This window comes from Geodermatophilus sp. SYSU D00697, from assembly GCF_054050175.1.
Genome location: NZ_JBJGYV010000003.1, coordinates 56,032 through 280,767 on the forward strand (window position 1 = coordinate 56,032; position 224,736 = coordinate 280,767).

At 74.9% G+C, this 224,736-nt stretch carries 228 protein-coding genes (2 of these 228 cut by a window edge); 127 read left to right on the forward strand and 101 right to left on the reverse strand.

The window, feature by feature from the left end; all coding sequences use genetic code 11:
• The 5 genes from ACI79C_RS03895 to ACI79C_RS03915 all read right to left on the reverse strand — a co-directional run.
• A protein-coding gene (locus tag ACI79C_RS03895) for a GNAT family N-acetyltransferase (protein WP_456944303.1) crosses the window boundary here: on the reverse strand, positions 1–41 show its 5' end (the start). The gene continues 553 nt to the left of window position 1, outside the view; the window shows 41 of its 594 coding nt (coding positions 1–41); its start codon is at positions 39–41; its stop codon lies beyond the left edge, outside the window.
• Complete coding sequence (locus ACI79C_RS03900; RefSeq protein ID WP_456944304.1) at positions 31–273, reverse strand: acyl carrier protein; 243 nt, start codon at positions 271–273, stop codon at positions 31–33. Before ACI79C_RS03900 ends, ACI79C_RS03895 begins: the two co-directional genes overlap by 11 nt.
• The gene (locus ACI79C_RS03905) at positions 270–1,979 is read right to left on the reverse strand and encodes an HAD-IIIC family phosphatase (RefSeq protein ID WP_456944305.1); all 1,710 of its coding nucleotides are present in this window, start codon (positions 1,977–1,979) and stop codon (positions 270–272) included. Before ACI79C_RS03905 ends, ACI79C_RS03900 begins: the two co-directional genes overlap by 4 nt.
• Positions 1,960–2,679, reverse strand: coding sequence for a class I SAM-dependent methyltransferase (locus tag ACI79C_RS03910; protein WP_456944306.1), 720 nt, complete (start codon positions 2,677–2,679; stop codon positions 1,960–1,962). Before ACI79C_RS03910 ends, ACI79C_RS03905 begins: the two co-directional genes overlap by 20 nt.
• 144 nt (positions 2,680–2,823) lie before the next feature.
• On the reverse strand, positions 2,824–4,227 hold the full coding sequence (locus tag ACI79C_RS03915; protein ID WP_456944307.1) for a class II fumarate hydratase: 1,404 nt from the start codon (positions 4,225–4,227) through the stop codon (positions 2,824–2,826).
• 209 nt (positions 4,228–4,436) lie between these two features.
• On the opposite strand from ACI79C_RS03915, the gene ACI79C_RS03920 reads away from it, so the two are divergent.
• Positions 4,437–5,483: a hypothetical protein gene (locus tag ACI79C_RS03920; RefSeq protein ID WP_456944308.1), complete on the forward strand. Its 1,047-nt coding sequence runs from the start codon at positions 4,437–4,439 to the stop codon at positions 5,481–5,483.
• 95 nt (positions 5,484–5,578) lie between these two features.
• Positions 5,579–6,244, forward strand: coding sequence for a DUF1707 domain-containing protein (locus ACI79C_RS03925; protein WP_456944309.1), 666 nt, complete (start codon positions 5,579–5,581; stop codon positions 6,242–6,244).
• A 22-nt stretch (positions 6,245–6,266) separates the two neighbouring features.
• Here the strand turns inward: ACI79C_RS03925 and ACI79C_RS03930 are convergent, their stop codons facing one another.
• Complete coding sequence (locus tag ACI79C_RS03930) at positions 6,267–6,857, reverse strand: hypothetical protein (RefSeq protein ID WP_456944310.1); 591 nt, start codon at positions 6,855–6,857, stop codon at positions 6,267–6,269.
• 100 nt (positions 6,858–6,957) lie between these two features.
• A complete protein-coding gene (gene glpX / locus ACI79C_RS03935) occupies positions 6,958–8,016 on the reverse strand; it encodes a class II fructose-bisphosphatase (RefSeq protein ID WP_456944311.1) in 1,059 nt (352 codons plus the stop codon).
• 144 nt (positions 8,017–8,160) lie between these two features.
• Here glpX and ACI79C_RS03940 point away from each other — a divergent pair, with 144 nt between their 5' ends.
• Complete coding sequence (locus ACI79C_RS03940; protein WP_456944312.1) at positions 8,161–8,763, forward strand: DUF4245 domain-containing protein; 603 nt, start codon at positions 8,161–8,163, stop codon at positions 8,761–8,763.
• A 110-nt stretch (positions 8,764–8,873) separates the two neighbouring features.
• Here the strand turns inward: ACI79C_RS03940 and ACI79C_RS03945 are convergent, their stop codons facing one another.
• From ACI79C_RS03945 to ACI79C_RS03955, 3 genes are all read right to left on the reverse strand, one after another.
• Positions 8,874–9,125 (reverse strand): exodeoxyribonuclease VII small subunit, encoded by a 252-nt coding sequence (locus ACI79C_RS03945; protein ID WP_456944313.1) that lies wholly within the window; start codon positions 9,123–9,125, stop codon positions 8,874–8,876.
• Entirely contained in the window at positions 9,122–10,342 is a 1,221-nt protein-coding gene (xseA, locus tag ACI79C_RS03950; RefSeq protein WP_456944314.1) for an exodeoxyribonuclease VII large subunit, read from the reverse strand. The genes ACI79C_RS03945 and xseA overlap by 4 nt, the downstream gene beginning before the upstream one ends.
• A 109-nt stretch (positions 10,343–10,451) precedes the next feature.
• Positions 10,452–11,744, reverse strand: coding sequence for a hypothetical protein (locus tag ACI79C_RS03955; RefSeq protein WP_456944315.1), 1,293 nt, complete (start codon positions 11,742–11,744; stop codon positions 10,452–10,454).
• Positions 11,745–11,876: 132 nt separating this feature from the next.
• On the opposite strand from ACI79C_RS03955, the gene ACI79C_RS03960 reads away from it, so the two are divergent.
• Together ACI79C_RS03960 and ACI79C_RS03965 are read left to right on the forward strand one after the other, a co-directional pair.
• Positions 11,877–12,848 (forward strand): 4-hydroxy-3-methylbut-2-enyl diphosphate reductase, encoded by a 972-nt coding sequence (locus ACI79C_RS03960; protein ID WP_456944316.1) that lies wholly within the window; start codon positions 11,877–11,879, stop codon positions 12,846–12,848.
• Positions 12,849–12,961: 113 nt separating this feature from the next.
• Complete coding sequence (locus tag ACI79C_RS03965; RefSeq protein ID WP_456944317.1) at positions 12,962–13,429, forward strand: nuclear transport factor 2 family protein; 468 nt, start codon at positions 12,962–12,964, stop codon at positions 13,427–13,429.
• 69 nt (positions 13,430–13,498) lie between these two features.
• Here ACI79C_RS03965 and ACI79C_RS03970 read toward each other — a convergent pair whose 3' ends face one another.
• From ACI79C_RS03970 to ACI79C_RS03995, 6 genes are all read right to left on the reverse strand, one after another.
• Positions 13,499–14,248 (reverse strand): DUF6542 domain-containing protein, encoded by a 750-nt coding sequence (locus ACI79C_RS03970; RefSeq protein WP_456944318.1) that lies wholly within the window; start codon positions 14,246–14,248, stop codon positions 13,499–13,501.
• Between the two features lie 229 nt (positions 14,249–14,477).
• The gene (locus tag ACI79C_RS03975) at positions 14,478–15,572 is read right to left on the reverse strand and encodes a DNA recombination protein RmuC (RefSeq protein ID WP_456944319.1); all 1,095 of its coding nucleotides are present in this window, start codon (positions 15,570–15,572) and stop codon (positions 14,478–14,480) included.
• A 58-nt stretch (positions 15,573–15,630) separates the two neighbouring features.
• Positions 15,631–16,179: a methylated-DNA--[protein]-cysteine S-methyltransferase gene (locus ACI79C_RS03980; protein ID WP_456944320.1), complete on the reverse strand. Its 549-nt coding sequence runs from the start codon at positions 16,177–16,179 to the stop codon at positions 15,631–15,633.
• Positions 16,176–17,666 (reverse strand): AlkA N-terminal domain-containing protein, encoded by a 1,491-nt coding sequence (locus ACI79C_RS03985; protein WP_456944321.1) that lies wholly within the window; start codon positions 17,664–17,666, stop codon positions 16,176–16,178. Before ACI79C_RS03985 ends, ACI79C_RS03980 begins: the two co-directional genes overlap by 4 nt.
• A gap of 61 nt (positions 17,667–17,727) precedes the next feature.
• Positions 17,728–18,030: a hypothetical protein gene (locus tag ACI79C_RS03990; protein ID WP_456944322.1), complete on the reverse strand. Its 303-nt coding sequence runs from the start codon at positions 18,028–18,030 to the stop codon at positions 17,728–17,730.
• Positions 18,031–18,138: 108 nt separating this feature from the next.
• Positions 18,139–18,369, reverse strand: coding sequence for a hypothetical protein (locus ACI79C_RS03995; RefSeq protein WP_456944323.1), 231 nt, complete (start codon positions 18,367–18,369; stop codon positions 18,139–18,141).
• A gap of 221 nt (positions 18,370–18,590) precedes the next feature.
• On the opposite strand from ACI79C_RS03995, the gene ychF reads away from it, so the two are divergent.
• The 4 genes from ychF (at position 18,591) to ACI79C_RS04015 (ending at position 21,681) form a co-directional block, all read left to right on the forward strand.
• A complete protein-coding gene (gene ychF / locus ACI79C_RS04000) occupies positions 18,591–19,664 on the forward strand; it encodes a redox-regulated ATPase YchF (protein ID WP_456944324.1) in 1,074 nt (357 codons plus the stop codon).
• A gap of 192 nt (positions 19,665–19,856) precedes the next feature.
• Positions 19,857–20,003, forward strand: a complete 147-nt coding sequence (locus ACI79C_RS04005) for a hypothetical protein (RefSeq protein ID WP_456944325.1) — start codon at positions 19,857–19,859, stop codon at positions 20,001–20,003.
• Between the two features lie 282 nt (positions 20,004–20,285).
• On the forward strand, positions 20,286–20,588 hold the full coding sequence (locus ACI79C_RS04010; protein ID WP_456944326.1) for a hypothetical protein: 303 nt from the start codon (positions 20,286–20,288) through the stop codon (positions 20,586–20,588).
• 250 nt (positions 20,589–20,838) lie between these two features.
• Positions 20,839–21,681, forward strand: a complete 843-nt coding sequence (locus ACI79C_RS04015; RefSeq protein ID WP_456944327.1) for an alpha/beta hydrolase — start codon at positions 20,839–20,841, stop codon at positions 21,679–21,681.
• Between the two features lie 247 nt (positions 21,682–21,928).
• On the opposite strand, the gene ACI79C_RS04020 is transcribed toward ACI79C_RS04015, so the two are convergent.
• Positions 21,929–22,255: a hypothetical protein gene (locus ACI79C_RS04020; protein ID WP_456944328.1), complete on the reverse strand. Its 327-nt coding sequence runs from the start codon at positions 22,253–22,255 to the stop codon at positions 21,929–21,931.
• 282 nt (positions 22,256–22,537) lie between these two features.
• On the opposite strand from ACI79C_RS04020, the gene fxsT reads away from it, so the two are divergent.
• Positions 22,538–25,333, forward strand: coding sequence for an FxSxx-COOH system tetratricopeptide repeat protein (fxsT, locus tag ACI79C_RS04025; protein ID WP_456944329.1), 2,796 nt, complete (start codon positions 22,538–22,540; stop codon positions 25,331–25,333).
• Between the two features lie 67 nt (positions 25,334–25,400).
• On the opposite strand, the gene ACI79C_RS04030 is transcribed toward fxsT, so the two are convergent.
• Entirely contained in the window at positions 25,401–26,336 is a 936-nt protein-coding gene (locus ACI79C_RS04030; protein ID WP_456944330.1) for a patatin-like phospholipase family protein, read from the reverse strand.
• A 448-nt stretch (positions 26,337–26,784) separates the two neighbouring features.
• Between ACI79C_RS04030 and ACI79C_RS04035 the strand changes: the two genes are divergently transcribed.
• The 3 genes from ACI79C_RS04035 to ACI79C_RS04045 are packed head-to-tail and all read left to right on the forward strand — an operon-like array spanning position 26,785 to position 33,399.
• Positions 26,785–28,353, forward strand: coding sequence for a hypothetical protein (locus tag ACI79C_RS04035; RefSeq protein WP_456944331.1), 1,569 nt, complete (start codon positions 26,785–26,787; stop codon positions 28,351–28,353).
• A gap of 41 nt (positions 28,354–28,394) precedes the next feature.
• The gene (locus ACI79C_RS04040) at positions 28,395–32,444 is read left to right on the forward strand and encodes an nSTAND1 domain-containing NTPase (RefSeq protein WP_456944332.1); all 4,050 of its coding nucleotides are present in this window, start codon (positions 28,395–28,397) and stop codon (positions 32,442–32,444) included.
• Positions 32,445–32,475: 31 nt separating this feature from the next.
• Entirely contained in the window at positions 32,476–33,399 is a 924-nt protein-coding gene (locus tag ACI79C_RS04045) for a DUF4231 domain-containing protein (protein ID WP_456944333.1), read from the forward strand.
• A gap of 217 nt (positions 33,400–33,616) precedes the next feature.
• Here ACI79C_RS04045 and ACI79C_RS04050 read toward each other — a convergent pair whose 3' ends face one another.
• The gene (locus ACI79C_RS04050; protein ID WP_456944334.1) at positions 33,617–35,095 is read right to left on the reverse strand and encodes a hypothetical protein; all 1,479 of its coding nucleotides are present in this window, start codon (positions 35,093–35,095) and stop codon (positions 33,617–33,619) included.
• A gap of 257 nt (positions 35,096–35,352) precedes the next feature.
• Here ACI79C_RS04050 and ACI79C_RS04055 point away from each other — a divergent pair, with 257 nt between their 5' ends.
• Complete coding sequence (locus tag ACI79C_RS04055) at positions 35,353–35,916, forward strand: dihydrofolate reductase family protein (protein WP_456944335.1); 564 nt, start codon at positions 35,353–35,355, stop codon at positions 35,914–35,916.
• 62 nt (positions 35,917–35,978) lie between these two features.
• Here ACI79C_RS04055 and ACI79C_RS04060 read toward each other — a convergent pair whose 3' ends face one another.
• From ACI79C_RS04060 to ACI79C_RS04075, 4 genes are all read right to left on the reverse strand, one after another.
• On the reverse strand, positions 35,979–36,791 hold the full coding sequence (locus ACI79C_RS04060; RefSeq protein WP_456944336.1) for an IclR family transcriptional regulator domain-containing protein: 813 nt from the start codon (positions 36,789–36,791) through the stop codon (positions 35,979–35,981).
• 73 nt (positions 36,792–36,864) lie between these two features.
• Positions 36,865–37,857, reverse strand: a complete 993-nt coding sequence (locus ACI79C_RS04065; RefSeq protein WP_456944337.1) for an ABC transporter substrate-binding protein — start codon at positions 37,855–37,857, stop codon at positions 36,865–36,867.
• Positions 37,858–37,941: 84 nt separating this feature from the next.
• A complete protein-coding gene (locus ACI79C_RS04070; RefSeq protein WP_456944338.1) occupies positions 37,942–39,126 on the reverse strand; it encodes an FAD-dependent monooxygenase in 1,185 nt (394 codons plus the stop codon).
• Positions 39,127–39,333: 207 nt separating this feature from the next.
• A complete protein-coding gene (locus ACI79C_RS04075) occupies positions 39,334–40,164 on the reverse strand; it encodes a hypothetical protein (RefSeq protein WP_456944339.1) in 831 nt (276 codons plus the stop codon).
• Between the two features lie 144 nt (positions 40,165–40,308).
• On the opposite strand from ACI79C_RS04075, the gene ACI79C_RS04080 reads away from it, so the two are divergent.
• Positions 40,309–41,121 carry an SRPBCC family protein gene (locus tag ACI79C_RS04080; protein WP_456944340.1) on the forward strand — a complete coding sequence of 271 codons (813 nt, stop codon included), beginning with the start codon at positions 40,309–40,311 and terminating at the stop codon, positions 41,119–41,121.
• Between the two features lie 42 nt (positions 41,122–41,163).
• Here ACI79C_RS04080 and ACI79C_RS04085 read toward each other — a convergent pair whose 3' ends face one another.
• Both ACI79C_RS04085 and ACI79C_RS04090 read right to left on the reverse strand, forming a co-directional pair.
• Positions 41,164–41,673, reverse strand: a complete 510-nt coding sequence (locus tag ACI79C_RS04085) for a hypothetical protein (protein ID WP_456944341.1) — start codon at positions 41,671–41,673, stop codon at positions 41,164–41,166.
• 32 nt (positions 41,674–41,705) lie between these two features.
• Positions 41,706–42,641, reverse strand: a complete 936-nt coding sequence (locus ACI79C_RS04090; RefSeq protein ID WP_456944342.1) for an AraC family transcriptional regulator — start codon at positions 42,639–42,641, stop codon at positions 41,706–41,708.
• Between the two features lie 170 nt (positions 42,642–42,811).
• On the opposite strand from ACI79C_RS04090, the gene ACI79C_RS04095 reads away from it, so the two are divergent.
• Both ACI79C_RS04095 and ACI79C_RS04100 read left to right on the forward strand, forming a co-directional pair.
• Positions 42,812–44,056, forward strand: coding sequence for a cytochrome P450 (locus ACI79C_RS04095; protein WP_456944343.1), 1,245 nt, complete (start codon positions 42,812–42,814; stop codon positions 44,054–44,056).
• Position 44,057: 1 nt separating this feature from the next.
• Positions 44,058–45,128: a 2Fe-2S iron-sulfur cluster-binding protein gene (locus tag ACI79C_RS04100; protein ID WP_456944344.1), complete on the forward strand. Its 1,071-nt coding sequence runs from the start codon at positions 44,058–44,060 to the stop codon at positions 45,126–45,128.
• Positions 45,129–45,186: 58 nt separating this feature from the next.
• Here ACI79C_RS04100 and ACI79C_RS04105 read toward each other — a convergent pair whose 3' ends face one another.
• Complete coding sequence (locus ACI79C_RS04105; protein ID WP_456944345.1) at positions 45,187–45,408, reverse strand: hypothetical protein; 222 nt, start codon at positions 45,406–45,408, stop codon at positions 45,187–45,189.
• A gap of 181 nt (positions 45,409–45,589) precedes the next feature.
• Between ACI79C_RS04105 and ACI79C_RS04110 the strand changes: the two genes are divergently transcribed.
• The 9 genes from ACI79C_RS04110 to ACI79C_RS04150 all read left to right on the forward strand — a co-directional run bounded on the left by ACI79C_RS04110 (position 45,590) and on the right by ACI79C_RS04150 (position 51,617).
• Positions 45,590–45,979, forward strand: a complete 390-nt coding sequence (locus ACI79C_RS04110; protein WP_456944346.1) for a nuclear transport factor 2 family protein — start codon at positions 45,590–45,592, stop codon at positions 45,977–45,979.
• Between the two features lie 65 nt (positions 45,980–46,044).
• Positions 46,045–46,314 carry a hypothetical protein gene (locus tag ACI79C_RS04115; protein WP_456944347.1) on the forward strand — a complete coding sequence of 90 codons (270 nt, stop codon included), beginning with the start codon at positions 46,045–46,047 and terminating at the stop codon, positions 46,312–46,314.
• Between the two features lie 87 nt (positions 46,315–46,401).
• A complete protein-coding gene (locus tag ACI79C_RS04120) occupies positions 46,402–46,722 on the forward strand; it encodes a PspC domain-containing protein (protein WP_456944348.1) in 321 nt (106 codons plus the stop codon).
• A gap of 79 nt (positions 46,723–46,801) precedes the next feature.
• On the forward strand, positions 46,802–47,434 hold the full coding sequence (locus ACI79C_RS04125; protein WP_456944349.1) for a maleylpyruvate isomerase family mycothiol-dependent enzyme: 633 nt from the start codon (positions 46,802–46,804) through the stop codon (positions 47,432–47,434).
• Positions 47,435–47,535: 101 nt separating this feature from the next.
• Positions 47,536–47,943 (forward strand): nuclear transport factor 2 family protein, encoded by a 408-nt coding sequence (locus ACI79C_RS04130; RefSeq protein ID WP_456944350.1) that lies wholly within the window; start codon positions 47,536–47,538, stop codon positions 47,941–47,943.
• A 293-nt stretch (positions 47,944–48,236) separates the two neighbouring features.
• The gene (locus ACI79C_RS04135; protein WP_456944351.1) at positions 48,237–49,376 is read left to right on the forward strand and encodes a globin domain-containing protein; all 1,140 of its coding nucleotides are present in this window, start codon (positions 48,237–48,239) and stop codon (positions 49,374–49,376) included.
• Positions 49,373–50,140: a DivIVA domain-containing protein gene (locus tag ACI79C_RS04140; RefSeq protein WP_456944352.1), complete on the forward strand. Its 768-nt coding sequence runs from the start codon at positions 49,373–49,375 to the stop codon at positions 50,138–50,140. Before ACI79C_RS04135 ends, ACI79C_RS04140 begins: the two co-directional genes overlap by 4 nt.
• Positions 50,141–50,236: 96 nt before the next feature.
• Complete coding sequence (locus ACI79C_RS04145) at positions 50,237–51,007, forward strand: hypothetical protein (RefSeq protein WP_456944353.1); 771 nt, start codon at positions 50,237–50,239, stop codon at positions 51,005–51,007.
• Between the two features lie 148 nt (positions 51,008–51,155).
• Entirely contained in the window at positions 51,156–51,617 is a 462-nt protein-coding gene (locus ACI79C_RS04150; RefSeq protein WP_456944354.1) for a lamin tail domain-containing protein, read from the forward strand.
• A gap of 10 nt (positions 51,618–51,627) precedes the next feature.
• On the opposite strand, the gene ACI79C_RS04155 is transcribed toward ACI79C_RS04150, so the two are convergent.
• Positions 51,628–52,896 (reverse strand): multidrug effflux MFS transporter, encoded by a 1,269-nt coding sequence (locus tag ACI79C_RS04155; protein ID WP_456944355.1) that lies wholly within the window; start codon positions 52,894–52,896, stop codon positions 51,628–51,630.
• 147 nt (positions 52,897–53,043) lie between these two features.
• Between ACI79C_RS04155 and ACI79C_RS04160 the strand changes: the two genes are divergently transcribed.
• Together ACI79C_RS04160 and ACI79C_RS04165 are read left to right on the forward strand one after the other, a co-directional pair.
• Positions 53,044–53,664 (forward strand): hypothetical protein, encoded by a 621-nt coding sequence (locus ACI79C_RS04160; RefSeq protein ID WP_456944356.1) that lies wholly within the window; start codon positions 53,044–53,046, stop codon positions 53,662–53,664.
• A gap of 112 nt (positions 53,665–53,776) precedes the next feature.
• The gene (locus ACI79C_RS04165) at positions 53,777–55,270 is read left to right on the forward strand and encodes a M1 family aminopeptidase (RefSeq protein ID WP_456944357.1); all 1,494 of its coding nucleotides are present in this window, start codon (positions 53,777–53,779) and stop codon (positions 55,268–55,270) included.
• Positions 55,271–55,301: 31 nt separating this feature from the next.
• Here the strand turns inward: ACI79C_RS04165 and ACI79C_RS04170 are convergent, their stop codons facing one another.
• Positions 55,302–56,186, reverse strand: coding sequence for an acetoacetate decarboxylase family protein (locus tag ACI79C_RS04170; protein ID WP_456944358.1), 885 nt, complete (start codon positions 56,184–56,186; stop codon positions 55,302–55,304).
• A gap of 122 nt (positions 56,187–56,308) precedes the next feature.
• On the opposite strand from ACI79C_RS04170, the gene ACI79C_RS04175 reads away from it, so the two are divergent.
• A complete protein-coding gene (locus ACI79C_RS04175; RefSeq protein WP_456944359.1) occupies positions 56,309–58,642 on the forward strand; it encodes a putative bifunctional diguanylate cyclase/phosphodiesterase in 2,334 nt (777 codons plus the stop codon).
• Between the two features lie 9 nt (positions 58,643–58,651).
• On the opposite strand, the gene ACI79C_RS04180 is transcribed toward ACI79C_RS04175, so the two are convergent.
• The 4 genes from ACI79C_RS04180 to ACI79C_RS04195 all read right to left on the reverse strand — a co-directional run bounded on the left by ACI79C_RS04180 (position 58,652) and on the right by ACI79C_RS04195 (position 62,889).
• Positions 58,652–59,194, reverse strand: coding sequence for a PaaI family thioesterase (locus tag ACI79C_RS04180; protein ID WP_456944360.1), 543 nt, complete (start codon positions 59,192–59,194; stop codon positions 58,652–58,654).
• 208 nt (positions 59,195–59,402) lie between these two features.
• Positions 59,403–60,227 (reverse strand): succinate dehydrogenase/fumarate reductase iron-sulfur subunit, encoded by an 825-nt coding sequence (locus tag ACI79C_RS04185; RefSeq protein WP_456944361.1) that lies wholly within the window; start codon positions 60,225–60,227, stop codon positions 59,403–59,405.
• A complete protein-coding gene (locus ACI79C_RS04190; RefSeq protein ID WP_456944362.1) occupies positions 60,224–62,170 on the reverse strand; it encodes a fumarate reductase/succinate dehydrogenase flavoprotein subunit in 1,947 nt (648 codons plus the stop codon). The genes ACI79C_RS04185 and ACI79C_RS04190 overlap by 4 nt, the downstream gene beginning before the upstream one ends.
• A 14-nt stretch (positions 62,171–62,184) precedes the next feature.
• Positions 62,185–62,889 carry a succinate dehydrogenase cytochrome b subunit gene (locus ACI79C_RS04195; RefSeq protein WP_456944363.1) on the reverse strand — a complete coding sequence of 235 codons (705 nt, stop codon included), beginning with the start codon at positions 62,887–62,889 and terminating at the stop codon, positions 62,185–62,187.
• Positions 62,890–63,068: 179 nt separating this feature from the next.
• On the opposite strand from ACI79C_RS04195, the gene ACI79C_RS04200 reads away from it, so the two are divergent.
• Positions 63,069–63,677 (forward strand): sulfite oxidase-like oxidoreductase, encoded by a 609-nt coding sequence (locus ACI79C_RS04200; RefSeq protein WP_456944364.1) that lies wholly within the window; start codon positions 63,069–63,071, stop codon positions 63,675–63,677.
• Positions 63,670–64,386, forward strand: coding sequence for an FAD-binding oxidoreductase (locus ACI79C_RS04205; RefSeq protein WP_456944365.1), 717 nt, complete (start codon positions 63,670–63,672; stop codon positions 64,384–64,386). The genes ACI79C_RS04200 and ACI79C_RS04205 overlap by 8 nt, the downstream gene beginning before the upstream one ends.
• Here the strand turns inward: ACI79C_RS04205 and ACI79C_RS04210 are convergent.
• Positions 64,278–64,721: a hypothetical protein gene (locus tag ACI79C_RS04210; RefSeq protein WP_456944366.1), complete on the reverse strand. Its 444-nt coding sequence runs from the start codon at positions 64,719–64,721 to the stop codon at positions 64,278–64,280. The genes ACI79C_RS04205 and ACI79C_RS04210 overlap by 109 nt on opposite strands.
• Before the next feature lie 252 nt (positions 64,722–64,973).
• Here ACI79C_RS04210 and ACI79C_RS04215 point away from each other — a divergent pair, with 252 nt between their 5' ends.
• Entirely contained in the window at positions 64,974–65,489 is a 516-nt protein-coding gene (locus ACI79C_RS04215; RefSeq protein WP_456944367.1) for a GNAT family N-acetyltransferase, read from the forward strand.
• Between the two features lie 92 nt (positions 65,490–65,581).
• On the forward strand, positions 65,582–66,085 hold the full coding sequence (locus ACI79C_RS04220; protein WP_456944368.1) for a cupin domain-containing protein: 504 nt from the start codon (positions 65,582–65,584) through the stop codon (positions 66,083–66,085).
• Between the two features lie 83 nt (positions 66,086–66,168).
• On the opposite strand, the gene ACI79C_RS04225 is transcribed toward ACI79C_RS04220, so the two are convergent.
• Complete coding sequence (locus ACI79C_RS04225; RefSeq protein ID WP_456944369.1) at positions 66,169–66,867, reverse strand: monooxygenase; 699 nt, start codon at positions 66,865–66,867, stop codon at positions 66,169–66,171.
• A 141-nt stretch (positions 66,868–67,008) separates the two neighbouring features.
• Here ACI79C_RS04225 and ACI79C_RS04230 point away from each other — a divergent pair, with 141 nt between their 5' ends.
• From ACI79C_RS04230 to ACI79C_RS04240, 3 genes are read left to right on the forward strand one after another with little or no spacing between them, the layout of a single operon-like run.
• Complete coding sequence (locus ACI79C_RS04230; protein WP_456944370.1) at positions 67,009–67,818, forward strand: formate/nitrite transporter family protein; 810 nt, start codon at positions 67,009–67,011, stop codon at positions 67,816–67,818.
• Positions 67,819–67,876: 58 nt separating this feature from the next.
• Positions 67,877–68,779 (forward strand): ABC transporter ATP-binding protein, encoded by a 903-nt coding sequence (locus ACI79C_RS04235; RefSeq protein WP_456944371.1) that lies wholly within the window; start codon positions 67,877–67,879, stop codon positions 68,777–68,779.
• Positions 68,776–69,540, forward strand: a complete 765-nt coding sequence (locus tag ACI79C_RS04240; RefSeq protein ID WP_456944372.1) for an ABC transporter permease — start codon at positions 68,776–68,778, stop codon at positions 69,538–69,540. Before ACI79C_RS04235 ends, ACI79C_RS04240 begins: the two co-directional genes overlap by 4 nt.
• Here ACI79C_RS04240 and ACI79C_RS04245 read toward each other — a convergent pair.
• Positions 69,537–70,085 (reverse strand): DUF1990 family protein, encoded by a 549-nt coding sequence (locus ACI79C_RS04245; RefSeq protein ID WP_456944373.1) that lies wholly within the window; start codon positions 70,083–70,085, stop codon positions 69,537–69,539. The genes ACI79C_RS04240 and ACI79C_RS04245 overlap by 4 nt on opposite strands.
• Positions 70,086–70,183: 98 nt before the next feature.
• Here ACI79C_RS04245 and ACI79C_RS04250 point away from each other — a divergent pair, with 98 nt between their 5' ends.
• Genes ACI79C_RS04250 through ACI79C_RS04270 form a run of 5 tightly spaced genes read left to right on the forward strand, consistent with a single transcriptional unit; the run spans position 70,184 to position 74,661 of the window.
• Positions 70,184–70,855: a TetR family transcriptional regulator gene (locus ACI79C_RS04250; RefSeq protein ID WP_456944374.1), complete on the forward strand. Its 672-nt coding sequence runs from the start codon at positions 70,184–70,186 to the stop codon at positions 70,853–70,855.
• Positions 70,852–71,772: an ABC transporter ATP-binding protein gene (locus tag ACI79C_RS04255; protein WP_456944375.1), complete on the forward strand. Its 921-nt coding sequence runs from the start codon at positions 70,852–70,854 to the stop codon at positions 71,770–71,772. The genes ACI79C_RS04250 and ACI79C_RS04255 overlap by 4 nt, the downstream gene beginning before the upstream one ends.
• Complete coding sequence (locus ACI79C_RS04260) at positions 71,769–73,397, forward strand: ABC transporter permease (protein ID WP_456944376.1); 1,629 nt, start codon at positions 71,769–71,771, stop codon at positions 73,395–73,397. The genes ACI79C_RS04255 and ACI79C_RS04260 overlap by 4 nt, the downstream gene beginning before the upstream one ends.
• Before the next feature lie 20 nt (positions 73,398–73,417).
• A complete protein-coding gene (locus tag ACI79C_RS04265; protein WP_456944377.1) occupies positions 73,418–74,272 on the forward strand; it encodes a HipA family kinase in 855 nt (284 codons plus the stop codon).
• Positions 74,269–74,661 carry a DUF3037 domain-containing protein gene (locus tag ACI79C_RS04270; protein WP_456944378.1) on the forward strand — a complete coding sequence of 131 codons (393 nt, stop codon included), beginning with the start codon at positions 74,269–74,271 and terminating at the stop codon, positions 74,659–74,661. Before ACI79C_RS04265 ends, ACI79C_RS04270 begins: the two co-directional genes overlap by 4 nt.
• 11 nt (positions 74,662–74,672) lie before the next feature.
• Here ACI79C_RS04270 and ACI79C_RS04275 read toward each other — a convergent pair whose 3' ends face one another.
• Positions 74,673–75,044, reverse strand: a complete 372-nt coding sequence (locus ACI79C_RS04275) for a nuclear transport factor 2 family protein (protein ID WP_456944379.1) — start codon at positions 75,042–75,044, stop codon at positions 74,673–74,675.
• A 172-nt stretch (positions 75,045–75,216) separates the two neighbouring features.
• On the opposite strand from ACI79C_RS04275, the gene ACI79C_RS04280 reads away from it, so the two are divergent.
• A complete protein-coding gene (locus tag ACI79C_RS04280; RefSeq protein ID WP_456944380.1) occupies positions 75,217–76,872 on the forward strand; it encodes a fibronectin type III domain-containing protein in 1,656 nt (551 codons plus the stop codon).
• 22 nt (positions 76,873–76,894) lie between these two features.
• On the opposite strand, the gene ACI79C_RS04285 is transcribed toward ACI79C_RS04280, so the two are convergent.
• The 6 genes from ACI79C_RS04285 to ACI79C_RS04310 form a co-directional block, all read right to left on the reverse strand.
• A complete protein-coding gene (locus ACI79C_RS04285; RefSeq protein ID WP_456944381.1) occupies positions 76,895–77,188 on the reverse strand; it encodes a 4a-hydroxytetrahydrobiopterin dehydratase in 294 nt (97 codons plus the stop codon).
• A 79-nt stretch (positions 77,189–77,267) separates the two neighbouring features.
• Positions 77,268–77,978 carry a phosphoadenylyl-sulfate reductase gene (locus ACI79C_RS04290; protein ID WP_456944382.1) on the reverse strand — a complete coding sequence of 237 codons (711 nt, stop codon included), beginning with the start codon at positions 77,976–77,978 and terminating at the stop codon, positions 77,268–77,270.
• The gene (locus ACI79C_RS04295) at positions 77,975–78,148 is read right to left on the reverse strand and encodes a hypothetical protein (protein ID WP_456944383.1); all 174 of its coding nucleotides are present in this window, start codon (positions 78,146–78,148) and stop codon (positions 77,975–77,977) included. The genes ACI79C_RS04290 and ACI79C_RS04295 overlap by 4 nt, the downstream gene beginning before the upstream one ends.
• A gap of 10 nt (positions 78,149–78,158) precedes the next feature.
• Complete coding sequence (locus tag ACI79C_RS04300; protein ID WP_456944384.1) at positions 78,159–79,829, reverse strand: nitrite/sulfite reductase; 1,671 nt, start codon at positions 79,827–79,829, stop codon at positions 78,159–78,161.
• Positions 79,830–80,067: 238 nt separating this feature from the next.
• Positions 80,068–80,670, reverse strand: a complete 603-nt coding sequence (gene cysC, locus ACI79C_RS04305; RefSeq protein ID WP_456944385.1) for an adenylyl-sulfate kinase — start codon at positions 80,668–80,670, stop codon at positions 80,068–80,070.
• Positions 80,671–80,719: 49 nt separating this feature from the next.
• Complete coding sequence (locus tag ACI79C_RS04310) at positions 80,720–81,202, reverse strand: RrF2 family transcriptional regulator (protein ID WP_456944386.1); 483 nt, start codon at positions 81,200–81,202, stop codon at positions 80,720–80,722.
• 26 nt (positions 81,203–81,228) lie between these two features.
• On the opposite strand from ACI79C_RS04310, the gene ACI79C_RS04315 reads away from it, so the two are divergent.
• Positions 81,229–81,990, forward strand: coding sequence for a (deoxy)nucleoside triphosphate pyrophosphohydrolase (locus ACI79C_RS04315; RefSeq protein ID WP_456944387.1), 762 nt, complete (start codon positions 81,229–81,231; stop codon positions 81,988–81,990).
• Positions 81,991–82,073: 83 nt separating this feature from the next.
• Here the strand turns inward: ACI79C_RS04315 and ACI79C_RS04320 are convergent, their stop codons facing one another.
• Positions 82,074–82,244, reverse strand: coding sequence for a CsbD family protein (locus tag ACI79C_RS04320; RefSeq protein WP_456944388.1), 171 nt, complete (start codon positions 82,242–82,244; stop codon positions 82,074–82,076).
• A gap of 353 nt (positions 82,245–82,597) precedes the next feature.
• Here ACI79C_RS04320 and ACI79C_RS04325 point away from each other — a divergent pair, with 353 nt between their 5' ends.
• The 7 genes from ACI79C_RS04325 (at position 82,598) to ACI79C_RS04355 (ending at position 89,836) form a co-directional block, all read left to right on the forward strand.
• Positions 82,598–84,214 (forward strand): peptide ABC transporter substrate-binding protein, encoded by a 1,617-nt coding sequence (locus tag ACI79C_RS04325; RefSeq protein WP_456944389.1) that lies wholly within the window; start codon positions 82,598–82,600, stop codon positions 84,212–84,214.
• Between the two features lie 146 nt (positions 84,215–84,360).
• Positions 84,361–85,284 carry an ABC transporter permease gene (locus ACI79C_RS04330; RefSeq protein WP_456944390.1) on the forward strand — a complete coding sequence of 308 codons (924 nt, stop codon included), beginning with the start codon at positions 84,361–84,363 and terminating at the stop codon, positions 85,282–85,284.
• Entirely contained in the window at positions 85,277–86,248 is a 972-nt protein-coding gene (locus tag ACI79C_RS04335; protein WP_456944391.1) for an ABC transporter permease, read from the forward strand. Before ACI79C_RS04330 ends, ACI79C_RS04335 begins: the two co-directional genes overlap by 8 nt.
• The gene (locus ACI79C_RS04340; protein WP_456944392.1) at positions 86,245–87,297 is read left to right on the forward strand and encodes an ABC transporter ATP-binding protein; all 1,053 of its coding nucleotides are present in this window, start codon (positions 86,245–86,247) and stop codon (positions 87,295–87,297) included. Before ACI79C_RS04335 ends, ACI79C_RS04340 begins: the two co-directional genes overlap by 4 nt.
• A 70-nt stretch (positions 87,298–87,367) precedes the next feature.
• Positions 87,368–88,438 (forward strand): ABC transporter ATP-binding protein, encoded by a 1,071-nt coding sequence (locus ACI79C_RS04345; RefSeq protein ID WP_456944393.1) that lies wholly within the window; start codon positions 87,368–87,370, stop codon positions 88,436–88,438.
• A gap of 106 nt (positions 88,439–88,544) precedes the next feature.
• Entirely contained in the window at positions 88,545–89,435 is an 891-nt protein-coding gene (gene mshB / locus ACI79C_RS04350; RefSeq protein ID WP_456944394.1) for an N-acetyl-1-D-myo-inositol-2-amino-2-deoxy-alpha-D-glucopyranoside deacetylase, read from the forward strand.
• Complete coding sequence (locus tag ACI79C_RS04355; RefSeq protein WP_456944395.1) at positions 89,432–89,836, forward strand: hypothetical protein; 405 nt, start codon at positions 89,432–89,434, stop codon at positions 89,834–89,836. Before mshB ends, ACI79C_RS04355 begins: the two co-directional genes overlap by 4 nt.
• On the opposite strand, the gene ACI79C_RS04360 is transcribed toward ACI79C_RS04355, so the two are convergent.
• Positions 89,793–90,545 (reverse strand): GNAT family N-acetyltransferase, encoded by a 753-nt coding sequence (locus ACI79C_RS04360; protein WP_456944396.1) that lies wholly within the window; start codon positions 90,543–90,545, stop codon positions 89,793–89,795. The genes ACI79C_RS04355 and ACI79C_RS04360 overlap by 44 nt on opposite strands.
• A 161-nt stretch (positions 90,546–90,706) precedes the next feature.
• Between ACI79C_RS04360 and fdxA the strand changes: the two genes are divergently transcribed.
• The 3 genes from fdxA (at position 90,707) to ACI79C_RS04375 (ending at position 96,475) form a co-directional block, all read left to right on the forward strand.
• The gene (gene fdxA, locus ACI79C_RS04365; protein ID WP_344689634.1) at positions 90,707–91,033 is read left to right on the forward strand and encodes a ferredoxin; all 327 of its coding nucleotides are present in this window, start codon (positions 90,707–90,709) and stop codon (positions 91,031–91,033) included.
• Positions 91,034–91,065: 32 nt separating this feature from the next.
• A complete protein-coding gene (dapC, locus tag ACI79C_RS04370; protein WP_456944529.1) occupies positions 91,066–92,151 on the forward strand; it encodes a succinyldiaminopimelate transaminase in 1,086 nt (361 codons plus the stop codon).
• Between the two features lie 163 nt (positions 92,152–92,314).
• Positions 92,315–96,475: an nSTAND1 domain-containing NTPase gene (locus ACI79C_RS04375; protein ID WP_456944397.1), complete on the forward strand. Its 4,161-nt coding sequence runs from the start codon at positions 92,315–92,317 to the stop codon at positions 96,473–96,475.
• Positions 96,476–96,532: 57 nt separating this feature from the next.
• Here the strand turns inward: ACI79C_RS04375 and ACI79C_RS04380 are convergent, their stop codons facing one another.
• A complete protein-coding gene (locus ACI79C_RS04380) occupies positions 96,533–97,228 on the reverse strand; it encodes a hypothetical protein (protein WP_456944398.1) in 696 nt (231 codons plus the stop codon).
• 99 nt (positions 97,229–97,327) lie between these two features.
• On the opposite strand from ACI79C_RS04380, the gene ACI79C_RS04385 reads away from it, so the two are divergent.
• A complete protein-coding gene (locus tag ACI79C_RS04385) occupies positions 97,328–98,461 on the forward strand; it encodes an alpha/beta fold hydrolase (protein WP_456944399.1) in 1,134 nt (377 codons plus the stop codon).
• A 21-nt stretch (positions 98,462–98,482) separates the two neighbouring features.
• Here the strand turns inward: ACI79C_RS04385 and dapD are convergent, their stop codons facing one another.
• Positions 98,483–99,457, reverse strand: a complete 975-nt coding sequence (dapD, locus tag ACI79C_RS04390; RefSeq protein WP_456944400.1) for a 2,3,4,5-tetrahydropyridine-2,6-dicarboxylate N-succinyltransferase — start codon at positions 99,455–99,457, stop codon at positions 98,483–98,485.
• A gap of 138 nt (positions 99,458–99,595) precedes the next feature.
• Between dapD and dapE the strand changes: the two genes are divergently transcribed.
• The 6 genes from dapE to ACI79C_RS04420 all read left to right on the forward strand — a co-directional run bounded on the left by dapE (position 99,596) and on the right by ACI79C_RS04420 (position 103,932).
• Positions 99,596–100,696 (forward strand): succinyl-diaminopimelate desuccinylase, encoded by a 1,101-nt coding sequence (gene dapE / locus ACI79C_RS04395; RefSeq protein WP_456944401.1) that lies wholly within the window; start codon positions 99,596–99,598, stop codon positions 100,694–100,696.
• A 12-nt stretch (positions 100,697–100,708) separates the two neighbouring features.
• Positions 100,709–101,542 carry an LOG family protein gene (locus tag ACI79C_RS04400; RefSeq protein ID WP_456944402.1) on the forward strand — a complete coding sequence of 278 codons (834 nt, stop codon included), beginning with the start codon at positions 100,709–100,711 and terminating at the stop codon, positions 101,540–101,542.
• 10 nt (positions 101,543–101,552) lie between these two features.
• Complete coding sequence (locus ACI79C_RS04405; protein ID WP_456944403.1) at positions 101,553–101,918, forward strand: DivIVA domain-containing protein; 366 nt, start codon at positions 101,553–101,555, stop codon at positions 101,916–101,918.
• The gene (locus ACI79C_RS04410) at positions 101,911–102,369 is read left to right on the forward strand and encodes an SRPBCC family protein (protein WP_456944404.1); all 459 of its coding nucleotides are present in this window, start codon (positions 101,911–101,913) and stop codon (positions 102,367–102,369) included. The genes ACI79C_RS04405 and ACI79C_RS04410 overlap by 8 nt, the downstream gene beginning before the upstream one ends.
• Positions 102,366–103,061, forward strand: a complete 696-nt coding sequence (locus ACI79C_RS04415; RefSeq protein WP_456944405.1) for a DNA alkylation repair protein — start codon at positions 102,366–102,368, stop codon at positions 103,059–103,061. Before ACI79C_RS04410 ends, ACI79C_RS04415 begins: the two co-directional genes overlap by 4 nt.
• Positions 103,062–103,122: 61 nt before the next feature.
• Positions 103,123–103,932, forward strand: a complete 810-nt coding sequence (locus ACI79C_RS04420; RefSeq protein WP_456944530.1) for a MerR family transcriptional regulator — start codon at positions 103,123–103,125, stop codon at positions 103,930–103,932.
• A gap of 10 nt (positions 103,933–103,942) precedes the next feature.
• On the opposite strand, the gene ACI79C_RS04425 is transcribed toward ACI79C_RS04420, so the two are convergent.
• Genes ACI79C_RS04425 through ACI79C_RS04440 form a run of 4 tightly spaced genes read right to left on the reverse strand, consistent with a single transcriptional unit; the run spans position 103,943 to position 106,134 of the window.
• Entirely contained in the window at positions 103,943–104,278 is a 336-nt protein-coding gene (locus tag ACI79C_RS04425; protein WP_456944406.1) for a hypothetical protein, read from the reverse strand.
• Positions 104,279–104,282: 4 nt separating this feature from the next.
• A complete protein-coding gene (locus ACI79C_RS04430) occupies positions 104,283–105,023 on the reverse strand; it encodes a cytochrome c oxidase assembly protein (RefSeq protein WP_456944407.1) in 741 nt (246 codons plus the stop codon).
• A complete protein-coding gene (locus ACI79C_RS04435) occupies positions 105,020–105,475 on the reverse strand; it encodes a DUF2243 domain-containing protein (RefSeq protein ID WP_456944408.1) in 456 nt (151 codons plus the stop codon). Before ACI79C_RS04435 ends, ACI79C_RS04430 begins: the two co-directional genes overlap by 4 nt.
• Before the next feature lie 38 nt (positions 105,476–105,513).
• Complete coding sequence (locus ACI79C_RS04440; protein WP_456944409.1) at positions 105,514–106,134, reverse strand: LysE family translocator; 621 nt, start codon at positions 106,132–106,134, stop codon at positions 105,514–105,516.
• A gap of 76 nt (positions 106,135–106,210) precedes the next feature.
• Here ACI79C_RS04440 and ACI79C_RS04445 point away from each other — a divergent pair, with 76 nt between their 5' ends.
• On the forward strand, positions 106,211–107,116 hold the full coding sequence (locus ACI79C_RS04445; RefSeq protein ID WP_456944410.1) for a DMT family transporter: 906 nt from the start codon (positions 106,211–106,213) through the stop codon (positions 107,114–107,116).
• Positions 107,117–107,126: 10 nt separating this feature from the next.
• Here ACI79C_RS04445 and ACI79C_RS04450 read toward each other — a convergent pair whose 3' ends face one another.
• On the reverse strand, positions 107,127–108,632 hold the full coding sequence (locus ACI79C_RS04450; protein ID WP_456944411.1) for a glycosyltransferase family 39 protein: 1,506 nt from the start codon (positions 108,630–108,632) through the stop codon (positions 107,127–107,129).
• A gap of 47 nt (positions 108,633–108,679) precedes the next feature.
• On the opposite strand from ACI79C_RS04450, the gene ACI79C_RS04455 reads away from it, so the two are divergent.
• The 4 genes from ACI79C_RS04455 (at position 108,680) to ACI79C_RS04470 (ending at position 112,586) form a co-directional block, all read left to right on the forward strand.
• Positions 108,680–109,249: a DNA-3-methyladenine glycosylase I gene (locus ACI79C_RS04455; RefSeq protein ID WP_456944412.1), complete on the forward strand. Its 570-nt coding sequence runs from the start codon at positions 108,680–108,682 to the stop codon at positions 109,247–109,249.
• 99 nt (positions 109,250–109,348) lie between these two features.
• Complete coding sequence (locus ACI79C_RS04460) at positions 109,349–109,516, forward strand: DUF3117 domain-containing protein (protein WP_012947303.1); 168 nt, start codon at positions 109,349–109,351, stop codon at positions 109,514–109,516.
• A 122-nt stretch (positions 109,517–109,638) separates the two neighbouring features.
• A complete protein-coding gene (locus ACI79C_RS04465; RefSeq protein WP_456944413.1) occupies positions 109,639–111,117 on the forward strand; it encodes a leucyl aminopeptidase family protein in 1,479 nt (492 codons plus the stop codon).
• On the forward strand, positions 111,117–112,586 hold the full coding sequence (locus ACI79C_RS04470; RefSeq protein WP_456944414.1) for a hypothetical protein: 1,470 nt from the start codon (positions 111,117–111,119) through the stop codon (positions 112,584–112,586). Before ACI79C_RS04465 ends, ACI79C_RS04470 begins: the two co-directional genes overlap by 1 nt.
• Positions 112,587–112,877: 291 nt before the next feature.
• On the opposite strand, the gene ACI79C_RS04475 is transcribed toward ACI79C_RS04470, so the two are convergent.
• Together ACI79C_RS04475 and ACI79C_RS04480 are read right to left on the reverse strand one after the other, a co-directional pair.
• Complete coding sequence (locus tag ACI79C_RS04475; protein ID WP_456944415.1) at positions 112,878–114,101, reverse strand: acyl-CoA dehydrogenase family protein; 1,224 nt, start codon at positions 114,099–114,101, stop codon at positions 112,878–112,880.
• Entirely contained in the window at positions 114,098–115,600 is a 1,503-nt protein-coding gene (locus tag ACI79C_RS04480; protein ID WP_456944416.1) for a phytoene desaturase family protein, read from the reverse strand. The genes ACI79C_RS04475 and ACI79C_RS04480 overlap by 4 nt, the downstream gene beginning before the upstream one ends.
• 162 nt (positions 115,601–115,762) lie before the next feature.
• Here ACI79C_RS04480 and ACI79C_RS04485 point away from each other — a divergent pair, with 162 nt between their 5' ends.
• The gene (locus ACI79C_RS04485) at positions 115,763–116,164 is read left to right on the forward strand and encodes a hypothetical protein (protein ID WP_456944417.1); all 402 of its coding nucleotides are present in this window, start codon (positions 115,763–115,765) and stop codon (positions 116,162–116,164) included.
• A gap of 85 nt (positions 116,165–116,249) precedes the next feature.
• Complete coding sequence (locus ACI79C_RS04490) at positions 116,250–116,939, forward strand: DUF6766 family protein (protein ID WP_456944418.1); 690 nt, start codon at positions 116,250–116,252, stop codon at positions 116,937–116,939.
• 56 nt (positions 116,940–116,995) lie between these two features.
• On the opposite strand, the gene ACI79C_RS04495 is transcribed toward ACI79C_RS04490, so the two are convergent.
• The 4 genes from ACI79C_RS04495 to ACI79C_RS04510 all read right to left on the reverse strand — a co-directional run bounded on the left by ACI79C_RS04495 (position 116,996) and on the right by ACI79C_RS04510 (position 121,587).
• The gene (locus ACI79C_RS04495) at positions 116,996–118,660 is read right to left on the reverse strand and encodes a SpoIIE family protein phosphatase (protein WP_456944419.1); all 1,665 of its coding nucleotides are present in this window, start codon (positions 118,658–118,660) and stop codon (positions 116,996–116,998) included.
• Positions 118,661–118,759: 99 nt separating this feature from the next.
• Complete coding sequence (locus ACI79C_RS04500) at positions 118,760–119,902, reverse strand: spore photoproduct lyase family protein (RefSeq protein WP_456944420.1); 1,143 nt, start codon at positions 119,900–119,902, stop codon at positions 118,760–118,762.
• A 63-nt stretch (positions 119,903–119,965) separates the two neighbouring features.
• A complete protein-coding gene (locus ACI79C_RS04505; protein ID WP_456944421.1) occupies positions 119,966–120,997 on the reverse strand; it encodes a M23 family metallopeptidase in 1,032 nt (343 codons plus the stop codon).
• Positions 120,994–121,587: a hypothetical protein gene (locus ACI79C_RS04510; protein WP_456944422.1), complete on the reverse strand. Its 594-nt coding sequence runs from the start codon at positions 121,585–121,587 to the stop codon at positions 120,994–120,996. Before ACI79C_RS04510 ends, ACI79C_RS04505 begins: the two co-directional genes overlap by 4 nt.
• A gap of 196 nt (positions 121,588–121,783) precedes the next feature.
• On the opposite strand from ACI79C_RS04510, the gene ACI79C_RS04515 reads away from it, so the two are divergent.
• From ACI79C_RS04515 to ACI79C_RS04530, 4 genes are all read left to right on the forward strand, one after another.
• The gene (locus tag ACI79C_RS04515) at positions 121,784–122,056 is read left to right on the forward strand and encodes a hypothetical protein (protein WP_456944423.1); all 273 of its coding nucleotides are present in this window, start codon (positions 121,784–121,786) and stop codon (positions 122,054–122,056) included.
• Positions 122,057–122,701: 645 nt separating this feature from the next.
• On the forward strand, positions 122,702–124,189 hold the full coding sequence (locus ACI79C_RS04520) for a hypothetical protein (protein ID WP_456944424.1): 1,488 nt from the start codon (positions 122,702–122,704) through the stop codon (positions 124,187–124,189).
• Positions 124,186–125,718: an SCO6880 family protein gene (locus ACI79C_RS04525; RefSeq protein ID WP_456944425.1), complete on the forward strand. Its 1,533-nt coding sequence runs from the start codon at positions 124,186–124,188 to the stop codon at positions 125,716–125,718. The genes ACI79C_RS04520 and ACI79C_RS04525 overlap by 4 nt, the downstream gene beginning before the upstream one ends.
• Entirely contained in the window at positions 125,715–127,247 is a 1,533-nt protein-coding gene (locus ACI79C_RS04530) for a hypothetical protein (RefSeq protein ID WP_456944426.1), read from the forward strand. The genes ACI79C_RS04525 and ACI79C_RS04530 overlap by 4 nt, the downstream gene beginning before the upstream one ends.
• A 130-nt stretch (positions 127,248–127,377) precedes the next feature.
• Here the strand turns inward: ACI79C_RS04530 and lepB are convergent, their stop codons facing one another.
• The 10 genes from lepB to glgA form a co-directional block, all read right to left on the reverse strand.
• A complete protein-coding gene (gene lepB / locus ACI79C_RS04535; protein ID WP_456944427.1) occupies positions 127,378–127,968 on the reverse strand; it encodes a signal peptidase I in 591 nt (196 codons plus the stop codon).
• Positions 127,965–128,621 carry a hypothetical protein gene (locus ACI79C_RS04540; protein WP_456944428.1) on the reverse strand — a complete coding sequence of 219 codons (657 nt, stop codon included), beginning with the start codon at positions 128,619–128,621 and terminating at the stop codon, positions 127,965–127,967. The genes lepB and ACI79C_RS04540 overlap by 4 nt, the downstream gene beginning before the upstream one ends.
• A gap of 218 nt (positions 128,622–128,839) precedes the next feature.
• Positions 128,840–130,201, reverse strand: a complete 1,362-nt coding sequence (locus tag ACI79C_RS04545; protein ID WP_456944429.1) for a sensor histidine kinase — start codon at positions 130,199–130,201, stop codon at positions 128,840–128,842.
• The gene (locus tag ACI79C_RS04550) at positions 130,191–130,877 is read right to left on the reverse strand and encodes a response regulator transcription factor (RefSeq protein ID WP_456944430.1); all 687 of its coding nucleotides are present in this window, start codon (positions 130,875–130,877) and stop codon (positions 130,191–130,193) included. The genes ACI79C_RS04545 and ACI79C_RS04550 overlap by 11 nt, the downstream gene beginning before the upstream one ends.
• 200 nt (positions 130,878–131,077) lie before the next feature.
• The gene (locus ACI79C_RS04555) at positions 131,078–131,491 is read right to left on the reverse strand and encodes a response regulator (protein ID WP_456944431.1); all 414 of its coding nucleotides are present in this window, start codon (positions 131,489–131,491) and stop codon (positions 131,078–131,080) included.
• A 205-nt stretch (positions 131,492–131,696) separates the two neighbouring features.
• On the reverse strand, positions 131,697–132,440 hold the full coding sequence (locus tag ACI79C_RS04560) for a GAF domain-containing protein (protein ID WP_456944432.1): 744 nt from the start codon (positions 132,438–132,440) through the stop codon (positions 131,697–131,699).
• A gap of 85 nt (positions 132,441–132,525) precedes the next feature.
• Entirely contained in the window at positions 132,526–133,323 is a 798-nt protein-coding gene (locus ACI79C_RS04565) for an ABC transporter ATP-binding protein (protein WP_456944433.1), read from the reverse strand.
• Positions 133,320–134,402 carry a FecCD family ABC transporter permease gene (locus ACI79C_RS04570; protein WP_456944434.1) on the reverse strand — a complete coding sequence of 361 codons (1,083 nt, stop codon included), beginning with the start codon at positions 134,400–134,402 and terminating at the stop codon, positions 133,320–133,322. Before ACI79C_RS04570 ends, ACI79C_RS04565 begins: the two co-directional genes overlap by 4 nt.
• An 11-nt stretch (positions 134,403–134,413) precedes the next feature.
• Positions 134,414–135,352 carry an ABC transporter substrate-binding protein gene (locus tag ACI79C_RS04575; RefSeq protein ID WP_456944435.1) on the reverse strand — a complete coding sequence of 313 codons (939 nt, stop codon included), beginning with the start codon at positions 135,350–135,352 and terminating at the stop codon, positions 134,414–134,416.
• Between the two features lie 216 nt (positions 135,353–135,568).
• Positions 135,569–136,741 carry a glycogen synthase gene (gene glgA / locus ACI79C_RS04580; RefSeq protein WP_456944436.1) on the reverse strand — a complete coding sequence of 391 codons (1,173 nt, stop codon included), beginning with the start codon at positions 136,739–136,741 and terminating at the stop codon, positions 135,569–135,571.
• Positions 136,742–136,815: 74 nt separating this feature from the next.
• Here glgA and glgC point away from each other — a divergent pair, with 74 nt between their 5' ends.
• Both glgC and ACI79C_RS04590 read left to right on the forward strand, forming a co-directional pair.
• On the forward strand, positions 136,816–138,036 hold the full coding sequence (gene glgC / locus ACI79C_RS04585; protein WP_456944437.1) for a glucose-1-phosphate adenylyltransferase: 1,221 nt from the start codon (positions 136,816–136,818) through the stop codon (positions 138,034–138,036).
• A 68-nt stretch (positions 138,037–138,104) separates the two neighbouring features.
• Positions 138,105–138,611: a 2'-5' RNA ligase family protein gene (locus ACI79C_RS04590; protein WP_456944438.1), complete on the forward strand. Its 507-nt coding sequence runs from the start codon at positions 138,105–138,107 to the stop codon at positions 138,609–138,611.
• Between the two features lie 12 nt (positions 138,612–138,623).
• Here the strand turns inward: ACI79C_RS04590 and ACI79C_RS04595 are convergent, their stop codons facing one another.
• On the reverse strand, positions 138,624–139,274 hold the full coding sequence (locus ACI79C_RS04595) for an O-methyltransferase (protein WP_456944439.1): 651 nt from the start codon (positions 139,272–139,274) through the stop codon (positions 138,624–138,626).
• Between the two features lie 335 nt (positions 139,275–139,609).
• Between ACI79C_RS04595 and sigE the strand changes: the two genes are divergently transcribed.
• From sigE to ACI79C_RS04615, 4 genes are all read left to right on the forward strand, one after another.
• A complete protein-coding gene (gene sigE / locus ACI79C_RS04600) occupies positions 139,610–140,227 on the forward strand; it encodes an RNA polymerase sigma factor SigE (protein WP_456944440.1) in 618 nt (205 codons plus the stop codon).
• Positions 140,224–140,802, forward strand: coding sequence for an anti-sigma factor family protein (locus ACI79C_RS04605; RefSeq protein ID WP_456944441.1), 579 nt, complete (start codon positions 140,224–140,226; stop codon positions 140,800–140,802). The genes sigE and ACI79C_RS04605 overlap by 4 nt, the downstream gene beginning before the upstream one ends.
• 107 nt (positions 140,803–140,909) lie before the next feature.
• A complete protein-coding gene (locus ACI79C_RS04610; protein WP_456944442.1) occupies positions 140,910–142,427 on the forward strand; it encodes a S1C family serine protease in 1,518 nt (505 codons plus the stop codon).
• A gap of 96 nt (positions 142,428–142,523) precedes the next feature.
• Positions 142,524–142,913: a twin-arginine translocase TatA/TatE family subunit gene (locus tag ACI79C_RS04615; protein ID WP_456944443.1), complete on the forward strand. Its 390-nt coding sequence runs from the start codon at positions 142,524–142,526 to the stop codon at positions 142,911–142,913.
• 283 nt (positions 142,914–143,196) lie between these two features.
• On the opposite strand, the gene ACI79C_RS04620 is transcribed toward ACI79C_RS04615, so the two are convergent.
• Positions 143,197–144,348 carry an Mrp/NBP35 family ATP-binding protein gene (locus ACI79C_RS04620; RefSeq protein ID WP_456944444.1) on the reverse strand — a complete coding sequence of 384 codons (1,152 nt, stop codon included), beginning with the start codon at positions 144,346–144,348 and terminating at the stop codon, positions 143,197–143,199.
• Positions 144,349–144,524: 176 nt separating this feature from the next.
• On the opposite strand from ACI79C_RS04620, the gene ACI79C_RS04625 reads away from it, so the two are divergent.
• The gene (locus tag ACI79C_RS04625) at positions 144,525–145,226 is read left to right on the forward strand and encodes an AzlC family ABC transporter permease (protein WP_456944445.1); all 702 of its coding nucleotides are present in this window, start codon (positions 144,525–144,527) and stop codon (positions 145,224–145,226) included.
• Between the two features lie 73 nt (positions 145,227–145,299).
• Positions 145,300–145,617, forward strand: a complete 318-nt coding sequence (locus tag ACI79C_RS04630) for an AzlD domain-containing protein (protein WP_456944446.1) — start codon at positions 145,300–145,302, stop codon at positions 145,615–145,617.
• 7 nt (positions 145,618–145,624) lie between these two features.
• Here ACI79C_RS04630 and ACI79C_RS04635 read toward each other — a convergent pair whose 3' ends face one another.
• From ACI79C_RS04635 to ACI79C_RS04645, 3 genes are all read right to left on the reverse strand, one after another.
• Positions 145,625–146,113 (reverse strand): methylated-DNA--[protein]-cysteine S-methyltransferase, encoded by a 489-nt coding sequence (locus ACI79C_RS04635; RefSeq protein ID WP_456944447.1) that lies wholly within the window; start codon positions 146,111–146,113, stop codon positions 145,625–145,627.
• 185 nt (positions 146,114–146,298) lie between these two features.
• A complete protein-coding gene (locus tag ACI79C_RS04640) occupies positions 146,299–146,844 on the reverse strand; it encodes a DUF1003 domain-containing protein (protein WP_456944448.1) in 546 nt (181 codons plus the stop codon).
• A complete protein-coding gene (locus ACI79C_RS04645) occupies positions 146,822–148,060 on the reverse strand; it encodes a magnesium transporter MgtE N-terminal domain-containing protein (RefSeq protein ID WP_456944449.1) in 1,239 nt (412 codons plus the stop codon). Before ACI79C_RS04645 ends, ACI79C_RS04640 begins: the two co-directional genes overlap by 23 nt.
• A gap of 100 nt (positions 148,061–148,160) precedes the next feature.
• On the opposite strand from ACI79C_RS04645, the gene ACI79C_RS04650 reads away from it, so the two are divergent.
• The 3 genes from ACI79C_RS04650 (at position 148,161) to ACI79C_RS04660 (ending at position 151,041) form a co-directional block, all read left to right on the forward strand.
• Positions 148,161–149,036, forward strand: a complete 876-nt coding sequence (locus tag ACI79C_RS04650; RefSeq protein WP_456944450.1) for a PhzF family phenazine biosynthesis protein — start codon at positions 148,161–148,163, stop codon at positions 149,034–149,036.
• A gap of 107 nt (positions 149,037–149,143) precedes the next feature.
• On the forward strand, positions 149,144–150,004 hold the full coding sequence (locus tag ACI79C_RS04655; protein ID WP_456944451.1) for a DMT family transporter: 861 nt from the start codon (positions 149,144–149,146) through the stop codon (positions 150,002–150,004).
• Positions 150,005–150,087: 83 nt separating this feature from the next.
• Entirely contained in the window at positions 150,088–151,041 is a 954-nt protein-coding gene (locus ACI79C_RS04660; protein ID WP_456944452.1) for an HpcH/HpaI aldolase/citrate lyase family protein, read from the forward strand.
• Positions 151,042–151,088: 47 nt separating this feature from the next.
• Here the strand turns inward: ACI79C_RS04660 and ACI79C_RS04665 are convergent, their stop codons facing one another.
• Both ACI79C_RS04665 and ACI79C_RS04670 read right to left on the reverse strand, forming a co-directional pair.
• Positions 151,089–151,493 carry a DUF4190 domain-containing protein gene (locus ACI79C_RS04665; RefSeq protein ID WP_456944453.1) on the reverse strand — a complete coding sequence of 135 codons (405 nt, stop codon included), beginning with the start codon at positions 151,491–151,493 and terminating at the stop codon, positions 151,089–151,091.
• A gap of 22 nt (positions 151,494–151,515) precedes the next feature.
• Positions 151,516–152,175, reverse strand: coding sequence for a hypothetical protein (locus ACI79C_RS04670; protein ID WP_456944454.1), 660 nt, complete (start codon positions 152,173–152,175; stop codon positions 151,516–151,518).
• 169 nt (positions 152,176–152,344) lie between these two features.
• On the opposite strand from ACI79C_RS04670, the gene ACI79C_RS04675 reads away from it, so the two are divergent.
• Positions 152,345–153,541: an acyl-CoA dehydrogenase family protein gene (locus ACI79C_RS04675; protein WP_456944455.1), complete on the forward strand. Its 1,197-nt coding sequence runs from the start codon at positions 152,345–152,347 to the stop codon at positions 153,539–153,541.
• A 162-nt stretch (positions 153,542–153,703) separates the two neighbouring features.
• Here the strand turns inward: ACI79C_RS04675 and ACI79C_RS04680 are convergent, their stop codons facing one another.
• A complete protein-coding gene (locus ACI79C_RS04680) occupies positions 153,704–154,414 on the reverse strand; it encodes a DUF4230 domain-containing protein (protein ID WP_456944456.1) in 711 nt (236 codons plus the stop codon).
• A gap of 260 nt (positions 154,415–154,674) precedes the next feature.
• Here ACI79C_RS04680 and ACI79C_RS04685 point away from each other — a divergent pair, with 260 nt between their 5' ends.
• From ACI79C_RS04685 to ACI79C_RS04700, 4 genes are all read left to right on the forward strand, one after another.
• Complete coding sequence (locus ACI79C_RS04685) at positions 154,675–155,598, forward strand: quinone oxidoreductase family protein (RefSeq protein WP_456944457.1); 924 nt, start codon at positions 154,675–154,677, stop codon at positions 155,596–155,598.
• An 80-nt stretch (positions 155,599–155,678) separates the two neighbouring features.
• The gene (locus tag ACI79C_RS04690) at positions 155,679–156,011 is read left to right on the forward strand and encodes an EthD family reductase (RefSeq protein ID WP_456944458.1); all 333 of its coding nucleotides are present in this window, start codon (positions 155,679–155,681) and stop codon (positions 156,009–156,011) included.
• A 34-nt stretch (positions 156,012–156,045) separates the two neighbouring features.
• Positions 156,046–157,596, forward strand: coding sequence for an acetolactate synthase large subunit (locus tag ACI79C_RS04695; protein ID WP_456944459.1), 1,551 nt, complete (start codon positions 156,046–156,048; stop codon positions 157,594–157,596).
• A gap of 1 nt (position 157,597) precedes the next feature.
• Positions 157,598–158,425: an alpha/beta hydrolase gene (locus ACI79C_RS04700; protein WP_456944460.1), complete on the forward strand. Its 828-nt coding sequence runs from the start codon at positions 157,598–157,600 to the stop codon at positions 158,423–158,425.
• Between the two features lie 13 nt (positions 158,426–158,438).
• Here ACI79C_RS04700 and ACI79C_RS04705 read toward each other — a convergent pair whose 3' ends face one another.
• Positions 158,439–159,119, reverse strand: a complete 681-nt coding sequence (locus ACI79C_RS04705; RefSeq protein WP_456944461.1) for a class I SAM-dependent methyltransferase — start codon at positions 159,117–159,119, stop codon at positions 158,439–158,441.
• A gap of 111 nt (positions 159,120–159,230) precedes the next feature.
• Between ACI79C_RS04705 and ACI79C_RS04710 the strand changes: the two genes are divergently transcribed.
• From ACI79C_RS04710 to ACI79C_RS04750, 9 genes are all read left to right on the forward strand, one after another.
• Positions 159,231–160,181 carry a helix-turn-helix domain-containing protein gene (locus ACI79C_RS04710; protein WP_456944462.1) on the forward strand — a complete coding sequence of 317 codons (951 nt, stop codon included), beginning with the start codon at positions 159,231–159,233 and terminating at the stop codon, positions 160,179–160,181.
• Positions 160,182–160,355: 174 nt separating this feature from the next.
• Positions 160,356–161,018: a DUF4142 domain-containing protein gene (locus tag ACI79C_RS04715; protein ID WP_456944463.1), complete on the forward strand. Its 663-nt coding sequence runs from the start codon at positions 160,356–160,358 to the stop codon at positions 161,016–161,018.
• Positions 161,015–161,671: a class F sortase gene (locus ACI79C_RS04720; RefSeq protein WP_456944464.1), complete on the forward strand. Its 657-nt coding sequence runs from the start codon at positions 161,015–161,017 to the stop codon at positions 161,669–161,671. The genes ACI79C_RS04715 and ACI79C_RS04720 overlap by 4 nt, the downstream gene beginning before the upstream one ends.
• A 446-nt stretch (positions 161,672–162,117) precedes the next feature.
• The gene (locus ACI79C_RS04725) at positions 162,118–163,365 is read left to right on the forward strand and encodes a CpaF family protein (protein ID WP_456944465.1); all 1,248 of its coding nucleotides are present in this window, start codon (positions 162,118–162,120) and stop codon (positions 163,363–163,365) included.
• Entirely contained in the window at positions 163,353–164,225 is an 873-nt protein-coding gene (locus ACI79C_RS04730) for a type II secretion system F family protein (protein ID WP_456944466.1), read from the forward strand. Before ACI79C_RS04725 ends, ACI79C_RS04730 begins: the two co-directional genes overlap by 13 nt.
• On the forward strand, positions 164,222–165,163 hold the full coding sequence (locus ACI79C_RS04735; RefSeq protein WP_456944467.1) for a type II secretion system F family protein: 942 nt from the start codon (positions 164,222–164,224) through the stop codon (positions 165,161–165,163). The genes ACI79C_RS04730 and ACI79C_RS04735 overlap by 4 nt, the downstream gene beginning before the upstream one ends.
• Before the next feature lie 29 nt (positions 165,164–165,192).
• Positions 165,193–165,399, forward strand: coding sequence for a hypothetical protein (locus ACI79C_RS04740; RefSeq protein WP_456944468.1), 207 nt, complete (start codon positions 165,193–165,195; stop codon positions 165,397–165,399).
• Positions 165,392–165,865, forward strand: a complete 474-nt coding sequence (locus tag ACI79C_RS04745) for a TadE/TadG family type IV pilus assembly protein (protein ID WP_456944469.1) — start codon at positions 165,392–165,394, stop codon at positions 165,863–165,865. Before ACI79C_RS04740 ends, ACI79C_RS04745 begins: the two co-directional genes overlap by 8 nt.
• On the forward strand, positions 165,862–166,329 hold the full coding sequence (locus tag ACI79C_RS04750; protein WP_456944470.1) for a hypothetical protein: 468 nt from the start codon (positions 165,862–165,864) through the stop codon (positions 166,327–166,329). Before ACI79C_RS04745 ends, ACI79C_RS04750 begins: the two co-directional genes overlap by 4 nt.
• A gap of 26 nt (positions 166,330–166,355) precedes the next feature.
• Here the strand turns inward: ACI79C_RS04750 and ACI79C_RS04755 are convergent, their stop codons facing one another.
• The 7 genes from ACI79C_RS04755 to ACI79C_RS04785 form a co-directional block, all read right to left on the reverse strand.
• The gene (locus tag ACI79C_RS04755; protein WP_456944471.1) at positions 166,356–166,529 is read right to left on the reverse strand and encodes a hypothetical protein; all 174 of its coding nucleotides are present in this window, start codon (positions 166,527–166,529) and stop codon (positions 166,356–166,358) included.
• Positions 166,526–166,666: a hypothetical protein gene (locus ACI79C_RS04760; RefSeq protein ID WP_456944472.1), complete on the reverse strand. Its 141-nt coding sequence runs from the start codon at positions 166,664–166,666 to the stop codon at positions 166,526–166,528. The genes ACI79C_RS04755 and ACI79C_RS04760 overlap by 4 nt, the downstream gene beginning before the upstream one ends.
• A gap of 1,159 nt (positions 166,667–167,825) precedes the next feature.
• On the reverse strand, positions 167,826–169,745 hold the full coding sequence (locus ACI79C_RS04765; RefSeq protein WP_456944473.1) for a hypothetical protein: 1,920 nt from the start codon (positions 169,743–169,745) through the stop codon (positions 167,826–167,828).
• Between the two features lie 2,155 nt (positions 169,746–171,900).
• A complete protein-coding gene (locus ACI79C_RS04770) occupies positions 171,901–172,314 on the reverse strand; it encodes a type II toxin-antitoxin system VapC family toxin (protein WP_456944474.1) in 414 nt (137 codons plus the stop codon).
• Positions 172,311–172,553 carry a FitA-like ribbon-helix-helix domain-containing protein gene (locus tag ACI79C_RS04775; protein ID WP_456944475.1) on the reverse strand — a complete coding sequence of 81 codons (243 nt, stop codon included), beginning with the start codon at positions 172,551–172,553 and terminating at the stop codon, positions 172,311–172,313. Before ACI79C_RS04775 ends, ACI79C_RS04770 begins: the two co-directional genes overlap by 4 nt.
• Before the next feature lie 107 nt (positions 172,554–172,660).
• Positions 172,661–172,942: a hypothetical protein gene (locus ACI79C_RS04780; RefSeq protein ID WP_456944476.1), complete on the reverse strand. Its 282-nt coding sequence runs from the start codon at positions 172,940–172,942 to the stop codon at positions 172,661–172,663.
• 68 nt (positions 172,943–173,010) lie between these two features.
• Positions 173,011–174,153 (reverse strand): M14 family metallopeptidase, encoded by a 1,143-nt coding sequence (locus ACI79C_RS04785; protein ID WP_456944477.1) that lies wholly within the window; start codon positions 174,151–174,153, stop codon positions 173,011–173,013.
• Positions 174,154–174,402: 249 nt separating this feature from the next.
• Between ACI79C_RS04785 and ACI79C_RS04790 the strand changes: the two genes are divergently transcribed.
• A complete protein-coding gene (locus ACI79C_RS04790) occupies positions 174,403–175,098 on the forward strand; it encodes a peptidoglycan-binding domain-containing protein (protein ID WP_456944478.1) in 696 nt (231 codons plus the stop codon).
• Positions 175,099–175,160: 62 nt separating this feature from the next.
• Positions 175,161–175,436 (forward strand): hypothetical protein, encoded by a 276-nt coding sequence (locus ACI79C_RS04795; RefSeq protein ID WP_456944479.1) that lies wholly within the window; start codon positions 175,161–175,163, stop codon positions 175,434–175,436.
• A 16-nt stretch (positions 175,437–175,452) separates the two neighbouring features.
• On the opposite strand, the gene ACI79C_RS04800 is transcribed toward ACI79C_RS04795, so the two are convergent.
• Positions 175,453–176,130, reverse strand: a complete 678-nt coding sequence (locus ACI79C_RS04800; RefSeq protein ID WP_456944480.1) for a hypothetical protein — start codon at positions 176,128–176,130, stop codon at positions 175,453–175,455.
• A 388-nt stretch (positions 176,131–176,518) separates the two neighbouring features.
• On the opposite strand from ACI79C_RS04800, the gene ACI79C_RS04805 reads away from it, so the two are divergent.
• On the forward strand, positions 176,519–177,541 hold the full coding sequence (locus ACI79C_RS04805; RefSeq protein ID WP_456944531.1) for a methyltransferase domain-containing protein: 1,023 nt from the start codon (positions 176,519–176,521) through the stop codon (positions 177,539–177,541).
• A gap of 78 nt (positions 177,542–177,619) precedes the next feature.
• On the forward strand, positions 177,620–180,292 hold the full coding sequence (locus ACI79C_RS04810; RefSeq protein ID WP_456944481.1) for a putative bifunctional diguanylate cyclase/phosphodiesterase: 2,673 nt from the start codon (positions 177,620–177,622) through the stop codon (positions 180,290–180,292).
• A 7-nt stretch (positions 180,293–180,299) separates the two neighbouring features.
• Here ACI79C_RS04810 and ACI79C_RS04815 read toward each other — a convergent pair whose 3' ends face one another.
• Positions 180,300–181,250 (reverse strand): AraC-like ligand-binding domain-containing protein, encoded by a 951-nt coding sequence (locus ACI79C_RS04815; protein WP_456944482.1) that lies wholly within the window; start codon positions 181,248–181,250, stop codon positions 180,300–180,302.
• A 235-nt stretch (positions 181,251–181,485) separates the two neighbouring features.
• On the opposite strand from ACI79C_RS04815, the gene ACI79C_RS04820 reads away from it, so the two are divergent.
• The 6 genes from ACI79C_RS04820 to ACI79C_RS04845 all read left to right on the forward strand — a co-directional run bounded on the left by ACI79C_RS04820 (position 181,486) and on the right by ACI79C_RS04845 (position 189,613).
• Entirely contained in the window at positions 181,486–182,307 is an 822-nt protein-coding gene (locus ACI79C_RS04820) for an alpha/beta fold hydrolase (protein WP_456944483.1), read from the forward strand.
• A gap of 13 nt (positions 182,308–182,320) precedes the next feature.
• Complete coding sequence (locus ACI79C_RS04825; protein WP_456944484.1) at positions 182,321–183,196, forward strand: alpha/beta hydrolase; 876 nt, start codon at positions 182,321–182,323, stop codon at positions 183,194–183,196.
• Positions 183,193–183,999, forward strand: coding sequence for an MBL fold metallo-hydrolase (locus ACI79C_RS04830; RefSeq protein WP_456944485.1), 807 nt, complete (start codon positions 183,193–183,195; stop codon positions 183,997–183,999). Before ACI79C_RS04825 ends, ACI79C_RS04830 begins: the two co-directional genes overlap by 4 nt.
• 756 nt (positions 184,000–184,755) lie before the next feature.
• Positions 184,756–186,552 carry a glycosyltransferase family 2 protein gene (locus tag ACI79C_RS04835; protein ID WP_456944486.1) on the forward strand — a complete coding sequence of 599 codons (1,797 nt, stop codon included), beginning with the start codon at positions 184,756–184,758 and terminating at the stop codon, positions 186,550–186,552.
• A complete protein-coding gene (locus ACI79C_RS04840; RefSeq protein ID WP_456944487.1) occupies positions 186,549–188,558 on the forward strand; it encodes a galactose oxidase-like domain-containing protein in 2,010 nt (669 codons plus the stop codon). Before ACI79C_RS04835 ends, ACI79C_RS04840 begins: the two co-directional genes overlap by 4 nt.
• Complete coding sequence (locus ACI79C_RS04845) at positions 188,555–189,613, forward strand: glycoside hydrolase family 6 protein (protein WP_456944488.1); 1,059 nt, start codon at positions 188,555–188,557, stop codon at positions 189,611–189,613. Before ACI79C_RS04840 ends, ACI79C_RS04845 begins: the two co-directional genes overlap by 4 nt.
• Positions 189,614–189,628: 15 nt before the next feature.
• On the opposite strand, the gene ACI79C_RS04850 is transcribed toward ACI79C_RS04845, so the two are convergent.
• Positions 189,629–189,865 carry a hypothetical protein gene (locus ACI79C_RS04850; protein ID WP_456944489.1) on the reverse strand — a complete coding sequence of 79 codons (237 nt, stop codon included), beginning with the start codon at positions 189,863–189,865 and terminating at the stop codon, positions 189,629–189,631.
• A 61-nt stretch (positions 189,866–189,926) separates the two neighbouring features.
• Between ACI79C_RS04850 and cutA the strand changes: the two genes are divergently transcribed.
• Positions 189,927–190,256 (forward strand): divalent-cation tolerance protein CutA, encoded by a 330-nt coding sequence (cutA, locus tag ACI79C_RS04855; RefSeq protein ID WP_456944490.1) that lies wholly within the window; start codon positions 189,927–189,929, stop codon positions 190,254–190,256.
• A 121-nt stretch (positions 190,257–190,377) separates the two neighbouring features.
• Positions 190,378–192,159: a putative bifunctional diguanylate cyclase/phosphodiesterase gene (locus ACI79C_RS04860; protein WP_456944491.1), complete on the forward strand. Its 1,782-nt coding sequence runs from the start codon at positions 190,378–190,380 to the stop codon at positions 192,157–192,159.
• Positions 192,160–192,172: 13 nt separating this feature from the next.
• Here the strand turns inward: ACI79C_RS04860 and ACI79C_RS04865 are convergent, their stop codons facing one another.
• Positions 192,173–192,460, reverse strand: coding sequence for a DUF6343 family protein (locus ACI79C_RS04865; RefSeq protein WP_456944492.1), 288 nt, complete (start codon positions 192,458–192,460; stop codon positions 192,173–192,175).
• Positions 192,461–192,506: 46 nt separating this feature from the next.
• Here ACI79C_RS04865 and prfB point away from each other — a divergent pair, with 46 nt between their 5' ends.
• From prfB to ftsX, 3 genes are all read left to right on the forward strand, one after another.
• Positions 192,507–193,619 carry a peptide chain release factor 2 gene (prfB, locus tag ACI79C_RS04870; protein ID WP_456944493.1) on the forward strand — a complete coding sequence of 371 codons (1,113 nt, stop codon included), beginning with the start codon at positions 192,507–192,509 and terminating at the stop codon, positions 193,617–193,619.
• Positions 193,620–194,134: 515 nt separating this feature from the next.
• A complete protein-coding gene (gene ftsE, locus ACI79C_RS04875) occupies positions 194,135–194,824 on the forward strand; it encodes a cell division ATP-binding protein FtsE (RefSeq protein WP_456944494.1) in 690 nt (229 codons plus the stop codon).
• Between the two features lie 59 nt (positions 194,825–194,883).
• Entirely contained in the window at positions 194,884–195,768 is an 885-nt protein-coding gene (gene ftsX, locus ACI79C_RS04880; protein WP_456944495.1) for a permease-like cell division protein FtsX, read from the forward strand.
• Between the two features lie 93 nt (positions 195,769–195,861).
• Here the strand turns inward: ftsX and ACI79C_RS04885 are convergent, their stop codons facing one another.
• Entirely contained in the window at positions 195,862–197,325 is a 1,464-nt protein-coding gene (locus tag ACI79C_RS04885) for an Nramp family divalent metal transporter (RefSeq protein WP_456944496.1), read from the reverse strand.
• A gap of 285 nt (positions 197,326–197,610) precedes the next feature.
• Between ACI79C_RS04885 and smpB the strand changes: the two genes are divergently transcribed.
• The 7 genes from smpB (at position 197,611) to ACI79C_RS04920 (ending at position 203,382) form a co-directional block, all read left to right on the forward strand.
• Positions 197,611–198,087 (forward strand): SsrA-binding protein SmpB, encoded by a 477-nt coding sequence (smpB, locus tag ACI79C_RS04890; protein WP_456905912.1) that lies wholly within the window; start codon positions 197,611–197,613, stop codon positions 198,085–198,087.
• Positions 198,084–199,007: an NADP-dependent oxidoreductase gene (locus ACI79C_RS04895; protein WP_456944497.1), complete on the forward strand. Its 924-nt coding sequence runs from the start codon at positions 198,084–198,086 to the stop codon at positions 199,005–199,007. The genes smpB and ACI79C_RS04895 overlap by 4 nt, the downstream gene beginning before the upstream one ends.
• A gap of 245 nt (positions 199,008–199,252) precedes the next feature.
• Positions 199,253–200,152: an amidohydrolase family protein gene (locus ACI79C_RS04900; protein ID WP_456944498.1), complete on the forward strand. Its 900-nt coding sequence runs from the start codon at positions 199,253–199,255 to the stop codon at positions 200,150–200,152.
• Positions 200,149–200,562 carry a VOC family protein gene (locus ACI79C_RS04905; RefSeq protein ID WP_456944499.1) on the forward strand — a complete coding sequence of 138 codons (414 nt, stop codon included), beginning with the start codon at positions 200,149–200,151 and terminating at the stop codon, positions 200,560–200,562. Before ACI79C_RS04900 ends, ACI79C_RS04905 begins: the two co-directional genes overlap by 4 nt.
• The gene (locus ACI79C_RS04910) at positions 200,562–200,936 is read left to right on the forward strand and encodes a VOC family protein (RefSeq protein ID WP_456944500.1); all 375 of its coding nucleotides are present in this window, start codon (positions 200,562–200,564) and stop codon (positions 200,934–200,936) included. Before ACI79C_RS04905 ends, ACI79C_RS04910 begins: the two co-directional genes overlap by 1 nt.
• A gap of 95 nt (positions 200,937–201,031) precedes the next feature.
• Positions 201,032–202,492, forward strand: a complete 1,461-nt coding sequence (locus ACI79C_RS04915; protein ID WP_456944501.1) for an FAD-dependent oxidoreductase — start codon at positions 201,032–201,034, stop codon at positions 202,490–202,492.
• A complete protein-coding gene (locus tag ACI79C_RS04920; protein WP_456944502.1) occupies positions 202,489–203,382 on the forward strand; it encodes an alpha/beta fold hydrolase in 894 nt (297 codons plus the stop codon). Before ACI79C_RS04915 ends, ACI79C_RS04920 begins: the two co-directional genes overlap by 4 nt.
• On the opposite strand, the gene ACI79C_RS04925 is transcribed toward ACI79C_RS04920, so the two are convergent.
• Positions 203,361–203,681 (reverse strand): GYD domain-containing protein, encoded by a 321-nt coding sequence (locus tag ACI79C_RS04925; protein ID WP_456944503.1) that lies wholly within the window; start codon positions 203,679–203,681, stop codon positions 203,361–203,363. The two genes, ACI79C_RS04920 and ACI79C_RS04925, sit on opposite strands and share 22 nt — an antisense overlap.
• A 113-nt stretch (positions 203,682–203,794) precedes the next feature.
• Here ACI79C_RS04925 and ACI79C_RS04930 point away from each other — a divergent pair, with 113 nt between their 5' ends.
• The 4 genes from ACI79C_RS04930 (at position 203,795) to ACI79C_RS04945 (ending at position 207,989) form a co-directional block, all read left to right on the forward strand.
• Positions 203,795–204,778: a GNAT family N-acetyltransferase gene (locus ACI79C_RS04930; RefSeq protein WP_456944504.1), complete on the forward strand. Its 984-nt coding sequence runs from the start codon at positions 203,795–203,797 to the stop codon at positions 204,776–204,778.
• Positions 204,779–204,784: 6 nt separating this feature from the next.
• Positions 204,785–205,219, forward strand: a complete 435-nt coding sequence (locus tag ACI79C_RS04935) for a protein-tyrosine phosphatase family protein (protein ID WP_456944505.1) — start codon at positions 204,785–204,787, stop codon at positions 205,217–205,219.
• 191 nt (positions 205,220–205,410) lie between these two features.
• Positions 205,411–206,274: an SCO6745 family protein gene (locus ACI79C_RS04940; protein ID WP_456944506.1), complete on the forward strand. Its 864-nt coding sequence runs from the start codon at positions 205,411–205,413 to the stop codon at positions 206,272–206,274.
• A 98-nt stretch (positions 206,275–206,372) separates the two neighbouring features.
• Positions 206,373–207,989: an SLC13 family permease gene (locus tag ACI79C_RS04945; protein WP_456944507.1), complete on the forward strand. Its 1,617-nt coding sequence runs from the start codon at positions 206,373–206,375 to the stop codon at positions 207,987–207,989.
• 209 nt (positions 207,990–208,198) lie between these two features.
• On the opposite strand, the gene ACI79C_RS04950 is transcribed toward ACI79C_RS04945, so the two are convergent.
• Positions 208,199–208,837 carry an ATP-dependent Clp protease proteolytic subunit gene (locus ACI79C_RS04950; RefSeq protein ID WP_456944508.1) on the reverse strand — a complete coding sequence of 213 codons (639 nt, stop codon included), beginning with the start codon at positions 208,835–208,837 and terminating at the stop codon, positions 208,199–208,201.
• 437 nt (positions 208,838–209,274) lie between these two features.
• On the opposite strand from ACI79C_RS04950, the gene ACI79C_RS04955 reads away from it, so the two are divergent.
• Positions 209,275–210,414: a magnesium and cobalt transport protein CorA gene (locus ACI79C_RS04955; protein ID WP_456944509.1), complete on the forward strand. Its 1,140-nt coding sequence runs from the start codon at positions 209,275–209,277 to the stop codon at positions 210,412–210,414.
• Between the two features lie 9 nt (positions 210,415–210,423).
• Here ACI79C_RS04955 and ACI79C_RS04960 read toward each other — a convergent pair whose 3' ends face one another.
• From ACI79C_RS04960 to ACI79C_RS04990, 7 genes are all read right to left on the reverse strand, one after another.
• Positions 210,424–210,921 carry a (2Fe-2S)-binding protein gene (locus ACI79C_RS04960; protein ID WP_456944510.1) on the reverse strand — a complete coding sequence of 166 codons (498 nt, stop codon included), beginning with the start codon at positions 210,919–210,921 and terminating at the stop codon, positions 210,424–210,426.
• Positions 210,918–211,862, reverse strand: a complete 945-nt coding sequence (locus ACI79C_RS04965; protein WP_456944511.1) for an FAD binding domain-containing protein — start codon at positions 211,860–211,862, stop codon at positions 210,918–210,920. The genes ACI79C_RS04960 and ACI79C_RS04965 overlap by 4 nt, the downstream gene beginning before the upstream one ends.
• Complete coding sequence (locus tag ACI79C_RS04970) at positions 211,859–214,234, reverse strand: xanthine dehydrogenase family protein molybdopterin-binding subunit (RefSeq protein ID WP_456944512.1); 2,376 nt, start codon at positions 214,232–214,234, stop codon at positions 211,859–211,861. Before ACI79C_RS04970 ends, ACI79C_RS04965 begins: the two co-directional genes overlap by 4 nt.
• Positions 214,231–215,151: a dioxygenase family protein gene (locus ACI79C_RS04975; RefSeq protein WP_456944513.1), complete on the reverse strand. Its 921-nt coding sequence runs from the start codon at positions 215,149–215,151 to the stop codon at positions 214,231–214,233. Before ACI79C_RS04975 ends, ACI79C_RS04970 begins: the two co-directional genes overlap by 4 nt.
• Positions 215,148–216,962 (reverse strand): CocE/NonD family hydrolase, encoded by a 1,815-nt coding sequence (locus ACI79C_RS04980; RefSeq protein WP_456944514.1) that lies wholly within the window; start codon positions 216,960–216,962, stop codon positions 215,148–215,150. Before ACI79C_RS04980 ends, ACI79C_RS04975 begins: the two co-directional genes overlap by 4 nt.
• A gap of 121 nt (positions 216,963–217,083) precedes the next feature.
• Positions 217,084–217,248, reverse strand: coding sequence for a hypothetical protein (locus tag ACI79C_RS04985; RefSeq protein WP_456944532.1), 165 nt, complete (start codon positions 217,246–217,248; stop codon positions 217,084–217,086).
• Positions 217,249–217,322: 74 nt separating this feature from the next.
• On the reverse strand, positions 217,323–217,901 hold the full coding sequence (locus tag ACI79C_RS04990) for a GNAT family N-acetyltransferase (RefSeq protein ID WP_456944515.1): 579 nt from the start codon (positions 217,899–217,901) through the stop codon (positions 217,323–217,325).
• 63 nt (positions 217,902–217,964) lie between these two features.
• Between ACI79C_RS04990 and ACI79C_RS04995 the strand changes: the two genes are divergently transcribed.
• The 3 genes from ACI79C_RS04995 (at position 217,965) to ACI79C_RS05005 (ending at position 221,157) form a co-directional block, all read left to right on the forward strand.
• Positions 217,965–218,942 carry an ornithine cyclodeaminase family protein gene (locus ACI79C_RS04995; RefSeq protein ID WP_456944516.1) on the forward strand — a complete coding sequence of 326 codons (978 nt, stop codon included), beginning with the start codon at positions 217,965–217,967 and terminating at the stop codon, positions 218,940–218,942.
• A gap of 186 nt (positions 218,943–219,128) precedes the next feature.
• Positions 219,129–220,583, forward strand: coding sequence for an FAD-binding oxidoreductase (locus ACI79C_RS05000; protein WP_456944517.1), 1,455 nt, complete (start codon positions 219,129–219,131; stop codon positions 220,581–220,583).
• 61 nt (positions 220,584–220,644) lie between these two features.
• Positions 220,645–221,157: a DinB family protein gene (locus ACI79C_RS05005; RefSeq protein WP_456944518.1), complete on the forward strand. Its 513-nt coding sequence runs from the start codon at positions 220,645–220,647 to the stop codon at positions 221,155–221,157.
• Positions 221,158–221,209: 52 nt separating this feature from the next.
• On the opposite strand, the gene ACI79C_RS05010 is transcribed toward ACI79C_RS05005, so the two are convergent.
• Genes ACI79C_RS05010 through ACI79C_RS05025 form a run of 4 tightly spaced genes read right to left on the reverse strand, consistent with a single transcriptional unit; the run spans position 221,210 to position 224,117 of the window.
• Positions 221,210–221,680: a hypothetical protein gene (locus tag ACI79C_RS05010; protein ID WP_456944519.1), complete on the reverse strand. Its 471-nt coding sequence runs from the start codon at positions 221,678–221,680 to the stop codon at positions 221,210–221,212.
• 56 nt (positions 221,681–221,736) lie between these two features.
• A complete protein-coding gene (locus ACI79C_RS05015; protein ID WP_456944520.1) occupies positions 221,737–222,939 on the reverse strand; it encodes an MFS transporter in 1,203 nt (400 codons plus the stop codon).
• 21 nt (positions 222,940–222,960) lie between these two features.
• On the reverse strand, positions 222,961–223,524 hold the full coding sequence (locus tag ACI79C_RS05020; protein ID WP_456944521.1) for a TetR/AcrR family transcriptional regulator: 564 nt from the start codon (positions 223,522–223,524) through the stop codon (positions 222,961–222,963).
• A complete protein-coding gene (locus tag ACI79C_RS05025) occupies positions 223,521–224,117 on the reverse strand; it encodes a sugar O-acetyltransferase (protein ID WP_456944522.1) in 597 nt (198 codons plus the stop codon). Before ACI79C_RS05025 ends, ACI79C_RS05020 begins: the two co-directional genes overlap by 4 nt.
• 182 nt (positions 224,118–224,299) lie before the next feature.
• Here ACI79C_RS05025 and ACI79C_RS05030 point away from each other — a divergent pair, with 182 nt between their 5' ends.
• Positions 224,300–224,736, forward strand: partial view of a DeoR/GlpR family DNA-binding transcription regulator gene (locus ACI79C_RS05030; RefSeq protein ID WP_456944523.1) — the 5' portion only. It continues 394 nt past the right edge of the window; 437 of the gene's 831 nt are visible here — the first part of the coding sequence; its start codon is at positions 224,300–224,302; its stop codon lies beyond the right edge, outside the window.

Sequence of the window (224,736 nt, forward strand, 5' to 3'; positions counted from 1 at the left end):
AGGCGGAACGCTGGCCCGTCGAGGTGGACGTCATGCCGCAAGGTGTCGCTCCGCGGCCGCCACGATCGCGGCCGACCCGTCGAGCGCGCCCATCTCCTCCTCCGAGAAGGTGACGCCGAGGTCCTCCTCGACCGCGTAGATGATCTCGATGTGGCTCAGCGAGTCCCACTCCGGGACCTGCGCCCGCTCCAGCGGCGCGTCCGGGGGGCTCGGCAGCTTGAGGACCAGCGTGAGCACGTGGTTCACGCGCGCCTCGACGTCGTCGCGGGTCATTCCTGTCCTTCCCAGGTCACAGCGACGGGGGAGCCGCTGACGAGAGCGCGGCACGCGGCGGGGTCCCACGTCAGGGGCACCTCGCCGGGCGTGTCCACGGGTGTGCTGCTGTGGGCCGCGAGCCAGGCGCGCGCCGGCTCGTTGCGCGGGCCCGGGGTGTAGACGACGGCCGCGGAGCCGGCGCCGGTCTCCTCCATCAGGCGGCCTACGGCGGCGGCCAGCAGGACGTCCTCGACGCTCCGGCCCAGCGCGCGGCAGCTGACGCACAGCTCCTCGACCACGAGGCGGTCGTCCGCGCCGCGCCGCCCGGCCACCAGGGCGACGACCCCGCTGTCGGAGAGCCGGTCGCGCAGCGCCGCGGTGACGACGTGGACGTCGCCGTCGGCCAGCCAGCGGCCGAGCTCGGCCGGGCCGGTCCGGCGCAGCGCGGTGTTGAACTGGTTGGTCTTGGCCGCGAGCGCGGCCATCCGGGCGAGCTGGCCGGGGTCGTCCAGGGTGAGGCGCAAGCCCACCCCCAGCGACCGCAGGTAGGCGTCCGGGTCGCTGGCGGCCGACCGCGCGCGCTCGGTGGCGGCGGCAAGGTCGGCGGCCCGCAGCGCGTCCTCGCCGGTCCGGGCGTGGCCGTGCAGGCCGGGGAAGAGGGCGAGCGCGGTGGCGGTCGCCGCGGCGTCGGCGGCGTGCAGCAGCCCGCCGATGCGCACCCCGGCGGCCACCTCGGCCAGCTCGCCGGCGTTGTCGTCGACGAAGACCACCGCCTCCGGCGAGATCCGCAGGGCGGCCGCGGCCGCGGCCACCCCCGCGCTCTTGGCGCCCCAGCCGACCGCCCGGGCGGAGAAGTCCGCCAGCCGGAGCGGGAAGTCGGTGCGCGTGGCGAACAGGGCCTCGACGTCGGCGGGCTCGTTGCGGGAGACCAGCGCGAGCAGGACGCCGTCCCGGCCGAGGTCGCGCAGGCGCTCCTGCAGCGCCCGGTGCTGCGGGGTGAGGACCACCCCGGCCGGCCCGTCCTCGCCCAGCACCCCCTGGTAGAGGGTCATGTCCAGGTCCACGGCGAGGGCCTTGACCCGCGGCGCGACGAGCGCGGGCAGCCAGCGCAGACCCATCCGCTGGGCCGTCAGCACGGCGGCACCCGCGCTCATCCGGGTGCCCGCGACGTCCCGGGCCCGGGGGTCGACGAACCCCGGGCCGACCCGTGCCGCGATCGCGGACAGGTCGGCGACGGCCACGCCGGGCACCTCCCGGCAGCACCGCGCCAGCTCCCGGTTGACCGCCGCGGCGGCGGGATCGGACCCGGGCCGGTCGGCGACCAGGACCGGGGCCAGCGTCCGCGCCCGCAGGGTGGCCAGCCGCTCGCGCAGCCAGTCGCCCAGCGCGACCGGGTCGGTACCCCCGTACCGCTCGAAGTCCAGCCAGACCACCTCGACGTCCGCGGTCGCGTCCCCCTGTCCGACCGTGCTCAGCGAGTCGTCGTAGTCGCCGTGCTCCACGGTGGCCGACAGGCCCGCGTAGGCCAGGAACGGGGGGAGGAGCGAGGCCACGTACTCGAAGGCCGTGTTCCGGTGCACCCGGATGCGCAGCTCCCGCGTCGGCCAGGACGCCGACAACGGCAGCAGCTCCAGCCGCCGGGGGCTCTCCCCGAGGACGACGGGCTGCCACTCGACACGGCGGAGGGAGTCCTCCAGGACGGCCTCAGGGCTCGGCGACGACATAGATCTCCGCGGCCGAGTCGGGGTAGCGCTCGCCGAGCTGCATGTAGGCGTCGAGCACCTCCTGCGTCCACTGCTCGGCCGTCTGAGCGTTCGACAGCGGCTTGAGCCAGTAGCCGCCGGTCGTCGTGACCGTCCAGCCGGCGGCCGCGAAGTCGGCCTGCAGGCCCGGCAGGTCGTACACCCGGCGGTGCCCGTGGTGCAGGTCTGTCTCGTTGAGGGCGTCCTCCGTGGGCAGCAGGCCCATGAGGACGGCGGCCTGGCGGTGCAGGCTGTGGGAGTTCGGCACCGCGGCCAGGGCCACGCCCCCGGGGGCGATCCACTGCCGCACCCGCTCGAGCAGCCCGACCGGGTCGACGACGTGCTCGAGCACGTGGCCCAGGACGACGGTGTCGAACTGCTCCTCGGGGACGTACTCCTCGAACAGCGCGTGGACGACGGTGGCCGCGGGGAACCGACCCGACAGGTCCCGGCAGAAGGCGCTCGACCCGTCGACCAGCGTCAGCGCGGGGAAGGCCTCGGCGAGCCGCTCGGTCATCAGACCCTCGGCCGGGCCGAGCTCCAGGCACCGCTCCCCGCGCCAGTGCCGGCCGAAGACGCCCGCGAGGTACCGCAGGCTGGTCGGCATCGGTCCGGCGGCGTACCAGCTGTCCTCGGCGATGGACTCGAGCCGCTCCAGCTCACTCTGGTGCGTGACTGTCACGTCACAGAGTGTGCCGTCGGGGGTCGTCGGGGCGCGGGGGCTGGCGCCCGACGCGCGGGGAGCGCGCCACACCAGCCACGCGCGTCCCGGTGTCGTGCCGGCCGGTGGGACGGGACCGTCCGGTCCCGCCCCACCGGCCCCAGCTCACGGGTGGGTCATCGAGAGCACGTCGAGGGCCTCGTCGAGCTGGGCCTCGGTGAGCTTGCCCTGCTCCACGTAGCCGCGCTCGACGACCACCTGGCGGATCGTCTTCTGCTCGGCCAGTGACTGCTTGGCGACCTTCGCCGCCTCCTCGTAGCCGATGTACTTGTTCAGCGGCGTGACGATCGACGGGGAGGACTCGGCGTAGGTCCGGCACTGCTCGACGTTGGCGACGATCCCGTCCACGCAGCGGTCGGCCAGCAGCCGGCTGGCGTTGGCCAGCAGCCGGATCGACTCCAGCACGTTGCGGGCCATGAGCGGCAGCGTCACGTTGAGCTCGAAGACGCCCGTGGTGCCGGCGAAGGTCACCGCGGCGTCGTTCCCGATCACCTGGGCGCCGACCTGGATGACCGCCTCGGGGATGACCGGGTTCACCTTGCCCGGCATGATCGAGCTGCCCGGCTGCAGGTCGGGGAGCTGGATCTCGCCCAGCCCGGTGCGCGGGCCCGAGCCCATCCAGCGCAGGTCGTTGGCGATCTTCACCAGGCCGACCGCGATGGTCTTGAACTGGCCCGACGCCTCCACCAGGGCGTCGCGCGAGCTCTGCGCCTCGAAGTGGTTGCGCGCCTCGCTCAGCGGCAGGTCCAGCTCGGCGGCGAGCCGGTCGATGATGGCGGCGGCGAAGCCGGGCGGGGTGTTGATCCCGGTGCCGACGGCGGTGCCGCCCAGGGGCAGCTCGCCGATCCGCGGCAGGGAGGCCTCGAGCCGCTCGACGCCGTAGCGGACCGCCGCGGCGTAGCCGCCGAACTCCTGGCCGAGGGTGACCGGGGTGGCGTCCATGAGGTGGGTGCGGCCGCTCTTCACGACCTCGGCGAACTCCGCCTCCTTGCGGGAGAGGGACGCCTCGAGGTGGCGCAGCGCCGGGACGAGGTCGCGGACGATTGCCTTCGTCGCGGCGACGTGGATCGCCGAGGGGAAGACGTCGTTGGACGACTGCGAGGCGTTGACGTGGTCGTTGGGGTGCACGGCCGAGCCGAGCGCCTCGGTGGCCAGCGTCGCGATGACCTCGTTGGTGTTCATGTTGCTCGACGTCCCGGAGCCGGTCTGGAAGACGTCGATGGGGAAGTGGTCGTCCCACTCGCCGCGGGCCACGGCGGCCGCGGCGGTGCCGATCGCCTCGGCGGCCTCCTGCGGCAGGACGCCCAGCGAGGCGTTGACCGCGGCGGCCGCACCCTTGATCGCCGCCAGGGCCCCGATGAGCTCACGCTCGATCGGCGTGCCCGAGATGGGGAAGTTCTCGACGGCGCGCTGCGTCTGCGCCCGCCACTTCGCCCACGCGGGGACCCGTACCTCGCCCATCGAGTCGTGCTCGACGCGGTAGTCCGTGCCGTCCTGCTGTGCGACCACGCTGCGCTCCCGGTGTGGTGTGTGGTGACCGTGCTCCGCCGACCCTAGAAGGACCCCCTCCTCCCCACCGCTGGCAGGCCCGCCGCGCGCCTCGGAGGGAGCCGCGACGAGCCTCCGGACGGGGCCGCGGCGGGGCGACGGTCCTGGCCGCGGCAGGACGTGGCCCCTACCATGCCGAGGCCGGTCACCCGCACCCGAGGAGCCCGAGCATGTCGCAGCCGCCGTACCCGCCGCGCGGCGGGAAGGGCCCCTCGGGCGAGCCGTCCGGCGGCCCGGACCGGGACGCCACAGGGCCTCCCCAGCAGCCCGGCGCCGGCGGGCCGGACGACACGACCCAGCGCCTGGGGTCCTCCGGCGGGACGCAGGAGATCCGGCCAGGGGAGGCGCTCCCTCCGCCGCCGCACGCTCCCGCCGAGCGGCAGGAGACCCGCGAATTCGACCAGCCGGCGTTCGGCCAGCCGCCGGGGTACGGCCAGCCGCCGCCCTCCGGCCAGCAGTCCGGCTGGGGGCAGCCGCCGCCTTCCGGCCAGCAGTCCGGCTGGGGGCAGCCGCCGCCTTCCGGCCAGCAGTCCGGCTGGGGTCCGCCCGGCTACGGCCAACCGCCCTACGGCCAGCAGACCTACGGCCCGCCCGGCTACGGCCAACCGCCGCCGTACGGCCAACCGCCGTACGGGCAGCCGCCCTACGGCCCGCCTCCCTACGGGCAGCCCGGCTACGGCCCGCCGGGCTCCGGCGGCCCGGGCGGGCCCGGTGCCGGCGCTCCCAGGGGACCCGGCCGCGGCCGCAGACGCAGCACGGTGATCGTCCTCGTGGTGGCGGCGGTCGCCGTCCTCGCCGCCGTCGGGGTGGGGCTGTTCCTCCTGCTCGCCGGCCGCGACCGGGCCCCGGCGCCGGACGTCACGGAACCCCCGGCGTCGCAGACCTCGACGTCCCCTCCGGAGCCCTCCGAGGAGACGTCGCCGGCCCCGGAGCAGCCGTCCACCTCTCCGCCGTCCCCCTCGCCGACGTCTCCCACGGGTGGGCCGGGCACCGGTGGGGTGCCGGCCGACCTGCCTCCGGGCCGACCGGCTCCAACCGGCGGGGACCCGGGCGTCCAGTCGGCCGCGGACGCGTGCGCAGAGGGCCTCATGGCCCTCTGCGACGTCCTCCGGTTCTTCGACGGCGACCCGGACCTCCAGCAGTACGCCGACTACGGCGCGACCTGCGGCGGCCGCAACGAGGCGAGCGGGACCCTGTGCACCGACCGGTACCGCTGACCCCCGGTGCGACCGGCCCCGCCTCCTCCGGGACCCACGGGAAGGCGAGGCCGTCGTCGTCCGGGACCGTCACCTGCTCGGCTACGGTCGGCGCCGTGACCTCGGAAGCCGCTCCCGACCCCGACCGGCCGCCGGTCGTCCGCGTCTCGGACGCCGACCGCGAGGCGACCGTCACCCGGCTGCAGAAGGCCCTCGCCGAGGGCCGGATCGACCTGCACGAGTTCGGTGACCGCGTCGAGGCGGTCTACGCCTCCGTCACCACGGCCGACCTCGACCGGCTCGTGGCCGACCTGCCCGTCGACGCCCCGCCGCCGGTCGAGATCGTCGGCACCCGGGTGCCGGAGACGATGACGTCGGTCTTCGGCGACATCAAGGTCGAGGGGACCGCCGACGTCCCGCGGGACGTGTCGACGGTGTTCGGCGACATCCGGCTGGACCTGCGCAACCTGCGCACCGACGCCGAGCGGATCGACCTGGTGCTCGGCACCGTCTTCGGCGACGTCGACGTGATCGTCGCCGAGGGCGTGGACGCCGAGATCTCCGGGTGGACGGTGTTCGGCGACCGGAAGACCCAGCTGGCGCCGGTGCCGCGGGTGGCCGGGACGCCGCGGGTCGTCGTCCGCGCCCGGACGGTGTTCGGCGACCTCACCTTGCGCAGCCTGGCGCCGGGGGAGTCGCCGAGCCGGTGGCGGGCGGTCATGGACCGGCTCGCGCAGCGGCACCTGCCGCCACCCCCGCCGCTGTCCCGCCCGGGCGCCTGACCCGGGCGGGAGCGGACGGGGGTCAGTCGTCGTCGTGGCGCCACCAGCCGCCGGACCAGGAGTCCCTGGCGACGGCGTCGGCGATCCGGTCGGGCAGGTCCGCGAGGATCTGGTCGGCCTTCTCCCGGGACAGCCGGCCCTCGGCCACGGCCTGGTCGATCCGCTCGCGGGCCGCGGTGGTGAGCGCGTCGACGAGGTCCTGCGTGGCCACGCCCTGCTGGGCGGCGACGTCGGCGAGGCTCGTCCCCTCCTGGGAGAGCGCGTCCCGGAGCTCGTCGGTGGTCATGCCGAGCGCCTCGGCGGCGGTCTGCAGCCCGGCCCGCCAGGCTCCGCCCCACCCGTGGTGGCCGCCGTGCCACCAGCCGGGACCGACGTCGGCGTCCTCCAGGGTCGCGGCGACCGCGTCGGCCTGCTCCTGGGTGATCGTCCCGTCCTCCACCAGGCCACCGAGCGCGTTCGCGATCGCCTCGCGCCGGCTGCTGCCCTCGTCGGCGTCCGCCGTGGACGGCGCGGGCGTCGGTGCCGGCGAGGGGTCCGCGACCGCCACGCCGATACCGGTCAGCGCCAGCGCACCCGCTGCCCCCAGGGTCGCGACCAGCGTCCTCTTGCGCATGGCATCCCCTTCCTGTGCCGGCGCTCGGGCCGGCCGCCCGGCGTCCGGCCCCAGGGTGGCCCGGGGACCTGTGACGGACCTGTGAGTCCGGAGGGCCGACTCAGTCCTCCTGGTGGCCGCGGTCGAAGGGCACCGCGGAGTAGGCGCGCAGCTTCTGCAGGGAGTGCAGGCTCTCGATGGAGCGGATCGTGCCCGACCGCGAGCGCATGACCAGCGACTGCGTGGTGCAGCCCCCGGCCCGGTACTGCACGCCGCGGAGCAGCTCACCGTCGGTGATGCCGGTGGCGACGAAGAAGACGTCGCCGCGCACGAGGTCGTCGATGTGCAGCACCCGGTCGAGGTCGTGCCCGGCGTCGACCGCCTTCTGCCGCTCGTCGTCGTCCTTGGGCCACAGCCGGCCCTGCAGCGCACCGCCCATGCACTTGAGCGCGCAGGCGGCGATGATCCCCTCCGGGGTGCCGCCGATGCCGAGCAGCAGGTCCACGCCGGTGCCCTCGCGCGCCGCGGCGATGGCGCCGGCGACGTCGCCGTCGGTGATGAACTTGATGCGGGCGCCGGCCTGGCGGACCTCGTGCACCAGCTGCTCGTGCCGCGGGCGGTCGAGGATGCACACGGTGACGTCCTCGACCGTGCAGTGCTTGGCCCGCGCCACGCGGCGGATGTTCTCCGCGACCGGGACGGTGATGTCGACGACGTCGGCCGCCGCGGGACCGGTGGCCAGCTTCTCCATGTAGAAGACCGCCGACGGGTCGTACATCGCGCCGCGGTCGGCGACCGCCATGACCGCGATCGCGTTGGGCATGCCCTTCGCCATGAGGGTGGTGCCGTCGATCGGGTCGACCGCGACGTCGCACTCCGGGCCGTTGCCGTCGCCGACCTGCTCGCCGTTGTAGAGCATCGGCGCCTCGTCCTTCTCGCCCTCGCCGATGACGACGACGCCGTTCATGCTCACCGTGCCGATGAGCGCGCGCATCGCGTCCACCGCGGCGCCGTCCCCGCCGTTCTTGTCCCCACGACCGACCCAGCGGCCCGCGGCCATCGCCGCCGCCTCGGTGACCCGGACGAGCTCCAGGGCCAGGTTGCGGTCGGGTGCGGGCCGGTCGGCGAGGAACGTGCTGCCGCTGGAGGTGGTGGGGCCGTCGGGCAGGGGCAGGGACACGCAGACCTCCTGGTGGAAGGACCCCGTCCCGCCCACCCCTCTCGAGCTCGGGGCGGTGCCCTGGACGGGGCCAGGTGCGGGGACGGCGGGGCCGCACGGACGCTGGGCGGCGGAGTCGGGGAGCAGTCCTGACATCCTAGGGGGATGACCGGACCCGGCCCGACGAGCGAGCGCCCCACGGAGACCCCCGCCCCGTCCCCCGCGATCGAGCGGGCCAACCGGCTGAGTGCGGCCAACATGGTCCGGTCGCTGGCGCCGCTGGTCCTCATCTGCCTGCTCATCGTGGGGTGGGTGGCCTTCCGGCAGTCCGGGGAGGAGCGGGTGCTCCAGGTCGACCCGAGCACGACCGTGCAGCTGGCCGCCGAGCGCGCCGCCTACCCCCTGGTCGCGCCCACGGACCTCCCCGACGGCTACCGGCCCACCAGTGCGCGCACCGACGCCGGTCAGGCCGACGAGGGCGACCCGGTCACCGTCGAGATCGGCTACCTGACCCCGGCGGAGGAGTACGCCGGCTTCGTCGTCAGCGACGACGCCCGGGCCGAGCCGGTCACCCGCGTCCTCGACGGCGCCGAGGAGCAGGGGACCGTCGACGTGGCCGGCCGGTCCTGGACCCGGTCCACCACCGAACGCGGGGAGACCGCGCTGTGGCGGGAGGACGCCGGGGTGACCGTGCTGGTCACCGGCTCCGCCGACGACGCCGAGCTGGAGGAGGTCGCCGCCGCCGTGCAGCCGGTCGCGGTCGGCTGAACCGCAGAGCGGGTGACCTGCTGCTGGCGCCGCACCCGCCGGTGGCGAAGCGGATGGTCGCTGGCGAGCTGTCGTCCCCCGTGGCCGGCGCCCCGGTCCCGGCCGGGAGGTCAGCCCTTGTCGGCGCCCTCGGCCGGGGTCGCGGCCGACAGCCGCTCCCGGGCCCGGTCGAGCCAGTGCTGGCACAGCTCGGCGAGCTGCTCGCCGCGCTCCCACAGGGACAGCGACTCCTCCAGCGTGAGGCCCCCGGCCTCCAGCCGGCGCACCACGTCGGCGAGCTCCTCCCGGGCCTGCTCGTAGGTCGTCGTCGGCTCGGCCGGCGCCTCGCTCACCCTGCCCTCGGCACGCTCCTGGTCGCTCACGGCTGCCCATCCTCCCTGTCGACCCGGACCGGCAGCCGGCCACCCGCCACCCGCACCGACAGCCGCTCGGCGTCGGCCACCTCGGCCGGGTCGCGCACCAGCGAGCCGTCGGCCCGCTGGACGACGGCGTAGCCCCGCTCCAGGGTCGCGGCCGGGGACAGCGCCGCCACGCGGGCGCGGGCGTGCTCCAGGTCACGCTCGGCGCCCTCCAGCCGGTGGGTGAGGGTGCGCCGCGCCCGGCTGCGCAGCTGCGCGACGTCCTCCTCGCGGCCGTGTAGTAGCCGGTCGGGGGAGGCCAGGACCGGGCGGCTGCGCACGCTCTCCAGCCACCGCTCCTGCTGCTCGAGCCGGGTGGCCAGCAGGTGCCGGGCCCGGGCGCGCAGCCCGTCGACCAGCCGCCGCTGCTCGCCGATCTCGGGGACCACCCGGTGCGCGGCGTCGGTGGGGGTCGCGGCCCGGACGTCGGCGGCGTGGTCGACCAGCGTCGTGTCGGTCTCGTGCCCCACGGCGGTCACCACCGGCGTGCGGCAGGCCGCGATCGCCCGCACCAGGCCCTCGTCGGAGAACGGCAGCAGGTCCTCCACCGAGCCGCCACCACGGGCGACGACGATGACCTCGACCGCCGGGTCGGCGTCCAGCCGGCGCAGCCCGTCGATGACCGAGGCGGCCGCGCTGGGCCCCTGCACCAGGCTGTGGTGGACGGCGAAGCGGACGGCCGGCCACCGGCGCCGGGCGGTGACCAGCACGTCCCGCTCGGCGGCGCTGTCCCGGCCGGTGACCACCCCGACCACGGTGGGGGCGAAGGGCAGCGGCTTCTTGCGGGCGGTGTCGAACAGCCCCTCGGCGGCGAGCAGTCGGCGGATGCGCTCGATGCGGGCCAGCAGCTCGCCGAGGCCGACGGCGCGGATCTCGGTGGCGCGCAGGGAGAACGAGCCGCGGGCGATGTAGTAGTCGGGCCGGGCGCGCACGATCACCCGGGCACCCTCGGTCAGCTCCAGGCCGGGGCGGTCGGCGACGTCCCGCGCGCAGGTGACCGGCACCGACAGGTCGGCGGCGGGGTCGCGCAGGGTGAGGAAGACCGTCGCCGCCCCGCGCCGGGACAGCTGCGCGATCTGTCCCTCGACCCACACCTCCCCGAGCCGGCCGATCCACTCGGCGACCTTGCGGGCCACCGTGCGGACCGGCCAGGGGGCTTCCGGGGACGACGGCGCGGTCATGCCCCCGAGCGTGCCAGGCAGGGACGACGTCCCCGGGAGGGTGTCCCGGGCCCCGGCCCCCTGCAGGGTCCCGCCGCGAGCTGGTGGGCCGCGCGGACGGGCGCCTGCGTCACATGCCGCGGGGCGCCAGGGGGCTGGCCTCCACCGCCTGCCGCTCGAGCTTCTCCAGGCGGTTGCGCAGCATCCGCAGGTAGGGCTCGCGGCTCCGGGTCGCCTCCTCGTAGGCCACCAGGTCCTGCACGGTGGCCAGCTGGTAGCCGCGGAGCCGGCCGCGCAGCTGGGCGATCGTGAAGTTGTCGTACCCCTCGACCGGTGCGGCGCCCGCCGCCGCGGCCCCGGCGGTGTCCGCAGCCTCGTCCGCCTCCGCGGGCGTGGTCTCCTCCACGTCGGTGCGGTGCCCGGTGGCCGCGGCGACCGTGGTGCCGCCCTCGTCGGTCGCCAGCACCTCCTCGGCGGCGTCGGCCGGCGCCGCGGGCTCCTCGGCGGTCTCGGGCGCGGCGACGCCCTCGTCGGTGACGGTCCCCTCGACGGTGGCCACCTCGCCGTCGGGGCTGACCACGTCGACGTCGGCCGCGGTGTCGGCCGGCGGCGCGGGCTCCTCGGCGGTCTCGGGCGCGGCGACACCCTCGTCGGTGACGGTCCCCTCGACGGTGGCCACCTCGCCGTCCGGGGTGATCACGTCGACGTCGGTCGCGACGTCGGCGGTCTCCACCGCGGGAGCGCCGTCCAGCTCCCCGACCGGCGAGCCGCCCGGGTCGCTGGGCGCGGTGGTCGGGGCCTCGTCGGGGATCGCCTCCGGCAGGTCGGTCGGGCTCTCCGCGATGAGGTCGGTGTCGACCGACCCCTCCGTCGTGCCGCCGTCGACCAGCGCGCTGTCGGGGGCGCCGTCCGCCTCGAGCAGGGCGGTCTCCAGCGCGTCCTCGGTCGTCAGCCCGGGCTGGGCCAGGTCGAGGTGCGCGGCCTGCACCTCGTCGGTGATGTCCTGCAGCGCCTCGACCACCTCCTCGGGCGCCGGCTCGGGAGGCAGGCCGGAGACCTCGTCGTCGATGAGGTGGGCGACCTCCTCGGCGAGCTCCTCGTCGCCCACGGTGTCGGCGGCGGTGTCGGCCGCGCGGTCGAAGGCCGAGGTGTGCACCCCGTTGCCGGACGGGGCGGCGGGGCGGTCCTCGTCGAAGGTGGCCAGGCCCGGCTCGTCCTCCCCACGGATCCCCGTGAAGACCTCGTCGCCGCGTGCCACCAGGCCGGCGTAGGACTGCTGCAGCTTCATCGTGGCCTGCATGGCCAGGCCGATCACCCGGACCGGCAGGGCCGGCAGCGTCTGCGGCAGCCGGCGGGCCTCGTCGAGGACGGTGGCGGCCAGGCCGGCGACGGCTCGGATGGCCTGGGGGATCTCACGCGACATGCCCCCAGCCTGCCCCAGGCTCGCGAGGATGGCAGCCTCACCTCGGCCGACGCCACCCGGACGGGCGCAGGAGGTGGCGGGTGTCTCCTCGCGCGGCCCGGCCGGCGCCGGCTCCCCACCTACCATGGGGGCATGGCTGATCAGCGCGGACGCGTCCTGCTCGCCGATCCCCGGGGCTACTGCGCCGGCGTGGACCGGGCGGTGGTCGCGGTCGAGCGGGCCCTAGAGATCCACGGGGCGCCGGTCTACGTCCGCAAGCAGATCGTCCACAACAAGCACGTGGTGGCCACCCTGGAGCGCCGGGGGGCGGTGTTCGTCGACGAGACCGACGAGGTGCCCGAGGGTGCCGTCGTCGTCTTCAGCGCCCACGGCGTCTCCCCGGCGGTGCACGCCGAGGCCGCGGCGCGGCAGCTGAGGACCATCGACGCCACCTGCCCGCTGGTCAGCAAGGTCCACTCCGAGGCCAAGCGGTTCGCCAAGGAGGACTACGACATCCTGCTGATCGGCCACCGCGGTCACGAGGAGGTCGAGGGCACCTCCGGCGAGGCGCCGGAGCACATCCAGCTCGTCGACGGCGTCGAGGACGTCGAGCGCGTGCAGGTCCGCGACCCCGAGAAGGTCGTGTGGCTGTCGCAGACCACGCTGTCGGTCGACGAGACGCTGGCGACCGTGGACCGGCTGACCGCCCGGTTCCCCGGGCTGCAGTCCCCGCCCAGCGACGACATCTGCTACGCCACCCAGAACCGCCAGCAGGCGGTCAAGCAGATGGCTCCCTCGTGTGACCTGGTCATCGTCGTGGGGTCGACGAACTCCTCGAACTCGGTGCGCCTGGTGGAGGTGGCGCTGGAGTCCGGCGCCCGGGCGTCGCACCTGGTCGACTTCGCCTCCGAGATCGACCCCGGCTGGCTGGAGGGCGTGACCACCGTCGGCGTCACCAGCGGCGCGTCGGTGCCCGAGGTCCTGGTCAGCGAGGTGCTCGACTGGCTGGCCGAGCGGGGCTACCCGGACGTCGAGACGGTGAAGGCCGCCGAGGAGCGCCTGGTGTTCGCGCTGCCGCACGAGCTGCGCCCCCGCCGCCGGGAGCCCGCCGCCGACGAGGCCTGAGCGGGGGACCCTGCCGGGCCGGGGGCGCGCCTGGCGAGGGCCTGAGGTCCCTGGCCGCTGGGACGACCCGACGCCAGGCTCGGCGTGGGTCGGCACGTCCGGAGGTGCGCGTCATGAGCAGCCCCACCGTCCGGTCCACCGAGACGACCGGACCCGGCAACGCCGCCACGGTCGCCGGCATCTACGCCGCCTTCGGGCGGGGTGACGTCCCCGCGGTCCTGCCGCGCTCGCCGACGACGTCCGTTGGGGAGGAGCGGGCCGACAACACCGCCCAGCGGGCCGGGGTCGAGCACCTGACGCCGCGGCGGGGGCCGGCGGAGGCGGCGGGCTTCTTCGAGCTGGTCGGCCGGTGGACGCTGCGGCGCTTCGAGGTGCTCGACGTCATCGGCGACGGCCGCCAGGTCGTCGCTGAGATCAGGGGTCGTTCGATCCACCGAACGGAGCGCGCCTCGACGACGAGAGCTGCACCTGTGGACCTCCGACGACACCGGCCGGGTGACCCGCTTCCGACACTACGCCGACACGGCCGAGCACATCGCCGTCAGTCGCGGCGAGGCGCCGGGGGAGTGACGGCCCCCTGAAGGGCCCGCCGTGGCCCGTCCCGAGGCTCGCCCCGAGCCTGCGAGGGGTGGGGAGGACGGGGTCCTCCTTCAGCGGCGGGCGGCCCAGCGGATGAGGGCGACCACCAGGCCGGCACCGGTCCCGACGGCCATCGCCGGGAAGCCGCGGATGAACATCGTGGCCACGCCGGCGAGGCTGAAGGCCCCGAACAGCGCGGTGGCGATCGCCGCGGCGGCGACGTAGACCAGCGGCGGGGCCACCACCACCGAGAGCAGGTCGCGGCGGCGCACCAGGACAGTGGCGACCGCGGTGGTGGCGGCCAGGGCCACGAGGGTGATCAGGCCCAGGCCGGAGCCGAGCAGGGCCTCGAGCGAGGCGGCCATCAGGGTCACCAGGAAGACGGCCGACACGGCCACGGCGCCGCGCAGGCGACCGTGCTCGGGCGCGGCGGCCTCCCGGCTCGCCGCGCGGGCCTCGGCCGGGCGGGACGTGCGGCGCCGCGCGTCGAGGTCCTCGCGCTCGGCGGGACGACGGGTGCGCTCGGCCGGCCGACGTTCGGAGCGGCCGGGCTCGGACGGGCGGACGGTGGCGCTCCGGGCCATCGGGCGCTCCTCGTCGGACTGGCCGCGGCCGATCCGGGCGAGGTGCTCGGGCAGCGGCGGGATGTCGGTGGAGCGCATCGGTCGGGCGGCACCGGCCCGCGGGGGCAGCGGCGGGACCGGCGGCCGGGGGACGCGGGCCACGTGCTCGTCGGCCGCGGGCCGGGTGGCCCGGGCAGGGGCGCGCCGCTCAGCGCGGACCCCGGACTCCCGCCAGGTGCCGGCCGTGCTCGCCGCCATGGCGCACCTCCCGTCCCTCGTCGATGGCCTCCGTCGCGGGGGCCGCTGTCTCGGGCAACGGTAACGACGGCGGAGGGCCGGACCGGGGAGGACGCCACGACAGGGCGCTGTGCAGAAGTGCCAATGTCGACCACCGTCTGTGAGGACACCCCGTTGCTCAGGCGACCCCTGTGACGAAACGGTACTGCGGCGACGGCTGGTGCGCTCCGAGTTGCGAGATGCTCGCCGGTCAGCCTGTGGTGCCGTCGCGGTCGCGCTCGACGTCGGCCGCGCACTCGCCGGGCAGCGGCAGCGGGACCTCGGCCGGCCGCAGCGTCCGGACCGTCGCCTCCAGCGGCGGGGGGCTGGGCACCGGCGTCTCGGCCACGCCGAGGTCGTCGAACCGGCGGGCGGCCACGAGGACCGAGCTCTCGTAGGAGCCGACGGTCTCGTTGAAGCGGGTCACCGTGGAGCTCAGCGCCGAGCCCAGCCGGGTGAGGTGGCCCGACAGCGTGCCGAGCCGGGCGTGCAGGCGGCGACCGACCTCGAGCACCTGGTCGGCGTCCCGGGCCAGCCGCTCCTGCCGCCAGGAGTAGGCCACCGTGCGCAGCAGCGCCAGCAGCGTGCTGGGGGTGGCCAGGACGACGTCCCGGGCGAACCCGTACTCCAGCAGCCCCGGCTCGGCCTCCAGTGCGGTGGTGAGGAACCCGTCGGAGGGCACGAACAGCACGGTGAACGGTGCGGCCGGGCGGAAGGCGGTCGGGTACCGGCGGGCGGAGAGCGCGTCGACGTGGGCGCGCAGCTGGCGGGCGTGCGCGGCGATCCGCTCGGCGCGCACGGCGACGTCCTCGGCCTGGACGGCCTCGATGTAGCCGGTGAACGGCACCTTGGCGTCGACGACCACCTGCCGGCCGTCGGCGAGGGTCACCACCAGGTCGGGGCGCACCCCCGCGCCGGCGTCGTTGGTGGCGCTGGGCTGCTCGACGAAGTCGCAGTGCTCGAGCAGCCCGGCCACCTCCACGACCCGGCGCAGCTGCACCTCGCCCCAGCGGCCGCGCACGTGCGGGGTGCGCAGGGCGGTCACCAGGGCTGCGGTCTCCTGGCGCAGCAGCGTCGAGACCTGCCCGACGGTGCCCATCTGCTCGCGCAGCTCCCCGTGCGCCGTGGCCCTCGCCCGCTCCATGCCGGCCAGCAGCCGGTGCAGGTGGTCCAGCGACTCGTGCACCGGGTCCAGCCCGTCGTCGGCCGGCCGCCGCCGCGACACGAGCGCCACGACACCGAGCGCGACCGCGGCCCCGAGCAGCGCGCCGACGAGGAGTCCGGTGAGCAGGGAGGCGGCGTCCACGGGGAACGAGGGTGCCGGACGGGTCCGACAGTTCCGGGGAGGCCGGGCTGACCGCGGGTCAGACCACCAGGGTCAGGTCGGGCCGGGCGACCGAGGCCGCCTCGTGGTCGAGCAGCCAGCGCTTCACCGGCGTCCCCCAGCGGAAGCCGCCCAGCCCGCCGTCGGACCCGAGGACCCGGTGGCAGGGCACGAACAGCGCGGCCGCGTTGCGCGCGCAGGCGTTGGCCGCGGCACGGACCGCCGAGGGGCGCCCGCACCGCGCGGCGAACGCGGCGTAGGTGTCCGGCTCGCCCGCGGGCACGGTGCGCAGCACCTCCCACGCGTCCTCCAGGAACGGGCCGGACCGCTGCCGGACCGGCACGTCGTCGATCGCGCGCACGTCGCCGGCGACGAACGCGTCCACGGCGTCCAGGACGGGCAGCCGGTCGGCCCGCTCGACCCAGGTCGGGCGCAGCGAGCGGTGCACCAGCGGCAGCAGGTCGGCGACGTCGTCGGTCCAGCCGGCGGCGAGGACGACGTCGGGGCCGTGGGCGTCGGAGGTCACGACCACGGTGAACGGCCCGGTCGGGGTGTCGACCGCGGCGAACCGGGCGGGAGGGGGAGTCATGAGGCGCTCCGATCAGGGAGGGACGGCGGGCGGCGGAACAGGTCGGGGACGGCCAGTGCCCACAGGTGCATGACCGCGTACGAACGCCAGGGACGCCAGCGGGTGGCGGCGTCGGAGTCGGAGCTGCCCAGCTCCACCAGCGAGCGCCGCAACGCGAGGTCACCGGGCAACCACACGTCGGGGTCGGCGAGGCCGCGCAGCGCCACGAGGGCGGCGGTCCACGGGCCGATCCCCGGGACGGCGCGCAGCGCGGCGACGGCCTCGTCGCGGTCGGCTCCCGCGTCGAGGGCCACGGCTCCGCGGTCGAGGGTGTCGGCCAGCGCGCCGACCGTGCGCCGCCGTGCCCCGGTCAGCCCGACCGCGGTGAGGTCGGCCCCGGCGAGCGCGGCCGGCCGGGGGAAGGTGTGGGTCAGGGTGCCGACCGGCTCGGGCAGCGGCGTGCCCGCCGCGGTCAGCAGCCGGGCGGTGAGGGTGCGCGCACCGGCCACCGAGACCTGCTGTCCCAGGACGGCGCGGACGGCCAGCTCGGCGGCGTCGGGGGAGGCGGGCACCCGGCGGCCGGGCGCGCCCGCCACGAGCCCGGCCAGGGCGGGGTCGGCGGAGAGCGCCTCGTCGACCGCGGCGGGGTCGGCGTCCAGGTCGAGCATCCGGCGGCAGCGGGCGACGGCGACCCCGAGGTCGCGCAGCGCGGTCAGCCGCAGCCGGGCGGTGACCGCCGGGCTTCCGTCGGCCGCGGGGGTGAGCCGGACGACGGCCGGGCCGTGCGGGAGGTCGAGCACCCGGGCGAACGTCGTGCCGTCCCACTCCTCGAGGCCGGGCACGGCGTGCGCGCCGAGGAAGAGCAGGACCTCCGCGGCGTCGTACGGGGCGCGGGCGGCCAGCCGGAGGGTGAGCTCGCCGGGCGTCGCGCCGTTCCGGCCCGGTGCGCCGCGGCGCAGCTCGGTGGGGGTGACGGCGAAGACCTCGCGGACGGTGTCGTTGAACTGCCGGATGCTGGCGAAGCCCGCGGCGAACGCGACGTCGGCCATCGGCAGGTCGGTGGTCTCGATGAGCAGCCGCGCGGTCTGGGCGCGCTGGGCGCGGGCGAGGGCCAGCGGTCCGACGCCGAGCTCGCCGACCAGCAGCCGGTGCAGCTGGCGCTCGGAGTACCCGAGCCGGGCGGCCAGCCCCGGGACGCCGGAGCGCTCCACCTCGCCGTCCGCGATGAGCCGCATGGCGCGGGCGACGACGTCGGCGCGGACGTCCCACTCCGGGGAACCGGGGACCGCGTCCGGGCGGCAGCGGCGGCAGGCGCGGTAGCCCGCACCCTGGGCGGCGGCGGCGGTGGAGAAGAAGGTGACGTTGCGGGCCAGCGGCGTGCGGGCCGGGCACGAGGGCCGGCAGTAGATGCCGGTGGTCGCGACGGCGGTGAAGAACCAGCCGTCGAAGCGGGCGTCCCGGCTGGCGACCGCGCGGTAGCAGCGCTCGGGGTCCAGCGGCGGTGTCATGCAGCGAGCATGGCACCGCGGTGCGTCGAGGACTGGCGGTTTTCGGACGCCGCCGTGACGGCTACCGGAGCCGGCCGTCGTCCCGTACGACGCGCAGGTGCGGGCCGGTGCGGACGTCGGCGCGCGGGTCCTCGACCAGCGGGAGACCGGCCGCCCGGCGGACCCGGTTCTCCGGGACGTCGATCGCGCGGGCCAGCGCCGCCGCGAGCCGCTCGCTGACCATCCCTGAGTGCCGGCCGTGGGCGATGCGGGCGATGGTCTGCGGCGCGATCGCCCAGTCAGCGCGCCGGGAGGCCTCCTCCGCGGTCCCGCCCAGCTCCAGCAGGCGCCGCTGGACCAGCTGCTGGAGCGCGTTGTCGACCACCCGCGCAGGCTAGGACGGCGACGCGCCGCCCGACAGCCGACGGCCGCGGGGCGACGCAGATCCGGGACCCGCGAGCCGTGGCGGGCCGGAGGACGCACCCGTGCCGGGTCAGGGGAGCGCGGCGTCCCGGCCCTCGGGGACCCGGAAGGGGCCGCCCTCGGCCCGGCGGCGCCGGATGCGAGCGACCCCGTCGAGGAGCAGGGCGGTCAGCAGCAGTCCGAGCCCACCGACGAGGGTGGCCGGTCGCGTCTCGGGCAGGAACGCGGCGAAGAACACCGCGGTCACCCCGCCGACCGCGAGCACCGCCGCCACCGGACCGACCCACGTGCCTGTCTCCACGGCGTCCTCCTGCCAGCGTCCGCCCGTCCCCCGACCGGCGACGCAGCGGACGGTACTTGTGCACGCCGACGAGCAGAAGTGGTTGCGCCGTCAACAGACACGCAGGGGGGAGAATCGTTCGCCCGCGTCGCTCCGAGTCCACCGGGTCGGCGCACCCGGTGGCAGGCGTCGAGGTGAACGGCGCCGGGGCTGGGCGGGCACCCCACGTACGCTGGACCCCCGTGAGTCTCACCATCGGCATCGTCGGGCTGCCCAACGTCGGCAAGTCGACGCTGTTCAACGCCTTGACCAAGAACGACGTCCTGGCCGCGAACTACCCGTTCGCCACCATCGAACCCAACGTCGGTGTGGTCGGCGTGCCGGACCCCCGCCTGGGGAAGCTGGCGGAGGTCTTCTCCTCGCAGAAGGTCGTCCCGGCGACGGTCTCCTTCGTGGACATCGCCGGCATCGTCCGCGGCGCGAGCGAGGGGCAGGGGCTGGGCAACAAGTTCCTGGCCAACATCCGCGAGAGCGACGCGATCTGCCAGGTGATCCGGGTGTTCTCCGACCCGGACGTCGTCCACGTCGAGGGCAAGGTCTCACCCGCCGACGACATCGAGACGATCAACACCGAGCTCGTCCTCGCCGACATGCAGACGCTGGAGAAGGCGATCCCGCGGCTGGAGAAGGAGGCGAAGAAGGACAAGGAGCGCGCCGCGCTGCTGACCGCCGCCCTCGCCGCGCAGGAGGTGTTGAACGAGGGCAGGACCCTGTTCGCCGCCGGCGTGGACCCCGAGCCGCTGCGCGAGCTGACGCTGCTGACCACCAAGCCGTTCCTCTACGTGTTCAACGTGGACGAGGAGGAGCTGGCCAACGAAGCGCTGGTGGCGGAGCTCCGGGCCCTGGTCGCGCCGGCCGAGGCGATCCTCATGGACGCCAAGATCGAGGCCGAGCTCGCCGAGCTGCCCGAGGAGGAGGCCGCGGAGCTGCTCGCCGGGATCGGCCAGGACGAGCCCGGCCTGCACCAGCTCGCCCGCGTCGGCTTCGCCACCCTCGGCCTGCAGACCTACCTCACCGCCGGCCCCAAGGAGGCCCGCGCCTGGACCATCCCCGTCGGCGCGACCGCACCCCAGGCCGCCGGCGTCATCCACACCGACTTCCAGCGCGGCTTCATCAAGGCCGAGATCGTGTCCTACGACCAGCTCATCGAGGCCGGCTCCATGCAGGAGGCCCGGGCCCGCGGCTGGGTGCGCATGGAGGGCAAGGACTACGTCATGCAGGACGGCGACGTCGTGGAGTTCCGCTTCAACGTCTGATCCCCTTGCGGGCTGAGTCGCGGACGAGCAACTCGTGTCGGCACTGACCTGCGCCGACTCTCCCCGTCGTCGACATGCGGTGTTCCGGGCTGTCCCTCCGGATGCACGTCGCACGGGTCCTCGTGGCCTCTGTGGGGCATCCGAGGGTGGCTGCGAGCCTGCGGGAGCGCGGGGGGAGCGAGCACACCCCGCGTGGCCATCTGCTCTGGACGGGCACGCAACGCCTTCTTCGCTGGCTCCGCGATCGTCACCGACGCGCTGTGGGTCGGGCTGCTGGTCGTCGATGTCATCGTTCGTAGGCGGCGGGACGACGAAGAGGACTCTCAGCCCGAGCCGTGACCATCGGCATGCCCTGCAGCTCCTCGCGGCCATGCTGGCCGGCTGTCCCACAGAGGCCCATGGAGGGACAGGTCGGGGTGCTTGCGTGTGCAGGCACACCGCTCCTCGAGTCGCTCGTGGCCGAACCGTGGGATGGGGATGGCCGTTGGGTAGTCGCCACGCGCGCACGTCGTCCCGGGACGCAGAGGTTCCCGTCCGCTCAGCCGATCGGCCGTACCGTCGCGCTCGTCCGAGGTCCGGGCGGGTTGGCCTGGGCGCGAGTGCGTCACCGGGGAGGTCCGCGTGAGCATCGTCGTGCGTTTTCCGGTAGTCGGCTTGACGCGTCAGCAGTACGACGAGGTGAGCCTCCGCTTGGAGAAGGCCGGAATGTGGCCTCCGGCCGGCATGCAGCTGCACGTGCTGTTCGGAACCGACGGGGACCTGAAGGTGAGCGAGATCTGGGACTCCCCGGAGCAGCTCACGGCATTCGGCGAGGTGCTCCTACCGGTGCTCAACGAGGTCGGAGTCCGAGCCGCCGGCGAACCGGAGGTCTTCGAGGTCCACAACCTGGAGCAGCCGCGGACGACGGCTCAGTGGTCAGGGTGACGGGCCGGATGTCACGCCCTGCACGGCCTTGCGGCGCCGACGGCATTCGAAGCCTGCGGAGGACCTCGGCCTGACACGTCCGGCCCGACGGTGTCTCACAGGTCGCCCCCCAGGGCGAGCCGGGTGGCGGTGTCCTCGAGCGGCCCACTCGGGGCGGGTGCACGACCGGCGCTGATCTGAGTTGCCGAGTGGCACGCTGATGCCATGGCCGAGGAGTGATGAGGTCACCCCGACCGGAGGGGAATTCGTCATGGCGTCGATCTCCGAGCGGGAGGAGCACGAGATCGAGGCGGCCAACGCCTCGGGCAACACCCCGGTGGTCCTCATCCATGGCCTCTGGCTGCTGCCGAGCAGCTGGGCCAACTGGGCGGACTTCTTCGAGCAGGCCGGTCACGCGTCGCTGACGCCGGACTGGCCAGACGATCCCGAAACGGTTGAACAGGCCCGCGCGAACCCGGACGTGTTCGCCAGGAAGACCCTGAAGCAGATCGCCGATCACACCGCCGAGGTCATCGATGCCCTGGACGAGAAGCCAGCGGTCATGGGGCACTCGACCGGAGGCTTGCTGGCGCAGATGATCGCGGGCCAAGGCCTCTCGGCTGCCACGGTGGCGATCGACCCCGGGGTCTTCCGCGGGGTTCTGCCTCTGCCGGTCCCCACGCTGAGGGTGGCGGGCCCGTTCCTGGTCAACCCGCTCACGCGCGGTCGCGCGATCACGCTCACGTTCGACCAGTTCGAGTACGGCTGGGCGAACGCGTTGGACGAGGAGGAGGCGCGGGACCTCTACGAGACGTACCACGTCGCAGGGTCTGGGATTGCTCTCCTGCAGATGGGCAACGCGAATCTGAACCCGCGGACCGAGGCGAAGGTCGACACGAAGAACCCCGACCGCGGTCCCCTCCTGATCATCGAGGGCGAGAGGGACCACACGGTGGCGCCCGCGATCGCGAAGGCCGCCTACAAGCGGCAGAGGCGCAACCCCGCCGTGACAGAGTTCGTGACGATCCCGGATCGGGGCCACGCTCTCACGATCGACCACGGCTGGCGTGAGGTCGCCCAGACGGCGCTCGACTTCATCAAGCGGTTCGCCTGAACGGTCACTGCGCGGCGACGACGCGGGCGCGCCGGTGTCCCTTGAGCCGCCTTCAGGGCGACGGCGCACCGGTCCACCCCAGGGGATCTCAGCCAGGTTCCGTCTCATCTGCCGCGTCATCCGAGGCTGTCGCGGGGACCTGGCGCAGGTCAGCGCCGGTCAACGTGGTGACATCGCCGTGCGCGCGGCATCCCGCTCACCGTGTGGACAAGGACGCCTCGCTGGAGGACGTTGCGTTGCGGTGGCGCTAGTCGCCGGGCGCCCGGTGGCCCCAGATCCAGACGTCGATGGTGCTCGGGCCGGACTGGACGGGCGATGCCCTGATGCCGAGGCCGGTACCGGGGACGTCGTAGGTGCGCTGGACCGACTCGCCGGGGTCGAGGAGGAACCGGTCCAGGTCGCCCGGGGCGCCGCCGCCCTCGTGCAGGACGAGCCGGATCTCCACGGTCGCGTCGGAGTCGAAGCGGCAGTCCGCCAGGACGCGGATGCGCGCGTAGCGGTCGGTCGCCACGGCCCCGAGGTCGGTCGGCGCCGTGACCGTCTGGATGCTGGAGAAGGCGACCTCGGTGGGCATCGGTACCTCCGTCGCGCCCGGTCGGTACGGCCGTCGGGCAGGTGCTCGACGAGGCTCCACCCGGGACGTCCACGTCACAAGGGGCAGGTGCTCCGGAGCCGCCGGGAGTCCCGGGTCGGCTCGGACGACGGCCGGCCGGGGGGTGCGGGATGGGCGTCGACGAGCTGTCGGTGACCGTCTCGAGTGCCCGCTCGCCTGACGGTGCAGCCCCGACGAGGCCGCGCCGTGTCCCGAGGCGTGAAGGTGTCCCCATACGGCGGGTGATGGGTGTAGCACTGTTGCGTGAGCGGTCGGAGGACTGACTTCTTCGTCAGTCATGCCGGTCGGGACACCGCGTGGGCGGAGTGGCTGGCCTGGCAGCTCCAGCAGGCGGGCTACACCGTCGAGCTCGACGTCTGGGACTGGGCGCCGGGTGAGGACTTCGTGGCGCGCATGGAGGCGGCGCTGGAGCGGGCGGACCGGCTGCTGGCGGTGTGCACTGATGCCTACTTCGCCTCCGCGTTCGGCGGTGCGGAGCTGCGGGCGGCGTTCGCCGGGTCCGCGGTGGCCGAGGGGCGGATCGTGCCGGTCCTCATCGAGCCGGTGCGCCTCCCCGCGCTGTACGCGTCGCTGGTCCACCTGGACCTCGTCGGCCTGGACGAGGCTGCCGCCGCGGCCCGGCTGCGGGCCCGGCTGACCGGTGGCCGGCCGACGGATGCGCCGCCGTTCCCGCGGGCGGGCCCCGCGCCGGCCGGCAGGCCGGGGTTCGCCGGCCGCCTGCCGGCGGTGTGGAAGGTGCCGCCGCGGAACCCGCGGTTCTCCGGCCGGGACGGTCTGCTGGCCGAGGTGCGGCGGCGGCTGCGCGCGGGTGAGGGCACGCTGGTGGTGGAAGCGCTCTACGGGCTGGGCGGGGTGGGCAAGACCCAGTTGGCGATCGAGTACGCGCACCGGTTCGCCTCCGACTACGACCTGATGTGGTGGATCGACGCAGAGCAGCCGGTCCTCATCCCCGACCAGCTGTCCGGGCTGGCCGCCCGGCTCGCCCTGCCGGCCGGGGGCACGGTCGCCGAGACGGTGGAGCGGCTGCTGGCCGAGCTGCGGGGCCGGGACCGCTGGCTCCTGGTCTTCGACAACGCCGAGCGGCCGGGCGACATCGCCGACTACCGGCCCGGCGGGGGCGGGCACCTGCTGATCACCTCACGGTCCCCCGGCTGGGGAGCGCTGGGCGGACGGCTGGAGGTGGACGTGCTGGCGCGGCCGGAGACCGTCGCGTTGCTGCGCGCCCGCATCCCCGCCTTGAGCGAGGAGCTGGCCAACGCCCTCGCCACCGAACTCGGCGACCTGCCCCTGGCCGCGGCGCAGGCCGCCGGCTATCTCGAGCAGACCGAGCTGCCCCCCGCCGACTACCTGCGGCGCTTCCGCACCCGCCGCGCGAGCCTCCTCGCCCGCGGCGAGGTGGTCGGGTACTCCGGTCGGATCGACACCACCTGGGCGCTGTCCCTGGAACGGCTCAGTGGCGAGGACCCGGCCGCGGTGCAGCTGCTGCGCCTGGCCGCCTTCCTCGCGCCCGAACCGATCCCGTTGTGCCTCTTCGCCGAGCACGCCGACCTCCTCGACGAGCCGCTGCGCAGCACCGCCGCCAACGCCGACGACCTGGCCGACACCGTCGGCGCGCTGGTCGGCTACTCCCTGGCCCGCCGCCATCCCGATGGCTTCCAGGTGCACCGGCTGGTGCAGGCGGTGATCCGCCACCAGATGGCACCCGACCAGCAGCAGGCCACCGCCGAGCGGGTGGTGGCGCTGCTGGCCGCCGCAGCCCCCGACGACCCGGAGGACCCGGTCAACTGGGCCTTCTACGCCCAGCGCGCCCCGCACGTGCTCAGCACCGCCTCGATGGGCGACCACTCCGCAGTGACCCGCCGACTCACCCTGGACACCGCCCGCTATCTGCAGGCCAGAGGGGACAGCCACGGCAGTCGGGCCGTCTGCGAACCGCTGCTCGACCGCTGGCGGGCGAGCCTGGGTCCCGACCATCCCGACACCCTCACCGCCGGCGGCCGCCTCACCATCTCGCTGGTGTCCGTCGGCGAGGAGGAGCTCGCCAGCGCGCTGGGCCAGGACACCCTGCAGCGCTGCCGCCGGGTGCTCGGCCCGGACCACCCCACCACCCTGGCGACGGCCGGCGCCCTGGTGCACGCCCTGAGCCAGGCCGGCGAGGACGAGCCGGCCCGCATCCTGGGCGAGGACACCCTGCCACGCTGCCGCCGCGTGCTCGGCCCGGACCACGCCAGGACCCTGTCGGCGGCGGCCGCCCTGATGTTCATCCTGATCCAGCTCGACGAGGCCGATCGAGCCCGCGCGCTGGGCGAGGACACCCTGCCGCGCTGCCGCCGAGCCCTCGGCCCCGACCACGTCGTCACCCTCGACACGGCATGCGCCCTGACCCATGCCCTGACCCAGCTCGGCGAGGCGGAGCCGGCCCGCGTCCTGGGCGAGGACACCCTGCAGGGCTGTCGCCGGGCGCTCGGCCCCGACCACCTCGTCACCCAGTTGGCGGCCACCGCCCTGACCGGCGCCCTGGTCCAGCTGGGTGAGGCCGAACGAGCCCGCACCCTGGGCCAGGACACCCTGCAGCGCTGCCGCCGGGTGCTGGGCCCGGACCACCTCATCACCCAGTTGGCGGCCACCGCCCTGACCCTGGCCCTGGTCATGCTGGGCGAGAGAGACGCGGCCCGGGTCCTGGGTGAGGACACCGTGCAGCGCTGCCGCCGGGTGCTGGGCCCGGACCACCTCGTGACCCTGTGGGCCGCCGGTGCCCTGACCGGTGCCCTGGTCCAGTCCGGCGAGGCCGAGCGGGCCCGCGTCCTGGGCGAGGACACGGTGGCGCGCTGCCGCCGGGCGCTGGGTCCCGATCACCTCGTCACCCTGTGGGCGGCCAGTACCCTGACCGGCGCGTTGGTCCAGCTCGGTGAGGCCGAACAGGCCCGCGCCCTGGGCGAGGAGACTCTGGCGCGCTGCCGTCGGGTCCTCGTTCCCGACCACCCGATCACCCACCACCTGACCCACTCCGCCGGGATCGGCCGCCCCCCTGCGGAGTGACGGCGTTCCACCGGCCCTCGGGTCACCGCACCGGACGCGGACCCGTCCGACCGGGCTCGGGAGCCGCTCAGCCGGGCAGGGTGTCGAGGAACCGCGTCGCCTCCCGTCGTCCCTCGTCGAGCAGGCGGTCGATGAGGGCGGGGCTCCGGTCGACCTTGCTCGCCACGTCGAGGTCGAGGCCCAGGCCGATCTCGCGGACCTCGATGCGCCGGAACGGGTCGCCGAGGCGCTCCGCCCACGCGTTGACCTTCCGGATGACGTGCAGCTCCTGCTGGAGGGAGAGGTTCCCCGCCAGTTCGTTGCGCCGGTCGGCGATGTCGGCGATGGTCTTCGGTTCCTGCACGCGGACGAGTGGGTTGATCCGGATCACCCAGATCTCGTCCGGGCCGGCGTGGGGCAGCTGGTGCACCGGCGGGTTCTGTGCGAACAGGCCGTCCCAGTAGTAGCTGTCTCCCACGTGCACGGCCCGGTACAGCGGAGGCACGGCGGCCGAGGCCAGGACCGCCTCAAGGCTGATCTCCCGGCACCGGCTCGAGAACGCCCGGTGCTCCCCGGTGGCGACGTCGACGGCTCCCACCAGGAGCAGCGGCTGGTCCTCGTCGGGTGCTGCCTGCAGGCCGGCGACGCGGTCGAAGTCGACGTGTCGGGTCAGCAGGTCGGTCAGGGCAGCCCGCGCGACCTCTGGGTACACGTAGGGACTGACCACCGGCAGTGCCACCCGGCCCTCCAGCCGGGTCAGCCCGACCAGCCACGCGTTCGCGACCCGGTCCCTCAGCGTCGTCGCCGAGTTGGCCTGCCAGAAGCGCTGCAACAAGCGCCCCGCCTCGGCCGCACCGCCGGTCAGCAGGCCGTACCAGGCCAGCAGGGCGCAGAGGGCTCCACCGGAGGTGCCGGACAGGGCCACGACCGTCTGCGTTCCGGCGCCCAGCAGACGCTCCAGCACACCCGCGGTGAACGCCGTGTGGCTGCCGCCGCCCTGGCACGCGATCGCGACCTTCGCCACCGCTGACGCCTCCCGTCCATCCCGGGCCGCCGTGCGATCGAGGACGCCGGGTCTCGTCCCGACGTCGGCCTGCTCCCGCTCCTGTCCGATCCGGTCGCGGGAGGACAGCAGGCAACCGGTGGAGCACGGAGTCTGGCCGGTTCGCGTCACCGTCGCGTCACGGGAACGTCATCGCAGCAGCGCTCCTGCCGCGCTCTGCAGCAGCGATCTGCAGCGCCTCCGTGCACCGGCGTGTCGCGAGGAGTCGGTCCGTAGACGTATCACCGGCGACGGAGAACCCTCCTCTCCCTGAGGCACTGACTCAGTACCTGGGGGAACAGCGATGCTGAGGTCTGAGCGAGGCAGTTCCGTGTGCGCCCTGATGGGGATCTCGCTGGTGGTGGCGGGGTGCGGGTCCGGTCCCGACCCCGGCGCAGCAGACCGGGAGGCCGGGCGGCCGCAGGCAGACGTGGGATCGCCGCCGGGTGCGGGCGGGGTCCCCCTGGACGACGGCTTCTTCGAGGGGGTCGCCGGTGCGCAGACCGTGGAGGCCGCCGTCACCGTCCTCTACGAGCAGTGCGAGAGCGACCTCTCGATCACCGACGTGGAGGGGTGCCGGGCGACCGTCCTGGAGTCGGTGCGGTCGGCACCGATCCGGCTGGTCGACCACGAGGCCGACGGGTGCCGGGCCCGATGGGAGGCCGGGCACCTCGTCCTCGCCGGCGAGGACTGTGTCGGCAACTTCCAGCTGGTCGACGCGGGCGGCGAGCCCATCGACCCCGCCGTCCTGCCGCCCGACGGACGACTGCCCGAGGGCGCCGGGATGCCTCCGGAGGCGGTGCAGTCACCCCCGGGGTCGGGCGGTGGCAGCACCGACGAGGAGAGGCCGGGACAGCCGGGTCGACCGGGCGGGGGCACGACGGACGAGGAACGACCGACGAAGCAGTTCCCTCCGGCGGACTCGGTCAACAACCCGGACTTCAACAAGTTCGAGGGCACGGGGAACCTGGAGGTGGCTCTCCGCGGGCTGTACATGGACTGTGATGACCCGAACCGCCCCGATCCTGGTGATCCGGAGAAGGTCAGGCCGGTAGAGGACCCCGAAGAGTGCAAGAGGATCGCCCGCGAGTTCCTCGCGGCCGGGTTGCAGAGGGCCGTCTACAGCACCGGAGCGCCCACGGGCGAGGGGGGCTGTGAGGCCGACTGGGACGACGCGACCGTCCCACCGCGAGTCGTGCTCAGAGGGAGCGGGTGCGGGAGTGCCTTCCTCCTGACGAACGCGAACGGTCACCTGCTCACCGATGAGGAGCTCCGGCGAGGGACCGGGAGCGGGGGTCCCGAGGAGACGGTGGTGCCCTTGCCCCGGGGCACCGGAGTGGTGCGGGACGGGTTCGAAGCCGTCGCGGAGTGTGCGGGGAAGCAGGAGGACTCCGAGGACGTCGCCGCGTGTCGGGAGGAACTCGACCAGAAGCTCCCGCCGAGGACGGAGAACCAACCTCCGCCGTACACGGCCCCCCAGTCGGCGTCCGGGGACGAGCAGCGGTCGGCGGACCAGCAGCAGTCCGCGAACCAGCAGGAGTCGGGCCAGCAGCAGGAGTCCGGCGAGCGGCAACAGGATTCGGGCCAGCAGCAGGAGCAGTCCGGGAACCAGCAGCAGCAGTCCGGCGAGCAGCGGCAGTCCGGCGAGCAGCAGTCCGGCCAGCAGCAGGAGTCCGGCCAGCAGCAGGAGCAGTCCGGGAACCAGCAGCAGGAGTCCGGCCAGCAGCAGGAGCAGTCCGGGAACCAGCAGCAGGAGTCCGGCCAGCAGCAGGAGCAGTCCGGGAACCAGCAGCAGTCCGGGAACCAGGAGCAGGAGTCGGGCGAGCAACAGTCCGGCGAGCAGCAGCAGGAGTCCGACCAGCAGCAGGGATCCGGCGAGCAGCAGCAGGGGTCGGGGACCCAGCAGCAGGAGTCCGGTGAGCAGGAGACCGAGGAGCAGGAGACCGACGAGGAGCAGACCGACGAGGAGCAGACCGACGAGGAGCAGGTCAGTCCGTAGGCCGGCCGTTGTGACGACCCTGATCGTGTGAGGGGGAAGCGGTGGGCAGGGTCTTCCTCAGCCACGCCAGCGAGGACGCCGAGCTGGCCGGCACCGTGCACGGGTGGCTGTGCGCCGACGGGCACGACGTCTTCCTCGACCAGGACCTGCGGGACGGCATCGTCGCCGGAGACGAGTGGGAGCAGCGGCTGCTCGAGCGCCTCCGCTGGGCCGACGCGGTCGTCTGCGTCGTCACGTCGGCCTACACCCGGTCGGTGTGGTGCACGGCGGAGGTGACCTTCGCCCGGTCACGAGGCAGCCGCCTGGTGCCGGTCCGCGCGGAGGCCGGCGCCCGGCACCCCCTGCTGACCGCCGTCCAGCACGTCGACGTCACGAAGGGCGAGGAACGGGCACGGGCCGGTCTGGCCGAGGCACTGGTACGGATCGACTCCGCCGGTGGTCGCGGCTGGCCGGACGACCGCTCGCCCTTCCCGGGCCTGCGCCCCTTCGACGTCGACCAGCACCGGGTGTTCTTCGGCCGCGAGCACGACGTCGACCAGCTGGCCGCACTGCTCAGGTCACCGGCCGAGCGCGCCGACGGGACCGCCCTGCTGGTGGTGGGGCCCTCGGGGTGCGGCAAGTCCTCGCTGGTCCGGGCCGGCCTGCTGCCGGTGGTGGCGGAGGAGCCCGAGTGGTGGACCCTGTCGCCGTTCCTCCCGGGCACCGACCCGGTCGGCGCCCTGACGCGGGAGCTCGCGGCCGCGGCCCGGCTCCTCGGCCGGGACTGGTCGCTGGCCGACGTCCGTTGCCGGCTCGAGCACGGGTGGCTGACCGAGCTGGCCGACGAGCTGCTCCTCGCCGTCCCCGGGCACCGCCGACGTCGGCTGCTGGTCGTGGCCGACCAGTTCGAGGAGGTGCTGACCCAGGCGGCGCCGAACGACCGGGCCCGCTTCGCCGCCCTCCTGCGGCCGGCGTTGACCGGGCCGGTGCAGCTGGTCGCCACCCTGCGGCCGGAGTTCCTCGAGCCACTGCTCACCGACCCCGACCTCAACGCGCTGCCCAAGCGGATCCACCCGGTGCAGCCCCTGCGCCGGGAGTCGTTGCGAGCGGTCGTCGAGGAGCCCGCGCGGCTGGCCGGCATCGAGGTGGACGAGGACCTCGTCACCCGGCTGGTGGCCGACACCGACAGCGGTGAGGCACTGCCGCTGCTGGCGTACACCCTGGCCCAGCTGGCCGAGGGGATCGGCCGGGGTGGCCGCCTGCTCACCAGCCGCTACGAGCAGCTCGGCGGGGTCCAAGGAGCCCTCACCCGCCAGGCCGAGTACGCCCTCGCCGACGCGATCGCCGGCACCGGCCGCAGCCCCGACCAGGTGGTCAAGGAGCTGCTCCGGCTGGTCACCGTTGACGAGCAGGGCCGCCCCACCCGGTGGCGCGTGTCCCGCGACGAGCTGCCCGAGCAGGTGGCCACCGAGCTGGACGCGTTCGTCGCCCGCCGGCTGCTGACCACCGACCGCGAGGACGACCGCGTGGTCGTCGGGGTCGCCCACGAGGCCTTCCTCACCGCCTGGCGGCCGCTGCGGGAGGCCATCGAGGCCGCGTCCACCGCCCTGCGGGCCCGTCGCGCCGTCGAGCAGGCCGCCGCCGAGTGGGCGGCTGCCGACGAGCCGCCGTCCCGGCTGTGGGAACGCGGTCAGCTGGCCGCCGCGCTGGCCGACACCGGGGCGCGCCTGCAGCGAGGGCGTGCGCAGGGGACGCTGGTCGCCGACCGGGTCGAGCTCAGCGCGCGGGCCCGCGAGTTCCTCCGGTCCAGCATCCGGCGTGACCGGCGACGGCGGCGCCGCAGCACGGTCGTCCTCTCGGTGCTGCTTGTCCTCGCGCTCGCCGGGGCGGGCCTGGCGACGCTCGCGCAGAACGCAGCGCAGCGGAGCGAGCAGGCGGCGGTGGCCCGCCAGCTCGTCGCCCAGGCGGACGAGGCGCGGGCGACCGACCCGCGCACGGCTCTGCTGCTCGGCATCGCGGCGCAGGACATCAGTCCCGACGCCGAGACCCGGGCCAGCCTGGTCGAGACCCTCACGCACACCCGGTACGCCCGCACCCTGCCCCACGACGACGACGTGGTGGACCTGGCGCTCACCGAGGACGCTGCCACCCTCGCCACGGCCGGCATGGACGGCCGCGTCGTGCTGTGGGACGTCGCCGACCCGGCGCGCCCGAGCCGGATCGGCCCGCCCCTGACCGGCCACCAGGAGTTCGTCTACTCGGTCGAGTTCTCCCCGGACGGGCGCACCCTGGCCTCGGCCAGCGGGGACGGGACGGTGGTCCTGTGGGACGTCAGCGACCCGGCCGGACCCGAGGCGATCGGCGACCCGCTGATCGGCCACACCGACCAGGTGCACGCGGCGGTGTTCACCCCGGACGGGCGCACCCTGGCCACCGCGAGCGCCGACGGCACGATCCTGCTGTGGGACGTCGCCGACCCCGCCCGGCCCCGTCGGCTCGGGCCACCGGTGCCCGCCGGTGGCGACCGCGTGACCACGGTGGCCTTCTCCCCGGACGGGCGCGTGCTGGCCTCCGCCGGGTTCGACCACGTCGTCCGGCTGTGGAACGTCGCCGACCCGGCCGCTCCACGGCAGATCGGCGAGCCGCTGGCCGGTCACCGGAACGCGGTGTGGGCGGTGGCGTTCGCCCCGGAGAGCCCGGTCCTCGCCACCGCGAGCGCCGACGGCACCGCCCAGCTGTGGGACGTCGCCAACCCCCAACGGCCCCGCCGGCTGGGACAGCCCCTGGCCGGCCACGTCAGCCAGGTGTTCTCGGTGGCGTTCGCCCCCGACGGCCGCACCCTGGCCACCGCGAGTGCCGACCGGACCGTCCGCCTCTGGGACCTCGCCGACCCGGCCGACCCGCGGCCGCTCGGCGATCCCCTCACCGGGCACACCGACCGCGCGAACGCGGTGGCCTTCGCTCCGGACGGGCGGACGCTGGTCAGCGGGAGCACCGACCGGACGGTGGTGCTGTGGGACCTGGCCGGCCCCGTCCGGCCACGGCCGCTCGGCGAGCCACTGACCGGGCACCCCGACGGCGTGTACTCGGTGTCCTCCGCCCGGGACGGGCAGGTGCTGGCCAGCGGCGGAGCCGAGGGAGCGGTCCTGCTGTGGGCCACCGGGGACGGCGCCCGGCGGGAGGTCGGCCGGGTCCCCGCCGACCCGGGCGGTGGGGTGCGCCCGGTCGCACTCACCCCGGACGGACGCGTGCTGGCCACGGCCGGCTCGGACGGGGCGGTGTCGCTGTGGGACCTCACCGACCCGTCCCGGCCGACCCCGTCCGCCGAGCCCCTGGCCGGCCACGAGGGACAGGTGTACGCGCTGGCGTTCAGCTCCGACGGGCAGGTCCTCGCCAGTGCGGGTGCCGACGGGTCGGTCCGCCTGTGGGACGTCGCCGACCCCGCCCGTCCGCGAGCGCTCGGCGAGCCCCTCAGCGACCACACCGGGCAGGTGCTCTCGGTGGCGTTCGCGCCGGACGGACGCCTGCTGGCCAGCGGCGGCGCGGACAACGCGGTCGTCCTCTGGGACCTCGCGGACCCGACCCAGCCGCGCCGACACGGCCCCGCGCTGGAGGACCACACCAGCCCCGTCACGTCCCTGGCCTTCGCCCCGGACGGGCGCACCCTCGCCGCGGGCGCTGCCGACCACACGGTCCTGCTGTGGGACGTCGCCGACCCCGACGACCCCAGCCGGTGGTGGCCGGTGCTGACGGGGCACACCGGCCCGGTGTCCTCGGTGGCGTTCGGCCAGGACGGGCGGACCCTGGTGAGTGGAGGGGCGGACGGCGCGGTCGCCCTGTGGGACCTCACCGACCGGGACCGGCCCCGCCTGCTCGGCCGCCCGCTGGACGAGCAGGGCGGGTCGGTGAACTCCGTCGCGTTCGTCGGTGAGCTGACACTGGTCAGCGGCGGCGGGGACCGGACGGTCCGGCTGTGGGACCTCGGCCCGCTCCGTCAGGTCCGGGAGCAGCCCACCGGGCGGGCCTGCGCCATCACCGGTCGCGGACTCGACCGCGCGGAGTGGGACCGCTACGTCGCAGGACTGGCGTACCGCGACACGTGTGCAGCCTGATCATCACGCCCCTCGTCGCGGGAGGTTCGCAGTGACGACCCGGACACCGACCGACGCCCTCGTCGACGCCTGGCGCGAACAGCGGCGCTGGTCCTCCACCGCCGGCCGGCTCAAGAAGCGGCTCGCCCGGTGGCGCACCGCGGCTCTCGCGCTGGCCATCGCCGGGGCCGTGCTGGCCACGCTCGCCACCCAGGTCGGGCTCGGCAGCGGCGTCGGCCGGGGACTCAGCGTCGCCGCCGCCGTGGTGCTCGCCGTGGTGCCGGTCATCCGCACCGCACAGCTGGGGCGCGACCGGGTCGAGGCCTGGACCCGGGCCCGGTCGGTCGCGGAGGGGCTCAAGGAGGAGGTCTACCTCTACCTCACCGGGACACCGCCGTACGACGGCGCCGGCCGGGATGCCGAGCTCGCGAGGCGGACCTTCGACATCACCGACGACGCCGAGGACCTCGCCGGCCACACCCTCGGCCGGCCGAGCGACGACGAGCCGCTGCCGCCCGTCGAGGACGTGCACTCCTATCTCAGCGTCCGCGTGCAACCGCAGATCGACCGGTACTACACGCCCGGTGCGGCCCGGCAGCAGCGGCGGCTGGCGACGTTCCGCGCGATCGAGTTCGGACTGGCGCTGCTGGGCGCGTTGCTCGGGGCCGTCGCCGCCGCCACGCGGCTCGACGCCGTCGGTGCCTGGGTCGCGGTGGTCACGACGGTGGGGGCGGCGATCACCGCGCACGTCGCCGCGGCCCGCTACGAGCACCTGGTCATCACCTACCTGTCCACCGCCCGGCAACTGAGAGCCCGGGTGGCGCAGTGGCGCGAGGGCACGGACCACGGCCCCGCAGCGGCTGCCCGGTTGGTGCGCGACTGCGAGGACGTCATCTCGCGCGAGAACGAGAGCTGGATGGCCGCGTGGAGCCGCGACGACGGCGGGAGGGCCCAGACCGCACCGGCCGGGCGCTGACCGGCCGCGGCCGCGACACACCTGCGGCAGCGGGTGGGCCGCGGGCCGCGTGCCTGCGGCGAAGTGCGCTTCGGGCGCAGGCGACCGGTCAGACGACGCCGGAAGCGCACATCACCGGCGCCCGCCCCGGGAGGCGCCGCCGTCCTCGAGGGTGTGCCCGTCCCACGCTGGGCGTCGGCGGGCACACCCTCGATCGCAGCGGCCGGCTACGGCCCGGTCAGGGCGCGGTGGGTCCGTCGTTCGACTTGGCCGGTGGGATCAGCGGGTCCGGCACGGGAGCGTCCGTACCGCGGGGGCCGGCCGTGCCCGTCGCCGGCGCGGGGGGCGGCACGACGACGTCGACCCCCTCGACGGTGACCCCCTCGGCGTCGGCCGTGTCGGTGCCGGCCGTGTCGGTGCCGGCGTAGTGGCGGCCGGACGCCCGACCGGTCAGCTTGTCGATGCTGCCCTGCAGCGGGGCCGGGGCGGCGGTCCTGGCCTTGTCGAGGGCCTGCTGGACCTCGGGTCGTTCCACCACTCCGGCCGCGGCCTGCTTGATCTGCTCGTACCGGTCCTGTCCGGCGCGTGCGCCGAGCACGTACCCGACACCGAAGCCGAGTGCCAACGACAACCTGCCCATGCCTCTTCTCCACCCCTTCTCGAGTCGTTCCCCTGTCTCGGCGAGCACCTTCGGCGCCGCCTCGGCTGCCGCGCCCACCGTGAGCAGCGCGTGCAGACCCGTCCGTCCGGCGTGACCGGCACCTGCGGCCACCCGCGGGAGGGCGGCCACGACCGCCCCGGTGGCCGCACCGGTGGCCTGCAGAGCCGAGTCCGTCCCGGCGCGGGCGGCACGCCAGGCCGCCTCCCCGGTCGTGGCCAGCCACGGTGCGAGTCGCGCGGTGGCCTCGTCGGTGTACGTCCGGGCCGCCGTCGAGGCCTCGCGCCCCCACCGGGCGGCGTCGACGGCCGCACCGCCGACCGACCGGGCACCTGCCGACGCGCCCTCCCGCGCCAGGCGGCCCGAGGCCGCCAGCACCGGTCCGGCCGCCGCGGCCAGCGCAGCGGCTCGAGCGCGGGCGGCGGCGCCCGCGGCGGCTGTGCCGACGGCGGCGCGGCGCGGAGCCGGCCTGCGCCGGGCGGGTGCGCGTCGCCAGAGGGCCGCCGACCCGAGAACCGGTCGGCCGCGCCGGCGCACCGCCGCGACGACGGCTGCGGCCAGGCCCACGAGCACGAGCACGGCGGCCGCCACCGAGCGACCGCGTCCCGCGGAGTCGCTCCCGGCGAGCCGGTCGTCGTCCGCGTCCGGTGCGGCCCCGGCCGTCGCGCCCTGCGTCGGCCCGGTCTGCACGGACTCGGCCCCGGCGGGCTCCGCCTCGGTCGGCAGGACGCTCTCCGAGCCGGCCCGGGAGTACTCGATCCCGTAGTGCCGGTAGAGCTCCGCCTCCTGCTCCTGGGACAGCTCCCGCGAGGGACCGAACCGTGGCGCGGCGTCGACGTCGGCCCGGGGGACCGAGACCTGCACCCGGTCCCCGCTCCCGGTGGCGTCGAGGAGCGGGACCACCACGGTGACCTCGTCGCGCTCGGCGTACAGCCACTCCGGCAGCCCGGTCGCCTCGTCGGCCAACAGGGCGGCGCACACGCCGATCTCCTCGCCGTCCCGGTCGACCACCGTCGCGCCGACCCAGTCCCTCGCTGCGTCCCGATCCGGCAGTGTCATGGCTTCTTCCCTGTCGTGAGCGGCGGGCGACGGAGCCGCCGTGCGGGCGGCCGTCGCCCCGAGCTACCCACCAGGTGACGCGTCAACCCGGCGTCGTCGGCCCGGGCGTGCCGCGGGGGACCCGTCGGCGCCGCGCGCTCAGCAGCGAGATCGCCGTCCTCCCACCGATGAGAACCGGCGTCGGCCATCGTCTCTCCCACGACACCGCACATCCCGGCGCCGACACCGCAGCCGGGCGATCAGTTGAGGAGCACGCCTTGGGCGCGATCAAGGTCCACGAGTTCACCACCGTCGACGGGGTGGTCGACGTCCCCATGTGGACGGTCGACTACGGCTTCCCCGAGGACCTCGCCGCCTCGATCGGTGCCCTCACGGCCTCGTCGTCGGGCATCCTGCTGGGCCGCACGACCTTCGAGATGTTCGCGCCGGCCTGGTCGACCCGGACCGTGGAGGAGGACGAGGGTGCCCCGTTCTTCAACGACACCCGCAAGTACGTGGTCTCCTCCACGCTCACCGACGCCGAGTCGGTGTGGCAGAACTCGAGCGTGGTCGGGGGGTACGACGCCGACCGCCTGCGCGCGCTCAAGACCGAGGTGGACGGCGACATCTACGTGAGCGGCAGCGCCACCCTGGTCCGCGCCCTGCTGGCCGACGGCCTGGTCGACGAACTGCACCTGTACGTCTACCCCGTGGCCCTCGGGGAGGGCATCCGGCTCTTCCCGGACGGCGCCCCGCGGACGCCGCTGTCCCTGCTCGGTGCCGAGGGCCTCAGCAACGGGGTGGCGCACCTGACCTACGGCCCGGCGCCCGCCGCCGGCTGAGCACGAGCGAGGGCCGGGCTCCCGTCGACCGGAGCCCCGCCCTCCCGGCCGTGCCGGGAGCGCTACAGCATCCTGCCCAGCCGGTCGGCGTGCCGGCGCAGGACCGGGAGGAAGGTCGCCTGCATGTCCTCCAGCGTGACCCGGGAGGCGAAGGCGGCGGCGCTCATCGCCGCCACGACCCGACCGGAGCTGTCCCTCACCGGCACGGCCATGGTCCGGATGCCGAGCTCGAGCTCCTCGTCGGTGTAGGCCACGCCCTCCTCCCGCGCACGCTGCACCCGGGCCCGGATCGCGTCGGTGGACGTGAGGGTGTTCGGGGTGGTGCTGCGCAGGGCGGCCCGGGCCAGCAGGGCGTCGACCTCGTCGTCGGGCAGGCCGGCGAGCAGGACCCGCCCGGTGGCGGAGGCGTGGGCCGGCAGGCGCGCCCCCAGCCGCACCCCGGCGGACACGACGCGCTCGGCGTCGGCGCGGGCGACGAAGACCGACTCGTCGGACTCCAGGACGGCGAGGGACACCGACTCGCCCAGCTCCTCCCGGGCCGCGATGACGTGGGGGCGGGCGAGCAGCGGCAGGGGCGCGGTCTCCAGGTAGGCGGCGCCGAGCCGGACCATCCGCGGGGTGGGCCGGAAGAACTTGCCGTCGAAGCTGAGGTAGCCCAGCTGCTCCAGGGTGAGCAGGCACCGCCGGGCCGACGCGGGGGTCGTGCCCGTCACCTGGGCGGCCTCGCTGATCGACAGCTGCGTGCGGGACGCCCCGAACGCCTCGATGATGGCCAGCCCCTTGGCCAGCCCGCCCATGCCCTCGGCCGCGCGGGGCCGGTCCCGGCGCCCGGCGGGGGTCCCCCCATCCGGAGCGGTCGGCACCGGTCGGTTCATCGCGATCGTCCCCCTGCGCTGCCGTCGACGGGCCCGGAGGGTCTCACGCGCGCTCCCCGGGCCCGCCCGTGGCCTACTCCTGCGGCAGCTCCTCGGCCTCCACGACCACCTCGTCCAGGTCGAGCCCCTCCTCCATGAGGCCGTGCTCGACCATGAGGTCGGCGAGCGTGCCGAAGTCGCTCAGGTCGCTGGTCTGGCTCAACCCGGGCTGCGAGAGCTGCGCGGCCACGTCCGGCGAGATGTTCGTGTAGGTCGGGATGATCTCGGTGACCGTCTCGGGCTGCTCGACGGCCAGGGACATCGCCTGGTCCATGGCCCGGACGAACGCCGCGACGGTGTTCGGGTTCTCCTGGACGAACTGCGCCGTCGCCGTCCAGCCCGCGACCGGCAGGTTCTCGGTCGGCCCCTCGAACGCGCTCACCACGCGCGTGGCGACGCCGCTCTGCTCGGCCTGCGTCAGGAACGGCTCGACCAGCCAGGCCGCGTCCACGTTGCCCTCCGCGAGCGCGGCCGGCATGTCCGCCGGGGGCAGCTCCACGAAGGTGAGGCTGTCGAGGTCCACGCCGTGCGACTCGAGCACCGCCCGCGCGGTCAGCTCCTGGATGTTGCCGAGGCTGTTGATGGCGATCCGGGCACCGGCGAGGTCCGCGGGGTCGGTGACCTCGCTCCCGGCCGCGACGTAGATGCCCTGGGGCCCCGACCGGTTGTTCTCCCGGATGATCCGCAGCGGGAGTCCCTCGCTGGCGGCCTGCAGGATCGAGACGTAGTTGCTGAAGACCACGTCGATGTCCCCGGCGACCGCACCGGCGATCTGGGCGGCCCCGCCGGAGGCCACGTCGGCCTCGACGGTGAGCCCCTCGTCCTCGAAGAAGCCCTCCTGGATGGCCAGGTAGAAGGGCGCCAGGTCGGCGAGGGGGAGGACGCCGACGGTCAGCTCGGTCTGCTCCGGCGCCCCCGCCTGCGCCGGGGCGGCTCCCTCCGACGAGGGCTCGCCGCCGCCGCAGGCGGTCAGTGCCGTGGCCAGTGCCACGCCCAGCGCGAGCGCGCGGGTGGTCCGGTGCCTCATGTCGTCTCCTGGTCCGTCGGTGGGGGCAACGCAGCCGGCCGTGCCGGGCCGCACCCCGGAGGTGGCCGGGGTGCGGGGGAGTGATCAGGTCAGGGAGTCCGCCGCGGCCTCGGCCTCGGGGAGCACGTCGTGGTCGTAGAGCCACTTGCGGTAGGTCACGTGGGCGGCCATCTCGGCGTCGCGCACGCCCAGGTCGGAGTACGCCGAGTCGTAGCGGAGGCCGTTCTCCCGGGCTCCGCGCTGGACGAGCGCCACGCGCTCCCGGCGGAGGCGCTCGTAGGCCAGCAGGGCCGCCGGGGCGCCCGCCCGGTCGGTGCGCGAGAGGATCGTCGCCAGCGCCATCCCGTCCTCGATGGCCTGGTTCGCGCCCTGCCCGAGGTGGGGGAGCATCGGGTGTGCGGCATCGCCCAGCAGGCTCAGCCGCCGGTCGGTCCACGTCGAGAGCGGCTCCCGGTCGTAGAGCCCCCAGCGCAGCGTCGAGCCCACGTGCTGCAGCAGCGCCTCGATGCGCGGGTCCCAGCCGGCGAACTCCCGCCGGAGCTGGTCGGGGTCGCCGGGCGCCGACCACGACTCCCGCATCTGCTCGTCGGCGGGCACGAAACCGACGTAGTTGACCAGCTTGCCCGCGCGCAGCGGGAACACCAGGAAGTGCCGGCCGGGGCCCAGCCACATCTGCCAGGCGTCGGTCGGCCAGTCGGGCACCAGCTCGTGGGGCACCAGGCCGCGGTAGGCGACCGACCCGGAGAAGACGGGCCGGGACGGCGGGACGACGTGGTGCCGCAGCTCGGAGTGGATGCCGTCCGCGGCGATGACGACGTCGGCCTCGACGACGGCGCCGTTGTCGAAGGACAGCCGCGCGCCGTCGGCGTCCTGCTCGAAGCCGGTGCACCGGTGGCCGGTGTGCACGACGCCGTCCGGGAGCCGGTCTGCCAGCATGGCGACCAGGTCGGCGCGGTGCATGCCGAAGACGGCGCTCCAGCCGGCCGAGTCGGTGACCTGGACGCCGGCGATCTCGGTGCCGTCGTGGCGGCGGTAGCGGGAGCCGGGGCCGATCCGCGCGCCCCACTGCTCGACCGCCGGCCCGAGCCCCACTCGTTGCAGCTGCCGGACGCTGTTCGGCGTGAGCATCACCCCGGCGCCGATCTCACCGAGGGCGGGAGCCTGTTCGTAGACGGCGACGGGGATGCCGGCCGCCGCGAGGGCGTTGGCGGCGAACAGGCCGCCGATGCCGCCGCCGACGACGGCCACGGAGGGTCGGGACTCGACCATGAGCGCGCTCCCTGGGCTGGTCCGTCATCCGGCCTGACCCCTCAGGTTTCGGATAACGAAAACTTTGCGTGTGCCGCACAGCACAGTAGGAGATCGGCCGGGCCGCCGTCAAAGGCCGGCTCCCTGGTGGGCCTGGCTCCGCCGCCACGGCAGCGGTGCCGGGACGGCGTGACGGGGGCGAGGCCGGTCGGTGGAACCCGCCCGGCGCTACCCGGGGAAGGGGAGCGGCGAGGCCCCGGGCGGATCCGCGACCGCCCGTGCGCGCGGCCGCCCGCGGAGCCCCCGCTGCGCGGTCGACGCCCGCCGCGCCGCCTGCCGGGCCACCCGACGGGCCGTCTCGTGGCGTTCGGCGGTGCGCTGGGCGTGCAGGGCCCGGGCCTCGGCCGTGCCCGGCGCGCAGAAGCCCTCCACGGTGAGCCGGCAGACGGCCAGCCGGACCCACCGCGTCCGGTCGTCGACGTCCCGGACGCCGACGACCAGCCCCACCCCCTGGCGCCGCAGCGCGAACGACACCCCGCGGACAGCGGCCTCCGCCGCGCCGGCCGCCTCGGCGGCGGGGCCGTGGAGCCACGTGACGTGCCCGACCTCGGCGCGGACGCGGTCGTCGCGCTGGCGCCAGGCGATGTCGGACAGCGGGGAGAGCGCGACCTCGAGCGCGTGGCCGAGGTCGTCGACGACGACGTGCAGGTCGGTGCCGCCGTCGGCGCCCGGCACCCGCTCCACCCGGGGCCGGTGGCCCTGCCCGGTGAGCCACCCCGTCAGGCCGTGCTGGTACCGCAGGTGCTCGTACGCGCGACCGGCCGCGGCCCCTCGGCGGAGGAGGCCGCACGGTGCCTCGGCGGGATGACGGAAGGCGGGCCGGCCCCCGGCGATCGAGACCCCGAGCCGCGACCCGCAGCCGCCGGCCTCGCGGGAACACCAGAACCCGCCGCCGTAGTGCCGCTCCAGGCGCCGGGCCTCGACGGGGCTCTCCGGCAACGCGACCGCGTGCGTGCCCGCGGCCCCGTCGGTCACCGCCCACACCAGTTCGCTCGACACCCGGCCCTCCTCCACCCCGGGACGGACGGTAGGGCGGGGGTACGACAGGACGGCGGTGCCCGGCTGCGGGCTTCGTTCGCACGGAGCGGGGGTACCGCGGCACCACGTTGTCCGGCGGGTTCCTGCGACGAGGGAGGACCAGCGATGAGCACCCGGGTGGAGAAGTCGATCCAGGTGGACGTGCCGGTGCGCACGGCCTACGACCAGTGGACGCAGTTCGAGGACTTCCCGCACTTCATGGGCGGGGTGCGCGAGGTGCGCCAGCTCGACGACGAGCGGCTGCACTGGGTCGCCGAGATCGCGGGTGTCCGGCGCGAGTGGGAGGCCAGGATCCTGGAGCAGGTGCCCGACCAGAAGGTCGCCTGGGCCGCGACGGAGGGCGCGACCAACGCCGGAGCGGTCCGGTTCCAGCCCGCCGGGGCCGGTTCGACCATCGTGTACCTGTCCCTGGACTACGAGCCCGAGGGGCTCGTGGAGCAGGTCGGCGACAAGCTCGGCATCGTGGAGCGACAGGTCCGCAGTGACCTCGAGCGCTTCAAGGCCCTGGTCGAGAACGAGGGCTACGCCAGCGGCGGGTGGCGCGGCTCGGTCAACGAGCACCTCGACGTCGGCACCCCGGATGCGGGTGCCGCCTTCGCCACCCGCGGGGACAGCGGCAAGGCCGGGGTCTCGGCGACGACCGTCGTGGCCGGTGTCGCCGCGGTGGCCGGTGCCGCGGCCGCGGGCGTCGCCGCCGCCAAGTCCTCGGGAGGCAGGGAGGCCGAGGAGAGCGAGGGGACGGTCCCGCCGCAGGAGGTCACCGTCGTCGCGCAGCCACCCGCCGACGCGGTGCGCGACGACGTCCTGATCGAGGAGTCGGACCCGGAGGGGTACACCACCTCGCCGTCCACGGAGGGCGTCGAGAAGGGCGTCCGCGACACCGGTGACGACCCCATGATCGGCGGCGGCAGCCGCTGACCCCGCGGCCGTCCTGCCGGACGCCCGGCGGGACGGCCGCGTTCAGCGCGAGCGGGCCCGGCGACCGGCCGGCCGCGCCGGGGACCAGTCGAGCACCCAGCTCTGCCCCGGCGCGAGGCCGGCCCACCGGCCGGACGCGTCCCGCACCGACGCAGCGGCGGCCTCCAGCCGTTCCCGCGGGAACCCGGCGGCGGCGACCTCGGAGGGGAGGACCTGCGCTCCCCGCGCGAGGCGGCCGACGAGGTCGGCCAGCCCCTCCGCGCGCTGGATCCGCGCGGCGCGCTCGCGCTTGAGCCGCTCCGACCGCTCGGCGGCGTGCGGGGGCTGGCGGCCCGAGAGGTGCCGCATGCTCCGCCACACCACGCCGTCGGCCACGCACCCCCAGATCCCGTCGGGCACCTCGAGCCCGGCCTCGACCACCGCGTGCACGAGGTCGTGCGGGAGGTCGGCACCCCCGCCGGCGCCGCGCATGGCGAACACCACGCCGTCGTCCCGCTCGACCAGCGTCTCCACCGGACGGCGGTCGGCCATCCGCTGGAAGGTCATCCGCACAGCCGCAGTGTCGGCCGCGGGTCAACGGGGTTTCAGCGCCGCGCCTCGGAGGGGGAGCGGCCGTACCGCCGTCGGTAGGCGGCGGCGAAGCGGCTCGCGCTGGAGAAGCCCCACGCCGCGGCGACGTCGCTGACCGTGAGGGCCGGCCGGGCCAGGAGGTCCGCGTGCGCCCGCTGGAGCCGGACCCCGGTCAGGTACTCGGTCGGCGTGCAGCCGAGCCACTCGCGGAAGCCCTCCTGCAGTCGCCGGACGCTGGTGCCGGCCAGCGCGGCCATCTCCCCGGCGGTCCAGGGCCGGGCCGGGTCGCCGTGCAGGTGGTCCACCACCCGCTTGACCGTCCGGGGCTGGGCCACCACCGCCCGGGCGCCGTCCGGGCAGCTGCTGAGCAGGAACCCGGCGGCGATCGCCCCTGCGAGCTGGTCGCGCACCACGCCGGTGTCGAACAGGTCGGGTGCGCGCAGGTGCGCGGAGAGGCCGGCGACCAGCTGGCGCCACGCCAGCCCCTGCCCCGAGTCGAGGTCCACCTGGTCGGGCAGCGAGCACCGGGTGCCCGCGCGGTCGCTCCCGAGGACCCGCTCGGCCTCGCGCTCGAGCCACGCGCTGTCGAACTTGACCCCGAGGACGGTGCAGGTCGCGTCCCAGTGGCTGATCAGGGACGGGGTGTCGGCCCGGAACACCGTCCCCTGCCCGGGCAGCGAGGTGACCCGGCCGTGGCGCCCCCTGCTCTCCAGGTGCCCGGTCAGCGGCATGTTGACCTCGTAGGCGCCGGGGTAGTCGCACTCGATCGCCACGTCGGCCCCCCAGCCCACGTGCCCCACCAGGACGTGGCCGAGGTCCAGCGTGCGCAGCGTCAGCCGCGGCTCGGAGGCACCGCCCAGCTGGCGCAGCTCGTGGGGGAAGTACGCCTCGGCGACGACGCGGGATGCCTGCCCCCAGTCGGAGGGTCCGCCGCGCCGCCGTCCGGACACGCGTTCGAGGTTACCCGAGCCGCCGGCCCCGCCTGAGACGGCGATCACAACACCGCCGCGCGATGGGTGCCGGCGTCGCGTGATGTGTGTCGTGGGCCACCCGTCGTCGACCTAGCTTTCCCGACCAACCACGGCCCGCCCGTGGAGCCGACCGAGTCCGGAGGGGACCGATGACGATCACCCAGCAGCCCGCCGTCGCCACGGAGCAGCGCGACCTGTCCTGGCTCGACGACGTCACGATGACCGAGCTCGAGTGCAACCCCTACCCGACCTACGAGCGGCTCCGCCGCGAGGCGCCGCTGGCGTTCGTGCCGGTGCTCGGCTCGTACGTCGCCTCGACCGCCGAGGTGTGCCGGGAGATCGCCACCAGCCCCGACTTCGAGGCCGTCATCACCCCCGCCGGCGGCCGGACGTTCGGCCACCCGGCGATCATCGGGGTGAACGGCGACGTCCACGCCGACCTGCGCTCCATGGTGGAGCCGGCGCTGCAGCCGGTCGAGGTCGACCGGTGGATCGACGACCTCGTGCGGCCGATCGCCCGCGGTTTCCTGGAGCAGTTCGAGGACGACGGGCACGCCGAGCTGGTCGGCCAGTACTGCGAGCCGGTCAGCGTGCGCGCCCTCGGCGACCTGCTCGGCCTCAAGGACGTGTCCTCCGACCAGCTCCGCGACTGGTTCCACAAGCTGAACCGGTCGTTCACCAACGCCGCGATGGACGAGAACGGCGAGTTCGCCAACCCGGAGGGCTTCGCCGAGGGCGACGCAGCCAAGGCGGAGATCCGCTCGATCGTCGACCCGCTCATCGACCGCTGGACCACCGAGCCGGACGACAGCGCGATCTCCCACTGGCTGCACGACGGCATGCCGCCCGGCCAGACCCGCGACCGCGAGTACATCTACCCGACGATCTACGTCTACCTGCTCGGCGCGATGCAGGAGCCGGGCCACGGCATGGCCTCCACGCTGGTCGGGCTGTTCAGCCGGCCCGAGCAGATGGAGGAGGTCGTCGACGACCCGACCCTGATCCCGCGGGCCATCTCCGAGGGCATGCGCTGGACCTCGCCGATCTGGTCGGCCACCGCCCGCATCTCCACGAAGCCGGTCACCGTCGCCGGCGTCGAGCTCCCGGCCGGGACCCCGGTGATCCTGTCCTACGGCTCGGCCAACCACGACACGGACCGGTACGAGGCGCCGACCGTCTACGACCTGCACCGCCCGCCGCTGCCGCACCTGGCCTTCGGCGCCGGCAACCACGCCTGCGCCGGCATCTACTTCGCCAACCACGTCATGCGGATCGGCCTGGAGGAGCTCTTCGAGTCCATCCCGGTCATGGAACGCGACACCCGGGAGGGCGTCGAGTTCTGGGGCTGGGGCTTCCGCGGCCCGACGAGCCTGCACGTCACCTGGGAGGTCTGAGATGACCTGCGCCCCCGAGGAGACCGCCGCCGAGGAGAGCTGGGCCGTCACCGTCGGCGGCCGGCGCGTCGAGTGCGGTCCCGACCAGTCACTGCTCGACGCGTTCCTCCGCGCGGGCGTGTGGATGCCGAACTCGTGCAACCAGGGCACGTGCGGCACGTGCAAGCTGCGCGTCCTCGACGGCGAGGTCGACCACCGTGCCTCGCCGGCGGAGACCCTGACCGACGAGGAGCGGCGAGCCGGCATGGCGCTGGCCTGCCAGGCCACCCCGCGGAGCGACACCGTCGTCAGCCCACCGGCCGCATCCGGTCCCGTCCGCGGCACCCACGCGCTGCGCGACCTGGTGGCCACCGTCCTCGACGTGGAGGACGTCGCCCGCGACACCCGGCGGCTGCTGCTCGGCCTCGACGAGCCGCTGGCGTTCGCCGCCGGGCAGTACGTGGAGCTGGTCGTCCCGGGCAGCGGCGTGCGCCGCCAGTACTCGCTGGCCAACACCCCCGAGGAGGACAAGGTCCTCGAGCTGCACGTCCGGCGGGTCCCGGGTGGCCTCGCCAGCGACGCGTGGCTGTTCGGGTCCGTGGCCGTGGGGGACCGGGTCGAGCTCACCGGCCCGCTGGGGAGCTTCTGCCTCCCGGCACAGGCCGAGGACGAGGGCGAGCCCATGGCCTGCATCGCCGGCGGGACCGGGTTGGCCCCGTTCGTGGGCATCGTGCGGACGGCGCTGCGGCGGCGACCCGACCGCGAGATCGTGCTGTACCACGGCGTCCGCGGGGCCGAGGACCTCTACGACGTCGACCGGCTGACCGAGCTCGCGGCCACCCACCCGGGCTTCCGGTTCGTGCCGGTCCTGTCCGAGGAACCCGATCCCGCCTGCCGGGCCGGCTTCCCGACCGACGCGTTCCTCGAGGACGTCGCCAGTGCGCGTGGCTGGTCGGGGTGGCTGTGCGGCCCGCCGCCGATGGTCGAGGCCGGGGTCAAGGCGTTCAAGCGCCGCCGCATGGCGCCTCGCCAGATCCAGCGGGAGAAGTTCACCCCCGCCGACGCCCTCGGCGCGGAGGCCGCCGGGGGGTGAGCGCAGCGGAGAGCCGGCGCCCGGTCGGACCGGGCGCCGGCTCCCCGCTGGTCGGAGGTCAGGCCCGGGGCAGCCCCACGAGGACGCCGTCGGTGTCCCGCATCTCGTCCAGCGGATCGGTGTCCACGTGCCGCGCCGTCCGCCACTCGCCCGGGGCCCAGGCCCGCACCAGCAGGCCGTCCTCGGCCAGGGCGACCAGTGCGCCGCCCTCCGTGGCCAGCATCTCGGCCTCCACCCGCTCCTCGTCGCCGACCGCGATCCGCACCGTCCACACCGGCATGCCGCGTTCCCCCTCGCCTCGGAGGTGCTCCTTGCAGGCACCCGCTCTGCGAGAACCCAACCCGTCCTGAGGGACGAGCGTCAACACCGCGTGGGCGCGTCGTGGTCCCCCGGGCGCGTCGTGGCCGTGCGTCCGCCCGCGAGCAGGCTCCGCGGGCCGTCCCCGGTGGCACAGTTCTCGCATGGACGAAGCGGGCGCCCGGGCGATGCTGCAGCACTACTTCGACCGCACCGCGGCCGGGGATGACGAGGTCGCACACCAGATCTACGCCGAGGACGCCGTCCTGGAGTTCCCGCAGTCGGGTGAACGCTTCGAGGGCGTCGCGAACCTCCTGGGCTGGCGGGTGGCCTACCCGGCGCGGGTCGACTTCGAGATCCAGCGCGTGCGGGGCCAGGGCGACGTGTGGGTCGTCGAGCTCCGTCTCCGCTACGACGGCGGGCCGTGGAAGAACGGCGTCGACATCCTGGAGTTCCGTGGCGACCTGGTGGTCCGCGAGACGGCGTACTCCATGGACCCCTGGGAAGCGCCGCAATGGCGGGCCCGCTGGCGGGCGGCACCCCCGGTCGGCTGACCCGCCGGGCCGGCCCGCCGTGCGTGCGTCCCCGGGACGGTCCGGGATCGGGCACGCTTCGGCGCATGAGCGACACCGCGCAGGTCGCGCTGACGGTCGTCTGCTACGCCGTGGCGGCCCTGGCCCAGTTGACCGCCCTCGTGCTCCTCGCGCGGGAGGCCCGGCGCAGCAGCAGCGTCCTCCGTCGGTGGCACGAGGCCGACCCGCGGCAGCGCGCGGAGCTCCCCGGCCTGGTCGGCGACCTGCTCGGCAACTCCTTCGACCGCGGCGCCGCCGTCGTCCTGCTGGTCGTGGGCGTCGTGACCGGCGCGCTGGGCCACTTCCTCAGCCTCTGACGCAGGGTCGTCCCCGAACGCAGAACCGGGGTCGGATCCGGGCGTTCCCCGATGGTCCGTGGCACCCGGCGCCGACAGGCTCGTGGCATGACATCGACACCGGTCCCCGACGCCGCCCCCCTCCGCCCCGCCCGCCCCCAGCTGCGCCGCAGCAGCACCGACCGGATGGCCGGCGGTGTCTGCGGCGGCCTCGCCGACTACTCCGGCGTCGACGCGGTCCTGTGGCGGGTCGGCTTCGTCGGCCTCACCCTCGCCGGTGGCACCGGCGTCGTCCTCTACCTGCTGCTGTGGGTCCTCGTCCCCGCCGGGCCTGCGCACCCGGGGGAGGCGCTCAGCCCGCTCGAGCAGCTGGTCCGCCGGCTGCACGACGCGGTCACGGGCGCCCGAGCGCGGACGCCGCAGGGCTGAGGCGCCGCCGCCGATGAGTCCGCGGTGGCGACCCGGTCCTCCCTCCGAGGCCGCCGAGGGGCGCCCGAGGAGGGACGAGATGACCGACGACGAGATCAGGGCGGCCGTCGCCGCCGAGCGCCGCGAGCAGGTCGCCCTGTACTCCTCGCTGTCCCCGCAGCAGTGGGACGCCCCGAGCCTCTGTGCGGGCTGGCGGGTGCGGGAGGTGCTGGCCCACACCACGATGCCCTTCCGCTACTCGCTGCCCCGGGTGGTGCTGGAGCTGCTGAAGGCGCGGGGGAGCTTCGACCGGATGGCCGACCGGCGGGCGCACCGCGACGCCGAGGCGCTCGGCCCGGCCCAGCTCCTGGCGTCCCTCCGGGACAACGTCGACCACCCCTGGTCGCCCCCCGGCGGCGGGCCGGTCGGGGCCCTGTCGCACGACGTCATCCACGGCCTGGACGTCTCCGTGGCCCTGGGGCTGGACGACGAGCACGCCTCGACCGAGCGGGTCGCCACGGTGCTGGCCGGGATGCGGCCCAGGAACGTCGCCTACTTCGGCGTGGACCTCGACGGGGTCCGGCTGCAGGCGACCGACACCCCCTGGACCCACGGCGCCGGCCAGCCGGTCCGCGGCCGCGCCCGGGACCTGCTGTTGCTGGTCTGCGGTCGGCGGCTGCCCGCCGGCCGCCTGGAGGGGCCGGCCGCCGCGCGCTTCGCGACCGCCGGCTGACGGCCCGGGCGCAGCACACGACGATCGGCCCTGCCGCTGCCCGGACGACGGTGGCACCGTCGCAGCACGCGGGTGCGGGACGGCAGCGAGGAGCGGCGGGTATGGACGAGGCCACCGTTCGGGCAGCGCTGCTGCACCACCTCGACGCCAGTGCTGCCGGGGACGAGGACACCGCCTCGGAGATCTACGCCGAGGACGCCGTCCTGGAGTTCCCGCAGTCGGGGGAGCGGTTCGAGGGCGTCGCGAACTTCCGGGAGTGGCGGCGCCAGTACCCCGCGACCCGCATCGACTACGCGCTCGACCGCGTGCGGGGCGGCGGCGACGTGTGGGTCGCGGAGCTGCGGGTCAGCTACGACGGCGGCCCGGAGCTCCGCGGCGTCGACGTCCTCGAGTTCGACGGCGACCGGGTGACCCGCGAGACCATCTACGTGGCCGACCCCTGGGAGCCACCGGCCTGGCGTGCCCGGTGGCGGGCCGCGCCACCCCGCGCGGCGGATCCCACCGGCTGAGGGACCCGCGAATCGCGAACCCGCAGGCGGGTCGCTACGGTTGCCAACAGCCACAGTCCGGTGACCGCTCGTAGAGCAGCGAGGGCGAACCGGACTGCGCGCCGGGGGAGGGCCGCCGTTGGCGCGTGGCGGAGGGGCAGCCGCGGCGTCCTCCCGCGGGACCGGGACAGGCACGGGGGGATCGGAGGTGCTGATGTCCATCCACGAACGCGGCCAGGCACGCCCTGCAGGGGCCCCGACCCGCCGGGCCCGCTGAGGCCCCCGCGGCCGGGCACCGGCACGAGGACACGCGCATGGACATCCCCGCGATGCGGGCCTGCTTCGCCAAGGCCGCCGCGGCCGGCGACGAGGCCCCCCTGTACTTCTACTCCCACCTGTTCCTGAGCCACCCCGAGACGCGGAAGCTGTTCCCCGTCTCGATGGCCCACCAGCGCGACCGGCTGTTCTCCGCGCTGGGGGACGTCGTCGCCTACGTCGACGACCTCGACCGGCTGGTCCCGATCCTCCAGGCGCTGGGCCGCGACCACCGCAAGTTCGGCACGGTCGCCGAGCACTACCCGGCCGTGGGCGCCAGCCTGCTGGCGACGCTGAGGCACTTCGACCCCGAGTGGGATGCGGCCCTCGAGCAGGACTGGACGGCGGCCTACCAGCTCGTCGCCACGGTGATGATCGAGGCCGCCGACGAGGCTGCGGACTCCCCGCCCTGGTGGGACGCCGAGGTCGTGGCCCACGAGCGCCGCACCGTCGACACCGCGGTGATGTGGCTGCGCCCCGAGCCGGAGTTCCCCTTCGAGGCGGGGCAGTCCATCTCCCTGGAGAGCGACGTGCGCCCCAAGCTGTGGCGCTACTACTCGCCGGCCAACGCCCCGCGCCCCGACGGGCTGCTGGAGATCCACGTCCGCGCCTACGACGGCGGGCCGGTGAGCACCGCCCTCGTGCGCCGCGTCGGACAGGGCGACGTGCTGCACCTGGGACCCCCGCTCGGGCACATCCACTACGACGCGGAGTCCGACCGGGACCTGCTGCTCGTCGCCGGCGGCACCGGGTTGGCGCCGCTCAAGGCGGTGGTCGACCACGTGGCCCGCTACGGGCCGCCGCGGCGGGTCGACCTGTTCGTCGGCTCCCGCACCGAGGAGCGCATCTACGACCGGGCCGACCTCGAGCGCATGGCCGCGGGACACCCCTGGCTGACCGTGACCTTCGCCGTCTCCGGGGACGACCTGTCCCCGCTGGAGCAGGGGGACGTCGGCGAGGTCGTCGCGCGGCACGGCCCCTGGACCAGCCGTGACGTCTACGTCGCCGGGCCCGCGGCGATGGTCGAGGACACGACGACGAGGCTGGTCAAGGACGGCGTCCGCCCCGAGCGCATCCGCAGTGAGGTGTTCGCCCCGAGCCGGCTGGGACCCAGCCTTGACGGAGAGGTGACCGAATGACGATCGAGCAGGCCGGGCAGGGGCGTCGCGAGCGCCGGCTGAGCCCCGGGGACGTCCGCAGCGTCCAGTTCGACCGGGGCACCATGCTGCGCCCCGGCTACAGCGACGTGGAGGTCGACCGCTTCCTCGACCGGGTGGCCGAGGAACTGGCCTCCCTGCACGCGGAGAAGGCCGAGCTGCGCGACCAGGTCAACGCCCTCCGGGAGCAGGTCGCCGGCGCGACGGCCGTGGAGGCGCCCAGCGAGCAGGCCGTGCGGATCCTCGCCACCGCCCAGCAGACCGCGGACAGCTACGTCGCCGAGGCGGAGGACTTCAGCCGGCAGATGACCGCCGACGCCCGTGCCCAGTACGAGGAGCAGGTGCGGCGGGCCCGTGAGAACGCCGGCGCGATCATCCAGGCCGCGCAGGAGGCCGCGGCGAGGATGGCCGGCGGTGGCGCGCAGCCGACCCCGGCCCAGAGCGGCGAGCGGACGACCAGCCAGGACCTCGAGGACCAGGTGGCCTACCTCAAGGCCTTCGCCCAGGCCTGCCGGGTCCAGCTCCGGGCCTACCTGGAGGCCCTGCTCGCCGACGTGGAGAACGAGTGGGGCCGGGCCGACCCGGCCTCGCTCCAGCAACTGCCGCCGCGCGCACCGGCGGGGCGGACCGAGACGCCGGCGCTCCCGCGCAACGTCGCCCGCGAGGTGCCGCTCGACGACCGCACCAGCGAGGGCCCGAAGGTCAGCGGTACCGAGGGGGGCGGGGTGGTCAGCCGGCGCAGCTGAGCGGCCCGGACGGGCCGGCCGGCGCACCGTCACCCGATCGGGCGAAGGCCCCGGTCACGGAGGGCGACGCCTCGGCGCGGCCCATAGCGTCCGATCATGATCGCCTCGACGCGCCACCGCCGCCGCAGCCTGCCGATCCTCCTCGCCGGCGTGGGACTGCTGACCGCCACCTCCGCCTGCGCCGACCGCGGTTCGGGCGAGGCCGCGGCCCCGTCGTCCGGCGCGAGCTCCGCTGCCAGCCCGGCCGCCCCCAGCCCGGCCGCCGAGGAGGCGGAGCTCAGCACCGAGGACGAGCTGGCCGCCGGCCTGCTGCCCCCCGAGGCGTTCGGCCCGGACGCCCAGGTCGTGACCGTCGACGTCCGCCAGCTGTCGACCTCCGGCTCGGGCGGGCTGCCGCCGGGCGGGACGGTCACCCCGCCGGAGTGCGGGCAGAGCGTCGGGTCGACCCAGCTGACCCCCGAGGACTTCGGCGTCGTCGTCGCGCAGACGGCGACCACCGGCACCGGCGTGACCGCCCAGGTGCTGGCCGAGAGCGAGCAGGTGGACGGCGAGGAGCCGCAGTTCGACGAGGTGGTCGCCCGGTGCCCGGAGGTCACGGTGGAACTGCCCGACGGCTCCCGGGCCACGATCACGTTCACCGACTTCGAGGTCCCCGACGTGGGCGACACCAGCGACGGCGTCGCCTTCACCACCGCCGTGCAGGGCGCGGACGGGACCAGCGTGACCGTCCCGACGCTGATCGCCGTGGCCGCCGAGGGGCAGCGGCTGCTCTTCCTGCAGCAGACCGGCGCGAGCTCGGCGCCGCTGGACGAGGCGGCCTTCACGGCGCTGTTCGAGGACGCCTTCGAGGCCCAGCAGCAGGCCTGACACCCGATCGGGCGACAGGAGGGCCGGAGACGTCCTCCGGCCCTCCTCGTCCCGGTACAGATCGACCCCGACCGCGCCGATGGAGTGCGGCAGGGACGCACGGGACCGCCGCCCACCCGGGCCGCGTCGTGCGCGGGGAGGAGCGGACGTGGCGGCAGTGCGCAAGCGGATCGGCGCGATCGTTCTCGCGCTGGTCATCGCGGTGGCGGGAGGCGTCCTGGCGGCGGCGCCCGCGCAGGCGGCGCCGGCGGTGCGGATCGAGAAGATCTACTACAACAGCCCGGGCACCGACACCCGCTCGGCGGCCAGCCTGAACGCCGAGTACGTCCTCCTCCGCAACACCACGACGCGGACGCAGACGATCACCGGCTGGACCGTCCGGGACGCCGCCGGGTGGGTCTACGCGTTCCCGGTCACCACCATCGCGGCCGGCAAGAGCGTCGTGCTCCGCACGGGCAAGGGGACCAACGCGGGCGCCACCCGCTACTGGCAGCGCACCAACTACGTGTGGAACAACGACAAGGACACCGCCCAGCTGCGCACCCGGGCCGGTGCGCTGGTGCACTCCTGCAGCTACAACGCGCCCACGGCGGTCTCCCGGACCTGCTGACCTGGCGGCCTCAGCCGACGGGGACGTCCTCGGGCTCGGTGAGCCGCCACGGCCGGACGACGGTGACCAGCACGGCGATCGCCACGAGCAGGGCACCGACCACGACGATGCCCATCGCCGCGGCGTCGTTGCCCAGCACGCCGACCAGAGGGGCCACCGCGGCGCCGACGCCGAACTGGACGGCGCCCAGCAGCGCCGCGGCTGCACCCGCCGCCTCCCCGTGCCGCGAGAGCGCCAGGGCCGGCGCGTTCGGCAGCGCGAGGCCGCCGCAGAACAGCACCGCCCACAGCGGCACCACGACGCCGGCCAGCCCGCCGGTGCCCGTGAGCGCGAGCACGAGCAGCACCGCGCCGGCGACCGTCCCGGTGACGATGCCGGCGACCAGCACCTGGGCGGAGGTCCACCGGCGCAGCACGACGGGGTTGAGCTGGGTGGCGGCGATCAGCCAGAACGCGCCGGCCCCGAACAGCAGCCCGAACTGCTGCTCGTCGAGCCCGAACTGGCGCTGGAAGACGAACGAGGAGCCGGAGACGTAGCTGAACAGGCCGGCCATCGTCAGGCCCGCCACGACCACCAGGCCGACGTAGGTCCGGTCCCTCAGCAGCCCGCGGTAGGTCCGCAGCGTCCCGGCCAGGCCGCTGCTGCGGCGGCGCTCCGGGGGCAGGGTCTCCCGCAGCCCCAGCGCCCCGACGGCGAGCAGCAGCAGGCCGTAGACCGCCAGCAGCGCGAAGATGCCCCGCCACGAGGTGAACCGCAGGACCTCCCCGCCGATCGTCGGGGCGAGCACCGGCGCGGCGCCGAGGACGAGGAACAGGCGGGACAGCATCGTCGCGGCGGCCCGCCCGGTGTACAGGTCGCGGACGACGGCCAGCGCGATCACCGCGCCGGACGCGGTGCCCACACCCTGCAGCACGCGCAGCACCCCGAGGACGGCGACGTTCGGCGCGACGAGGACCAGCAGCGAGGCCACCACGTACAGCGCCGTCCCGGCGAGCAGCGGCCGCGTGCGTCCCAGGGCGTCCGACAGCGGGCCGAGCACCAGTTGTCCGAGGGCGAGGCCGACCAGCGTGCCGGTGAGCGTCAGCTGGATCATCGCCGACGTCGTCCCCAGGTCCGCGGTGATCGTGGGCAGGGCCGGCAGGTACATGTCGATGGTCAGGGGACCCACCGCGACGAAGGCCCCCAGGACCAGTGCGAGCAGGGGCCGGCTCATCGGCGGTGCCGCGGGGGAGGCGGCGGCGGGGGTGTCCCGGGTGGCGGGGTCCTGCGTGGTGGTCACGGGGGTCCTTCGGCTCGGACGGCGTCGACACGGCCCTCGTCGGCCACGTACGAGGAGGACAAGTGCCACCAGCGCCGACGCATTCCACCAGCTCCGCGCGTCGGCCAGGATGGGCGTCCGTCCCTCGACCAGCCCAGGAGTGCCCCCGTGACCGCTGTCCCTGGTTCCCCGCCGCCGGCCCCCCACGTGGTGCCGGCGTTCTTCGTCACGCAGCGGGTCACCCTGATGGTGAACCGCTACGAGGTCGTCGCCGCCAACCCCGACGGCAGCGAGGCGTACACGCTCGCCTTCGCCGAGCAGAAGCGGATGAAGCTCAAGGAGGAGGTGGTCTTCTACAGCGACGCGAGCAAGAGCCGCCGGCTGTTCTCCTTCAAGGCCCGCCAGCGGCTCGACGTCCACGCCGAGCACGACGTCCTCGACGAGCACGGCGCCGTCCTCGGCTCGTTCGGCAAGCGCTTCGGGGCCAGCCTCCTGCGCTCCACCTGGGAGCTGTCGGCGCCGGGGATCACGGCCGTCGGCCGGGAACGCCGCCCGGTCATCGCGATCCTGCGCCGGATCTGGGAGCTCGTCCCGTACCTCGGTGACGTCTGGATCCCCTTCGTCTTCCACTTCGACTTCGTCGACACCACGACCGGGGCCACGGTCCTGGTGAGTGAGCGGCAGAAGAGCATCCGGGACCGTTACACGGTGACCGTGCCCGACCCGCGGCTGGACTTCCGCGTCGCCGCGGCCATGGCCGTGGCGCTCGACGCCCTGCAGAGCCGCTGAGGGCACCGGGGGCCGGCACCTGACGACTGCTCGACCGCGGCGACTCCCCCCGCCGAAAGGGGGTGCCGGGCGGCCGTCCCGTTCCCTAGATTCACCGTCAGCGGGGGTGGTCGTGAGCAGACCCGTCGAGCGCGGGCCCGGCTGCACCTGCGGGTGGGCAGAGACCATGCTCGACGGGACCGACCGCAGGTCGTCCGGACGTCGGTGGGCCGTGGGCTGCGGCGCACTCCTCCTCCTCGCCGCGTGCACGTCGTCCCCCGCGGAGCGGGCGGAGGAGGCGGGCCCGGCGTCCGACTGCGGCACGGCGGAACGGGCCGCGCCCGACCCCGACCGGCCCGTCGTCACGCTGGACTTCCGGCTCGAGGACGACCGCCGCACGGTGACCGGGACGGAGACGGTGGCCTTCACCCCGGACCTGCCCGTCCAGGAGCTGTGGTTCCGGCTGATCCCCAACGCCCCCCAGTCGGCCGGCCACGAGCTGCGGGTCGACGCCGTCCGGGGGGACGACGTGACCGGCGGCCGGCACGTCGCCGCCGAGGCCGCGCCCGGGACCCCCGGCGGCCTCTACCGGGTCGACCTGCGGGCGCCGGTCCCGGCCGGGCAGACGGTGTCCGTGGAGCTGGACTTCACCCTGCGGCTGGCCTCCGGCCGGACACCGGCCGGCTTCGACCGGCTCGGCGCCCGGGAGGACGTCACCTGGTGGGCCAGCGGCTTCCCGCTGCTGACGTGGGAACCCGGGCACGGCTGGGCGCGGGACCCGTTCAGCGAGATCAGCGGCGAGACGACCGCCGCCACGGTGGCCGACACGACCATCCGCGTGTCGGCGCCCGAGGAGCTCACCGTCGTCATGACCGGCGACCAGGAGCAACCCCAGGCGGCGGCCGGAGGCCGGCGGCTGTGGGAGTCGCACGAACCGGTCTCCCGGGACGTGAGCGTGGCGGCGGGGGAGTTCGACAGCGCGCAGGTGCAGGCGGGCGACACCGCGGTGACCGCCGCCGTGCTGCCGGGGGCGGACACCTCCGCCGAGGAGCTGGCCGAGGACACCGCCGCGGCGATCACCCTGCTGGAGGCCCGGTTCGGACCGTTCCCGTACCCGACCCTCACCGTTCCGCTGGTGGACGACGACGGCGGCGGCGAGGAGTACTCCTCGTCGATCCTGCTGGGTGACGAGGACTTCGGCCTGGTGGTCCACGAGGTCGCGCACATGTGGTTCTACGGGATGGTCGGCAACTCCCAGTTCCGCGACCCCTGGCTGGACGAGTCCTTCGCCACCTACGCCGAGACGGTCGTCGAGGACTGGGGGTACGACGAGGACGACCTGGACCGGGGCGGGCCCGTCGCCGGCACGATGGCCCAGTTCGCCGACCAGGACGACTACGAGCGCCGGGCCTACTCGAAGGGCGCCGCCGCCCTCCTGGCGGCGCGTGAGGCGGCCGGGGCGGCGGCCTTCGACGAGGCGGTCCGCTGCTACGTCGACACGCAGGCGTGGACGATCGCCCGGCCCGAGGACCTCGCCCGTGCCCTCGACGGGCTCCCGGACGCCGTCGACGTCCTGGTCGACGCCGGTGCGCTCGACCGGCAGGACGTGGAGGCCGCGGGGAACTGACCGGTCGCCCGCCTCGTCGGGCGGCGGTCCCTCAGGCGGGCACCGGCGGCGCATACAGGTCCAGCGCGGCGGTACCCGGGTACCGGACGGTGAACCGGCCGCGCGCCCGCTCCGCACCGCGGTGACCGTGGTGGGCCGGCGCCGGCCCGACGGCCCGGCCGGCGGGCAGCAGGCTGCGGTGCTCCAGGTAGTCGAACACCGCCAGCGGGGACGGCGCGACGCCGAGCCGGCGCAGGTGCTCGGCCACCGGGTGGTCCCCGAGCTCCAGCTGCCCGGAGCCCGCCCCCACGCCGAGGCGCAGCCGCCCGGCCATGGGCACCACCGTCTCCACCAGTTGCCCGTCCCGCTCGCTGTACATGACCGCGGGCCGGCGGTCGGGGAACACCGGTCCGGCGGCCCGGACGGTCAGCGACAGCACCGGCGTCGCGCCCTCGGACAGGGTCACCCGCCGCGCCGGCCGCTCCTCGGCGAAGTCCATGTCAGCGACGAACTTCGGGAACCCCCACAGCGCGACTCCGGCGTCCCGGGCCTCGGCCGTGGTCACCGGCAGGTGCAGCACGAACAGCGGCAGCCGGCGGCGCAGCAGCGGCAGCACGCGCGGCGCCGGGCCGCGGGTCACAACGGCCGCGACCGAGAGCTCCCCGTAGGGAGCCAGGAGCCCGGGCGGGTCGTCGGCGGTGGTCACGGCGCGGTAGCGGAAGGCGGCCACCGACAGGAGGGCCCGCCCGTCGGCCCACCGGACCGGCCGCAGCGGGCCGGCGGGGAGGGCCGCGGCGACCGCGGCGGAGTCTGCGGCGTGCACCGAGGCGAAGCACGAGCTGTCGGAGTAGCGCAGCGGCAGCCGGAACGAGCGGTCGCCGACCCGGACCTCCGGGGTCGGCCCCGCCCAGTCGTCGGGATCGTCCCGGTGGGTCACGGCAGCTCCCCTCGACGGCTGCCCCCAGCCTGCACGGCGCCGTCGCGGTGTCCAGGGGCGCCCGGCCCGGGGGAGGGACCTCCCCCTCCCGAGGGAACCGGAGGATCCGGCACCGGGCTGGGGTGGAGAGCGACGGGGACGCCGCCGATGCCTTGACCGTGGTGGAGCACAACCCCGGCGCGCAGCGAGGCGCGCGGACCCGCCAGCGCACCGACCGGTCGCTGCGGGTGGTGCGCGCGGCCGCCGCCGTGCTCGGGGCGACCTACGTGGCGTCGCTGGTCGCCTCGGGCCTGGGTGCCACCGGCCGGCTCGCCGTCCTGGCCGGCGGGGGGAAGCTGATGTTCCTCGCCGGGCTGGCCGCGCTGCTCGCCGCGCGGGCGGCCGTCGCGACCCGGGACCGGGGCGCCTGGCTGTGCTTCGCCGCCGCGGTGGCCTCCTACCTGGCCGGTGCGCTCGCCCAGCAGCTCCACTACTCCTCCCTGCCGGTGGTGCCGCGCCCCTCGTGGGCCGACGTCGGCTGGATGGGCCTGTACCCGTGCGCCTACGTCGGCCTGTTCCTCCTGCTGCGGGCGCGCGTGCGCCGGCTGACGTCGAGCATGTGGCTCGACGGCGTGGTCAGCGGGCTGACCGCCGCGGCGCTGGGCTCGGCGTTCGCGCTGGGCGCCCTCCTGCGGACGGCGGAGGGGCCGCCCGGCGCCGTCGTCACCGCCGCCGCCTACCCCATCGCCGACCTGCTGCTGCTCGTGCTCATCGCCGGCGCGCTGGCCGTCGTGGGCCGCGGCGCCGGGGGTGTGTGGTGGTGGCTGACCGGCGGCATGGCGCTGTTCGGTGTCACCGACACCGTGTACGCCTACCAGGTCGTCCACGACTCGTTCGTCCCCGGCTCGGCCCTGGACCTCGGCTGGGGGCTGGCGTTCGGCTGCTTCGGCCTGGCCGCCTGCTCCGCGCCGCGGTCCGGGGGCACCACGCGGCTGGAGGGGCTGGGTGCGCTCGCCGTCCCCGGGGTGTGCGCCGTCGCCGCGCTGACCCTGCTGTTCTCCGGCTACCTGGAGGGCGGCGACCCGCTGGCCGGCGTGCTCGCCCTGTGCGCCGTCCTGGCCGCCCTGGCCCGCACCGCCCTCACCTTCCGCGACGTGCGCGCGCTGGCCGACAGCCGCCGCCAGGCGCGGACCGACGACCTCACCGGCCTGCCCAACCGCCGGCAGGTGTTCGAGGCGCTGGCCGGCGTCGACGCGCACCTGCGCGCCGGCGGCAGCGTCGCGGTGCTCGTGGTCGACCTGGACCGGTTCAAGGAGATCAACGACTCGCTGGGCCACGCCGTCGGGGACGCGCTGCTGCGCCAGCTCGGCCCGCGTCTGCTCGCGCAGCTGCGTGGCGGGGACCTGCTCGCCCGGCTCGGCGGCGACGAGTTCGTCGTCGTGGCGTCCGACCTGGACGACACCGGCGCCCTCACCCTCGCCCAGCGGCTGTGCGCCACCCTGGAGGAGCCGTTCCGGCTCGGTGGCATGGCGCAGCGCGTCGACGCCAGCGTGGGCATCGCCGTCGGCCCGCAGCACTCCCGGTCGGCCGAGGAGCTGCTGCAGATGGCCGACCTGGCCATGTACTGCGCCAAGGCCACCCGCTCCGGGGCCGCCGTCTACGACGAGGAGCGGCACGGCTCCGGGCGGCACCGGTTGGAGGCGGTCGAGCAGCTGCGCGCGGCCATCGCCGGCGGCGAGCTGGTCCTGCACCACCAGCCCAAGCTGACCCTGGCCACCGGCGCGGTCGAGGGCGTGGAGTGCCTGGTGCGCTGGCAGCACCCCACCCGCGGGCTGCTGTACCCCGACGCGTTCATCGAGCTCTCCGAGTCCGCGGGGCTCATGTCGTCCCTGACGTCGGCGGTGGTCGACCTCGCCCTCGCCCAGCGCCGCGCGTGGGCCGACGACGGCCGCGAGCTCACCGTCGCGGTCAACGTCAGCCCCTCGGACCTGGTCGACGAGCGCTTCCCCGACGAGGTCGCCGCGCTGCTGCACCGCCACGGCGTCCCCGCGTGCGCGCTGGTCCTCGAGGTCACCGAGAGCCTGCTCATGGCCGACCGGGAGCGCGCCGCCCGCGTCCTCGCCCGGCTGCGCGAGGCCGGCGTCGGCGTCTCCATCGACGACTACGGCACCGGGTACTCAAGCCTGGCCTACCTGGCCGCACTCCCGGTGACCGAGCTGAAGCTGGACCGCGCCTTCGTCGCCGCGCTGACCGACAGTCCCCGGTCGGCGGCGATCGTCACCTCGACCCTGCAGCTGGCGCACGCGCTCGGTCTGACGCTGGTGGCGGAGGGGGCCGAGGACCAGGCGACCGTCGACGCCCTGGCCGTCCTCGGCTGCGACGTCGTCCAGGGGTACCACCTCAGCCGACCGCTGACCGCCGGGCAGCTGGCCGACTGGCTGGACTCCTGGTCGGCCCGCCGCGACCTCGTCGGCTGAGCGCGGACCTCAGCGGGGGAGGGGGAAGACCAGCAGCGAGCTGGACGCGGTCGCCACGGCCTGCCCGGCGGCGTCGCGGACCTCGCCCTCGGCGAAGGCGACACGCCGGCCGGGCTTGACCACCGTGCCGACGGCGGTGAGCGGCCCGCTGCCGGCGTGCACCGACCGCAGGTAGTTGACCTTGATCTCGATCGAGGTGTACCCCGTGCCCCGTGGCAGCGTGGAGTGGACCGCGCACCCCGCGACGGTGTCGAGCAGGGTGCACACGAGGCCGCCGTGCACGACGCCGATCGGGTTGTAGGCCGACTCGTCGACCGCGCAGCGGAACTCCACCCGCCCCTCGGTGACCGAGACGACGTCCATGGGGAACAACCGGGCGATCGGGGGCGGGGGGAGGAGCCCGTCGCGGATGGCCTCCAGCGCCTCCAGCCCGCTGCGCTCCAGCGCCCCGGCCGCCACCACCATGGGGTCGTGCCAGGTCACCGTGCGCGAGCGCGGCTCGCCCCAGGCGGCGGGGGAGGTGGTCGGGTCGGTGATCGGCTCGGTCGTCACCCAGCTAGGTTCGCACACCGAACTCAGCGGGTCGCACCCGGCCGGCCGACTGCCGGCCAGGGCGCCTCGACGACGACAGCGGGCGGGGACCGCGGAGGGTCCCCGCCCGCTGTGGTGCCCCGGTCAGGCCGGGGTCCCGCCTCGGCTCCTGGCCCCGTCCCGGGTCCCGCCCTGAGCCTGCGAAGGGTGGGGAGGACGGGGTCCTCTCTCAGCTCTTCGGCCGGGCGCCGGCGCGCAGGGCGCCGAGCAGGTCGTGGTTGAGCCGGGAGATGGTCTCCATCGAGATGCCCTTGGGGCAGGAGGCCGAGCACTCCCCGATGTTGGTGCAGCCGCCGAAGCCCTCACGGTCCTGCTGGGCGACCATGTTGACCACGCGGTCGTTGCGCTCGGGCTGTCCCTGCGGGAGCAGCCCGAGGTGGGTGACCTTGGCGGCGGTGAACAGCATCGACGACGCGTTGGGGCAGGCCGCCACGCAGGCGCCGCAGCCGATGCAGGTGGCGGCGTCGAACGCGGCGTCGGCGTCCTTCTTCGGCACCGGGACGGAGTGGGCCTCCGGGGCGGTGCCGGTCGGGACGCTGATGTAGCCGCCGGCCTGGATGATCCGGTCGAACGCCCGCCGGTCGACGGCGAGGTCCTTGATCACCGGGAACGGCGTCGCGCGCCACGGCTCGACGTCGATCGTGTCGCCGTCCTTGAACGACCGCATGTGCAGCTGGCACGTGGTGGTCTGCTGCGGCCCGTGCGCCATGCCGTTGATCATGACGCCGCACATGCCGCAGATGCCCTCGCGGCAGTCGTGGTCGAACGACACCGGGTCGTCGCCGGCCTGGATCAGCTGCTCGTTGAGCACGTCGAGCATCTCGAGGAAGGACATGTCCGGCGAGATGTCGGCGACCTTGTAGGTGACCATGCGGCCCTTGTCGCGCGGGCCGTTCTGCCGCCAGATGCGCAGGTTGAGGGTCATGCCGCGCTTCTCGGCCCGCGCGTCCTGCGCGCCGACCGTCGAGTGGGCGCCCTCGTGGGTGACTGTCACTTGTAGCTCCGCTGGGCGAGGTGGACGTACTCGTACTCGAGGGCTTCGCGGTGCAGGACGGGCGGAGCGCCTTCCGGCGTCCACTCCCACGCGGCGACGTAGGCGAAGTTCTCGTCGTCGCGCAGCGCCTCACCGTCGGGCGTCTGGCTCTCGGCCCGGAAGTGCCCACCGCAGCTCTCGTTGCGGTGCAGGGCGTCGACGCACATCAGCTCGGCGAGCTCGATGAAGTCGGCGACCCGGCCGGCGTGCTCCAGGGTCTGGTTGAAGCCGCCCTCGGTCCCGGTCACCCGCAGGTTGGTCCAGAACTCCTGGCGGATCTCGGGGATCCGGTCCAGGGCCTTGCGCAGGCTCTCCTCGGAGCGCTCCATGCCGCAGAGGTCCCACATCAGCCGGCCCAGCTCCCGGTGGAACGAGGCGGGGCTGCGGGTGCCGTTGATGGAGAGCAGCTTCTGCACCTGCGCCTGGACCCCCTGCAGCGCCTCGACCACGGCGGGGTGGCTGTCGTCGATCTTGGCGAACGGGGCGTCGGCCAGGTACTCGGTGATCGTCGACGGCAGCACGAAGTAGCCGTCGGCCAGGCCCTGCATCAGGGCGCTGGCGCCGAGCCGGTTGGCGCCGTGGTCGGAGAAGTTGGCCTCACCGATCACGAACATGCCCGGGATCGTCGACTGCAGGTCGTAGTCGACCCACAGGCCGCCCATCGTGTAGTGGACCGCCGGATAGATGCGCATCGGGGTCTCGTACGGGTTCTCGCCCGTGATCTGGGCGTACATGTCGAACAGGTTCCCGTACTTGGCCTCGACCGCCGGCCGGCCCATCCGCCCGATGGCGTCGGCGAAGTCGAGGTAGACGCCCAGCCCGCCGGGGCCGACGCCGCGGCCCTCGTCGCACACGTTCTTGGCCTGCCGCGAGGCGATGTCGCGGGGCACCAGGTTGCCGAAGGAGGGGTAGATGCGCTCCAGGTAGTAGTCGCGCTCGTCCTCGGGGATGTCCCGCGGGTCGCGGGTGTCGCCGCGCTCCTTGGGCACCCACACGCGGCCGTCGTTGCGCAGCGACTCGCTCATCAGCGTGAGCTTGGACTGGTAGTCGCCCTTGACGGGGATGCAGGTCGGGTGGATCTGCGTGTAGCAGGGGTTGGCGAAGTACGCGCCCCGTTTGTGCGCCCGCCAGATCCCCGTGGCGTTTGAGCCCTTGGCGTTGGTCGACAGGTAGAACACGTTGCCGTACCCGCCGGTCGCCAGGACGACGGCGTCGCCGAAGTGCGTGCTGATCTCACCGGAGACCAGGTCGCGGGCCACGATGCCGCGGGCCCGGCCGTCGACGACGATCAGGTCGAGCATCTCGGTGCGCGCGTGCTGCTCGACGCTGCCGACCGCGATCTGCCGCTCCAGGGCCTGGTAGGCGCCGTAGAGCAGCTGCTGGCCCGTCTGGCCACGGGCGTAGAACGTCCGCGACACCTGGGTGCCACCGAAGGAGCGGTTGTCGAGCAGGCCGCCGTACTCGCGGGCGAAGGGCACGCCCTGGGCCACCGCCTGGTCGATGATGTTGACGCTGACCTCGGCGAGGCGGTGCACGTTGTTCTCGCGGGCGCGGAAGTCGCCACCCTTGACCGTGTCGTAGAACAGCCGGTGCACCGAGTCGCCGTCGTTGCGGTAGTTCTTGGCGGCGTTGATGCCGCCCTGCGCGGCGACGCTGTGCGCGCGGCGCGGGCTGTCCTGGTACCAGAAGGACTTGACCTTGTAGCCGGCCTCGCCCAGCGTCGCGGCGGCCGAGCCGCCGGCCAGGCCGGTGCCGACGACGATGATCGTCATCTTGCGGCGGTTGGCGGGGTTGACCAGCCGGCCGCGGAAGCGGCGGGTGCTCCAGCGCTCGCCGATCGGCACGTCCATGGGTGCCTTGGTGTCGGCGATCGGGTCACCGACGGTGAAGAGGTCGAGAGGCATCGCGGTGGAGCTCCTTAGTCGATGAGCCCGAAGAGGACGGAGAACGGCACGAGCAGGAAGCCGCCGATGAGGACGACGGAGAACGCGAGCGCGAAGAGGTTCACCGTCTTCTCGCGGCGCCGGTTGCTCTGGCCGAGGGTCTGCGTGGCGCTCCAGATGCCGTGCCGCAGGTGCATGCCCAGCAGGATCAGGGCGATGGCGTAGAAGATGACCACGATCGGGTTGGAGAAGCCCGCGACCAGGCGGTCGTAGGGGGTGGTGCCCGGTCCCTCGGGGTTCGCGACGCCGAGCGTCAGGTCGAGGATGTGGTAGATGATGAACGCCAGGACGATCACGCCGCCCCACCGCATGGTGCGCGAGGCGTAGCTCTGGGCCACCGCCTTCTTGGTGACGTACCCGTTCGGCCGGGCGCGCTTGGCCTGGCGCCACAGCGAGACCGCCGCCCAGATGTGCGCCCCGACCGCGACCAGGAGGACGACGCGGATGATCCACAGCGTCGTCTGCGCCGGGACCGCCGGCTCACCGATCGTGCGGATCCACTCCGAGTAGTGGTTGAACGACTCGCGGCCGGTGAAGGCCTTGAGGTTCCCGATCATGTGCGCGATCAGGTAGAGCACCAAGATGATGCCGCTGACCGCCATCACGATCTTCTTGAAGACCGAACTGGTCTTCGCTGCCTTCGGGGTCCTGCGCTGACCCGCTTGCGTCACCGTCACCACGGCTGTCAACGCTAGGTCGTCGCCGTGCCGTCGGCCACGTCAACGCGAGGTGACACAGCTCTCGTAAGGGTGCCCTAACCGCGCCGACCCGCTAAGGTGCGCTCGGCCGCCGTTCAGGTGCGTTCCGCGGCGAGCCCGACCGGGGCCGCCGGTGCACCCCGGAGGGGGAGGAGCACGGCATGGCCGGACCCACTCGAGGCTTCCTGGGCCGCCGACAGAACCGGGATCCCCGGCTCCCGCCCGGGCAGTACGACGCCGGCCGGGACTGGCCGGTGCTCACCGCGGAGCCGACGCCCCGGATCAGCCCCGAGACATGGAGCATCACCGTCGACGGGCGGGTCGAGAACCCGACGACCTGGACCTGGGACGAGGCCCACCGGCTGCCCCGCTCGGAGTACCGCGGGGCCATCCACTGCGTGACCACCTGGTCGAAGTTCGACACCTGGTTCGCCGGGGTCAGCGTCGACACCCTGCTCGAGGCGGCCGGGCCGACCGCCGACGCGCACTTCGTCATCGCGACGTCCAAGACCGGGTACACCACGAACCTGCCGCTGGAGGACGTCACCGGCGGCAAGGCGTGGGTCGTGTGGGAGTACGACGGCGGCCCGCTGCCGATCGAGCACGGCGGACCGGTGCGGTTGCTCGTGCCGCACCTGTACTTCTGGAAGAGTGCGAAGTGGGTCACCCGGCTGACCCTGCTGCAGCGCGACCAGCCCGGCTTCTGGGAGCAGAACGGCTACCACGACCGGGGTGACCCCTGGCGCGAGCAGCGCTACCAGGGTGACTGAGCTCCCGCACCGTCCGCAGGCGCCCAGCGGCGGCTGGCGGACGGCGACCGTGACCGACGTCCGGCACCCCCTCGAGGACGCCGTCCTGCTGCGGCTCGACGTCGCCGACCGCGTCGAGCACATGGCCGGCCAGCACTACGTCGTCCGCCTGACCGCGCCGGACGGCTACCGCGCCCAGCGGTCCTACTCGATCGCCTCGGCGCCCGGCGACCCGCAGGTCGAGCTGTTCGTCGAGCGCCTGTTCGAGGGGGAGGTCTCCACCTACCTCGCCGACGTGGTGCAGCCCGGGGACGAGCTCGAGGTGCGCGGCCCGATCGGTGGCTGGTTCGTGTGGGACGGCGAGATGCCGGCGCTGCTGATCGGCGGGGGCACCGGCGTCGTCCCGTTCGTGGCGATGCTGCGCACCGCGCGCGCCCTCGGCCGCACCGACCTCCTGCGCACCGCCGTCTCCACCCGGACGCTGGCCGAGCTGCCCTACGCCGACGAGCTGGTGGCGGCCGGCGCGCTCGTGGTGACCACGCGGGAGGCGCACGGCATCCGGCCGGCCGGACGGCTCACCCCGGCCGACCTGGTGCCGCTGTGGGAGCCGGGCCAGACGGCCTACGTGTGCGGGTCCCCGGCCTTCGCGGAGGCGGCCAGCCAGCTGCTGGTCGGGATGGGCGTGCCGGCCGCCGACATCCGGGTCGAGCGGTTCGGGCCCAGCGGCTGAGGGAGGGCCAGCACGACGGGGCGCGGGTGGACGCGCGGCACGATCGTCATCGTGGGCAGCGCGCCGGCGTAGGAGAACGAGAAGTACATGGAGCCGATGCCGCCGGCGCGGCCGGCGACCACCGGCTCGTCGAGCGCGCGGCCGCCGGTGTCGGCGACGGGGCCGGAGGCGGCCAGCACGCGGGTGAGCAGCGCGCTGTCGTGGAGCCGGCCGCCGCCCACGGCGGGGGTCGGGTGCGCGGCGCCGGTGAGGTGGCGGTGGGCGGTGGTGTAGCGCTCGCCGGTCCGGGCCATGCGGGCAGGGACGGCGGCCTTCAGGTGCTTCTGGCGGGTCATCGGGAGCTCCTCGGCGCGGCGTGGGTCCGACCGACCCCACGCGTCGCCGGACCCGGCCGCAGCGAAGGTGCGCGTCTGCCGCAGGTCCCGCTCCCCGAGGACCTGATCCCCTCTGCCCTCGCACGGCCGGAGGCGTGGGCAACCGGTCAGCGGGTCGGGCGTGGGGTACGCCGCGGGGTCACGCTACCGGAGCCCGCGGCCTGCGGGGCTCCCCGTGTCGGGGCGTCGCGGGCCGCCGGGAGAATGGGTGACATGCGCAGCGAGGTCTCCCCGGTCGAGCACGTCGACGAGGCGCTGCGCGGGGAGCTGCTGCGGTGCTGGACCGAGGTGTCCGACGCCGGCGGGGCGGTCGGGTTCGTCCCCCCGGTGACGCAGGAGGACGTCGCGCCCTTCCTCGACGCCCTCGTCGCCCGCGTCAACGAGGGGCGGGAGGTCGTCGCCCTGCTCCGGGTGGACGGCGAGGTCGCGGGGTTCGCCGTGCTGTCGCTGTCGGTCAGCCCGCTGCGGCAGCACTGGGCCACCGTGCTGCGCGTGCAGGTGCACCCCAGCCGGCAGGGGCGGGGCCTGGGGCGGGCGCTGATGGCCGGCGTTCACGACATCGCGCGGCGGCGCGGCCTGGAGTTCCTCCACCTGACCGCTCGTGGCGGCACCGGCCTCGAGCGGTTCTACGAGGGGCTCGGGTACACCGAGTTCGGCCGGATGCCCGGCGCGATCCGGGTCGCCCCCGGCGACGACCGCGAGGAGATCCACCTGACCTGCCGGCTGTAGCCGCGGTCCCGGGGGTTGAGGGCAGGTCGCCCGTCCGGGACCCTGGTCGACAGCTCGCCCAGCGTGCGGCGGACGACCGGGGAGGCGCCGGTATGAGCTTCGACGAGCGCGGCTACGCCCTGGGTGCGGAGGAGGGCACCGGGGTCTGGTTCCTCGACACCCGGATGACGGTCAAGGCGGGCCGCGCCCAGACCGGCGGCTCCTTCACCCTCATCGAGTGGTCCGCGCCGGTGGGTTTCGGCCCGCCCCGCCACCTGCACCACGTGGAGGACGAGGGCTTCTACGTCCTCGACGGCGAGCTCGTGGTCGAGTGCGGTGATCGGCGGTGGACCGCCGGCCCCGGCACCTTCGTCTTCCTCCCACACGGCATCCCGCACGTGTTCGTCGTGACCCGAGGGCCGGTGCGCGGGCTGCAGATCACCTCACCGGCCGGCTTCGAGGACTTCATCGGGGAGCTCGGCCGCCCGCCGACGGGCCCGGGCCTGCCCGAGCCGAGCGAGCCCGACGTGCCCCGCCTCGTCGAGGCCGCTGCTCGCTACCGCGGCGAGATCCTCGGCCCGCCGCTCGCGCTGGCCGACGTCGCGCCCCCCGCCTGACCGTCCCGGCCGCTCCGGCTCAGGCCCGCCGCTCGCGCTGGCCGACGTCGCGCCCCCCGCCTGACCGTCCCGGCCGCTCCGGCTCAGGCCAGCGGGTCGCGCCCGCCCAGCGTCCCCTCGGCGGAGACCAGGCCGAGGCGGGCGAAGAGCTCCTCGGCGTACCAGCCCTCCTGCGCGGTCCGCCGGACGACGGCCGCGTGCGGTGCCCGGCCGTAGGCGAAGGCGTTCAGCGCGGCCGAGGAGTCCCAGACGCTGAAGGTGCCCTGCAGGCCGATCGGGGCCTCGCCGATGCCCAGGGCCAGGCGCAAGCCGGGGCTCTCGTGCAGGTCCGCGGAGACCGGCGGGACGGCGCGCCAGAACACGAGCGCCTTGCGCGGGGTGAGCCGGGCGCGGGTGACCGCCGCGACCGGGCCGTCCCAGCGCTGCGGCCAGGGCCGGCCGAAGGGCTCCTCCCGTGACCACCGGCCGCGGGCGGCCAGCGGCCGCAGCCGGGCGGTCCACTGCTCGTCGGCGATCCGCTGCCAGCGGCCGACGACGGGGCCGGCCGCGAAGGCGTCGGCCGCCCGGGCGTCGTCCCACACCGCGAGGAGCGCCCAGCGGCGCGGGTCGGCGTCCCGGACGGTGAAGGTGCGCCCCGTGCCGGTGCCCAGCAGCTTGGCGAAGCGCAGGCCGGGCGTGCGGCGCAGCGCCCGGCGGTCGGCGGCCATCCGCACCAGGGCCTGCGGGACCGCCCGGCCCGGCACGCCCCACACGTGCAGGGTGGCCAGCCGTCGCGAGGTCATGTCCACCGATCCTCCCCGCCCCGCCGTCCCCGCGCCTCCTCCGGACGTGTGCCCTCGCCGGTGTGCGGGGTAGAGCACGCCCGGCCATGCCGGCACTCGAGCAGCGGGGCGGGCGGCGGGCCGCCGGAGAGGGAGGCCGCCGTGGCGCAGTCCGTTCGTGAGCAGTTGGGGGAGACCGACGCCCCCGCGGAGGACCAGGTCGCCCAGGCGTTCGACCGGATCGTCGACGAGGGAGCCCAGCGGTTGCACCGCTCGTGGCGGGAGGTGCTGACGACCGGTCTGGCCGGTGGCCTGGAGGTGGCCACGGGCGTGGTGGCGCTGCTGGCCGTCTACGCCGAGACCGGCAGCCACCTGCTGGCCGGCGTCGCGTTCTCCATCGGGTTCGTCGCGCTGATGCTGGCCAAGAGCGAGCTGTTCACCGAGGGCTTCCTGGTCCCGGTGACCGCGGTGGTCGCGGGCCGGGCCAGCGCGGCGCAGCTGGGCAAGCTGTGGGCGGGCACCCTCGTGGCCAACCTGGTCGGCGGCTGGCTGGTCATGTGGCTGGTCGTGCACGCACTGCCTGAGCTGGGGACCACGGCGATCGAGTCGGGGCGCACCTTCGTGGAGGCGCCGCTGGACCTGCGCGCGGTCTGCCTGGCGCTGCTGGCCGGCGCCTTCATCACGCTGATGACCCGGATGCAGCACGGCGCCGGCTCCGAGGCCGGCAAGCTCGCCGCGTCGGTCGCCGGGGCCTTCCTCCTCGCCGGCCTGGTGCTGTTCCACTCGATCCTGGACTCGCTGATCCTCTTCGGCGCGCTGCACGCCGGCGCCCCGTACGGCTACGGGGACTGGCTGGCCTGGTTCTGGTACACCACGCTGCTCAACGTCGCCGGCGGGCTGGTCGTGGTCACCTTCCTGCGGTTGGTGCGCAGCAAGGAGCTCATCGAGCGGGAGCGGGCCGCCGCGTCCTGAGGGCGCCGTCCGCCGAGCCTCCCGCGCGGCCAGCCCGCGGCTGGCCATGCTGTCGCACGTGATCGAGCTCGACGGCCTCACCAAGCACTACCGGGACCGCGTCGCCGTCGACGACCTCACCGTCCGCATCGAGCCCGGTCGCGTGACCGGCTTCCTCGGCCCCAACGGCTCGGGCAAGACGACGACGATGCGCTGCGTGCTGGGCCTGACCCGCCCCACCGCCGGGACGGCGACCGTGCTCGGTGTGCCCTACCGGAATCTGGACCGGCCGATGCGGCGGGTCGGCGCGCTGGTCGACCCGCGGGCCCGCCATCCCGGGCGGACGGCGTACCAGCACCTCGTCGTGCTCGCGCAGAGCAACGCCCTGCCGATGCGCCGGGTCGACGAGGTCGTCGAGCTGGTCGGGCTGGGCAGCGTGGCCCACGAGCGGGTGCGGGGCTTCTCCCTCGGCATGGGCCAGCGGCTGGGCATCGCCGCCGCGCTGCTGGGGGACCCGGAGGTGCTGCTGCTCGACGAGCCGGTCAACGGGTTGGACCCGGAGGGCATCCGCTGGGTGCGCGAGCTGCTCCGTGACCTGGCCGCGGAGGGCCGCACCGTCCTGGTCTCCAGCCACCTCATGAGCGAGATGGAGGACACCGCCGACCACCTGGTCGTGCTCGGCCGCGGCCGGCTGCTGGCCGACGTGTCGATCGCCGACCTGCTCGGCGCGCACGCCGCCGTCCGGGTGCGCAGCCCGGAGGCGCCGCTGCTAGGGGTGGCGCTGCGCCGGGCCGGCGCGCACGTGTCGCTCGAGGTCGACGGCGCACTGCGGGTCGAGGGCCTGGACGTGACCGAGGTCGGGGACGTGGCCTTCGACGCCCGGGCGCGGGTGCACGAGCTCACCCGCGTGATGGTCTCGCTGGAGGCGGCCTACCTGGCGCTCACCGGTGAGGACGTCGAGTACCGGGCGGGTGCGGCATGAGCCTCTCCCGGACGGATGGCGGGGTGCCGGTGCGGGCGGTGCTGCGCAGCGAGTGGACCAAGCTGCGGTCGGTCCGGTCCACCTGGTGGTGCACGGTCATCTACCTCGCCGTGGTCGCGGCCTTCGGCTGGCTGGCGGCGGCGAGCACGCAGTCCGCGGTGCGGGCCGACCTGGCCGCGGGCGTGGCGCTCACCGGCTTCGGCTTCGGCCAGCTGGTGCTCGTCGTCCTCGGGGTGCTCGCGGTGACCGCCGAGTTCGCCACCGGGTCGGCGCTGGTCTCGCTCACCGTGGTGCCGCGGCGGACCCGCCTGCTGGTGGCCAAGACCGTCGTCGTCACGACGTGGGCGGTGCTGCTCACCGCACTGCTCGCGCTCACCTGCTGGCTGGCCGCGCGGACGCTCACCGCCGTCCCCGGTGGGGTGCCGCTGGGCGACCCGGCGGTGCTGCGCGCGCTGGGGCTGCAGGTCGCCTCCGCGGCGCTGGTGACGGTGCTCGCGGTCGGGTTGGGCGCGGTGCTGCGCTCGACCGCCGGCGGGGTGGGGCTCGGCGTGGCGCTGGTGTTCATGCTGCCGCCGCTGCTCGCCCTGTCCGGGGGCGTGGTGGCCTCCCGGGCCTCCCAGGCGCTGCCGGCGCTGAGGGTCGGCGAGGACCCGTTCCTCGCCGTCCCGACCAGCTGGCCGATGGGGCTGGTCGTCTGCGGCGCGTGGGCGCTGGGTGCCTGGGCGATCGGCGCGGTGCTGCTCGAGCGGCGCGACGTCTAACCCCGCGCGGCGGCCCGCCGGATCGCCGTCAGGTACCGGGCGGTGGCCAGGCGCTGCACGGCGGTGCTGACCGGTCCGCCCAGGCGCGCGAGCGGAGAGGCCAGCCGGGCGAACACCCGCAGGCTGAACACGACCTCGCCGTCGGCCGTCCGCCGCACGAGGAACGCCTCCTCGCCGCTCTCCGGGTGGCCGGGCAGCGTGCCGTAGGCGAAGCCGTGCTCGTCGCCGGTGGTCTGCGCCCAGACGACCCGGCACGGGATGTCGTAGCCCAGCCGCGGCAGGCCGGCGGTCAGGACGACGACGGTGCCGGGCTCGGACGCCGGGCCGGTGGCCCGCACCCGCAACCCGACGCTGCGCTGGGCCCGCCAGTCGAACACCGCGGCGACCGCGCGCGCGAAGACCTCGGGCCCCGTCCCGACGACGACCGAGCGCTCCGCGGTGTCGTAGCCGACCGGCAGCGCGGCCGCCCGTGTCGCACCGACCTCGGGATAGGTGAGCGGTGTCGTGGCGTACGCGGCCGGGTCCGCGGCGCGGAACAGGCCCATCAGCGCCGGCGCCCGTGGATACGCCCGGAGGTCATGGCCCCAGTCTGCCGTGCCCCGACCCGTTGACTCGGGCTGAACAGGTGTTCAGCATGTTGTACGTGCGTTCAGTCGGACGGGACACCGACCTGACCGCCCGCGCCCGGATCCGGGACACCGCGGTGCGGCTGTTCGGGCGGGAGGGCTTCGGTGTCCCGGTGCGCGCGGTGGCGGCCGAGGCGGGGGTCAGCCCGGGCCTGGTCATCCACCACTTCGGCTCGAAGGACGCACTGCGGACGGCCTGCGACGAGCACGTCCTGGCCGAGATCCGGCGGGCCAAGACCGAAGCGGTCGTCCACCCGCAGCCGGGGGAGTTCCTCGCCCAGCTCGCCGCCATCGAGGAGTACGCGCCGGTCGCCGGCTACCTGGTGCACGCCCTGCACTCGGGCGGCGACCTGGCCGCGGCGTTCCTGGCCGCCCTCGTCCGCGACGCGGAGGCGTTCCTGGCGGAGGGGGTGGCGGCCGGCACCGTCCGGCCGAGCCGGGACCCGGCGGCCCGGGCCCGCTTCCTGGTCCACGTCGGCCTCGGCGCGCTGCTGGTCCACCTGCGCTCCCGGCCGGCGGGGGAGGACCTCGGGGCGTCCCTGCGGTCCTACGCCGAGCAGTTCACCCTGCCGGCGCTGGAGCTCTACACCGAGGGGCTGCTCGCCGGCCGCGGGCTCCTCGACGACTACCTGGCCGACCGTGCGCAGCGGCCGGCACACACCCCCGGATCCCCCGAGGAGGGGCCATGACCGGCAGTGTCGCCGTGGAGGTCCGCGGCCTCACCAAGTCCTTCGGCGCCGTCCGCGCGCTCGACGGCCTGGACCTCACCGTCCCCGCCGGCGCGGTCGTGGGCTTCCTCGGCCCGAACGGCGCCGGGAAGTCCACGACCATCCGGGTGCTGCTGGGCCTGCTGCGCGCCGACGGCGGCAGCGTCCGGCTGCTCGGCGGCGACCCGTGGGCCGACGCGGTCGCCCTGCACCGCCGGCTGGCCCACGTCCCCGGGGACGTCGCCCTGTGGCCCACCCTCACCGGCGGCGAGGTCATCGACCTCCTCGGCCGGCTGCGCGGCGGGCTGGACCCTCGCCGCCGCGCCGCCCTGCTGGAGCGCTTCGAGCTGGACCCCACCCGCCGGGTCCGCACCTACTCCAAGGGCAACCGGCAGAAGGTCGCGTTGGTCGCCGCCCTGGCCGCGGACGTCGAGCTGCTGGTCCTCGACGAGCCGACGTCGGGGCTGGACCCGCTCATGGAGGCGGTCTTCACCGAGTGCGTCGCCGAGGTGCGGGCGGCGGGCCGCTCGGTCCTGCTCTCCAGCCACGTCCTCGCCGAGGTGGAGAAGCTGTGCGACTCCGTCACGATCATCCGCGCGGGGCGCACCGTCGAGTCCGGCACGCTGGCCGAGCTGCGGCACCTCACGCGCAGCACGGTGACCGCGGTGACCACGGCCGACCCCGCCCCGCTCGCCGCGCTCCCCGGCGTGCACGACCTCACCGTCGACGGTGACCGGGTCACCTTCGGCGTCGACGACGCGCAGCTGGACGGCGTGGTCCGCGCGCTGGCCTCCCTCGGCGTGCGCAGCCTGGTCGCGGCTCCGCCGTCACTGGAGGAGCTGTTCCTCCGCCACTACGGCGACGAGCTCGCCGCCGTGGGCGCCGGGGACATCCGGTGACCGCGGCGACCGCGGCCCGCGCGACGCAGCCGTGGGCCGGCACCGGCGCGCTGCTGCGCGCCGGGCTGCGCCGCGACCGCCGCCGGCTGGCCGTCTGGGTGCTCGCCGCCGGGCTGGTCACCGTGTACGCCGCGGTCGCGCTCGGCACCGTCTACCCGACGGCCGCCGACCGGCTGGCGCGGGCCGCGGTCATCGACACCCCGGCCGGGGTGGTGCTCAGCGGGCCCGGCTACGGCGTCGAGGAGGGCTATCCGCTCGGGGCGATGATCGCCAACGAGCTCACGCTGTCGGTGGTCGTCGCGGTCGCGATCATGTCGATCCAGGCGGTCGTCCGGCACACCCGCGCCCAGGAGGAGGACGGCGCCGCCGAGCTCGTCCTCGCCGGGGCCGTCGGGCGGCGGGCGCCGCTCACCGCGGCGCTGCTGCTCGCCGGCCTGGCCGACGCGGCGGTCGCCCTCGTCGTCGCCGCCGGGCTCGTCGGGTCGGGGCTGGCCGTCCGCGACTCGCTGGCCCTGGGCGTCGCGATCGGGCTGACCGGGCTGGTGTTCGGGAGCGTCGCCGCGGTCAGCGCGCAGCTGACCGCGCACGCCCGCGCCGCCACCGGCCTCGCGCTGGCCGTGCTGGCGGGAGCGGCCGTCGTCCGCGGCGTGGGTGACCTGCTGCGGACCGGTGGCAGCGCGCTGTCCTGGTCCTCGCCGATCGCCTGGGCCCAGCAGACCCGCGCCTTCGTCGACCTGCGGTGGACCCCGCTGCTGCTGTCGGTCGCCCTGCTGGCGGCGCTCACGGCGCTGGCCGCCCGGCTCGCCGCCGGCCGCGACCTGGGCGCCGGCCTGGTGCCGCCGCAGCCCGGGCCGGCCACCGCGTCGGGCCTGCTGTCCGGTGCGGCGGGACTGGCGGTCCGCCTGCAGCGGGCGACGGTCACCGCGTGGGCCGTGGCGCTGCTGCTGCTCGGGGTGGTCTTCGGGTCCCTCGCCGACGCCGTCGCCGGGATGGTGGAGGAGAACGAGCAGCTGGCCGCCGTCCTCGGTCCGCGCGGCGGGGCGTCGCTGACCGACTCATTCCTGGCGGCCACCGCGCTGTACCTCGCGCTGTGCGCAGCCGGGTTCGCGGTCGCCTCCGTGCTGCGGCTGCGAGCCGAGGAGTCGGCCGGGCGGGCAGAACTGCTGCTGTCGACCGGGGTGAGCCGGGGCCGCTGGCTGGGTGGTGGGCTGCTGGTGACGGCGGCCGCCTCGGCGCTGCTGCTGACCGCCGCGGGGCTCGGCACCGGCGCCGCCGCGGCCGCCGTCCGCGGGGACGCCGGGCTGCTGCTGCCGCAGGTCGGAGCGCAGCTGGCCCACCTGCCGGCCGTGCTGGTGGTGGCGGCGCTGGCGGCCGCCCTCGTGGGCCTGGTGCCGCGGCTGGCCGCGCTCGCCTGGGCCGTGGTCGTCTGGGTCGTGGTGGCCGGGTTCTTCGGGGAGCTGCTGGGCTTCCCCGGCTGGCTGCGGCGCCTCTCGCCGTTCGACTGGGTCCCGGGGCTGCCCGCCGAGACCCTGACCGTGGCCGCGCCCGCCGGCCTCGTCCTGCTCGTCACCGCCCTCGTGCTCGTGGCGCTGGCCGGCGTCCGGCGCCGCGACGTCCCGGCGTGATCCCGTAGGTTGGGCGCACTGTGCTGCCCGCCGTCACCGCCACCCGCTACGTCGTCCCGCTGCGCGAGGGTGGCTCCCTGCCCGGTCTCATGGAGGCCGACGACCTCGGCACCTACGTGGTCAAGTGGCGGGCCGCCGGGCAGGGCGTGAAGGTCCTGGTCGCCGAGGTGGTCTGCGCCGAGCTGGCCCGCGCGCTGTCGCTGCCGGTGCCTGCGCTGGTGACCGTGGACGTGGCGCCCGAGCTGGCCGTGGGGGAGCCCGACCCCGAGGTGCAGGAGCTGCTGCAGCGCTCGGCGGGGGTGAACCTCGGCCTGGACTACCTGCCCGGGGCGCTGGACTTCGAGGCCGGCGTCGCCTCGGTGGCGCCGGAGCTGGCCGGCCGGGTGCTGTGGTTCGACGCGCTCATCGGCAACGTCGACCGCTCCTGGCGCAACCCGAACATGCTGTTCTGGCACGGCCGCCTGCAGCTGATCGACCACGGCGCGGCGCTCACCTTCCACCACAACTGGCCCGGCGCCGCCGCCGCGGTGGCCCGGCCCTACGACGCGGGCCAGCACGCGCTGGTCGAGTGCGAGCCGCGGGTGGCCGACGCCGACGCCGCCCTCGCGCCGCGGGTCACCCGGCCGGTGCTCGAGGCGGTGCTGCGGCAGGTGCCCGACGGGTGGCTGGAGGGCCCCACCCCGGAGGAGGGCCCGGACGCCGTACGCACCCGCTACGTCGACCAGCTGCTGGCCCGGCTGGCCGCCCGGGACGCGTGGCTGCCGCCGCTGGTGGCCACCGCCGCCGCGGGCGGGACGCGCCGCACGGCCCGCCGTGGCGAGAACAGGCCGTCGTGGCTGGGCCCCCCGCCGCCGGAGGGGGTCACCCAGCGATGAGCCGGGACACCTTCGAGTACGCGGTGCTACGGGTGGTGCCGCGCGTCGAGCGGGGGGAGGCGCTCAACGCCGGGGTGCTCGTCTACTGCCGGCAGCGCGACTACCTGGGGTCCCGCGTGCACCTCGACGTGGCGCGGCTGCGGGCGCTGGACCCCACCGCCGACGCCGGCGCGATCCGCCAGGCGCTGCAGGCGGCCGCCGACGTCTGCGTGGCCGACCCCGCATCCGGCGCGGCCGGCCGCGAGGCGCTGGGCTCCCGGTTCCGCTGGCTGACCGCTCCGCGCAGCACCGTCGTCCAGCCCGGCCCGGTGCACACCGGCCTCACCGAGGACCCGGACGCCGAGGCCGACCGGCTGCTCCGGCTGCTGGTGCTGCCCGTCGAGGCCTGAGACCGCCCGGCTCAGGCCGGGGGGAGCGGGCCGAAGAAGCCGACGATCCGGCGCAGCGCCCCCTCGTCGTCCAGCTCGCCGAAGTCGGTCCCCTCGAGCGCGACCGAGCCGTCGGGTGCCACCATCCGCCAGGCGAACCGCACGTAGCCGTCGTGCTCGTCGACGCCGCTGACGACGTCGATGTGGGCGCCGGGGTTCCCCTCCTGGAAGGACCCGATCAGCGCCGCGAGCCCGTCGCGGCCCTCGACGCGGGACAGCGGGTCGCAGTAGACGCCGTCCTCGGCCCAGCACGTCGCCAGCAGGGTCCGGCGCGCGGCCGCGTCGGGCTCACGCCACGCTGCGGCGTACCTCTCGACGGCTGCGCTCCCCAGGGTCAGCGTCACGCCCGGCACGCTAGGGGGACCGGAGGCGCCGTCGGCAGGGGCCAACGACCCGCACTCGACCGCTCCACCCGCCGCGGACCCGTTCGGGTGAGAGTCCCCCCGGTGCCCTCCGGTTCCCGGCGCGCAGCGCCGAGACAGAACCGGACACGACCGCTCCGGCCACAGGTGGGACATGACGCACGGGCCCAGACGCACCTCCCGGTTGCTCCTCGGCGCGCTGGTCGGCCTGACCGCCGTGCTGGGGGTCTCCGACCTGGTCGCGGCGCCGCCGGCGTCGGCGGCGACCCTGACCGCACCCTCGGCCGTCATCGCCTTCGGTGACCGGTCGCTCACCCTGGCCTGGCAGCCGGTGCCCGGCGCGACCCGGTACCGGGTGCAGTACAGCACCAGCTCGACGTTCCAGGCGCCGGTCACGAAGGACGCGGGGACCAGGACGTCGCTGATGGTCACCGGGCTGCAGAACGACCGGCGCTACCACGCGCGGGTCGTCGCGGTCGCCGGACCGGTCAGCAAGGCCGGGCGGTCGCTGTCGGCGACCCCGGACAGCGGCTACCCCCGCGAGCTGCGGGTCACCGCCGTCCCGGCGGGCACGGACAGGATCCGGGTGAGCTGGACCGGACAGGGCAGGGCGACGAAGGTCGGCGTCCGGGCGGGCTCGAACTCGCTGCTCACCCGCGAGGTCTTCACCACGGCCTGGTACCCGGCCACGACCACGTCGGTGGTCCTCACCGTGCCGCCGTCCCTCCGGGCCCAGCTGGGCACCGGCTCGGGCAACCCCATCTACGTCAAGGTGGCGACGTACAACTCGCCGGCAGCCGGCCAGGCCATGCCCGACCGGAGCAACAGCGCGGCCTCCTACCGGCTCTCCGCTCCGGGGACGCGGGTCCAGGCCTCGCCCGTCGCGCCGGCGGGCAGCCGGCTGCGGGTGGCCACCTACAACGTCAAGACCGTGACCTCGAGTGCGGCCCTCCCGGGTCGCACCTGGCGGGACCGACGGCTCGCCGTGGCAGCCGGGATCGCCCGCTCGGGCGCGGCCGTCGTGGCCGTGCAGGAGCTCACCGGGGCCGATGCCGGCCTCGGGAACGGCACCAAGCAGTGGGAGGACCTGCGCGACCTGCTCGCCCGACCCGGGTACGGCGGCTACGCCCTCGCGACGACGGGCATGCCGCCGGCCCGCGTGGGGGTGCCGCGGACGACGGTGGGTGACCACCTCTTCTACCGCCCCGATCTGGTGACGCGTGAGGCGGCCGGCCTGGTGTCACCCCGTCACGACCTGCGCGTGGCCTGGACGTCGTCCGCACTGGACCACTTCTCGGCGTGGGGCAGGTTCCGGGTCCGGACGAGCGGCCGGCCGTTCTACGCGGTGTCCGTGCACCTGCCCGTGGACGTCGCGACTCCCGACGACCAGCGCGCGCTGCGGGTGCGGATCGTCTCGGCTATCGAGGGCTTCGTGGCGGCGAAGGCCGGCCGGCTGCCGATCGTGCTGGCCGGTGACCTCAACTCGCACGTCGCGAAGACGCCGAACGGGCCGGAGACCTGGCTGCGGACCAGGGGCTACTACGACGCGGCGGCCAGCCTCAGCCGGGCCAACGACCGCGTCCACACCGCCAACAGCCCCGGACAGGTCGACAACCTCGCCACACCGGGCTTCCCGTCCCGGCCGCACCTGGCGAAGTACACCGCGCAGCGCATCGACTACATCATGGTCAAGAACTCACCCGGCTCCTGGCGCTACGTCAACCAGTTGGTGCTGGTCGAGGGGCTCTTCGACCGCCGGTACCAGGGGTCGGACCACAACCTGCAGTGGGCCGAGGTCGGCATCCGCTGACCCCCGGCTGCGCGGCGGGCGCTCAGCCGGGGAGGAGCACGTCGATCCGGCGGGCGAGCTCCAGGTCGAGCTCGGTCACCCCGCCGGCGGAGTGGGTGGCCAGCGTCAGGTGCAGGGTGCGCCAGCGCAGGTCGACGTCCGGGTGGTGGTCCATCTGCTCGGCGACGAAGCCGATGCGCACGATCGCGGCGACGGCGTCCGGGAACCCGGGCAGCTCGACGCTGCGCCGGATCCCCGCGCCGTCCCCGCTCCACAGCGGCAGCCCGGCGAGGGCGGCGGCCAGCTCGTCGGGGGAGAGCAGCGGCGGTCGGGGCACGGCGGTCAGTGTGCCGCGCCCGACGGCCTCGCCGCAGGGCCCGCGGCGCGCGGAGGGTGGGGTGGGACGAGGCCGTCCGTCAGAGGTGCAGACCGCACTCGGTCTTGGTGCGCCCCGCCCAGCGGCCGGCGCGCGGGTCCTCGCCCGGGGCCACCGGACGGGTGCAGGGCGTGCAACCGATGGAGGCGTAGCCGATCTCCTGCAGCGGGTTGACCGGCACCCGGTGCTCGGCGATGTAGGCGTCGACGTCGTCCTGGGTCCAGGCCGCCAGCGGGTTGACCTTCACCATGCCGCGCTTGGCGTCCCAGTCCACGAGCCGGGTGCCCGCGCGGGTCGCCGCCTCGTCCCGCCGCACCCCCGAGCCCCACGCCACGTAGCCGGCCAGCGCCTCGGCCAGCGGCCGGACCTTGCGCAGCGAGCAGCACAGGTCGGGGTCGCGCTCGTGCAGCCGCGCGCCGTGCTCCGCGTCCTGCTCGGCGACGGTCCGCGGCGGGGTGACGTTGACCAGCGTGATCGGCAGGACGCCGCTGATCCAGTCCCGCGTGCCGATGGTCTCGGCGAAGTGGTAGCCGGTGTCGAGGAAGACCACGTGCACGCCGGGGACCGCCCGCGAGGCCAGGTGCGCCAGCAGCCCGTCGGCCATGGACGACGTGATCGCGAAGCCGTCCCCGAAGGTCTCCCCGGCCCACCGCAGCACGGCGAGGGCCTGCTCCACCGGGTCGGTGATGCCCTCGAAGCGGGCGTCGGCCTCTCGGGCGAGCTCGGGGCTCGGCGCGATCGCGGTCGTCATGGGTGCTGGACTCCTGTCCCGGTCAGCCGGACGGTGAAGGTCCGCAGGCAGGCGGCACAGTGCCAGTCGCCCCCGTCCCCGTGCGGGGTGAGCTCCTCGTCCCCGCAGTACGGGCAGAAGAACACCGGCAGGTGCCGGCGGCTTCCGCCGCCCGCCTCCTCCTCGGTCACAGCAGCCCCGTCACAGCAGCCACGACTCCTCGGCCCGCGCGACGTAGGCGGCGAAGCCCTCGCCGTCCTCCCGCCGCTGGAGGTACCCGCGCAGCACGCGCTCGCAGTAGTCGGCGGTCTCGGCCTTGGTGACCTTGTGCCCGCGGAACTTGCGGCCGAAGGAGGCCTCGGTGCCGAGGTGGCCGCCCAGGTGCACCTGGAAGCCCTCGACCATCTCGCCGGAGTCGTCGCGCACCATCGAGCCCTTGAACCCGATGTCGGCGGTCTGGAACCGGGCGCAGCTGTTGGGGCAGCCGTTGACGTTGATGCCGATCGGCACGTCGAAGTCAGGCAGCCGCTTCTCGAGCTCGGCGTAGAGGTCCTGGGCGTGCTGCTTGGTCTCGACGATCGCGAGCTTGCAGTACTCCAGGCCGGTGCAGGCCATCGTGCCGCGGCGGAAGGCGCTCGGCCGGACCAGCAGGTCGTGCTCGGCCAGCGCGGCGACCAGGTCCTCGACCCGCTCGTCGGGCACGTCGAGGATGACCATCTTCTGCTGGGTCGTCGTCCGGGTCCGCCCCTGCCCGTACTCGTCGGCGAGGTCGGCGATCCGGGTCAGCACGGTGCCGCTGATCCGGCCGGTGCGCAGGGCGAAACCGACGGCGTTGCGGCCGTCCTTCTGCCGGGCGACGCCGACGTGGTCGCGCGTGCCGTGCTTCGGGGGCGCGGCCGCCGGGCCGTCGGGGAGGGGCTGGTGGAGGTACTCCTCCTCCAGCACCTGGCGGAACTTCTCCGGGCCCCAGTCGGCCATGAGGAACTTGATGCGGGCGCGGTTGCGCTGCCGGCGGTAGCCGTAGTCGCGGAAGATCGAGGTGCACGCCGCCCACACGTCGGTGACCTGGTCGGGCCGGACGAAGACGCCGACCCGCTGGGCGAACATCGGGTTGGTCGACAGGCCGCCGCCGACCCACAGGTCGTAGCCGGCCTCGCCGGCCTCGTTGCGGACGCCGACGAAGGAGACGTCGTCGATCTCCGGCTCGGTGCAGTGGTCGACGCAGCCGGACATCGACGTCTTCCACTTGCGCGGGAGGTTGCTGAACTCGGGGCTGCCGACGTACTTCGCGACCGTCTGCGCCATGACCTCGCTGGCGTCGAGGACCTCGTCCTCCAGGACGCCGGCCAGGGGGCAGTTGAGCATCCCGCGCGGGGTGTCGCCGCAGGCCTCGGTCGTGGTGAGCCCGACCGCCTCGAGCCGCCGCCAGATCTCCGGGACGTCCTCGATGCGGATCCAGTGGTACTGGATGTTCTGCCGGTCGGTGACGTCGGCGACGTCGCGGCCGAACTCGGTGCTGATGCCGCCGATGGTGCGCAGCTGGGCGCTGGTCAGCGACCCGCCGTCGGTCCGCACCCGCATCATGAAGTACGAGTCCTCGAGCTCCTCGGGCTCGAGCACGGCGGTCTTGCCGCCGGGGATGCCCTGCGCCCGCTGGGTGTAGAGGCCCATCCAGCGCATGCGCCCGCGCAGGTCGCTCGGGTCGATGCCGCCGAAGCCGGTGTGCGCGTAGATGTCGAGGATCCGCTGACGGACCTCGAGCCCGTCGGAGTCCTTCTTCATCCGCTCGTTCGGGTTGAGCGGCTCCCGGTAGCCCAGCGCCCACTGGCCCTGGCCTCGCTGCGGGCGGTTGCTGGTGCGGGGGGTGGTCACGAGGGCACTTCCTTCTGCGCCGTCCGTCCGGGCGCGGCACCGGGACGGGGAGGGGCGCTGCCAGATCGGGAGGTCGCAACCAGGGGCTGCGAGGGGACCGGGGTGTCAGCGCGCGGCGCGACAGATTGCGCTGCTCACCAGCGCGAGGTCGACGTGACGGCGCGCGACGAGGAACAGTCCGCGATCGGTCACGCGCTCCATGGTCCCACACGCGGGCGCACCCGCGGCGGGCTGTGACTCAGGAGACAGGGGCGGCGGCCCCCTCCCGGGGCCCGCCCTGAGCGTGCGAAGGGTGGGGAGGAGGGGGTCCGTCCACCATGGCGTCGCGGATGCGGGCGACGGACTCCGCCAGCGGCGTGACGGAGGTGTCGATGACCAGCTCGGCGCGCGCCGGCGGCTCGTACGGGTCGTCGATCCCGGTGAAGCCGGGGATCTCTCCTGCCCGGGCGCGGGCGTACAGCCCCTTGACGTCGCGGTCCTCGCACACCTCCAGGGGGGTGGACAGGTGGACCAGCACGAACCGACCGTGCTGCTCGACGAGTGCCCGGGCCTCCTCGCGGGCCGCCTCGTAGGGAGCGATGGCCGCGACGACGACCGTCCCGCCGTGCTTGACGACCTCGCCGGCCACGAAGCCGATCCGCCGGATGTTGAGGTCGCGGTGCGCGCGGGAGAAGTCGAGCTCGCTGGACAGGTGGGTGCGCACGACGTCGCCGTCGAGGACGGTGACCGGTCGTCCCTCGGCCTCGAGGTCGGCGACGAGGGCGTCGGCGATCGTGGACTTCCCCGCGCCGGACAGCCCCGTGAGGAACACGGTGACGCCGCGCTGCTGCGTGCCTGCCATGCCGCCAGTCTCGCCCAGGGGTCGGCGACGTCGCGGACCCGGGCGGGGATCAGTCGGGGCGGTCCTCGGCGAAGGACCGCCACGCCTCCTCGAGCGCGGCCAGCTCGGCCACCGGCCCCGGCAGCTTGCCGGCGACCACGTCGGCGAGGGTGACCTCCTCCAGCACCCGCCGGTAGGCCTCCCGGGCCGCGACCCACACCGACGCCAGCGGGGCGGCCGTCCCCGGGTACTCGACGTCCTCGGGCCGCTGGCCGTGCACCTCGGCGAGGAAGCCCTGCTCGACGCGCATGACGCGCGCGATGGAGACCTCCTCCGGCGGCAGCGCGAGCCGGTAGCCGCCCTCCCGGCCGCGCTGACTGGTCACCAGCCGGGCGTGCTGCAGGTCGCCGAGGATGGACTGCAGGAACCGGCCGGGGATGTTCTGCGCGGTGGCGATGCGGTCGCAGGTGAGGGCGCCGGGCGCCGCGGCGGCCAGCTCGACGGCGGCACGGACGGCGTAGTCGACCCGGGCGGTGATGCGCACGACCGCCATCCTGCCCTGTCTGGGAGGGTGTGCCGGTGTCCCAGCTGCGATTCACCACCCTGGTGGATGCGCCGCTGACCGTGTCGTTCGACGTCGCCCGCTCCCTGGGCCGCCCGTGGCCGGTGCCGCTGGAGGAGGTCGTCTCGCTCCGGCCGGTGCGTGACGTGTACGCCGGAGCCCCCGGTCGCGGGTGGCGGTGGCTCACCCACTCCCGGCGGTTCACCGCGACCGCCGCCGGCACGCTCGTCGAGGAGCAGGTGGACTGGGCGACCGCCCTGCCGCGGCCGGTGGGCCGGGTGCTCGACCGGGTGCTGCGCCGACGGGTGCTGCGGTCGATGCGGGCCCACCTCGACGCCTACGCCGCGGCCGCGGCCCGGCGCGCGCTCGACGTCGTCCAGGTGGTGGGGGCCGCGCTCGTCGAGGGCGACCGGGTGCTCGTGGCGCAGCGCTCGGGCGGTCCCTACGACGGGTTCTGGGAGTTCCCCGGCGGCAAGGTCGAGCCCGGCGAGGACGACCTCGCCGCGCTGGTGCGCGAGATCGGCGAGGAGCTCGGGGTCGTCGTCGTGCCGCAGGCCTTCGTGGGCGAGGTGGTCCTGGACGGCGTCGTCGCCGGAGGGCTGCCGGGCGCGTCGACGCTGAGGGTGTGGTGGGCGCGGATCGCCGCGGGGGAGGAGCTCACCGCGCACGAGCACGCCGAGCTGCGCTGGCTCACCGCCGACGAGCTCGAGGGGCTGGACTGGATCCCGGCCGACCGTCCGCTGCTCCCGGCCGTGCGGGCCCTCCTCGCCCGCCTCTGACACGCCGCGGACGCCGCCCCGGGGAGTCCGGGACGGCGTCCGTGGTGACGTGCTGGAACGGCCCCGCTGCAGGGCCGGCTCCCTTACTTGAAGACGTCCTTGACCTTCTCGCCGGCCTGCTTGAGGTTGCCCGACGCCTGGTCGGCCTTGCCCTCGGCCTTCAGGTCGCGGTCGCCGGTGGCGTCGCCCGCGGCCTCCTTGCCCTTGCCGGACAGCTCCTCGGCCTTGTTCTTCATCTTGTCCATGCCGCTCATGCCGGACTCCTCTCGTCGGTCGGGTGGTGTGCTACCCCGACCGGGCGATCCCGACACCCCGGCTCGCAACTCGGCGTAAGTATTCCGGCCGGAGGTGACCACAGCCGCAACTCCTGCGGTGGACGGAGGGGGTGGGCCGCGCAAGCGAGATTCCACCCTGTGAGATCCTGAGCCGAGGTCACAAGTCGGTGACGGTCGTGGACGCTCTTCGCGGGCCCCGCCTAACGTCGCCCGACGTACCGGCCAGACTCGGTACCTGTCCGCACGACCACCGGCTGTCCGGCCGCAGGCGCTGGATGCTGGAGAACCAGTCCGTTCCCCCCGCGCCACGCGGGACGAGGGAGGCATTGCACGTGAAGTTGAGCAAGCGCTCTGCTGCGCTCATCGCGACCGGGTTGTCCGGCGCGATGCTGCTGTCCGCCTGTGGCGGCGACGACGAGGGCGGCGGCTCCGGGGCCAGCGCCGACGGCGGCACCTTCAGCATGTACATCGGCGAGCCGGAGAACCCCCTCGTCCCCGGCAACACCACCGAGAGCGAGGGCGACCAGGTCGTCAACTCGCTGTGGACGGGTCTGGTCAAGTACTCGCCCGAGGGCGAGGTCGAGTTCACCGGTGTCGCGGAGTCGATCGAGTCCCAGGACAACCAGAACTGGACGATCACGCTGAAGGACGGCTGGACCTTCCACGACGGGACGCCGGTAGACGCGCAGTCCTTCGTCGACGCGTGGAACTACACCGCCAACCCCGCGAACGCCCAGGACGGCGGCTCGTACCTGTCCCGCATCGCCGGGTTCCAGGAGCTGCAGGACGGCGCCGCGCAAGAGCTCTCCGGCCTGGCCGTCGTCGACGACCGGACCTTCACCGTGCAGCTGAGCCAGCCCTTCTCGCAGTGGCCGGCGGTCGTGGGCTACAACCCCTTCTACCCGCTGCCGGACTCCTTCTTCGAGGACCCGGAGGCCTTCGGCACCCGGCCGATCGGCAACGGCCCGTTCCAGGCCGAGGAGGACTTCGTCCCCGGTGAGGGCGTCACCCTGACCCGGTACGACGACTACGCCGGCGACGACAAGGCGCAGGCCGCGTCGGTCCAGTACATCGTCTACGCCGAGGTGGGCACCGCCTACACCGACGTCCAGGACGGCAACCTCGACATCGTCGACGTCATCCCGCCCGACGTGATCGACTCGGCGCGCGACGAGTTCGGTGACCGGTTCATCGAGACCGAGTCCTCGCAGATCACCTACCTCGGCATGCCGACCTACGACCCGCGCTTCGCCGACAAGCGGGTCCGCCAGGCCATCTCCATGGCCGTGGACCGGCAGGCGATCAGCGACGCGATCTTCAGCGGCACCCGCGCCCCGGCGGACTCCTTCATCCCGCCGGTCCTCGACGGCTACCGCGAGGGTTCGTGCACCTACTGCACCCTCGACGTCGACCGGGCCAACCAGCTCCTCGACGAGGTGGGCTTCGACCGCAGCCAGCCGGTCGAGCTGTGGTTCAACTCCGGCGCCGGCCACGACGCCTGGATGGAGGCCGTCGGCAACCAGCTCCGGCAGAACCTGGGCGTGGAGTTCGTGCTCCAGGGCAACCTGGACTTCGCCGAGTACCTGCCGCTGGGTGAGGAGAAGGGCTACACCGGCCCGTTCCGGTACGGCTGGAGCTTCGACTACCCGAGCGCGGACAGCTACCTGACCCCGCTGTTCAAGCCCGAGTCGTTCCCGCCGCTGGGCTCGAACTACTCCTTCTACGACAACCCGCAGTTCAACGAGCTGGTGCTCCGTGGTGACCAGGCGTCGACGACCGAGGAGGCCATCGCCGACTGGCAGGCCGCCGAGGACCTCCTCGCCGAGGACATGCCGTTCGTCCCGATGTTCTTCACCGAGATCCAGTCGGTCACCTCGGAGAACGTCGACAACGTGCGGCTCGACCTGTTCCAGCGGGTCGTCGTCTCCGAGGTCACCGTCACCAGCTGACCTCACCCGCAGGACCCGCACCACCCGCCGGGGGCGCCCGTTCTGACCAGGACGGTCGCCCCCGGCGGCGCGCGTGCCCCGTACCGGGCACGATGGAACCCGTGTCACCGGAGGACCTGCGGTGACACGACGACCCGAGGGGGAACATGGGCCGCTACGTCGCGCGCCGCCTTCTGCTCACCATCCCGGTACTGCTCGGGGCATCGTTCCTGATCTTCACGATGGTGTACGCGCTGCCCGGCGACCCGATCCGCGCCCTGGGCGGTGACCGGCCGCTCTCGCCGGCCGTCGTCGCCGAGCTCCGTGAGCGGTTCCACCTCGACGAGCCGCTGTGGGCGCAGTACTGGGAGTACCTGAAGAACCTGTTCCAGGGTGACCTGGGCACCGACTTCCGCGGCCGGCCCGTGCTCGACACCATCGAGCGGACGCTGCCGGTCACGATCAAACTCACCATCGTCGCCATCGTCTTCGAGGCGGTCATCGGCCTCATCGCCGGCGTGCTGGCGGGCATCCGCCGCAACAGCTTCTTCGACAACCTGGTGCTGGTCTCGACGACGCTGATCGTCTCGATCCCGATCCTGGTGCTGGCCTTCGTCGCCCAGCTGCTGTTCGGCCTCGAGCTCGGCTGGTTCCCGATCGCCGGCACCCGCGAGGGCCTCTACAGCTACATCCTCCCCGGCCTGGTGCTGGCCTCCGGCTCGCTGGCCTACGTCGCCCGGCTCACCCGCACCAGCGTCGCGGAGAACCTGCGCGCCGACTACGTCCGGACGGCGAGGGCCAAGGGCCTGCCCAACCGGACGGTCATCGTGCGGCACACCCTCCGCAACAGCCTGATCCCGGTGGTCACCTTCATCGGCGCGGACATCGGCACCCTGCTGGGCGGCGCGATCGTCACCGAGTCGGTGTTCAACCTGCCCGGCATCGGCCGGGAGGTCTTCGACTCGGTCCGTTCCCAGGAGGGCGCGGTCGTCGTCGGCATCGTGACCCTGATGGTCTTCTTCTTCATCTTCTTCAACCTGGTGGTCGACGTGCTCTACGCCGTCCTCGACCCGAGGATCCGCTATGACTGATCAGCAGCAGATGGACCTGCGGCACGACGAGGTCGAGGCCGGCACCACCACCGGGCTGGCCAGTCCGTCGGTCGACGTCACCGAGGCCCGGCAGAACAGCCTGTGGAGCGACGCCTGGGGCGAGCTGCGGCGCAACCCGCTGTTCTGGATCGGCGCCCTGCTCGGCCTGCTCTTCCTGCTCATGGCGATCGTCCCGCAGCTGTTCGCCCGCGGTGCCGACCCGCGGGCCTGCGACCTGGCCAACTCCAAGGCGCTGCCCTCGGCCGACCACTGGTTCGGCTTCGACACGCAGGGCTGCGACTACCTCGCCAACGTCGTCTACGGCGCCCGCAACTCGCTGATCATCGGTGTCTTCGCGGTCCTCGTCGTCCTCGTGCTCGGCGTGATCGTGGGCGCGATCGCCGGCTACTTCGGCGGCGCCACCGACGGCGTGCTGTCCCGGATCGCCGACATCTTCTACGCCCTGCCGCTCATCCTCGGCGCCCTGGTGCTGCTGCGCGTCGGCCCCTCGACGGACCTGCCGATCATCAGCGACCGGGGGCCCGGGGCGGTCGCGCTCGCGCTGGCGCTGTTCGGCTGGATGACGGCGATGCGGTTGGTCCGCTCGCAGGTCATCGCGGTCAAGAGCTCGGACTACGTGGCCGCGGCCCGGGCCATGGGCGCGTCGAACAGCCGGATCCTGGTGCGGCACATCCTGCCCAATGCCGTCGCGCCGGTGCTGGTCTACACGACCATCACCATCGGCGTGCTCATCGCCGCGGAGGCCACGCTGACCTACCTCGGGGTGGGGCTGCAGCGGCCGGCGATCTCCTGGGGGCTGCAGATCGAGGCCGGGCAGGAGTCGATCCGGAGCGCCCCGCACCTGGTGCTGTTCCCCAGCATCGTCCTGACCCTGACCGTGATGGCCTTCATCATGATGGGCGACGCGCTGCGCGACGCCCTGGACCCGAGGCAGCGCGCATGACCCGACCCGACCTGTCCTCCAGCACCGCCGCGGCGCCCGCAGTGGGCTCCCCGGTGCTCGAGGTCGACGACCTCCACGTCGAGTTCCGCACCCGCTCCGGTGTGGTCAACGCCGTCAACGGCGTGAGCTACAGCCTGGCGGCGGGGGAGACCCTCGCCATCCTCGGCGAGTCCGGCTCCGGCAAGTCGGTCTCCGCGCAGGCGATCATGGGCATCCTCGACAGCCCGCCCGCGGTCATCACCGGCGGCGGGATCTGGTTCGACGGCAAGGACCTGCTCGAGCAGTCGCCCGAGGAGCAGCGGAAGGTGCGCGGTCCGGGGATCTCGATGATCTTCCAGGACGCGCTGTCGTCGCTGAACCCCGTGTACAGCGTCGGCTACCAGATCGGCGAGATGTTCCGCGCCCACCGCGGGATGTCGAAGAAGGACGCCAAGAAGCACGCGGTCGAGCTGATGGACCGCGTGCGCATCCCGGCGGCCGCCTCGCGGGTGGACGACTACCCGCACCAGTTCTCCGGCGGCATGCGCCAGCGCGTCATGATCGCCATGGCGATCGCCCTGGACCCCCGCGTGCTCATCGCCGACGAGCCGACCACCGCCCTCGACGTCACGGTGCAGGCGCAGGTCATGGACCTGCTCAAGGACCTGCAGCGGGAGACCGGGATGGGGCTCATCCTCATCACCCACGACCTGGGCGTGGTCAACGAGGTCGCCGACAACGTGGCGGTCATGTACGCCGGCCGGATCGTCGAGCGGGGCACCGTGGACGACGTCTTCTCCAACCCGGCACACCCCTACACCGACGGGCTGATGAGCTCGGTGCCGCAGGTGGAGGCCAAGGGTGGCCGGCTGCGGCCGATCGCCGGCCAGCCGCCGAACCTGGCCGCCATCCCCGGCGGCTGCCCCTTCCACCCGCGGTGCTCGCGCCGCCGGCTGGGTGCCGCCGCGGCTCCCGGCCGGGAGTGCGCCACCGACGTGCCGCCGCTGCGCCTGGTCGTCCCGGGCCGCGAGGCGGCCTGCCACTACAGCGAGGAGGTCCTCGGTGTCTGACGACAGCTCCGGGAGCATCGCAGCGCGGAACGAGCGAGGAGCGGACCGGGGCGCGGAGTCGGACCGGGGGGTGGTGTCTGACGACCTGCCCACCGGCGCCACCGCGGCGACCGCGGCCCGGCACGGCGCCACCGGCGAGACGCTGCTGGAGATCCGCGACCTGAAGAAGCACTTCCCGCTCACCCAGGGGGTCGTCTTCAAGCGGACCATCGGCCACGTCCGGGCCGTGGACGGCGTCAACCTGACCATGCGCCGGGGTGAGACCGTCGGTCTGGTCGGCGAGTCCGGCTGCGGCAAGTCGACGGTGTCCAAACTGCTCGTCGCGCTGGAGAAGCCGACGGCCGGGTCGATCGTCTACAAGGGCCGCGACGTGGCCAAGCTGGGCGGCCGGGCGCTCAAGGACTACCGCCGCGAGGTCCAGATCATCTTCCAGGACCCGTACGCGTCGCTGAACCCCCGGATGACCGTGGGCGACATCGTCGCCGAGGGCTGGTCGGTGCACGCCGACGTCGCCCCGAAGAAGGGCCGGCTGCAGCGGACCCAGGAACTGCTCGACCGGGTCGGCCTCAACCCCGACTACGTCAACCGCTACCCGCACCAGTTCTCCGGCGGTCAGCGGCAGCGCATCGGCATCGCGCGGGCGCTGGCGCTGCGGCCGGAGATCATCGTCTGCGACGAGCCGGTGTCGGCCCTCGACGTCTCGGTGCAGGCCCAGGTGGTCAACCTGCTCGAGGACCTGCAGGACGAGTTCGGCCTGTCCTACCTGTTCATCGCCCACGACCTGTCGGTGGTGCGGCACATCTCCGACCGGGTCGCGGTGATGTACCTCGGCAGCATCGTGGAGGAGGGCACCGACGAGCAGGTCTACACCTCGCCGTCGCACCCCTACACGCAGGCGCTGCTGTCGTCGGTGCCGCTGCACGAGCCGGCGCTGCGCGGGCAGAAGGACCGGATCCTGCTCCAGGGCGACGTCCCCAGCCCGGCCGACCCGCCCTCGGGCTGCCGGTTCCGCACCCGCTGCTGGAAGGCCCAGGACATCTGCGCGGAGGAGGCCCCGGCGCTCGTCGACCGCGGCCAGGGACACCCGTCGGCGTGCCACTTCGCCGAGGCCCGCATGGTCGTGCCTGTCGACGCCGAGTGAGCGGCCCCCTCGCGATCATGGAGTCCGGGAGTGGACGCGCCGTCGGCCGGCGGGGTGTCGCATCCGGGACTTCATGATCGCGGAGGCTCAGGGAGAATGCCTCGCCGTGACCGCTGACCGCCGCCTGCTGCTCGTGCACGCCCACCCCGACGACGAGACGATCAACAACGGGGCCACGATGGCACGTTACGTCGCCGAGGGGGCGGCGGTCACGCTGCTCACCTGCACACTGGGTGAGGAGGGCGAGGTCCTCGTCCCGGAGCTGGAACTGCTGGCCGCCGACCACGCCGACCAGCTCGGCGGCTACCGGATCAGCGAGCTGCGGGCCGCCATGGAGGCCCTCGGGGTCACCGACTGGCGCTTCCTCGGCGGCCCCGGCCGCTACCGGGACTCCGGGATGATGGGGACCCCGGCCAACGACAAGCCGCGCGCGTTCTGGCGGGCCGACCTCGACGAGGCGGTCGCGCACGCGGTGGCCGTCGTCCGCGAGGTGCGGCCGCAGGTCGTCGTGACCTACGACGAGAACGGCGGCTACGGCCACCCCGACCACATCCAGGCCCACCGCGTGGCCATGGGCGCGGTGGACGCCGCCGCCGACGCCGGGTACCGCCCCGACCTCGGCGAGCCGTGGGAAGTCGCCAAGGTCTACTGGTGCTGCATGCCGCGGTCGGTCCTGCGCGAGGGGATCGAGGCGATGCGTGCGCTGGGGGAGGCCTCGCCCTTCGACGACCTCGGCGACGTGGAGGAGGTGCCGTTCGCCGTCCCCGACGAGCAGGTCGCCGCCGCCGTCGACGGACGGGCGTACGCCGCGCAGAAGGACGCCGCCATGCGCGCCCACCCCACCCAGATCACCGTCGACGGCCCGTTCTTCGCACTGTCGAACAACCTCGGCCAGGAGGTCCTGGGCACCGAGTACTACCGGCTGGTCCGCGGTGAGCGCGGCCCGGTCGGGCCCGACGGCAGGGAGGACGACCTGTTCGCCGGCCTCTCCGGATGATCCGGCGCACCGGGGCCGCGCTGCTGGTCGCCGCGGTGGCCGGGTGGCTGGCGCTGGTGGAGGTGTTCTGGCTGCCGCTGCGGGTGGCCGGCGTGCCGGTGCCCGTGTCGGTCGTGGCGGCCGTCGCCGGCAACCTGCTCCTCGTGCCGCTGGCCGCCCGGCTGACCGGCTCCCGGATGGCGGCGGCCCTGCCGGCGCTGGTCTGGCTCGCCGTCGCCGTCGCGGGCAGCATCCGCCGCCCCGAGGGGGACCTGCTGATCACCGGTGGCGGGTTCGCCGGCGTCGTCAACCTCGCCTTCCTGCTGCTGGGCGTGGTCGCCGCCGCCTTCGCCGTGGGGCGGGTGCTCGCCGCGCCGGTCAGCCGGCCGCGTACCGGTAGTGGTAGCGGTGGTGCTCGATGAACCCGGCCTTCCGGTAGAGCGCCCGGGCGGGCGCGTTGTCCGACGCGACCTGCAGGTACACCCACTGCGCCCCGCGCTGCGCGCCCCAGCGCTGCAGGGCGGCCATGACGGCGGTGGCCAGGCCGCGGCGCCGGTGCTCCTCCTCGACGGTGACCGCGGCGACCCCCAGCCACCCGTCGGTGAGCACGCCGCGCGCGACGGCGGCCAGCGGCGCCGGCGACGGGTCCAGGCGCACCGAGGCGAAGACGACGTCCTCGGCGTTGGTGAGCACCGCGCGGGCCGACGGCGGCAGCGGCCGGCCGCGGTGGCGGTAGCCGGCCAGCCAGGCGTCGTCAGGCGCGGGGGAGAGGTCGACGGGGACGCCGTCCGCCGGCGGGACGGACAGCGGCGCGGTGAGCACGAGCACGTCCTCGTCCCGCTCCCACCCAGCGGCGGCGAACGCGGTGTCGGCGGTCCGGGACTGGCGGCCGGGCAGCATGGCGCACGGGCGCAGGCCGCGCTCGGCGTACCAGGCCGCGACGGCCGCCACCGCGTCCGGCAGGGCCCTGCCGGGGTCGCCCACGACCAGGGCCGAGTTGGCCCGCCCGGTGAACCCGCCGCCCGCCCGCAGCAGCCACTCGCCCAGGGGCGCCTCCTCCGACCCGCGCCAGCCGCGGGCGGCGAGGCGCTCGAGGCCGGCGACGTCGAGGGGCGAGCGGCTCTGTCCCATGGCCCGATCCTGCGTCCCGCGCTGCAGGCTCCCTCCGCGGGGGTGCCCGGCGGGCCACCCGTCGCGCTCGGTGCCCGGGGGACGGGCCATACTGATCGCGCGAACGACGACCCCGGCGTGCCCGGCGGTCACTGCCTGCGCGTCCCCGGGAGGGAACCTCCGTGACCTACGTCATCACCCAGCCCTGCGTCGACGTCCTCGACAAGGCGTGCATCGACGAGTGCCCGGTGGACTGCATCTACGAGGGCGACCGGATGCTCTACATCCACCCCGACGAGTGCGTCGACTGCGGTGCCTGCGAGCCGGTCTGCCCGGTGGAGGCCATCTACTACGAGGACGACGTCCCGGACAAGTGGAAGGACTTCTACAACGCCAACGTGGAGTTCTTCTCCGACCTGGGCAGCCCCGGCGGCGCCGCGAAGACCGGCAAGATCGCCAAGGACCACCCGCTCGTGGCCGCGCTGCCGCCCCAGGCGGAAGGGCACTGACGACCACCGTCGAGGGGACGGCGGCCGGCCGGCTGCCGGACTTCCCCTGGGACTCACTGGCCGGTGCGCGGGCCAAGGCGGCCCGGCACCCCGGCGGCGTCGTGGACCTCTCCATCGGGACGCCCGTCGACGACACCCCTGAGGTGCTCGCGGCGGCGCTGGCCGGTGCCGGCAACGCCCCGGGCTACCCGACCGCGCTGGGCACCGCCGACCTGCGCACGGCCGCGGCGGAGTGGCTGCGGCGCCGGCTGGGCGTCCATCTGGCCGACCCCCTGGGCGCCGACCCGTCGGTCATCCCGACCATCGGCTCCAAGGAGCTGGTCGCGCTGCTGCCCACGATGCTGGGCCTGCGCGGCGGTGGGACCGTCGTCGTCCCCGAGGTCGCCTACCCCACCTACGAGGTGGGCGCGGTGCTGGCCGGCCTGGCCGTGCGGCGCACCGACACGCCGCCGGACGACGCGACCGGCATCGTGCTCGCCTGGCTGAACTCGCCGGGCAACCCGCACGGGCGGGTGCTCCCCGACGAGCAGCTGCGCGCCTGGGTGGAGTGGGGCCGGGCGCACGGCATCCCGGTGGTCGCCGACGAGTGCTACGTCACGCTGGGCTGGGACGTCACGCCGCGGTCGATCCTGCACCCCGAGGTCGCCGGGCCCGACCACACCGGCCTGCTGGCCGTGCACTCGCTGTCCAAGCAGTCCACCGCGGCGGGGTACCGGGCCGGGCTCCTGTCAGGCGACCCGGCGCTGGTGCGCACGGTGTGGGAGGTCCGCCGCCACCTCGGGCTGCTGGTGCCCACCCCCGTCCAGGTCGCCATGACCGCCGGGCTGGCCGACGACGCGCACGTCGACGAGCAGCGGGAGCGCTACCGCGCTCGCCGCGAGCAGCTGGCCGCCGCCGTCCGCCGGGCCGGTGCCCGCATCGACCACTCCGAGGCCGGGCTCTACCTCTGGGTCAGCCGGGACGAGGACTGCTGGACGACGATCGACTGGCTGGCCGGGCTGGGGATCGTCGCCGCCCCGGGCGTCTTCTACGGCCCCGCGGGGGCGCGGCACGTGCGGATGGCGCTGACCGCCGCCGACGACCGGATCGCCGCTGCCGTGGAGCGCCTGGCGGGCTGAGCGCCGGGGGCGCCCGAGGGCGTCGGACACGGCGCGGGGCCCGTCCACGAGTGGCCGACCCGGCTGACGGACCCGAGACCGATGGTGGTCGGTGCGTGACGCACGTCCGGCCCGCGGCGCAGCGCAGAGAGCATTGACCCCGTGGCCCCGTGCCGACACGCTGATGATCTCGGCGGCTCGGGGAGGCGCTGTGGCGAGGGTGTTCATCAGCCACGCGACCGAGGACACCACGCTGGCCGGAGACGTGCAGCGGTGGCTGACTGCCGACGGCCACGAGACCTTCCTCGACCGGGACGCCCGAGACGGTGTCCGCCTCGGGGATGAGTGGGAGCAGCGGCTCTACGAACGGCTCCGCTGGGCCGACGCGATGGTCTGTGTGATGACACCCGCCTACGTGGCGTCGACCTGGTGCACCGCAGAGGTGGGGATCGCGCGGTCCCAGGGGGTCCGGTTGCTCCCCGTGCGCACGGATCCGCGCATCTCCCACCCGCTGCTCCACTCGGTGCAGCAGGTGGATCTCACAGCAGGCGCGGCCGGCGCCCGCGCCGCACTCGCCGCGGCGCTGCAGTTGGTGGACGTGGTCGGGGGGCTCGGCTGGTCGGACGACCGGGAGCCCTACCCCGGACTCAGACCGTTCTCCAGCGACCTGCGCCGCGTCTTCTTCGGCCGGGGAGCCGAGATCGAACAGCTCGCCTCGCTCCTGCGCTCGCCGGCGCACCATGCCGAGACAGCGGTCCTGCTCGTCGTCGGGCCGTCAGGGTGCGGGAAGTCGTCGCTGGTCCGAGCCGGCCTGCTCCCGGTCATGGGGGAGGAACCGGACTGGTGGACCGTGCCGCCGATGCTGCCCGGGACGGACCCGGTCGGCGCACTGGCGAGGGAGCTGGCCGGCGCGGCACGGGAGCTCGGCCTCGGTTGGTCCGTGGCGGACGTGCGAGACCGACTGGACGAGCGAGGACTGCGAGAACTCGTCGACGAGGTGCTCCTGGCGGTGCCGGGCCCGCGGCGACGGCACGTGCTGCTGGTCGTGGACCAGTTCGAGGAGCTGCTCACCCAGGCCACCGCCGCGCAGCGCGCCCACTTCGCCGGTGTCCTGGAACCGGCTCTGGCGGGGTCGGTGACCGTGGTGGCCACGCTGCGACCGGAGTTCCTCGATCGGCTCCTCGTCGACCCGGGTCTGGCGACACTGCCCACCCATCCGTACACGCTGCGCCCGTTGCGGGCCGAGGCGTTGCGTGACGTCGTCGGAGGTCCCGCCCGGGTGGCCGGCATCGGGATCGACGACGGCCTCGTGAGCCGGGTGGTGGCTGACACGGACGGCGGCGAGGCCCTGCCGCTGCTCGCCTACACCCTCGCGGAGCTCGCGCACGGTGTCCGGCGCGGTGGGCGGCTCCTCATGAGCCGGTACGAGCAGCTCGGCGGGGTCCAGGGCGCGATCAGCCGGCAAGCCGACGCGGCTCTCGGCGAGGCGCAGGAGACCGGCCGTCGGGACGGCCACCAGGTGATCAAGGAGCTGCTCCGGCTGGTCACCGTGGACGAGCAGGGGCGGCCCACCCGGTGGCGTGTCAGCAGGGCCGACCTCCCGGCGACCGTCGTGGACGAACTCGAGCCGTTCGTCGCACGGCGGCTGCTCACCACCGACCGCCACGACGGGGACACGGTGCTGGGGGTCGCCCACGAGGCATTCCTCTCCGCCTGGCCACCGCTGGCCGCCGCGATCGAGGGCGCGGCGGCGGCGTTGCGGGCGCGGCGGCAGATCGAACAGGCAGCGGCCGTGTGGGCCGGCGGTGGGCGGGATCCGGTGCGGCTGTGGGAGCGCGGTCAACTGGCGTCGGCTCTCTCGGACACGGGAGCGCACATGCGGGGGAGCGGCCGGCTCGCGCAGAGGAGTGCGCAGACCCCGGGCGGGGTCGCGCGTCACCGCCCCCACTGGCCGATGGGTCGTCGGGTGCTGGTCACGGACCGGGTCGACCTCAGCCCGACGGCGCGGGAGTTCCTCACGGCCAGCACCCGACGGGACCGGTTCCGCCGCCGCCGTGCGACCACGGTCCTGTCCCTCCTCCTCGGGATCGCCGTGTTCGCGGCGGGGGTCGCGTACGTGCAACAGCGCACCGCCACTCACCAGCAGACGGTCGCCACCGCCCGCCAGCTCGCGGCCACCGCCGTCTCGATCGAGGACACCCACCTCGATCTGGCTCAGCTCCTGGCTGTCGAGGGATACCGGCGGAACCCGGACACGCAGACGCGGGCGGCACTCTTCTCGGCCACCACGGCAAGCCCCCGGCTGGTCCGGTACCTGCACGCGGACGCGGAGGTCTCGGTCGTCGCTGCGTCCCGCGACGGTGCGGTCCTCGTTGCGGGGACGGAATCAGGGCGGTTGCACCGATGGACCCTGGGTGATCCAGGACGGGCGCAGGAGGTGGCCCGTCTCAGCGGGGAGGTGACCTCGGTCGGGGTCAGCGCCGACGGCACCGTGGTCGCGGCCACTGACGGCTCGCAGGTGGCGATCTGGGACGCGCAGGGCGGAGGCGCCTCGTCGTGGGTCCCGTCGGAACCAGGCATGAGCCCTGTGGCCGTCGGCATCTCCCCGGCAGGCAGATGGCTGGCTGTTGCCGGGCGTCACGCGTCGGACCAGTTCGGGTCACCCCCGACACTGACGGTCGAGGATCTGCTGACCCACCAGAGCACGGTGACGGTCCTGGCCACGGGGGCCACTGATCTGGTGTTCCCCGACGAGAGCCAACTCGTCGCGGTGGACATGGCTCATGGCACATGGCAACGACTCGGTCTGTCACCGCTGACCACGGTCACCACCTCCGGCCAGAGCCTGACGGGTGCGCACGAGTACGCAGCGGCCATCTCCTCCGACGGTGGGTACTTCACCTGGACGAACGCGAGCCGGGAGATCCCGGTCTGGACGACCGCGACGGCTGCCGACTCGGACCGGCCCGATCTCGTCGCGGTCGCGCCGGGCCGATCGCCCGAGGCTCTCGCCGTGTCGCCGGGGGGCGGGATGATCGCCGTCGCGGACGCAGGTGCGGTCTACCTGTCCCGGACGGGGGCGTCCTCCGCTGCCTCGGTGGCGCTGGACGTCCTCACCGGGAACTCCTCCGTGAACCCGGACGGCCTCGTGTTCGTCGGTGACCACGGCGAGGCCCTGGCATCGGCCAGCGGGAACTCGCTCGCGCTCTGGGATCTCGACCAGCTCGGTCGGATCGGCAAGGCGCTGCCTGTGCCGGTGCCCGCGGCCTGTAACGCCTGTCCCGGCCCCGAGGTCCTCGTCAGCCCCGACGGTCGGGGGGCCGCCGTGATCGACGGTTCCGACGCCACCCTCGCAGTCGCGGCCGGTCCGTTGAGGGCGGATCCGTCGTCACGGTCCCTGCGCTTCCTGTGGCTGTCGGGCGTTCCGAAACCGTTCGGCGCGGTCCACTGGTCCGAGGACTCGGCGAAGCTGCTGGTGCAGGTCCCGGACGACGCCACGGTCCGGGTGACGGTCGAAGCGCCGGACGGGCAGGTCGTCCAGACCGTCCCCGCCCCCTCCGGTGACGACCCCGTCTCCCTCCCTCTGCTCCGCCCCGGCGATCCCGAGATCGTGCTGGTCCCCCCGGACGGGCGGTCGGCCGATGGCGTCACCTCGGCGATGACCCGGGCGAGGGACCTGCTGGACGAGGCGCTCCAGGCGTACCCGGACGAGCGTGCGCAGGCGGCACGGATGGTCTTCGACGCCTCCGTCTCTCGGGCGGCGTCGGTGGTCACCTCCTGGACCGCGGAAGGGGATCTCAACTCGGACGTCTGGCTCGTCGACGTGGGACGAGGGGCCGTTGACGTCGTCCCCGTCGGAGACGCTGTCGGCGTGGCGTTCACCCGGGATCGGCTGCTCGTCTCGCGAGGGGACGGGCCGCTCGAGATCCGTGACACGTCGGGCCGCCGGGTCCTGGCGACGGCACCCGGTGGCGGTGCGGACACGCAGGCGCTCGCCGGGGCGGTCGGTTCGAACCTGGCGGCCCGCCTCCGGCAGGACGGCACCATCGTGCTGCTCGATGCGAGCCGAGGAGCGGTTCTGGGCTCGCTCGGAGAGCCGTCACCCGTTCACTACGGTCTGGCTCCCGGCTTGGCCTTCACGCCGGATGGGCGCTACCTCCTCGTCGCACTGCCGTACGAGGCCAGCGTCGCCGGGACAGGCGAACTGCGTCAGTACGTGACCGCATCCGATGCCTGGGTCCGCATCGCGTGCGAGACCGCGGGCCGTGTCATGACACCGACCGAGTGGCGGCAGTTCGTCGACATGGCCGTACCGACAGACCTCGGCTGCGGAGAGCCGAGCTGATCTGTCGGGTCCACGCACACCGTGCGTCGTCGTCGCAGTCGACCCCCGAGGGGAGGGTCACTCGCAGGAGAAGGCGGAGCCGTCCTGCGCCGCGAGGGCCTGCGCGAGTTCCACGGCCATCTCCTGCCACTGCTGGTACGCCTCGGGGAACCCGCTCAACTGGACGGCCTGGGCGGAGTCGGTCAGTCGGCGGGCCTCCCACCCGGGCACCTGCACCAGGCCGTCGTAGAACTTGCCGGCCGCGTAGACCGGGTCCTGCACCTGCGCCGGGGTGCCCCAGCCCTGCGACGGGCGCTGCTGGAACAGCCCGAGGGAGTCCCGGTCACCGTAGTCGAGGTTGCGCAGCCGTGACTCCTGCATGGCCGTCGCCAGGGCGATGACGACGGCGCGCTCGGGGAGGCCACGGTCGTACCCGACCTGCGCGATCGTCCGGGCGTGGGCGATCTGCTCGCCGGTGAGCCGGACGCCGGTTGCGGGCAGCGTGCACTCCGCGGTCGCCATGGGGGTGTCCTCGTCGCCGGCGGTCGCCGACAGGGCGACGAGCACGATCACGGTGAGCAGCGCCGCGAGCCAGGCCCAGGAGGCCGCCGTCCGGCCGCGTCCGCCGCGGGCCAGGGCGCGCCGCGCCGACGCCGGACGCCGTCCCGGGGAGGGCCGTCGTCCCGACGAGGGACGCCGGGTCGGCCGTCGGGCCGCGGCCGGGCGGCGGGCAGCCGGCGACCGCTGCACCGTCCCGCTCCGCCCGCTGGTCATCTGGTCGACTGTAGGTGCCGGACCTGGACGCGCGGTGGTGTCGCGACGAGGTGTCGGTCGTTAGCGTGTCGGCGCGCCGACGCCCCGTGAGGAGACCCGATGAGCGACGTCCTGCTGCCCGGCACCACCGCCACGCGCGTGCCGACCGGGCGGCTGACCCAGAACGTGCTGCACCCCGCCGGCGTGGACCCGGCCGGTCCGGGCGAGACGGTGCTGTTCGTGCACGGCAACGTGAGCTCGTCGCTGTTCTGGCAGCAGCCGCTGCTCGCGCTGGCCGAGACGGGCCGGGTCACACCGATGGCGGTCGACCTGCGGGGTTACGGCGACACCGACCCACTCCCGATCGACGCCCGCCGCGGGGTGCGCGACTGGGCCGACGACCTCGCCGCGCTGGTGGAGACGCTGGGGCTCGACCGCGTGCACCTGGTCGGCTGGAGCATGGGGGCCGGCGTCGTCCTGCAGTACCTGCTGGACGCACCCGAACGGGTCGCCTCGGTGGCGCTGGTCGCGCCGATCTCGCCGTACGGGTTCGGCGGCACGGCCGGCCCGGAGGGGCGGCGGCTGTCCGAGGACGGGGCGGGCGCCGGCGCCGGGGCGGCCAACCCCGCGTTCGTCGCCGCCCTCGCCGCCGGGGACACCACGGCCGACGAGCCCACCAGCCCGCGGTCGATCCTGCGCGGGTTCTACGTCGCACCGGGGTCCCTGCCGCTGGACCCGCAGCTCGAGGACGCCTTCGTCACGGCCATGAACAGCACCCGCACCGGCGAGGACCACTACCCGGGGGACGCCGCGACCAGCCCGACCTGGCCCGGGGTGGCGCCGGGCTCGCGCGGCGTGCTGAACACGATGGCGCCCACGGTGTTCGACCTCTCGGGGATCGTGGACCTCGCCGACAAGCCCCCGGTGCTGTGGATCCGCGGGGACGCCGACGCGATCGTCTCCGATGCCTCGCTGTTCGACCTGGCACAGCTCGGCGCCCTAGGCGCGGTGCCGGGCTGGCCGGGTGAGGAGGTCTGCCCGCCGCAGCCGATGGTCACCCAGACCCGCGCCGTGCTCGACCGCTACGCGGCCGACGGCGGCGCCTACCGCGAGGTGGTGTTCCCCGGCGTGGGCCACTCGCCGCACGTCGAGCGCCCGCAGGAGTTCGTCGTGGCGCTGCTGGAGCACCTGAGCTCCCCGGCGGCCGCGCCGTCCAACACGCCGGAGACCCCCGGCCCCGGTGACATCGGGTGAGGACCCCGTCGGGGGCCGACCTCAGTTCTCGTGCAGCTCGGCGTTGAGCGCGCCCCAGTCGCCGTCCCGGGGGAGCGCCTCGAGGGCGCCGGAGACCGAGTTGCGGCGGAACAGCAACCCGTCGCGCCCCGAGAGCTCCGCGGCCTTCACCACGGAACCGTCGGGCAGGGTCACCCGCGAGCCGGCGGTCACGTAGCAGCCGGCCTCGACGACGCACCTGTCGCCGAGGGAGATCCCGATGCCGGCGTTGGCGCCGAGCAGGCACCCCGACCCGATCGAGATGACCTGCTTCCCGCCGCCGGAGAGGGTGCCCATGATCGAGGCGCCCCCGCCGATGTCACTGTCGGCCCCGACGACGACGCCGGCGCTGATCCGGCCCTCCACCATCGACGGGCCCAGCGTCCCGGCGTTGAAGTTGACGAAGCCCTCGTGCATGACCGTCGTCCCCTCGGCGAGGTGGGCGCCCAGCCGCACCCGGTCGCCGTCGGCGACCCGCACGCCGGAGGGGATGACGTAGTCGACCATCCGCGGGAACTTGTCGACGCCGTACACGGTCACCTGGCCGTGGGCCGCGCGCAGCCGGTGCGCGTTGAACGACGCGGCCTCGACCGGGCCGGCGCTGGTCCAGGCGACGTTGGTGAGCAGCCCGAAGACCCCGGTCATGTCGGCGCCGTGCGGGCGGATCAGCCGGTGCGAGAGCAGGTGCAGGCGCAGCCAGACGTCGTGGGTGTCGACCGGCGGCGCGGACAGGTCGGGGATCACGGTGCGGACGGCGATCACCTCGACCCCGCGGGCCTCGTCGCGGCGCACCAGGCCGCCGTAGTCGGGGCCCAGCTCGCCGGAGAGCTCCAGCGCGCCCAGGCGGGTGGTCCCGGCGACCGACCCCTCGGGGGCGCCCAGGCGCGGCTCGGGGTACCAGGTGTCGAGCACCGTGCCGGAGGGGGTCACGGTGGCCAGGCCGGCGGCGACGGCGGAGAGCGGGGCGGCGTTCGTCACGGGGACGACGCTACCCAGCACGCAGCCGCACCCGGTCGGCGGCGGGGGACGCACTCGGAGGTGAACGGTGCGCAACCATCCGGCTACGTGGCGCGCTGCGGCGGCCCGCCCACCACGCCGCCCGTAGGCTCGGTGGCCGTGAGTGACCTGCCCGCGCTCGACCTGTCCGCCGACGTCCTCTCCCTGACCCGCGCCCTCGTGGACACGCCGTCGGTGTCGGGGGACGAGGCGGCGCTGGCCGACGCGGTGGAGGCGGCGCTGCGCGGGCTCGGCGGCCTGGAGGTCGAGCGGGTCGGGGACGCCGTCCTGGCCCGCACCACCCTGGACCGGAACAGCCGGGTGGTGCTCGCCGGCCACCTGGACACCGTGCCGATCGCCGACAACCTCCCCAGCCGGGTCGAGGACGGGCGGCTCTACGGCTGCGGCACGAGCGACATGAAGGCCGGCGACGCGGTCATGCTGCGGCTGGCGGGCCGGTTCGGCGTCCCCGGAGCCGAGCCGGCGCACGACCTGACCTTCGTCTTCTACGACAACGAGGAGGTCGAGGCGGTCAAGAACGGCCTCGGCCGGGTCGCCCGGGAGCGCCGCGGCTGGCTCTACGGCGACCTCGCGATCCTCCTCGAGCCCACCGACGGCGAGATCGAGGCCGGCTGCCAGGGCACGCTGCGGGCGGTGCTCGAGGTGCCGGGCCGGCGGGCGCACAGCGCGCGCAGCTGGCTGGGCGTCAACGCGATCCACGGGGCGGCCGGCATCCTCGCCACCCTGGCCGGCTACCGGGCCCGCGAGGTCGAGATCGACGGCTGCACCTACCGCGAGGGGCTCAACGCCGTCCGGGTCGAGGGCGGCGTCGCGGGCAACGTCATCCCCGACGCCTGCGCGGTGACGGTGAACTTCCGCTACGCCCCCGACCGCGACGAGGACGCCGCCGAGGCGCACGTCCGCGACGTCTTCGCCGACGCGGTCGCCGCCGGGGCCACCCTCACCGTCGTCGACAACGCCGGCGGTGCGCCGCCGGGCCTGTCCGAGCCCGCCGCGGCCGCCTTCGTCGCGGCCGTCGGCCGGCCGGCGCGGGCCAAGCTCGGCTGGACCGACGTCGCCCGGTTCGCCGCCTTCGGCATCCCCGCCGTCAACTACGGCCCGGGGGACCCGCAGCTGGCCCACACCCGCGAGGAACACGTCGTCGTCGACCGCCTGCAGCCGGCCGAGGACGCGCTGGTCGCCTACCTCTCGACTCCCTGAGGAGCTCCCACCATGACCGTCGAGTCCAACGGGGGACGCCGTCCCCGCCCGACCCGCCACCGCGGGCCGATCATGCTGCGGGGCGGGGAGCCCGACCCGCGGACCCAGGGGACGACGACCGACCAGCGGCTGCTGGACCGGCGGGGCCCGACCGACTGGGTGCACACCGACCCGTGGCGGGTGCTGCGGATCCAGAGCGAGTTCGTGGAGGGCTTCGGCCTGCTGTCGGAGCTGCCGCGCGCGGTGAGCGTCTTCGGCAGCGCCCGCACGCCGCGCGACTCGCCGCACTACGCCGCCGGGATCGAGATCGGGGCGGCGCTGGCCCGGGCCGGCTACGCGGTGATCACCGGCGGCGGCCCCGGCGCGATGGAGGCGGCCAACCGGGGGGCGTCGGAGTCCGGCGGGCTGTCGGTGGGGCTGGGCATCGAGCTGCCGTTCGAGCAGGAGCTCAACGAGTGGGTCGACGTCGGCATCGCGTTCCGCTACTTCTTCGTCCGCAAGACGATGTTCGTGAAGTACGCGCAGGCCTTCGTCATCCTGCCCGGCGGGTTCGGCACCCTCGACGAGCTGTTCGAGGCGCTCACCCTGGTCCAGACGCGCAAGGTGACCCGCTTCCCCGTGGTCCTCTACGGCAGCGAGTACTGGTCGGGCCTGGTCGGCTGGATCCGGGACACGATGGTCCCGGCGGCGACCATCAAGGGGACCGACCTGGACCTGTTCACCGTCACCGACGACGTCGACGAGGTCGTGCGGGTCGTCCAGGAGGCCGAGGCGGCCCGACAGGCCGGCGAGGAGCTCGGCGGCATGCGCGCCGCGCCGGTCGACAACGCACCCAGCGACGCCTGAGGGCACCACCGTGGTCTCCGTCGCCGTCTTCGTCCTCACCGTCCTGGTGGTCGGTGCGCTGGTGTTCCTCGCCGGCGCGCTGCTGCTCGGCCGGGGGGAGACGCAGCCGCCCGCGGACCTCGACCGGTCACCGGTCGAGCTGCCCGACGACCGGCCGGTCACCGGGGAGGACGTGCGGGGACTGCGGATCTCGGTGACCGCCCGCGGCTACCGGATGACCGAGGTGGACTGGCTGCTGGAGCAGCTCGCGCAGGCCCTCGAGGAGCGCGACGCGGAGCTGGCCGAGCTCCGGTCCCGGCTGGAGTCGGCCACCTCGCAGGGGGACGACGCGCCACCGCCCTCCACCGCAGCGAACGGAGCGCACGCCGATGCCTGAGCTGACCGAGACCGTCGACGTCGACGCACCGCCCGAGCGGGTGTGGGCCGCGCTCACCGACTGGACCCGCCAGGGCGAGTGGATGCTGCTCACCGACGTCGCCACCGTGGACGGCGAGGCCACCGGGGTCGGCGGCCGGCTCGTGGCCCGGACCGGCATCCCCTGGCGGCGCGGCCGGCACCTCGGTGTCGTGGACACCATGGTGATCACCGAGTGGGACCCGCCCCGGCGCGCCGTCGTCCAGCACACCGGGCGCATCGTCCGCGGGCCGGGCATCTTCGAGGTGACCCCGCGCGGGGAGCACGCCACCCTCACCTGGACCGAGCGGCTGTGGCTCCCGTTCGGCCTGCTGGGGCGGCTCGGCTGGCCGCTGGTCCGGCCGTTCGCGGTCGTGGGCGTGCGCCGGTCGCTGCGCCGGTTCGCCGCCTTCGCCGCCCGCCACCCGGGATGACCGGGGCGGCGATCCGCAGCGAGCTCGCCGCGGCGGCCGACCCGGGACGCGCCGAGGGGATGGCCCGCTACTTCCAGGCGCGGCCGGGCGGGTACGGCGAGGGGGACCGCTTCCTCGGCATCGCCGTCCCGGTGCAGCGGCGGGTCGCCCGCCGGCACGCGGCGACGACGTCCCCGGCCGAGGTCGAGGCCCTGCTGCGCAGCCCGCTGCACGAGGAGCGGCTGACCGCGCTGTTCGTGATGGTCGAGCGGTTCGGCGGGGCCGACGCCGCCGGGCGCCGGGACGTCGTCGACCTCTACCTGCGGTGCCGGGCGCACGTGGACAACTGGGACCTGGTCGACGCCTCGGCGCCGTACCTGCTGGGCGAGGTCGAGCCCGCCGTGCTGGACGAGCTGGCGGCGTCGGCGTCGGTGTGGGACCGCCGGATCGCGGTCATGGCCACGTTCGCCGCCGTCCGTGCCGGGCGGTTCGGGCCGACGCTGCACCTGGCCGACCGGCTGTTGGACGACCCGCACGACCTGGTGCACAAGGCCGTCGGGTGGATGCTGCGCGAGGTCGGCAACCGCGACCGGGCGGTGGCCGAGCAGTTCCTGGCACCGCGGTACCGCCGCATGCCGCGCACGATGCTGCGCTACGCGGTCGAGCGGTACCCGCCCGACCGGCGCCGCGCCTACCTCGCCGGAGACGTCTGAACGCCCGGCTCGATCCCGCCCCAGGGGCCGGCCGCAGGCTGCCGGTGCGGACGAGCACCTGCTGCGGGCCGGGGAGTTCCTCTCCCGCACCTGCCTGTCGCCCAAGGCCCTGCGGTTGTACGGCGCGCAGGGCCTGCTCGCGCCCGACCGGACCGACGCCCGGACCGGCTACCGCTGGTACGCCCCGGCACAGGTGGAACGGGCCCGGCTGATCGGGCTGCTGCGGCAGGCCGGCATGCCGCTGGCGCACGTGCGGGCGGTGCTGGACCTGCCCCCGGCCGACCGGCTCGCCGCGGTCGACCGCTGGTGGGACGGCGTCGAGGCCGACCTCGCCCGGCGGCGGGAGCTCGTGACCCATCTGCACCGCCGGCTGGCCGGCGGGCCCGACACCCCGGAGTACACCGTGCACGACGTCGCGCTGCGCACCACCGACGAGCTCACCCTGCTGAGCACCCGGCGGACCACGACCGTCGACGGGCTCGACGCCGTCATCACCTCCGCCCGGGAGGCGATCGAGGCGCACCTCGACGCCTCGGGAGCCGCCCGTGCCGGCGCGTTGCGGGTCGTCTACCACGGCATGGTCACCGAGGACAGCGACGGCCCGGTCGAGGTCGCCGTCCCGTTCACCGGCGCGGTCGAGCCGGTGGCCGACCTGCGCGTGCGCCGGCAGCCCGCCGACCGGGAGGCGGTCACCGTGCTCGCGCGCGGCGAGGCGGAGTTCCCGCGCCTCCTCGACGCCTACGACGCCGTGGCGCGCTGGTGTGACGCCGCCGGCCTGCGCCGGGCGGGCAGCCCCGCCGAGGTCCACCTGACCGGCCGGGACGTCGACCCGGGGGAGCCGCACCTCGAGGTGGCCTGGCCGGTCGCCTGACCCCGCGTGGTCATCCCCGCTGCGAGCGGGCGAACTCCAGGGCCTCCCGTGCCAGCGGCAGGTCGGTGGCCGGCTCGCCGTCGGGGAGGGCGACCCACTCGCGGTAGGGCCGGCCGCGGCCGGTGCCGAACGGGCCGCCCCGGCCGTCGGCCAGCAGCCCGGCCACCCGCGCCTCCGGCAGCTTGAGCACCACCGCCTCCCGGACGACCATCGCGAACGCCGCGCCGTCGACCTTCAGCGCCCGGGAGCCGAACCGGCGCGGGCCGGCGGTGTCGGGCGGGGTCACGTCGGGCTCGCCGGACAGGGCGTCGACGAGGGCGGCGAAGCGGTCAGCGGCGGTCTGCACGCCCTCATGCTGGCGCGGGAGCGGCTCCCGCAGGGCGCCCGGTCGCGCGGACGGCGGCACGGCTGACGTACCAGCGCCGCCACAGCACCGCGGCGACGGCGAGGGTCACGACCGCGCCGCCGTCGTTCATGAGCTGCGCACCCTCCGCGCCGTGCAGCACCCCGGCCGGCGGGTGCGCGTAGAGCCACCTCGCCAGGACGTCGTGGGCGGCGGTGCCGGCCGCCAGCGCGCCCGCGCGGACCCCGACCCCCCGCGGGTGCGGCGCGGGGTCGACCGCGAGCACGGACGCGGTCGCCAGGTAGCCGCTGACCAGCAGGTGCAGGGACACCACCGCCGCCAACCCGGGCCGGTGGGAGGCGGCGGTGTGCAGGCCGGTGCCGTACAGCGCCCACAGCCCCGCGGCGTGCAGGGGGACGGCGACCAGCGGGTCGGTGCCCCAGCGCGGCACCGGCGTGCGCAGCACCCGCGTCAGCCGCCGGGCCGCGGTCACCGGCAGCGCCCGCAGGGCCAGGGTGACCGGCGCGGACAGCACCAGGAGCAGCGGGGCGAGCATCCCGAGCAGCAGGTGCCCGGCCATGTGGGTGTGCAGGTCGCCGTGGGCACCGGCCAGTGCCGCGCCGACAACGGCCGCGGCCCCGCCGAGCAGCCAGGACGCCGTCCGGGCCAGCGGCCACGGCGACCGGCACCGCCATCCGGCCGCCACGTACAGCGCGCCGGCGGCCAGCGCGACGGCGAGCGCGGTCACCGGGCCGGCCGGCGACGGGCACGCAGCAGCAGGACCGCTCCGGCGAGCAGCAGGAGCACCGCGCCGGCGTTCCACGCGAGGTCGTAGCCGGTGAGGTCCACCCCGTAGCGGACCTGGTGCAGGCGCAGCAGCTTGTGGTCGACCACGCCGTCCCACAGCTGGAAGCCACCGGCGCCGAGCAGGACCAGCGCCCACCAGCACCCCTTGTCGAAGGCGCCGCGGCGGCGCAGGTCGGCGGTCAGCGCGAGCCCCGCGACCACCGCCGAGAGGGTCAGCGCGTGCAGGACCCCGTCGGAGACCAGCCCGACCGCGCCGCCGGCCCGGTCGTAGAGGTGGTGCCAGTGCAGCAGCTGGTGGAAGACGATCTCGTCGACCGCACCCATCAGGCCGGCGCCGACCAGCAGTCCCGAGGCCGTGAGACGCTGGCCGGGCACGGGCGGTGCACCGGTCACCGCCGATCCGTGCCCGCTCGCCTGATGCGGAAACCCGCTCAGGCGCGCTCGGTGGCCAGCCGGGCGCCGAAGCCCATCAGGGCGACGCCGGTCAGCGCGTCCAGCCCGCGGCGGACCGGCCGGCGGGCGAGCAGCGCCCGGGCACGGTCCAGCCCCGCCACGAGCAGCAGCAGCCAGGCCAGCCCCAGGACGGCGTGGGTGAGCGCGTAGGCCGCGAGCACCGGCACCGGGGTGCCCGGGCCGAGGAACTGCGGCAGCACCGCGAGGTAGAAGGCGAGCACCTTCGGGTTGGTGATGTTGGAGAGGAAGCCCTGCCGCCAGCCGGCCAGCGCCTGACCGGGGAGCCGCTCGCCGACGGGCAGCGCCGGGTAGCGGCCGCGGACGGCGGAGCGCAGCGCCTGCACGCCGAGCCAGGTGAGGTAGGCGATGCCGATCCAGCGGATGGTCTGGAACAGCGGTTCGACCCGCACGACCAACGCGCCCAGACCGGTCGCGGCGGCGGCGCCCTGCACGACGTTGGACGCGGTCACGCCGCCGGCCGCCCACGCGCCGCGCCGCCGTCCACCCGCGAGGGTGTTCTTGACGACCACGGCGAAGTCCGCGCCCGGCACGAGGACGAGCACGGTCGCGAACACGACGAACGTCCCGTACTGCGACACGCACCCACCGTAGGACGTCAGGGGGGTCGGGCAGGATGTCCGCCGTGAGGTCGTGCAGCGTGGCACGCGGGCAGCGATGAGCCGACGGGGCTGGGCGCTGTTCCTCGCCATGTCGGTCATCTGGGGCATCCCGTACCTGCTCATCAAGGTGGCGGTCGAGGAGGTGTCGCCGGTCGTCGTCGTCGCCGTCCGCTGCGTCCTCGGCGCCGCCCTGCTGCTGCCGTGGACGGTCGCCCGGGGTCAGCTGCGCCCCGCGCTGCGGCACTGGAAGGCGCTGCTGCTGTTCACGGTCCTGGAGATGACCGGGCCCTGGTTGCTCCTGTCCTACGCCGAGCAGACGCTGTCCAGCTCGCTCACCGGGCTGCTGGTGGCCGGTGTGCCGTTCGTCGCGGCGTTGGCCGGGCGGCTGTCGGGGGAGGAGGAGCGGCTCGGCCGGGTGCGCCTGGCCGGCATGGGGCTGGGCGTCGTGGGCATCGCCGTCCTGCTGGGGCTCGACGTCGAGGGGGTCGCCCTGCTGCCGGTGCTGGCGGTGGCCCTGGTCGTCGTCGGCTACGCCACCGCGCCCCTGGTCGTGAGCCGGGCGCTGCCCGACGTCCCCGGTGTCGCGGCGAGCGCGATCGCGCTGACCGTGACCGCGGTCGTCTACCTGCCCTTCGCCGTTCCGCAGCTGGACGAGGTGGCGCAGGCGCCGGGGCGGGCGCTGGGGGCCCTGGTCACCCTCGGCGTGCTGTGCACCGCCGTCGCGCTGGCGCTGTTCTTCGCGCTGATCCGGGAGGTCGGTCCGCAGCGGGCGCTGGTCATCACCTTCCTGAACCCGGCGGTGGCGGTGCTGCTCGGCGTCCTGCTGCTCGACGAGCCGTTCACCCTCGGCCTGGCCGCCGGCCTGCCGCTGGTGGTCGCCGGCTGCGTGCTGGCCACCCGGCGCTCCCCGGTGCGCCGGCAGCGATCCGAGCTCCCCGACGTCGACGCCGCCGTCCCCTGACCTCCGCGGGTCAGCCGAGCCGGCGCAGCTGCGGCCAGATCTGCGACCAGGACACCCGTCGGTCGGTGGCCAGCCGGATGGGCACGCCCTGCTCGTCGTTGTCCAGCCCGACGCCGTTGTCGACCCGCCCGGCCGGTTCCACCCGGGCGAACCAGCGCGCGAGCTCGTCCTCCGGGAACCCGACGGCGACCACCGAGGTCACCGTCTCCGGCGGCGGCCCCCAGTCCCAGTAGGCGTTGTGTCCGCTGTGGGCGGGGCCGAGCCGCGGCGCGTAGCGGTCCACCGCACCGGCCTCGCCGTAGTTGCGGGTGAGGACGGCCACCGGCTCGCCGGCCGGGAGCCGGTCGCGGGCCCGCTGCACCGCCGCGGCGAACGCCGGCCAGCCGACGGTCTCCCCGGCGTCGTAGTTGACGTCGACCACGGGGGTGGCGGCGAGCCGGTCGACCGGGACCACCGGCAACATCAGCACGCCGTCGACGAGCAGGCTCAGCGCGAGCGCGGCGGCCACGGCGGCGGCGCGCGGCCGGCCGGTGCCGGCGCGCACCCACGCCACCACCGGGCCCGCGCCGGCGGCCAGCAGCAGCGGGTAGAGCCCGGCCAGGTAGTAGGGCTTGCCGCCGGTCGCCAGGAACACCGCCGCGAGGAGGACGTAGGCGACGGCGAAGGCCCGCCACGGCCGCAGCGCCGGGTCCCGGACCAGCCGCACCCAGCCGGCGACCCACACCGGCACGAGCAGCGGGCTGACCAGGACCAGCTGGAAGGGCAGGAACAGGTACCAGGGCTCGCTGGTCCCCGAGCTGCCGGCGGCGATCGCCTCGGCCAGCTCCAGCTGGGGCCACCCGTTGGCCGCCTGCCAGAACAGGTTCGGCGACCAGACGGCCAGCGCCAGCGCGCCGCCCAGCCAGGGCCAGGGGGACCGCAGGGCCGACCGCGGCCCCACCGCCAGCACGCCGACCAGCACCGCGGCCAGCAGGAACGCCGGCTGGACCTTGTTGAGCAACGCCAGGCCGGCGACCGCCCCGGTGACCACCCAGACCCGCCCGCCGTCGCGCAGCGCCCGCACCAGCAGCCAGGACAGCGCGGTCCAGGCCAGCAGGTCCAGCGTCGAGGTGGACAGCATGTGACCGACGACCAGGAGGAAGGCCGACACCGCCATCGCCGCCGCGGCGAGCAGCTGCGCCGCGCGCCCGCCGCCGAACTCCCGGGCGAGCAGGCCGGTGAGGACGACGACACCCCCGGCCGCCAGCGCCGCCGGCACCCGGAGGGCGACCAGCGACCCGGGTGCGAGCGCGTCCACCGCCGCGGCCAGCAGCGGGGTCAGCGGCGGCTGGTCGACGTACCCGAACGCCGCCTCCCGGCCGGCCCGCAGGAAGTACAGCTCGTCGCGGTGGGGGCCGTACCGGCCGGCGAGGGCCACGAGGAGCAGCACCACGGCGCCGGCCAGCCCGGCGAGGGGACGCAGGGCCGGGCGGGGGCGCGCCGCCACCGGGGCGGGGGAGGTCGCGGTCGCCGTCACGCCGACGACCGTAGGGCTGTCGGTGCGCCGGGCTAGCGTTCCGCGCCGTGGACCGGATCCGTTGCGCGTGGGCCGACAGCACCCCCGAGTACGTCACCTACCACGACGAGGAGTGGGGCACCCCGCTGCACGGGGACGACCCGCTGTTCGAGCGGCTCTGCCTCGAGGCGTTCCAGTCCGGCCTGTCCTGGATCACCATCCTGCGCAAGCGCCCGGCGTTCCGGGCGGCCTTCGCCGGGTTCGCCATCGACGCGGTGGCCGAGTTCACCGACGAGGACGAGGCGCGGCTGATGGCCGACGCGGGCATCGTGCGCAACCGGGCCAAGGTCCGGGCGGCGATCGCCAACGCGCGGGCCGCGCAGCGGGTGCCGGAGGGCCTGTCGGACCTGCTCTGGTCCTTCGCGCCCACCGGACCCCGGCCCCGGCCGGCCACGCTCGCCGACGTGCCGGCCACGAGCCCGGAGTCGGCCGCGATGGCCAAGGAGCTCAAGCGCCGCGGCTTCGTCTTCGTGGGTCCGACGACGGCCTACGCCCTCATGCAGGCCACCGGGATGGTCGACGACCACGTCGCCGACTGCTTCCGGGCGACCCCCGAAAGGGGCTCGTGTTGGACGTGAGCGCCGGATACGGGATCATGGGGAGCAGAGCTCACGGCATCGACGAGACGCCACACCGCAGCTAGCCGAGGTTGCGGGTGGCCGATGAAGGAGGCACGCATGGCGGCCATGAAGCCGCGCACGGGTGAAGGTCCCCTGGAGGTCACCAAGGAGGGGCGCGGCCTGGTCATGCGCGTACCGCTCGAAGGCGGCGGCCGCCTGGTCGTCGAGCTGTCGCCCGACGAGGCCGCGGCTCTCTCCGAGGCACTGAAGGGCGCGACCAGCTGAACACCGCAGCGCAGCTGCCCCCGGGCAGCCCCGCGCAGGGCGACGCGGCCCCGGTCGCCGGCAGCACGCCGGCGGCCGGGGCCGCGCCGTTGCCGCGGGTCGAGGTCCTGGCATCCCTCCCCGTGCTGGGGGAGGACGACGTCCTGGCCGTGCCGGTCGGGACCGGCGGCGCGCTGCCCGGCTGGCTCTCCGGGCCCGGCGCGCCGGTCGACGCCGAGCTGCTCGCCGGCGCACTCCGCGACACCGGCACCACCGGCCGGCCGGGGACGCACACCGTCCTGCCGGTGCCCGGCCGTCGTCCGCGCAGCGTGGTCGCGGTCGGGGTCGGGGACGCGACGCTGCCCGACCTCCGCAGCTACGTGGGGGCCGCCGTCCGCCGGGCGCAGGCCCTCGCCGAGCACGGCGCCACCCGCCTGGTGCTGCCCGTCGACGACGCCGCCGCGCCCGCCGGCGCGGAGGAGGTGCGCGCCGCCGTCGAGGCCGCGCTGCTGGCCGGCTACCGGTTCCGCGAGACCTCCACACCGCACCCGCCGCGGCTGGCGACGCTCACCGTCGTGGCCGCCGACGCGGGGGACCCCGCCGTGGCCACGGCCGCCCGTGCGGGCGAGGTCGGCGGCCGGGCGGTCGCCTGGGCTCGGGACCTGATCAACACGCCGAGCAACACCAAGAACCCCGCCTGGCTGGCCGAGCAGGCGCTCACCCGGCTGGCCGGGCTGCGGCACGTCACCGTCACCGTGCTCGGCCCCGAGGAGCTCCGCGCCGGCGGTTTCGGCGGCGTCCTCGCCGTCGGCGGCGGCTCGGCGACCCCGCCGCGACTGGTCGTGGCGAGCTACCGTCCGCCGGCCGCGGGGTCCGCCCACCCGGTCCTGGTCGGCAAGGGCATCACCTTCGACACCGGCGGCCTGTCGATCAAGCCCAACGCGGGCATGCGCGAGATGAAGACCGACATGGCCGGCGGCGCCGCCGTGCTGGCCGTGCTCGACGCCGCCGCGCGGCTGGAGCTGCCGATCGCCGTGACCGCCGTCGTCCCGGCCGCGGAGAACGCCGTGTCGGGGTCCGCCTACCGGCCGGCCGACGTCGTCCGGCACGTCGGGGGGCGGACGACGGAGGTGCACAACACCGACGCCGAGGGCCGCATGGTGCTCGCCGACGGGCTGGCCCACGCCCGGCTGCACCTGGGCGCGACCGTGCTGGTCGACGTCGCCACGCTGACCGGGGCGATGAAGGTCGCGCTGGGCACCCGCACCGCGGGCCTCTACGCCACGACCGACGGGCTGGCCGACGCGCTGCGCACCGCCGCGGGCCACGCCGGTGAGCCGGTGTGGCGGATGCCCCTGGCCGAGGAGTACGCCGACCTGCTGGAGAGCACCGTCGCCGACGCCAACAACGCGCCGGGCAACCCGGGCGGCACCACCGCGGCGCTGTTCCTGCGGCCGTTCGCCGGCGACCTGCCCTGGGCCCACCTCGACGTCGCCGGCCCCGCGCGCGCCGGCTCGGACGACGCCGAGATCGTCAAGGGCGGCACCGGCTTCGGTGCCCGCACGCTGCTGCGCTGGCTGGAGGCGGGCGCGCCGGTCGACGCCCCGGTGACCGCCGACTGATGACGGCCGGCGAGCAGAGCGGCGTCGTCTTCCCGCCCGGGCCGGACGGACGGCGCAGCACCGCGGCCCTGGGGCGGGCCGTCGTCGCCGACGCGCTGCGCCCGGTCGACCCGACCGGCGCGGCGGCGGCCGAGCGGGAGACCAACTGGCGGGCCGGGTACCTGACCCACTTCCGCCGGCTGGTCGAGGCGGGGCTGGCCTCGCGCGAGGCCGCGCTGGCCATCGCCGACGGCGGCCTCATCTCGCTGCACGCCCGCATGCGGGTGGCCGGGCCCGGTGGCGCCGAGACGGGCCTGGACACGCTCGCCACCGCGCCGGCCGGACGCGCCCTGGCCACGGCCGAGGTACGCGGCACCGCGGAGCCGGAAGGGGAGCTGTCCCTGCCCTTCCACGGCCGGCGGCTGCGCGGCGACGCCCTGCTGCGGCAGCTGGACACCTGGGTCGCGGCCGGCGTGGTCGAGCCCTCGTGTGCCGAGGCGGTGCGCACGGTGGTGGCCAACCCCGGGTGGCTGTCGCTGCCGGACACCACCGTCGTCGTGCTCGGTGCCGGCGCCGAGATGGGGCCGCTGACCGCGTTGCTGCGCTGGGGCGCGCGCGTGGCCGGCGTCGACCTGCCGCGCGCGCCGCTGTGGGAACGGGTGCTCGACACCGCCCGGCGCGGTGCGGGCACCCTGCTGCTCCCCGCTGCCGCGGAGGGCGCGCCGGTCGCCGCCGGGGCCGGCGCGGACCTCATCACGGAGGTGCCGGCCGTCGCCGAGTGGGTCGCCGGGCTGCCCGGCCGGCCGGTGCTGGGCAACTACGTCTACGCCGACGGCGCCACCAACGTGCGGGTCTCGGTCGCGGTCGACGCGCTCACCGCTCGGCTGGCGGCGGCCCGCCCCGACCTGGCGCTGGCCTTCCTGGCGACGCCGACCGACGTGTTCGCCGTCCCCGCGGAGGCGGTCGAGCAGTCGGTGCGCGCCTACGCCGGCCGGTCGCGCACGGCGAAGCTGCTGGGCCGCCCGCTGCGCACCCTCTCGGCCGGCCGGCTGCTGCAGCGGGCCTACGTGCCGGGCACCGCGCCCGGGATCGCCGACAGCCTCGTCGCCCAGCAGGGCCCCAACTACGCGCTGGCCAAGCGGCTGCAGCGGTGGCGGGCGACGGTCGCGCGCGCCGCGGGGACGACGGTGTCGATGAACGTGGCCCCGCCGACGCGCACCCGATCGGTGGTCAAGAACCGGGCGCTGGCGGCGGCTTACGCCGGGGCGCACCGGTTCGGCGTCGAGGTGTTCGAGCCCGCCACGTCCAACGTGCTGATGGCCGCGCTGCTCGTGCACGACCTGCACACCGGGGGCGGCCCGGCGCGGGAGCACCCGTGGCAGGACGAGGCCGCGGCCGCCGCCCACGGTGGCCTGTGGCGCACCGCCTACTCGCCGCGCAGCGCCCTCGGCCTGGCCGCGCTGCTCGGCTACGGCGCCGCCCGCAGCTGAGCCGGCGGCGGACGTTCGGTGCCTCGATGGCCCGCTGAGAACTGTCCTACCCCGAACGTGGGTTCGACCCGTGACAGCGACGGCTCTGCGGCAGTCTCCCCTGGAGGAGCTGGTGGTCGCCTGGTTCGGCGACCAGCCCCTCCTGGGTCAGCGCCTGCCCGTGTCGACGCTGACGAGGTCGCAGGAGGCCGCCGAACTGCAGCGGGTGCAGCGCGCCGAGGCGATGTGCGCCGCGTACGAGGCCGAGCTGGTCATGGGGCTGGCCGACGACACTCCCGACACCCTGGACCCTCACCCGGACGACGCGACCACCGGGAATGCGAGAGCCGGCGCCCGGACCACCGGCAGCGGACGAGTCACCGACCCAGCTGCCACCGCAGAACGTCGATCCGCCACCGTTCTGACCCGAGCCCGGGGATCCGCCGGAACGTCCGCACGTTCGACGTGTCGCGCACCGGGGGCGGGAGCTCTCAGGAGGCCGACCCCGTGGCTCCGAGTCGGGCGAGCAGTTCCTCCTTGATCGCCGGGCGCGACCCGAAGACGAGCAGGAACACCGCCCTCCCGCGCCGTGCGCTCGGCGGTGCTGCCCTGGACGACGGTGCGGCTGCCCGTGGCCACCGCGAGCACGCCGGCCGCACGGTGGGCGAGCGCGGCTGCGGCGGCTCGCGCACCGGGGAGGTGCTCGGGGCCGGCCGCGTCGAGGCGCGCTCGGGTCGCGGCCAGCTCGTCGTCCAGTGGGGAGGGCCCGACCAGGCGCGCGCAGCGGAGGGTCAGCCCGAGTGCCAGCGAGCCGTTCAGTCGCAGCCCCGCTGCGTCCCGGGCGAGCAGGACCGCGAATGGGGCCGTGTCCACCGTGCGGTGGGCCGGCACCCGGTGCCCGGTCAGCGCCACCTGCACGGTGCAGCTCGCCTGCACCGCCGCCATGCGGTACGGCGTCGTCGCCAGGGTCGCGCTGGGGCGGGCGTCGACCAGGACGAACACCACGTCCTCGCCGTCCCGCGCGGCCACGAGGAGCAGGTCCACCAGGCCCCAGCCGCTCACCCACGGCACGGCACCGTCCAGCACCAGGTCGCCGCGGTCCCTCCGCAGTGTGACCGCGGGCGGTCCCGGCCGCAGGGCCGCCTGCAGCGCGATCCCGGCCCGACGCCGCCCGGTGCACAGGTCGGGGAGGAACTCCTCCCGCAACGGCGGCGCCCCCACCGCCGCGAGGCGACCGACCACCCCCAGGTGCTGCAGCCACACGAAGGTGGTGGCCAGGTCGCCGGCCGCGAGCTCCTCGACGACGGCGGCGACGGTGGCGACGTCGGCGGCCAGACCGCCAGTCTCCGCGGGGCCGGTCAGCCCGTACAGCCCCGCGTCGGCCAGCGCGTCGAGGTGGGCGCGGGGAACGGCCTCGGCGGCCTCGACCGCGGCGGCGGCCGGTGCGAGCAGGTCAGCTGCCAGGTCTCGGGCACGGGAGACGACGTCGGCCGTCTCGCCGTCCTGCGGTGGAGGGGCCTCACCCGGCGTACTCACGCCGGACCGACCAGGCCCGCCACGATCTCGGCCGACAGCGCCACCAGCGGCAGGCCGCCGCCCGGGTGCGAGGACCCCCCGACGAGGAACAGCCCGGGCACCGGCGCGGCGTTGCCGGGGCGCAGGAACGCCGCGCGCGCTCCGTTGCTCGACGTCCCGTAGATCGACCCGCCGACGCTGCGGGTGTCGCGCTCGAGGTCGGCCGGCGTCCGGACGACGCACCAGCGGACCCGGTCGCGGACGTCCAGCCCGCGGCGGGCCAGCACCTCCAGCACGTGGGCGGCGTAGCGGTCGGCGAGGCCGGGAGCGTCCCAGTCGACGCCGGCGGCGGGGTCGTGACGCGGTGCGTTGACCAGGACGAACCACGACTCGCTGTCGTCGTCCGGGCGGGTGGCGGGGTCGTCGGGCGCGCTGACGTAGACGGTCGGGTCGGCCACCGGCCGCGGCGTCCCGCGGCACGAGCCGACGCCGAAGACCGCGTCGAACTCGGCGTCGTAGTCCTCGGGGAACAGGACGGTGTGGTGGGCCAGCCCGGGCGTGCGCCCGCGCAGCGCCAGCAGCAGCACGAAGCCCGACAGCGAGGGGGTGCCGCGGGCGAGGCCGCGGCGCACCCGGCGGGTCGCGGGGGACGGCGGCAGGAGGCCGCCGTAGAGCCCCGCGGCGTCGGCGCCGGAGACGACGACGTCGGCCGGCACCACCTCCCCGCCGGCCAGGCGCACCCCGGCCGCGCGGCCACCCTCCACGAGCACCCGCTCGACCGCGCACCCCGTGCGGACGACGGCCCCCCGCTCGGCCGCCCGCGCCGCGACCGCCTCGGCCAGCCGGCGCAGTCCGCCCCGCACGTACCAGGACCCGAACGCCTGCTCCACGTACGGGACGGTGGCCAGCACCGCGGGCGCCCGCCGTGGGTCGGAGCCGGAGTAGGTGGCGTACCGGTCGAGCAGCGTGCGCAGCCGCGGGTCGCGCAGGTACCTCGCCCCCAGGCCGCGCAGCGTCCGCCACGGCGCCACCGTGCCCACGTCGGAGGTGCTGCGGGCCAGTCGCGCGAGGGTGGCCGCGCCGGCCAGCGGCGAGCGCAGGAACGGCTGCTCGGTGACCCGCCACATCGCCGCCGCCCGTGCCAGCAGGGCGGACCACTGGGCGCCGGCGTCCGGGCCGAGCGCGGCGTCGAGGGCGTCCGGCACGTCGTCGAGCCGGCCGGGCACGGGCAGCGCCGTCCCGTCGGCGAAGCGGTAGGCGACGGCGGGGTCGAGGCGCACCAGGTCGACGGCGTCCTCCAGCGGCCCGCCGGTGGCGGCGAACAGGTCGCGGTAGACCGAGGGGAGCGTCACCAGGCTCGGGCCGGTGTCGAAGCCGTGCCCGTCGCGGGCGTACCAGCCGAGCTTGCCGCCGACCTCCGGCGCCTGCTCGAGCACGGTCACCGCGTGGCCGAGGGCACCGAGCCGCGCCGCAGCGGCCAGCGACCCCAGGCCGGCGCCGACCACCACCACCCGCGCCACGCCGCCACGGTAGCCCGCCCGCGCAGCGGCGCCGTCCGGTTCCGGGCACCCCCCCCCGTCACCCCGGACGGGTGGTGGTCGTTTGGCATGGCCGCGGGCGGGGGTAGGCGCTCGTCCGGTCAGTGACCGCCGGACACGGATGGGGGCGGACAGGAGGCGCCGGTGCCGACCTCGCCGACGAGGGGGCTGGTGGTCGCCGCAGGGCTCGCGGCCGCCACGCTGCTGAGCGGCTGCGCGAGCCTGGAGACCGACGACGTGAGCACGGTGGCCCGGGCGTTCGAGGACGCCTCCGGGGACCCGGAGCAGCGGTGCGAGCTGCTGGCGCCCGCGACCAGAGCCGCGCTGGAGTCCGACGAGTCCGCGCCCTGCGCGGACGCACTCGACCAGATCCCGCTGCAGGGCGGCACCCTGGAGGCGGTCGAGGTCTGGAGTGGGAACGCGCAGGTCCGGCTCAGCGGCGACACCGTGTTCCTCACCGAGACCGACGCCGGGTGGCGGGTGACCGCCGCGGCCTGCCGGCCCCGGGGCGAGGCCCCCTACGACTGTGAGGTGGAGGGGCCGTGAACGGCGTCCGAGGGGTCTTTGTCGGCTTCCTGGTCGTGATCGCGCTCGGGATCGTGTACGTGACCGCGCTGGGGCTGCTGGGTCGATGAGCGCGCCCGACCGCTACGGGTTCCTCCGAGCCAACGCGCTGAGCCTGGCCTTCGGCGCTCTGTTCCTGGTCACCCTCGCCGGCCAGGCGGTGGCCGGCACGGCCGACGTCAACGCCCAGCAGGTCACCAACGGGCTGCCGACCGTCTCGTTCCTCGACTACGTCACCTCGTCGTCCTTCGGCGTGGACGTCATGGAGAACTGGCAGTCGGAGTACCTGCAGTTCTTCCTCTACGTCTTCGCGACCGTCTGGCTGGTCCAGCGGGGGTCGTCGGAGTCGAAGGAGCCCGGCCAGGAGGGCGTCGAGTCCGACCGGGAGCAGATGGTGGGCGAGCACGCCGGTACGGACTCCCCGGTGTGGGCACGGGTCGGCGGCTGGCGGACGACGCTGTTCTCCCGCTCCCTGGGCGTCCTGATGGGCGTGCTCTTCCTGCTCACCTGGGCCGCCTCGTCGGTCGCCGGGTGGGCGGCCTTCAACTCCGAGCAGCTCGCCGAGAAGCAGGACCCGGTCAGCTGGGTCGGCTACCTCGGCGAGGCCGACTTCTGGAACCGGTCGTTCCAGAACTGGCAGTCGGAGATGCTCGCGGTCGGCTCCATGGCGATCTTCGCCGTCTACCTCCGCCAGCGGGGGTCACCGGAGTCCAAGCCGGTGGGCGCCGCACACGCCGACACCGGGCAGACCGGCTGAACCGGCCCCTGCAGGGACCCGCCGCGGGCGTGCGAGTGGCGGGGGCAGGGGGTCCTTCACCAGGCGGGGACGGCGAGGGCCAGGACGGCGAGGTCGTCGGCCTCGTACCGGGAGTCGCGCAGCTGCTCCTCGACCGCCCGCGCGATGGCCGCGACGGTGGCCTCGGCGTCCCGCGGGCCGGTGGTCAGCACTCGCGCCAGCCCCTCCTCACCGAACTGCGCGCCGGTGTCGTCACGCGCCTCGGTCACCCCGTCGGTGTAGAGCACCAGCGTCGAGCCCGCGGGCAGGGCCACGTCGACCACGGGCAGGTCCAGCTCGGCCACCACGCCCAGCGGGCGCCCGCCGACGCCGACCTCCCGCGTGCCGGCGGCGGTGGCCAGCTGCGGCAGCGGGTGGCCGGCCACGGCCACGGCGGCCCGGACGCCGTCGGCGGCGGGGGAGAGGACCAGGCAGCAGGCGGTGACGAACCGCAGCGGGCCGTCGGCCTGCTCGTGCAGGAGTGCGGCGTTCACCGCGCGGAGCACCTCCGCGGGGTCCCCGGAGTCACCGGCGGCCCGCGCGGTGTGCCGGGTCAGGGCGGTGAGGGCGGCGGCCTCCGCCCCGGTGCCGCACACGTCGGCGATGAGCACCATCCAGCGGCGGTCGGGCAGCGGCATGACGTCGTAGGTGTCCCCGCCGACCAGGGCGCAGTCGCTGCCAGGGCGGTAGCGGGCGGCCAGCTCCACCCCCGGGATGGCCGGCAGGTGCGAGGGCAGCAGGCTGCGCTGCAGCGTGTCGGCCAGCTCCCGGACCTCGGACTCCGCCCGCAGCCGGCCCAGGAACTGCCCGATCTGGCGGCCGGCGTGCGCGAGCACCTCCAGCAGCTCGACCGGCACCGGGCGCTGCTCGCGGGAGAACAGCTCGCAGACGGCGAGCACGTCGTTCCCGCGCAGGACGGGGAAGGCGACCCCGGTCCGCAGCCCGTCGGCGCGCGCGGCCGAGAGACGGGTGAGGCGCGGCTCGGCCCAGAGGTCCTCGATGACGACCGGGGCCCGGCGGGACCAGGCCAGCCCGGGCAGCGGCTCACCGCGGCCGATCCGGTGGGCGTGGGAGGCCTCGTGCAGGGCCGGCGCCTCCGACCCCGGCGTGTTCCAGGTGCCGACGTGGTGCAGCCGGCGGCTGGCGGTGTCGGGCTCCCAGAGCGTCGCGGTGTCCCAGTCCAGCTCCGCGCACAGGGTCGGCAGCAGGTCGCGGAAGGCCACGTCGGCGTCGGGCGCCTCGGTGAGAGCGGCAGTGACCCGCAGGGTCGCGGCGAGGTAGCGGCTGACCAGCAGCTGGCGTTCGAGCAGGATCGTGGTGCTGGCGTCGCGCAGCACGGCGACCACGCCCGCCTCCTCCGGCCCGGCGCCCGGTGGCGGGGGCAGCATCGCCAGGGTCACGTCGATCGCGACCTCGTGGCCGCCGGCGTGCAGCGCCGGCAGCTGGGTGGTGCGCCCGGCCAGCTCGCCCTCCCCGGTGGCGAGGAACCGGGCGAAGTCGGTGCCGTGTCCGCCGCGGAAGCGCTCGGGCATGAGCACCTCCAGCGGCTGCCCCAGGACCGCGTCGGGCTCGTGGCCCAGGAGCACGGTGACGGCCGGGTTCACGTAGGAGATCCGCCCCGACGCGTCGGCGACGACGACCGTGTCGGGCAGCGCGGCGAGCAGGGACGGCGCAGCGACGGCGGAGTCCAGCTGGAGCGCCATGCTCTTCTCTCTCCGGGAGTAGCGGTCACCCCAGGGTCCCACACGTCGTGTCAGTGACTCGCCACTGAGCGTCGACATGTGGTCATGTCGACACCGCGCTCAGAACGCGTACCGGATGCGCAGCCACGGCGCGTGCGCCGCGACCAGCTCCTGCAGCCGGGTCACCCCCGCCCGCTTGACGTCGTTGCGGTAGCGCACGTTCCACTGCCCGTTCTGGCTGCGCTTGGGCTGCTGCAGGTCCGGCCGCCAGAGCAGGTCCTCGGCCTTCGGGTGCCAGCCGAGGTTGACCTCGTGCAGGTCGCGGTTGTGGGTCAGCATGATCACCTCGGCCGCGGCCTGGGCCTTGGCGGCGGGTGAGAGCTCGTCGTCCAGCCGGGCCAGCAGCTGCGCCCAGTCGGCCTCCCAGCCCTCGCGCAGCACGACCGGCGAGAGGTTGAGGTGCACCTCGTACCCGGCCTCCACGAAGTCGTCGACCGCGGCGACCCGCTCGGCGATGCGGCTGGTCCGCACGTCGAGCACCCGGGCGTCGGCGTCGGGCATCAGCGAGAAGCGGACGCGGGTGCGGCCCTGCGGGTCGAGCTCGAGCAGCTGCCGGTTGACGTACTTGGTGGCGAACGAGGCCTTGGCCGTCGGGAGCCCACGGAAGGTGGCGACCAGGTCGGCGACGTTGTCGCTGACCAGTGCGTCCACCGAGCAGTCGCTGTTCTCGCCGATGTCGTAGACCCAGCTGTCCGGGTCGCACTGGTCGGGCTCGGTCTTGGGGCCCTGCCGGGCGACGTGCCGACGCAGGTAGCCGGTGATCTGCTCGGTGTTGGTGAAGACGGTGATCGGGTTGGCGTAGCCCTTCTGCCGCGGCACGTAGCAGTAGGCGCAGGCCATCGCGCAGCCGTTGGCCGTCGACGGGGCGATCCAGTTCGCCGAGCGGCCGTTGGGGCGGGCGGTGAGCGACTTCTTGACGCCGAGCACCAGCGTCTCGGTCTTCACCCGGACCCAGCGGTCGACGTTGCCCTCGTTGCCGTGCAGCTCGGGGATCTTCCAGTGCGAGGGGACCTCCACCACCTCGGCGCCGGGGAAGCGGGCCAGCACCTGCTGACCCCGCGGTGAGGCGAGCGCGGCGGGCTCGGCGTACACCTCGCGGACCGACAGCAGCCGGCCGAGGTCGTCGCCCGCGCACCGTACGGCGGGGGAGGAGGCGGTGGAGGGGGTCGGCTGGACGGGGGACGGCGAGGCGGCGGCTCCCACACCGGGTACAGCGGACCGCCCGGGACCCCTGTTCCGCTGCCCGGTGCGCGACGCGCCACACCGTCAGCGCAGGTCGAGCCCCCGGGCGGTGAGGAAGGGCAGCGGGTCGGTCGGGACGCCGTCGAGCAGCACCTCGAAGTGCAGGTGGCACCCGGTCGAGTCGCCCTTCGTGCCGACGCGGGCCACCTGCTGGCCGGCCACCACCGGCTGGCCGACGACGACGAGCAGGTCGTCGTCCTCCATGTGGGCGTACCGGGTGACCACGCCGTCGCCGTGGTCGACGACGACGAGGTTGCCGTAGCCCGACGACGGCCCGGCACGGACGACGACCCCGGCGGACACCGCGACGATCGGGGCGTCGCACCCCGGCGCGAGGTCCAGCCCGGCGTGCAGCCGGACGCCGCCACCGGTCGGGTTGTCCCGCTGGCCGAAGCCGCTGGTGAGCGGGCCGTCCGACGGCGTCGTCCAGTCCCCGGTCACGGTGCGCAGCAGCGGGCTGGCACCGGTGCAGGACACCGATCCGGTCCCCGGCGCCAGGCCGGTGACGGTGGCGCCGGAGAGGGCGGCGGTGACCTCGAGGGCGTCGTCCCACCAGCGGGCGTAGTGGTAGGGGTCGGCGTTGCGCTGCGTGCGGTGCGCGGCGATGGTCGGCGGCAGCGTCTGCCAGCCCTCGACCTGCAGCAGGGCCTCGAAGAAGTTGGTGGCCGACGTGGTCGGGTCCATCCGGTCCTCGTAGCTGCCCCACGCCCCGTTGGCCCGCTGCTGGAACAACCCGCGGCTGTCCGGTCCCACGGCGTCCCCGTGGTCGACGACGGTCAGCGAGGACTCGCCCATCGCGGTCATCACCCCGATGACCTGGCCGCGGGCGTCGACCCCGAGCGCCTCGCCGGCCTCCATGACCAGCGCCGCGTTCACCAGTTGCTCGCCGGACCAGCCGGCGACCGGCCCGTCGGGCACCCCCGCGACGCTCACCGCGGCGCCGGCGGGGGAGCACGCGCCGGCCTGCGGGTCCTCCTCCGTGACCAGGGCCGCGGTCACCAGGCCCCCCGCGACGAGCACCGGCGCGAGCGCGGCGACGACGGCGACCCGCCTCACGCGGTCGGCTCCGGCAGCGTCCCCGGCTCGTCCTGCGGCAGCGGGATGGGGGTGTCCGCGGGCGGGGTCAGGGCCCCGGACGGGTCGATGGGGTCGACCGGCGTGATCCGCTCCACCAGCCACGGGCTGTCGCCGCCCTCGCGCGCGAGGAGGACGGCGTACTCACCGGCATCGGTCGGGAACAGCACGGTGGCGAGGTAGGCGCTGACCGAAGGCGTGGGACGGGCGGGTCCGGTGACGGCGGACGCGGGGACCGCCTGCGGGTCGGTGCCCTCGTACGCCGCCGCGGCCGTGGGACTCAGCAGGGGCGCGAGCTCGGCCCACCACTGCGCGGGGTCCAGCGCGGGCCGCGCGAAGGCGGTGAGCGCGGCGGTGGCGGCCTCGAGAGCGGCACGCTGTGAGGCGTCGTCCTCGGTGGGTGGGGGCGGCGGGGCGGGCAGGGCCGCGTGCGCGTCGCCGGGGTCGGGGGACGGCGCGGCCGAGGAGGTGGCCGCCGGCTGCACCGGGTCGGCCGCCGCGGCGCACCCGCCGAGCACGAGCGAGGCAACCAGGGCGGCCGCAGCCGCGAGGCGCCGTCCCGAGCCGGACATGCCGTGGCCTCCCGTCCGCGCCGGCGGGACCCCCGCCACGCCGGTGCTGCCGTCGAGTACAACGCGGCCGCCTCGGGGCGCGGCACCCCCAATCTCGGGCATTGCCGCACCTCGGGGACGGGACCGACCGTGGACGTCGACACGGAGGCGGGGTGGCAGCGCCCTGCCGCGGACCGAGGACGCGAGGACGGAACCGATGGGTGCGCACACCTCCCCGCTGGCCCTGGCCGTGGTCGACCCCGGTCAGGGGGTGGCCCCGCCGGGTGCGGAGGGGATCGTCACGATCGTCCAGTGGGTGGCGTGGACGGTGCTCGCCGTCTGCGTCCTCGGGGTGCTGCTCGTCGGTGCCCGCATGGCGCTGGCACACCGCCGGGGTGAGGGCGCGGAGCACGCGGTGAGCCTGGCCTACGTCCTGGGTGGTGCGGTCCTGGTGGGGTCGGCCTCCGGGCTGATCGCGGCCCTGGTCTGAGCGGCCGGCGCGGCGGGGATCGGACGTGGACGTCGAGGAGCGGGGTGGGGCGCGGTGACGACCCCGACGCCCACGCCGACGCCCCCGGCCGTTCCCACCACGCCCGCCCCGGCGCTGACCGACCCCGCTCCGCCGCCGCCTCCGCCGCCCCCACCGGTCGTGCCGGAGACGGCTGCCCCACCGGCGCCCCCGTCCACTCCCGACCCAGGCCCTCCACCGCCTGCGGACCCCGGGCCGGGCACCGGGACGCCGGCGCCGGGGACCGGGACGCCCGCACCGGGCAGCGAGTCCCCCGCACCCGGGACGGGCACGCCCGCACCGGGCAGCGAGACCCCCGCCCCGGGGACCGGGACCCCGGCACCCGGGACGGGCACGCCTGCACCGGGCAGCGAGACGCCGGCCCCGGGGACCGGCACACCCGCACCGGGCACGGGGACCCCCGCACCGGGCAGCGAGACCCCCGCCCCGGGGACGGGGACGCCCGCGCCGGGCAGCGAGACCCCGGCACCGGGGACGCCCGCCCCGGGGACCGGGACCCCCGCGCCGGGCAGCGAGACGCCCGCACCGGGGACGCCCGCGCCCGGCGGCGAGACGCCGGCACCGGGTGGGGAGGCCCCCGCGCCGGGTGGAGAGGACCCCCCGCCGGTGGAGCAGCCCCCCGCGCCGCCGGCCGAGCCGCCGCAGGAGCAGGTCGCCGTCGAGGACGACCGGATCCCGGCCGCCTTCGTGGACGACTCCGTCGTCCCGGTGCTGTCCGGAGCCGAGCAGCAGGCGGTGGAGGTCGACCGGATCCCGCTCGACCTGGTCTCCGACGGCCGGGACCTCGGCGGGCTGAGCAGCTTCGGGCCGGGCGACTCGATCAGCGGTACTGCGGACGTCAGCGGCGTCGACCCGACCGCCGGGGACCTGGGCGAGGCGTTCCTCGACCCGGCCATCCCTGCCGCGGGGATCGGCGTGCTGGACGAGAGTGGAGGAGGAGACGTCTTGGGTGACCTGGCGCGGGAGATCGTCGAGGCGGCCGGCGACGCGCTGGCCGCCGTGGCGCGACTGTGGGCCGACCCGCCGTCCCCCGGCATCGGGTCGATCGGCCCCGGCGGCGCGGCGACGCCGTCCGAGGCGGCCTCGCTGCTGGCCGGCTCGCTGGCCTGGTACTCGGCCGCGGTCGCGGTCGTGGCCGTGCTCATCGCGGCGGTGCGCATGGTGTGGCAGCGGCGCAGCCAGCCGGTCGCCGACCTGCTGCGGGGGCTGCTGACCCTCGTCCTCGTCGGTGGGGCGAGCCTCACGGGGGTCACGCTGCTGGTCACGGCGGCGGACGCCTTCTCCGTCTGGGTGCTGCAACGCGCGACCGGGGACGTCGAGGGCGGGCTGACCGAGCTGCTGGCGCTCCAGCAGACCGACGGCATGAACGACGTCCTTGTCATCCTGCTGGGCACCGCGGCGCTGCTCGGCGCCCTCGTCCAGATCGTGCTGCTGGTGGCCCGCGGGGTCGTCCTGGTCGTCCTCGCCGGCGTGCTGCCGCTGTCGGCGTCGGCGACGAACACCGACACCGGCCGGGCGGTCTTCGTCCGCACCCTGACCTGGACGGTCGCCTTCGTCCTGTACCAGCCGGCCGCCGCCCTGGTCTACGCGGCCGGCCTGACGCTGGCGCCCACCCCCGACGACGCCCCGCTGGTCGCCGCCCTGACGGGCACGACCTTCCTCGCCCTCGCGATCGCCGCCCTGCCGGCCCTGCTGCGGGTGCTGCGGCCGGTGGTGCGGACGGCGACCGACGGCGGCAACCGGGTGCGGGCGGCCGCCACCGCGGGGCTGCCCTCCGGCGCCCGCGCGGTCGTGCCGGTGACGGTCTCCCCGGCAGGGGGAGCCGGCGCCGGCTCGGTGCGGGTTCCCTCGTCGCGCGGCGGCGGACCCCGGGCCGGGGCCGCTCCGCTGGAGCGCGGCCGGCACTCCGCCGCCCGGCTGGGCCGGGTGACCGCCGGTGTCGACCGCGCGCCGGGCGCCGAGCCGGTCCCGGTGGCCGGCCCCGCGACCGGGCCGTTCCGCGCCACCGGCACCGCCGCCGAGACCCGCACCGCCGCCGTCGAGGCCCGCACCGTCCCCACGCCCCGACCCGACGCGGAGGACCCGCTCCCGTGACCCTCGCACCCCCCTCCACCGCCGCGCCCCGCACGTACGGCAACTGGCGCCGTCCGGCCAGCCCCGGGCTGGGCAGCCTCGGCGTCCTCGGCACCGGGCTGCTGCTGGCCGGGCTGCTCGGGGTGATCGCCACCCTGGTCCTCGCCGGCCCGGTGGCGGCGCTGGTCGCCGGCGCCGCCCTCGGCCTGCTGATGGCGCTCCTCGTGGTCCGCGACCGGCACCACCGGTCGGGGGTCCAGCGACTGGCCGGCCGCGTCGGCTGGGCGCGGGCGCGGCGCGGCGGGGCGCACCTGTACCGCTCCGGGCCGCTGGGCCGGACGCCGGAGGGCAGCTTCGCGCTCCCCGGGCTGGCCGCGGCCTCCCGGCTCTCGGAGTGGGAGGACTCCTACGGCCGTCCCTTCGCGCTGGTCACCGTCCCGGCCACGCGGCACGCCACCGTCGTCCTGGTCACCGAGCCCGACGGTGCCTCGCTGGTCGACGAGGAGCAGGTGGACACCTGGGTCGCCCACTGGGGCGCCTGGCTGAGCGCGCTGGGCAACGAGCCCGGCCTGGTCGCGGCATCGGTGACGATCGAGACCGCGCCGGACTCCGGCACCCGGCTGCGGCACGAGGTCGGCACCCACCTCGACCCGCGGGCGCCCGAGGTGGCGCTGGCGATGCTGCGCGAGGTCGTCGACACCTACCCCGCCGGGTCCGCCACGGTCACCGCGTACGTCTCGCTGACCTTCACCACGGCCGGCCGGACCGGGGGACGGCGCAAGGGTGACGAGGACGTCGCCCGGGACATCGGCACCCGACTGCCGGGCCTGACCACCGGGCTGAACGCCACCGGCGCCGGCGCGGTGCGCCCGGCCACCGCCCAGGAGCTGTGCGAGGCGATCCGGGTGGCCTACGACCCGTCGGTGGCGACCGCGCTCGACGAGGCCCGCGCCACCGGCGGCACCCCCGAGCTGCGCTGGTCCGACGTCGGCCCGGCCGCCGCGCAGGCCGGCTGGGGCTGGTACCGCCACGACGGGGCGCTGTCGGTGACCTGGTCGATGACCGAGGCGCCGCGCGGCGAGGTCTTCTCCTCGGTGCTCGCCGACCTGGTGGCGCCGCACCCCGACGTCGACCGCAAGCGGGTCACCCTCCTCTACCGCCCGTTGGACGCCGGCCGCGCCGCCCGCATCGTCGAGCAGGACCGGCGCACCGCCGACTTCCGGGCCTCGTCGTCGGCCCGGCCCACCGCGCGGGTGCTCCTCGAGCAGCGGGCCGCGGCACTCACCGCCGAGGAGGAGGCCCGCGGCGCCGGCCTGGTCGACTTCGCGATGCTCGTGACCGCAACCGTCGCCGACGCCGACCTGGCCGACGACCCGCGGGCGGCGCTCGACGTCGCCCGGGCCGCGATCGACAACCTGTCGGCGACCGCCCGCACCCGGCTGCGCCCGGTCTACGGCTCGCAGGACTCCGCGTTCGCCGCCGCCCTGCCACTGGGCATCGTCCCCTCGGCGCACCTCACCGTGCCGCGCGAGTTCCGGGAGGCGCTGTGAAGCACCGTCCGCCCTCCCGGCCGGCGCCGGCACCGGCCGCCGCACCCCGCGGCTGGCCCGGGCGCGGGCGGGGCGCCTCGCCCTACGTGCAGGCCCCCGACGAGTGGCGGGCGACCACGGTCCAGGCCTGCGGGCTGTGGCCGTTCGCCGCCGGCGCCGGGACGCCGATGACCGGGGTGCCGCTGGGTCGCAACCTGCTCTCCGGCGCGACCCTGTGCTGCGACCCGATCAGCTGGTTCCAGCGGGCCAACCTGATCAGCAACCCGTCGGCCTTCGTGCTGGGCAAGCCGGGCCTGGGCAAGTCCACCGTGGTGCGCCGGATGGCCCTGGGCCTGGCCGGCTACGGCGTCCTGCCGATGGTCCTGGGCGACCTCAAGCCCGACTACGTCGACCTGGTGGAGGCCATCGGCGGCCAGGTGATCCGGCTGGGCCGAGGCCGCGGGCACCTCAACGTCCTCGACCCAGGTGAGGCGGTGGCGGCCGCGGCGCGGCTGACCGGCGACGCCCGGGAGCAGGTCCTGGCCGACGCGCACGGACGCCGGCACGCGATCGTCTCGGCACTGATCACGGTCATGCGGGGCGCGCCGCCCAGTGACCGCGAGGAGACCGTCCTCGACCGGGCGCTGCGCGTCCTCGACGACACCCACGACACCGCCCGGCTGGGCGCCCCGACGCTGCACCACCTGCTCGAGGTGCTCCGGGCCGCGCCCGACGACGTCCGCGCCGCCGCCCTCGACCGCGGCGACCGCAGCCGCTACGACGACGTCACCGAGGACCTCGAGGCCACCCTCGTCGGGCTGACCGGCGGCGGGCGGCTGGGCCGCATCTTCGCCGAGCCGACCACGACGCCGATGCGCCGTGACCGCCCCGTCGTGTTCGACGTGTCGAGCATCGACGACGCCCAGACCGACCTGCAGGCGGCCGTCCTGCTCGCCTGCTGGTCGGCCGGTTTCGGGGCGATCAGCGTGGCACACGCGCTGGCCGACGCCGGGCTCGAGCCGCGGCGGCACCACTTCGTCGTCCTGGACGAGCTGTGGCGGGCGCTGCGGGCCGGCCGCGGCATGGTCGACCGGGTCGACGCCCTCACCCGCCTCAACCGCCAGCGCGGCGTCGGCATGGCGATGGTCAGCCACACCATGAGCGACCTGCTGGCCCTCCCGAGCGAGGAGGACCGGATGAAGGCCCGCGGCTTCGTGGAGCGGTCGGGCATGGTCATCTGCGGCGGCCTGCCCTCGGCGGAGATGCCGATGCTCACCTCCGCCGTCCCGCTCACCCGGGCCGAGCAGGAGCTGCTCGTCGGCTGGCAGGACCCGCCGGCCTGGAACCCGGGCACGGGTGCCGAGGCCGAGCCGCCCGGCCGCGGCCGCTTCCTGGTCAAGGTGGGCGGCCGGCCGGGCATCCCGGTGCACGTGACGCTCACCGGCGTGGAGCGGCAGCTCAACGACACCAACAAGCTGTGGCACGAGCTGTCCCGCTCCGCCGACGACCTGGCGTCGCCCTCGGCGGCCGAAGGCCCGGTCCGGGGCTGACAGGGTCCGCCCGTCCACCGAGTCCTGCGAACTCGTGGCGATCGACCGCTGATCGCCACGAGTTCGCAGGACTCGGCGCGTGCGGGGCCGGGAACCCGCGCGACCCGCGCCGCGGTGTCGAGGGGACGGCTCAGCAGCCCTCGGACGGCGAGGGGAGCCCGCCCGGCGAGGGCCACAGCCGGGCCGGCACCGACCCGACGAGTGAGGAGGTGGGCACCGGCCCGAAGGCGCGGGAGTCGATCGCGCCGTCCCGGTTGTCGCTGAGCAGGAACAGCGTGTCCGGGGGCACGGTGACCGGCCCGAACCACACGCCGTCGAGCAGCGCGGGGTCGATCGCGGGCTCGCAGACCGGAGCGCCGTCGACCACCAGGACGCCGTCCTCGATGGCGACCTCGTCCCCGCCCACACCGGCGACCCGCTTCACCAGCAACCCCTCCTGCAGGGGGTGCTCCACGGCCACGACGTCCCCGCGGTGGGCCGGGCCGTCGCCGTGCCGCACGACCAGCAGGTCGCCGGGGTCGATCGTCGGCTGCATGCTGTCGGAGTCGACCCGCATCACCTGGAGCGGGAGCAGGCCGGCCAGGCTCGCCACGAGCAGCAGCGCGAGGCCCCAGGCTCCCCAGACCGCGGCGCTGCGCAGCCGGGCCCACACCCCACCGCCGTGGTCACCGGTGCGGGGGTCACCGGTGACCGCGGCGGCTGATCGGGGGGTGTCGCTCACCCGAGGACGCCGGTGAACCAGAGCACCCACGCCAGCGCGCCGAGGGCCAGCAGGGCGTTGGTCGCGCGGCCCCGCCAGGAGGTCGGCAGGAGTGCGGCCAGCGCCGTCATGGCCAGCAACTCGACCGCGACCGTCGCCGTCCCGAGCCCCTCGGGCCCGTGCCCGGCCGCCGCCACGGGGGCGCCGGCCATCGCGACCGGCCCCTCCCAGGCGACCGGCATGCCGTCGGCGAACCGCACCCCGGTGATCGGGTCGACCGCGACGGTCTCCCGGCCGGGGACGTCGTGCTCGTGGGCCCCGGCCGCGGCGTCGTGCACCGCGAAGGCGTCGAGCAGGTTCGTCGTGTGCGCGACCAGGTACAGGCCCAGCAGGCCGACGGTGCCGAGCAGCCCGAAGGCCACCAGCTCCCGCCGGGGGCGGTTCCCGGCCCAGGCGGTGAGCAGCAGCCAGGCACCCAGCCCGACCTGGGCGAGCGCGGTGAGCAGGAAGAACCCGACGGCGAGGTCCCCGGACTCCAGGTGGTCCACCGCGGCGGCCACGTGCAGGACGCCGGCGGCTCCCATTGCTGCCGCGGCGACCAGCTGCCACCGGGAGACCCGCCGCCGCGCGGGAGCGGGAGGGAGAGGAACCGGAGCGGTCTCGGTGGTGGTCATCGCGCCCGCCTCCGAGGAGGGGTGGGCGTGCGGGTGGGCGGCGTCCCGAGGAGCAGCACGGTGCGGCGGTAGGGGCTGGGCGTGTCCATCGAGCAGGCTCCTCGCTACCGGGATCGGTGAGAGGAGCCTCTCGTCTCGGCGGTCGTCGGCACAGCCGCCTCCAGGGGATGCGGAGCTCCCGCATTTGGGGGGTCGGCCCGGTCAGGCGCGGGACTGCGTCACTCGGGGTGGGTCAGCGGGACCACCGCGGTCAGCAGGGCACCCCCACCCTGCCGTTCCTCGAGGGTGACCGTGCCGCCCAGGTCGACCACGCGGTCGCGCAGCAGGGCCAGGCCCAGGTGCCCCTCCTCGCGACGGTCGGTGCCCTCCGCCGGGAAGCCCACGCCGTCGTCGGCGATCTCCAGCCGGACCGCCTGTGCGCCCCGCAGCTCGGTCTCCTCGAGGGTGATCCAGGCGTGCCGGGCCTGGGCGTGCTTGGCGACGTTGGCCAGCGCCTCCTTGGCCGTGCGGTAGAGCACGGCCGCGGCGTCCGGGGTCATCTCCGGCAGGGGAGCGGCGTCCATGAGGACGTCGACCCCCTCGGCGCGCAGCGGCTCGGCGACGTCGGAGATCGCGGCGCCGAGCCCCGGTCCGCTGAGGTCGGGCGGGTAGATGTCGACCATCAGCCGGCGCAGCGACTGGACGGCGTGGCGGATGGCGCCGACCAGCCGGTCCACCGTCGGCTGCCGCTCCTCGGGCAGACTGCCGCGCAGCGCCGAGAGGGCGTAGCTGACGCCCGCGAGGTCCTGCACCGGCCCGTCGTGGACGTCGGCGGCGATCGCCCGGCGCTCCCGCTCGGAGGCCTCCACGTTGCGCTGCATGAGCGCGGCGCGCTCGGCCTCCTGGCGGCGCACCCGCCGGGCCAGGGACGTGGCGATGGGGATCTGCACCACCTGCAGCAGGACCAGGGCCCCGATGGCCATGGGGATGATCTCCCCGCGCAGGAGCGCGGCCTGCCGGTCGATGCCCTCGTAGGCGAAGTAGGCCTCGAACGCCAGCTGCTGACCCGGGATGTCGAGGGGCGCGTACACCTCGAGCATGGCGGCCTGGTCGTCCGGGGCCGTCTCGGGGGCCTCGTCGACGTTGGACACCGTGTCCCCGCCGATCGCGGCGAGCAGCTCGTCGGAGGGCTCGACGACCCGGCCCTGCAGGCCCGGCTCGCTGGCGTAGAGGATCTCCCCGGTCGCCCGCCACACGATCACGCGCGTGACGGAGCCGTCGCTCATCCGGTTCTTCACGTCCCGGTCGAGCTCGTCCCACCGGCCGTCCACCCCGGCCAGGGCGTCGGTCAGCACCGGCGCCACGAGGAACTGGCCGATCCGCTCGGCGGCGCGTTCGGCCTCGGCCAGCGCGTTGGTGCGCGCGATCCGCTCGCTGAGCCAGATGGTGCCCGCGGACACCGCGAGCAGGACCAGCAACGCGGTCGCGCAGAAGGCAGCCAGCTCCCGTCGCGGACCCGCGCCGCGCGCCGGCGTGCGGCGGCGCGAGCTCGGACGGGTGGTGGCGCTGCCGGTGGAGGAGGGTGGCGCCTCAGCGGTCATTCAGGGAGCCGAGCAGACCCAGCTGCTGCGCCTTCACGACCGCCTCCAGCTGGGAGCGGACGCCGAGCTTGGCGTGCAGCGACTTCACGTAGCCGCGACAGGTCTCGAGGGTGATGCCCAGCACCCGGGCGATCGCCTTGACCTGCATCCCGCGGCCCAGGCAGTCGAGCACCTCCTGCTCGCGTCGGGTCAGCTGCGGCGGGGCGGTGCGGTCCGGGGAGGCCGGCGGCGCGCACGTGGCGCCCCCGGAGAAGGTGGAGGGGGCGACCAGCATCTGGCCGGCCTGCACCCGGGAGAGGACGTCGATCATCTCGGTGAGCGAGCCGTCCTTGGGGATGAACGCCGACGCGCCGGCCTGCGCGGCCCGGACGACCCAGTCGGGGTCCCGGTGGGCGGTCACCACGGCCACGACGGCCTGCGGCGCGACCTCGCGGATGCGACGGGTGGCTGCCAGCCCGTCCTGGCGTGGCATCTCGATGTCCATCACCACGATGTCGGGCTGCAGGTCCTGCGCCATGGCGACGGCCTGGGCGGCCGAGTTCGCCGTCCCGATCGCGTCCATGCCCGCGGCGGCCAGCGCCCCGGACAACAGTTCGGCGAAGGTCCGGTGGTCGTCGACGACCAGGACCCGGGTCTGGTCGAGCCGTGTCTGCCGGTCCAGCTGGGCGAGCGCCATGGAAACCCCCGTGAGTGGTGAGCGCCCCCACCACCACGCGTGGGGGAGCGCCGTCATGGGACCTGAGTCGTATGCCGTTTGGCCAGGGTCCAGGTCCCCACTGAGGACTTAGGTCCCGGCTGTCGTCCGGGGACGACGAGCGAGTCGGTACACAGTGTGACCGAGACGACACCGTTTCGTCCGGGGTGTCACCAGCGGGTTCACCCGTTCGAGGCACTCGCCGACGCCGCGGCGTCGCTCCAGGCGGTGCCCCCGGCGGCGACCGCGCGCACGTGACCCGGGAGCGCGCCGGGGTCGTCGTCCTTCAGCAGGTACCCCACGACCCCGATCTGCTGGGCCTCCTTGACCAGGGCCGGGGTGATCGACCCGGTGAGGACGACGACCCGTGCCTCGGGGTGCACCGCGAGCAGTTCCCGGGCCGCCTGGAGCCCGGTCACCCGTGGCATCGCCAGGTCGAGGAGGACGACGTCGGGCTGGGTGCGCCGGGCGGCGTCGAGCACCTGCTCACCGTCCTCGCACTGCGCGACCACGGTGACGTCACCGGTGGCGGAGAGCAGGTCGGTGAGGGAGTCGCGGACGAACGCGTGGTCGTCGGCGAGCAGGACCTTGATCACGAGCCACCTCCTCCTGGTCGCCGGGTGCCGGGCGCTGGGCACCGTACCCAGCAGCGGTGCCGGGATGCGACGGGGCTGCCGTGCCGGTGCCGATCCAGTCTCGCAACCGGCGGGAGCACCGGCGACATCCGAATGACGGGGATGCCCGACCCCCAATCGCGGGGGCATGCGAAACCGGGCGGTGACGCAGTGTGAGGAGAGGGGTTCACCCCACCGGCGCCTCCCCACCGGGCTCGAGGTCGGCGGGCTGGAGCCGGCCGGCGACGAGGTCGGCTGCCAGCTCGTCCACCGGCCGGCCGGCCGAGAAGGCCGCCGCCCGCAACAGGTCCAGCGCCGCGGGGGTGTCGGTTTCCAGCGACATGCTCAGCCGGCCGATGGCCTCCCACACCGTCGCCCGGCTCCGCGCAGCCGGCCCGTGCAGCCAGGCCGGCCCGCCCCGCGGTGACCACGACGACCACACGGCGGCCTCTCCGAGGGCGGAGGTCACCAGGTCGCCGACCGCCATGGCCTCGAAGACGTCGAGGTCGGGGACGGATGCCTCGTCGGTGAAGAACAGGTCGAGGGCCCCCTTGCCGGCCAGGGTCTCCCCGAGCGGGAGGGCCACGACCGCGCGGTAGGGCGTCTGCTCGACCAGCAGGCCGGCGAAGGTCGGCCACCGGCGGTGCAGGTCGAAGGAGGCCGCGAAGACCGGTTCGCGATGGAACTGGGCGGTCTCGCACGGTCCGCTGCCGGCGGTGAACTGCAACCGCTCGGCGAGGGCCGCCTCCTCCGAGCTGGCGCCCAGCGGGATCCGCCGTCCGGCCCCGTCGAGGACACTCAGGCCCGCACCGTCGACACCCAGGATCCGGGCCGAGGCCCGGGACAGCCGCACGGGGAGCAGCTCCGGGACGGCGAGCACGCCGTCGGAGACGTCGTCCACCGCGGCGTGGAAGCGCTCGGCGATCGACACGGGCCGATGATGCGCCATCCCCGGCCCGCGCACCCCTGGAAGCGGATCGGTTCGATCCGATTTCCTCCGGCCGCGTGACCGGCGGTCACCCGCGGTCGCGGTCGGCGGCGCGCAGCGGCAGGACGGCGGGGCCGTGCGGACCGGCCACCACCTGTGCGCGGGCCCCGTAGTGGCTGGCCAGCGCCTCGGCGGTGAGGACCGCGGCGGGCGGGCCCTCGGCCACCACCCGGCCGCGGGAGAGCAGGGCCAGCCGGTCGGCGTACTGCCCGGCGAGGCTGAGGTCGTGCAGGGTGCTGAGCACGGTCAGGCCGTCCTGGCGGCGGAGCCGGTCGACCAGGTCGAGGACCTGCTGGGCGTGGCCGAGGTCCAGCGCCGCGGTCGGCTCGTCGAGCAGCAGCACGCGCGGCTGCTGGGCGAGGGCCCGGGCCAGCACCGCGCGCTGCTGCTCCCCGCCGGAGAGCGTGGACAGCGGGCGGCCGGCCAGGTCGGTCAGCTCCAGCCGCGCCATCACGTCGGTCACCACCCGGCGGTCGCCGGCCCGGGGCGCGGCCAGCAGAGACCGGTGCGGGGTGCGCCCGAGGGTCACGTAGTCGGCGGTGGTCACGCCCTCCGGGACCACGGGGCGCTGCGGCGCGTAGGCGAGGTGGCGGGCGCGTTCCCGGCGGGGCATCCCGGTGGTCGCGACGCCGTCGACCCGGACCTGCCCCTCGTGCGGGTGGGCGCCCAGGACCGAGCGCAGCAGCGTGGACTTGCCTGCGCCGTTGGGACCGATGACCGCCGTCCAGCCGCCGGGCTCGACGTCGAGCCGCACGTCGTCGAGGACCCGCGTGCGGCCGAAGGCGGCCGACAGCCCCACCACCTCCACCCGGGCACCGCCGGTCACCGTCGCCGCGCCCCTGCCCACAGCAGGCCGGCGAAGAACGGGGCGCCGACGAACGCGGTCACCACCCCGATCGGCAGCTCGGCCGGGGCGAGGACGACCCGCGCCACCAGGTCGGCCAGCACGAGGAACGCGCCGCCGACGAGCAGGGCGGCCGGCAGGACGCGGGCGTTGGACCCGCCCACCAGCCGCCGCGCGATGTGCGGGACGACCAGCCCCACGAAGCCGATGAGCCCGCTGACGGCCACGGCGGAGGCGGTGGCCAGCGACGCGGCGAGGACGACCAGCAGCCGCATCCGTCCGGGGTGGACGCCGAGGGAGCGGGCCTCGTCGTCCCCGACCGCGAGCACGTCGAGCGCGCGCCCGCACAGCAGCAGGACCCCGCACGCGAGGCCGAGGTAGGGCAGTACGAGCACGACGTCGGACCACTGCGCGCGGCCGAGCTGGCCCAGCAGCCAGCCGTACACCTCGCGGAGGTCGTCGGTGTTCTGCTGCTGGACCAGCGTCTGCGCGGCGGCCAGGAAGGAGGCGACGGCGACCCCGGCCAGCAGCAGGCTCGGGCTGTGCGACCCGCCGGCGGCGGCGCCGAGGAGCAGCGCCGTACCCACGCCGGCCAGGGCCCCGACGAAGGCGGCCAGCGGGACGACGCCCACCGGCCCGAGCGACGTCCCCGGCGCGTAGGCGATGACCAGCGTGGCCCCCAGCCCCGCGCCGGCGGCCGCGCCCAGCAGGTAGGGGTCGGCCAGCGGGTTGCGGAACACCGCCTGGTAGGCGGCGCCGGAGACGGCCAGCCCGGAGCCGACCAGGGCGGCGAGCACGACCCGGGGCAGCCGCAGCTGCAGCAGCACCGCGGCTCCGGTCCCGTCGAGCCCGCCCGGGACGTCGACGCCCAGGGGTGCGAGCGCGCGGTCGGCCAGGGTCGCGACGACCGCACCGGGGGGCAGGGGGAGCGCGCCCACCCACACCCCGGCCAGCAGGGCCAGCACGAGCGCGGCCGCCGACGCCGACAGCACCCCCGCCGTCCGGCGTCGGGGCCGGACGGCGGGCGCTGCGGGAGCGCCGGTGTCCGCCGGAGCCGTCATCGCCCGCCCGCTCAGCCCCGCAGGACGGCGGCGACGGACTCGGCGAAGTCGGCCACGCGCGGCCCCCAGCGGGAGGCCACGGAGTCGTCGGCCGCCAGGACCCGGCCCTCGCGGACGGCGGGCACCGTGTCGAACGCCGGCCGCCCGGCCAGCGTCGCGGCGGTCTGCGCGCAGCAGACCGTGTCGGCGAGGACGACGAGGTCCGGCGCCTGGCCGACGACGTACTCGGCGGACAGTTGCGGGTAGCCGCCGGAGGTGTCGGCCGCGCCGTCGGCGATGTTCTCCAGGCCGAACAGGGTGTAGACGCTGCCGATGAAGGTCTCGCTGGTCGCGGAGTACCCGCTGGGGTCCAGCTCGTGGTAGACGCGCAGGCCCGCCGTCCCGGCCGGGACGGAGTCGACGGCGGTCGCGATCCGGTCCTGCACGTCGGCGACCACGTCGGCGGCCTCGTCGGCGTGGCCGGTCGCCGCGCCCAGCGTCTCCACCTGCGCGTAGCTCTCCTCGAGCGTGTCGACCGCGCCCAGCAGCAGGGTCGGCACCTGCAGCGCGTCGAGCGCGTCGACGATGCCGTTCATGTCGTCGCTGAGGACGACGAGGTCCGGCGCGTACGCGGCGATCGCCTCGGCGTTCGGGGTGAACGCCGACAGGTCGGTGACGGGTGCCCCGGCCGGGAAGTCCGACGTGCTGTCGACGGCCTCCACCTGCTCGCCGGCGCCGATGGCGAACAACATCTCGGTGGCCGAGGCCGACAGCGAGACGATGGCCTGAGGCCGCTCCTCGAGGGTGAGCTCGCCGTCGTCGCCGGGAACGGTGACCGGGAACGCCCCACCGGAGGCCGAGGACGAGGCGGAGGTCCCCGCGGACGAGTCGTCGCCGGCGCAGGCGGGGAGGGTCAGGAGGAGCGGGAGGAGCAGCGCGGCGGGGGAGCGCCGCAGGGCGGTGCGGGACAACAGAGGCCTCTCGTCAGCGGCAGGCACCGCCCACGGGCACCCGACGCCCGGTGCGCGACCCCTGCCGCGAGGGTCGGTACACGACGCGGGGCAGGCGATCTGGCTCAGGCCGGGGAGACCATCACAGTTGCGGGACAGCGCCGGGTTCCCACCGGACTTCGCTGCGCGGGCGCCGCCGGCGAGCCGCCGGCGGGGGAACGGTACCAGCGCCGGCGGTCAGCCCCGGTCGCCGAGGACGGCGGAGTAGACCCCGACGGTCTGCTGCGCGATGGCCGGCCAGCCGAACTCGGCCAGCACCCGCTCGCGGCCGGCGGCGCCCAGGCGGGCGGCGCGGTCGGGGTCGGCCAGCAGCTCGGCGATGCGCATGGCCAGGCCGGCCTCGAAGGACGCCGGGTCGTCGGGGTCGTAGGGCACCAGCAGGCCGGTGCGGCCGTCGTCGACCACCTCGGGGATGCCGCCCACCGCGCTGGCGACGACGGCGGTGCCGCAGGCGGCCGCCTCGAGGTTCACGATGCCGAGCGGCTCGTACACCGACGGGACGACGAACACCGTCGCGCCGGTGATCAGCGGCACCAGCTGCTCGCGGGGGAGCATCGCCTCGATCCAGACGACGCCGCCGCGCCGGCCCTGCAGCTCGGCCACCGCGTCGGCCACCTGCTGGCGCTCGGCCGGGGTGTCGGCGGCCCCCGCGCACAGCACCAGGCCCGCCTCGGCGGGCAGCTGCTCGGCCGCCCGCAGCAGGTGCATGACGCCCTTCTGGCGGGTGATCCGGCCGACGAAGAGGGCGTAGGGCCGGTCCGGGTCCACGCCCAGCGAGCGGACGACGTCGGGGTCGTGCACCGGCCGGTAGGCCTCGGCGTCCACCCCGTTGCCGACGACGTGCACGCGGGCCGGGTCCAGCTCGGGGTAGACGGCGAGGATGTCGGCCTTCATGCCGCCGCTGACGGCGATCACCCCGTCGGCGGCGAGGTAGGCGGTGCGCTCCACCCAGGAGGAGAGCCGGTAGCCGCCGCCGAGCTGGTCGGCCTTCCACGGCCGGCGCGGCTCGAGGGAGTGGGCGGTCACCACGTGCGGCGTGCCGTGCACCAGGCCGGCGAAGAGCCCCGCGGCGTTGGCGTACCAGGTGTGGCTGTGCACCAGGTCGGCGTCGGCCAGGGCCCCGGCGACCTCGACGTCGACGCCGAGGGCCTGCAGCGCCCCGTTCGCCGACCGCAACCCCTCCGGGACCGGGTGGCCGGTCGCGTCCGGCCGCGGGCCGCCGAAGCAGTGGACGTCGATGTGCGGGCCGGCCGGCAGCGAGCGGAGCGCCGCGGCGAGGTGCTCGACGTGCACCCCCGCACCCCCGTACACGTCCGGCGGCCACTCCCTCGTCACCATGCCGATGCGCACGCGCCTCACCCTAGGGGGCGGAGCCGTGCGACGCGGTGCGGCGAACACCCCGCTCAACGGCTACGTTGCGTCACATGCGCGGCGGTCCTCGGGTTCTCGGCATCGTCCTGGCGGGCGGTGAGGGCAAGCGGCTTGCGCCTCTGACACAGGACAGGGCCAAGCCGGCGGTGCCCTTCGGCGGCAACTACCGGCTCATCGACTTCGTGCTCTCCAACCTGGTGAACGCCGAGATCCGGCAGATCGCCGTCCTCACGCAGTACAAGAGCCACAGCCTCGACCGGCACATCACCACCACGTGGCGGCTGTCGCAGATGCTGGGGAACTACATCACCCCCGTGCCGGCGCAGCAGCGGCTCGGCCCGCGCTGGTACACCGGCAGCGCCGACGCGATCTTCCAGAGCCTCAACCTCATCTACGACGCCCGGCCCGACATCGTCGTCGTCTTCGGCGCCGACCACGTCTACCGCATGGACCCCGCGCAGATGATCGACCAGCACGTGCAGACCGGGGCCGGTGTCACCATCGCCGGGTTGCGGGTGCCACGCACCGAGGCGACCGGCTTCGGCGTCATCGATGCGGACGCCGACGGCAAGGTCCGCGGCTTCCTGGAGAAGCCGGCCGACCCGCCCGGCCTGCCGGACTCGCCGGACGAGAGCTTCGCGTCGATGGGGAACTACGTGTTCACCACCGACGCGCTGCTGGAGGCGCTGCGGGCCGACGCCGAGGACGAGAACTCCGCGCACGACATGGGCGGCTCGATCATGCCGATGCTCGCCGAGGCCGGGGACGCGTGGGTCTACGACTTCTCGACCAACATCGTCCCCGGTGCGACCGAGCGCGACCACGGCTACTGGCGGGACGTCGGGACGATCGACTCCTACTTCGACGCCCACATGGACCTCGTCTCGGTCACCCCGATCTTCAACCTCTACAACGACCGCTGGCCGATCCTGACCCTGCCTCCACAGCAGCCCCCGGCGAAGTTCGTGCTCGGCGGGCGCGCGGAGGAGTCGATGGTGAGCGCCGGCGCGATCATCGGCGGCGGCTCGGTGCACAGCTCGGTGGTCTCCCCGGGGGTGCGCGTGGAGCGCGGTGCGCGGGTGGAGGACAGCGTGCTCATGGACGGCGTCCACATCGGCGAGGGCGCCTACGTCCGTCGGGCGATCCTCGACAAGAACGTCGTCATCCCGGACTGGGCGCGGATCGGCGTCGACCTGGCGTCCGACCGCGAGCGCTACCACGTCAGCGCCGGCGGGGTGACGGTCCTGGGCAAGGGAGCCCGGGCCCACGTCTGAAGAGGGACCCTCGTGCCCCCCCCGGCCCTCGCTCCGCTCGGGGCGGGCCCCGGGGCGGGGCCGGTCCGGTGACGTCCTCCGAGCCACTGGTCGTCACGCTGCTGCTGGAGGCGGAGGCACAGGAGCGGTTCGACCGGCTGCGGGCGGCGCACTTCCCGGCCGAGCGCAACCACCTGGCCGCGCACGTCACGCTGTTCCACGCGCTCCCCGGCGAGCGGGTCGACGCCGTCGCCGCCGACCTGGCCGCCGCGGCCGCCCGACCCCCGTTCGAGGTCGCGGTCACCGGCCTGCGGCTGCTGGGCCGCGGTGTGGCCTACACCCTGGAGTCGGCGGAGCTGGCCGAGCTGCGTGGCCGCCTCGCCGCGGCGTGGGAGCCGTGGCTGACCCCGCAGGACCGCCAGCGGCACGCACCCCACGTCACCGTGCAGAACAAGGTGGAGCCGGCGGTCGCCCGGGCACTGCGGGACCGGCTGGCCGCGCAGTTCACCCCCGGGCAGGTGCCCGCCCGGGGCCTGGGCCTGTGGCGCTACCTGGGCGGGCCGTGGGAACCGGTGGCGGAGTTCCCCTTCGGTTGACCGCGCTCCCGGTCAGCGACGCCGGGTGGCCACGAGCAGTCCCGCCCCGATGGGGAGGACGGCGGAGGTGAGGTCGTCGTGCTCGCGGATGGCCCGGGCCAGCTCGCGCCAGGTGACCGTCTGCTCGTCGCGCGCGGTGCGGTCGGCGATGCGGTCCCCCGCGAGCAGCCCGTGGCAGGCGACCGTGCCGCCGACCCGCACCAGGTCCAGCACGGCGGCCAGGTGGGGGGCGTACTCGGTCGGCGCCCCCGCGCAGACCACCATGTCGTAGGCGCCCGGGGAGAGCCGGGGGAGCACCTCGGCCGGCGTGCCGAAGATCATCCGGGTGCGGCCGGGCGGGTGGCCGGCCTCGGTGAACGCCCGGCGCGCGGAACGCAGCTGCTCGGGCTCGCCGTCCAGGGCGGTGAGCAGGCCGTCGGGGCGCATGCCCTCGAGCAGCCACAACCCGACGACGCCGCCGCCGCTGCCGATGTTGACCACCGCGCGGGCTCCGCCGCTCGCGGCCAGGACGGCCAGCGTGGCGCCGACGGCCGGCTCCACCGGCGGCAGGCCGCCGAGCCGGACCGCCCGGGACCGGGCCGCCGCCAGCGCGGAGGTCTCGGTCGCGAAGCGGTCGGCGTACGCGGCGCCGTCCCTCCCCGGCCTCGGTCCCTCGGTGCTCACTGCTCGACTCCGGACTCGTTCCGCTGCTCGGGTCGGTGCCGCGCCGGCTGCCGGCTCCGCACGCCGGCGCCCGCTGCGCTGCCCGCTCCCCGCCGCCGGCCGCCGGGCTGTGGTGCTCGCCGGCCCGCCGTCCCCGCGACGCTCATCACCGGGCGAGGGTAGTGGCCGGTGCCCCCGCGGCCGCCCGCGACCGGCGAGCTGTGAGCTCCCTGTGAACGGGAACACCACCCGACCGCCGGCCCGTTGGACCGGTCGTGCCTCCCAAGCGAGCCGGAACCGATCGACCCACCGACGTCGGGGGGTCGGGATCGGCGTCGGTCTGCGATCCTGGGACCGTGAGCGACGCCGTCCCCGCCGCGCCGGCACCGGGCCCGGACGCGCCCGCCGCCGGTGGCGAGGCCTGGGTGGCGCCGACGTGGGAGCAGGTCGTCCGTGACCACTCCGCCCGGGTCTACCGGCTGGCCTACCGGCTGTCGGGCAACCCGCAGGACGCCGAGGACCTCACCCAGGAGACGTTCGTGCGGGTGTTCCGCTCGCTGGCGGACTTCTCACCGGGCACCTTCGAGGGCTGGCTGCACCGGATCACCACCAACCTGTTCCTGGACATGGTGCGGCGCCGGCAGCGGATCCGGTTCGACGCGCTGCCGGAGGACACCGAGCGGCTGCCCGGCACCGCGCCCAGCCCCGAGCAGGTCTACGCCGACACCCACCTGGACCCGCAGGTGCAGGCGGCGCTGGACGCGCTGTCGCCGGAGTTCCGGGTGGCCGTCGTCCTGTGCGACATCGAGGGGCTGACGTACGAGGAGATCGCGGCGACCCTGGGCATCAAGCTGGGCACCGTGCGCAGCCGCATCCACCGCGGCCGCGTCCAGCTGCGCGAGGCCCTCGCCCACCTGGCTCCGCGCCGGCCGGGGGTCCCCGCCAGCGGTGTCATCGAGGGGAGCGCGGGGTGAACATCCCGGAGAGCCACCTGGCCCAGGAGGCCATCACCGCCCTGGTGGACGGCGAGCTCGGGGGCGGCCCGGCCGCCCGCGCGGCCCGCCACCTGGCCGGCTGCGCGCAGTGCCGGATGGCGGTCCAGGCCCAGCGGGAGGCCAAGGACGCGCTGCACGAGTCCTCCGACGTCGCCGTCCCCGGTGACCTGCTCTCCCGCCTGCGGGCGATCCCCTTCACGGCCGACGTCCCGGGCGGGGGCATGGGCGCGCTCAGCGCCGGCCCGGACCAGCTGACGATCCGCGGCACCACCGGGTCCTGGGCCGTGCCGCTGGACCCGCCACCGGCCCGCTCCGAGCGTCCCGGCCAGGCGCGCTGGTTGCGGCGGGGCGTCGCCGGGGCCCTGGCCGGTCTCGGTCTCGGGGTGACCGCGCTCGCGTTCAACCTGCCCACCGGCGGCGCCGCCGGGGACGCCCCGCCGCCGGCGTCGGTGGCCGGTCCCTCGCCGGAGGAGCGCACCGAGATCGTGCCGCCGGTGGTCCGGGCCATCACCGTCGGCCGGCCGTCCGCCGGCACCCCGGGCGGAACGCCCTGAACAGCCGCACCGAACCACCCTCCGGGGAGGACCCGCTGCCCGAGAACCCGCAGACCCCGGACGAGTCGCGGCCCCCGGCCGGCGCCTCCGTGGAGGAGGGCGCCCCGGTGCCCGACGAGGCCTTCGCGCGGCCACGGGAGGGCGTCGGTCCCTTCGACCCCCCGCCGGCCCGCACCGCCCCTGCCGTCGTCCCGACCCCGGCACCCCACCCCGCGCAGCAGGCCGCCTTCGGCCGCCCGGCCGCGGTCTCCGGGAGCTTCGCCGGCGACCGGCCCACCCCGCCACCGCCCCCGGTGCTGCCGCCGCCGCCCGAGGCGGTGCTGCGCGCCTTCGCCCCGCCCGGCCCCGGCCGGCGGGGGCTGGAGGAGCCGCCCGGCGGCCGCCCCGGTCGCCGGCGCACGTCCCCGGGCCCGTGGTGGAAGGCCGATGCCCGCGCCGACCCCTGGCGGGACCCCCACGCCCCGGCCGGTCTGACCGGGCCGGCGGTCTTCGAGGAGGAGGCCGAGCAGGCGGGCCCGCTCGTCGTCGACCCCCGCGGCCGCCGGAAGCTGCGGTTGCGGGACCTCTCCGTCCGGCTCTCGGTGCTCGTGGTGCTCGCCGTGCTGCTGGTGGGTGCCGTCGGCGGCGCCGCCGGCTACCTGCTGACCCGCACCGCCGACGAGACGCCGCTGCTGGCGCCGGGCACCCAGCTCAACGAGACCGACGAGGGCATCGCCCGCGAGCCGGGCTCGGTCTCCGACATCGCCGAGCGGGTGACCCCCACGGTCGTGTCGGTCGAGGTGCGCCTCGGGGAGGCCGGCGCCACCGGCTCGGGCGTGGTCATCGACGGCGAGAACGGCTACATCGTCACCAACAACCACGTCATCTCCGGCGCCGACGGCGTCGAGGGCGCCGAGATCCGCGCGGTGTTCTCCGACGGCAGCGGCTCCGCGGCCCGCATCGTCGGCCGCGACCCGGCCAGCGACATCGCCGTCCTCAAGGTCGAGAAGCCCGGGCTGGTCACCGCCGCGCTGGGCAGCTCGGACTCCGTGGTGGTCGGGGACCCGGTGGTGGCGATCGGGTCGCCGCTGGGCCTGGCCAGCACGGTGACCAGCGGGATCGTCAGCGCTCTGGACCGCCCGGTCCGGCTGTCGGGGGAGGGCAGTGACACCAACGCGGTGATCAGCGCCGTCCAGACCGACGCGCCGATCAACCCGGGCAACTCCGGCGGCGCGCTGGTCAACGGTGCCGGTGAGGTGATCGGGATCAACACCGCCATCGCCTCGCTCGGCGGCGGCAGCGTCGGGTTGGGGTTCGCCATCCCGATCGACACCGCCCGTGACATCGCCGAGCAGCTCATCGGCACGGGGGAGGCGGTGCACGCCTCGCTCGGCGTGAACGCCCGCTCGGTCACCGACGGCACCCGCGACGGCGCCCTCGTCGTCAACGTCGAACCGGGCAGCGGCGCGGCGAACGCCGGCATCCGCGAGCAGGACGTCATCATCGCCGTCGAGGACCGGCCGGTCGGCAGCTCCGAGGAGCTGGTCGTCGCCATCGACGCCCACGAGCCGGGGGAGACCGTCACCGTCGAGCTGGTCCGGGGCGGCTCGTCGACGACGGTCGAGGCGACCCTCGACACCGCCTGAGGGGGATCCCCCGGATCGGGGCGCTGACCCGGGGGGCGCTGCCGCCTACGCTGGGAGGCCGCGGCGGTCCGGGTCCGCTGGGAAGGGGAGCAGCGCGTGTTCGACTCGATCGGCTGGGGCGAGATCGTCGTCCTCGCGCTGGCCGCGCTGTTCATCTTCGGGCCGGAGCGGCTGCCGCACCTGGCCAAGGACGCCGCCAGCGGGCTGAAGAAGGTCCGCGAGGCGATCACCGGCGTCCGCGCCCAGGTCGACGAGTCGCTGGGCGACGACCTCGCGAAGTTCCGTGACCTCGACCTGCGCCAGTACCACCCCAAGACCTTCATCCGGAACCAGCTGCTCGCCGACGACGACGGGCCCACCACCCGCCGGGGCAGCGCCACCGGTTCGGCCGGGCTGGCCGCGACCGGGGGAGCGGTGACCGCCCGCAACGCCGTCCGCACCCGGGACGCGGCGACCCCGCCACCGTTCGACCCCGACGCGACGTGATCTGTCGTCGCGGCCGGGCCGCCGTCCCCTGACGGGATCGCCGGCGTTCCTCGCGCACTGCGGGTGCTGCAGGACCGGCACAGGGCGAGGAACGCCCGCACTGCCGCCGGGAGCGGACCGTTGCCGACCGCGCGGCCGGCACGTGGCTGCGTGGACCGGGCTCTGGCGGGCTCCTCGTCGCTGCCGCGGCTGTTGCACCACCGCAGGAGCACGCGGAACACCGCAGGAGACGCGACAGAGGCCGGTCTCCCGGGTTGGGGGGACCGGCCTCTGTCGGGTCAGGTCAGCGGCGGACCGGGGTGAGACCGAGCGACATGCCCGACAGTCCGCGCTGGCGGGTGGCCAGCCCGTCGGCGATGGCGGTCAGCGCCCGTGCCGCAGTGGACTCCGGGTCGGCGAGCACGACCGGGGCACCGGCGTCGCCGGCCTCGCGGACCCGGGTGTCGAGCGGGATCTGGCCGAGGAGCGGGACGCGGGCACCCAGCGTGCGGGTCAGCGCGTCGGACACCGTCTCCCCGCCGCCGGAGCCGAAGACCTCCATGCGGGAGCCGTCGGGCAGGTCCAGCCAGGACATGTTCTCGATGACGCCGACCACCTGCTGGTGGGTCTGGGTCGCGATCGCGCCGGCCCGCTCGGCCACCTCGGCGGCGGCCAGCTGGGGGGTCGTCACGACGAGGATCTCGGCGTTGGGCAGCAGCTGGGCGATGGAGATGGCGACGTCACCGGTGCCGGGCGGCAGGTCCAGCAGCAGGACGTCGAGGTCGCCCCACCACACGTCGGCGAGGAACTGCTGCAGCGCGCGGTGCAGCATCGGCCCGCGCCACACCACGGGGGTGTTGCCCGGGGTGAACATGCCGATCGAGATGACCTTCACGCCGTAGGCCTGCGGCGGCATGATCATGTTGTCGACCTGGGTCGGCTTGTCGTCGACCCCGAGCATCCGCGGCACCGAGTGGCCGTAGATGTCGGCGTCCACGACGCCCACCGACAGCCCGCGCTGGGCCAGGGCCGCGGCCAGGTTCACCGTGACGCTGGACTTGCCGACGCCGCCCTTGCCCGAGGCGACGGCGTAGACGCGGGTCAGCGAGCCGGGCTGGGCGAACGGGATGACCGGGTCGGCGGCGTCGGTGCCGCGGACGGTGCGGCGCAGCTCGGCGCGCTGCTCGTCGCTCATCACGTCCAGGCCGACCCGCACCGAGGTCACGCCGGGGACGGCGGAGACCGCCTGGGTCACCCGGTTGGTGATGGTCTCGCGCATCGGGCAGCCGGAGACGGTCAGGTAGACCTCGACGTGGACGGTGCCGTCGGCGTCGATCCGCACGTCCTTGACCATGCCCAGGTCGGTCAGCGGGCGGTTGATCTCCGGGTCCTGGACGGTGGCCAGAGCGGCGTTGACGGCGTCGAGGGCCGGCGCGCCGGTCAGCTGGTCGGACATGGTGTTCGTCTGTCTCCTTCGACGGGGGACCCGGGCCGGACCGCCGAGGGCGGCGGCGACCTGCGCACACGGGTCTCCTGCCACTGTACGGCTGTCGCAGCGGCCGACCGGCGGTCGCCGGGGTGATCCGGTACGCACCCCCGGAGGTCGTCGGACCCGGTGGTTAGCCTCCGTCCGTGCCCGCCGACCGCTCCGCCACCCTGCGCGACGCGGTCGGGCTGGGGTTGGCGGTCGGGCTGTACGGGGTGGCCTTCGGCGCCGCTGCCGACGCCGCGGGGCTGAACCTCTGGCAGGCGATGACCATGTCCCTGGTGATGTTCACCGGTGCCTCGCAGTTCGCGCTGGTCGGCGTCCTGGGGGCCGGTGGCGGCGCGGCCGCGGCCGTCGGCAGCGCGCTGCTGCTGGGCACCCGCAACACCGTCTACGGCGTCCGGCTGGTGCCGCTGCTGCGCCCGCGCGGGGTCGTCGGGCGGGCCTCCGCGGCGCACTGGGTCATCGACGAGACGACGGCGCTGGCGATCGCCGCGCCGGACCGGGGGCTGGCCCGGCTGGCCTTCCTCGCCGGTGGCGCGACGATCTTCGTGGTCTGGAACCTCACGACTGTGGTGGGCTCCCTCGGCGCGGCCGCGCTCAGTGGTCCGGCGCTGGCCGCCCTCGACGCCGTCGTCCCCGCGGCGTTCCTGGCGCTGCTCTGGCCGCGGCTGCAGCGCACCTCCCCCGAGGCGAGGGTGCAGCGCCGGGTGGCCGTCGGGGGGGCGGTGGTGGCGCTGGCCCTCACCCCGTTCGTCCCGGCGGGGGTGCAGGTGATCGCCGCGGTGGTGGCCGTCGCCCTGGCCGGCCGGCCGCGCCCGACGGTGGCCGCGGAGGAGGGCACGTGACCGAGCGTGTGAGCTCACGCATGAGCACGGCACCCACGGGCACGGGGTGGACGAGCGCCGGCGAGGAGAGCCCGTGACCGGCACCGCGCTGTGGGTGACCGTCCTGGCCGGCTCGCTGGGGTGCTACCTGCTCAAGCTGGCCGGGCTGTCGGTGCCCGCGGCCTGGGTGGAGCAGCCCTGGGTGGCGCGGGTCGTCGACTTCGTCCCCGCGGCACTGCTGGCCGCGCTGGTCGCCGTCCAGGCGCTCACCAGCGACGGTCGGATCGTGGTCGACGGGCGGCTGGCCGGGCTCGCGGTCGCCGCACTGGCGCTGGCCCTGCGCGCGCCGTTCATCGTCGTCCTCGTGCTCGCCGGGGCCGCCGGGGCGCTGGTCCACGTCCTCACCGGCTGACGCGGGCTCAGAACAGCCGCTGGCCGCGCTGCTCGAGGTCGAGCAGCAGCCGCTTGCGGTGCAGTCCGCCGCCGAAGCCGACCAGGCTGCCGTCGGCGCCCACCACCCGGTGGCACGGGACGACCACCGGCAGCGGGTTGCGCCCGCAGGCCGCGCCCACCGCCTGCGCGAGCGTCCGGTCGCCGAGCCGCGTGGCGAGGGAGCCGTAGCTGCGGGTCTCGCCGTAGGGGATCTCCGTCATCAGCCGCCAGACAGCCAGCTGGAGGTCGTTGCCGGACGGCCGCAGGGCGAGGTCGAACGCGGTGCGGTCGCCGGAGAAGTACTCCTCGAGTTGCCGGACGACGTCGGTGAGCCCGGTGTCGTCCCGCTCCCCGAGCACGGCCGGGTCGGGAGGCCGGCCGGGCAGGTCCATGAACAGCGCCACCAGTGCGCCGTCCTCGGCCACGGGCGTCAGCGGGCCGATCGGCGACCCGGTGACGGTGTGCGTGCGCGTCACGGCGTCATCGTGCCGCGGGGGGACGACAGGACCGGCGGGTCGCCGGTACCGGCCGCCGCTCCTCGCCGATCATGCGGCGGTGACCGCCACCCGCACCCGGCTGTGGGCCGTGGTCCTGCTCGCCCCGGCGACCTGGCCGGCCGGGGCCTGGACGTCCTGGGACAGCTGCTGGGCCGAGGCGGGCCTCAGCCGGTCGCCTCGCGGGCCGCGGCCTCGCGCTTCTTCCGGGCCTTGCGCTCGCGCCGCTCGGCGTCCTCGGCGTTCTCCTCGGTCAGCCGGCTGAGCTCGCCGCGGATGAAGTCCCGGGTCGCGAGCTCACCGATGGCGACCCGCAGCGCGGCCAGCTCGCGGGCCAGGTACTCGGTGTCCGCGCGGGTGGTCGCCGCCCGCGCGCGGTCCTCCTCGGCCTGCACGCGGTCGCGGTCGGCCTGCCGGTTCTGGGCCAGCAGGATCAGCGGCGCGGCGTAGGCGGCCTGGGTGGAGAAGGCCAGGTTCAGCAGGATGAACGGGTAGGGGTCCCACTGCAGCCGGACGGCGAAGACGTTGAGCGCGATCCAGACGGCCACGACCACCGTCTGGACGGCGAGGAAGCGGCCGGTGCCCAGGAAGCGGGCGATGGCCTCGGCGAACCGGCCGACCGCGTCGGGGTCCAGCCGCAGGAAGCTGCCGAAGCCGCGCGCGCCCCGCGGGACGTCGAGCCGCCGTCCCTCAGCCACGGCGGGCCCGCTCACGCCAGTCGTCGGGCAGCAGGTGGTCGAGGACGTCGTCCACGCTGACCGCGCCCACCAGCCGGCCCTGCGGGTCGACGACCGGCGCCGCGACCAGGTTGTAGGTCGCGAAGTAGCGGGTCACCTCACCCAGCGGCGCCTCCGGCCGGAGCGGCTCCATGTCGTCGAGGACCCCGCTGACCAGGGTGGACGGCGGCTCGCGCAGCAGCCGCTGGATGTGTGCCAGGCCCAGGTACCGGCCGGTCGGGGTGGCCGACGGCGGACGGCAGACGTAGACCTGGCTGGCCAGCGCCGGGGAGAGCTCGGGCTCCCGGACCCGGGCCAGCGCCTCGGCGATCGTGGCGTCGGGGGTCAGGATCACCGGCTCGCTGGTCATGATCCCGCCGGCGGTGTCCTCGGAGTACTGCAGCAGCTGGCGCACCGGCTCGGCCTCGTCGGGCTCCATCAGCTCCAGCAGCCGGTTGCGGTCGACGTTGGACAGCTCGGCCAGCAGGTCGGCGGCGTCGTCGGGGTCCATCACCTCGAGCACGTCGGCCGCCCGGCTCTCCTCGAGCGTGCCCAGGATGGTGATCTGGTCGGCCTCGGGCAGCTCCCCCAGCACGTCGGCCAGCCGCTCGTCGTCCAGCGCCTCGGCGACCTCGTGCCGCCGCTTGATCGGCAGGTCCTGCAGCGCGTGGGCGAGGTCGGCGGCGTTGAGCTCGCGGTAGGTGGCGATGAGCGTCTCGGCGCCCTGCCCGGTCTCGGGGAGGGCCAGCCCGATGACCTCGTCCCAGTTGAGCTGGTGCAGCTGCCCCCGGCGGCCGAGCCGGCCCGGCTCCTGGACGGCGAGCTTGGAGAGCACCCAGTCACCGGTGCGGGTCTGCTCCATGCCGGCGTCGACGACGTGGGCTGGCCGGCCGGACTCGGCGATCTGCACCCGCCGGTCGAGCAGCTCGCCGAGGACGAGGGTCTCCCCGCGGCGCTGCTCGAAGCGCTTGAGGTTCAGCGTCCCCGACCCGAGCACCACCGAGCCCGGGTCCAGGGCGGTCACCCGGCCCATCGGCACGAAGATCCGGCGGCGGGCCACGACCTCGACCACCAGGCCGAGGACGCGCGGCGGTGCGGTGCCGACGCGCAGCGCCACGACGACGTCCCGGACCTTGCCGACGCGGTCACCGTTGGGGTCGAAGACGGGCATCCCCGCGAGCCGGGACACGTAGGCCCTGGTCACCGTGGTCATGGCACCTCCTCGCCGGCGCTCGTCCGCCCCGAGCGGGCATGCTGGATCGGCCGGTGACCTCGCGGCTCGGTCACCGACCGCTGAGGCTACCGTCGGGGACGTGTCGTCCCCCGGAGCCGAGCTCGAGTACGAGGTCGTCGACGTCTTCGCCCCCCGCGCCTTCGCCGGCAACCCGCTGGCCGTGGTGTTCGACGCGGACGGGCTGAGCACCGAGCAGTGCCAGGCGCTGGCCAACGAGTTCCACCTCTCGGAGACCTCGTTCCTGTGCGCGCCCAGCGAGGGCTCCGGAGCCGACTACCGGGTGCGGATCTTCACCCCGTACGCCGAGCTGCCCTTCGCCGGCCACCCGAGCGTCGGCGCGGCGCACACGCTGGTGCGCGCCGGGCGGCTGGCCGAGGGCACGCTGCGCCAGGAGTGCGGCGCCGGGGTCCTGGACGTGGTGGTCGAGGCGGACGGCGCGACGCTCTCCGGCGGCCGGCCCACGCTGGAGGACGGCCCGGGACCGGGGACCCTCGCCGAGGCGGTGGGCCTGTCGGCCGCCGACGCGGTGGGGGTGCCCGCGCACGTCGCCGGGTGCGGCCTGCCGTTCACCTACCTCGCGGTGCGCCGCGAGGTCGTCGACGACGCCGCGCCCGTCCCCGCGCTGCTCGGCGAGCTCGGGGTGGGGGAGGGGGTCTCGGTGCTGTCGTGGGACGCCGCCACCTCCACCGCGTACGCGCGGGTGTTCGCGGGCGACCTGGCGTGGGGGGAGGACCCGGCGACCGGCTCGGCGGCCCTGGGCGCCGGGGTCTGGCTGGTCGCGACGGGGCTGCTGGCCCCCGAGGGGACGTCGTCCTACGTCGTCCGGCAGGGCGAGGCGATGGGCCGGCCGTCGGTGCTCGCCTGCACCGTCACCGCCTCGGGCGGCCGCGCGGTGGGGGCGACCGTCCAGGGCGCGGTGGTGCCGGTCGCGCGCGGCCGGATCCGGGTGCCTTGAGGGAGGACCCCCTCCCCTCTGCCTCCCAGCAGGAGGGCCGGGCGGCGCCGGGCGGGGCCTCCGGCGCCTGGGCGGTCCACCGCCCCGGTGGGCGTGACGTCGGGATCATGGCCGTCGCGGTCGTCGGCATCTCCCTCTCCGCGCCGCTGACCACGCTGATGGCCGCGCCGATGCTCGCGCTGGCGTTCTGGCGCAACGTGGGCGGCGCCGCGGCGCTGTTCCCGGTGCTGCTCCTGCGCGAGCGCGCGCAGCTCTCCGGGCTGCGGCCGCGCGACCTCGGCAGCTCCGTCGTCGCCGGGTTGTTCCTCGCCGCGCACTTCGCCGCCTGGCTGCCGAGCCTGTCCATGACGACCGTGGCCGCCTCCACGGCGCTGGTCACCACCACCCCCATCTGGACGGCGCTGGCCGCCCGCCTCAGCGGGGTGCGGCTGTCCGCGGCGATCTGGTGGGGCCTGGTGCTCGCCGTGCTCGGCGTCGCGCTCATCGCGGGGGTGGACGTCACCGTCAGCCTGCGGGCGCTGGCCGGCGACGGGCTGGCCCTGCTGGGGGCGATCTGCGCCGGCGGGTACGTGCTGGCCGGGGCGCGGGCGCGGCAGCGGCTGTCCACGTCGGCCTACGCGGTCGTCTGCTACTCCGTGTGCGCGGCGACGGTCGCCGTCGCGGCCGTCGTCACCGGGGTGCCGCTCGGGGGCTTCGCCGCGCGGGACTGGCTGCTGATCGCCGCGATCACGTTCTGCGCCCAGCTGCTCGGGCACACGCTGCTCAACCTGGTGCTCTCCTCGGTCGGCCCGACGATGGTCAGCCTGGTGGTGCTCCTCGAGGTGCCGGGCGCGCTGCTGTTCGCCCTGGTGCTGCTCGGCCAGGTCCCGCCGCTGCTGGCGCTGCCCGGGGTGCTGCTCGTCGTCCTCGGGGTGGCTCTGGTCGTGCGGGCCAGCCGGCCGGAGACCCTGGTCGAGCCCGCGACCTGAGCCACCTGCAGTCTGGCTACCCTCCGGGGACGAACCGACCCCAGCTGTGTTGTCCGCCCGCCCACCACCCCGACGGAGGCACCGTGGCCGAGCTCCGATCCCGCCGTTCCAACCTGGCCGTCCCGGGCAGCAACCCCCGGTTCCTGGAGAAGGCGAAGGGCCTGGGGGCCGACCAGGTGTTCCTCGACCTGGAGGACGCCTGCGCTCCGCTGGCCAAGCCGGGGGCCCGGAAGAACATCGTCGCGGCGCTCAACGAGGGCGGCTGGGGCGAGAAGATCCGCACCGTCCGGGTCAACGACTGGACGACGGAGTGGACCTACCGCGACGTGGTCGAGGTCGTGGAGGGCGCCGGCGCGAACCTCGACTGCGTCATGCTGCCCAAGGTGGTCGACGCCGCGCAGGTGCAGGCGCTGGACCTGCTGCTCACCCAGGTCGAGAAGGCCACCGGCCTCGAGGTCGGCCGGATCGGCATCGAGGCGCAGATCGAGAACGCGCAGGGCCTGATCAACGTCAACGCGATCGCGTTCGCCAGCCCGCGGATCGAGACGATCATCTTCGGCCCGGCCGACTTCATGGCCAGCATCAACATGAAGTCGCTGGTGGTGGGCGCCCTGCACCCGGACTACGCCGGCGACCCGTTCCACTACATCCTGATGCAGATCCTCATGGCCGCCCGTGCCCGCGGCGTGCAGGCCATCGACGGCCCGTTCCTGCAGATCCGCGACGTCGACGCGTTCCGCGAGGTCGCCAAGCGCTCGGCGGTGCTCGGCTTCGACGGCAAGTGGGTGCTGCACCCGGGCCAGATCGACGCGGCCAACGAGATCTACGCGCCGTCCCAGGAGGACTACGACCACGCCGAGCTCATCCTCGACGCCTACGAGTGGCACACCTCCGAGGCCGGTGGCGCCAAGGGGTCGGCCATGCTCGGCGACGAGATGATCGACGAGGCCAGCCGAAAGATGGCGCTGGTCATCGCGGGCAAGGGGCGGGCCGCCGGCATGCAGCGGACGTCCTCGTTCACCCCGCCCGAGGGCTGAGCGCCAGCGAGCGGTGGCCCGCCCGGTTCTCCCGGGCGGGCCGCTCCTCAGGGGCCGAATGAGGCGCTCGACAGCGACGCGAGCGCGACGAACCACAGCACGATGCCGAGCACGACCAACGCACAGGCGATCGCCCCGACGATGATGCCGGCGAGGGCCAGGCCGTCGCCCTCCTCGCCGGTCTCCCGGATCTGCCGGCGCGCCACGATGCCGAGGACCAGCCCGGCCGGGGCGAAGACGAAGGCCATGACCAGCGCCAGGATGGCCAGGGTGTTGGTGGGGCGCCGGTAGGAGCCGGGGGGAGGGCCGTAGCCGTAGCCCGGCGGCGGCCCGTAGCCGGCGCCGTACCCCGGAGGGGGGCCGTACCCCGGAGGTGGGCCGTACCCCGGCGGGGGCGGTGGAGGCGCCGGCGGGGGGTCGCCCCGGTACAGCCCGTCGTCAGTGGTGCTCATCGTGTCCTCTCGTCGCTGCCGGTCAGCGGTCGACCGCTGCGCCGGGCAGGGCGGCCATCCGGGCGGCGACGGCCCGTGCCGCCGTCGCGCCGGCCGCAGGATCCTCCGCGATGAGCACCGACACCACCGCGCCACGCCCTTGGGCCAGGACGTCCTGCGTCGTGCCGTCCTCCAGCCGGTAGCGCGCGACCACCACGGTCCCCGCCAGGCCGTCGACGACCGGGGGCTCCACCAGGACCCGGTCGCCGGCCGGGCAGGACTCGAAGGCGTCGCGCAGCTCGGTCAGCGCCAGCTCGCCGGACGCGGCTGAGTCGTAGGCGATGGCCTCCGACACGACCGTCGCGGCGCCCCGGGGGTCGATCCCGACGATCGGGTGCTTGGTCGTCCGGTGCTCCTCGGAGGCGAAGGCGACACCGCAGATGCCCGACAGGCTCGGGTCGTCGGACAGGTCGCCGTCGGCGACGGGGTTGGCCTGCACCGACCAGCCCGCCGGCAGGTCGGCCGCCCGCAGCGCGACCGCCAGGGCCGCCTCGTCGGGGGTGGTGGCGGCCGCCGGGTCGGCCGACGCGGCGGCGGACTGCTCGGCCTCGGCCGGGGCGGGCTCCTCCGGCGGGGCGTCGTCGGTGCTGCCGCAACCGGAGAGCAGCAGGAGGGCGGCGAGCGCGGCGGCCAGGGACCTCACCCCCGCGACGCTAACCCCGGGGACGCCGACCCCGGCGGCGCCCACCCCGTCGGCGCAGGCCCGCGCCGACGGCATTCGCCCGAGGTGACCGGGACCACACCGGGCCGTCGGCGACGGTGGCCCATACTCGCCGGTAACCACGGACACCGGAGTCCCGGAGGAGCGAGCGATGACCCGCCTGGCCCAGACCGCCGACCTGACCGACATCCAGCAGGAGATCCTGGCGACGGTCAGGCAGTTCGTGGACAAGGAGATCATCCCGAACGCGCAGGAGCTCGAGCACGGCGACGTCTACCCGCAGGAGATCGTCGACGGGCTCCGGGAGCTGGGGGTCTTCGGGCTGACCATCCCCGAGGAGTACGGCGGCCTCGGTGAGTCGCTGCTGACCTACGCGCTGGCGGTCGAGGAGATCGCCCGCGGCTGGATGAGCGTCTCCGGTGTCATCAACACCCACTTCATCGTGGCGTACATGGTCATGCAGCACGGGACGCCGGAGCAGAAGCAGAGCCTGCTGCCGCGCATGGCCGCCGGCGAGGTGCGCGGGGCGTTCTCCATGTCCGAGCCGGGGCTGGGGTCCGACGTCGCCGGCATCCGCACCCGGGCGGTGCGCGACGGCGACGGGTACGTGGTCGACGGCCAGAAGATGTGGCTGACCAACGGCGCCAGCTCGACGCTGGTCGCCGCGCTCGTGCGCACCGACGAGGGCGCCGAGAAGCCGCACCAGAACCTCACGACCCTCCTCGTGGAGAAGCCCGCGGGCTTCGGCGAGGTACTCCCCGGGCTCACCGTCCCCGGCAAGATCGACAAGATGGGCTACAAGGGCGTGGACACCACCGAGCTGGTGTTCGACGGCTTCCGCATCGGGGCCGAGCACGTCCTCGGCGGGACGCCGGGCCGCGGCTTCGCCCAGATGATGGACGGCGTCGAGGTGGGCCGGGTCAACGTCGCCGCCCGCGGCTGCGGCATCGCCCTGCGGGCCTTCGAGCTGGCCATCGAGTACGCCCAGCAGCGGGAGACGTTCGGCAAGCCGATCGCCCAGCACCAGGCGATCGCGTTCAAGCTCGCCGAGATGGCCACCAAGGTCGAGGCCGCCCACGCGATGATGGTGCGGGCCGCGCGGCTCAAGGACGCCGGCTCCCGCAACGACGTCGAGGCCGGCATGGCCAAACTGCTGGCCAGCGAGTTCGCCGCCGAGGTGACCCAGGAGTCCTTCCGCATCCACGGCGGGTACGGCTACTCCAAGGAGTACGAGATCGAGCGGCTGATGCGCGAGGCGCCGTTCCTGCTCATCGGCGAGGGGACCAGCGAGATCCAGAAGACGATCATCAGCCGCGGCCTGCTCAAGGAGTACGCGATCGACCGCTGACGACACGACCGCGGCCCCGGCCCTCCGCGAGGGGGCCGGGGGCCGTGAGGTGTCCGGGGCCGCGAGGTGTCCGGCGCGTGCTCGTGCTCTGCGTACCCGGCGCACGCAGAGCACGAGCACCCGCAGGGGGACCACGTCGGCCGGCGGCGCCGGGGGCCGCTCTCAGCCGGCAGCGCCGGGGGCCTCCGCGAAGCGGACCTCGACCTGCTCGACCCCCAGCGACTGCGCCAGTGTGGTCAGCATGCTCCGGGTGTTGTCCTCCGCGCGGGCCACGAGGTCGCTGGCGGCCGCCGCCCCGGCGAGCTTCTCCTCGGCCAGGGCGTACAGCTCCGTGTCGTCCACCGGGTCGTCACCGATCGCGTCCCCGACCCGGTCCAGCAGCCCGCGGTCACGGTCGAGCACCCGGCTCTGCGTCGGGTCGACCCGCACCTCCGCCAGGCGCGGGGCCGGCAGGTCGATGGTGGCCGACGTGCCGTCGGCGGAGAGCTCCACGCGGCCGGCGTCCAGGCCCTCGAAGTCGACGTAGGCGTCGGCGGTGCCCGTGGCGAGGAAGCTGACCCGCTCGCCGCTGATCACCGACGGCAGGTACCGGGTGTCCACCTCGCGGTCGACGACGACCTGGAAGGTGCCGGTGGCGGCGTGGTACTCGTGCAGGTCGTCGAGCGCCAGCAGCAGCGGCGTCGTGCTGCGGTCGACGACCTGCTGCTCGAGCGGGGCGCCCGGCAGCCAGTCACGCACCTGGGCGGCGACCGGGACCAGCACCGCGACGCCGATGCCCGCGGCGACCAGCCGGCGCGGGAACGGCCGGCGGGAGCGGGGAGTCCCCTCGGTCGCGGGAGCGGGCGTGGGACGGTGCTGCAGCAGTGCGGGCATGCGCGACCTCTCACGATCGGGGGGAGTGCCCCGTTCAGCGACGGCCGCGCGCGACCCATTCCCGACACGCCGGACGGCGTGCGGTCAGCGGGCCGGCCGACGCTCGTAGTCCCGCGCGCCCACAGGTGGCCGACCAGCGCGATGGCGGCGCACCAGCCGACCGACACCGGTGCACTCGACCCCAGCGGGTTCTGCCGGGCGGAAGGCGGGGGACCCGCGTCGTCCGACGGGTACCGGCTGAGGCCATGAGAGCTGTCGGAGTGACCGAGTACGGAGGCCCGGAGGCCCTGCGCGTCGTCGACGTCCCGGCGGAGCCGCTGGGGGCGGGGCAGGTCCGGCTGCGGGTGACCGCCGCGACGGTCAACCCCACCGACACCTACGTCCGCAACGGCGTCTACGCCGAGCGCGACCCGGTGGAGGAGATGCCGAAGGTGCCGGGGATGGACGCCGCCGGCGCGCTCGCCGAGATCGGCCCGGGGGTGGACACCGACCTGCGGGTCGGCGACCGGGTGATGGCGATCGTCCTGCCCTCGGGCGCGCACGGCGGCTACCGCGAGGACCTCGTCGTCCCGGTCGGGTCGGTCGCCCGCTCGCCGGAGGACAGCACCGACGCCGAGGCCGCGACGCTGCCGATGAACGGGCTCACCGCGCGGCTGGCCCTCGACCGCATGGCGCTGCAGCCCGGTCAGGTGCTCGCCGTCACGGGCGCGGCCGGTGCGTTCGGCGGCTACGTCGTCCAGCTGGCCAGGCAGGAGGGGCTGACCGTCGTCGCCGACGCCTCCGAGGCCGACGAGCAGCTCGTCCGCGACCTCGGCGCCGACGTCGTCGTCCGGCGCGGGGACGACGTCGCCGAACGGATCCGCGAGCGGTACCCCGACGGGGTCGACGGCCTGGCCGACGGGGCGGTGCAGGACGAGCGGGTGCTGTCCGCGGTGCGGGACGGCGGCACGGTCGCCACGGTCCGCGGCTACCGGGGGGACGGGCAGCGGGGGCTGCGGGTGCACCCGGTCCTGGTCCGGACCTACGCCGAGGAGCAGGCGCGCCTCGACGGGCTGCGCGAGCTGGCCGAGCAGGGGGTCGTGTCGCTGCGGGTGGCGCGCACGTTCCCCGCGGAGCAGGGCGCCGAGGCCCACCGGCTGCTCGAGGGCGGCGGCATCCGCGGGCGGCTGGTCATCACGTTCTAGAGGTCGCGGGAGTGGCCCCGCTCCTGCCAGGGTGGGGCCACTCCCGGGCAGCGGGGCCCGGGCCGGATGGAGGTGCCCACATGGTGCACAGGCTCGTGGTCAGCTACGGACAGCCCGAGGACCCGGGGTCGTTCGACGAGTACTACCGCGACACCCACGTCCCCCTGGCGATGGAGATGCCCGGGGTGCTGCGGTTCAGCGTCGGCCACGCCAAGGCGATCGACCCCTCGCAGCAGGTGCCGTACCTCGTCGCCGAGCTGGACTTCGAGTCCGAGGAGGCGATGGGCAAGGCGTTCGCCTCGCCCGAGGGGCAGTCCGCTGCGGCCGACGTCGCCAACTTCGCCACCGGGGGCGCGACGATGGCGCACTTCGAGGTGCGCGAGATCCAGGCCGGCATGCCGAACCTGCCGTGACGGCACCGCAGCAGGGTCGAGGGGGACGCGCCCGGTGAACGGCGCCCAGGCGCTCATCCGCACGCTCGTCGGGGCCGGGGTCGACGTCTGCTTCGCCAACCCCGGCACCTCCGAGATGCACTTCGTCGCAGCCCTGGACGACGTGCCGGAGATGCGCGGCGTGCTGACCCTCTTCGAGGGCGTGGCCACCGGCGCGGCCGACGGCTACGCCCGGATGGCCGGCCGCCCCGCGGCGACCCTGCTGCACCTCGGGCCGGGCCTGGGCAACGGCCTGGCCAACCTGCACAACGCGCGGCGCGGGGGTGCGCCGGTGGTGAACGTCGTCGGCGACCACGCCCGCTCGCACAAGCGGCTGGACGCGCCGCTGGAGTCCGACGTCGACGCGCTGGCCGGGGCGGTGTCGGGGTGGGTGCGCCGTTCGCTGTCCCCGGCCGACGTCGCCGCCGACGCGGCCGAGGCGGTCGCCGCGGCCGCCCGCGGGGCGGTCGCCACGCTGGTCCTGCCCGCCGACGTCTCCTGGGAGGAGGGCGCGACGCCGGCCGACCCGGTGCGGGTGCGGCCGGCGCCGCAGGTGCCCGCCGCCGTGGTGTCCGACGTGGCCGCCGCGCTCACCACCGGGGAACCCACGGTCCTCCTGCTCGGCGGCGACGTCGTGGCGAGCGAGGAGGGGCTGCTGGCCGCGGGCCAGGTCGCCGCCGGCACCGGCGCGCGGCTGCTGGCCGAGACGTTCCCCACCCGGATGGTCCGCGGGGCAGGCCTGCCCGACGTCGGCCGGCTGCCCTACCCGCCGGAGATGGCGATGGCCGCGCTGGCCGGGACGGCACACCTCGTGCTCGCCGGCGCGACCGCCCCGGTGCACTTCTTCGGCTACCCCGGGGTCCCGGGGACACCGGTGCCGGAGGACTGCACGGTGCACGTGCTCTCCGCGCGCGGTGAGGACGGCGTGGCCGCGCTGCAGGCCCTGGCCGACCTCGCCGCGCCGGACGCCAAGCCGGACCTGCTGGAGGCCTCCCGCCCCGAGGTCCCGTCGGGCGAGCTGACCCCGCGGTCGATGGCCGCGGTGGTCGGGGCGCTGCTGCCGGACGGGGCGGTCGTGGTCGACGAGGCGCTGACCTCGGGCGTGGGCCTGGCCGAGCTCACCTCCGGGGCGCCGCGGCACGACTGGCTCTCGCTCACCGGCGGCGCCATCGGCGACGGGCTGCCCATGGCGGTCGGCGCGGCGGTGGCCAGCCCGGACCGGCCGGTGCTCGCCCTGCAGGCCGACGGCAGCGCTATGTACACCATCCAGGCGCTGTGGACGATGGCCCGCGAGCGGCTCGACGTCACGGTCGTCGTCTGCGACAACGGCTCCTACGCGATCCTCGAGCACGAGCTGTCCCGCGTGGGTGCGCGGGGCGACGGCGAGCGCGCCGGGCAGCTGCTGCACCTGGGCGGCCCGGGCCTGGACTTCGTCGCGCTGGCCACCGGCATGGGGGTGCCGGCCACCCGGGCGACGACGGCGGAGGAGCTGGCCGACCGGCTGCGCGCGGCGCTGGCCGAGCCCGGCCCCCACCTGGTCGACGCCGTCCTTCCCGGTCGGAGGTGAGGTGGCCGCGCCGGGCCGCGCCCGGCGTGCGCTGCGGGCCGGGGTCGTCGTCCTCGCGGTGCTGGCCGTGCTGACCGGTCTGCTGTGGGGGCTGCAGCGCCGGCTGGTCTACCTCCCCGACGACGGCCCGCTGCCGGCCGCCGCCGCGGTCCTGCCCGGCGCGCGGGACGTCGTCCTGACCACCGCCGACGGGCTGGCGCTGGGCGCCTGGTTCGTGCCCGGCCCTGACCCGGCCGCGCCCGCGGTGCTGGTCGCCAACGGCAACGGCGGGCACCGCGGGCTGCGCGTTCCCCTGGCCCTGGCGCTGCGCGACCGCGGGCTGGCCGTGCTGCTGTTCGACTACCGCGGCTATGGCGGGAACCCGGGCAGCCCCAGCGAGGAGGGCCTGGCATCCGACGTCCGCGCCGCCCGCGCGTACCTGGTCGAGGAGGCCGCGGTGCCGCCGGAGCGGCTGCTGTACCTGGGGGAGAGCCTCGGTGCCGCGGTGGTCACCGAGCTGGCGACCGAGCACCCGCCGGCGGGCCTGGTGCTGCGCTCCCCGTTCGTGGACCTCGCTGCCGTGGGCAGCGTGCACTACCCCTTCCTGCCGGTGCGGGCCCTGCTGCGGGACCGCTATCCGGTGGCCGAGCAGATCGCCGGGGTGCGGGTGCCGACGACGGTCGTGCTCGGGGACGCCGACTCCATCGTGCCGCCGCAGCAGAGCCGCGCCGTCGCCGCGGCCGCGGCCGAGCTGCACCGGCTGGTGGAGGTGCCCGGGGCCGACCACAACGACCGGGTGCTGCTGGACGGCGACGCGCTGGTCGACGCGGTCGCCGAGCTGGCCCGCTGACCGGCGCCCGGGCTCAGGCGGTCGCGCGGTAGGTGGCGAACCGGCCGATCCGGCGGTGCTCGCCCGAGCCGGTCTCGGCGACGTCGGCGAAGCCGGCGCGCCGGAGCAGGTCCGGGATGCCGTCGACCGCGTGCGGCCCGGTGTGCTCGTGCCGGTGCCCGCGGTTGCCCCGGTGCGCGCGCCGGCCCTCGGCGGGTGTGACCCCACCGGCGACGTCGAGCAGGTGCAGGGCGCCGCCGGGCCGCAGCACCCGGAGCACCTCGCGCATCGCCGGCTCCCGCTGGTCGTCGGGCAGGTGGTGGAGCATGAACGACGAGAGGACGGCGTCCACGCTGTCGGCGCCGTAGGGCAGCTCGTCGGCGTAACCGCGGTCGAGCTGGACGGCCAGCCCCCGGCGGCGGGCCTTGCGGCGGGCCCGGGCCAGCGAGCCCAGGTCCGGGTCGAGCCCGACGAGGACGGCGGCGGGCTCGGCCCGCTTCGCCGCCATCAGCAGGTTGCCGGTGCCGCAGCCGATCTCGAGCACCCGCTGCCCGGGGCGCAGGCCGGCCTGGTCGACCAGCCGCCGGTGCAGCCGGTCGACGCCCAACAGCCGGGTCATCGGGTCGTAGAGGGGGAGCAGCCACTCCCGGGCCATCCCGGGGAGGAAGGCGCGCTCCTCGCCGGTCACCGCGGTCCGGGTGCTGACCTCGCTCATGGGTGCCTCCTCGGCGGTCGGCCCGCCACCGCGGACGGGACCATCTTCGGGATCCTCTCCGCTACCCTCGGCCGCTCGGGACGTGCGGACAAGGGCGGGACCTCGGGCGGTATGGGACGTTCTTCCGACGATCCGGCGCCGGTCGGCCGGGTGCTGCAGGGCCGGCAGGTCGACGGCGCACCGGTCTACGGCTACGCGCGCGAGGCGGGCGCTCCACCGGTGACCGTCTCCCGGTTCGAGGGCGCCCACGCGCCCGAGGGCGCCCCGCCCTCCCATCCGCACGCGCACGACTTCCTCGTCCTCAGCTACGTCGAGCGGGGCGCCGGCCGGCTGCGCGTCGACGCCCGGACGTGGGAGGTCGCGGCCGGCGACCTGTTCGTGGTCGCCCCCGGGGAGGTGGTCGCCCCGGAGCTCTCGGTCCACCAAACCGACGCCGTGGTGTGGTCGGTCTACTTCCCCCCGGACGCCGTCGAGCGGCGCAGTCCCGGCAGCTTCGGGTCCTGGCGGGCGCACCCGCTGCTGTTCCCCTTCGTCGGCGGGCGGGCCGGCGGCGTGCAACGGCTGGGCGTCCCGGAGCCGGAGCGGACGGCGTGGTCCCGTCGGATGGCCGACCTCGCGCGCGAGGTCCGGGAGCGGCGGGAGGGGTACGCGGAGGCGGCGCTGGCCATCCTGACGCTGCTGTTGGTCGACCTGGCCCGGCTGGCCGCCGACGTCCCCGGGCACCTGCGGCTGCGCGACGAGCCGCTGCTGGCCGCGGTCTTCGACGTCGTCGAGCGGCGCTTCGCCGAGCCGATCTCGCTGCGCGAGGTGGCCGAGGCCGTCGGGCTCTCACCGGGTCACCTGACCACGGTGGTCGGTCGGCGCACAGGGCGGACCGTGCAGCAGTGGATCACCGAGCGACGGCTCGCCGAGGCCCGGCGACTGCTCGCGGAGACCGACCTGACCGTGTCGGCGGTGGCCGGCCGGGTCGGGTACGCCGACGCCGGCTACCTGATCCGGCGGTTCCGCGCCGCGCACGGCGTCCCGCCGCAGGAGTGGCGCCGGGCCAGCCGGGCGCGCTGACCGGCGGCTCCGCGGCTCCGCGGCTCGCCGGCGGTCCGGTGGGTCTCGGGACGATCGGACCCAATCTGGTTGCGTGAGACACATCGGGCCGGGGTAGGGCGGCGGGGTCTCTCAGCGGTGCTGGGCAGGAGGCGCCCCGGCCGTGACCCGTTCGACTCATCGGAGCTCACCCGTGTGCGCAGACTGTCCCGTCTCGTCCTCCTCCCGGTGGCGGTGCTCGGCACCCTCGTCGTGACCTCCACCCCCGCCCTGGCCGCACCGTCGGACCAGGACGTCACCTGGATGCAGGCCGCCCACCAGAGCAACCTCGCCGAGATCGCCGCCGGCAACGCCGCGCAGCAGTCGGCGACCACCCCCGAGGTGCGGGACCTCGGGGCGATGTTCGTGCAGATGCACACCCAGCTCGACCAGCAGCTCACCCAGGCCGCGCAGCAGTTCGGCGTCGAGCTGCCCGGCGAGCCGCCCGCCGAGCAACAGCAGCAGCTGGCCGCGGTGCAGCAGAACTCCGGGCAGGCGTTCGACACCGCCTGGATCGCCCAGCAGATCGGCTCGCACTCGACCACGCTGGCCGCCACGCAGCGCGAGCTGCAGAACGGCTCCGACCAGACGGTGCTCCAGCTGGCGAACGCGGCCACCCCGGTCGTCGAGCAGCACCTGACCGAGCTGCGCGCCGCGGCGCAGCAGTACGGCGTCCCGACGTCGGTGCCCGGTGGCACCGGCGGCCAGGCGGCCGACGACGGTCTTGGCACCACCGGCTGGGCGCTGACCGGCGTGGGTGCGCTGGCGCTCGTGGCGGGCGCCCTGGGGCTGGCCCGCCGCCGGGCGACAGCCGCGTGAGAGGCCCGCGGCTCCGGCACCTGGTGCTGGTCGTCGCGGGCGTGGTGCTCGTCGGCTCGGGGCTCGCGCTCACCCGCGTGCAGCCCCGGGCCGACGCGGCCGACATCGGAACACCGGTGGCGGCCGTGGCCCCGGCGCCGGGAACGTCGCCGTCGGCCGCCCCGTCCCCGCCGCCGGCCACGCCCACCGTGCCGCCGGCCTCCCCGGCGCCGGTGGCGCTCTCCCTGCCGCCGGCCACGACCCCGGACCCGGTGCCGCTGGTATCGGTCGGGGTGCTGGCCTCCGGTGCGCTGCAGCTGCCGGAGCGGCCGACGGTCCTCGGCTGGTACGCCGGGGGAGCGGTGCCGGGAGACGCGACCGGGACGGCGGTCGTCGCCGGGCACGTCGACTCGGCCCACTACGGCGCCGGCCCGATGGAGGGGCTGCTGTCCCTGCGCGAGGGGGACGTCGTCGAGGTGACCGACGCGGCCGGCGGCACGCACCGGTACGCGGTGGCCTCGCGGACGTCGATCCCGAAGTCGGCGCTGCCGCCGGAGCTGTTCCGCACCGACGGGCCGCCCCAACTGGCGCTGGTCACCTGCGGCGGCGCCTTCGACGAGCGCACCGGCAACTACACGGACAACGTGGTGGTGGTCGCCGTCCCCGTCCCCTGACCCGGGGTCTCGTCTCCTGAGCCGGGGGCCGCCCCGTGACCCCGGGCGCCGTCCCCGGACCCGGGCGCCGTCCCCGGACCCGGGCGCCGTGGGTCCCTCCGCGGGTGCTCGTGCTCTGCGTACCGCGGGGATGCAGAGCACGAGCACCCGCAGACACACCCTCTCGGCCCGGTCGCTGAGGGCGTGACCGTCCTCGGCGGTGGGTGACACCGGGTGCTCGTGCTCTGCGTGCCGCGGGGATGCAGAGCACGAGCACCCGTCGGCACACCCTCGCGGCCCGGTCGCTCCACGGCGTGACCGTCCTCGGCAGTGGGTGACACCCGACCGGGTGCCGTTCCCGCGACGTCGTCCACAGACCGTCGCTCCCGCGCCCCGCGGACGGTTGCGTTCTCCTACAGTCCGTCGTCCTGAGATCCGGAACCGGACACAGGCCGACGGGGGTGGGCGTGCCGACTGCGACCAGTGCGCTGGAGGTCGTCGACGGCGAGGTGCGCGAGCTGATCCGCCGTCGCGGGCTGGACCCGTTCGTCGACCCGGCGCCGGTGAGGGTGCTGGTGCGCGAGGTCGTCGCCGACTACTCCGAGCGCTCGCTGACCTCGGCGCTGCCACCGATCGTCGACCCGGAGTCGGTGGTCCGGGACGTGCTGGATCGCGTGGCCGGCTTCGGCCCGCTGCAGCGCCACCTCGACGACCCGGAGGTCGAGGAGATCTGGGTCAACGAGCCCGGGCGGGTGTTCGTCGCCCGGCGCGGCCGGTCCGAGCTGACCACGACGATCCTGGGCGCGGGCGAGCTGGCCGACCTGGTGGAGCGGATGCTGCGCACCTCGGGACGGCGGATCGACATGTCGACCCCGTTCGTGGACGCGACGATGCCCGACGGGTCACGGCTGCACGTGGTCATCCCGGACATCACCCGCCGGCACATGGCGGTCAACATCCGCAAGTTCGTGCTGCAGGCGCACTCGCTCGACGAGCTGGTCGGGCTGGGCACCCTGACCGGACAGGCAGCGCGGTTCCTGGAGGCCGCGGTCGCTGCCGGGCTCAACATCCTCGTCGCCGGGGGCACGCAGGCGGGGAAGACGACGCTGCTGAACTGCCTGTGCGCGGCGATCCCCGCCCGGGAGCGGGTGATCACCTGCGAGGAGGTCTTCGAGCTCCGCCTGCCGCTGCCCGACGTCGTGGCGATGCAGACCCGCCAGCCGAACCTGGAGGGAGCGGGGGAGATCCCGCTGCGCCGGCTGGTGAAGGAGGCGCTGCGGATGCGGCCCTCCCGGATCGTCGTCGGCGAGGTGCGCCAGGAGGAGTGCCTGGACCTGCTGATCGCGCTCAACTCCGGTCTGCCCGGCATGTGCACGCTCCACGCCAACAGCGCCCGTGAGGCCGTGGTGAAGATGTGCACCCTGCCGCTGCTGGCCGGCGAGAACATCGGGCACGCCTTCGTCGTCCCGACCGTGGCGGCCAGCGTCGACCTGGTGGTCCACGTGGGTACCGACCCGGACGGCCGCCGGCGGGTGCGCGAGATCGTGGCCGTCCCCGGTCGCGCCGAGGACGGCGTCATCGAGCTGGCCGACGTCTTCACCACGCGGGAGGGCCGGCTGGTGCGGGCCGACGGCTACCCGCCGCACGCCGAGCGCTTCGCCGCCCGCGGCCTCGACCTCGCGGCGCTGCTGGACGACGTCCGGTGGGCCTCGTGACCCTGACCGGCGCGCTGCTGGGCCTGCTGCTCGGGGTCGGGCTGCTGCTCGTGTGGCACAGCGGCCCGCGCGCGCCCCGGCGGACGGTCCGGCCCCGCGGGGCATCTCGCCTCCAGCAGCGGCTGGCCGCGGCCGGCCTGACCGGCATCAACGCCGCCCAGCTGGTCGCCCTCCAGGTCGGGCTCGGCCTGCTGGCGTTCGTCGTGGTCCTGCTGACCACCGCCACGGTCACGGTGAGCCTGGTCTTCGGTGCGTTCGGGTTCGCCCTGCCCGCCGTCCAGGTACGGCGGCTGGCGGTCAAGCGCCGCGCGGACCTGCGGGAGGTCTGGCCCGAGGTCGTGGACAACCTCTCCTCCGCCGTGCGCGCGGGCCTGTCCCTGCCGGAGGCGCTGGCCGCCCTGGCCACCCGCGGCCCGGAGGTGCTCCGCCCGCCCTTCGCCCGCTTCGCCACCGAGTACCGCTCGACCGGCCGCTTCGGCGTCTGCCTGGACCGGCTCAAGGACGACCTCGCCGACCCGGTCGGCGACCGGATCGTCGAGACGCTGCGCGTGGCGCGCGAGGTCGGGGGCAGCGACCTCGGCCGGGTGCTGCGGACCCTGGCCACCTTCCTCCGCGAGGACGCCCGTGCCCGCGCGGAGCTGGAGACCCGGCAGGGCTGGGTGGTGCAGGCGGCGCGCCTGGCGGTCGCCGCGCCCTGGGTCGTGCTGCTGCTCCTCGCCACCCAGTCCACGACGCTGGACGCCTACGACTCCCCGGTCGGCACGGCGCTGCTGCTCGGCGGCGCCGCGGTCTGCCTGGCCGCGTACCGGCTGATGCTGCGGATCGGCCGGCTGCCGCAGGACCTGCGGGTCCTGCAGTGACCACGTCGCTGGCCGGGATGCTGCTCGGGCTGGCCGCGGCGGCCGGTCTGCTGCTGGTGGTCGGTTTCGCGCCACCGTTCCGGTCGGTCCGGCTGGTCGACCGGCTGGCGCCGTACGTGCACGACACCCCGCCCCCGTCCCGGCTGCTGGGGACGGCGACAGAGGCCGGCCTGCTCACCGCGGCGCGGCGGGTCTTCGGGCCGGTGGTCGCCGACGGCGCCCGGCTGGTGGACCGGGTGGTCGGCGGCCGGACGGCGGTGCGCCGGCGCCTGGACGCCCTCGGCGGGGACACGACGGTCGAGGACTTCCGCGTCGAGCAGGTCGTCTGGGGCGGCTTGGGGCTGCTCGGGACCGCGCTGCTCGCGGCGGTCGGCTCGCTGCTGGCCGGGAGCGTCAACGTGCTGTCGGTCGCGCTGCTGTGCCTGGCCGGGCTGGTCGGTGGGGTGCTGGGCCGGGACTGGTGGCTCACCCAGCAGGTGCGCCGTCGCGAGGAGCTGCTGCTGGCCGAGTTCCCGGTCGTCGCCGAACTCCTGGCGCTGGCCGTGACGGCGGGGGAGAGCCCGACGGCGGCGATCGCCCGCGTCACCCGGCTCTCCGGTGGTGAGCTGGCTCGCGAACTGGGGTCCGCCCTCGGCTGCGCCCGCGCCGGGGTGCCACTGGTCGACGCCCTCCAGCAGGTGGCCGACCGCACCTCGCTCGACGCCCTGGCGCGGTTCATCGACGGCCTGCTGGTCGCGATCGAGCGCGGCACACCTCTCGCCGAGGTGCTGCGCGCGCAGGCGGCCGACGTGCGCGAGGCCGGCAAGCGCCGGCTGCTGGAGGCCGGCGGCCGGAAGGAGATCGCGATGATGGTCCCGGTCGTCTTCCTGGTGCTGCCGGTGACCGTTCTCTTCGCCCTGTTCCCGGGGCTGATCAGCATCGTCTCGCTGGCGCGATGAGCCGGCGGACACGACAGGAAGGACGACGGATGCCGGGCTTCACGGGGGTCCTCGCGGCGCTGGCCGCACTGGCCGAGCGGGTGCGGGGGGAGGATCCCGAGCGGGGCGACGTCCCGGGCTGGGTGATGATCACGGTGATGACGGCGGCCCTGGTGCTGGCCATCCTCATCCCGTTCCGCGAGGCGATCGTCTCGGCAGTGACCAACGCGCTGGACTCCGTCACGAGCGGTGGCTGAGGGAGGACCCCGTCCTCCCCACCCCTCGCTGCGCTCGGGGCGGGCCCCGGGACGGAGCCGTTCCATCACCTCACCGGACGACGGGGAGCGCGGCGCCGCGGTCGTCGAGTTCGTCTTCGTCTCGGTGCTGGTCGTGGTGTTGCTGCTGGCGGTGCTGCAGGTGGCGGTCTACGTGCACACCCGCAACGTGGTGACCGCCAGCGCCCAGGACGGCGCCCGGTTCGCGGCCAACGCCGATGTGCCGTCGTCCTCGGGTGCCGACCGCACGGTGGCGATCGTGGCGCGGGCGACGTCGGTGCAGACGGCCGAGGGGCTGGCGTGCACCGCGGGCGAGGAGGCCGATGTCAGTGGTCTGACGCTGGTCGTCGTCCGCTGCTCGGGGACGGTGCCCACGCTGCTGGCGGGGCTGGGCAACCTGCTGCCGCTGGAGGTCACCGGCCGGGCGGTCAAGGAGACCGCGGCATGAGGTGGCTGCGGGCGCGGCTGGGCCGGCTCGATGGGGAGCGCGGCTCGGCGCTGGTGGAGTTCGTGTTCATCGCGATCGTGGTGTTCGTGCCGCTGGTCTACATCGTGGCGGGGTTCTCGGCGGTGCAGCGCGGGGTGTTCGCCTCGACGGCGGCGGCGCGGGAGGCCGGACGGGCGATCGGCACCGCGCCGGACCCGGTCAGCGGTGCCGCCCGGGCCGAGGCGGCGGCGCGACTGGCGGTGGCCGACCAGTCCATCGACGCCACCGACGTCCGAGTGGCCTACGCGCCGGCCGGTGCCGGGTGTGACGCGGCCGGGGGTTACGCGCCGACGCTGACGCCGGGGGAGGAGTTCGCCGTCTGTGTGACGGTGACCGTGCGGATCCCTCTGCTGCCGGAGTTCATCGACGCCAACACCGCGACGGGGGAGTTCCTCGTCGAGCGCGACCGCTACATCGATGGCTGACGCCCCATGGGCTGCCTTGACCAGGGTCACTTCCCGGGTGGCGGGACGGGTTCCTCGACGCGGTCCCAGCTGTGGTGGCTGAAGACGACTTTGTGCGCGCCGTCGTAGATCACGAGGTGGCCGGTGGCGGTGAAGCTGAAGCGGGCGTCGTCTCCGTAGCGCATGACCTCGCCGTCGGCTCGGTGGAGATCGAAGCTCATCTCGAGGTCCTCTCGTCGGCGGCGGCAAGCAGGTGTTCCCGGAGGCGGAGGGCCCATCGACGGTGATGGGCCGCCCGCCATTGCAGCATGGCGACTTCGCGGCGCGGCTCGTCCTGCAACGACTCGAGATCGAGCATGGCCGCTGTCTCCTCGTGGAGGAGCATCTGGCGGTATTCCTCCGCGACCGCGGCGGAGTCGATGGCCCCTCGGGCAGAGGCGTGCGTTGATGGGCCGGGTTCTGACCGCATAGACGAAAGAGTGAGGTCAGGTGGAGTCGTCCGCCATGCGAGGCGGGCCCTGACCGTCCGGTACAGCAACCACCCATGCCCGAGTGAGCCAGACCTCCGCGGGACTTCGCCGCTGAGCAAGGCCGCGCAGCTGTGCGGCGGTCAGCTGGCACCTTGCGGTGCAGTCGAACTCAACCGGTTGGTCATCGATCCAACCCACTGCCGCGGTCCGTCCGCAGCTCGGGCAGATCTCCCAGGTGACCCGATCGCTCATGGATTCCCCCACCCACACGACCAATCGGTCGCGGGTTCGGCGCAGAGCCCCGGCCGCGCTGTTGGAGCCGAGGGCCCTGCAATCCGGGGTTACCCCTCACGTCAGCGCACGAACACCGAGGGCACGGCTGTCGACACCCGCAGAGGTCAGGCCGACAGTCGCCCGCTCGCGCAGCGCGCAGATCGGACCACCGCGGCAGTGTCGGAGGCCGCCACGTCGCCCGCTCGAGGATCTCCTCCCAGGGGCTCGGCGAGGTGCTCCCAGGCATGCGGCGTGCTCGCGGCCGTCGAGCAGCGTCACCCACAGGAGCCCCTGGTGCATGTCCTCGCCTGGCCCGTGCCTTGCGTTGCCACTGCAGCAGCGCACCTGACGGTCCGGGCTGACGGTCACGTAGGCGGGGCAGCGCTCGGCGCTCATGGGGCGGCAGCGCGTTGGCTCGCTTCCACGGTGGCGGTCCACTCGAAACAGACGCGTCCACGCTGGTCCGGGGCCTCGGCTCGGGCCGTGTCACGCTCCTGGATCGCCTGGGTATTCGCTCGAGGAGCCGTTCCACCTCATCGTCCAGGTCGTCGATCTTCTCCCGGCGGTCCGCGGACTGCGCCTGGGCGGTGTCCGCGCGAACTCCCGTTGAGGTAGAGCGAGGTCAGCCCTCGGATGGAGTCAGCGAGCGGTGGCGCCCCTGCTTGAGTAGGTCGCTGCCTCAGCGCCCCACGGATGGCCGGCCCAGGGTCGAGCCCCACAGTGGGCTCTGTCTCCGGATGTCCTTGACCCGTGTCTCGAGGACCCCGATGTCGGTCATCTCGTCGGCACCGGCCCGGAGCAGAGTGGGCACCCCTGGTGCGGCGGCGATGTCGCCTGGTGGCCGGATGTCGATGGAGCCCGGTCGGGAACGGGCTCGCCCGTCTCTGACGTCAGCGGGGCTGACCGGCGCGACGTGTACACCAGGTACATCGCCAGGCGCTGGTCCATCGCGGTCTGGGCGCCGGCGAAGAACCGAGAGCCCTGGGCATGGTCCCGGTGCACCTCGACGGCCACGTACAGCAGAGCGAAGACCGCCAGGATCACAGCGACGCGCAGCCACGGTTGAGGGAGAAGCGCTCCCTTCCAGATGTCCCCTCGTCTCTCCTGGCCGTCGCCGAAGATCCATCCCGCAGCGACCCGGGGCTTGACCGTGAGCTTGCAGATGAGGAAGAGAAGCGCCGCCGAGAGAAGGGTGAGGGGGGCGAGGACGAGCCCCTCGTACATGGCGAGCACCGCGATGGCGTTCAAGCGCGACCTACCCCGCAACGGCACGACGTGCTCGTCGCGTCGAGGGGCGATCCCCTTCCACTCGTCCACGAGCGACGACAGTGCTGCGTTGCCGGTGGCGGCTGATGCAGCAAGCTCTTCGAGCCTCGCGCGCTCGAAGGACACCTGCGCCCCCACGCGTGTCGCCGCGGTCCACAGGACGACCACCAGCACGGTGGCGAGCAGGAGGGCCAACAGGGCGGTCAACGCCGCTGGTGAGGCGAGGTGGGCGACCTGCCAGGTCTCCTGACTGAACGTGAAGAACGTGATGAAGACGACCAGCAGCGGCAGCCCTTCAGTCACCCCGCTGCCGATGTTGCGCAGGTTGTGGCGGGCTTCTCGTGCCGCCCAGATGGCCAGGCGGTCCAGGCCGAAACTCACGACGAAGACCGTGAGGGCCAGATACCCCAGGTGAACGAGGCTGGCGACCAGTAACGCGTCCAACCCCGTGACATAGGTCTCAAGGGGGTTGATGTAGATGTGGCCGTAGAACATGACGAGGAGGGGGTACGACGCCAGGGAGACCACCAGCAGCAGCGTGACGACGACTGCACTGCCGAGTCGCCACCCTCGAGCTCTCGACTCCTCGCCATCCGCCGATCGGCTACGCGCCATGCCCAGAACGGCCGCGCAGCACACGGCGGTCATCGCACCCGCTCCCACCACCATGGGATCGACGAACGTGTGCGGGAAGATCGCTGTCTCAGCGGCCAGGACGACGAGCAGGAGTGGTACGGCGGGAACGACCATCAGTGCTCCGGCCGACGGCGCTCCCTGGAATCCACCCGGGCTCTTGGAGGCGTGCAAGCAGGTGATGCCGATGAGGATGGCCGTCAGGAGCGCCGGCGTGGCCTGCGGGATGGCCTCAGGCCCGACGGGCGCGAACCGCGACCACAGTTCGGCGAAGGACGGGAAGATCGCTCCTTCCGCTGCGAACAGGATGACAGTCGCGATCGTGGTCCGTAGCAGGATCCGAGCCCGGCGCCCGGGAATGGCGCACACCCCCGGGCGCAGCAGTACCACTGACGCTCCCAGGAGCAGCAGGATCGTCAGGCCGTCGACCGACTCGTTGTTCAGACCGAGCGTCAGCCCGACGTGGTTCAGGTACAGCCCCACGACCAGACCCGAGCCCAACATCAGACACAGGTAGACCATCACCCAGACGAGAGCCCGGGCATGGGCCCAGCGTCTCGGCGTCTCGTGCGATCGACCGCCTTGCCAACGCAGCATCGCCACATAGGCGAGGACGAGCGGCGGTGCGGTGAGCAGGTGGAAGAGGGTCGGCGGGCTCCAGGGAGCCATGCCGAGCTCGAAGGCCACGAGGACCAGCAGCGGCGTGATCAGTGATCGCCACCGCTCTGCCGCGCTGTAGCGCTCAAGGAAGTGCGGCACGCCGTTGTCGATGAACCAGTCCTCTGCGGCTCTCATCGAGGCGTTCCCATGAGGCGTCCGCGAGGTGCGCATGGCCACCTCCGAGGGAGGTCAGCGGACCGGGAGGCAGGGAGCAGCGGCCGGTGAAGGGACGATGCCGTTCCGTTGCGCGAGTGTGCCGCTCGGGCCGGGAGGCGACAAGCCTTCCGGCCACCGCCGTCGACTCACTGCTGCGCCGCCTGCGGCGGCTCGCGCAGCCCGACGAGCTGGAGCGGAAAGCGCGTGACCGGGGCGTGGGCCGGTCATCACGATGCCGGGGTGGACCAGCCGTGGCCAGCGCGATCGCGCACCGCTGCAGCCCGTCGCCGCCCCCCTTCCCAACGAGAGCGTCCGCCAGCTGCTGGAGCGGCTCGGCGGCGCGGCATGCCCAGGTCGAGGCGGGCAACGCCTGGCCCGGTGGCGAGGTGGCCTTTGGATCAGGAGCACCTGGCCAAGGCAATTCGGTTACCGGATCAGCCGCGGTCTTCTCCGGGCGGCCACTACGCAGGCGGCATCCGTCGGAGCCTCGCCGGGGATCGGGGCCTGTGAGGCGCCGGTTCCGGGACGGGAGGTGCCCGCGTACCTGACGAATCTCACTGCCGGGGACTGGCCGGCCAGACGGTGCGGGATCGTTTGGCGCTGTGGACGTCGGCACGGCGCGTGTGGCATGAGCAGCACGGCAGGCCCGGTGGCCCGCTCGCTTCCCTGCGCCGTGAGTCCGTGGGTCCTGCAACCCCGAAGAGTTCGTCGCTCCAGTACGCAATGCGAGTCAACGGCGGTCCGCAGACAGTCCGCAGGGTGTCCGTATCCGGCCATCAACGGCCAACAAGTGTCCTTGCAGGCCAGATGGCCGGTCGAGTGCCTTCGAGCAGGTCAGCTACCCCCGCGTATGTCATGTCCGGGATGACGACGTGCATGCGATGACAAGGACACCCCGTCTCCTTTGCGGTCCCGGTCGTCTTTCCGGTGCGACCCGTCTGAACCAGGCACGTTTTGCCCACCCTCGACTCAGACCGCGCCGTCGTGGTTGAAGCAACGGCCAGGCTTAGCCAGGCTGTTCACAAGGCGGTCTGTGGCACTGCGGTGACGCCTCCGTGACGGCGGCGAACTACCTTCCACAGATACGTGGCGCGCAAGGGGCGGCACTACTGCCCTCCTAGCGCATACAGAAAGGAGGGAGCGCGTCACGGCCCCTCTGTCTACTTGCCGTGCAGGTCCTTCCTACTGATAGCGGTATGTTGCGGCCCTCCGCAATATCCCGAAGGAGGTTGCAAAATGGCCCGCCCTCAACCACACCCGCACCTCAAATTCTTGGTCGAGCGCTTCGAAGGAACGCCGTTCGTCAGGTTGAGCGGCTTCGTGGCCCCCTCTCCGGAGGGTGTTGTGCGGATTTCGCCAAGTCCGAGCGAGTTTGGCAGTTATATCGACGTGCCCGAAACCGCAGTCTTGCACTACGAGCAGTCGAGCGAGACAGACCCCGTAGTCATATTTCTGCATCCAGATGCGGGGATTCGCGTCGTGCAGGTGCGTACGGGTGGCCTAACTAAGGCTCTCGAGCGGGCTGCCAGTCGTGAGAAGATCGGGAGCCTCGCGAATGGAGGGGCCGCAGGAGGAGTCGCTGGGAAGTGTATCGATGAATACATTAGGGCATGCAAGGCCGATCCGATGGTGCCAGACCACTCGTGGTGCGACAGCAAGGATGCGCGGCTGGTCTATGGGTTACTGTGTGATATCGGAATAGAGCCGCTGCCCGAGGGCAATCAAGGGTAACTGTCAGGCTTGCGGATCGCTCAAGGCATGCAGGCCTGCTTCCGCGCCATTCGCTTCCGACGTCTGTGCGGTGCATGCATGTCCACCGGCGACGGTGTTTTTCTCATTGTTGGGCCTGTACGTCGACAGCGGTGGCGGTCGTCTTCCTGGTGCTGCCGGTCACCGTTCCCTTCGCCCTGTTCCCGGGGCTGATCAGCATCGTCCCGCTGGCGCGATGAGCCCGCGGACACGACAGGAAGGACGACGGATGCCGGGCTTCACGGAGGTCCTCGCGGCGCTGGCCGCACTGGCCGAGCGGGTGCGGGGGAAGGATCCCGAGCGGGCGAGGTCCCGGGCTGGGTGATGGTCACGGTGATGACGGCGGCCCTGGTGCTGGCCATCCTCAACCGTCGCCGCACCACGGTCATCCCCGTGCGATGGCCTCCTCGGGACTGAGCACGGGACAGCGGGGACCGTCGGCACGGCGCAGCCGGTCGTCCGCCGTGACCAGGGTCGCGTCGAGAGCCTCGGCCAGCGCGACGTACCAGGCGTCGTACACGGTCACGTTCTCCCGCAGGGCCCACACCCGCTCGAGGAACGGCTCGAACGGGTAGTGCCGCGAGCGCAGCCGTGAGGCGCGGACCGCAGCCGCACGGGCGTCGCCGGCGCTGAGCAGGCCCCGGAACGCCATGTTCCGCAGCGCGGAGGTGATCTCCGCACCGGCCACTGCCGGCAGGTGCAGCCAGGACTCCTCGGCGACGAGGGAACGGGCGCGATCACCGGCGACCCCGCGGACGGCCATCGCGTCGGTCACGACCGAAGCATCGAGCACCCTCACCGGCTCTCGCGTTCGGCCCGGACGAACTCGGCCGAGGAGGTGCCACTGAAGCCCTGACCAGAGCTGCGCTCGAGTTGCTGTCGCACCTCGGCGACCACCTCGGCCGGCGTCTGTGCGCGGGCGCCCTCGACGAGCTCTGCCAGGAGGAACTCCTGCAGGCTCATGCCGGCGTCCGCGGCCCGACGCCGATACGTCCGGTGGACGTCCTCGGGGACGTCTCGGATCTGGATCGTGGGCATGCATGCAGATTAGCGCTGGGTGCGCCACTGTGCCTGCCGCCCGTCCGCGCAGGACAGGGGACGCCAGTGCGCAGGGAGGACCGGCCGGGGGACGGCGAGGTGGCGGGTCACCCGCCGCCCCCCGGGGGCTCCGGTTCCTCGTCCTCGGTCGGTGGCCGGGCCTGCATCCGGGCCACGTACTGCGCTGCGGTGGCCCAGCGGTCGACCCGGGCCAACCGCCGCCGCTCCAGCTCGCGGAGCCGGCTCTCCGGCGCGGCGACGACGAGGTGGTCGGCGGAACGCTCCCAGACGTCGAGTCCCAGGGGCATGCCGAGCAGTTCCGCGACGCTGGTGCCGGTCTCCGGCGTCACGCGGGCGACCACCGGCTCGTCGCCCTCGCCCGTGTTCACCGGCTTGCAGCGCCGGGGGCCCGCCTCGCCGCGAGGCTGCACGTGGGCTCTGGCCGCTTCATGACAGGTCAGTGCTCCGGTCGCTCGAGCGTGTGCCGGATGAACTCCAACGCCGCGGGGCGGTTCTCCTCCCAGCAGGGCTGGATCTGGCTGGCCGGCAGGATGAACCCGCCCTCCGCCGCGGAGGCCGGGCGCAGTTCGACGGTGACGGACACGGCGTCGTACTCGCCGTAGGTCCAGTCAGTGGTGTCACCCGCCGTCGGGTACAGCTCCGAGGACTGCTGCGCGGTGTAGGTCCTCCCGTGCACCTTCCGGATGAGCTGCTCCATGTCCTGGGCGAGGTCGCGGTGCTCACCCAGGTCGGCCTCGTCCTCGATCGGCTCGGACGTGTAGCCCCACGGGTACAGGATCAGCTGCGAGTAGCTGTGGTAGGTGAGGACGCCGCTGAAGAGCTGCCGGGCGACGAGGTCCCGCACCGCGCGCACCTCGGGCTCCGAGAAGGCCCGGGGGCCGACGTACGTCTCGTCCGAGGGGACGTGACTGGAGGTGCTGATGTCGAGCGTGCCCCACATGTAGCCGTAGTTGCGGTTCGGGTCGACGCCCACGCTGCCGTCCCGGTTCCGTCGCCGGTTCTTGCGCCACAGGCGGAAGTCGGTGCGGGAGAACTCGTGGCCGTCCGGGTTGACCATCGGCGCCACCCACACCTCGCCCCGCTGCAGCCAGTCCCGCACCGGGTCCGACGACGAGTTCTCCAGCAGGTGCTCGGCCAGCCGGTAGGGGACCTCGACGGAGATCCACTCCCGCGCGTGGTGACAGCCGAGGAAGGCGACCTTGCGGGTGCTGCCCCGGCGCTCGCCGATGCGCAGAGCCCACAGCGGCCGCCCCTCGACGCTGCGGCCGATCTCGTGCAACTCGGCGATCTCCGGGTGCTCCTCGGCCAGGCGCCGCATGTCCTGCTCCAGGCTCGCCGCCGTGTGGTAGCCGGTCGCCGCGGCGTCGGTCGCGAAGGTCGACAGGTAGGGCTCGAGCATCTGCACCTGCTCCACGCCGTACCCCATGGCCTCCAGCCGGGCGGCCTGGGCCTCGTCGGCCTGCAGCACCAGGTGGTCGGACCTGACCTCCCACACGTCCAGGCCGAGGGGTGCGGTGAGGAGCCGAGCCAGCGGGGCTCGCGCGCTGGTGGACGTGACTCTCGCGATCAGGCGCGCCATCGGTCTCTCCTGCTCTGCGGAGGGTGCACCGGCGCAATGCGCGTCTCCTCAGCCTGACAGCAAGAGCTCGTTCCCGGGAGCCCCACCGGACGAGGAGCCGCAGCGCCGTGCGCGAGCACGAAGCAGAGGCCGACGACGTCGCGCGAGATACACCCACGACTGCACCCGGCGCGGTCGGGCGGGTCGCGACCAGAGCTGCGGGAGGTGCACGTAATGGCCCCGTGACGGCGCGAGAGTTCGGTGGTGTGCATGACCGAACTCTTGGGACAGGCGATCTCGGGCACCCTGACGACGGGCCCGATCGAGGAGGCAGGGACGCACCACGTCGGCCGGACCTTCCTCGTGGGTGTCCGCGCCGGCCGGAACAAGGACTTCGACCGGCTCGTCTTCGACTTCGAGGGTCCGGCGCCCGGGTTCCGCGTTCGGTACGTGGACCAGCTGATCGAGGACGGTTCCGGCCGGCCCATCCCCCTCCGCGGTCGGGCCGTCGTCGAAGTCACCTTGCAGCCTGCGGCCGCGCACCGGGACGACGGCACCCCGACGCGGACCGGCCCGCTACCCGACGTGACGGGGTTCGCGGCGTTCCGTCAGATCGCCGACGCGGGTGACTTCGAGGGCGTCCTCACCTGGGGGATCGGAGTGGCCGCCGAGACCGGGCTCCGAGCCACCACGCTCAGCGGCCCGACCCGCGTCGCCGTCGACGTCGTCCACGCGCAGCCCGGGACCGGGGACCAGCTGCTCCGCCGCGGTGACCGCGGAGCTGCGGTGGCGACCTGGCAGTGGCGTCTCGTCCAGGCCCTCGACCGGCGTCTCGACGTCGACGAGGTCTTCGGGTCGATGACGGAGCAGGCGACGCGCGACTTCCAGAGCGCTCAGGGGCTCGCCACCGACGGTGTGGTCGGGCCGCGCACCCGTGCCGCGATGGTGCGCGCCCTGGGTCTATGACGCGCGCGGGGATGGCCCGCCGACAGCGAGGGGTGTCCCCCTCAGCGGCGGCGCGGGTGGCGGTGGCTGACCAGTCGACCGACGCCGCCGACGTCCGGGTGGCCTACGCGCCGGCCGGTGCCGGGCGCGACGCGGCCGGCGAGTACGCGCCGACGCTGAGCCCGGGGGAGGAGTTCGCCGTCTGCGTCACCGTGACCGTGCGGATCCCGCTGCTGCCGGAGTTCATCGACGCCAACACCGCGACAGGGGAGTTCCTCGTCGAGCGCGACCGCTACGTCGACGGCCGAGAGCACACGACGGCCGCCCGTTCGGAGGAGCGGGCGGCCATCGCGTGGTGACCGGGAGATGCCAGTACTACCGGACCTGGACGGAGTCGCCGACCGGGACCGAACCGGCAGCCACCGAATTGCCGCCGTAGTGCAGCCGCCAGATCCCGGTGGCGCTGGCCGTCGCGGTGGTGTTGACCCAGCCGTTGCGGTCTGTCTTCACGGTCTTGACGGTCCGGTACGTGCCGTTGAGGGTCCGGTACTGGACCTGGATGGTGCGTCCGGCGTAGCCCACGTAGGCCATGCGGTCCCAGTCCGCGACGAGCAGGCGACCCTTGACGGTGATCTGGCTGCCCTTCCTCGCCGGCTCCGGGCTCGCGTTGAAGGTGCCGCTCTGCCATGTCGTGCGGCGTAGCAAGGAGAAGCCGTCGACGAAGGTCCGTTCGGTGGTGACCCAGTCGCCGTTCTCCGCCTCGACGATCACGTCCTTGGGTCCTGCGTTGCTGTTCCAGTAGAGGTTCGGGTTGAACGTCTCCTGGGGGTAGTAAGTAGACGCATAGAACTCGGAGCCGGCGTGATCGACGTTCCAGTAGTCCACAGACCAGCAACCCGACGTCGAGACACCGAAGGTCCGCGTGACGGGGGAGAGGCCCACGACCACGGACCGGGGGCTGAAGTTGGTGATCGTGCAGCGGACGTCGGCCTGGGCCGGCGCTGCCACTGCGACGCCTCCTACCGTGAGCCCAAGAGTGGCCAGCACTGCCACCAGGCGCTTCCTCATGTCTGCCGTTCCTGTCCGATGTCAGGCGATCACTCGCTGTACAAGTCGGACCGGAAGCTAGGACGCTGCCGGGCGGGTGGAGCCGTGACACACCCGGCAGCGCCGACACCGTTACCGGAACAGACGGGTCCGGTAACGCCTGCAACTCCCGTCGCTGCGGTGACAGGCGCACAGGCGGCCCAGTTGCGGTCCCGCGCAAGCAGCTGGAGGGGTCGGCTCATCTGATGTGTGGACGAGCGCCCCTCGTCCAGGTCGGCGGCAGGAACGCTCCGTCGCGGTCCCGCCCGGCCGCCGGAGCACAGGTGCTGGCGGAACCGGCCGAGCGGCGGCCACAGTGGCGCGGACTCCGAGGGAGGAGGCCACCGTGCCGAGGATGCTCAGCGCGCGGGCGACGGTGCAACTGCTGCGCGCCGGTGACCTGCGGGCCCGGCTGCGGGCGACGCGCGAGGGGCTGGCCGCCGTCCGCCTCTCCCTGGTCGCCGCCGCGCTGGAGACCGGCGTCCTCGACGCGCTCGCCGACCGGCCCGGCTCCACCGACGACCTCGTCCGCCGCACCGGCGCTGGCGACCCGGAGCTGTGCGCGGCGTTCCTGCGCGTCGTCGCCGCAGCCGGCCTGGTGCGGGGGGACGACGCCGCCTGGGAGCTGACCCGGCAGGGCCGCGCCGTCGTCCGCGACGACCTGGCGCGCGCCACGTACGAGGCCTTCGCCGGGTTCCACACCGGTGTCTACCGGGAGCTGCGGACCCAGCTGGCCGGCGGCCCACCGCGCCGCGACGTCGCCGAGCGCGGCGCCCTCATCGCCCGCGTCTCCGCCGCCTTCGAGCCGTTCGTCCACGACCTGCTGACCCGCACCGTCGCCGAGCGGCGGCCGCGGCGGGTCCTCGACGTCGGGTGCGGCACCGGGCTGGAGCTCGCCGCGATGCTGGCCGCGGCGCCGGAGGCAGTGGGGGTCGGGGTGGACGTCGACGCCGACGCCGTCCCCCTCGCCGAGCGCACCCTCGCCCGGCGCGGGCTCGACGAGCGGGCACAGGTCCTGCGGGCCGACGTCCGCGAGCTGGCCGGACGGGTCGACCCGGTCGACCTGGCCCTGCTGGCCAACGTCGTCTACTACGTGGCCGCCGACGAGCGGGTCGCGCTGCTGCGCGCGGTCGCCGACCTGCTCGTCCCCGGCGGGGTCCTCGTGGTGATCACCACCGTCGCGACGCCGCACCTGTTCAGCCGGCACTTCGACCTGCTGCTGCGCGCGCAGGAGGGCGCCATGGAGCTGCCCGACACCGGCGCGCTGCTCGCCCAGCTGACCGCGGCCGGTCTCCGCCCGGGGCCCCCGCTGCGGATCGCCCCCGGCACTCCGCTGGTCGCCGTCGTCGCGACGGCACCGGGTCACCCGCGGGGGTGAGGTCCCGCCTCCGCCGGTACAGCCGCCCGGCCGCCGCGTCGATGCCACCGCCGACGGACGAGGAAGAGGCGGTGGCGCGTGAGCGCAGGAGTGCTCCAGCACGGGAGCCGGCGGAGGCCGGCGTCGCGGGTCTGCCTGGCGCTGGTCGCGGTCGCCCTGGCCGCCCACGCCGCCTCCTACGGGACGGGGACGGCCGACGGCATCTACCTGGCCGTGATGACCGCGGCCTCACTGCTGGCCTGGCGGGGCGCGCTGCGGCAGGGCCGGCGCTCTGCCGCCGTGCTCGTGGCCCTCGGCGTCACCCTCACCACCCTCGGCGACGTGGTGTGGTTCCTCTACAGCTGGGCGGGGCAGATCCAGGACGTCTCCGTCGCCGACGTCGCCTACCTCGGCGGCTACCTCGCCCTGGCCCTCGGCCTGGTGCGGATGGCCAACAGCGGTGGCCGCTCGCGGGGGCAGCAGTTCGACGGCTGGCTCGACGGGGCCGGCGTCTTCGTCGCGATGCTCATGCTCGTCTGGCAGCTGTCGGTCGCCGGCACGATCACCGACAACACCCTCCCCGTGCTCACCCGCATCGTCTGGGCGTTCTACCCGGCGCTGGACGCCGCGTTCATCGGCCTGGTCTTCCGCCTGGTCGCCACCCGGACCCGCGGGGAGCGCGCACCGCTCGCCGTCGCCGCCGGCGCCGCCTGCTGGCTCGTCTCCGACCTGGGCTTCCTGCTCATGGCCGACCCCGAGATCGCCAGCGTCTGGTTCGACACCGGCTGGCTGCTCGGGGCGCTGCTGCTCGCGGTCGCGGCCGGCTCCCCTCCCCGTCCGGAGCACGGCGCGACCGAGCCGGCCGACGCCGTCCCGTCGCTGGCCCGCCTCGCGGTCAGCCTCGGCGCGCTGCTCGTGCCCGCCGGCCTGGAGGTGCTCCGCGGGATCACCGGGGCCAAGGGGGCACCGGTCACCGTCTTCGGCGGCACCCTCGTCCTCGCCCTGCTGGTCTTCGTCCGGGTCAGCCGCGTGCTGCGGGCCGAGGCGGCCACCCGGGCGCTGGTCCACTCGCAGCAGCGGTACAGCGCCGCCCTCGCGCGGCACTCCTCGGACGCCGTCGCCGTCCTCACCGCGGACGGCCGGCTGCTCAGCGACCCCGCCACCCTGCGCAGCGTCCTCGGCGCAGGGGCCCCGGCCGAGCTGACTGCCGGAGACCTCGTGCGGCTGTCCGGGGTCGACCGCGACGAGGCCCGCCGGGTGTTCGCGCAGGCGCTGGCCGCCGGCGGGGCCGTCGTCGATGCCGAGCTGACCTGCCGCCGCGACGGCGAACAGCGCTGGCTCGGAGTCCGGCTGGCCGATCTGAGCACCGACCCTGACGTGGGCGGCGTCGTCGTGCACCTGACCGACATCACCGCCCGCAAGCGCGCCGAGGAGGCGCTGACCCACCAGGCCTTCCACGACACCCTCACCAGCCTGGCCAACCGCGCGCTGTTCGCCGACCGGGTCGGCCAGGCGCTGCGCCGCCGCGCCCGGGGCGACGTCTCCGCGGCGGTCGTCTTCATCGACCTCGACGGCTTCAAGGCGGTCAACGACACCCTCGGCCACCAGGCCGGCGACGAGCTGCTGCGGGAGGTCGCCGCCCGGCTGCGGTCGGCCGTGCGCGCCGGGGACACCGTCGCCCGGCTGGGCGGCGACGAGTTCGCCGTCCTCGTCGAGGGCACCGGCGACGGCGGGAGCGAGGCCGGTGTCACGGCCGACCGCGTGCTCGCCGTCCTGGCCGAGCCGATGCTGCTGGCCGGCCAGCAGGTCAGGATCAGCGGCAGCGTGGGCATCGCGGTGGCCGCCGAGGACGCCACGGGCGAGTCGCTGGTCCGGGACGCCGACATCGCCATGTACGCGGCGAAGGTCTCCGGTCGCGGGCGCTCCGTCGTCTTCGACCCCGACATGCGGGCGGCCGCCGTCGAGCGGCGCCACCTGGAGCAGGAGCTGACCGGCGCGCTCGCCGCCGAGCAGTTCCGGCTGGTCTACCAGCCCGTCGTCGACCTGGCCGACCAGCGGGTGCGCGGGTTCGAGGCGTTGCTGCGCTGGCAGTCGCCCACCCTCGGCGCCGTGCCGCCGATGCGGTTCGTCCCCGTCGCCGAGGACCTCGGCCTCATCGGGGACATCGGCGGCTGGGTGCTGCGCGAGGCGTGCCGGACCGCCGCCGCCTGGCGCCGCGAGCACCCCGCCGCCGCGGACACCACCATGTCGGTCAACGTCTCGGCCGTGCAGCTGGCCTCGCCGGACCTGCTCGACCAGGTGCGCGACGCGCTGTCGGCCAGCGGCCTGCCGGCGTCGGCCCTGGTCCTGGAGGTCACCGAGACCGCGCTCGTGGGCAACCCGGAGCGCGCCGCGGAGTCCCTCTCCGCGCTGCGGGCGCTGGGCGTGCGGGTCGCGCTCGACGACTTCGGCACGGGCTACTCGTCGCTGGGCTACCTGCAGCAGTTCACCGTCGACGTCCTCAAGATCGACCGGTCCTTCGTCGCCACGATCACCGGCGAGGAGGAGATGCCGCCGATCGTCCGCGGCCTGGTCGACCTCGGCCGCGCCCTGGACCTCGAGGTCGTCGCCGAGGGCGTGGAGTCGGAGGCCCAGCGCGCCCGGCTGCTCGACGGCCGCTGCGCGGTCGGCCAGGGCTACCTGTTCGCCCGGCCGCTGGAGGCCACGGACGCCGAGCTGCTGCTGCTCGGCCAGCGCCCGCAGACCCCGGCCGCGGAGCTGCCCCGCACCTGACCCGGCGTCAGCCGGCCGCGGTGCGCTGCCACTCCCGCGGGGTCGTCCCGAACGCCGCACGGAACCGCCGGGTGAAGTGGCTCGGGTCGGCGAACCCGCAGGCGCGGGCGGTCGCCGCGATGGACCGCCGTCTCCCGGACGGCGACACCAGCCGCGCCCGCGCCAGCTCCAGCCGCTCCCGGATCACGGTCTGCTCCAGGCTCACCCCGGCGTCGGCGCAGGCCTTGTACAGCTGGCGCACCGACACGTTGTGCGCCGCGGCGATCCGCTCCGGCGTGAGCTCCGGATCGGTCAGGTGCCGGTGGACGTGGGCCAGCACCCGGGTCACCAGCGTCTCGGCGCGCACCGCCGCGGCCAGCCGGTCGGGTGCGGCGGCCGACACCAGCAGCGCCCGCACCAGCTCGGTCGTCGCCGTCCCCACCGCCGCCGCACCGGGGTCCCCGGCGATGCGGTCGGCGTCCCGGGCCAGCCGGACGAGGTGGTCGCGCACCAGGTCGTGCAGCGGGCTGGCGCGCAACCGCGGCGCCGCCGCCCGGACGACGGCGGCCGGCACCCCGAGCCGCTCGGCGGGCACCTGGAAGGCCCGCGAGCCGCCCGCGCCCGACCAGGAGAACGCGTAGGGCTCGGCGAGGTCGTTCACCATCAGTTCCCCGGCGCCCACCAGGCGGTCGGTGCCGAACTGGCTGAACTCGCCCACCCCGCGCAACTGCACGGCGAGGGCCACGACCGGGGTGCTCTCCATCCGGACGTGCCGGTCGTCGCGCACGAGCCGGAAGCCCGAGGAGTCGGTGGTGAACAGGTTCGCCTCGCCGTAGTGCCACAGGTGCATGCGCGTGCGCAGCTCCCGCGTCGGGCCCAGGTGCTCGATCCGGCAGGGCACCGACGCCTGGCCGAACGCGGCGCGGAAGGCGTCGGCCCGCTCCTCGGGTGGCAGCGCGGCGGTGTCGAGCAGGAGCATCGGGACCCCCTCGGGGACGCACGAGGACGGGAGCCGACGGACCTCGTCGTGCGCCGGACCTGGGAAGCGCGCGCGACGAGTCTGGCAGCGCGGACCGCCGGGGAGAAGGGCCGTCCGGCCGGACCCGGCGTGCAGGCAGGGGCCAGAGGTGTGCAGCGAGGGTCCAGCAGCGCCGACGGCGTCCTGCCAGGCTGCGCCGCGGGAGGCAGCCGAGACCACCGACGGGAGCTGCGAGATGACCGCGTTCACGACCTCCGACGGCACGGACATCTTCTTCAAGGACTGGGGCTCGGGGCAGCCGGTCGTGTTCAGCCACGGCTGGCCGCTGTGCGCCGACGCCTGGGACCGGCAGATGTTCGCCATGGCCTCGAACGGCTTCCGCGCCGTCGCCCACGACCGCCGCGGACACGGCCGGTCGAGCCAGCCGTGGGACGGCAACGACATGGACACCTACGCCGACGACCTGGCCGCGCTCATCGAGTGGCTGGACCTGCGCGACGTGATCCTGGTCGGGCACTCCACCGGCGGCGGCGAGGTCACCCGCTACATGGGCCGCCACGGCACCGGCCGGGTCGCCAAGGCCGTGCTGCTCGGTGCCATCCCGCCCACCATGCTCCGGACCGACGCCAACCCCGAGGGCCTGCCCATCGAGGTCTTCGACGAGATCCGGGCCGGCGTCCTGGGCGGGCGCTCGGAGTACTACCGCCAGCTGGCGATCCCGTTCTACGGGCCCAACCGGCCCGGCAGCGAGGTCCCCCAGGGCCAGCTCGACGACTTCTGGCGGATGAGCATGATGGCCGGCCTCAAGGGCGCCCACGACTGCATCCGCCAGTTCAGCGAGAGCGACTTCACCGCGGACCTCGCGCGCATCGACGTCCCGGTGCTCGTCGCGCACGGCGACGACGACCAGATCGTGCCGTTCGCCGACTCCGCGCCGAAGACGGCGGAGCTGCTCAAGAACGCCGAGCTCAGGGTGTACCCGGGCCAGCCGCACGGCCTCACCGGGGCGCACGAGCAGGAGTTCACCGCCGACCTGCTCGCCTTCGCGCGCGCCTGACCGAGGAGCCGACATGACCGACGCCGTCCCCACCCCGCGCCCGGCCGAGGGCCCGCCTCCCGGCACCCCCGACACGATCGTGCTCGTCCACGGCTTCTGGGTGACCCCGCGCAGCTGGGAGAACTGGAAGGCGCGCTACGAGCGCCGCGGCTACCGGGTGCTCACCCCGGCCTACCCCGGCTTCGAGGTCGAGGTGGAGGCGCTCAACGCCGACCCCACGCCGATCGCCGAGGTGACTCTGCCGCAGATCGTCGCGCACCTGGAGTCGGTGCTCGGGGAGCTGGACCGCCCGCCGATCCTGATCGGCCACTCCGCCGGGGGCACGCTCGTGCAACTCCTGCTGGACCGGGGCCACGGCGCGGTGGGCGTCACCCTGAACTCCGCGCCGACCGAGGGGGTGCGGGTGCTGCCGCTCTCGCAGCTGCGGTCGGTGTTCACGGCCTTCAAGAACCCGGCCAACCGGCACCGCGCGGTGCCCCTGACCCTCGAGCAGTGGCACTACGCGTTCACCAACACCTTCAGCGAGGAGGAGTCGCGCCGGCTGTACGAGCGCTACGCGATCCCCGCGCCCGGGCGGATCCTGTGGAGCACGGTGCTGGCGAACTTCATGCCCGGCCCGCAGGACGCCGCGGTCGACTACGCCAACGACGCCCGGCCGCCGCTGCTGTTCGTCTCCGGCGGCGAGGACCACATCATGCCGCCGAGCGTGCAGCGGTCGAACGCCAAGCACTACCGGTCGCCGCGGACGGTCACCGAACTCCGGGAGTACGCCGGCTACGCACACCTGCTGCCCGCCCAGGAGGGCTGGGAGGAGATCGCCGACACCGTGCTCGAGTGGGCGGTCACGCACGCCCGGGGGAGCCGGCCCGAGGTCGCCGGCGCCCAGTGACCGCCGGGCCGGGGGACACCGTCCGGCTCACCCACGTCGGCGGGCCGACCGTGCTGATCGAGGTCGGTGGCTGGCGTCTGCTCACCGACCCGACGCTGGATCCACCCGGCCGGCGGTACGCCTTCGGCTGGGGGAGCTCCTCGCGGAAGGTGCACGGGCCGGCGGTCGGCGTCGACGACCTGGTGCCGGTGGACGCCGTCCTGCTCAGCCACGACACCCACGGCGACAACCTCGACGACGCCGGCCGGGCGCTCCTGCCCTCGGCCGGCGTCGTCGTGACCACCCCCTCCGGCGCGCGACGGCTGGGCGGCACCGCGCGCGGGCTGCCGCCCTGGGCCACCACGACGCTCACCGCGCCCGGCCGCCCGGCCATCGAGGTCACCGCGACCCCCGCCCGGCACGGCCCGCCGCTGAGCCGACCGATCAGCGGCGAGGTGACCGGCTTCGCGCTCCGCTGGGAGGGGCAGGCCGACGGCGTGCTCTGGATCTCGGGGGACACCGTCCTGTTCGACGGCGTCCGCCGGGTGGCCGAGCGCCTGCGGGTCGGCACCGCGCTGCTGCACCTGGGCGGGGTGCGCTTCCCGGTGACCGGGCCGGTCCGCTGGTCGATGACCGGCCGCGACGCGGTGGAGCTGTGCCGGCTGCTGCGCCCCCGCACCGCCGTCCCGGTGCACTACGAGGGCTGGACGCACTTCCGGCAGGGGCGCTCGGCGGCCGAGCGGCAGCTCGCCGCGGGGCCGGCCGAGGTGCGCGAGCGGTTCCGCTGGCTGCCCGCGGGGCTCCCCGTGGAGCTGCCGGCCTGAGCCCCCCGCCGGGTGCCGGCGACGTGCAGCCACCCGCCGGATGTGACTGTGCGTGATTCTCGGAGCTCGGACGCCCGTCACTGAACGTGATCGGCGCGCCGGGAGTGGAGTGACGGGGCGCGACCCGCTCGTTCAGGTGGATGCGCTGCTCAACCAACAGTCGTGGGCTGGTTGACCGGTGACCGGTGACACACGGTTCTGGGCTCGGTGCTCCACGAGGTCACTCGTCCGGGTGAACCACCCCGACGAGGTAGCTCTGTGTGATGAGGTCTGGCTAACGTCGGTCACGGCACGTGAACTCGTGCCAGGACGACGTGGAGATCCGGGTGGTCCCACCGACGCCGCATCGGTGCACGGGGGAGAAGACGGTCGCCAGACCATCCGGGGAACGAGTGGCGAGACCGCCGTCCTGTCAGGTCCGACCCGCCTGAGCAGGAGAACCATGACCCGCGCCGCGCGCCCCCGCCCGCCCACGCGAGTGGCCGCCGCGGGCTAGCCGCCCGCTCTGCGCGCACCCCTCCTCACCGGCGCCTCGTCGGTCCCGATCGACGGACCGCGCGGCTCCCGGTCCCGGCCCTCCCTCCGTGCCGGCTGCTCCCGCTCCGGAGCGCGCCGGCCGGCGGCCGCCTGCCCGGCGCGCCGTCCCGGAGGTGCCCTTCGCCCTCGTCCGCCCTCGAACCCCGCACCGCGGGGTCCCCGGCTGCCCTCGGCTGACCGGTTCCCGGGAAGGAGGCAGCCCCGTGGTCACGTCCCGACGTGGCTGAGCTCGCCGCCCAGCCGACCTACCCCTACGACGACTTCAGCGAGCTCGCCGGTCCGCTGGAGGCACCGCCGGCGGACTCGCGGGTCCGGTTCCGGCCGGTGACCCGCGGCCGGGCGCGCGCCCGGGCCTGGCTGCTCGTCAGCACGGCGCTGCTCTTCGAGCTGGCGTTCCTCGCCTTCCTGGTGCGGCCGGCGCACCACCCCGAGCTCGCCGCCGACTGGCAGTCGGTCCTGGCCGTGGCGCTGATCGTCAGCGTCGCCGTCATCGAGCTGCTGCGGCTGGTCAACGTGTTCACCCTCGCGGTGGCCACCCTCAACGCCCGCGACCCGATCCCCGTGGCACCCCTGACCCGGCAGCGCATCGCCTTCGTGACCACGATCGTGCCGAGCAAGGAACCGCTCGAGATGGTGCGCCGGACGCTGGAGGCCGCGGTCGCGGTCCGGTATGAGGGCGCGCTGGACGTCTGGCTGCTCGACGAGGGCGACGACCCGGACGTGCGCGCAATGTGCGCCCAGCTCGGCGTCCGGCACTTCACCCGCCACGGCGTCCCGGACTGGAACCAGGACACCGGGCGCCACAAGGCGCGGACCAAGCACGGCAACTACAACGCCTGGCTCGACGCCCACGGCGACGACTACGACTTCTGGGTCTCGGTCGACTCCGACCACGTGCCGCTGCCGAACTTCGTGGAGCGGCTCATGGGCTACTTCCACGACCCGGACGTCGCCTTCGTGGTCGGCCCGCAGGTGTACGGCAACTACGACAACTTCATCACCCGCGCAGCCGAGTCCCAGCAGTACCTCTTCCACAGCGTCCTGCAGCGGGCCGCGAACCGCTTCACCACCGCGATGTTCGTCGGCACCAACAACGCCGTCCGCCTGTCCGCGCTGCGGGCGATCGGTGGGCTGCAGGACTCCATCACCGAGGACGCCGCGACCAGCGTCGTGTGGCACGCGAGCGTCAACCCGGAGACCGGCGCGGCGTGGAAGTCGGTGTACACCCCGGACGTCCTGGCCGTCGGGGAGGGCCCGTCCACCTGGCGGGACTACTTCACCCAGCAGGGCCGCTGGGCCCGGGGCACCGACGAGGTCGTCCTCCGCCGGTTCCGCACGGCGGCCCGCGGGATGTCGGCGTGGCGGCGGGCGCACTACCGGCTGCTCATGGCCTTCTACCCCGCGACGGCACTGAGCTGGGTCCTCGGCGTGACCAACCTGGTGGCCTACCTGCTCACCGGCGTGGCCGGGCTCCTGGTCTCCGCGCAGCTGTGGGTGATGCTCTACGCCAACGCCGCGGTGCTGCAGGTCGGCGTCTACTTCTGGAACCGCCGGCACAACGTCAGCCCGCACGAGGAGGAGGGCTCCTCGGGCATCAGCGGGATGCTCGTGTCGGTCCTGTCGACGCCGGTGTACGTCAGCGCGCTGTGGGCGGCGATCCGCAACCGCGACATCAGCTTCGCCGTCACCCGCAAGGGCGCGGTCAGCGGCGACCGGCCGGGTTCCTTCGCCAAGCACCTGCGGTGGGCCGGGCTGCTGGTCGTGGCCCTCGTGATGTCGGAACTGTGGGGGCACACCCACCCGGAGATCCGCGTCTGGGCGGTCCTCAGCCTGGTCGCCTGCCTGCTGCCGGTCGCGATCTGGGTCGCCGGCCTGGTGCGCGCGCGCCTCCGCAGGCCCGGCCGGACGACGGCCGCCCCGGTCCTCGCCCCCACCACCGGTCCCTGCGCACCCGCCGTCACCTTCGTCGGCAACCACGCCGCCGCCGTCCCCCTGGCCCAGGAGAGCTCCCGATGACCCGCCGCAAGCCCCGGCCGCTGCGCCGGCTGCGCAACGCCGCCCTGGTCCTGGCCGCGGTGGCCGGACTCGTCGCCGCCAACGGCCCGGTCGTGACCGCGGTCGCGCAGGACGCCTACACCGAGTTCCAGCGCAGCCGCCCGGACTACAAGGCCCAGTTCGGCTCGTGGGAGACCATCGAGCTCCCCGAGGAGTACCGCGTCCAGGCCGTCCACGCCGCGCTGCTGTACACCGGCAAGGTGCTGCTGATCGCCGGGTCGGGGAACGACGCCCGGGACTTCGAGGCCGGCACCTTCCGGACCGTCGTGTGGGACCCGGTCACCGGGGAGTCGAAAGAGGTCCCGACCCCGGAGGACCTCTTCTGCTCCGGGCACGCCTACCTGCCCAACGGCAACCTGCTCATCGCCGGCGGCACCCGCGAGTACGAGGTCCTGGCCGCGGACGTCGACCGGGCCGCCGGCGTCCTCACCGTGAAGAACGAGCGGGACGGCGCCGCGGTGACCCTGCCCGCCGGCACCCGGTTCACCGCCGAGGGCCGCACCTACCTGTCGACCGAGGACGTCACGGTGCCGCCCGCGCACGCCATGCCCGACGGCACCTGGATGGCCGGCGCGCAGGCCGTGTGGATCGAGGCCGAGGAGGAGGGCGACGGGTACGTCGTCACCGGCAGCCGGCAGTTCCAGGTCGAGGACGTCGCGCCCGACCGGCGCAGGGACCTCTACGGCCAGGCCGACAGCGTCACCCTGGACAAGCAGAACTACCGGGGCCTGGACGCCTCCTACGAGTTCGACGTCGCCTCCGAGACCTACGTGCGGACCGGCCGGCTCACCGAGTCCCGCTGGTACCCGACGCTGGTCGGCCTGGAGGGTGGCGAGGTGCTCGCCGTCTCCGGACTCGACGAGCACGGCCTGGTCATCGACGGGGCCAACGAGGTCTACGACCCCGACACCCGCACCTGGGAGGAGCGGCCCGAGCTGGAGCGCTACTTCCCGACCTATCCCGGCCTGTTCCGGCTGGCGGACGGCCACCGGCTGTTCTACAGCGGCTCCAACACCGGCTACGGCTCGCACCTGGAGGGGCGTCAGCCCGGGATCTGGGACCTGCGGGACAACTCCTGGACCGACGTCGAGGGCCTCGAGGACCCGCAGTACAACGAGACCAGCACGTCGTTCCTGCTCGCGCCGGCGCAGGACCAGCGGGTCGCCATCGTCGGAGGGGGCGGTGTGGGCGACAGCGAGGAGTCGACGGCCCGGTTCAACGTCGTCGACCTCACCGACGCCGAACCCCGGTACGTGCCACTGGCCGACCACCCGAGCCCGGCCCGCTACGTCAACGCCGTCACGCTGCCCGACGACCGCACGCTGCTGACCGGCGGTTCGGTGGGGTACCGGGGCAACTCGCACAGCGACCTGCACCTGACGACCCTGTTCGACCCGGAGACCGGGGAGGCGGACGAGGCGGCGCCGAACGAGGTGGGCCGCAACTACCACGCCACCGCGCTGCTGCTGCCCGACGGCCGGGTCATGACGATGGGCTCGGACCCGCTGTTCTCCGACGAGGAGAACACCATCCCCGGGCGGTTCGACACGCGGATCGAGATCTACTCCCCGCCCTACCTCTTCGCCGGGGACCGGCCGGACCTCACCTCCGCGCCCACCGAGGTCACCCGGGGGAGCACCTTCCGGGTGACCGTCGACGGCGCGGAGGTGGCCGGGGCCCGGCTGCTGCGGCCCAGCGCGGTGACCCACCAGACCGATCCCGAGCAGCGCTCGATCGCCCTGGACGTCGCGCCGGCCGGGGCGACGTCCTGCCCGCCGGGTGACCCCGCGGCACACCCGTCCCGGGCGCAGGGGCAGGAGCACTGCCCGGAGGGCTGCTGCGGCCCGGGCACCTACGACCTGGGGGTGCCGGTCGAGGAGGGCCTCACGCCCTCGGGCTGGTACATGCTCGTCGTCCTCGACGCGGAGGGCGTCCCCTCCCCGGCGCGGTGGGTGCACGTCGCATGAGCCGGTCCACCTCCCGGCGGCGGCCGGTCCGGGCGGCGGTCCTGGCCGTCGCGGCGAGCACGGTCGTCGCCTGCAGCAGCGCCGCGGCGCCCGAGGCCGACCGACCCCCGGCCGGCGCGCCGTCGCCCGCCGCTCCCGCCGAGCCCGGCCGGCTGGCGGGCGACCTGTGGGTCAACCCCGAGGGGCACGGTCCCCTCGCCGTCGAGCAGGCGCGGGCCGAGGGCCGGGACGCCGAGGCCGAGGCGCTCGCCCCGCTGGCCGAGCAGCCGACCGCCACCTGGATCGCCGCACCGGGCAACCCCTACGAGGCGGTGCTGGAGGTCTCCGAGGGCGCGGCCGCCGCCGGGCAGCTGCCGGTCCTGGTGGCCTACAACGTCCCAGGCAGGGACTGCGGCTCCTACTCGGCGGGAGGAGCGGCCGACGTCGACGCCTACCTGAGCTGGATCGGCAGCTTCGCCGCGGCCCTCGGCGACCGGCCCGCCGTCGTCGTCCTGGAGCCGGACGCCGTCGCGCACGCCGTCGCCGGCTGCGCCGGCGTCGACCCCGCGGCGCGCTTCGACCTCCTCGGGCAGGCCGTGGCGATCCTCGACCGGCAGCCGCAGGCCCGCGTGTACCTCGACGCCGGCAACGCCAGCTGGATCCAGGACCTGCCGGTGCTCGCCGACGCCCTGCGGCGCAGCAACATCGGGCAGGCCGACGGGTTCGCCCTGAACGTCGCCAACTTCGAGACGACGGGTGCGAGTGCCGACTACGGGCTGGCCCTGTCCCGGGAACTCGAGCGGGGAGCGGCGCCAGGGACACCCGTCGCCCACTTCGTCATCGACACCAGCCGCAACGGCGCCGGCCCGGTGCCGCAGGCGGACTCGGACGAGGACCGCTGGTGCAACCCGCCGGGGCGGCGGCTGGGCGAGGCGCCCACCACGTCGGCCGGCCACGAGCGGGTCGACGCGCTGCTGTGGATCAAGCAGCCCGGCGACTCCGACGGCACCTGCCGGGGTGCGCCGCCCGCCGGGCAGTGGTGGCCGGAGGGGGCCGCCGAGCTGGTGGCGGACTGACCCCCGGCCGTCTCCTCAGCCGCCGCGCTGCACCTCGGCCTGGACCACCCCGTGCAGCGCCGTCCGCAGCGCCTGGTCGTCGGTGTCACCGCGCTCCAGCGCCGCCCGCGCGGCCTCGGGCAGCAGGCCGGGGTCGACGTCGTCGAGCCAGGTGACCTCGCCGGCCACCCGGCGGCCCACCCGCAGGCTGCCGGCCTCGAGGCGCAGCACGTACTCCTCGCTGTCGAGCTGGATGGTCATCTCGTCGCTCATGCCGGGGCCCTACCCCGCGCGGCGGCCGGTCCACGCACGCGCGCCGGGCGAGGATGGGTGTGTGGAGGACTGCTGTGAGGTCGTCGTCACCGGCGCCGACGCCGACTGGCTGGCCGGCTACACCCGGACGCTGGTGGAGGAGCGGCTGGCCGCCTGCGGGCACCGGTTCGCCGCGATCCGCTCGGTGTACCGGTGGGAGGGCGAGGTGCACGACGAGCCCGAGGCGCGGGTCGCGCTGCACACCCGCCGGTCGCTGGTCCCCGCGATCGTGGCCCGCACCGTCGAGCTGCACCCGTACGACGTCCCCTGCGTGATCGCCCTGCCGCTGGTCGACGGGTCGCCGGACTACCTGCGGTGGGTGGTCGCCGAGACCCGGGAACCGGAGCGCTGACCCGGTGGTCGCCCGGCCCGGCCTCCGGGGTATGACGGATCCCGCGCCGGCTCCAGCGCCGGCCGGGGAAGATCGAGGGGAGGCCGCCGGGGGCGGTGGCCGGCAGACCGCAGGAGAGTGCGTGGCGCGACGACCGGAGGAGCACCAGCTGCCGCTGGACGTGCGCCGCCGGGGTGGTGGCCCCAGCAGCAGCTCCGCGGTCGCGGTCGAGGCCGTGCTCGACGCGCTGCCCTCGCCGACGCTGCTCATCGACGCCGAGGGCCGGGTGCTGCTGGCCAACACCGCCTGGCAGAGCGCCGCGGACCTGCTCGACGACGACCGGATCCGGGTCGGCCTGGACGGCGACTACTACGCCATGGCGCGGCGGCTGAGCGCCGGCTCCGGCACGGTGTCGCTCATCGACCGGCTCCGGGCGCTCTCCCGGGGCGAGTGCGCCTCGGTCCAGGCCGACTACGCCCTCGAGCGCCCCGACGGCACCCGCTGGTACCACCTGCAGGCCTCCCGGGTCGACCAGGCCGGGCAGGTCGTGGTCACCCACACCGACGTCACCTCGCGGGTCCGGGCCGAGCGGGCCTCGGACTGGCGGGCCCGCCACGACACCCTCACCGAGCTGCCCAACCGCGCGCACCTGCACGAGCTCATCGACGCCGAACTGCAGCGGGCCGACCGCGGCCCGGTGTCGGTGCTCTTCCTCGACGTCGACGGGTTCAAGACCGTCAACGACTCGCTGGGGCACGACGCCGGCGACGACCTCCTCCGCCAGATCGCCGGCCGCCTCACCGGCAGCACCCGCGCCGGCGACACCGTGGGCCGGCTCGGCGGGGACGAGTTCGTCGTCCTGTGCCGGGACTGCGACACCCCCGGTGCCGAGGCCCTGGCCGACCGCTGCCGGAGCAGCATCGACCGGCCCTTCGACCTGGGCGGCCGGATGGTCCGGCTGGGGGTGAGCATCGGCATCGCCACGGCCCCGGACCCCGGCTCGCCGCGAGTGCGCTCGACCGACCTGGTCCGGGACGCCGACCTGGCGATGTACGCGGCCAAGGAGGCCGGCCGCAACCGTGTCCGCCTGTTCACCGCCGACCTGCGCACCGCCGCCCAGCGGCGGGCCACCGTCGCCGCCGAGCTGCGGGAGGCCGTGCTCGACGACCAGCTGGTGCTGCACTACCAGCCGGTCCTGCACCTGCCGACCGGGCGGATCACCGGCGTGGAGGCGCTGGTCCGCTGGGAGCACCCCCAGCGCGGGCTGCTCCCGCCGGCCGACTTCCTCCCGATCGCCGCGCAGCACGACCTGATGACGCCGGTCGCCCGGTGGGTCCTGCGCGCGGCGACCCGGCAGGCCGCGGCGTGGGCGCGCACCGGGCTCCAGCTGGTGATCGGCGTGAACATCAGCGCCGGTCACTTCTCGACCGGCACGCTCCTCCGCGACGTCGAGGACGCGCTGACCGAGTCCGGGCTGCCGGCCGAGCAGCTGGTCGTGGAGCTGACCGAGAGCTCGGTCGCCGAGGACGCCGAACGCGCCGCCGCCCAGTTCGCCGAGCTGCGCCGCCGGGGGGTCGAGGTCTGCATCGACGACTTCGGCAGCGGCTACTCCTCGCTCGGCCAGCTGGTCGCCATCCCCGCCGGGATCCTCAAGATCGACGGCAGCCTGGTCACCTTCCCCGAGGGCCGCCGGAGCGCGGCAGCGGCGGCGATCGCCGCCGTGGTGGCCCTGGGCCGCGCGTGTGGCATGCGCAGCCTGGCCGAGGGCGTGGAGACCGCCGAGCAGCTGTCCCTGGCCGCCGAGCTGGGCTGCACCTCCGCCCAGGGCTTCCACATCGCCCGGCCGATGCCGGCGGCGGAGGTCGTGCCGTGGATGGCGGAGCGGGCCACGGCCCGGACGCCGGCCCGGGGTGTCGCCGACTGACCCGTGGACCGGCTCAGCCGGGCTCGCCCCGTCGCTTGCGGCGGGCCACCACGACCAGGTCGACCAGGGCGACGACGGCGAGCACGAGCAGCACCACGGCCGGCCACACGGGCAGGTCCGCGGTCAGCCACAGCACTCCGGCGACGGCGCAGACGACCAGGCCGAAGGCGGCCAGCACCAGCCGCAGGGTCAGGGCTGACCGCGCCGGCGCGGCGCCACCGATGCCGGCCGTGGGGTCGTGGTGGTCGGGGAGTCCGCGCTGGTAGTCCGCCCGTGTCCGGCGCCGGCGAGGCTCGGTCATGCAGCCAGTGTCTCCCCGTGGCGGGGGCGCACTACCCTGGGAAGGCGTGGCCGCTGACTTCTCCGTCGTCCTGGACGAGCTCGACACGACCCTGAGGTCGATCGAGGCGGTCCTCGACGTCGACCGGCTGCGCCGCGAGGTCGCCGACCTCGAGCAGCAGGCCGCCGCGCCCGACCTCTGGAACGACGTCGAGGCCGCGCAGGCGCTCACCTCGAAGCTGTCCTACCTGCAGGGCGACCTGCGCCGGGTCGAGGAGTTGCGCAGCCGGCTCGACGACGTGGGCCTGCTGCACGAGATGGCCGCCGAGGAGAGCGACGAGGCCACGCTGGCCGAGGCCGAGCGGGAGCTGGAGAGCCTGCGCAAGGCGATCGACGAGCTCGAGGTCCGCACCCTGCTCTCCGGGGAGTACGACTCCCGCGAGGCGCTGGTCACCATCCGCTCGGAGGCCGGTGGCGTCGACGCCGCCGACTTCGCCGAGATGCTCATGCGCATGTACCTGCGCTGGGCCGAGCGGCACAAGTACCCGGTCGAGCTCTACGACGTCAGCTACGCGGAGGAGGCCGGGATCAAGTCGGCCACCTTCGCGGTCAAGCAGCCCTACGCCTACGGCACCCTCTCGGTCGAGCAGGGCACCCACCGGCTGGTGCGCATCTCGCCGTTCGACAACCAGGGACGCCGGCAGACCTCCTTCGCCGGCGTCGAGGTGCTCCCCGTCGTGGAGCAGACCGACCACGTCGACATCCCGGAGAACGAGATCCGCATCGACGTCTTCCGGTCCTCGGGCCCGGGTGGGCAGAGCGTCAACACCACCGACTCCGCCGTCCGCATCACCCACCTGCCCACCGGCATCGTCGTGTCCTGCCAGAACGAGAAGAGCCAGATCCAGAACCGGGCGGCGGCGATGCGGGTGCTCCAGGCGCGGCTGCTGGCCAAGCGGCAGGAGGAGCAGCGCGCCGAGATGGACGCGCTGCGCGGGGAGGGCAGCAGCTGGGGCAACCAGATGCGCTCCTACGTCCTGCACCCGTACCAGATGGTCAAGGACCTGCGCACCGAGCAGGAGACCGGGAACACCGGCGCCGTCCTGGACGGCGACATCGACGCGTTCATCGAGGCCGGCATCCGGTGGCGGCGGCAGCAGGAGTCGGTCACCGCCGGCTGACAGCCGCGGGAGCGTCGCAGCCAGCGCGGCCGCCGACAGGGAGTGAGCATCGCAGCGAGCGCCAGCGAGCGAGGAGCGGAGCGACCGCGGAGGCGGCCAGGGGACGCAGCGAGCGAGGAGCGGACTGCGGCGCGGAAGCCGGCCGGGGTCACCGCCGGCTGACAGCCGCGGGAGCATCGCAGCGAGCGCCAGCGAGCGAGGAGCCGAGCGACCGCGGGGGCGGCCAGGGGACGCAGCGAGCGAGGAGCGGACTGCGGCGCGGAAGCCGGCCAGGGTCACCACCGGCTGAGGGAGACCGCGGGAGCCGGCCGGCGCTCCGGGGAGCGACGTCGTTCCGGCGTCGCAGACGTCCCGTTCGTCACAGGCGTCCCCCGGCGCGTCGGGGAATAGGCCACGCTGGGTGACGGGGGACCTGGCACGTCCGCGGGCCCCGTCACGCTGCGCGGATCCCGAGCCGGGGCGGTTCCGTGGCGAACGCACCAGGATGCGCCTCGGGGAAGGTACCGTGGCGCCTCGTGATCGAACTGCAACACGTCACCAAGCTGTACCCGGCCAGCTCCCGGCCGGCTCTCGATGACGTGTCCACGGAGATCGACAAGGGGGAGTTCGTCTTCCTCATCGGCTCCTCCGGCTCTGGCAAGTCGACCTTCCTGCGGCTGCTGCTCAAGGAGGACGACCCCACCAAGGGCACCGTCAAGGTCAACGGCAAGACCCTCAACACGATGAGCAAGTGGCAGGTGCCGAAGCTGCGCCGCACGATCGGCTGCGTCTTCCAGGACTTCCGCCTGCTGCGCAACCGCACCGTGGCGCAGAACGTCGCCTTCGCGCTGGAGGTCATCAACAAGCCCCAGCGCACCATCAAGCGCGTCGTCCCCGAGGTGCTGGAGATGGTCGGCCTGGAAGGCAAGGCCAACCGGCTGCCCAGCGAGCTCTCCGGTGGTGAGCAGCAGCGCGTCGCCATCGCCCGCGCGTTCGTCAACCGGCCGCTGGTGCTGCTCGCCGACGAGCCCACCGGGAACCTCGACCCGGAGACCAGCGAGGGGATCATGCTGCTGCTGGAGCGGATCAACCGCACCGGCACCACCGTGGTCATGGCGACGCACGACTACCACATCGTCGACTCCATGCGCCGCCGCGTCATCGAGCTCAACGGGGGAGTGCTCACCCGCGACCAGTCGCGCGGCGTCTACGGCGTCGGCCGATAGGTCCCACCGGCTCCAGGGCTGCCGAGCCCCCGCCTGCCTGAACTCACGACAGGGAATCCATGCGCGTCAACTTCGTGCTCTCCGAGGTGGCCACCGGGCTGCGTCGCAACCTGACCATGACGGTCGCGATGATCCTGACCACGGCCATCTCGCTGGGCCTCATGGGCACCGGCCTGCTGATCGCCGGGATGATCTCCGACATGAAGGAGATCTACTACGACAAGGTGCAGGTCTCCATCTTCCTGGCCGACGACGTCACCGACGAGCAGCGATCGGCGATCGAGCAGCAGCTCGCGGACTCGCCCGAGGTGGCCAGCTACCTCTACGAGTCCAAGGAGGAGGCCTACCAGCGCTTCCAGCAGCAGTTCAGCCAGCAGCCGGAGCTCGTGGAGAACACCCCGCAGGACGCGCTGCCGGAGAGCTTCCGCGTCGAGCTGGTCAACCCCGAGCGTTACGAGGTCATCGCCGCGGAGTTCCCCAACGGGGAGAACGGCGTCGACCAGGTGCGCGACGAGGGCGACTTCCTCGACCGGTTGTTCAGCCTGCTCAACGGCGCCCGCAACGCGACGATCGCGGTGGCCGTCGTCCAGGCCCTGGCGGCGCTGCTGCTGATCTCCAACACGATCCAGCTGGCGGCGTTCAACCGGCGCAACGAGACCAACATCATGCGGCTGGTCGGCGCCTCCCGCTGGTACACCCAGCTGCCGTTCATCCTCGAGGCGGCGCTCGCCGGGCTGATCGGTGCGCTGCTCGCGGTCGGCGGCCTGGTGCTCACCAAGGTCCTCTTCGTCGACAAGACCCTGGCCGGGCCGATCAAGGCCGGGATCATCCCGCCGGTCGACTGGTCGGCGATCGCCTTCATCAGCCCGATCATCGCCGCCGCCGGCGTGGGGCTGGCCGGGATCGCCGCCTACGTCACGCTGCGCCTGTACGTGCGGCTGTAGCCCGCGACCCCGTCGGCGAGATCTGCACAGTGGTCGCCATCAACGCCCTGATGGCCGCCACTGCGCAGACCTCGTCGCGTCGGCACGGGTGCGTCACCCGAACAGCTGGCCGGCCTGGTCCCACAGCAGGATCGCCGAGAAGAAGCCGTAGAACAGCACGGCCCACCCGATCGCCACGAGCCGGCCACCGCGCAGCCCGATCTCCCGGGGCAGCGTCCGCCGGTTCAGCTGGATCAGCAGGCACGAGTACACGAACATCACCAGCCCGTTGAGGGCCGAGGCGATGACGAGCAGGACCAGCGGCTGGGTCACCCCCGACAGCAGGATGACCGAACCGAACACGATCTCGGCCCACACGGTGGCGAAGTAGATCCGGCTCTCGGTCCACGTGGTGCTGGCGGCCAGCGGCCCGGTCTTGAGCACGTCGGCCGTCACCCGTCCCACCATGTCCAGCACCGCGAGGTTGGTGGAGAAGAGGACGACGGTGCCGATCAGCCAGAACGTCACGCCCAGCCAGTCGCCCTGGCGGGCCTGCAGCGCCTCGCCCTCGACCCGGATGAAGTCGAAGCTCTCGGCCGAGCCGCCGACGCCGACGGTCACGTACGTCAGCGCCATGAAGGTCAGCAGCGCCACCGCGCCGACGACGAAGAACGTCACGAACTGCTCGCGGTCGGCGACCCGCCACCAGCCGCGCCACCGCCGCATGTTGCCCTCGTCGCGGCGGAAGAAGTAGCCGATCGAGGGTTCGGCCTCCTCCTCGCCCGTGATCGGCGAGACGATCTTCGGCAGCCGGGCGCCCATGCCGAGGCCCTTGTCGCGGGCCCAGTTGGACTGGACGAGGTTGAGCGAACCGCCCGCGCCGGCGAACGCGATCGCGCCCAGGAGGGTGGCGGCGCCGATCGCCTGGACCCCCTCGGGGATCCGGCCGACCTCGACGAACCCCCGGCCGAGGGCGGCGTAGCCGTCGGCGCCGAGCAGCGCGACGAGCGCGTACAGCATGAACAGGACGATCAGCCCGACGAAGAAGAACTGGATCTTCTCGACGGTCCGGTAGACGACCGGCGACACCGTGAGGACGGCGCCGATCAGCAGCAGGACGCCGATCGTGATGTAGGGGACCGCCGCCTCGGAGTACCCGAGCACGAAGCCCAGCGTCGTCGTCCCGCCGGTGGCCCAGCCGGGCCACGCCCACGGCACGACCGTCATCACGATGAACAGCGGGCCCCAGGCCTTCCACAGCCGGGTGAAGCCGGTGACCGCGGTCTCCCCGGTCGCCAGCGTGTACCGCTCGATCTCCATGTTGAGGAAGTACTGGGTGCCGACGCCGATCACGACCAGCCAGACCAGGCTCAGCCCGACCTGCGAGGTGATGTAGGGCCACAGCACGTACTCGCCCGAGCCGATCGCGCCCGCCAGCAGGAGCACGCTCGGCCCGAGCACCTTCCGCATGGGCAGCGGCTCCGGCAGGTCGGCGTACGTCAGCGGCGCCAGGTTCCTACTGGGGATCTCGGTGGCGACGTCCCCGCCACCCACGGTCTCAGGGCGCGACTCGGCCACGGTCCTCTCCTCGGGGAGTGGGAGCCCACCGGCCCGGGGCTCCCGGGATCTCGGCGCCGAGGAAGGCGGCGGCCGGGGCGGTCGGGCCGCCCGCCCGTCGCGACGCCGACGCGGTCTGCACGGGGCACCCGGGATCGGCGGGGACGCCGACTCCTGCGGCTGCGGCCATCGGCTCCTCCAGGCTGACCGGCCGGTCGTCCGTGGGGTGGAGCGGTCGTGCGTCGTAGCAGGTTAGGCCCGGTACACGCGCGGTGGAAGGTCCCGGTGCGGCGTTAACCTGGGGACATGCCGCGAGAACAGGGGCGGAAGCTGATCGCCCAGAACAAGAAGGCGCGGCACGACTACTCGATCCTCGACACCTACGAGGTGGGCCTGGTCCTCACCGGCACCGAGGTGAAGAGCCTGCGTGAAGGCCGTGCCTCGCTCGTCGACGGGTTCGCCACGGTGGACGACGGCGAGGTGTGGCTGCAGCACGTCCACATCCCCGAGTACACCCAGGGCACCTGGACCAACCACGCGCCGCGGCGCAAGCGCAAGGTGCTCATGCACCGCGCCGAGATCGACAAGCTGATCGGCAAGACCAAGGAGGGCGGCCTCACCCTCGTGCCGCTCGACCTCTACTTCAAGGACGGCAAGGTCAAGGCCACCCTCGCCCTGGCGAAGGGCAAGAAGTCCTACGACAAGCGGCAGGACATGGCCGAGCGGGACTCCCGCCGCGAGATCCAGCGGGCCTTCGGCCGGTACGTGAAGGGCCGCCGGTGAGGGGCGCCGCCTACGACCGGTTCGGCGACCTCGACGTCCTCTCCGTCCGCGACGACCTGCCCGACCCGCCGGTCGGGCCGGACACCGTCCTGGTGCGGGTGCACGCGGCCGGGGTCAACCCCGTCGACATGGCCATCCGGCAGGGGTTCCTCGCCGGCGCGTTCCCGCACCACTTCCCGATCGTCCCCGGGTGGGAGCTGTCCGGCGTGGTCGAGGCGGCCGGTCCCGCGGTCGTCGACCTCCGGGCCGGTGACGAGGTCTTCGGCTACGTCCGCCGGGACGACGTCCAGTGGGGCGCCATGGCCGAGCTGGTGCCCGCGCCGCAGCGGTGCCTGGCGCACAAGCCGGCCTCGCTGTCGTTCGCCGAGGCCGGCGCGCTGCCGCTGGCCGGCCTGACCGCCTACCAGGCGCTGACCGAGGTGCTCGACGTCGGGGAGGGCGACCGCGTGCTGGTGCACCGCGCCGCGGGCGGGGTCGGCTTCAACGCCGTCCAGATCGCCGTCGCGCTCGGCGCGCACGTCGTCGGCACGGCGAGCCCGCGCAACCACGGGTTCCTGCGCGACGCCGGCGCGGCCGAGGTGCTCGACTACTCGGCCGGGCCGATCAGCGCCCAGCTGTCCGAGCCCGTGGACGCCGTCTTGGACCTCGTGGGCGGCGACACCCTGGCCGACGCGCCGAAGCAGGTCCGGGACCGCGCGCGGATCGCCAGCGTCGTCGACCCCGTGGTGAACGAGATGGGCGGGCGCTACGTCTTCGTCCGGCCCGACGCCCACGACCTCGAGGAGCTCGGCCGGATGGCCGACGCCGGCCAGCTGCGGGTGCCGATCGCCCGGGCCTTCCCGTTGGAGCAGGTGGCCGACGCGCAGGCTCTCGTCGCCGAGGGGCACGTGCGGGGCAAGGTCGTCGTCACGCTGCGATGACGACGCCCGAGCGAGCATCGCAGGGAGCGCCAGCGACCGAGGAGCGGAACGAGGGCGGAGTCGAGCCGGGGGTCCTGCGATGACGACGCCCGAGCGAGCATCGCAGGGAGCGCCAGCGACCGAGGAGCGGAACGAGGACGGAGTCGAGCCGGGGGTCCTGCGATGACGACGCCCGAGCGAGCATCGCAGGGAGCGCCAGCGACCGAGGAGCGGAACGAGGGCGGAGTCGAGCCGAGGGCGCTCCGGTGAGCGGGCTGCAGCCGCCGGTCGACGACGCCGACGTCCCGCGCTACTGGCGCGAGCTCGGCCTGCCCGGGCTGGTCGACGTGCACGTGCACTTCCTGCCCGAGCGGGTGCAGGCCAAGGTGTGGCGGTACTTCGAGGCCGCCGAGACGCACTACGGCGCCGCCTGGCCGATCCAGTACGCGCTGCCCGACGACGGCGAGCGGCTGGCCGTCCTCGAGCGGCTCGGCGTCCGGGCGTTCCCGACCCTGCCCTACCCGCACAAGCCGGGCATGGCCGCCTGGCTCAACGACTGGTCCGCGCGGTTCGCCGCCGAGCACCCGCAGGTGCTGCGGTCGGCGACGTTCTTCCCCGAGCCCGAGGCACCGCACTACGTCGCCGAGGCGCTGGACGGTGGCGTGCGGGTCTTCAAGGTGCACGTGCAGGTCGGCGCCTTCGACCCGCGGCACCCCCTGCTCGACCCGGTCTGGGCGCGGCTGGAGGAGACGGGGACCCCGGTGGTCATCCACTGCGGCTCGGGCCCGCTGGCCGGCGAGCACACCGGCCCCGAGCCCATGACCGGGCTCCTGGAGCGCCACCCGCGCCTGCGGCTGGTCATCGCCCACCTCGGCATGCCGGAGTACCGGCAGTTCCTCGACCTCGCCGAGCGCTACGAGCGGGTGCACCTGGACACCACGATGTTCGCCACCGACTTCACCGAGCGGCTGATGCCCTTCGACCCCGTCGACCGGCCCCGGCTGGCGGCACTGCAGGACAAGGTGCTGCTGGGCAGCGACTTCCCCTCGATCCCGTACCCCTACGCCCACCAGCTGGCCGCGCTGCACCGGCTGGGCCTGGGGGAGGAGTGGCTGCGCGCCGTCGTGTGGCACAACGGTGCCCGGCTGTTCACGATCGAGCCGTGACCCCGGCCCTGCGCCTCACCGCCGCCGTCCTCGGGACGCCGGACCCGCGCGGCCTGGCCCGCTTCTACGGCCGGTTGCTGGGGTGGCCGCTGCGCGACGACAGCCCTGACTGGGCCACCCTGCGCCCGGCCGACGGCGGCCCCGGGCTGTCCTTCCAGCGCGAGGAGCAGCACGTGCCGCCGGTGTGGCCGCCGGAGCCGGGCACCCAGCAGATGCAGCTGCACCTGGACTTCGAGGTGGAGGACCTGGCCGCGGCGAGCGCGCACGCCGAGGCCGCCGGCGCCCGGTTCCTCTCCCGCTACACCGAGCCGCACGAGGACGTCCGCATCTACGCCGACCCGGACGGTCACCTGTTCTGCCTGTTCGTGCGCCTCGGCGGCGGGGAGCCGTCGTCCGGACCGGAGGCCTGATGCCGTCGTTCACGCTGACCGCGACCGTCCTCGACACCCCGGACCCGCAGGGGCTGGCGCGTTTCTACCGGCGGTTGCTGGGCTGGCCCCTGCGCGAGGACACCCCCGAGTGGGCCACCCTGCGGCCGGAGGACGGCGGCCCGGGGCTGTCCTTCCAACGCGAGGAGCAGCACGTCCCGCCGGTGTGGCCGGCCAGGGACGGCGACCCCCGCATGCAGCTGCACCTCGACATCGAGGTCGACGACCTCGACGCCGCCGTGGCGCTCGCCGTCGAGGCCGGTGCGACGGTGGCCGACGTCCAGCCGCAGGACGGCGTCCGGGTCTGTCAGGACCCCGCCGGCCACCCGTTCTGCCTCTTCCTCCCCGGCTGGTGAGCTCCTGGCCGGGAGGGCACTTGGCCACTGGCCCGGCGGTCGGCTCCCGGTGTGGGCTGGCGGTCGACCCGCTGTCTGCCGGGGGAGGGCCGGAGATGACCGAGACACCCACCGACCGCAGGGACCCGGGGACCGGCTCCGCGGTGGTCATCGGCGCGAGCATGGCCGGCCTGCTGGCCGCCCGCGTGCTGGCCGGCCACGTCGACCGGGTGACGATCGTGGAGCGCGACCTCCTCCCGGACGGCGCGGACCACCGCAAGGGAGTGCCGCAGAGCCGCCAGGTGCACGTGCTGCTCGCTCGCGGGTCGAGCGTCCTCGACGCGCTGTTCCCCGGGTTCTCGGAGGACGTGCAGGCGGCCGGGGCCGTGCCGCTGCGCGTGCCCGGGGACATCGCGCTGCTCTCGCGGGCGGGCTGGACGGACCGGCGGGCGCGGGGATGGACCCTGCTGTCGGCCAGCCGCCCGCTCATCGAGGCGATGGTGCGCCGCCGGGTGCGGGAGCTCCCGGGCGTCACCGTCCTCGACGGGCACGAGGTGACCGGGCTGCGGACGTCCGAGGACCGTCGGGCCGTCCGGGGCGTGGGCGTGCGGGGGGTCGACGGGGGTGCGGTGTCCCTCGCCGACGGCGACCTGGTCGTCGACGCGTCCGGGCGCGGGTCCCGTACGGTCCCGTGGCTGGCCGGGCTCGGGTACCCCACGCCCACGATCACGCAGGTGGACTCGCACATCGCGTACGCCAGCCGGGTCTACCGGGTCCCCGACGGCTTCTCGGCGGACTGGCGGGCCCTCATGCTGATGGCCCAGGCGCCCGAGAACCCGCGCACCGGGTACCTGTTCCCGATCGAGGGCGGGCACTGGATGGTCTCGCTGATGGGCGCGGCCCACGAGCACCCGCCGACCGACGAGGCGGGGTTCACCGCGTTCATGCGCCGCCTCAGCTCCCCGGTCCTCGCGGACGCGGTCGCCGTCGCCGAACCGGTCACCGACATCCGCGGACACCGGGGCACGGTCAACCGGCAGGTGCACCTGGAGCGGATGCGCCGGTGGCCGGAGCGGTTCGTCGTCCTGGGGGACGCCGTCTGCTCCTTCAACCCCGTCTACGGGCAGGGGATGACCACCGCCGCGGTCGCCGCCGAGGCGCTCGACGACTGTCTCCGCGCTCACCGGCAGCGGCGCCCGGCCGGGGACCTCGACGGGCTGGCCCGTCGGTTCCAGCGGGAGTTGGCCCGGCGCAACGCCGACCCCTGGATGCTGGCCACCGGCGAGGACCTGCGCTACCCGACGACCACCGGCACGACCGCCGGCCCGCTCCTGCGGATGCAGCACCGCTACCTCGACCGCGTCGACGCCGCCTCCACCCGGGACCCCGTCGTCGCGGACGTGTACTCCCGGGTGATCGGCATGCTCGAGAAGCCGACGGCGCTGTTCCGGCCACGGATCCTGGCCGCCGCCGTCCGGGCCGGCCGGGGCACCGGGGCGGCCGCGCCACCGGCGCCGCCGACACCGCCGATCCCGGCGCCGCGCGCTGCCGTCGACCGCGAGGGGATGCCGGCATGACCGCCGACCTGGCGCCGGTGAGCGAGGGTGCGGTCACCGTGGCCGGCGTCCGGTCCCCGTACCTGACCGCGGGCCCGGCCGACGCCGACGAGGCCGTCGTGTTCCTGCACGGCAACCCCGGCCCGGCGGAGGACTGGCGGCGCCTGGTCGCCCGCACCGGGGCCTTCGCGCGGGCGGTCGCCCCGGACATGCCCGGCTTCGGCGGTGCGGACAAGCCCGGCACCTTCGTGTACACCGTCGACGGCTACGCGCGGCACCTCGGCGGTCTCCTCGACGAGCTGGGCATCCGCCGGGCGCACCTGGTGCTGCACGACTTCGGCGGTCCGTGGGGGCTGTGGTGGGCGGCCGACCACCCCGACCGGTTGGCCAGCGCGACGCTGGTCGACATCGGGGTGCTGCGCGGCTACCGCTGGCACGCCCTGGCGCGGATCTGGCGCACCTCGGGGCTCGGCGAGCTCTTCCTCCGGACCGGCACCCGGCGGGGGATGCAGGCGGTGCTCGGTCGCGGCAACCCGCGGGGCCTGCCCTCGGACGCCGTCGACCGGATGTACCGCAGCTCCAAGGACCGGGCCACCCAGCGCGCCGTCCTGCGGCTGTACCGGGCCACCGACATGGCGGCGGTCTGCGAGGACCTGCACCGGCGACTGGCGGGGATCGACCGTCCGGTGCTGGTGGTGTGGGGAGGTCGGGACCCGTACCTGCCGGTGGAGTACGCCGAGCGGCAGCGCGAGACGTTCCCGCAGGCCCGCGTCGTGGTGCTGGCCGACAGCGGCCACTGGCCGATGCTGGACGACCCGGTCGGCGTCGAGCAGGCGGTGCTGCCGTTCCTGCGCGCGGTGACGGGGGCGGTGCTGCCCGCCCGAGCCGGTCAGCCGGGCCCGGGGGAGTAGGAGGGGTGCAACTGCGCGGCCCGGTCGAGCTCCTCCGGGGGCAGTAGGACGACGGTGCGCACGACGGCCACCCCGCCGCCGCTGATCGTGAGCGACAGGGCGGCGGCCGCGGCGGCGTCGGGCAGGTCGACGATGGCGTAGACGTCGTCGGCGCCGAGTGCGAAGTCGAAGGTCTCCAGGCGCCCGTGCAGGTCCAGGACGGCGTGCTCGAAGACGCTGCGCCGGGCCGACCCGCCCGCGGCCATGACCGCCCGCGCCCCCTGCGGCGAGTACGAGGCGATGACGAGGAAGCGGGACACGGGCCCTCCTCTCCACGGCGTCCTGCGATGCTGGCGGCGCCGCCGGTGCGGGCGCAAGCCACCCCGGGAAACCCGGTCGACCCCGGCGGACGCCGTCCCTACGCTCCGACCCCGTGCACGCGCTGCCCGAGGGCCTCACGGCCCGCCCGCTGAGCCTCGACGACGCCCCCGCCGCCGCCGAGCTGCTCGCCGCCGCGGAGACCGTCGACGGGACCGGGGAGCACGAGGACGCCGACGACCTCGTGGAGTTCTGGGGCAACGACCGCGTCGACCTGGCCCGCGACGGCCGGGCCGTGTGCACGGCCGACGGGCGGCTGGTCGGCTGGGCCACGGCGATCTCCCCGGGCGGCGGGCGCGACGCCTTCCGGGTGTGGCTGGAGGGCCGGGTGCACCCCGACGCGCGCGGGCGCGGCATCGGCCGCGTCCTGCTCGACTGGCAGCTCGGCCGTGGCGCGGAGCTGCACGCCGCGGAGCAGCCGGAGGCCCCGGCGCGGCTGACCGTCTCGGTGTACCGGGCGATGACCTCGCTGGAGGGTCTGCTGCGGCGGGCGGCGTTCGAGCCCGAGCGCTGGTACTGGGACATGGAGCGGCCGCTGACCGACCTGCCCGAGGTGCCGGTGGTGCCCGGGATCGACCTCGTGCCGTTCGGCTGGGACCGCGACGAGGAGGTGCGCCGGGCACACAACGCCGCCTTCACCGACCACTTCGGCTCCACCGAGCGCGACGAGGCCGCCTGGCGCAGCTGGTTCACCGGGCAGCGGGCGTTCCGCCCCGACCTCTCGGTGCTGGCCCTGGCCGACGGGGCGGTGGTCGGCTACGTCCTGGCCTACGTCTACGAGGCCGACACCCGCGCCACCGGCGCCCGGCAGGCCCACCTCGGTCAGATCGGCGTGCTGCGGCCGGCCCGCGGCCGGGGGGTGGCCACGGCGGCGATCACCGCGGCGCTGCGGGCGGCGGCGGCCGCCGACTGCGCGACCTCGGGGCTGCAGGTCGACAGCGAGAACCCCACAGGGGCGCCGGCCCTCTACCGGCGGCTGGGGTTCGCGCCGGTCCGCACGCGCACCTCGTGGGCGCGCTGCCTGACCCCGGTCGGCTGACCGCCGATGGGCTGGCCGGAGGGCGACGACACCGGCATCGTCGTGCTCCCCGGCGGTGCCCGGGTCCGCGGCCGCCGCCTCGCCGCTCCGGCGACCCCCGCCGACCACACCGTCGTCCTCGGCGCCGGCCCCCTGCCGCCCTGGCCGGCCCGCCGGGTCCGGTGGCCGGACTTCGGGGTGCCCAGCGACCGCGCCGACACCCTCGACGCCCTGCGCGAGGCGCTGGAGCGGGCGCGCGCCGGGGATCGGGTGGAGGTGGCCTGCCACGGCGGCGTCGGGCGCACCGGCACGGCGCTGGCCGCGCTCGCCGTCCTCGACGGGCTCCCGGCCGAGGAGGCGGTGGGCTGGGTCCGCGCCCGGTTCCACCCCCGCGCGGTCGAGACGCCCTGGCAGCGCCGCTGGCTGCGCTCCCTCGACCCGCCCGACACCGGCCTGCCCTGAGCCTGCGAGGGGCGGGGCAGGGCGGCCCCCTGCAGGGTCCCGCCGCGAGCGTGCGAGGGGCGGGGGTAGGGCGGCCCCCTGCAGGGTCCCGCCGCGAGCGTGCGAGGGGCGGGGGTAGGGCGGCCCCCTGCAGGGTCCCGCCGCGAGCGTGCGAGGGGCGGGGGGCAGGGGGTCCTTCTAGGGTGCCCCGCATGGTCAGTGCCGATCACCTCGCCGACGTCGCCCGCGCCCACCGCGCTGTCGAGCCGCTGCACAACCACCTGTACTTCGCGCCGGAGCAGGACGAGCACCTCACCGCGCTCGGCCTGCGCCCGGGCCGGATGTGCTATTTCGCCGGGCGTGCGGCACCGATGGGTGCGGTCGGCCCCGGCCTGGTGACGGCGACCTTCTACAACTTCGCGCCGGCGATCGTGGCCCGCCACATCCCGCGCGCCTGGACCCTGGCCACCCCCGAGCAGGTCGTCGCGGCCCGCGCCACCGCCGCGCGGGCGTCCCTGACCCGGCTGCTCGGGCCGGCGGCCGCGGACGCCCCGGAGGTCGCCGAGCTGGCCGGCCTGCTCCGCGAGGCGTGCGGCACCCTGACCCCCGAGGGCCGCCCGATCTACGCCGGCACCGCCGACCTGCCGTGGCCCGACGAGCCGCTGCTCGTCGTCTGGCACGGCGCCACCCTGCTGCGCGAGCACCGCGGCGACGGCCATGTCGCGAGCCTGCTGCGGCACGGCCTGTCCGGGCTCGAGGCGCTGGTCACCCACACGGTCACCGGACGCGGCTTCACCGTGGCCGCGGCGCAGGCCACCCGGGGCTGGAGCGAGGAGGAGTGGCGCGCGGCCGGCGCGCGGCTCACCGAGCGGGGCCTGCTGGCCGACGGCGGCCTGACCCGTGCCGGTCGGGAGTTGCGCGCCGCGATCGAGGCGGAGACCGACGAGCTGTCGGCGGCGCCGTGGCAGCACCTGGGACCAGAGCGGACGGCGCGGGTCGTGGCGCTCGGCAAGGGACTGTCGGCGCGACTCGTCGCGGCCGGCGCCTACCCGGCGGGGACCTTCGCCGCACGCTGACCCGGACCTCCGCCAGGGTCGCGCCGCGAGCCGCCAAGTGGTGGGGAGCAGGAGGGTCCTTCTCCTATGGTCTGGGTCACATCCCAGGGGAGGGCGGCATGACGACCACCGATCGCAGGCCCGGGTCCGGACAGCGGACCGACGTCGACGCCGCCTTCCGCGGCTCCGCCACCTACCGCAGCCTGGGGGAGCAGCAGCTCAGCCCGGCCGAGGAGCGGTTCGAGAAGGGCCGCCGCACCGTCGGGTTGTTCCTCGCCCCGATCGTGTCCATCGTCTTCGCGCTGCTGCCGCTGGACCTGCCGCGAGACCAGCACCTGCTGGCCGCCGTCCTGCTCGGGGTCATCGTCCTGTGGATCACCGAGCCGGTGCCGATCCCGGTCGGCGGGCTGATCGGGGTCGGGGCGATCGTCGTCCTCGGCGTGGTGCCGGCCGACGACGCGCTGGGGCCGTTCGGGTCGACGACGGTGTTCACCTTCATCGGCGCGTTCATCCTCGCCGCCGCGATGCTCAAGCACGGCGTCGCCCGGCGGTTCGCCATGACCATCCTGTCCATGCGCTGGGTCGGCGGCTCGACCGCGCGCGTCATCATCGCCTTCGGGCTGATCACCGCCCTGCTCTCGGCGTTCGTCTCCAACACCGCGACCGTGGCCATGCTGCTGCCGACGGCGATCGGCATCCTCTCGGTGATCGCCAAGCTGATGCAGGACAAGGAGCTGGTCGCACCGGACTTCGACCCGCTGCGGCTGCGCGTCGGCGTGGCGCTGATGCTGATGCTCGCCTACGGCGCCAGCGTCGGCGGGCTGATCACGCCGGTCGGCACGCCGCCCAACCTGATCGGCCGCGGGCTGATCGAGGAGGCGACGGGGGAGCGGATCGGCTTCCTCGACTGGATGCTCATGGCGCTGCCGATCTGCGCGCTGATGTTCGTGGCGCTCGCCGCCGTCCTGCTGCTGCTCAACCGGCCGGAGATCAAGCGGATCGAGGGCGTGCACGAGTACGTGCAGCGGGAGCGCGCCGAGCTCGGCCCGGTGACGCGGGCGGAGAAGAACACGCTCGTCGCGTTCGGCGTCACCGTCGTCCTGTGGATCTTCCCGGGCGTCATCGCGCTGACCGCCGGCACCGACTCCGACCTGTACACGACGATCAGCGACCGGCTGGACGAGGGCATCGTCGCCGTCCTCGGCGCCTCGCTGCTGTTCCTGCTGCCCACCGACTGGAAGGCGCGGGAGTTCACGCTCAACTGGTCGGACGCCGCGAAGATCGACTGGGGCACGATCCTGCTGTTCGGCACCGGGATCATCTTCGGCTCGCTGCTGGCCGACACCGGCCTGGCCGAGACGATCGGCCAGGGCTCGTCGGACGCGCTCGGGCTGACCAGCACGATCGCGATCACCGTCTTCGCGGTGATCCTGGCCATCGTCATCTCCGAGACGACCAGCAACACCGCCTCGGCCGCCGTCGTCGTGCCGATCGTCATCCCGGTGGCCGTGGCGGCGGGCATCAACCCGTTCGTGCCGGCGCTGGCGGCCACGTTCGCCGCGTCCTTCGGGTTCATGCTGCCGGTGTCGACGCCGCAGAACGCGATCGTCTACGGCTCCGGCGTCGTGCCGATCACCAAGATGATCCGGTCGGGGATCTCCTTCGACGTCCTCGGCGCGCTGCTGATCGTCGTCCTGCTGCCGCTGCTGATCGACCTCGTGCTGAACGTCGGCTGACACCGCCGGGGGCATCGCAGGGAGCGCCAGCGACGGAGGAGCGGACCGGGGGTGGAAGCCGACCCGTGCCCGGCGTCGGCTGACCCCGCCGGGAGCGCCGTCCGGCCGATGCGCGGCCGCGAGGCAGTGTGCGGCGGTGGCGGGTCCCGGCCGCGGGAGTCGCCACGGACGCACACCGCCGGTCGGTGGACACGCGGACCCGGCCTCGGCTAGGTGTCCAGCCCGTCGCCGTGCTCGGGGAGGGCGGCGGCGCGGGCGACGACGTGGTCGACGAGGCCGTACCGGAGGGCCTCCTCGGGCGTGAACCACCGGTCGCGGTCGGAGTCGGCCTCGATCTGCTCGACGGTCTGCCCGGAGTGCCGGGCCTGCAGCTCGTTGATCTCCCGCTTGAGCCGCCCGAACAACTCGGCCTGGATGGCGATGTCGGACTGCGTGCCCCCGACGCCCGCCGAGGGCTGGTGCATCATGATCCGGGTGTGCGGCAGGGCGTGCCGCTTGCCGGGCGTGCCGGCGCTGAGCAGGAACTGGCCCATCGAGGCGGCCATGCCGAGGCCGTAGGTGGCCACGTCGCAGTCGACGAACCGCATCGCGTCGTAGACGGCCATGCCGGCGCTGACCGAGCCGCCGGGTGAGTTGACGTACAGGTGGATGTCGCGCTGCGGGTCCTCGGCCGACAGCAGCAGCACCTGCGCCGCCACACGATTGGCGACGGCGTCGTCGACGGCCTCACCGAGGAAGACGATCCGCTCGCCGAGCAGCCGGTCGTAGACGGCGTCGGGGAGGCTCAGGGACGGGCCTCCGGTGAGCAGCAGGGGGACGTTCGGGCTGGTCGACGCGATGGTGTGCATGGTCCCGGGCCTCTCGGAGAGCAGGGTGTGCCGACCTCCCGGAGTCTGCTCGGAATGGCGCGGGAAATGCGTGACGAAATGGTACGTTCCGCCGACTGCTGAATTGTTGTGCTCTCCGAGAAATGCGGTTGACGGTCCCTGGACCGGGTCCCGGCACGGCCTGGTCGTCCCGGCGACGGCCGCCGTTCACCCGCTCGGGGGAGGCGGTTGGACAGGACGTGTCACGATGGACGACGGCCTGCCGACCGGAGGCCCCACGGACGGCGGGAAGGAACGAGCGCGTGCGCAGCGAACCCCCCAGTACCGGCTCCGAGGTCCGCGCCGCCCGGTGACCGACCCCGCTGCCCCGCCGCTCGCGGCCGGGGACCAGCAGCGGGCCGAGGCGGGTGCGGGCCTCCGACGCGTCCCCCCGCCCCAGCGTCCCCCGGGAGTCCGTCGTGGTCGACCGCCGTCGTGCGTCCCTCACCGCCCTGTCCCTGGGCCGCCGCTCGCGGCCCGAGCTGACCCTCGCGCCCGCCCCGGCGCAGCCGGCCGCCCCCGTGGACGGCGCGCGCAAGGTGCTGATCGTCGACAACGCCGTCTACTCCGCAGGCCGGCGGGTGGCCACGCCGGAGACGGCCGCCGAGAGCCACGAGTGGCTGCTCGAGGACCCCGAGCGCCTGGTGTGGCTGGGCCTCTACCGGCCCGAGCCGGGGGAGCTCGGTGAGCTCGCCGAGCAGTACGACCTGCCCGAGCTCGCGGTCGAGGACGCGATCAAGGCCCACCAGCGGCCCAAGTTCGAGCGGTACGGCGACACGCTGTTCGTCGTCCTCAAGGCCGCCCGGTACCTCGACGCGGCCGAGGAGGTCGAGTTCGGGGAGCTGCACCTTTTCCTCGGCCGCAACTTCGCCATCACCGTGCGGCACAGCGAGTCGCCGGACCTCTCCCGGGTGCGCCGCCGGCTGGAGAGCGAGCCGGCGCTGCTGGAGAAGGGCAGCGAGGCGGTCCTCTACGCGATCCTCGACGCCGTCGTCGACGGCTACTCCCCGGTGGTCGCCGGGCTGGCCAACGACATCGACGAGATCGAGACCGAGGTCTTCCGCGGGGACCCGGGGGTGTCGCGGCGCATCTACGAGCTCTCCCAGGAGGTGCTGGAGTTCCAGCGCGCCGCCGCGCCGCTGACCGGCATCCTCGACCAGATCACCGCGGGGTTCGACAAGTACGGCGTCGACGAGGACCTGCGCAGCTACCTGCGCGACGTGGCCGACCACGTCGTCCAGGTCACCGAGCGGGTCGAGGCGTTCCGGCTGCAGCTGCGCGACATCCTCACGGTCAACGCCACACTGGTCGCCCAGCGGCAGAACGAGGAGATCCGCGAGCTCACCGAGGCCTCGATCGCCCAGGGCGAGGAGGTCAAGAAGATCTCCGCGTGGGCGGCCATCCTCTTCGCGCCGACGCTGGTGGGCACCGTGTACGGGATGAACTTCGACGCGATCCCCGAGCTGCACTGGCACCTCGGCTACCCGTTCGCGCTGGTGCTGATGGTCGGGGTGAGCGTGACCCTCTACTGGGTGTTCAAGCGCCGCGGCTGGATCTGAGCGCCCCGGTCAGTCGCGGTCGGACCGGCCGCCGTCGGATCCGCACCGCAGGACCGCGTCGACGATCGCGTCGTAGCCGGTGCACCGGCACAGGTTGCCGCTGAGCGCCTCGCGGACCTCGGCCTCGGTCGGTGCGGCGACCCGTTCGAGCAGGTCCTCGGCGGCGAACAGCATCCCGGACAGGCAGAAGCCGCACTGGAAGGCGTTGGCGTCCCAGAAGGCGCGCTGCAGCGCGGTGAGCTCCTCGCCGTCGGCCATCGAGGCGATCGTGTCGACGTCGGCGCCGTCCTCGGCGACGGCCAGCCGCAGGCAGGACTTCGCGATCGCGCCGTCCACCCGCACGGTGCAGGCGCCGCAGTCGCCGGTGCGGCACCCGGCCTTGGGGGCGGTCGCGCCGAAGTCGTCACGGAGGGCGTCGAGCAGCAGCGAGCGGGGGTCGACCGCGGCCGTGCGCCGCCTGCCGTCCACCGTCAGCGTGAGCTCCACCCGGTCGGCGTCCTCCGTCACGGCCGTGCTCCCTCCGTCCGGGCGGTGGCCCCCTGGGCAGTGGCTCCTCGGGCGGTGGCTCCTCGGGCGGTGGCTCCTCGGGCAGTGGTTCCTCGGGCAGTGGCCACTGCCGCCGCCAGCGCGCGCCGGGCCACGGGGGAGGCGACCGCGGCCCGGTAGGACGCCGGCGCGAGCACGTCCTCCCAGGGCTCGGTGACCGCGGCGGCGGCGAGGTCCGCGGCGGCCCGCAGCTCCTCCTCGCCGGGGACCGAGCCGACCAGTGCCGAGACGTCGGCGCGGACCGGGACGGCGGCCACCCCGCCGAGCACCAGCGTGGCGTCGGTGCAGGCCCCGGCGTCGTCCAGTCGCACCAGCGCGGCGGCGGTCGCGATCGGCCAGGAGCTGGCGCCGCGCTTGAGCTTGACGTAGCCGGAGCCGGCCCCGGCCGCGGACGGCAGGTCGAAGCCGATCAGCAGCTCGCCGGCGCCCACGGTCGACCGCGAAGCCCCGGCGAACAGCTCGTGCGCGGGCACGGCCCGCTCCCCGTCGGGGCCGGCCACGAGCGCGACCGCGCCGGAGGCCACCAGCGCGGCCGGGACGTCGGACTGCGGGCGGGCGGCGACCGCCGCGCCACCCACCGTGGCCTGGCTGCGCAGCGCCCAGCCGCCCGTGATGCCCCCGGCCATGGTCCGCAGCAGCGGTGCCTGCGTCGCGACCGCGGGGCTGGCCAGCAGGTCGGCGTAGGTGCACATCGTGCCGAGCCACAGCCCCGTCCCGGTGACGGCGACCCCGCCGAGGCGGGCCCGGCGCAGGTCGACCAGCCGGGTGGGGGCCGACTCGCCGCGGTCCATCTCCGGCAGCACCCAGGTCCCGCCGGCGAGGACACGGCCGCCGCCGGCCAGGGCGTCCAGGCAGCCGGGGAGGTCCCGCGGCGCGACGTAGCCGAACCGGGTGGCGATCACGCGTCGGCCCCCGCGAGGGCCGCCAGCACCCGCGGCGGGCTGACCGGGGTCGAGTCCAGCGCCGCTCCGCGCGGGGCGAGGGCGTCGTTGACCGCGTTGACGACCGCGGCCAGCGCGCCGGAGAAGCCGGCCTCGCCGACCCCCTTCGCGCCCAGCGGGGTGCCGGGGGCGGGGGTGCACAGGTGCTCGAGCTCGATCCGGGGCAGGTCCAGCGCCCGGGGCAGGAGGTAGGTCTTGAACCCGGTGCTCAGCGGCGCCCCGGCGGCGTCGTACCGCAGCTCCTCGCCGAGGGCCGCCCCGATGCCCATCGCCACGCCGCCGGTGACCTGCCCGTCGACGAACAGCGGGTTGACCACGGTGCCGCAGTCGTGGGTGACGACGTGCCGCAGCAGGGTGACCACCCCGGTCTCGGCGTCCACCTCGAGCACCGACGCGTGCACCGCGTAGGGGTAGGTCGTGTAGGTCTGCATCCGGCCCAGGGCGTCGGGCTGCTGCCGGACGTTGGTCGGCCGGTAGGTGCGGGTCGACTCCAGCTGCGGCTCGATGTCGAGGTCCAGCCGGTAGGTCAGCGTCGCGACGGCGTTGGCGACCGCGCTGATCGGCACGGTCCGTCCCGGCGCAACCTCCGCGATCCCGCCGGCCAGCCGCACCTCCTCGTCCGGCCCGGCCCCCAGCAGTGCCCGCGCCGCGGTGCGCAGCGTGCCGGCGACGTCCCGGGCGGCGAGCACCGCGGCGTTCCCGCCGGTGATGATCGACCGGCTGGAGATGTTGCCGAAGCCGTAGGGGCACCGGTCGGTGTCGCCCTGGACGACGGTGACCGCGCCGAGGCTCACCCCGAGCTCGTCGGCCACCAGCTGCGCGATGGCGGTGTCGTTGCCGGTGCCCGGCGAGGTCACCCCGGTGAGGACCGTGACCCGGCCGGTGGGGGAGACCCGCACCGTCGAGGTGTCGAACGCGGCGACCAGGGCGCCGGGGATGTCCGCGCTCTCGGGCATCAGCTCGAAGGCCAGGCCCACGCCCAGCAGCCGGCCCTCCGCGCGGGCGGCCGCCTGCTGCGCGCGGACGGCGTCGTGGTCGAGCCGGCGCAGGGTGAGGTCCAGCGCCGTCGCGTAGTCGCCGCTGTCGAGCTCCAGCCCCGAGGTGTGCGGGTACGGGAACGCGCCGGGCGGCACGAAGTTGCGCCGGCGGACCTCGGCGGCGTCCACGCCGACCGTGGCCGCCACCCGCTCCAGCACGCGCTCGACCAGCAGCGTCGCGCTGTCCTTGCCGAAGGGCTTCGTGCCCACCCACGGCGTCTTGTTGGTGACCACCACCTGGTAGCGCACGTGGCAGGAGGGCAGTGCGTACCCCAGCCCGGTGGCGAGCGCGCCCACGTGGGCCATCCCCCAGCCGTGGGTCGCCGCGGCCGCGCCGTGGTCGGAGACGGCGTGCACGTCGAGCGCGCACAGCCGGCCGTCGTCGTCGAAGGCCACCCGGTAGCGCATCACCTGCTCGCGGGTGCCGGCCTGCAGCGTGGCCGAGCGCTCCTCCACCCACGACACCGGCCGGCCGACCAGGAGGGTGAGCAGCGGAGCGAGGAAGTCCTCGCGGTTGCCGTACATCTTCAGCCCGAACGATCCCCCGAGCCGCGGCGCGACGACCCGGATCTGCTGCTCGTCCAGGCGCAGGCAGGCCGCGAGCACGGTGCGCAGCACGTGCGGGTTCTGGGTGGTGGCGTGCACGGTCAGCCGCTGGCCGGCCGCGTCCCAGGAGGCCACGGACGCGCGGGGCTCCATCGGCGCGGCGGTGCCGCGGTGCGCGCGCACCTCGCCCTCCAGCAGGTGGGCCGCACCGGCCGAGGCGGTGGCGAAGTCGTCGGGGCCGACCTCGCGCTCGATGAGCACGTTGTCGCCCCACTCCGGGTGGACGAGGGGCGCGCCGGGGCGCAGCGCCTCCTCCGCGTCGAGCACCGCGGGCAGCGGCTCGTAGGTGACCGCGACCGCCGCCGCTCCCGCGGCGGCGTCGGCGGCGGTCTCGGCGACGACGGCGGCCACCGGCTCGCCGGCGTACACGACGGTGCCGACGGCCAGGGGCCGGACGACGGCGTGGTGGCCGCCGAGGTGGCCGGCGTCCAGCCCGTGCGGGATCTCGTCGCAGTGCCGGGCCGCCTCCGCGCCGGTGACGACCGCGACCACCCCGGGCAGCGCGCCGGCCGCCTCGGTGTCGATCGCCACCACGCGGGCGTGCGCGTGCGGCGAGCGCACCAGCGCGGCGTGCGTCGTGCCCGGGAGCCGGACGTCGGCGGTGTAGACCGCCCGGCCGGTGAGGTACGCGTCGCCGTCCTGGCGGCGCACCCGCTGCCCGGTCAGCGGGCCGGGCAGGGTGGCGGTCACGGCTGCGGCGTACCCGCGGGCTGGACGACCAGGTCGATCACCGCGTGCCGGAAGGGGCTCTCGACGCCGAAGCCGGCCGCCCGGTCGGCGTCGTCCACGGGGGCGAAGTCCCGCACCAGGCTGCGCTTGACCGCGAACACCGCGTCGGAGTCCAGGTAGGGGCTGCCGGCCACGAAGATGTGCGTGGTCACCGGCACGTGGCCGGCGGCCTCGGCGATGAAGTGGATGTGCGCCGGCCGGTAGGCGTGCCGCGAGGTGGCGGCCAGCAGCTCGCCGACCGGGCCGTCGGTGGGGATGGGGTAGGGCGCCGGGACGACGGTGCGGAACCAGAACCGGCCCTCGTCGTCGGTGGTGAACAGCCCGCGGCCGTTGCCGGGCGGCTGGACGTCGGGCCGCTGCACGTCGTAGAAGCCGTCCTCGTCGGCCTGCCAGACGTCGACGGTGGCGCCGGGGATCGGCGCGCCGTCGGTCGACAGCACCCGGCCCTCGACGACGCACACCTCGCGGCCGCCCACCTCGTCGATGGAGTCGCCGTTCTCCCGCACCGGGGAGACGGTCATGTGGAAGGGCCCGAGCACGGTCGCCTCGGTGGCGCCGGCGACCTTGCGGTGGTTGATGTTCTCGACCAGGGCCGAGACCCCGAGGACGTCGGAGAGCAGCACGAACTCCTGCCGGACGTCGTCGCACTTCTGGCCGGTGCGGGTGAGGAAGTCGATCGCCGTCTCCCACTCGGCGATCGTCGGCTCCACCTCGCGGATCGCCGAGTGCAGGCCGCGGACGACGGCGGAGAGCAGCTCGCGCAGCCGCGGGTCGGCGGTGTGCGCGAAGCTCTCGACGGTCGCGTCGGTGACCGTCTCCTCGGTGACGTCCTCGGGCTGGACGGGGGCGTCCTCGCGGGGGGTGTGCAGGTCGGTCATGAGTCGGTGCCTCCGGGTGCCGGTGGGTCCAGCGGGATGACGGGCAGCAGCAGGGCCGAGGGCCGCGCCGTGTCGTGGTAGATGCTGTGCAGCGTCGTCCGGGAACTGGTCACGTGGTAGGGGACGTACTCCGCGTTGGTCGCCCCGGCGACGCCGGTGGGCACGTCCATGCTGCTGATCTCGACGCAGATGCGGTGCCCCTTCTGGAAGAGGTTCGCCGTCGCCAGGATCTCGATCTCGTACTCGACGACCTCGCCGGGCGCCACCGGCTGCGCGGCGGCCCGGGTGAGCTCGTGGAAGGGCTTCCACTCGGTGCTGCGCTCGGGGTCCAGGGCCCGGTTCGACGCCTTGAGCCAGCCGCGGGTCAGCTCGCGCTCGGGCAGGTCGCTGCGCAGCTCGCGCTCGCCCTCGCGGACGGTCATCACGTGCGGGTCGGGGCCGATGTCCTTGAGCGTGACGATCCAGGTGGTGTCGTCCTGGTCGATCGCGGCGAACAGCCGGAGCTTCGCCGGCCCCGCGACGAGCACCGGCTCGCTCAGCGGCTCGCTGACGTAGCGCAGGCTGCTCACCGTGCGGGTGTGGGTGAGCGGCATCTGCACGAACGCGTCGGGCGGGATGGTGTCGTCGACCGACGAGGGCACGAACGGCTGCGGGCGCAGCCGCTCCCAGCTGTTCAGGTAGAACGGCGTCCACTGCGTCTCGGGCAGCGGCCAGTCGGTGCCGGTGCGCCACTCGTTGGCCCCGGTCACCCAGTACCGGACCGGCGGCTCGTCGAGGACGCCGGTGTCCATGCCCTTCAGCCAGTGGTCGTACCAGCGCAGGATCTCCGAGTGCAGCCCGTGGAAGGGCCGCTCGAGGTGCGCGGGCCCGGCGAACAGCAGCTTCTTGTCCCGGCTGGCGATGTGCCGCCAGTAGGTCTGCGCGCCCTGCAGGTGGGTCTTGTACGTGTAGCCGTACCAGCCCGAACCGGTGTAGACGGGCAGGTCGATCTGGCCGAACTCGGCCTCGCTGCGCTCGACCACGCCCTCGGCCTCGTACGGGTCGATGAGCACGTTGAAGAAGGCCGGCATGAGCTGGCCCTTCATCGTGATGACGTTGTAGAGGTGCGGGTGGATGGCGTAGTCGGGGTCGGCCATCGCCTCGCGCCAGAGCGCCTCGCGCTCGGGCGGCAGCTCCCCGGGCGCGCCCCGGTCCTGGTGGAAGGTGCCGAAGTGCCCCACGAGGTAGCGGAACAGGTGGACGACGCCGCCCGGGTACTCCTCGCGGAACCCCCCGAGCTCGCCGTAGGCGCCGCGCGGGTCGAAGGGGAAGACCGCCTTGAGCGACGGTGGCCGCTGCCGGGCCACGTGCACCTGCTCCGCGCCGAAGCCGGAGATGCCGACCATGCCGACGTTGCCGTCGCACCACGGCTGCTGGGCGATCCACTCGATGAGGTCGTAGGAGTCCCACGTGCGGGCGCCGCCGCTCTCGGACTTGCCCACCCCGCGGGGCATCCCGATGACGTGGACGTAGCCCCGGGAGGTGAGGAAGCGGGTGTCGCCGGCCTCCATCGGCCCGCTCCACAGCGGCGACCAGGCCGGCTGGGGCGGGACGTTCTGCGCGGTGTCGGGGCCCTGGATGTCCTTGTTGTAGATCGCGAACGCCAGCAGCGCCGGCAGCGGCTCGTCGGTGTCGGGCCGGTAGACGTCGACGCACAGCGAGACGCCGTCCCGCATCGGCACGTACACGTCCCGCTCGGCGACGATGCCCTCGTACTGCGGGGGGCGGTCGTACCCCGGGGGCACGTGCTCGGGGGACGGCGGCAGCGTCATCGGCGGCAGCACCCTTTCTCGGCGGCGTGAGCCCGGTCACGCTAGCCAGGGGTCCCCACCGGGGCTGTCCGCCCTGCGCGGGGGGCAGCCGGAAACCGCGACGGGTCGCCGCGGCGCCCGGTCAGGCCAGGACGACGTCCGCGGCGTCGGCCTGCAGGGTGAGGTCGGCGGCCGTGGTCAGCCAGCCCGCGACCAGCAGCAGCGGCCACGGCTGCTCGTCGTCCAGCGACGCGGTCGTCGCCACCAGTGAGGCCTGGGCCACCGCCCTGCACGCCATGGTCCGCACGACGAGCTCCTTCCGTCCGAGTACCGGGAGGTTCGGCACCGGGGGAGCGGGACTCCAGCCGCGAAACCGGAACGTCATCCCGACGGGGTGGGTCGGGGGACCCGCGCAACCGGCCGGAAACCGCGCCGGCGGTACCAGCCCAGCGGCCAGTCGTCCTCGTCGGCGGCGACGACCAGCGTCGCCACGCCCTCGCCGGCCAGGCGCCGGCGGACGGCCTCCAGCAGTCCGTCTCCGGAGCCGGCCCCGCGGTGCCCGGGGAAGACGTCGACCTCCTGCAGCCGCGCCGTCCGGACGTCGGAGGGCAGCCGGAGAGCGCCGATCGCACCCACCAGGTCGCCGTCCGCGCCCGGCGCCAACCACAGCCGCAGGCCCAGCCGCACCGTGCGCTCGCGGGTCCGGCCGACCAGCGCTCGTGCGGCGTCCTCGTCGAGGCCGAGGGCCGCCTCGACCGGCAGCCGGGCGGCGGCGTACCGGGCCCAGTCCTCCTCGGTGCGGCAGGCCCGCAGCGGCAGTGCGCGGCCCGCGATCGGGTCGGCGGCGGAGCGGACCAGCAGCGTCCGGCCCGCTCCGGCGTCTTCTCCGTCGCCGAGCACGCGGACGCCGGGGCGCAGCAGCCGCTCGGTGGCCACCGCGCGGTCGGCCTGGAGGTCCACGGCCGACAGCCTGCCCGCCGGGGACCGTTGACCGGCGCCGGTCCGCGCGCGCAGCATCGGACGGTGCTCCTCCTGCGACGGCGGGACGTCGAGCAGTTGCTCGACGTGCGCGACCTGGTCGACGCGCTGGCGACGGCGATGGCCGACCTCTCGGCCGGGCGGGCCTCGGTCCCGCCGCGGGTGGCCGCGCTCGTCGACGAGCGCGGCGTCCTCGCCGCGATGCCCGGCTACAGCCCCACGCTCGGCTGGCTGGCGGTCAAGGTGCTCTCGGTGTTCCCGGGCAACCCCGCGCCGGCCACGCCCACCCACCAGGCGCTGATCGGGCTCTTCGACCCGCAGACCGGGACACCCTGCGCGCTGATGGACGGCAACGCGATCACCGCGGCCCGCACGGCCGCCTGCTCGGCCCTCTCCATCCGCCTGCTCGCCCGCCCCGACGCCACCGTCCTGGCCGTCCTGGGCACCGGTGTCCAGGCCCGGGCGCACGCCCTGGCCGCCGGCGTCGTGCGGGACCTGTCGGACGTGCGCGTCGCCGGGCGGCACCCGGAGCGCGCCGAGGCGCTGGCCGCCGAGCTGCGCGCGGCGGGGCTGCCGGCGCGGGCCGTGGCGTCGTGGCCGGAGGCGACGCGCGGCGCCGGGCTGGTCTGCGCGGCGACCGCGGCGGAGGAGCCGGTCGTGCGGCGGGACTGGCTCGACCCGGGCACGCACGTCACCTCGGTCGGCTTCACGGCCACCGGGCGCGAGGTGGACGACGACACCGTCGCCGACGCCCTGGTCGCGGTCGAGCACCGGGAGACCGCGCTGCAGCCGTACCCGGTCGGGAGCACCGACCTCAGCGACCCCCTCGGCCGGGGGCTGCTGCTGCCCGACGACGTCGTCGAGATCGGCGAGCTGGTCGAGGGGCGGCGACCGGGGCGCACCACCGCCGACCAGCTCACCCTGTACAAGTCCGTCGGCGTCGCCGTGCAGGACGCGGCCGCCGCCGGGCTGGTGTTCGCGGCGGCCCGCCGTCGGGGCGTGGGACACCGGATCACCTTCTGAGCGGCGCGGCTGCGGGCGGTGGTCGCTCGGCAGTCCGACCCGTGTTCCCAGGGTCACCACGCGCCGCTGCACCCGCCCGGCGTGCGCGCGGGGACTCCGGTCACTGACGCCTGTGCCAGAGTCCTGGTCGCTCTCAGCGGTGCTGCGCCACCAGGGAGCAGCCTGCGGGCTCAGAGGGGGCCTGTCATGCCACTCGACGACCAGACCACCACCCGGTTCCTCCGCTCCTTCCCGGGGGAGGTACTGCGACGGGCCGACGCCGGGTTCGCCCAGGCCCGGGCCGAGGCCGTCTGGAACGGCGCCGTCTCCCGGCAGCCGGCGCTGATCGTGCGGCCCACCTCCACCGACGAGGTCGCCCGGGCGCTGACCCTCGTCCGCGAGGCGGGCGCGGAGGTCACCGTCCGTGGCGGCGGGCACAGCGCGGCGGGCAGCTGTGTCGCCGAGGGCGCGATGATGATCGACCTCTCCCGGATGAACGGCGTCCGGGTGGACCCGGCGGCGCGGCGCGGGTACGTCGGCGGTGGGGCCACCTGGGCCGCGGTGGACGCCGCGACCGCCCCGCACGGACTCGCGACGGTCGGTGGGACGGTGAGTCACACCGGGGTCGCCGGCCTGACGCTCAGCGGTGGGATGGGCTGGCTGACCCCGCAGCACGGGCTGGCCTGCGACAACCTGGTCGCGGCGACGCTGGTCACTGCCGACGGCCGGACCGTGACCGTGTCCGACCAGGAGCACCCCGACCTCCTGTGGGGGTTGCGCGGTGCGGGCAGCAACTTCGGGGTCGTGACCGAGCTGGTGTTCGACCTGCACGACCTCGATCCCACGGTGGACCTGGGGTTCTTCTTCTGGCCCGTCGAGCGGGCCGGGCAGGTGCTCGCCTTCGCCCGGAGGTACCTCTTCGAACTCCCCTCCAGCGCCAGTGCGGTCGCGGCGTTGCTGTCCGCACCCCACGAGCCGTTCGTCCCCGCGGAGCACCGCGGGGTCCCGGGGGTCGCCGTCATGGTCACGGGCTGGGGCGACGCTCGACGACACGCCGACGCGGTGGCGCCTCTCCGCGACCTCGACCCGCTCGTCGAGCTGGTCACGCCCCTCCCGTACGTGGCACTGCAGCAGATGCTCGACGAGGCCGAGCCGTGGGGCATCCGCGGGTACGCGAAGAGCGTGAACCTCCAGGACCTGCCGGACGGTGCGATCGACGTCCTGCTCGACCGGCTGCCCCGTCGGCGGTCCCCGATGTCCTACGTGCCGATGTTCTCGCTGCGCGGTCGGTTCGCCGAGGTCCCGGACGACGCGACGGCGTGGGGGAGCCCGCGCAGCACGCGCTGGGCGCTCGCCCTGCTCGACATCGCGCCGGACGAGGAGGGTTTCGAGGCCGACCGCGTCTGGGTCCGGGAACTCTGGGAGGCGCTGCAGCCGTACGTGTCCGACGAGGGGGCCTACCTCAACTTCGAGACCGACACCGACCAGCGGCGGGTGCGGGCGTCGTACGGCGAGGACAAGTACCGCCGGCTGTCCGCGCTCAAAGCCGAGTGGGACCCGGACAACCTCTTCCGGCACAACCCCAACGTCCCTCCCTCCGGGCCGGGCATCCCGATGCCGCGGCAGTCGGAGACCGCTCGCGCGGAGGAGCCCACCCGCTGACCTCCCCGGGTGGCCGGCGGCGGGCGTCGGCGCCTGGCGACGGGCTGACACGATCGGCGGCATGACGACGACCGAGCGGGCCATGCCGCCGCTGGAGGCCGACGAGCGCACGACGCTGGACGGCTGGCTCGACTTCTACCGGGCCACGCTGGCCGGCAAGTGCGACGGGCTCACCGACGAGCAGCTGGCCACCGCGTCGGTGCCGCCGTCGCCGCTCACGCTGCTCGGGCTGCTGCAGCACATGGCCGAGGTGGAGCGGAACTGGTTCCGCCGGGTGCTGGCGGGGGAGCAGGTGCCCGCCATCCACGACCCGGACACCGACCCCTCCGGCCACGACGGCGGCTTCGACGTCGCCGACGGCGCCTCGCTCGCCACCGCCCGCGCGAGCTGGGCGGCCGAGGTCGACCGGGCCCGGGAGAACTGCGCGGCCCGCGAACTGGACGAGACAAGCCCGTTCATGGGCGGGCAGGTCACCCTGCGGTGGATCTACAGCCACATGATCGCCGAGTACGCCCGGCACGCCGGCCACGCCGACCTGATCCGGGAGCGCATCGACGGCGCCACCGGCGTCTGAGACCGGGCGCTCGACGGACGCCCAGGGGCCGGTCCGGCCGGGCGGGCGGTGCTCAGCTGCCGGGTGCCGGGGGCTCCTGCTCGTCCAGGCGCGCCGCCAGCCCGGCCAGCCCCTCCCTGATCGAGGCGCCGTAGGGGTCCTCGCCGAGCGCCGGCGCGGCCTGGCGGGCCAGGTCGAGGTGGCGGCGGGCCGCGGCGAGGTCCCCGAGCTTGCGGTGGTCCTCCCCGAGGTTGAGGTGCAGCGAGGGGTAGAAGGCGGCCACCGGCGCGATGGCTCCCGCGGCGGCGGCCCGCTCGTCGGTCACCGACTCCGCGAGCGCCAGGGCCCGCAGGTCCCAGGCCAGCTCCTCCCGCGGGTCGTCCTGGACGTCGGCCATGGAGTGGGCCAGGAAGCAGCGGTGCAGCGGGTCGCCGCCGGGGCCGAGGACCTCCCAGAGCTCGGTGAACGCGGCACGGGCCTCGGCGCGCCGTCCCTGCTGCCCGAGCGCGATCCCCTGCCGGATGCGCTCCAGGGTCTGGTCCACCGTGGCCTCCTCGCCGTCGTCCGCCGTCGGGGTCGTGCCGGGACGGTAGGGGCCCGCTACGACAGTCCGGCTCGGTCCGCGGCCGGCCGGCCCGGCAGGGATCGTCCGAGGACCAGCGCGGTGGCCCCGGCGAGCACGACCGCGAGCAGGGCGACCCGCAGGCTGGTCGCGTCGGCCAGGGCCCCGATCAGCGGCGGCGAGACGAGGAAGCCGATCCGGAGCAGCCAGTTGATCACCGCCAGCCCCAACCCGTGCGGGAGCCCGGGCAGCTCGTCGGCCGCCTGGTAGACGGCCGGGACCAGGGTGGCGACGCCGAGCCCGGCGAGGGCGAACCCGGCCAGCGTGGTGGGCACCGACGGCAGGGCCAGGGCCAGGCCCATCCCCGCCGCGGTGAGCGCCCCGCCCGCACGGGCCACCCGCCGCTGGCCGAAGCGGTCGACGACGCGGTCGCCGGTCAGCCGCCCGACGGTCATCGCGACCTGCAGGGCCACGAAGCCCAGCCCGGCGGTGGCCGCGCCGGTCGCGAGCTCGGTGCGCAGGTAGAGCGCGCTCCACGAGGCGCCGGCGTCCTCGACGAACGCGCCGCACGCGGCGAGCACGCCGAGTACCGCGAGCGCCGGGACGGCGGCCCGCCGGCGCGGGCGCTCCCGCGGGTGCTCGTCGGCGGCCTGCTGGGGCTCGTCGCGGCCGGGCAGCACCGCCCGCGAGACCACCACGGCGAGCGCACCGAAGACGACGGCAGAGCCGGCGGTCTGGGCGACGAGGGGCACCCCCAGCCCCGCCGCGGCCGAGCCGAGCAGGCCGCCGGTGACCGCGCCGACGCTCCAGATGCCGTGGAAGGCGTTGAGGATCGAGCGCTGGTAGAGCCGCTGCACCCGCAGCCCGTGCGCGTTCTGGGCGACGTCGATGATCGCGTCCAGCGCGCCGACCACCAGGAGCGCCGCGGCGAGGCCGAGCCAGTTCGGTGCCACCGACACCGTCCACACGGTGACGCCGAGCAGGACCAGGCCGTAGGAGGCGACCCGGCCGGAGCCGAACCGGCGGATGAGCGGCGCGGAGGACAGGCCGGCCAGCAGCGCGCCCAGCGGTACGGCCGCCAGGGCCGCGCCGAGAGCGGTGCTGCTCAGCCCCAGCTCCGCCTTCACCTCCGGCAGCCGGGGTACGAGGCCGGCGTAGAACACGGCGTTGAGGAAGAAGCAGGCGGCGACGGCGCTGCGGGCACGGCGCAGGCGCGCGGCGTCGAGGGTGGCGGTCTCCACGGGGTCCTCGGGGGTCGGGTCTCAGCCGGCGAGCCGGGAGAGGGCGGAACGGATCCCTGCTGTGTCCATCGGGTCGGTGGACAGGGCGCTGTGCAGGACCAGGCCCTCGACGAGCGCGTCGACCTCCCGCGCGGTGACGGGGTCGAGGTGGCGTTCGAGGCTGCGGCGGCTGCGGGACATCCAGTCCTGGGTGACCGCGCGCAGGGCCGGGTTGCGGGCCGCGGCGACGTAGAGCTCGACGGCCAGCACCAGGTCGCGCTGTGAACCCAGCAGGTCGCCGGTGAGGTGCTCGACCAGCGCCTCGAGCGCGGCCGCCCGGTCGGGTGCGGCACGCATGCGCTCGTCGAAGCGGGCCGCGACGGTGTCGACGTGCCGGGTGAACGCCGCAGCGAGCAGGTCGGTCAGCGAGTCGAAGTGGTAGGTCAGCGACCCCAGCGGGACGTCGGCCGCACGCGCGATCGCCCGGTGGGAGGCGGCAGCGACGCCCTGCTCGGCGATGACGTCCAGCGCGGTGTCCACCAGCCGGTCGCGCCGGCCCGGGTCGTACCGGCGGGCCCGCCGCACCGGGGTGGGGGCGGCGCTCACCGGCCGGGCTCGTCCAGCGTGCGGACGACGCGGGCGGGGTTGCCCACGGCGACCACGTCGGCCGGGAGGTCCCGGGTGACCACGGAGCCGGCGCCGACGACGGTGTTGTCCCCGATCGTCACGCCGGGCAGCACGATCGCCCCACCACCGAGCCAGACGTTGTCGCCGATCGTGATCGGCGCGGCCGCCTCCCACTTGGCCCGCCGCGGTCCCGGCTCGACCGGGTGGGTCGGGGTGAGCAGCTGGACGTTGGGCCCGATCTGGACGTCGTCCCCGATGGTGATCGGCGCGACGTCGAGGGCGACCAGCCCGAAGTTCGCGAAGCACCGGGCGCCGATGCGCAGGGAGCTGCCGTAGTCGACGTACAGCGGCGGCCGGATCTCGGTGCCCTCGCCGATGGCGCCGAGCAGCTCCTCGAGCAGCCGGCGGCGCAGGGGGCCCTGGCGGACCGTCGTCGCGTTGTACGCGTCGGCCAGGTCCAGGGCACGGGTGCTCGCCTCGGCGAGCTCGGGGTCGTCGGCGATGTAGAGGTCCCCGGCGAGCATCCGCTCGCGCATGGTCCGGGGATCGCCCGTGTCGGGCCGGAGGCTCATGAGAACGAGCGTACACATCGGCATACCCGTGCCGACGCCGGCGTGCGACCACGCCGGGGCTCCCCTCCGTGACGCCGATCATGCGCCGATCACACGAGGTAACACAGGTTGTGTTGCAAATATCAGCTTTAGTGTTAGATTGGCGTCGACGCGGCATCGTCGTCACGACCGGGAGGCCGGCCATGTCCACATTGGCCCAGCGCGGGAGCAGTCACGCGCTCCGTCGATCGCAGATCGCGGAGCTGGTCAAGGCGCAGGGTTGGGCGCGGATCGACGACCTGGCCGAGCAGTTCGGCGTCAGCACGATGACGATCCACCGGGATCTCGACCACCTCGACAGCCAGGGCGTGGTGCGCAAGGTGCGCTCGGGGGCCGAGGCTCCCCCGAGCGAGGCCTTCGAGCGCAACGTCGACCTCCGCCGGACGCTCAACGTGAGGGAGAAGAGGGTCGTCGCGCAGGCGGGCTTCGCCTGGGCGACCGAACGCGTGCAGATGCAGGCGGTCGCCCTCGACGACAGCACCACGGCCCTCCACGTCCTGCCGCTGCTCCTCGAGCGTCTCCCGCTGACGGTCGTGTCCAACTTCCTGCCCGCCATCACCCAGCTCGCGGCCGAACCGCG

Coding starts and splice junctions, on each gene's coding strand:
- ACI79C_RS03900 (WP_456944304.1), bottom strand. CDS start 273: ATGACCCGCGACGACGTCGAGGCGCGCGTGAACCACGTGCTCACGCTG.
- ACI79C_RS03905 (WP_456944305.1), bottom strand. CDS start 1,979: ATGTCGTCGCCGAGCCCTGAGGCCGTCCTGGAGGACTCCCTCCGCCGT.
- ACI79C_RS03920 (WP_456944308.1), top strand. CDS start 4,437: ATGTCGCAGCCGCCGTACCCGCCGCGCGGCGGGAAGGGCCCCTCGGGC.
- ACI79C_RS03930 (WP_456944310.1), bottom strand. CDS start 6,857: ATGCGCAAGAGGACGCTGGTCGCGACCCTGGGGGCAGCGGGTGCGCTG.
- ACI79C_RS03940 (WP_456944312.1), top strand. CDS start 8,161: ATGACCGGACCCGGCCCGACGAGCGAGCGCCCCACGGAGACCCCCGCC.
- xseA (WP_456944314.1), bottom strand. CDS start 10,342: ATGACCGCGCCGTCGTCCCCGGAAGCCCCCTGGCCGGTCCGCACGGTG.
- ACI79C_RS03955 (WP_456944315.1), bottom strand. CDS start 11,744: ATGTCGCGTGAGATCCCCCAGGCCATCCGAGCCGTCGCCGGCCTGGCC.
- ACI79C_RS03960 (WP_456944316.1), top strand. CDS start 11,877: ATGGCTGATCAGCGCGGACGCGTCCTGCTCGCCGATCCCCGGGGCTAC.
- ACI79C_RS03965 (WP_456944317.1), top strand. CDS start 12,962: ATGAGCAGCCCCACCGTCCGGTCCACCGAGACGACCGGACCCGGCAAC.
- ACI79C_RS03970 (WP_456944318.1), bottom strand. CDS start 14,248: ATGGCGGCGAGCACGGCCGGCACCTGGCGGGAGTCCGGGGTCCGCGCT.
- ACI79C_RS03980 (WP_456944320.1), bottom strand. CDS start 16,179: ATGACTCCCCCTCCCGCCCGGTTCGCCGCGGTCGACACCCCGACCGGG.
- ACI79C_RS03985 (WP_456944321.1), bottom strand. CDS start 17,666: ATGACACCGCCGCTGGACCCCGAGCGCTGCTACCGCGCGGTCGCCAGC.
- ACI79C_RS04015 (WP_456944327.1), top strand. CDS start 20,839: ATGGCGTCGATCTCCGAGCGGGAGGAGCACGAGATCGAGGCGGCCAAC.
- ACI79C_RS04020 (WP_456944328.1), bottom strand. CDS start 22,255: ATGCCCACCGAGGTCGCCTTCTCCAGCATCCAGACGGTCACGGCGCCG.
- ACI79C_RS04050 (WP_456944334.1), bottom strand. CDS start 35,095: ATGACACTGCCGGATCGGGACGCAGCGAGGGACTGGGTCGGCGCGACG.
- ACI79C_RS04060 (WP_456944336.1), bottom strand. CDS start 36,791: ATGAACCGACCGGTGCCGACCGCTCCGGATGGGGGGACCCCCGCCGGG.
- ACI79C_RS04065 (WP_456944337.1), bottom strand. CDS start 37,857: ATGAGGCACCGGACCACCCGCGCGCTCGCGCTGGGCGTGGCACTGGCC.
- ACI79C_RS04070 (WP_456944338.1), bottom strand. CDS start 39,126: ATGGTCGAGTCCCGACCCTCCGTGGCCGTCGTCGGCGGCGGCATCGGC.
- ACI79C_RS04080 (WP_456944340.1), top strand. CDS start 40,309: ATGAGCACCCGGGTGGAGAAGTCGATCCAGGTGGACGTGCCGGTGCGC.
- ACI79C_RS04095 (WP_456944343.1), top strand. CDS start 42,812: ATGACGATCACCCAGCAGCCCGCCGTCGCCACGGAGCAGCGCGACCTG.
- ACI79C_RS04100 (WP_456944344.1), top strand. CDS start 44,058: ATGACCTGCGCCCCCGAGGAGACCGCCGCCGAGGAGAGCTGGGCCGTC.
- ACI79C_RS04105 (WP_456944345.1), bottom strand. CDS start 45,408: ATGCCGGTGTGGACGGTGCGGATCGCGGTCGGCGACGAGGAGCGGGTG.
- ACI79C_RS04110 (WP_456944346.1), top strand. CDS start 45,590: ATGGACGAAGCGGGCGCCCGGGCGATGCTGCAGCACTACTTCGACCGC.
- ACI79C_RS04115 (WP_456944347.1), top strand. CDS start 46,045: ATGAGCGACACCGCGCAGGTCGCGCTGACGGTCGTCTGCTACGCCGTG.
- ACI79C_RS04120 (WP_456944348.1), top strand. CDS start 46,402: ATGACATCGACACCGGTCCCCGACGCCGCCCCCCTCCGCCCCGCCCGC.
- ACI79C_RS04125 (WP_456944349.1), top strand. CDS start 46,802: ATGACCGACGACGAGATCAGGGCGGCCGTCGCCGCCGAGCGCCGCGAG.
- ACI79C_RS04130 (WP_456944350.1), top strand. CDS start 47,536: ATGGACGAGGCCACCGTTCGGGCAGCGCTGCTGCACCACCTCGACGCC.
- ACI79C_RS04135 (WP_456944351.1), top strand. CDS start 48,237: ATGGACATCCCCGCGATGCGGGCCTGCTTCGCCAAGGCCGCCGCGGCC.
- ACI79C_RS04140 (WP_456944352.1), top strand. CDS start 49,373: ATGACGATCGAGCAGGCCGGGCAGGGGCGTCGCGAGCGCCGGCTGAGC.
- ACI79C_RS04145 (WP_456944353.1), top strand. CDS start 50,237: ATGATCGCCTCGACGCGCCACCGCCGCCGCAGCCTGCCGATCCTCCTC.
- ACI79C_RS04190 (WP_456944362.1), bottom strand. CDS start 62,170: ATGCCTCTCGACCTCTTCACCGTCGGTGACCCGATCGCCGACACCAAG.
- ACI79C_RS04200 (WP_456944364.1), top strand. CDS start 63,069: ATGGCCGGACCCACTCGAGGCTTCCTGGGCCGCCGACAGAACCGGGAT.
- ACI79C_RS04210 (WP_456944366.1), bottom strand. CDS start 64,721: ATGACCCGCCAGAAGCACCTGAAGGCCGCCGTCCCTGCCCGCATGGCC.
- ACI79C_RS04215 (WP_456944367.1), top strand. CDS start 64,974: ATGCGCAGCGAGGTCTCCCCGGTCGAGCACGTCGACGAGGCGCTGCGC.
- ACI79C_RS04220 (WP_456944368.1), top strand. CDS start 65,582: ATGAGCTTCGACGAGCGCGGCTACGCCCTGGGTGCGGAGGAGGGCACC.
- ACI79C_RS04225 (WP_456944369.1), bottom strand. CDS start 66,867: ATGACCTCGCGACGGCTGGCCACCCTGCACGTGTGGGGCGTGCCGGGC.
- ACI79C_RS04240 (WP_456944372.1), top strand. CDS start 68,776: ATGAGCCTCTCCCGGACGGATGGCGGGGTGCCGGTGCGGGCGGTGCTG.
- ACI79C_RS04245 (WP_456944373.1), bottom strand. CDS start 70,085: ATGGGCCTGTTCCGCGCCGCGGACCCGGCCGCGTACGCCACGACACCG.
- ACI79C_RS04255 (WP_456944375.1), top strand. CDS start 70,852: ATGACCGGCAGTGTCGCCGTGGAGGTCCGCGGCCTCACCAAGTCCTTC.
- ACI79C_RS04270 (WP_456944378.1), top strand. CDS start 74,269: ATGAGCCGGGACACCTTCGAGTACGCGGTGCTACGGGTGGTGCCGCGC.
- ACI79C_RS04280 (WP_456944380.1), top strand. CDS start 75,217: ATGACGCACGGGCCCAGACGCACCTCCCGGTTGCTCCTCGGCGCGCTG.
- ACI79C_RS04290 (WP_456944382.1), bottom strand. CDS start 77,978: ATGACGACCGCGATCGCGCCGAGCCCCGAGCTCGCCCGAGAGGCCGAC.
- cysC (WP_456944385.1), bottom strand. CDS start 80,670: ATGGCAGGCACGCAGCAGCGCGGCGTCACCGTGTTCCTCACGGGGCTG.
- ACI79C_RS04310 (WP_456944386.1), bottom strand. CDS start 81,202: ATGGCGGTCGTGCGCATCACCGCCCGGGTCGACTACGCCGTCCGTGCC.
- ACI79C_RS04320 (WP_456944388.1), bottom strand. CDS start 82,244: ATGAGCGGCATGGACAAGATGAAGAACAAGGCCGAGGAGCTGTCCGGC.
- ACI79C_RS04330 (WP_456944390.1), top strand. CDS start 84,361: ATGGGCCGCTACGTCGCGCGCCGCCTTCTGCTCACCATCCCGGTACTG.
- ACI79C_RS04335 (WP_456944391.1), top strand. CDS start 85,277: ATGACTGATCAGCAGCAGATGGACCTGCGGCACGACGAGGTCGAGGCC.
- ACI79C_RS04340 (WP_456944392.1), top strand. CDS start 86,245: ATGACCCGACCCGACCTGTCCTCCAGCACCGCCGCGGCGCCCGCAGTG.
- ACI79C_RS04355 (WP_456944395.1), top strand. CDS start 89,432: ATGATCCGGCGCACCGGGGCCGCGCTGCTGGTCGCCGCGGTGGCCGGG.
- ACI79C_RS04360 (WP_456944396.1), bottom strand. CDS start 90,545: ATGGGACAGAGCCGCTCGCCCCTCGACGTCGCCGGCCTCGAGCGCCTC.
- ACI79C_RS04375 (WP_456944397.1), top strand. CDS start 92,315: ATGATCTCGGCGGCTCGGGGAGGCGCTGTGGCGAGGGTGTTCATCAGC.
- ACI79C_RS04380 (WP_456944398.1), bottom strand. CDS start 97,228: ATGACCAGCGGGCGGAGCGGGACGGTGCAGCGGTCGCCGGCTGCCCGC.
- ACI79C_RS04385 (WP_456944399.1), top strand. CDS start 97,328: ATGAGCGACGTCCTGCTGCCCGGCACCACCGCCACGCGCGTGCCGACC.
- ACI79C_RS04400 (WP_456944402.1), top strand. CDS start 100,709: ATGACCGTCGAGTCCAACGGGGGACGCCGTCCCCGCCCGACCCGCCAC.
- ACI79C_RS04410 (WP_456944404.1), top strand. CDS start 101,911: ATGCCTGAGCTGACCGAGACCGTCGACGTCGACGCACCGCCCGAGCGG.
- ACI79C_RS04415 (WP_456944405.1), top strand. CDS start 102,366: ATGACCGGGGCGGCGATCCGCAGCGAGCTCGCCGCGGCGGCCGACCCG.
- ACI79C_RS04445 (WP_456944410.1), top strand. CDS start 106,211: ATGAGCCGACGGGGCTGGGCGCTGTTCCTCGCCATGTCGGTCATCTGG.
- ACI79C_RS04460 (WP_012947303.1), top strand. CDS start 109,349: ATGGCGGCCATGAAGCCGCGCACGGGTGAAGGTCCCCTGGAGGTCACC.
- ACI79C_RS04470 (WP_456944414.1), top strand. CDS start 111,117: ATGACGGCCGGCGAGCAGAGCGGCGTCGTCTTCCCGCCCGGGCCGGAC.
- ACI79C_RS04490 (WP_456944418.1), top strand. CDS start 116,250: ATGAGCGCGCCCGACCGCTACGGGTTCCTCCGAGCCAACGCGCTGAGC.
- ACI79C_RS04495 (WP_456944419.1), bottom strand. CDS start 118,660: ATGGCGCTCCAGCTGGACTCCGCCGTCGCTGCGCCGTCCCTGCTCGCC.
- ACI79C_RS04510 (WP_456944422.1), bottom strand. CDS start 121,587: ATGTCCGGCTCGGGACGGCGCCTCGCGGCTGCGGCCGCCCTGGTTGCC.
- ACI79C_RS04515 (WP_456944423.1), top strand. CDS start 121,784: ATGGGTGCGCACACCTCCCCGCTGGCCCTGGCCGTGGTCGACCCCGGT.
- ACI79C_RS04540 (WP_456944428.1), bottom strand. CDS start 128,621: ATGACCACCACCGAGACCGCTCCGGTTCCTCTCCCTCCCGCTCCCGCG.
- ACI79C_RS04545 (WP_456944429.1), bottom strand. CDS start 130,201: ATGACCGCTGAGGCGCCACCCTCCTCCACCGGCAGCGCCACCACCCGT.
- ACI79C_RS04550 (WP_456944430.1), bottom strand. CDS start 130,877: ATGGCGCTCGCCCAGCTGGACCGGCAGACACGGCTCGACCAGACCCGG.
- ACI79C_RS04570 (WP_456944434.1), bottom strand. CDS start 134,402: ATGACGGCTCCGGCGGACACCGGCGCTCCCGCAGCGCCCGCCGTCCGG.
- glgC (WP_456944437.1), top strand. CDS start 136,816: ATGCGCGGCGGTCCTCGGGTTCTCGGCATCGTCCTGGCGGGCGGTGAG.
- ACI79C_RS04620 (WP_456944444.1), bottom strand. CDS start 144,348: ATGTCCGACCAGCTGACCGGCGCGCCGGCCCTCGACGCCGTCAACGCC.
- ACI79C_RS04645 (WP_456944449.1), bottom strand. CDS start 148,060: ATGACCACGGTGACCAGGGCCTACGTGTCCCGGCTCGCGGGGATGCCC.
- ACI79C_RS04655 (WP_456944451.1), top strand. CDS start 149,144: ATGGCCGTCGCGGTCGTCGGCATCTCCCTCTCCGCGCCGCTGACCACG.
- ACI79C_RS04665 (WP_456944453.1), bottom strand. CDS start 151,493: ATGAGCACCACTGACGACGGGCTGTACCGGGGCGACCCCCCGCCGGCG.
- ACI79C_RS04675 (WP_456944455.1), top strand. CDS start 152,345: ATGACCCGCCTGGCCCAGACCGCCGACCTGACCGACATCCAGCAGGAG.
- ACI79C_RS04680 (WP_456944456.1), bottom strand. CDS start 154,414: ATGCCCGCACTGCTGCAGCACCGTCCCACGCCCGCTCCCGCGACCGAG.
- ACI79C_RS04690 (WP_456944458.1), top strand. CDS start 155,679: ATGGTGCACAGGCTCGTGGTCAGCTACGGACAGCCCGAGGACCCGGGG.
- ACI79C_RS04705 (WP_456944461.1), bottom strand. CDS start 159,119: ATGAGCGAGGTCAGCACCCGGACCGCGGTGACCGGCGAGGAGCGCGCC.
- ACI79C_RS04710 (WP_456944462.1), top strand. CDS start 159,231: ATGGGACGTTCTTCCGACGATCCGGCGCCGGTCGGCCGGGTGCTGCAG.
- ACI79C_RS04740 (WP_456944468.1), top strand. CDS start 165,193: ATGCCGGGCTTCACGGGGGTCCTCGCGGCGCTGGCCGCACTGGCCGAG.
- ACI79C_RS04750 (WP_456944470.1), top strand. CDS start 165,862: ATGAGGTGGCTGCGGGCGCGGCTGGGCCGGCTCGATGGGGAGCGCGGC.
- ACI79C_RS04755 (WP_456944471.1), bottom strand. CDS start 166,529: ATGAGCTTCGATCTCCACCGAGCCGACGGCGAGGTCATGCGCTACGGA.
- ACI79C_RS04760 (WP_456944472.1), bottom strand. CDS start 166,666: ATGCTCGATCTCGAGTCGTTGCAGGACGAGCCGCGCCGCGAAGTCGCC.
- ACI79C_RS04765 (WP_456944473.1), bottom strand. CDS start 169,745: ATGAGAGCCGCAGAGGACTGGTTCATCGACAACGGCGTGCCGCACTTC.
- ACI79C_RS04775 (WP_456944475.1), bottom strand. CDS start 172,553: ATGCCCACGATCCAGATCCGAGACGTCCCCGAGGACGTCCACCGGACG.
- ACI79C_RS04785 (WP_456944477.1), bottom strand. CDS start 174,153: ATGGCGCGCCTGATCGCGAGAGTCACGTCCACCAGCGCGCGAGCCCCG.
- ACI79C_RS04790 (WP_456944478.1), top strand. CDS start 174,403: ATGACCGAACTCTTGGGACAGGCGATCTCGGGCACCCTGACGACGGGC.
- ACI79C_RS04805 (WP_456944531.1), top strand. CDS start 176,519: ATGCTCAGCGCGCGGGCGACGGTGCAACTGCTGCGCGCCGGTGACCTG.
- ACI79C_RS04815 (WP_456944482.1), bottom strand. CDS start 181,250: ATGCTCCTGCTCGACACCGCCGCGCTGCCACCCGAGGAGCGGGCCGAC.
- ACI79C_RS04820 (WP_456944483.1), top strand. CDS start 181,486: ATGACCGCGTTCACGACCTCCGACGGCACGGACATCTTCTTCAAGGAC.
- ACI79C_RS04825 (WP_456944484.1), top strand. CDS start 182,321: ATGACCGACGCCGTCCCCACCCCGCGCCCGGCCGAGGGCCCGCCTCCC.
- ACI79C_RS04840 (WP_456944487.1), top strand. CDS start 186,549: ATGACCCGCCGCAAGCCCCGGCCGCTGCGCCGGCTGCGCAACGCCGCC.
- ACI79C_RS04845 (WP_456944488.1), top strand. CDS start 188,555: ATGAGCCGGTCCACCTCCCGGCGGCGGCCGGTCCGGGCGGCGGTCCTG.
- ACI79C_RS04850 (WP_456944489.1), bottom strand. CDS start 189,865: ATGAGCGACGAGATGACCATCCAGCTCGACAGCGAGGAGTACGTGCTG.
- ACI79C_RS04865 (WP_456944492.1), bottom strand. CDS start 192,460: ATGACCGAGCCTCGCCGGCGCCGGACACGGGCGGACTACCAGCGCGGA.
- ftsX (WP_456944495.1), top strand. CDS start 194,884: ATGCGCGTCAACTTCGTGCTCTCCGAGGTGGCCACCGGGCTGCGTCGC.
- smpB (WP_456905912.1), top strand. CDS start 197,611: ATGCCGCGAGAACAGGGGCGGAAGCTGATCGCCCAGAACAAGAAGGCG.
- ACI79C_RS04910 (WP_456944500.1), top strand. CDS start 200,562: ATGCCGTCGTTCACGCTGACCGCGACCGTCCTCGACACCCCGGACCCG.
- ACI79C_RS04915 (WP_456944501.1), top strand. CDS start 201,032: ATGACCGAGACACCCACCGACCGCAGGGACCCGGGGACCGGCTCCGCG.
- ACI79C_RS04920 (WP_456944502.1), top strand. CDS start 202,489: ATGACCGCCGACCTGGCGCCGGTGAGCGAGGGTGCGGTCACCGTGGCC.
- ACI79C_RS04935 (WP_456944505.1), top strand. CDS start 204,785: ATGGGCTGGCCGGAGGGCGACGACACCGGCATCGTCGTGCTCCCCGGC.
- ACI79C_RS04940 (WP_456944506.1), top strand. CDS start 205,411: ATGGTCAGTGCCGATCACCTCGCCGACGTCGCCCGCGCCCACCGCGCT.
- ACI79C_RS04945 (WP_456944507.1), top strand. CDS start 206,373: ATGACGACCACCGATCGCAGGCCCGGGTCCGGACAGCGGACCGACGTC.
- ACI79C_RS04950 (WP_456944508.1), bottom strand. CDS start 208,837: ATGCACACCATCGCGTCGACCAGCCCGAACGTCCCCCTGCTGCTCACC.
- ACI79C_RS04975 (WP_456944513.1), bottom strand. CDS start 215,151: ATGACCGACCTGCACACCCCCCGCGAGGACGCCCCCGTCCAGCCCGAG.
- ACI79C_RS04980 (WP_456944514.1), bottom strand. CDS start 216,962: ATGACGCTGCCGCCGTCCCCCGAGCACGTGCCCCCGGGGTACGACCGC.
- ACI79C_RS05000 (WP_456944517.1), top strand. CDS start 219,129: ATGCCACTCGACGACCAGACCACCACCCGGTTCCTCCGCTCCTTCCCG.
- ACI79C_RS05005 (WP_456944518.1), top strand. CDS start 220,645: ATGACGACGACCGAGCGGGCCATGCCGCCGCTGGAGGCCGACGAGCGC.
- ACI79C_RS05025 (WP_456944522.1), bottom strand. CDS start 224,117: ATGAGCCTCCGGCCCGACACGGGCGATCCCCGGACCATGCGCGAGCGG.